This is a genomic window from Bradyrhizobium archetypum, assembly GCF_013114835.1.
Lineage (GTDB): Bacteria > Pseudomonadota > Alphaproteobacteria > Rhizobiales > Xanthobacteraceae > Bradyrhizobium > Bradyrhizobium archetypum.
Genome location: NZ_JAAVLW010000005.1, coordinates 167,673 through 388,288, shown reverse-complemented (window position 1 = coordinate 388,288; position 220,616 = coordinate 167,673). Strand labels below are relative to the sequence as shown.

Here is a 220,616-nt window from a genome sequence, read left to right as displayed (position 1 = left end):
GCCGTCGCGGCCGATCAGGTATTTGTGGAAGTTCCAGCGTGGAACATCCTTCGGTCGAGCTTCCGCCGCCCATTTGTAGAACGGATGCGCGTTGGGTCCCCTGACGACAGCCTTTGCGGCGATCGGAAAGGTGACGTGATGGGTTTGCGCGGTCGCCGTGATTTCGGTCGCGCCGCCTGGTTCCTGGCCGCCGAAATCGTTGGAGGGGACGCCGATGATCATCAGGCCGCCGCTACCGAACTCGGTCCACAGTTGCTGCAGTCCGCCATATTGCGGCGTGTAGCCACAAAGCGAAGCGGTGTTGACGATCAGGATCGGGCGGCCGGCAAATTCGGAAAGCCTGATGTCGCCGCCGGCCAATCCCGGAAATGAAAACGCGTACGCCGTGATCCGACTCATGCCGGCCTGCGCCAGCGATTGCCTGTTCGAACTGACGGCAGCGATCGTGGCCAGCGCTGCCGTCATCACGCTTCTGCGGTCCATCATGAAAAGCCTCGGGCTACGGTTCGACAGCGCAAAGCATAGCGCAGAGCGCGGGCGGCAACCGCTCAACAAGGCGTTATGAGATCACCGCAGCGGGACGATGAAGTCGGTGCCTTCGCCGGTTTCGCCGCCCTGGCTAATGCCGAGATCGGACACGATGATCGACCCGCCGGTGGTCAGCACCTCGGCAATCCGCGCCATTGCTTCCGGCGCGACGCTGATGCGGTCCAGCGCTTCGGCCGGGCTGTTCGGTGATAGCGATGCCTTGGCGTCAGCAGGCGCAGCCATCTTGCGGCGGCCGGCTATGCGGTTGTCTTCGTCCGCCCGAGCCGCGGCGCTGCGCGCGCTGACCGGCAATGAGACTACCGACCAGCGCAACAGGTTGGGATCGGTTTTGTCGGCTGTGGCGGTGAAGACATGTGTGCCGAGCGGGCGGTCACTGGGCGTGATCGCTACCGGCACTTCGAACTGCGGCTTGAAGCTCTCGCGAACGTACAGCTTGGAGTCCTTGCGGCTGACGAACACGGCGATCTGGCCGGGACGCCTGGGCGCTTCGGCCTTGGCGGCCGCGCCGGGCAGGCGTGCCGGGTCCTTCTTCAGATCGGCCGGCGCAACGATGATCGCCGGAGTGGACTCAGTGGGCTTTTCGGCGGCCTTCGATTCATCAGCTCTGGTTTCCGTGGCGTTGGGCGCGGAACCCTTGGCCTTCTCGACCGTCGCCTCGTCGGGCTTGTCCTTGGGCTCGACCGATTTGACATCGTCAGCCGGCACGTCGCTCGCAGATGGGGTTCTGACCGCCGGGGCCGCATCCGACATCGTCGCCGGCAGCGCGCTACTGGCATCGGCGGTGTGGGTCTGTTCGCGCAGCAGAGCGGCGTGCCCGACGGTCGGTCGAAGATCGAGACCGGCCTGCGAATTGTCAGCCTTTATTGCGCGGCCTGCGTCCGCGCCCTTGTCGCCCTTCACCGCCGGCGCGTCGGTCGTCGGATCGTCGGCGAGCAGGGGCTGCGGAACGACCTTCTGCGCCACCAGCAATGGGTGAGAGAAGCTGGCCGGCGTGATCTGGCCGGGCGTAATAATGACGCGGGCTCCCATCCGGGTCCAGTTCCACATCTTCACGGCAAAGGGCATCGGCATGCGGATGCAGCCGTGCGATGCCGGATAGCCGGGCAATACGCCGGCATGCAGGGCGACGCCCGACCAGGTGATGCGCTGCATGTAGGGCATCGGCGCGTCGCTGTAGATATTCGAGCGATGCATCTTGTGCTTCTGGATGACGCTGAACACGCCCATCGGGGTCGGATGACCCTTCATGCCCGTCGACACCGGACTTTCGGCAAACAATCCATTGGCGTCGTAGACGCGGACTTTCTGCTGCTCGATCGAGATCGCGATGATCAGCGGCCCCTGCGGCTTGGCGTTGGTTTCCTTGATGGCGCCTTCAATCTTGGCTGAAGGGCGGCGTATTTTTGGCTTGCGCGGCTGCACCGTCGGCATCGGCCGGTAATAGCTCGGGTCGGAATCTTGCCAGTAGAACATGGCGGCAGCATCCGCCTGGAATGTTGCGGCAACGGAGCCGGCCGCGGTCAACATCGCAATCTGCCAAAATCGCTGCTTCGAAATCGTCGCGCCCGCAATACTCGCACTGAAAAACCGATGCCCGCTCACGCGCATGATCCTCAAATCCAGCTACTCTCGAATCTACCGTCCTGCCAATTCATTTGTTGTCGCAGAGGCGAAAAGCGTTCACCAGCGTAGGCCTTCTAATCTCAGCACTTTTCGCTCCGATCGTAGCAAAAAAGCCTCACATTCCGTTAACGAGCGACGGCCCAATCTGGACGCCCTTCATAAGGCGGTACGACGACCTTCCTAACCTTCCTGTGCGGTTTTCTGCCACTACATAGGCTGAGAGCCCTTCAGCGGAGATATCAATGACATCCAAGGCCGTCGTTAAGTGTGACAAGAAGTGGAGAAGTGTGGCCTTGGTGGCGCTGGCACTGACAATGTGGCAGGCAGGTCAGGCGTCAGCCGCGGACGAGCCCGACCTGATCTTTCGCCGCTCGACTGTCTTCAAATGGCTGAGCCCCAACGACAAGCTCGCCACCTATGCGCTCGACGACCCCGAGGTAGACGGGGTGGCCTGCCACTTCACGGTACCGGAAAAGGGCGGCTTCAAAGGCTGGCTTGGCCTTGCCGAAGAGGTCTCGGACATTTCACTGGCGTGCCGCCAGATCGGCCCGATCAAGTTCAAGCACAAGCTGGAGCAGGGCGACGACATGTTCCGGCAGCGCCGCTCGCTGTTCTTCAAGAAGATGCAGATCGTTCGCGGCTGCGATGCCAAACGCAACGTGCTGGTATACATGGTCTATTCGGACAAGCTGATCGAAGGTTCACCCAAAAACTCAACGTCCTCGGTACCGATCATGCCGTGGGGCACGGCCGACGCCGCAGTTCAGAAATGCGGTGAATTCATCCAGTAGGTCCGACGCCCTCGGGATCTGTGATCGGATCCGGAATCCGAAAGATCGGATCCCGGGATGAGAGCCTCAAGCTTACCGTTTGACCGGATTGGAATATTGGCGGGCCTCCACTCCCGCCGCGATCTTGCGGTCGCGACAGCCGACCAGATGCACGAATTTTTGCGGCGCCGAAACATTGCCGCGAAAGTCGCCGCCTTGCTGCGACATCGCGCCACAAACGCTCGCAGGATGCTCTGAGGGTTTTCCTCCGCGCACTGTTTTCAGTGAAGGATCGATCCGCGGTTCGGAGCCGTGATTCCCAGACAAATTTTCAACCAGCGGCTGGCCGGATTTGCGGGTCGGGGTGTCATTGCCAACATCGGTGTTGCCATTGCCCACGACGGCTGTCCTTTGTTGAAGAAGGGAACGCAACGCATGAGCCCGCGCAAAGTTGCGCGGTGTTCGACTGAGTCGGCAGGACCGGGGCTTCGGTTCAGCCAATCTGCCAGGAACGAGGCCGTCTCGTTCATTGGACGAGCGCCAAAGCGGTCCCGATGGAAGACCCAAGGTGTTCAGCCTGGTTGTTGCAATTGATAGCAGTGCCGCTGAATTCATTGGGCTTTTCCCGCCAATGTTTCGTCCGATGGCGCCGACGAAACAATTCTTCCGTGCGACGAAACCATTTTCCGTTTTGGCGCAGATGTGCGGAAACGGCCGATTGCTATCAGGTCGCCAACGAGACGGCGGGCGATACCGCTACCGGCAACCGGAGACAGTCAGATGCGGACCATCAGCTTCATCCTCGCCTTCGCTTTCGTCCTGGCTGGTCCCTCGATGGCTGGTTCGTCCGACCAGAGCCTGCCGGGCGTCGGCACCTTCACTTATAACGGATCGCCGGTTGCGGCCCAGACGATGGTCCTAGCTGCCAAGTGAGGGGGGCGGATCCTTTGACAGAAGTTCGCCGATAAAGGCCCTGCATGCTGGTACGCATCTGCTCCGCGGTAATCCTTTCTTCTTTCCTTCTCAGCGGCGCGGTGCAGGCCCAAGCCCAAGCCCAAGCTCAAGTTCAGTTTCAGCCGCCGCAGACCTCGCTCCGTTCCCTGTTCAAGGTCCCTGATCCGCGCGGCGAATTCGTGCGGCTTTGCGCGCCTCATATGGTTGGCCGCTGGGCGCATCCCGAAAGCGTTTGCGGCTGCCTGCATGATCACGCCGCCGCGACCGTGGAGGATGCCGATCTGCGCGAGGCGCTCTTGCGCGGCATCAGCGAGACCGGCGTGCCGACGATCGAGACGGCGTGGGTGCCGCCATCGAAGCAATCCGAGATCGGTCCGACCTTCACCAAGATCGCCAAACCGACGCTGCAATGCATGTTCGATCCGGCGACAAACCAGTAGCGCCGGCGTTACTTAGTCTTCACAATAACGGCTAGGCCCAGAGGATCGCGGCTAGCGCTTCTTGGTCCCCAGCCGCGGAATGCATTTGCGGGTGCGGAGCACGCCTTCTGCCGTCATTTGCGAGCCCTGCACTTCCTTGATTTGTCCCGCCGGGCACGATCCATCATCGACCATGACGCGCTGGCCGAGCCTGAGGTCGACGATGTCCTGCTCGCGCGAGACTGTCTGCGCGAAAGCGGCCGTTGTGGCCAGCCAAAAGGCGAGGCTGGCGGGCAGGGCGAAGCAGCGGGTTACGACCTTCTTGAGCGTCAAAACGATCTTCCTTACTTGCTCTGGATCTTCAGTCCGCCCGGCCCGACATTGATTTGCAGGCCGTCGGGTTCCTGCTTGGCTTTGTAGAGATTGTAGCTGAGCACGCCGACCGCGACGATCAACACGCCGATGACGAGATACAGAACGTTGCGATTGGCGGGCATCCGGTGTTTCCGCATGATCTTGAATCCGGCGTAAAGCTTAGTGACGTGGATGCGATTCTGATAGAGCGGCGGCCGGCGAGGGCGGTCCGCTGGCGGCTTTCTGCGGTTTAGCCTTGCCGGTTCCACCCTTGCTCGGCTTGCGATTGGCCTGCAACGCGGCCAGCGATGCCTTCGCCAGCCGCTCGGCTGACGCGATCAGTTGTGGCAGCGGATGGCCCGCAAAGCCGAGGACGAAGCCCGGCAACGGCCGCGCGCGAAAATAGGTTTCCGCCAGCAGCCAACCAGCGACGTCGGCGTCGGCCTTGGCCGTTGCGGCAACCTGCGGATCCGTCGAGGGATCGAACCGTGCGACCAGATGCAGGCCCTGCGAGGGCACCGGCACCGATAGTTCTCCCTTCGACGCGGTCGATAGTGTCGAGGCCAGTACGTCACGCGCTTCGCGATAGATCCCGCGCACCCTGCGCAGGTTGGCGGCGAATGCGCCGGAATTGAGCATGTCCGCCACCGCCCCTTCGAGCAGCGTGCCGGGAAAGCGGTCCAGCGCTGCGCGGGCCGCCGCCACCGGTCCGACGAGCCGCTCGGGCAGCGCGCAATAGCCGATGCGCAAGCCCGGAAACAGTGTCTTGGCAAACGTGCCCATGTAGATGACCCGTGAAAGGTGATCGATGCCGGCAAGCGACAGCAATGGCGCGCCGTCGTAACGGAATTCGCTGTCGTAGTCGTCCTCGATCACGAAGGCGCCGGCCTCCCTTGCCCAATCGAGCAGTTCCAGCCGCCGGGGCATCGACATCTGCACGCCCAGCGGAAACTGGTGCGATGGCGTCACATAAGCCGCGCCCGCCGACGGCGCGAGGGAGCGTCCCTTCGTTACGATCAATCCTGAAGTATCGACCGGCACCGCGACGGGGCGCAGACTGCAATGTTCGATCGCCTTGCGGGCGGCGGGATAGCCGGGGTCCTCGCACCAGATTTGATTGCCAGGCTTGAGGATCGCGCCCAGCACGACCCGCAATGCATGCTGCGTTCCCGACGTCAGCATGATCTGGTCGGGATCGCAGCGCAGCCCGCGCGCCGACAGCAAATGATCGGTAATCGCGGCGCGAAGTTCGCGGCTGCCGCGCGGGTCGCCATAGTGAAGGTGCTCGTTGCCGAAGGCCCGCATGCGCCGGCCGACAAATGCCCTGAAGCGCTGCAGCGCCCGCGCGTCGATATGGGTGCAGCCGAGCGCGAGCGGGCCTTGCTGCGGCGGCTCGATCGCGATCTTGGCCTTGCGCGCGTCATCGGCGCGGGTGGGAATGCGCGCGGCAACGAACGTTCCGGAGCCGACGGTTGCGACGGCAAAGCCGTCCGCGATCAGCCGCTCATAGGCCGAGGTGACGGCGTTGCGGCGAAAACCGGTCTGCTTGGCCAGCGTGCGCGAGGGCGGCAGCGCCTCGCCGGGTCTTGCGATCCCGCCGGTGATGGCGTGGCACAGCGCCTGATAGAGCCGGTGCTGGGAGGAGGCACCCGGCATCACATGAGGGCCGGAAAGATCGAGCGCCAGTTCTGGCTTGCGGCGTGCCGGCGGGGAATTGGTCGGAATTTTTCGCATGGAATTGGCACTATCGCAGACCAAATTCGCCGGTACAACTCTCAACAACCGCACATCATCCGATCAGGAGCTGCCGTGACCGACGCCATGACCGCCGATGCGTATCCGCTAACGCCGCGAAACCAGGTGAAGCGGCGGCACGATCGCGGCTTCTACGACCATGCCACGGTCCACGGCCTGCTCGACGCCTCGATGCTGTGCCACGTCTCTTATGTGATCGACGGGCAGCCCTATTGCACGCCGACGTTCTTCTGGCGGGAGGGAAGCAGGCTATATTGGCACGGCTCTAGCGCCAGCCGGATGCTGAGAAATCAATCCGAAGGCCAAAAGGTCTGCCTCACGGTTGCGCATCTCGACAGCCTGGTGCTGGCGCGCTGCGGCTTCAACCATTCGGCGGACTACCGCGCCGTGATGGCCTTCGGCACCGCTTATCTCGTCACCGATCCGGAGGAGAAGGAGCGGGCACTCGTTTCCATGGTCGACCGGTTCTTTCCCGACCGGACCGCGAGTTTGCGGCAAAGCACGGCGCAGGAGATCAAGGCGACGTCGGTCATCGCGATGGAAATCGAGCAGGCGTCCGCCAAGATCAGGTCGAAGGGCGTCGCCGACGATGACGAGGACTACGAATTGCCTGTTTATGCCGAGCGCATCCCGGTGCGCACGGTACTGGGCCGGCCGGAACCTTGTCCCCGGCTGCTCGACGGCGTCGAGCGGCCGGCGTCGCTGAGCGGTTATTCGGAGGGCCGCCTGCTCGAAGATGCATTGCGGGATGCGCATTTTGCGCATTACGCGGGCGGATGAGATCGGGGTAGGGTGGCGCTCCCGCCTTTCTGGAATTCCGCTTGGAGCTGCCGCATGACGACCGATACGCAACAGAGAATCCTGGACGCCGTCGACGCCGGTTTTGACGCGCAACTGGCGACGACGAAGGATTTCGTTGCGATCCCATCGACCCGCGGTGCCGAAGGGCCGTGCCAGGATATGATCGGCGACCTCCTGCGCCAGCGCGGCTACGAGATCGACGACTGGCATATCGATGTCGAGGATCTCAGGGATCTGCGCGGCTTCGGTCCGATCGAGCATGATTTTTCCAAGGCGCGCACGGTGGTCGGCACGTACCGGCCATCGAACAATTCAGGCAAATCGCTGATTCTGCAGGGCCACTGCGACGTCGTTCCGGCGGGTCCCCTCGACATGTGGGAAACGCCGCCGTTCTCGCCCGCCATCAAGGACGGCAAAATGTACGGCCGCGGCGCCTGCGACATGAAATCCGGCACCATCGGTGCGCTCTATGCGCTGGATGCGATCAAGGCCGCGGGGCTGAAGCCGACCGCACGTATCCATTTTCAATCCGTCATCGAGGAGGAATCGACCGGCGTCGGAGCGCTCTCCACGTTGCAACGCGGCTACCGGGCCGACGCCTGCTTCATCCCGGAGCCGACCGGGGAGATGATGGTGCGTTCGCAGGTCGGCGTGATCTGGTTTCGTCTGAAGGTGCGCGGCTTCCCGGTGCATGTGTTCGAAGCCGGCGCCGGCGCCAATGCGATCATGGCGGCGTATCATCTGATCCACGCACTGCAGGAGCTCGAGGCCGACTGGAACGAGCGCGCCAAGGCGGACCGCCATTTCAAGGCGGTCAGCCATCCGCTCAACTTCAATCCCGGCATCATCAAGGGCGGCGACTGGGCCTCCAGCGTGCCGGCCTGGTGCGACGTCGATTGCCGCATCGCCATCCTGCCGGGCTGGTCGATCGCCGAATGCCAGAAGGAGATTCTGGCCTGCGTCTCGGCCGCCGCGCGCGACCACCGATTCCTCTCCAATAACCCGCCGCAAGTGGAATGGTCGGGCTTTCTGTCGGAGGGCTATGAATTGGTTGATGCGGCCGAGCCGGAAGCCGCATTCGCAAAAGCGTTCGACGCGGTCTATGGCGGCGTGGTGCCGGATCGGGCGTTCACCGCGCTGACCGATACCCGCTTTTATGGATTGAATTACAACATCCCGAGCCTGTGCTTCGGCGCGAAGGGTGCGGCGATGCATGGGTTCAACGAATATGTCGAACTGGACTCGCTGCGGAAGTCGACGAAAGCGACTGCGCTGTTCATTGCGGAGTGGTGCGGAGTGGAACGGGTCTAGGCACTCTTTCTGCGTCATTGCGAGGAGCGCAGCGACGAAGCAATCCATGCTTCCGCGTACGCGGACAGATGGATTGCTTCGCTTCGCTCGCAATGACGATGCGGAGGCCTTACGGGCTCTTACCCCACAACGCCTTCGCGATCGCATCGAGTCCATCCGTCAGCGCCGCCGGTCCCGGCTGCAGGATGATCGTCGACTTGATCTCGACAATGCGGTTGTTGCGTACGGCCGGAATTTCGCTCCAGCCCGGACGCTGCCGGATGCGATCGGGCACCACCTTCTTGCCGCACCAGGAGGCGAGGATGACATCGGGGGCGGCGTCGCGCACCATTTCGGACGAAATGATCCGGTCCTTGGCGGCCTGCTGAAACCGTAAGTTTGGCAGCGTGTCCTCGCCGCCGGCGATCTCGATCAGTTCGGAGACCCAGCCGATGCCGGAGATCAGCGGATCGTCCCACTCTTCGAAATAGACTTTTGGCTTCGGTCCGGGCCGGGGCGTCGCCGCGATGCGGGCGAGGCGCTCCTCAAAACTTCTGGCCAGTTGATCGGCGCGCTCGGCGGCGCCAACGATAGCGCCGAGCGTGCGGATCATGGCGAGGATGCCGGCAATGTCGCGCTGGTTGAAGACGTGGATGGCGACGCCGGCGCGCACCAGATCGGCGACGATGCCGGCCTGCAGGTCGGAGAAGGCGAGCACGAGATCAGGCTCGAGTGCGAGGATTTTCGGAATGTCCGCGGAAATGAAGGCGGCGACCCGCGGCTTTTCGCGGCGAACCTGCGGCGGCCGCACGGCATAGCCGGAGACGCCGACGATGCGCTCCTGCTCGCCGAGCAGATAGAGCGTCTCCACGGTCTCTTCGGTCAGACAGACGATTCGGCGGGGCGGAAACTGGCGCATGCCGACGATATGCCGAATTCCTGGCCGCATGTCACGGCAGCCATTACCTGGGAGGTCATTGCCTGATTTACCGGCAGCCTCCATGCTGTCCAGGAAATCACTTCAAGGAACTGCCGGAGGACGAATGACGCCGCTCGAAAAGATCCAGTCGATGAAGATGCCGTTCGCGGAACTGAAGGGGGTGACCTTCACGGAAGCCGACATGGATCGGGTGGTCGCGAAGATGGTGGTGAGGTCGGATCTCTGCACGCTGCGGAACACGATTCACGGCGGCGCGATCATGGCCTTTGCGGATTCGGTTGGCGCTGCAGCGACCGTCATCAACCTGCCAGAGGATGCCAACGGCACCACAACAATCGAGAGCAAGACCAATTTCATCGGCGGCGCCAAGGAAGGCTCGACGGTGATCGCCACCGCCACCCCGGTGCATCGGGGACGGCGCACGCAAGTCTGGCAGACCCGGCTCGAGACCGAGGACGGCAAGCTGGTGGCGATTGTGACGCAGACGCAGATGGTGCTTTAGCCATCCACCACTTGCACGGCGTTCAGCATCCCGGTTTGCGGATGACAATCCACATATTCGAAGAGTTGTTCGTCGGCGCGGGCGACCGTGACCTCGTGGTAGAGCCGTAGTTTTGCGGCCGGGCCGAGCGTCGACAGGTATTTCATGGCGGCGCCGAAAATCCTGATATGGGTCGGGTGCGATTCAGCCCAGCGTTCCAGCTCCGATAGGCTTTTCCACCAGCTCATGCCGTAGGACTTTTCGGCTCTCGCGCCGTTGGGGCCTAAGACCGTCATGTAACGGTTGGCGTAGCAGCCGATCGAACGCCCCTGGTCGCGAAGGAAATCCATGCCTTCGCGCAGCACCGGCTCGACCTCGCCGAGATACATCTTGCGCTCGGTGGCCTCGGTATCAGCCCAATCCTGCCCCGACCGGATCAGGCAGACATTGTCATGCGGAATGATCCGGATCCGTCCGCCGTCGCGGATCGCGCGGGCCGCGCCTGAAGGCGCCATCTCGCTGGTTTGGGATAGCGGGATGCGATCGCGCATGCCGCCCCAATAGGCGTGCTCCAGGACCTCGCCGCTCATGCCGTCGGCAAGGACAGCGACGCCTTCGGGTCTCCCGAGGGAAGAAAACAGGGTCTCATAGCCTTCCACCGAAGGGTAGAGCGCCTCGATGAAGGTGCCGAATCCGTCATTCGTCCGCTGGTCGCCGGTCCAGCTCTCGCGTGCAGCCGCAAACCAGCGATCGAACTTCTGCCGGTGGTCCCAATAGGCAACCGTGACGATGTTGGTAAAGGCGGCCTCGTCGACATAGCTTGCGCGGTCCCAGTGCGTGGGACCGTCGGCTGCAGTGAACGCTGAGGTGAGCCGAGCCAACGCCAGTTCTGCGGCGGCGTTGAGCGCGCCGCGGGACTGGATGCCGAAATAAGCCATCACGACCCGCGTCACACTTGGTTTGTGCCGCGCCACGAAAGAGGGGTAGGGCGGCGCATAATCGTCTCCGACACGGCGGTGACGCGTGCGTTCAGTTCGCAGATGCGCAGGGATCGCGGATTCCATCGGCCTGCTCCTTGTCAGAATGATGTATCAGGCCTGCAGCCTGATCTCGCTCATGACCTCGGCATCGACGGGAATCGAGAAATGTTCGACGCGGTTGGCACGCTTGTTGTTGAGCAATAGCCGCGTGACGTCGGGTCGCGAATAATGTCCGGCCGGATCGGCGGCGTTCTTCGCCACCCCGATCATGCCGAGATCGATATCGGCATACAGAATGCCTTCCTGGTCGGGCGGCAGTTTCTCCGCCAGTGAAGCGCCGTCCGGCCCGTAGATCACGGCGTGGCCGCCGCCGACGTGCAGGAATGCATGTTTTTCAGGGGAATCGCACAGCTCGTCGATCATCGCCTGCGAGACGACCGCGCAGGGGCCGAGGAAGAAGCACGAGCCTTCGACCGCATAGACCTTGCTGGCGGCGTTGTTGACCTCATGGCCAAGCGCATGCGCGAACGGATCGTACAGCGAAAAGCTCGGCCAGGCGCCGACATGCACCTGTTCGTTCTGGGCGTACATCGCGTATTTCGACAGCGGCTGCAGATGCTCCCAGCAGCACAGCGCGCCGAGCCGTCCGATGTCGGCGCGATCATGGACCGCGAGGTCGCTGCCGTCGCCCTCGCCGAATACGGTGCGTTCGGCATGGGTCGGACGCAGCTTCCGGCGCTTGGCGATGTTCTCGCCGTCGGGGCCGATCAGCCATTGCGCGATGTAGAGGCTTCCGCCGTCGCGCTCGGACAGTCCGAGCACGGCGGTGAGCCTAGCGCGCTTTACGGCATTGCGGATCCTTTCCGCTTGCGGGCTATCGTAGGCCAGCGAATTGTCGAAGTAGCGCTGCACAAAGCCGCGGCCGATCGCCCAGGCAGGCGCGCCAAGCCAGATCTGCCACGGATATCCGGGAATGAAGGTTTCGGGAAACGCGATCAGCTTGGCGCCTTTTGCGGACGCTTCCCCGATCAGCGCGATGGCCTTGTCCACGGTGGCGTCGAGGTCGAGAAAAACAGGCGCCGCCTGAACCACCGCCACCTTATATTTCTGATGAACCAGACCCATCGCATCCATCCCCGCATTTGATGACTGACGCTTGCCGATACCGAGCCTACCGCCACGGCGGCGCGCGCCGCTTGTCCGCGGCGGAACGAAAACTTGTCTTAACCGGCAGGTGGTCAGCGCGAAGCAGCGTCAGGCGCGTGCGACGTGACGGGAAGGAGAACGCTATTTGCCCGCGCGTTCGCGCCATTCGCGCGGCGAGACGCCGAAGCGCTGCTTGAAGATGCGGCTGAAATGGGCGAGATCGTTGAAGCCCCAGGCGAAGGCGATCTCGCCGATGTGCCGGGCCTGGTGGGCGGGATCGGCAAGATCACGCTTGCACCGCTCGAGCCGCTGCGCCTGCACGTAGCTGCGGAACGAGGTCCGTTCGGCCGCCATCAGATCGCTGGCGTAACGCGGCGAGATTCCTGTCGCCGCCGCGGCGCGCGGCAGCGATAGCTCGGGATCGGCGAGGTGCGTCAGGATATGATTCTTGAATCGATAGAGCAGCGCCGAGCGGTGGGCCGATTGGTCCGGCAAGCGTGCGTGCAGCCTGTCGGCAAGCGTCATCGCGAGCAAATCGAGCGTCTGGTCGAGCAACCGGCGTGCGGCTGCGGGCTCGACCAATTCGATTGTCTTGCTCACATTGAGCGCGAAATCATAGGTCAGCCGTTCGAGCGGACGATCGGCTGCAAACGTCGTCGCGGTCAAACTGTCGAACGCGCCGACGCGTTGTTGCAGCAGCTTGCGCGGCATCTGAAAGATCGTCTGTGAAAAACTGTCGTCGAAGCGCAGCTCGTAGGGGCGGGTGGTGTCATAGATGACGAACTGACCCGCAGACACGATTGCCTCGCGGCCGTCCTGGAAGACGCTGTTCACGCCGTTATTGCCAAGCGCCATCAGCACGAAATCCTCGCTGGCGCGGGCTATTCGCGACGGCGTGCGGAACACCCGCTGTGCGGTGGAATCGACTTGGGTGAGCGATACTGCTCCGACCCTGGATTGCGAGACCGAGCCCCAGAACGCGCTGCGCATATCGGATTTGCAGTCGAGGCCGACGAAGGTGTCGCAGACGATGTCTTGCCACAGCGCGAGCCGGCGCTCCGGACGGCAAGAACTCGTGTCGAGCACGATAGCCACGACGAATCTCCACGCACCATCCGGAGTCTGTTGCTTGGGCTTGGCCACTCAAAAAACCGGCCCAGTCTCCACTTTGCGCCGGGCCATCAGTCTTAACAATTGGTTAATGGCGGGCCAGCTAAATCCCTGCAAACATTGCTCTCATTTAAGGCAGTGGACGGAGTAATCCGGCCTTGAATTCGATGCTGCAACGCACAATATAGGTGGCCTAGGGATTCGGACGCCTCCTCGAAGGGCCTTTCTGAGAGGAGTTTTGGACTATGTACCTCACCGTTATTGCGGCTGCGCTCGCCGATTCCAGCGTGCGCACGCTGAGCCAGCAGGAAGAGTTGCCGTTGTTGCGCGATCACCTGCTGCGGCTCGACCGCAACAGCCGCCGCGATCGTTTCCACGGCTTCATGGACGACAGCTTCGTCGAGCGCTACGCCGAGAAATGCGCCAATGATGGAACGACGATCATCGCCTTCTTTGAAAACGGTGTGGTCAGGGGCGCAGCCGAACTGCATCCGCCGGACCAGTCGCCGGATTCGCTCCCCGAGGTCGCCTTCAGCGTCGAAGCACCGGTGCGGCGGCGGGGCGTCGGCAGCATCTTGTTTCGCAAGCTGATCAAGGAAGCCCGCGCCAAGGGGTACGATAGCCTGCGGATCACCACCGGCGCGCAGAACGAAGCGATGCGGGCCCTTGCCCGCAAGTTCGGTGCGCAGCTTGTGTTCCGCCACGGCGAATCCACCGGCACCATCGACTTGACGAAATATGATCAGGCCGAATTCACCACATCCTGGGTCGAGAGCACGCTGAATGCGATACGCGCGGTCGTGGCATTCAACCGAGCATATCGGCGAATGCTGCTCGGCATGGCTGGGGCTGCCCCCTCAGAGTGGGGTGCCTCGTAGCGCATTCACAGGTTTGATCACGCAAAAATGCCCAAGGTCTCGCGGCCTTGGGCATTTTCTTGAGCAATTCGGGTAAGCGGGCGGCTGCTCAGGTGCCGGTGCGCTTATCGTTGCCAAAACGCCTGACGACGCGGCGCTCGACCACCACGGCGCGCTGCGCGCCTTGTTCACCGGCGATAACGCGGGTCGCCGAGCGCGCCAGGGCGCGACCCGTCTTCTTCACTTCGGCCAGCACTTCCTCATAGGGCAGGCCCATCAGCGCAGCCGCGATTTCCGCCTGCTGCTGCTGATCATCGGTGATCCCGACCGCGGCGAAGATTGCCTCCTCCAGCGTCGGCGGATCCCGCCGGACGCGTCGTGTGCCGTATTTCGTGTTCCAGTCTTCGCTCATAGGGGCCTCGCATTTGATTGCGCAGATACGTAGGTGCCCACATGTTGCATTGCAATATGAATTTCACATGGCAATACAGCCATGCATCTCCAACCCCTCAAGTCTGATGGCGTCATGTGGTTCGGCGGTTACAGCGCGGAATTGCCGGCGGCGGTCAGGTCCGGCGGCCGCTGCGGCCAGCGTTTCAGCGCAGCGTGGCCCGCATCGGTCAGCACATAGATGCCGCGCTCGGCGCGGTCGAACCAGCCGTAGACGTTGTGCAGGAGGATCTTGCCGGCATCGGGAATCTCCAGCCGCAAATCCCTGACACGCCGCGGCCCGCCAGACAGCGCGGAGGCGCAGGCCAGCGCCTGCTGCCGGTAGGCCGTCATGATCGGCGCGCGCGTCGATCCGCCCAGGACCGGATCGCCCTTGCGCTTCTGGTGCTCCGCGATCAGCCGCGAGCGCTTTTTGGGGTCGCGGCGGGGCGCTGATGTCGGCGGCTTGACGAGAACTTCGACATCGCCGGTGTTGGTGACGGCGAGCATGCCAAAGCCAAGCCGGCGGCAGAGATTGCGGTAACGCGCGTCGCTTTCGCGGCCCTTGCCGCGCACGGATAATTTGGCAGCAATCCAAACCTCGTCGGCGGCGCCGGCGCGGTCCACCGCCTGCAGGATCAGTTCCAGGTTGAAGGACAGCTTCAGTTCACCGATCACGACGATCGGCGGGTCGTCGCCGCTCAACGCCACCAGATCACAGCCACCGACCTCGCCCTTGACGGTGAAGCCGAGCTTTTCGAGGAAGCGTTTGACGGGGAGATAAAGCGCAGTTTCCAAGGCAGGCTCCGGCGGCGCAGCGGCCGCGACTCAGTGCCCGGATTCTAGCCGAATTTCGGCGAGGCGTTTGATCACTAAACCCTTCCGTTCACCGGCAGCAGCGCGCCGGTCACCGCACTCGCCGCGTCGCTGGCCAGGAACAGGATCACGTCGGCCAATTCTTTCGGCGTCACCCATTTTTCGAAATCGGCTTTCGGCATGCTCGCACGATTGGCTGCGGTGTCGATGATCGACGGCAGCACGGCGTTGACGGTGATCTTGCCCTTGAGCTCGGCGGCGAGTGCCTCCGTGAGGCGGTGCACGCCGGCCTTGGAGGCGGCATAGGCGCCCATGCCTGGACCGGCCTGCAGCGCGCCCATCGCGCCGAGATTGACGATGCGCCCGTTGCCCGATGCGGTAAGGTGCGGGATCGCGGCGCGCGACGCGTTCAGCGCCGTCATGACATTGAGCGCGTACATCCGCTGCCATGTTTTGGGATCGCCATCCGCCACCGTCTCAAAGAGAAATCCACCGGCGATGTTGATCAGCGCGTCGAGCCGGCCGAAATGCGAGGCCGCGGCGTCGATCGCTTTTTTGGCTGCCGCTGCGTCGGTGAGGTCGACGCCGCCGAGTTCGAACAGATCAGCCGTGGCCGGGGCTTGCGTCGGCGCATGATCGACGCTGGCAATCCGGTCGCCCCGCGCCAGCGCTTCGTCTACGACCACCCGGCCGAGCGCTCCCAGCGCACCCGTCACGACAATGACTTTTCCGTCCATGAAGGGCCTCCGCATCGCGGGGATAAAGGAAGCGCACCTTATCAGGAGTTTTTCAATCGTAATGCGGCGAATTTCTGCATGAGCGAGCCCGGTGAGCCCAAATTGCCGCATCTGCGCCGGGTGCGTGGGGCAAAATCGATAAAATTTGCCGGAGTTCTGTAAGCCGTTTGCAGACTCCGTTCGCTACAAAGCCGATACCAACAAAAGGCAGGGGGATTTGTCATGGGTTTGCCGGATCACGGTTTACCGCTTGTTCAGCTTAAGGAGCAGCGGCGCGACCTGGTCGTAGCGCTGCAAAATCGCAGCGGTCCGGTCTCGAGCTGGGAATTGATGCAGATCGCGGCAATTCAGCAGGCGATCTCGGCTTTCGAGGACGTTATCGCCGATCTCGATGCCGAAATGGAAATGGAAGCCGCGGCCTGAGCCGACAGGCGCTGCCTACCGGACCGCTCGGGCTCGCTTTACGGCAAGCGTCTGCCGGATAGGATCGCGCCAGGCGCCGCGCTCTGGTCTTTCCATTCGTTGTAATCGCATTGCATGCGCTGCGGATGCCTGCCGCGTTGGCGCAGGCCTGCGTTGTCGATCAACACGGCGGTCTGGTCTGCGGCGAGGGCAAGGCCGCGATGCGCGTCTTCGCCGACACAACCTCGCCGTCGAAGAACTACGCGTTCGCTTGGCGCAGCGAGCAAGGGCTGCTGCTGGGCCGCGACATTCCCGACAAAGTCGAGAATGTCCTGATCCGCATCGCGGACGGCACGGTACTTGCCAAGCTCGGCGGCGAGTATTGGGAAACTGGCGAGATGCGCGCCAACCGCTACGAACTGGTCGCGGCGTGGTCGCCGGACAGCCGATCCGTCATCGAGGTCGCGAATAGCCGTTGGGACAGCGATTCTTTTGCCTATTACCGAATTGATGGTGAAACGGCCACGAAGCTCGATTTGCGTGCGCTGGTCGAGCCTGTGATGACGGCCAGGCTGCCGCCGCGAAACCGCCAGGGCAATTCCTTCCGCGTGCGCACGGATCGGCCGCTGACGCTCGATGAGCGCGGCCGCGCGCGCTTCACCGCGATGCTCTACGTGCCCAAGAGCGAAACCAGCAACGATTATCAGGTGCAGGTCAACGTCAGGACCACAGGCGGCAAGCCGTCCGCGCAGGTCGTGTCGATGCGCCGGGTCAAGGCTGACTAATTGGTTAGTCCTGCAAATAGAGCGCTTCGAGATGGGCGCGTTCGGCGTTGCCGAGGCCAAGGCCATCACGCAGATAGCTTTCGAGATCACCATATTCGGCATCGATGGCTTCGAACGCCGCGGCGAGGAACGAGGCCTGCACCGAGCCGAGCACTTGCCTGACTTCGTCCGGCAGGTCGGTGCTGTGATTGGGGTCCCTGCGGTAGAAGCTGTTGGTCAAGAGATAGTCTTTCGAGATGACGTCTTCGGAAACGCCGAGCGTATGCAGGATCAGCGCGCAGGCAAAGCCGGTGCGGTCCTTGCCGGCAGTGCAATGGATGACCAGCGGCGCCCGATCTTCCAATAGGTGCGCAAACAGCGTCCGGAAGCTGTGGGTATTCTTCTGGACATAGCTGCGATAGGACTCGTGCATTACCTCGACGGCGTGATCCGTCGACAGCGGTGTGCCCCCCGCCGCAATCGCGCGCAATGCCGCGACGACAGTGGGTTCGACCGGCAGCGAATGAACTGATATTTCAGGCATGCCGCACAGGGCGGCCGCGCGTTCCTCAGTGCCACGGAAGTCGAACGCACTGCGGACGCCAAGATTCCGCAGCACGGAGACATCCTCGTCGGTAAGATGGCCGAGATGGTTGGAGCGGAAAATCTGCCGCCAGCGCACGGTCCGACCGTCGCTCGTGGGATAGCCGCCGAGATCGCGGAAATTACTCGCGCCGGAAAGATTGAGATGGCGGGCAGGGATCACTGACATCAATGCAGCAAGGGTTTGGACGCAGAATGGGGCCGAGCGGGTGCCGTTGGGCCCCGTCTCGTCTATACTGAACTCTCAAGGGGGCGAAACATGAATCGGCGGAACATCACGATTTTCGGCGCGGCGCTGTGCCTCGCGGCGGTCGCATTGGCGGCATCGCCGGCGTCGGCGCAGTCCAGCTTCCGGAACTATCGTTGTGCCGACGGGTCGCAATTCACTGTCGGGTTTTTCCAATATGACAGGCGGGCCCATCTGCAATTGGACGGCAAGGCGGTAACGCTGCCGAGGCGCTGGGCCATGTCGGGGGAACGTTACCAGGGGAAGGGCGTGACGTTAAGGATCACCAAGGCCGGCATCACCACGCTCAAGCATGCCAGACGGCGAACCACGACATGCGAGCAGACATGAAAAAGGGCCGAAACGATTTCGTTCCGACCCTTTTCTAGTTCTCCGTCCGCGCCTGGTTTGCCGGGCGCGTCCCTGCCAAACACCTCCCGGACATCAGTGATCACGCCCGCTCTTTTCATCCTCGATGGCGGCGGCGTGGTACCAGCTGTCGCTGCAGTCTGCGAGGTTGACCGCCTGGGCGGCAAACTCGGCCGCCGTGGTCTCGCCGTAACGGCGGCCCCCGAGAGCCGCACGGCCCCCTTCTGGGAATTGGTAGATCTTGGCAGACCCCTGACTCAAGCCCGTATTGATCATGTCGGTCTCTCCTTATCGCCGAAGCGCGAGCCTCCATGGTGCGCCCGACTCGTTCTCTGGTCGTTACGTAAAGTCGATATTGTCGGTGCCCCGGGCGGGTGCAAGTGACTAATAGAGCGGCAGATTTTGTCTATTTCGTAGGCAGTTTCGGCGATGCATTCTGCGGGGCAGCGGTCGCCTGACCAACGCGTGATCCGACGGGATGGTTGCTCGGGGAAGCCAGCATCTCTGTGCAGGGGCTTCAAACGGATGCCTCACCTTTAAGCGCTTAGCCGTGGGTGAGCGCAAATGCCGGAGAAATAGGCTGGATTCGTCCCGCAGGCTCGCCGCCCGAGTGCCTGATTTGCAGGCCTGCCGCGCTCCTATGTCGCAGCTCCTAGTTTAGGCCGTCGTTGAGGCGCGCTGTGGACGGCTGCTGCCGCAGTGCAGCGTCTGGCACGTTACATGCTTAGTAAGAAGTGGCCTGACGTGGCCGGGTACACGTATGCGGAGACCTCCAGGGGGCTGGGCGTCAAAATCCAGAGTTCAAGGTTTCGGTTTCCCGCATCAAGCATCAACTCAAGAGAGGCTCAATGACCAAGTACAAGCTCGAGTATATTTGGCTCGACGGCTATACGCCGACGCCGAATTTGCGCGGCAAAACGCAGATCAAGGAATTCGACAAGTTTCCGACGCTGGAGCAGCTTCCGCTCTGGGGCTTCGACGGTTCGTCCACCATGCAGGCCGAAGGCCACAGCTCCGATTGCGTGCTGAAGCCGGTCGCGGTCTATCCTGACGGTGCCCGCACCAACGGCGTGCTGGTGATGTGCGAAGTCATGATGCCCGACGGCAAGACCCCGCATCCTTCCAACAAGCGTGCGACCATTCTCGACGATGAAGGAGCCTGGTTCGGCTTCGAGCAGGAATATTTCTTCTACAAGGACGGCCGTCCGCTCGGCTTTCCGTCGGAAGGCTATCCGGCGCCGCAGGGCCCGTACTACACTGGCGTCGGCTACAAGAACGTCGGCGACATCGCCCGCAAGATGGTGGAAGAGCACCTCGACCTCTGCCTCCATGCCGGTATCAACCATGAAGGCATCAACGCCGAAGTGGCGAAGGGCCAGTGGGAATTCCAGATCTTCGGCAAGGGTTCCCGTACCGCCGCCGACCAGATGTGGATGGCCCGCTACCTGATGCTGCGTCTGACCGAAAAATACGGCATCGACATCGAATTCCACTGCAAGCCGCTGGGCGACACCGACTGGAACGGCTCGGGCATGCACGCCAACTTCTCGACCAAGTACATGCGCGAAGTCGGCGGCAAGGAGTATTTCGAGAAGCTGATGGCGGCCTTTGAGAAGAATCTCATGGACCACATTGCCGTCTACGGGCCGGACAATGACAAGCGTCTGACCGGCAAGCACGAGACCGCTCCCTGGAACAAGTTCAGCTATGGCGTGGCCGACCGCGGTGCTTCGATCCGCGTGCCGCACTCGTTCATCAAGAACGACTACAAGGGCTACCTGGAAGACCGCCGTCCGAACTCGCAGGGCGACCCCTACCAGATCGCCTCCCAGATCCTGAAGACCATCGCGGAAGTTCCGACCGGCGCGAAGGCGGCGGCCTAAGGGATTGACGATACGACCGGGCGGCGCCACCCGGCCTGCAAAGCTGATCCGCCAGGGCGTCACCCTGGCGGATCATTGCGTTTGATGACGTTGATTCAAAATGCGCCGGCTCAAGGCCGTTTCCCTGCGCGATGAAGCGCGCTACACAAAGCGTGGGCTTGCCGGGGACACGGCATTGTTTGAGGGATTTTACAAAGTCAGGTTTCAGCTTGGCGCGGCGGTCGGCCGCAGCGTGATGTATGCGCGCGATGGCAAGATGCTGGGCGGCAATTCAGCCTTCGCCCATATCGGCACATACGAAAAGCGTGACGACGGCGTCGATATCGTGATCCAGACCGTCCGTCATAACCCGGACCCGAATTATCGCGCGATGGCCGGCACCGACGATGCCACCCTGCTGGCAAAGGGCAGGGCGGACGGAGAGCTCTACCGTTTTGAAGGGGGCTTGAAGGAATTGCCGGGTGTGCCGTTTCAGTCGGTGATGACGCCAATCGAGCAGGACGCCTTGCCGATCGCCGGCGGTCTGGGCGAGGGTGGCGTTGTCAATGGCCTCTATTCCATCCACATTCGCCTGCTCGACGGTGTCGAAGGCGGTCTGACCGGCGTGATGCTGCTCAATGACGGACGCATCCTCGGCGGTGATGCGTCCTTCTACTACATCGGCACCTACACCTCGGAAAAGGGCCGCTGGAAAGGCCAGATCCTCAATCAGGAGCATACGCCCTCGATGGGCGAGAACCCGATCTTCGGCGGCCATGAAGTCGGCATCGGCTTTTCCGGCACCTGCGGCGGGGAGGGCGCGCTATTGGAGGCGACCGCGCTCGCCGGCAAGCGCAGCCTTCGCATGACGGCGGTGCTCAAGCTGATGCGCCGGCTGTAGCGAACGATGAGCAATGCCCTTCGCGTACTCTCGACGCTGGCGTTGAAGGGCGCCGTCTGTCGCCTGGCCGGTCAGTACCAAGCCGCCGGCGGCGGACACATCGATGCCGATTTTGCGCCGACATTGGCGCTGCTCGACCGGCTGCGCGCGGGCGAAGCGGCCGACGTCGTGATTCTGACCCGCGAGGGGCTGGACGAGGTCGCGCGCGACGGACGGGTGGTCGCCGAGAGCTGCGTGGACCTGGCGCGCTCCTTCGTCGGCGTCGCCGTGAAGGCAGGCACAGCGCATCCTGAGATCGCGACCGAGGCAGCGCTGCGCGCGACACTGCTTGGCGCCCGCTCGGTTGCCTATTCGCGGCTTGGCGCGAGCGGCATTCTGTTCGCAAAGCTGATCGATCGGCTCGGCATCGCCGCCGACATCAACGCCCGCGCGGTCATCATCCCGCAAGGCTTCACCGCCGAACGCCTGCTCACCGGCGAGGCTGATCTCGCCATCCAGCAGATCAGCGAGTTGAAGCAGGTACCCGGCGTCGACGTCGTCGGACCGATTCCCCGCGAGCTGCAGACGCCTGCGGTGTTTTCCGCTGGACGAATGGCGGCAACGAGCAAGCCCGCTGAAGCGGACCTGTTGCTGCGGCTTCTCGCCTCGCCCGAGGTCGCGCCGGCCTTGCGCGCAAGCGGGCTCGAGCCTTGAATTTTGTGCCATGCCGAAGCAACCTGCATGTGCATCTGAGGCGCCGGCGATTATTCCCGGATCAGGACGACGCCTGCGATCAATAGCACCGCGCCGGCGAGCCGTGCCACACTGACGGGATGCGGCGTCAGTCCGAGCGCGCCGAAATGGTCGAGCGTCACCGCTGCGAGCACCTGCCCGGCAATGACCAGCGCAAACAGCGTCGCAGCGCCGAGCGAGGGCAGCAGCAGGATTGCCAGCAGAATGAAAGCGGCGCCGAACGCGCCGCCGGACCAGGCGTACCACGGCACATCGGCCATCGTTTTCCAGGACGGCACCCGCTCCCCGAGCGCAATCACCGCAACGATCATGGCCAGGAGGCCGACCGCATAGCTGACCAGCCCGGCCCAGGCCGGCGATGCAAGCGCGGTGCGCAGGTTGCCATTGAGCACCTGCTGGGTTGCGACGCTGACGCCGGCGCCGAGCGCGAGCAGGTAGAGAAAGAAATGTTGCACCAGGCCCTCCCTTCATTCCGTGCCAGCGATCACGTATGGCAAGGCCACAGACAACGTGAATAGCGGTAGCGGAACAAGAGGGTGCGCGGCGCAATTATTGCGTACGGGGGCGCGCCAATGAGGGGTGCTTTCCAATGATCCGAAAACTGCAATCGGGTGAATACCGGCTCTATTCCCGCAAAATCAACCCGAAAACGGGCAAGCGGCGTAACCTGGGAACCTTCAAATCCCGCGCGGCGGCGGAAAAGCACGAGCGCGCCGTGCAGTATTTCAAGCGGCATTGACCCTGCGTTAAAACGCGGCTGGCCCCGGCCCTGCAGCGGTGCTAATCCCCCGCGGGACCATTTATCGATAGTCCAGGATATTTCCGTTGCTGAACGGGCTCTACAAGGTCGAGTACGGCGTGAACGACGCGTTCGGCCGCAGCATCATGTGCATGCACAACGGAAAGCTGTTGGGTGGCAATTCCGCCTTTGCTCATCTCGGCACCTATCAGGAGACGGCTGAGGAAATCCTCGGCGAGGTCATCACCCAGCGCCACAATGACGATCTCCACTACAAGCCGCTGATGGATACCGACGTCGCCGCTATCAGCGTACGTGGCAGGCTGAAGGGCAACAAGATTCGTTTTGAAGGCAGTGCCGCGCCGCGGCCGGGCGCGTTGTTCTGGGCCGAATTGACGCGACTCGACGACGAGGCGCTGCCGCCGGTCGGCACCGTCGGGCAGGGCGGCATCGTCAACGGGCTCTATTCCCTCCGGCTTCGCGCGCTCGACGGGGTCGAGGCGGGCTTATCGGGCGTGATGCTGCTGCTGGACGGCCGCATCCTCGGCGGCGATGCCTTTTTCTATTATCTCGGCTCCTATTCGTCGGCCGACGGCCGCTGGAAGGGCGAGATCCTCAACCAGGAGCACACGCCCGCGAAGGGCGAAAATCCCGTGTTCGGCGGCCATGAGGTGGGCATCGGCTTTACCGGCACTTGCGACGACGCCGGCGCCGAGCTCGAAGCCATTGCGCTGGCGGGAAAGCGCAGCCTACGGCTGGCTGCCACGCTGAAATTAATGCAGCCGGTTTAGGCGCGCTTGCGTCGCGCGTAGAACCACCCGGTGAGCGCGATGGGGGCGCCGAGTGCGAGCCACGAAAAATAGCGGCCCGGACCTTCGTACAACAGCGCGCTCAAAAGCCCCACAACCGAGAGCACGCCGATCAGCAGCGGGCCGCCATACACGGTCCGCCAATTGCCGCTGGATCGTAATTTGCGCGCGTCGGTCATCGCGACGGCTGCAACGCAGGCTGCCCGGCAGCCATCGCGTGGCTGCGATGCTTACGTCGTTTAGCCACCCATAGATAGAGCCCGCTGCCGATCACGACGATGGTCATGATGTCGAGCAGGGCCCAAATGATCTTCAGCGGCATGCCGCCATAGTCGCCGAAGTGCAGCGGCTGCGACACCAACAGCGCCTTCAGATACACGGGAAGATCGCGCGCGTCGGAGACTGCCCCGGTTTCGCCGTCGAGCAGCACAGGCTTGAGCAGCCGCGACGTCAACGGCGTGTCGCCGCGCATGAACACCGCGAAGTGATGCGAGCTCGTGAACGGCGTCCCCGGAAAGGCGATGAAGGAGACGTTCATGCCAGGCGCTGTCTGCCGCGCTCTTTCGATCGTCGCATCGAGCGAAGCGAGATGCACCGGCGGCGGCTTGCCGGCATAGGGCTTGACCATGTCGGCGAGTTCGGTGGCCTTCCACTGGTTCAGCATCACCTCGGCGAGCGTGTTGATGACGCCGGTGGCGCCCACCACAAGCGCCCATGCGATCGTCACCGCGCCCAAGAGGTTATGCCAGTCGAACCAGGCGATACGGCGCGACTTGTCCCGGAGCGTGCCAAAGCTGAGGCGCCGCGTGAACGGCCAGTACAGCACCACGCCGGAGATGATCGCGACCAGAAACAGAAAGCCCATTGCGCCGAGGAACAGCTTGCCGGGCTGGCCCGCAAACATATCGACGTGGAGTTTCAGGAAGACCAGCATCGGGCCGCCACCGACCGGGCCGAGCGGCTTGGCTGTGTGGGCGTCATACGCCCGGAGCGTCGCAGCATCCGGATCGCCGTCCACCTTGTTGTTGGTGAAGGCGATCACGTTGTTCGGCTCGTCCTTGTCCCACAAGATGTATTGCAGAACGCGGCCGGGGTCGTTCGCAAGCGCGGTGCGGGCGATCTCGTCGATGCTCCGCTTCGCCGCGCCCGGCTGGGCGATCTCGGGCTTCGGATCGTAGCCAAGCAGCTCGTCGATCTCGTGATGAAAGATCAGCGGCAGGCCGGTGATGCACAACAAGAGCAGGAACAGCGTCGATATCAGGCTGCTCCAGGTATGGACCACCGACCAGATACGAACGGTTCTGGCTTTCAGGGTAGCCTCCCTTCAATCGGTCTTCAGGCGCTCTACCATTTGTACGACAGGCTCGCTGTCGCACGGCGGCGGTCGCCGTAGAAGCAGGCAGTCGGCGAGGAACAGTTCGCAACATAGGTCGTGTCGGCGACGTTGATGACATTGAGCGCGGCGCGCCAGTTCTGCCATTCATAGTGAACCGTGACGTCGCCGAGCACGACGGAGGGGACCGGCATCGTATTGAGATTGTCGGCAAAGGAGCCGCCGATATAGCGCACGCCGCCGCCGAGGCCGAAACCGGTCAGCGGCCCCTCCTGGAAGGTGTAGTCGACCCAGCCGGAGGTCAGTGTTTGCGGCGTGTTGGTGGGGGCCTTTCCGATCAGCGCCGGATTCAGGTCCTTGCTGACGAAGAGATCGTAGGTCGTGAACGCGCCGACCAATTTAAGCCCGGGGAGGGGGTTCGCCACGGCCTCAAGTTCGAAGCCACGCGACGTGACTTCGCCGTTCTGGGTCGGCAGCAACACGTTGTTCGGATCGGTCGTCAGCGCATTCTGACGCTTCAAATCGAACCATGCGAAGCCGAAGTGACCGTTAAAGCCGTTCGGCTGGAATTTGAATCCGACCTCGGTTTGCTGGCCGGTCTCCGGCAACAGCAACTGGCCGGAGTTGAGGCCGATGACCGGGTTGTAGCTGGTTGCATAGGAGACGTAGGGCGCAAGGCCGAAATCGAAATTATAGATCAGGCCGGCCCGTCCGCTGAACTTGCTGTCCTCGCGGCTCTGACTGGGGCCGATATGGTTCGCGTTGTCGGTTTCGACCCAATCATTGCGGCCGCTCAGCACCAGCGTAAAGCGGTCGAGCTTGATTTGGTCCTGCGCATAGAAACCGAGCTGCTTCTGAGTTAGCCTCGCATCCTGGAAGGGGGCGCCATTGAAGCGCGCGGTCGGCGTATAGACCGGGTTCAAAAGATTGAGCGGTGTAGCGCCGCCAAATCCTTGCCAATCATCGATCTGGTAATGCTTGAGATCGAGGCCAAACAGCGCGGTATGTCTGAGAATGCCGGTGTTGAAGCGGTATTCAAGCTGGCTGTCTAGATTGCCCTGATTGGCAATGCCGTGTGTGAGGAAGTTGCCGCGTGCCAACGTAGCTGTAGACGGATCCCCGTTCACGTAACCAAGGCCGAACAGCGTGGAGAGCGTTACGTCGACATGGGCAAAGCGGGCGTTCTGCCGAAACGTCACGTCATCGGAGAGATTGCGCTCGAACTGGTAGCCAATCATCTCCTGTTCGCGCTTGAAAGTATCGACGCTGGGATCGCTGGTGAACAGGCGGGTTGGGATGCGGCCGAACGGTGCGTCGACTACGCTGCCAATATAGGGCAGGAAGTTCTCGCTGCGAGTCTCGTTCTTCGCAGCTGAGGCCAGCACGGTGAATGTCGTATCGGCGTCAGGCTTCCAGGTCAGCGACGGCGCGATGAAATAGTTATTGTTGGGCGTGAAATCGACCTGGGTGCCGCCGTTCTGGATCTGGCCAACCACACGGTAGTACAACTTGCCGTTTTCGGGTGCAGTTGCGACCGGGCCGCCGAAATCAAATCCCAGATAGGCGTTGCCGAAATTGTTGACGCCGGTCTCGAGATAGCGGATCGGCTCCACCGGGGGCGTCTTGCTGACCGCGTTGACGATGCCGCTGGGGCTGGAGCCGCCATACAGCACGGCGGAGGGACCGCGCAGCACCTCGACGCGTGCGAGGTTGAACGGCTGCAGCTTCCAGCTCGCATAGGATGTGTAGAAGAGCTGCAGCCCGTCGAGGAACAGGCCGACATCCTCCGACTTGAAGCCGCGGATCAGGAACCAGTCGTTGCGATTGTCCGCGCCAAACGTTCCGGCGACGACGCCCGGCGTGTAACGCAAAATCTCGTCGAACTTGCCGGGTTTCTGGTCGCGAATCTGCTCGCCGCCGATCACCGACAGCGACTGCGGCGTCTCCATGATCGGCGTGTTGGTCTTGGTGCCTGCCATTGAGCGGCCGGCGACGTAACCCTGGACTGCTCCACGCGGGTTTTCGACGACGACGCCGACCTCGCGCTGCGGCTGCGGCCGGTTGGGCTGGGGTGCCTGCGTTGCGCGCCGTGTTTGCCGCCGCTCCGGCGCCGCGGCGCGACGGCGCGCCTCCGGCGCAGCGACGATCACGGGAGGTAACGACTCGGCCCCGGATTCCGACCGAGGAGAGCTTGACTGCGCGAACGACGCCTGCGGCCACAACGCCAATGCGGATACGGTCGCCGACGCGGCGACCGCTAACAAATCACGAGACTTCAAGGTTCCACCCCAACCTGCGAGCACTTCGCCGCGCTTCGAGAGTTCGGCTACGCGACGAGCGACGCATACGCGAGGCGGTCAGATTCCTCTAATGGAAACGTTCTTAGAGGGCTTCCAATAAATAGCCTGTGGTTAGAACGATGCGGCACTAACACGTGGGAGATGTAGGGAGCAGAACGCTCGGCAATTCCGCAAGGTGGTCCTGAGCGCGGAGCCGCGTTCGAAGTCAAAATAGGTCTCACCGCCTCCCCATCAGGCTAGTTCCCGAACGCAAGCCGAACCCTCAGATTGGATTCAAACGATCCAGGAGTTCGCACCATGGCCGACCTGAACGCATCGATCCTTCCGTCGCTATCCTCAGCCCTTGCCGATATTGTCGCACGGACAAAACCGGCGATCGTCTCGGTGCATTCCCATCGCTCGCGGGCCTCCGGCTTTGTCTGGAAGCCCGGCTTGATCGTGACGGCCGATGAGCCGTTGGCCGAGGAAGGCGAAGTTTCGATCAGGTTTTCCGAGGGGACCGATCGGCCGGCCCGCATCGCGGGACGCGATCATACGACGGACATCGCGCTGCTGCGCTTCGATGCCGAAAATAGCGTGCCGATCACGCTATCGTCCGTCATCCCGGATCTCGGCTCGCTGTCTGTCGTCGTTGCGGCGGAGCAGGGCGTTCCGACTGCGGCGCTCGGGATGGTATCGCTGATCGGTGACCGCTGGCGCAGTATTCGGGGTGGAGAGATCGACGCGAGGATCGAACTAGACGCGCGACTGCGGCGTCGTCAGGAGGGTGGCCTGGTCCTCAATGCCGCCGGCGAAGCCGTCGGCATGGCCGTGCAGGGAGTGCGTCGGATCCTTGTGATTCCCAGTGCCACGATCGATCGGGTTGCCGGAAGGCTTGAAACGCATGGCCGGATTGCAAGGGGTTATCTCGGCGTTGGATTGCAGCCCGTCGAGCTCGAAGATGGCCTCGGCGCAATGGTGATGAGTGTCGATAGAGCGGGCCCCTCGGCTGCCGCCGGCATTCGGCAGGGTGACATCATCGTCGGCTGGAACAACGAGAAGCTCTCAGGCGTGCGGTCACTGATGCGAGCGCTCGGTCCCGACAGCGTCGGCTCGGTTGTCGACGTAGCGATCAGGCGCGCCGGTGCGCCGGTTCAAGTCAAACTCACGATCGGCGAAAGGGCGGAAACATGAGCGGCGAGTCGCCGCCGGTCATCGTGGTCGCTATTGAGATCGAGGATGCGGCGGTGGCGGACCGGCTTGCGGCGCTGCTCAGTGGCGTAGCCGGCATTCGCCTGGCGGCGCGGAGAGAGGAAGCGACGGTCGCGCTCGTGTCACGCGCGCCGCCGACCGTCACTGAGCCGGCTGATATCGACCTTACCCCGCGGGAACGCGATGTGCTCGTGCTGATGGCGGAAGGCGCTTCGAACAAGGCGATCGCGCAACGGCTCGGAATATCCGTCCACACGGCCAAATTCCATGTCGGCTCGCTGCTCGAGAAGCTCGACGCCACCGGCCGCACCGATGCGGTAGCGCATGCGGCGCGGCTTGGTGTGATCAACCTGTAACTGTCGGAGCGCGCGTCGACGCGCCTTTCGCTCCCTATCCGCGGCCCTTGTTGGCCGCGTGGTCCTTCAGTTGTTCGGTTTGGGTCCATTTGCTGTCTTGACCGCGGTCGCGCGAATGCTCGGTCTTGTCGCGGTTCGAGAGCACCATGTTTTCGCCGATGAGATCGTCCTGTACGTCGGTCATGGCACCAGTCCCGGCGCCTTTACCTTTCGCGCCGGGTCCCAGATGCTTGCCGTCTCCGTGTGCTCCGCGTGTCATGATACTATCCCTGTGGCTTTTGGGGCTTGTGGCCTGACTGCCCCGGATTGTTGTGCTTGTTGTGCTGGCTTTCCTGGTTGAGGCCGCCGCGGCTTACCGGAAATTCCGATTGCCGCGCTTCGCGCTTGACGGTTTTGGTGCCGCCAGCGTGTTGCGTGCGCGTGATTTCCTCCTCCATCTGTCTCGCGTCGGGGACATCAGGCTTTCTTTCCAGCATGCGCAATTGCTGCTCGTGCGTCTTCTTCCCCTGCAGCGGCATCCTCCGTGGGCCGCTGTCCCGATCGTTTTGCGGGGGTCCGCGGCGCCTGTCTCGGACTTCTGCCTTATCGATGCCGCCCTGCGGATTGGTGTCATTCTCGATGTCGCCCTCGAAGGTGTTGGCGCCGCCGAATTCGTCGAGCTCGTCGGACGTCACCTGGGCGATGGATGTTCCCTTCGAGCCGCCGATCAGCGGATTGCGAACAAGATCGACGTTAGTCGGCCGGTTCAGTTTCACATGCTTGGTGCTCATGAGGCCTCCTTCGATGCGGGATGGGTGCCACCGCCCTTTCGTTCCGGCTGGTGAGTATGGTGGCTGTCATGCTCGCCGCCACCGCCGGATACTTTGCTGTGCCGGCGCTGCGGATCATCGGCAGGCGGCTTTTTGACGTGAAGCGGCGCCTTGGCGTTCTCGTGGGAAGCACCAGGGCCGCCCTGGCGAACGCTCGCGGGCGTTTTGGTCGAAGTCGACATGGTGCGTACTCCTGACTAGCGATCCTGTTGATAGCCCTGATGAGTCGTGTTTTGCGCGGTGTTGCCCTGCTGGCCCTGCTCACGGGGATTTTCAACGCGGCTGCGGCCCTTCCGAACTTCATGGGCGTTGCCGGATTTGGGATCGCCGGTACCCTTATGGCTCTGATTGTCTTGCGGCACGGGCGGAGGTTTGGTCATTGCTGGCTCCAGTTGTTGGTTGCCTTGGTGCTGAAAGACAACGCCCGGCAAATAGCAGGGTTCTTATCGATTTGCGGAACCGCGATCAGATGCCGCATCAGGCCGCCGATGAAACCCGGTTGTCGCGGGGCCACAACGCCTGAACCTCTTCCGGAAGCGCGTGGCGCATCTTCTCGACCTGGTTGGGATCGACATGATGGTTCAGCACGCGGAACACCGCTTGCGCTGCATCCTTGGAGTCGACCGGCTTCTGCGAACTAAGCTCTGTCGAGATAATGGCAAGAAATTCATCTGCCGATCGCCATGCCTTCGGTGTTTCACTCGGCCGCCATTGGTCGTAATAGGTGCCGCGCACCAGTAGCGGAAGCTGCGCACCCAGATGCGCGGCCAGATTGACCGGAACCCGGTCGCGGATGGTTCGCAATACTGAACCCAGAATATGCCATGCCAGTTTGCGATCGCGCGGCAGCGTCGCCATGACTTCGTCCAACCACGTGTTGGTGATCTGGAGCGTTCTGTCGAATACTTCGAGACCTGTTGCACTCATGGGAACTCTCCCAAGGTTTCGATTGGAGATGATGGGCTAACGATGCCGGTACAGATCGGTTCGCAAGCGCTGTGAAGGTTTTAGGCGCCAACACGTGAGTTCATTCGGCCCACGCGGATATGTCTCTTGAAGTGCAGTTGCAGATGAGGTTCAAAACATCGTTAGGTCGCACCGCTTATTGCGGTCGCGGCATTTAGGAACCGCTTCCACAAGCACGCAGGATGTCTTAAGCAGCGGCCACAGCGATTTCTTCCTTTCAGGGCCCAATGATCCGTCTCGATAACGTCAGCAAGCAAGTCGGCCACCAGATCCTGTTCATCGAAGCCTCCGCAGCCCTGCAGAAGGGCGAAAAGATCGGCCTGGTCGGCCCGAACGGGGCCGGCAAGACCACGCTTTTCCGGATGATTTCCGGTCAGGAGCTACCCGATGAGGGTCAGGTCTCGCTCGACCGGAGCATTACTATCGGCTATTTCAGCCAGGACGTCGGCGAGATGTCGGGCCGCAGCGCGGTGGCCGAGGTGATGGATGGTGCAGGGCCGGTCAGCGTCGTGGCGAACGAGCTGAGGGACCTCGAGGCCGCGATGGCCGATCCTGATTCCGCCGACGAGATGGAAGATATCATCGCGCGCTACGGCGAGGTGCAGCACCGCTTCGAGGAGCTCGACGGCTATGCGCTTGACGGCAGGGCCCGCGAGGCGTTGTCGGGCTTAGGCTTCAGCCAGGAGATGATGGAGGGTGACGTCGGCGCGCTTTCCGGGGGCTGGAAGATGCGGGTCGCGCTGGCGCGCATCCTCCTGATGCGGCCTGACGTGATGCTGCTGGACGAGCCGAGCAACCATCTGGACCTCGAGAGCTTGATCTGGCTCGAGCAGTTCCTGAAGGGGTATGAGGGCGCGCTGTTGATGACCTCGCATGACCGCGAGTTCATCAACCGTATCATCAACAAGGTCGTCGAGATCGACGGCGGTACGCTCACGACATATTCCGGCAATTACGAGTTCTACGAGCAGCAGCGCGCGCTGAACGAAAAGCAGCAGCAGGCCCAGTTCGAGCGCCAACAGGCGATGCTGGCGAAGGAGATCAAGTTCATCGAGCGCTTCAAGGCGCGCGCTTCGCATGCGGCGCAGGTGCAGAGCCGGGTGAAAAAGCTCGACAAGATCGAGCGCGTCGAGCCGCCGAAGCGACGGCAGACGGTGGCGTTCGAATTCCTGCCGGCGCCGCGCTCGGGCGAGGATGTCGTCAGCCTGAAGAACGTCCACAAGGGCTATGGCAGCCGCACCATCTATCAGGGCCTCGATTTCATGATCCGCCGCAGGGAGCGGTGGTGCGTGATGGGCGTCAACGGCGCCGGCAAGTCGACGCTGCTGAAGCTGGTGGCGGGCTCGGCCGAACCCGACGATGGCACGGTGGCGATCGGCGGCAGCGTCAAGATGGGCTACTTCGCCCAGCACGCCATGGACCTGCTCGACGGTGAACGCACGGTGTTCGAATGGCTGGAAGATTCCTTTCCGCAGGCGGGACAAGGTTCGCTCCGCGCCCTCGCGGGCTGCTTTGGTTTCTCCGGCGACGACGTCGAGAAGAAGTGCCGCGTGCTCTCGGGCGGCGAGAAGGCGCGGCTGGTGATGGCAAAAATGCTCTACGATCCGCCGAATTTCCTGGTGCTGGACGAGCCGACCAACCACCTGGACCTCGCGACCAAGGAAATGCTGATCAAGGCGCTGTCCGAGTTCGAGGGTACCATGCTGTTCGTGTCCCACGACCGGCATTTCCTCGCGGCGCTCTCCAACCGCGTGCTCGAGCTGACGCCGGAGGGCATCCACCAATTTGGCGGCGGTTACACCGAATATGTCGCGCGCACCGGGCAGGAAGCGCCGGGCTTGCGGAGCTGAGATGGAAGGCTTGTCACACGCGCTCGAACGTATCGGCGTTGGTGCTGATTGAACGCCACCAGTTCAGTTTTTCCTTCTTGCCGGATGCACCTTCTGTCGGCGCCCGGATCTCGCTGTCAACGACGACGAACCACATCGTTTCCATTTTTCCGTCGCGCAGCAGGCCGGTGTAGAGACCGCGGCATCTCCGGCCGCAGTTTCACCACCGGCGACAAAACTGATGCAATCGCCCTGATGAATACCGACGATGGGAATTTCCTGTCCGTAGAACCCGCTGTCTCTCAGCGCAGTTTTGAAGGTGCCGCTGATCCTGCGATTGGCGTCGTCGGTAATGTCGACGATGGAGCCGTATTGATTTCGCCATTTGCCTTTCCACGTCATGGGTGCATTCCCTTCCGCTAACGCCGGCTAAAACGACAGCAAGCGAGGGATGTTCCGCTTCGCAGCGAGTCGGGTTCTCGGATCCCGCAAATCCACGAGCGCTATTTGCCCACGAGCGGCGCGATGGCCTCGATCTCGTTGGTCCAGATTCCTCCCGAATAGTTTGCTGGCAGCCGCGCGAACTGCTCCGGCGTATCGATCCCGGTCGAGAATTCGCCGCCGCGATAGGGGCCGAGCACGAAAACTTCGCTGTTGGCCGCCTTCATGCGGTTGAGGAAGCGGTCCGGCCAACCCCACATCCAAGGCGCGACATTGATCGGTACCATCACCATCGCGTTATGGCAGGCTTTCGGCACCACGCCGCTCCAGCCGTAGCCGATGTAGCCGAGCAGGCAGCGCTTGATCGTGGCGCGCGAGATCGTTCGGATATCGGGAAGGCGCTGACGCACGATCTCGACCGGCTCCTCGCCGCCATAGACCATGATCTGCGCCCGGCGTTCGGCGGGGAGCTTGTCCAGCACGGCCGCCAGCTTCTCCCCCTCGGACGGGTCGCGGCTCTTGACATTGATCAGGAGCCGCCCTCGCGGAAAGGTCGCCAGCACCTCAGTGAGCGTCGGCATCAGGCCGATGCCCTTGCCGCGAAACGGAAAGGTCTTGCCACCATCGGCTGTATAGCCATAGCCGATATCGAGCTTCTTCAAATAGGCCATGGAGTGTTCGCGCGTGAGGCCGCGCCCGTCGGTTCGGCAATCCAGCGTCCAGTCGTGAAACACCGCGAATTCGCCGTCGGTCGTCGGGTGAACGTCGAGCTCGACGACATCGGCGCCGGCCGCAAGGCTGGCTCGCATCGATTCGATCGTGTTCTCCAGATAGTGATGGCTTGACGGCAGCATTCGCGCCGCCGTGCAGGTGTCGTTCTTCAGCTCGCGCTCGTCGAAGCGCTGAGCAATGCCGCGATGCGCGAGCAGGACGGGCTTGCCCTGCTGATGGGCGGCAAGATGATTGGTGTTGTTGAGGTAGATGGCTGCGCCAAAGACGGCGATCGCCGCCGCCGCATATTTCAGCTTCTTGTTCAAAGGCTTGCCCCCACGTGCGAGGCGCAGTGGCTAGACACAATTTCTGGTCGATTTGCGGCAGCGGATGCGGCGAGGCGCGAGATGACGCTGCGCATCGCGCCGGAGCCAACCGCGATTTCGTCCGCCATGTCGGCTTTGCCGACTGACAAGCGAATTTACGCCGCGCGCACTTCCGAGAGGAATCGATTGACCTGTCCGGCGAGATCCTTGGACTGCGAGGACAATTGCTCGGCCGCGCCGAGCACCTGATTGGCGGCGGCGCCGGTGTCGTCGGCGGCCTTCTGGACGCCGGTGATGTTGGAGTTGACTTCCTGGGTGCCCCGCGCGGCTTCCTGCACGCTGCGGGAGATTTCCTGGGTCGCCGAGCCCTGCTCCTCGATCGCCGCCGCAATGGCGGTGCCGATCTGGTCGATTTCGGCGATCACGTTGGCGACGTTCTGGATCGCCGTTACGGTCTGGTCGCTCGCCGCCTGAATTGAAGCAATCTGCTCGGAGATTTCGGTGGTCGCCTTCGCGGTCTGGCCGGCCAGCGATTTGACTTCTGAGGCGACAACGGCAAAGCCGCGGCCGGCATCGCCGGCGCGCGCAGCTTCAATGGTCGCGTTCAGCGCCAGCAGGTTGGTCTGCGCGGCGATGCTCTGGATCAGTGTCACGACGTCGCCGATCTTCTGCGCGCCCTCGGCGAGCGAGCGGGCGGTCTCGCCGGTGCGCCGCGCGTTGTCGACTGCGCGGGCGGCGATTTCGGTCGATTGCGCGACCTGGCGGCCGATCTCGGAGATCGAGGAGGCGAGCTCCTCGGTGGCGCTGGCAACCGTCTGCACATTGGCGGAGGTCTGGTCGGAGGCGGCGGCGACGATCGCCGCCTGACGATTGGTCAGCGTTGCGGTCGACGACATCGACTGCGCGGTATCCTCCATGACGGCAGACGCTGCGGAAAGCCCGCCGACCAGTTCGGTAACCTTGGCCTCGAACGCGCGGGTGAGTTCGTCGAGCACCTGGGCGCGGCGCATCTTGCCGTCGTTCTCGGCGGCCTTTTCGGCGGCGAGACGTTCCGCCTCGATCATGTTGTCCTTGAAGACGCGGACGGCAGCCGCCATCGCACCGATCTCGTCGCCGCGCTCGGCGCCGGGAATTTCGCCGGATACGTCGCCGCTGGCCAGCCGCGACATGGTGGCGGTGAGGTCGACGATCGGACTGCAGACGCGGCGACGCACCATCACAATCAGCGCGGCACTGGCGGTGATCACCGCGAGAAGGCCCGCAAGCGCGACCAGGAAGCTGAAGCGTGCGGAGGAATAGGCTTCACCAAGGACCTGCTCGGCGTTGTCGTAGAAGGCGTCGCGGACCGCAATGATGGACGCAAGACCAAGTTGCGTCTCGGCGTAGTAGGTGTCCATATCGTGTTCATATTTGCCGGTGATGGCGCCATCCTTGACGAGTTTCAGCTCTTTGCCGAAGCGATCGACATACGCCGCGTTCATCTTGTCGAGCGCCGCGGCCACATTGGCCGGCGTGGAGGGATTGCCGCGCAATTCCTGCAGGGACATCAAAATCTGATCGTTCCGTCCCTGCGAGCGGCTGATATCCATCTTCTCGGCTTCGGTTGCCGGCCGGTTGGCGCCGATGAGATTCTTGTGCAGGCTGGAGTTGAGACCGCCGACGTCGCGTAGCGTCCACGCAATGTTGGCATAGCTTGCCTGCCGGTAGGCGGTGCCGTCGAGCAGCGCGATCTTGCGCACCTGCTCGTCGAGAAGCGTCGTGACAGCCTTGTTGAAGACCGAGTTGTCGGAAACGATTTTCTTGGCCGCATCGCGGCGGGCTTCCGCCGGACCAGTGAGAGCCTTGTCAATGGCTGCACGCAGCGCAGCGAATTGGGTATTCAGGGCATCGATGATGCTGCTGACCGCGGCACTGTCTTCGATCGCGCCCGGCAGGGTCGCCTTGACCCGGTTCATCCTGTCACGCGCCCCATCGGTATTCTTGCGATACTTGTCGAGTTCAGCGAGCTGCTTCGGATCCACGGCGGGAGGTCCGAACATGATGTTGGTGGCAAAGCCGCGCTCGGGATTCATATAGCGCGGGATGTCCCCGACCGCTCGCACCACCTCCAGCCGGCTCTGCGCGACCGAGACCTTCTCCATGGTCTGGTATTTCGAAGCCGCCACATAGACGGCGAGGCCGCCACCGACGGCGGAAAGCGAGACGATAGCAGCGGTGAGAAGGGTGCCGATTTTCATAGGATTTCAGGCCATTGCGCTGGTGCGGACGTGCGGGCCGTCAGTATAAGTGGTGCTAATTAATCCGGGGTTACGGTTGGGCGTGTCACGCCGGTGCCCTCATTTCGTCCTGGTGAGAGGTGCAGGGGTTGCCGCGGCTGTCAGGACAGAGGAGCCGAGAAAATGAAGATCGTAATCATTGGCGGTACGGGCCTGATCGGCTCGAAATTGGCACCGTTGCTCGTCTCGCGCGGTCATGAGGTGCTGCAGGCGTCGCCGAGCAGGGGCGTCAACGCCACGACCGGAGAGGGCCTGCAACAGGCGCTTGCGGGCGCCGACATTGTCGTCGACGTGTCGAATTCGCCCTCGTTCGAGGACAAGGCGGTGCTGCACTTCTTCGAGACGGGGACGGCCAACCTGGTCACGGCGGCGAAGCGGGCGGGCGTACGCCATCTCATTGCGCTGTCGATCGTCGGTACCGACCGGCTCGAGAGCAGCGGCTATTTCCGCGCCAAACTGGCGCAGGAACGGCTGATTGCGGCGTCGGGCCTGGCCTACACGATCCTGCGCGCCACCCAGTTCTTCGAATTCGTCGGCGCGATTGCGGATTCCGGGCGCTGGGACGGAGAGGTTCATGTGTCCAGCCAGTTGATGCAGCCGTTGCTCGCCGATGAAGTCGCGGAAGCGCTGGCCGATGTGACGCTTGGCGAGCCCGCTAACGGTATACGCGATGTTGCAGGTCCCGAAGCGGCGCCGCTTGCAGACTTCGTGGGCCGATGGCTGCGCAAGCGGGGCGATACCAGCAAGATCGTGGCGGCCGCCGACGTGCCGTATTTCGGCGCGGCGCTGGCGTTGCGCACGCTGGTGCCGGACGAGGGCGCGCGGATCATGCCGACGCGTTTCGATGACTGGTTGTCGAAGACGGCGTAAGCGCGGGCGGTCGCGTCGCAACATTCTGTCGTCATCCCCGCTCACGGGTCGCGCGAACGCACGCCCGATGACGGGCTCCGGCAGGGATCCACTACGCTGCGGCTTCTTGGTTCTATCACTGGCGTCTCTGGAATAGTGGATCGTTCGCCTTCGGACGATGACAACTGAAATGCGTTGGCAATCTCGCGACATGAACTGCCCGAGCTTTGCGTCTTCTTTGCCCGCCCTCTCATTCAGAGGGCGCAGGGAAGACTGGGTGCACGCCGCACCCGCGGTCTCGTGTGCTGCCTGCGCATCAAGAAAATGCACACGAGCATACAGGTACAGCGGGAGCATCCCGGCCTTCCCTGCAATGGCTTTACGGCTTAGTTCGTGCTCTCCCCGGAGAACGGCTCTTTTGCCTCCGTCGCCCCCGAGCAGCTTTCGCTTCTCAAAGGACTTAACGCCAGCACCGCGGTGCCCGAACCACACGACTTCGCCGTACGCTTACCGCGCGCAACGTCTCTCGCGCCATCCGCGTCCATCGCATCTCACCGCGCGTTCGTGACGTTGGCCGACGCCCCTCAATCAAGTCGCCGGTATCGCTGCGTCATTGCATACAGTCACCATGCGCACTCAGCGCGTTTCCTCGGTGCCGGTCTTCGATGCGGATTTCGGTTGGGGCGCCTTGGAGCCCATCTCCAGACAGGGCCGTTGCGTCCAGGTGCCGTCGGCTTGCTGCTGATAGGCATGGCAGGAGGCGGAAGCAGGCGCTTCGCTTGTCTTCGCCGGATGGGAATTCGTGGCAGAGTTTCTTGCCAACGTCGGCGCTGCGAGCGTGAGAAGGGCGGCCGCCGAACCGAAGAAGATTGCTTGCCCTAACCGCATGGGAAATTCTCCTCTTTCGAAACGTTATGTCTTTTCTAAAAGGGATTGTGGAGATTCTGGGGAATGCACGCTGGGTGTGCCAGCGCTTGCTTAACGTTTTGCAAACGTCTCCTGACCCCGACGCGCCGCAGCGCAGGACGAATTTCTGTTCTGGCATGCAGGAACCAGTTCCTTCGGCCGTGCGTTGGCTGGGCATCATGCCGAAGGTACGGCGGCCATGCGTCCGCAAAAATCACTGTTCAATGCGCTGCTGACCCATTTCCTGATGGGCGTCGCGCTCGGGCTATCGCTGGTCCTGTTGCTCGGCCTTATCGATGCTTTCCATGTCAGGGACCTCGTCGCAAAAAGCGCCGCACCCGTTCAAACCATGCTGATGCTGGTTACGACTTACGGCCTGATGTTCGGCATCGGCGCGGCGCTGACCGGCCTGGTGCTGACGCTGGAAGACGAGAGCTGAAGATAAGGCGGCCTGGTCAGCGGCGCAGGCGGGCGATCGTGCCGGCGACGATCTGCATCGCGACGCCGATCACCCATCCGGCCATGATCAGCGATATCCATGCCAGATGCGGATCGTGGCGCAGCACGATGACGCCTACGCACGTGAATGCCGATAGCGCCGCGAGGAAAGTGCCGACCGCGCTCAGCAGTTCCGGCGTATCGATCTTGCCGATCCAGGTCCCGTCAGTGGGCCGGCTGTTCGATGCCGTGGTGGGGAGGGGCGGCGTATCGATGCCGAGGTAAAAGCCGAGGGCGCCGCCGATCATCATCAGAAGCAGGAAGGCTTGGTTGGTGAGTGCTGCATGGCTCGTTCCGACCAGTGCGGCCACAAACAACCCGCTCGCCGCGCCTGCCATGGCAAGCCCAATGCGTTCCAGGACGTGGGCGACTTTTCGAACGCGGGTTTGCATGCTTATGAGCCCGCCGGTTGCAGAAGAGATTAGGACGGTTTCACGTGAGGTGGAAGCAACCTAGCGGTGCAGATGGAGCGCCGAATTGATACAGCGCAACGTACGACCAGCGACGAGGCGCGTGGGCCGCGCTATCATGCTCATATGGTCGATGTTGATCCGCCCCACAGTCTGCAGAAGTGGGTACGATCCGGCTTGGTGCGCTACGCTTCGAGAGGAGACGTGAACTGATGGGCCTGCTTGACAATCCATTCGATCCGGCGCGCGAGGCGGCGCTTGTCACCGGTGCGGGCAACGGGATCGGCCGCGCGATCGCGCAAGCCCTGGTCGGCGAGGGTGTGCGCACGATGTTTGCCGACGTCAACCGGGAGACGGTGACGGCGGCGATCAAGGCCTCGGCTCGGCCGGAACTGGCAGTACCCTGGATCGGCGATCTCGCCGAGCCCGCGGCGCGCGAGGCGCTGCTGACGGAGGCTGCCGCCGCTGTCGGGTCCGTGACGCATTTCGTGCATAGCGCATCACCGCCGCGGCGCGAGACCGATCACATGCTCGGCGTCACCACGGAGATTTGGGCGCGGATGCATGCGGTGAATCTGGAAGCCGGATTCCATCTGTCGCGCCAGTTGGCGCAAAAGCTGATCGCCGACAAACAGCCGGGCTCGTTCCTGCTCTTGACCTCGCTGCATGCCGGCACGCCGCGCAACCTGCCGCATTACTCGACGGCGAAGGCGGGGCTTTCGATGCTCGTGAAGGAGCTGGCCAAGACGTTTGGCCGCTTTGGCATCCGCGTCAACGCGCTGGTGCCCGGCGCGATCGCAGCCGGCGGCTTTGTCGCCGATCCTGCGCTGGCAAAGCATATTCCGCTCGGCCGGCTCGGTGAGGCCAAAGACCTCGCACCGCTGGCGCTGGCGGTGCTGTCGAACCGGATATCGGCCTACGTCACGGGAGCCGCCATTGTGATCGACGGCGGGCTGTCGCTGACGAACTGGTTCGAGCCGCCGGAGTTGGGGGATGTGTGAGAGAACTGTAGGCTGGCAAAGGTGCTCTCGCGCCGTGGCGGAGCCTGTCATCGGTGGCTTTGCCACCTACAAGATTATCGGTACGTAGCCCGGGGTGGAGCCAACGGGCTACTGGCTACGCGCTATGTTCCTGGTGCTTGGCGTGCCATTTCGGGCCGGGACCGCGCATGTAGTGCAGCTCGGGACGGTAGGGGTTGCGGGCAAGATCAAACAGAGCCTGCCACCGCGTCACGATCTCTGCCAGGCGCCGGAGAAGCAATTGCATGGCCAGCATGGCGACACCTCAATGCGGCTTGCCGAGCACGGACGAAAACGGCAGGGCGAAAATTTCGATGTTGAGATCGTCGTGGACGTGCAGCGTCCAGTCACGCCAGTCTTCCGGGTCCTGCAGCATGATCAGCGACTGCACGACGCGAGCGGCGTGGGCGCGCAGCTCGGCCAAGTTTTCGATGGCGGCGCCGCGCTGGTCGAAGCCTTCGCCCTCTGAGTTGGAGCAGTGGAAGTAGACCTGTGCCATATCCGACCCCCGGCGATTCGATTCACCCTGGAAAATACCAAGCGGAAGACCGGCTTAACATTCGGGGAGATTGCGGACGGGATACTACGGGTATTAAGCGACTTCAGGCGGAACTGCGGTCGTTGGACTTATCTTAAAATTATCGGTTGCGGCGGAAGGAACGAGCTTTTCGGTTGGGCCGTTCTCACGACAGACGCCGTAACGCCGGAACGTTGCGGCATGGACAGGTGGAACTCCGGGAGAGCGACAATGATGTCGGAAATGCAGATCCACACAATTGCGCGCCAGATGATGGAGAAGCACGGCCTAACCGCGATCGCGCAAGCCGCACACAATGCGCAGGCCTGCGAAAGCAGCGGCGATGTCGAGGAAGCCAAGGAGTGGCGTCATATCGAAGACGCCATGAAGCTGATGCGGGGCCCGCACCAGAGCTGATCATCCCTATGTAGCCGGCACGAGCCGTCGGGGCGCATTTGCGCGACCCCTGCTGCTCATCCAGGCTGCAAAAATCCTACCGCAGCGGCATCGGTGGGCGCACCACCGGCTCGCCATCATCGGCGATCGTTTGCCGGGGTGGTGCAGGCGGCGGAGGTGCCGCGGCCTGCGCCGGCGGGAGCGGTGCGGCGTGGGCAGCCGCCATCGGAGCGGGTGAGTAGGAAGGCGTATAGGAATAGGCCGGCTTCGGCTTGCGTACTGGAGGAGCGGCCGGCCGGACCACCGGCGGAGGCGCTACCGCCGCAGCTCTGGCCTCGGAAGCTTTGGCCTCGGAGGCTTTGGCCAATTCGCGCGCCATTTGCGCTTGGCTCGCCTTGAGTTGCGCGATGGTGGTTTTCAGTTCCTCGACCTGTTGCCCCATGGCGGCGAGATCCTGCGCCATCGACTGCAACTGGGCCGATTCCGCAGACGGAGCCGGCGCCGCGGCAGTAACGGCGGGTTCGGGCTGAGTAGGGGCTGCCGCCGTTGCATTTGCCGGTTGAGCGACTTGATCCGTTGCGACGGCATCCGTGGCCGTCGTGCTTGGCTGTTCGGCGGGCTTGGGTGCCGACGGCAATGCCGCCAGCAGGAAGGGCGGTGCCCAATCGACAGCCATCGCCTTGGCCTGATCGCCATAGTGCTGCCAGCCGGCGGCAGCAATGGCGCCGGCAAGGCCGAGCAGCGCCATGAAAATGCGCTTTGCCCATTTGCTCACCGGCCGTTCGTCAAGAGCTTTGAGGCCATCCACCTTGATCTCGCGATCGACCTTGATCTCGCGCGCGTTGGGTGCGCCAAAGGTGGGTTCGGCTTGCGGAATCGGCCCGCCGACGGAAATCGGGGGCGTAACTTGAACCACCGGCGGCGCTGCCCCGATTTGAACTTGCGGCTGCGCTGCGGCTTGAACTTGCGAATGCGCCGCGACTTGGGCCTGCGGCTGCGCGATTTGGACCTCCGGCGCTGCCGGAGAGGTGGCTGGATCGTGCGCCACCGGCGGCGCCTTGTGGGCGTGCGCGGCCAGCACCGTTTCGATCGCAAAAATGTCGTGCGGATCAGCCTCTTTTAGCATTGGCGTGGATTGCATTGGCGGTCCCTTACTCAGTCCAATGTCACCCGCATCGGGGCGGCGAGCATGCTTTTCTGCGTGGAAACCCTCTGCCCAAGTCCCACACGGCCAGCGAGGTTTGACCAAAGCAAGGCGATCTCGTGGAGAGGTTGGGGCCGAACAAAGGGCCGGGATCGCTGGAACCCGGGGCTACAGGTCGGACCGGCGGTGCAGAAGTCCCTAGAGGGGTGCGCCCGCGACGTCAGCCCGGTGCCGGGCGTGCCACCGGGGGCCGGGGCCGCGCATATAGTGGCGCTCCGGACGATAGGGATCGCGGGCGCGCTCGATCAGGCGGCGGCACCGCGCCATAAGCGCATCGAGGCGGCGGAGCAACGGCATGAACGGTGGGCGCGCCGGCAGCATGGCAGTCTTTCAGTGCGGTTTGCCGAGGACGAAGGCGAAGGGCAGAACGAACAGTTCGTCGTCGAAATCGTCGTTCACATGCACGACCCAGTCGCGCCAGTCTTCGCCGTCGCGGCCCATGATCATCGACCGGACGATACAGGCGGCGCGGTCGCGCGCCTCGGCGAGGTCGCTCACTGCTTCGCCGGATCGGTCGATCCGGATTTCCCGGGAGCTCGAACAGTGGAAATAGACCTGGGTCATGTCGGGCCCTCCTGTTGCAGGATCTGCATTGTTAGTTGCAGATTACCCGGACAAGGTTCTGGCCCTCTGTGACGCGCCTCACAGTCACATCGTTAGGATTTTATTAATTATGTCCGTATCAGACTGAGCTTCATGGAATCGCAGCGGAACCGGACCTCCCGAGCCGGCAGTTGCAAGAGAAGGTCGGCGGCGTAATGCCCGCCGGCCTTTTCTCTTTTCGGCGCGGCAAGCCGCCGCTGAAATTCACGGCGCTGTGAATTGGGTGCCGGAACAAGCATCTCGCTTCGCCCGTTCGCTGTTCATATCCGAAGGGAGAATGACAATGATGAAACTGAAGCTGCTGGGCGCGGCCGCGATCCTTGCGACGGGGCTTGCGACACCCGCGATGGCGCAGGAAGCGACCCAGGAGCCCGGCATGATCGGGTTCAACTATCCAAACTCCAACTACCTGCGGGGCGGATATGGCGTGCGCACGCCGAGCCGTTTTGACTACAGCTACTATTATGGCGACTACGGACCTCGCGTCTATTACCGCCCCGGCCCAGCTTACTACGGTCCCGGGCCGGTTGGGCTTGCGGCTGGCGTAGCCGCCGGTGCGATCGGAACCGCGGCTGCGATCGCCGGCGCACCATACGTTGATTCCTACGCCTATTATGACGGGCCCGGTTATTGGTAGAGCCGGACGCGCGATTTCAACAAAGCGGCCGCAAGGCCGCTTTTTGTTGGCCGGTTGGTGTTTGAGCGCATTGCCGCGGAATAGGACGACGGCAGCGCCAGCAAGATGATCGCATTCAACGCTGTGGCGCGCTTCCTGACGAGCCGAAAACGTGAATGCGCTCCGGCGCCTGCCTGCCATCCGTGAAGCTTGGCCTTAACTGCCGGCGTGCGTCCGGCAGGTTCAATCTGCCGCGGACCGGCTATCCGGAGGCGGCTTTCGGTCGCGATAATCGCCGTGCTAGGTTTGCGGCATCATGAGCAACCGCATTCTCGTTTTTTACGGCTCCTACCGCTCCGACCGCATGGGCATTCGGCTGGCGCAATTCGTCGTCGAGCGGTTTGCCGCGCGCGGCGACGATGTTGAATTGATCGACGCCAAGGCGATCGGCATGCCGATGCTGGACCGGATGTACAAGGAATATCCGAAAGGCGACGCGCCGGCCGCGCTCGAGAAACTCGCAGGCCAGATCCGTGCCGCCGACGGCTTTGTGTTCGTCACCGGCGAATATAATTGGGGCATGCAGCCCGGGCTGAAAAACCTCACCGATCATTTCCTCGAAGAATGGTTCTGGCGGCCGGCCGCGATCGCGAGCTATTCGGCCGGCCGCTTCTCAGGCGCGCGCGCCGCGATGGCATGGCACGGCACGCTTTCGGAAATGGGCATGGTGGTGATTTCGAGCTCGATCAGCGTCGGGCCGATCGCGCAGACGCTCTCTGAAGACGGCAAGCCGACAGGCGAGGGCGGCAACGCCCTTGCGCGCTCGTTTCCGCGCTTTGCCGATGATCTCGCGTGGTGGATGGAAGCGGCACGGGCACAGCGGGAGCGCAAGAAGCCGCCTTATTGAGCGCGGCACATGCGCTGCCCCGAATGGAGCGCAATGTTGGCAAAAACGCACCTATTTTTCGCCACGGCCGGACAGCAGATTGCCTATCGTCTCCCATCCTTCGCCTCTTGAGCCGCTCGCTCATTCGCGCCATGCACCGGAAAAAACTGATGTCGCCAATGAGGATGGCTTGCGGTCTATTTGCTCTTGCCGCCTTGGTCGCGCTGAGTGGTGCGGCGATCGCGCAGAATCTCGATCAGGGCAAACCGGCGCCAAAGCTGTTTGCGGAAAGCTGTGCGTCCTGCCACCGCAGCGCGCGCGGGCTCGCCAAGGGCCGCTTCCATCTGACGCTATACCTGTTCCTGCAGAAGCACTATGCCAGCGGTTCGAGCTCGGCTTGGGCGCTGACCTCCTATCTGGAATCCATTGACAGCGGAAAGCGCGTCGCGGCCAAGCCGGCAGCTACCTCGCGGTCATCGTTCCGGCCTCCCGCGCCGGTACCGGCGCGATAGCCATATGCCACGCCTTGCTCACGGCAGCGCTGCGAAATCTCCCCAAGCCTGTCATCTTTTCGACTTCTGCCAGCATAGCATTGAAGTCGTGTAATGGTGGCGGGGAGTAATGACCATGGTCGTAGCTGAACTTCAGACCAAGGTGGAGAAATACGAGAGCCGGGCCGGCAAGTGCGAAGCGAAGGCGCGCGAGGCCACGGACAAGGCACAGCAGGCCTTCTATGAGGGGCTCGCCGGCTACTATGCAAGCCTGGCGACGGATTTCCGCAAGATTATCGAGAAGCGAACCGCTTAAAGCGCGCTAGATCACGCCCCGCCGATGGCGCGGGTGATCGTTCCGCTGCCGCCGCACTTGGGGCAGGGAGCGCCGCCGATGCGGCCCTTGCCGTGACATTCGGGGCAGATGTCGTCGCCGGTGCCGGGCGTGCCGCGAGGTGCTTCATCGCCGGGATTAAGCATTGAATTCGCCGCCTGCATCTGGGCGTTTGCGCGCGATTTCGTGCTTTGCGAGTTTGATGCCTTGTTCCGCATAGTGCGTGCCTTTCGTCGATATTGCCTTATAACGCCGCAGAGGTGACGAGGTTGCGCGCGCTGCCAGCTACGCAACCTTCCCGACCGTGAGCGCGTTGGGAAGACATGATGGAACCAGCAAGCCTGCATCCCATGAAGGGATTCAACCCATCCGAGCCCGCGATCCTGCACGACCGCACAACCGATCAGATCGTGACCTGGACCGGCGAGGAGGCCGACGACTTCCGCCGCTTAAGCCGCGCGCGTGATGACGGAACGGTGGCATGGCGGCAATATCTGTTCGACGGCTGGGGAAACGTGCTCGGGGGGTGAAGGCGGCATCTGCCCATCCGTCGCCACTGATTCGCGCGTCCACGATTGACTCGCATCAACATCCTGCGGGCCGCCGCTAACGTTTCGTGGAAACCGGATACCGCCGATCCCGGACCACGAAGAAATGGCGGATTATGCCAACGCTAATCGACCCTGCGTCCTTGCTTGCCGCGCTGGGCGAGCTTCACCATCACCTGCAGCGCCTGATTGGTCGGCGTGGCAATGCCGAGCTCGGCGCCCTTGCGGACCACATGGCCGTTGAGAAAATCGATCTCGCTGGGCTTGCCGCGCGCAAGGTCCTGCGCGGTGGACGACATCTGGTTCGGCATGATGGCGGGGATGTTCAGGATATGCGCGAGGAGATCGTCCGGTATCGCCACGCCGCAGGCGCGGGCAACGGATATGGCCTCCTGCACCGCGCGGGTGACGACATCCCGCGTGCCTTCGACTTCGAGCATCGGTCCGTAGGAGATGTTTGCCACGGCAGACAGCGCATTGAAGGCGCAGTTGATGATCAGCTTGCTCCACAGCGTCTTGTCGATATCGTCAGCGATCGTGATGCCGATGCCGGCGGCTTGAAACATCTCGGCCAGCGCGTTGCTCGCTGCCGAGCGGCCGATGCTGAGATCACCGCCGCCGTGATGCCTGACATGTCCGGGGCCGGCCATCTCGCTGCCGACATAGACGACGACCGGAATAACGGCGTGACCAATGACGGCAGAAAGACGCTGTGCATTGTCGACGCCGTTCTGCAGGCTGAGCACGGCTGTGTCCGGCCGCAAATGCCCGGCGAGCGAGCGGCCGGCCGTTTCGGTGTCGGCCGACTTCACGCAGACCAGCACCAGATCGGGCGCGGCCAGCACGGATGTGTCGGTGGCGGCGCGGGCGGGCAGGTGATCCTTGAAACTCTTGGTGTCCAGTAGCAGGCCATGGGCGTTGATGGCGTCGACATGCGGCTGGCGACCGATGAAGGTCACGTCATGGCCGGCCCTGAGCAGCAGTCCTCCATAGTAGCATCCGACCGCGCCGGCACCGATGACCGCGACTTGCATGCTTTTCTCCGTTCGGCTGGTGCAGCGAGCAGGGTGGTTGGCGAAACATCAAGGGCGGGTGACGCCTTCGGCTAATCCGGATACGTCCCTATTTGCTTCTTTGCTAGTCCCAATTGACCACCGTGGACCCGTTGGCTCGTCCAGGCTACTTGCCAGGGCGGGGCGCTTAGCGGGGTGTTCTGGCGGCTTTATTTCAGGTAGCATCGTCGCATGAGCGAAACCGAGACCTTGTTTGCGGGCCTGCGTCAGTCGTCGGACGAAGCCGTTGTCGGCATGCTCGAGCGTATGGTGCGGGACGCCCCGGACCATGCCTTGAACAAGATCAACGCGCTCGATCTCGCACGCACCCAGGGCATCGACGAAGATCGGGTCATCGCAGCCTTCCTGAATGCGGTGGGGCTCGGCATGTTCGAGATGACATGGAACGTGATGTGCCCGAGCTGCGCCGGCGTTCTTTCCGCCAACAAAAGCCTGAAGACGCTGAATAGCGCGCAGTATCATTGCGCCTTCTGCGCCGCGGGCTACGAGACGACGCTCGATAATCTGGTCGAGGTGACCTTCACGGTGAGCCCGCGCGTGCGAAAGATCGCGGCTCATAGTCCCGACGAACTGCCCGCCGCCGAATATTATCGCCAGATCTTCTGGAGTTCGGCGATCGATCTTCCGGCCGATCTGGAGAAGCTGTTGGACGACGTCACGCTCGAAATTGTCGACCTGCCGGCCGGCGAAAGGGCCATCCTGTCCCTGCAGGTGCCGCAGGGCACGCTGATCGTGTTCGATCCCGTGACGCATGCGGCCCAGTTCCTCGACGTCAGCGGCAAAGAGATTCACGAGCGCCAGAACCTGTCGGTGATCTTCAACAAGGTCCAGGTGCCCGTCGACACAGTTGCCTTGCGCCCCGGGCCGCTGCGTCTGGCCTTGGACAACCGCACCGACAGCCGCGTATTGCCGGCGGTATGGATCGCGAACCCGGCGCTAGATGACCTGCTGAAACGGCGCAAATCCGTTCTCACGGCAAAGCGTCTCCTCACCAACCAGACCTTCCGTGATATCTACCGCACCGATACGCTCGCCATCGGCCAGCGCCTCAAGATCCTGAGCCTGACCTTCTTGTTCAGCGATCTCAAGGACTCCACCGGGCTCTATGAGCGCGTCGGTGACCTCACGGCCTTCGATCTCGTCAACGAGCATTTCAGGCTGCTGCAGGAGATTATCGCGTCCGAAAGGGGGGCGATTGTGAAGACCATTGGCGATGCGGTCATGGCGACCTTCGAGACGCCTGATCGCGCCATCGCCGCTGCGATACGGATGCGCGAGGCGATGAGCGATCTCGGCGCCGAGCGTCAGCACCAGAGTCTGCATCTGAAAATGGGCATCCACGAGGGATCATGCCTGGCGGTCACACTCAACGGCCAGCAGGATTATTTTGGCCAGACGGTCAATATCGCGTCGCGGGTCCAGGGTCTTGCCGCCTCACGCGCGATCGTAGTGACGGAATCAGTGCTTGAAAACGCGCTTACCCGGGCGCTCCTCAAGACCAGTGGGCTGAAGCCAACGCCAAGACGCGTGGCGTTGAGCGGCATCGCCGACAAGGTGTCGGTCTACGAGATTTCCTGACCTGGCTGGCTGTTGGTCCGGTTGCGCTTGTCGTGCGGCGCGCACCCGCGACGAGCGGTGGACTCATCCGGGCTAATTCCTGTGACCCAATCACCACAGTCGAGCCGAATTACGCCGGGGAGGTCATGCCGGATTGCGTTCGGCCACGCTTCCGCCCGGATTCGGTTCCGCGATGGCCGCGTGTTGGTTTTCGGCTTGGGCTGGGGCGCGAGCGGGGGATTGCAACATGTCTTCCATTGGCTGCACCGGTGCTTCGTGCATCGACGTCAGGGTAGGCCGCGAAGCGCGATCGATCACGGCGGCGCGCGCAGGGAAATTGATACGGCTGTTTGCTGTCATGCTGGGAGCGGCGTCGCTTGCGGCTTGCGCGCAGTCCTCGGTCGTCAGCCAGAAACCCGAACTTCGCGCCAGCAGGCAGGCATCGCTCGACCCGGATCGAATCACGTCGTCCATGATGAAGCGGCGCGTGGCTGCTGTGAGACAGCACACCCCGGCCACGTCGCGCAGGGATGCAGGCGGCATCAAGACCGCCTCGCATGGGGTTGCCAGCTTCTACACCGAGGGAGAGAAGACCGCGAGTGGCGAAAAGTTCAACACGCTCGAAATGACCGCTGCCCATCCGACCTTGCCCTTCGGCACCAAGTTGCGCGTGACAAACCTCGCCAGCGGCCGCTCGGTGACGGTGCGGGTCAATGACCGCGGTCCCTATGTTCAGGGGCGTATCGTCGACGTCTCCTATTCCGCCGCCGACGCGCTGGGAATGGTGGGGAAGGGTGTCGCCAAGGTCAAACTCGACGTCGTGCAGTAGCCGAACCCATCTTACGCGCTGATCGCGATGCATTCGAATTTGCGCGACGGATGCGCGAGCTGATCGGCGCTTTCGACAATGCGCATTTCCGCGGTCCCGCTCGCCGCTGTGCGTTCCAGCACGGCGAAGATGGCGGAGGCTGCGTGGCTGAGCGCTGCCGGCGTTTCGGCGCCGCCGAGGCGCGCGGCGACCAGCAGCGCGGCGAACAGATCGCCGGTGCCGTTCGGGCTGATCGGAAGTTTCGGCGTGCGCACGCGAAAGGCTTGTGCGCGCTCGACAGCGAGCGTCTCGATCGTGCCCTCCGGCGTATCGGAAAGTTCGGCGCTGGTGACGACGATGGTCCCGCGCGCCAGAAACGCGCGCGCCGCCTTCAGCACCTGATCGATCGAAGCGGCCTTCGTCCCGCACAGCCATTCGAACTCGAAATGGTTGGGCGTGATGATATCGGCGAGCGGGCATAGAAGGTCGCGCACCAGCGGCGGGACGTCGTCGCGGACGAACAGGCCACGGTCGCGATCCCCGAGCACAGGATCGCAGCAATAGCGCAGCGTGGGATTTTTCGCCTTGGCGCGCGCGACAAAGTCCGCGACCACGGCTGCGTTATCGGCCGAGCCGAGATAGCCCGACAAGATCATCTGCGCGCTGTCGACTGCGCCGCGCTCCTCGATTCCGCGCAACAGGTCGGCAACGAACTCGGCCTCGAGCACGCGGCCGCGGATGCTCGGATAGCCCGGCCGGTTGCTCAGCAGCGTGGTCGGCACCGCGACGACGTCGATCCCGTGCAACTGCATCGGAAACACCGCGGCGCTGTTGCCGACATGGCCGAAAGCGACCTGCGACTGGATAGAAATCACGTCCATATGGGTTAAATCTTGACACGGCGAATTGCGCGGCGGGAATCGCCGCAAGTTAACACATTGGTTATTTCTTTGCGGGCATTTTCTGGATCTCATTCAACAAAGAGGCACCATGTCTGACATCACCATTCCCGGCGGGCGGATTCGTTCTTTCGTTGAGCGCATCGAGAACCTCGACACCGAATTGCAGGAGTTGAACGAGCAGAAGAAGGAAGTGTTTTCGGAGGCCAAGGGCGAAGGATTTGACGTCAAGATCCTCAAGGAGATCATCAAGCTGAGGAAGCAGGACCAGGACGAGCGCGACGAGCGCGAAAGCCTGCTCGATCTCTACATGCGTGCCATGGAAACCGCGCCGCCGGAGAAGGAAGCGAAGGCGGCGTGAGGCTAGCGGCACGTTGCTGAATACGACCTTCGCTTTTCGTCATGGCCGGGCTTTGACCCGGCCATTCACGTCTTTCTGCTCAATCTAGCCCCCGCCTATCCCCTTGCGGGAGAGGGTTAGGGAGAGAGTGGGCCGCTTGCTGCACGGCGAATAGATCGCCGGACCGCGCTGCCATGATTCCGCCGGCCGCAAAGCGGCGAATCCAGCGAACCTTGACGGCACTTCCTGCGACCAACGGCCGGTTCTGCATTCTGTCATCGCATGTGTGCATTGCAACAATGCGCTATTGCAGCGCAGCAAAATGACTATTAGGTCCGTATTTCAAGCTACCCATGGAGAATTGAAGTGAACAAGATTTCCCTGTCCATCACCGCCGCCGCTGTGCTCGCGATGACGGCTGCCACAAGCGCTGTCGCAGCCGAACTGCCGGCCTATGAAAAGGCGGGCTTGCCGGTCTCGGCCGTGCAGGTTCAGGTGCTGGGCGCCGAAAACGTCCAGGAAGCTTCGCCAGCCGCCACGTCCGTCACACCGGTTCAGCACAGCGTCCTGACGCCGCGGAACAAGATCACGACCGCACAAGGCCGCACCGGTAGCGCCATTCGCTGAGTGCAGCCGTTTGACTGGCGCTGAGCGCCTTGTGCCAAGTTGCAAAAGCCCGCGATGTCCTCGCGGGCTTTTTCGTGAGCATCGAGGAGAGCAAACGCGTCGTTAAGAATTCGCGCGCGCTGATTTGCGCTGATACGATTCGTTCTTAGCGAACAAAATGGAGTCGGACGGCGAACAAAGCTGTCCCGCCCTGCGATCGGCTACGTCGTCCAGGCGAGGAGCGCGCGGGCTTTGCCGCGATTTCCGGGCTTTGCAGCTTCGCGCGCAGCTCATAAGCTGACGTCAACCGAACGCGCCCCACCTCTCGTCAGAGATCGCCGCGTTACGCCGATCGAGGACCGGAGCGAAGGAGAAAAGAACAGCGGACACGGCGCACGGCCTTGGCAAGGGGAGGACACCGATGCCGCTGTCGATCGACCGCCGTCGTGCGCTTGCGCTCACCAGCTCTCTCGTCGCTGCGCCGTGGCTTGTGCCAGGCCTAAGCCGCGCCGGAGAAACCTGGCCAACGCGTTCGGTAAAATATGTCAACGGCTTTCCGGCCGGCGGCGCCACCGACACGCTCTCGCGCCTGCTCTGCCAGAAGATGAGCGAACTCTCCGGGCAATCTTTCGTGGTCGAGAACAAGGCCGGCGCCGGCGGCGTCTTGGGCGCTGACGCGATCGCAAAGGCGCCGCCGGACGGCTACACGGTCGGGCTCGGCGGCATCGCCTCCAACGTGCTCGCGATCGGCAGCTATGCCAAACTGCCATATCACCCACGCGAGGATTTCACCTTCATCTCGGGCATGTGGCAATTGCCGAACATCCTGACCGCAAGGAAGGGGCTGTTCTCCGCCGACCTCAAGGAATTGCTCGCCGCATTCAAGAAAGAGCCGGGCAAATATACCTACGCCTCCGCCGGCTTCGGCACTACGCTGCATCTCTCCGGCGAGATGTTGAACAGCATGGCCGGCGTGCAGCTCCGGCATGTGCCCTATCGCGGCGCAGCGCCGGCGCTGAACGACCTGCTCGGCGGCAATGTCGATCTGCTGTTCGACAATCTGCCGGGCTCGCTGCCGAGCGTGCGCTCCGGCGCGATCCGCCCGGTCGCGGTCACCGCCAAGCAACGGCTTAAAGAGCTTCCCGACGTGCCCGCGATCGCCGAACTGTTGCCCGGCTACGAGGTCACCTCATGGGCCGCGCTGATCGGCCCGGCGAACATGCCGCCCGACCTCGTCGCGCAAATCAACGCACTCACCGCGAAAGCCCTGAACGACCCCTGGCTGCAACAGCGTTTCGCCGATCTCGGCGCCACCACCTGGCCGACCACGCCGCAGGAGATCGCGGCATATCGGGATCGCGAGGAGGGGCGGCTATTGCCGATCATGAAGGCGGCCGGGATCAAGCCAGAGGGTGGAGGATAGAGGTGTATGGCCCGCTTGCTTCCGCGGCATCCGCGCGCAATCACGAAGCAAACCCCTTGTTAAGAATTGGCTCGCGCCGATTTGCGCTGATGCGATTCGTTCCGTGCGAACAAAGTGGAGTCGGATACAGAACAAAGCTGCGGTGCTGCTTATCTCCCTGCTTCAGGTGAGTACCGGTTGGAGTTATGATCATCCGGCCGAGCAGGGCGCGAAGTCATGGCGAAGAAAGCGGGCAAGCGGGCATCGCGACAGACGGTCCTCGTGATCGACATCGGCGGTTCGCGTGTGAAAGCCATGACCAACAGGGAGCGGGTAAGGCGCGCGTTTGCGTCCGGTCCCGAGCTATCTGCGCGAGTGATGGTAAGGAAGGTCAAGGCGCTGACCAAAGACTGGTCCTATGACGTGGTCGCGATCGGGTATCCGGGACCTGTGGCCAACAACCGGCCGTTGTCGGAGCCTCACAATCTCGGTCAGGGGTGGGCCGGTTTCAATTTTGAAAAGGCGTTCGGCCGCCCGACCAAGGTCGTCAACGATGCGCTGATGCAGGCGATCGGCAGCTACCAGGGCGGCCGGATGCTGTTCTTGGGGCTAGGGACGGGTCTCGGCTCCGCGATGATCGTGGACGGCATTCTGGAGCCGATGGAGCTGGCTCACCTGCCGTACCGCCACGGCAAGACCTTCGAGCAATATGTCGGCGCCGCGGCGCTCAAGCGCGTTGGCAGGAAGAAATGGCAACGCGAGGTCGACGACGTCATCAGGCGTCTGCTCGCTGCGCTGGAGCCGGATTACGTCGTACTGGGCGGCGGCAACGCCGACAAGGTCGACAAGCTGCCGCGCAAGGTCCGCCGCGGCGCCAACACCAACGCGTTCGAGGGTGGATTTCGGCTGTGGAAGAAGGGGGCGGTCAAAGCGGCCGGTGTGCGGCGCTAGCGAATGATGGAGCTTGCTGACGATGTCGCCTCCCGGACCCGGTGCAGATACTCTTCCCCAGTACCCCGCAGGGCCCAGACACAAAATCGCGAAAACAACCCCATGCAAAGTAGGGCGGATGAGCCATCCGCAGCGGAGTAGACGACGACTAACGCCACATGCCGCGCATGCGCTCGCGAATGTCGATCTGCACGGTTTGATGTGGTGTCGGGCGAGCGGCCGGGGTTGCCGCCGGCCATATCTGCCGGTCGAACAGCTTGACCAGATGATCCGGTATGAAGCGCGTCCGGGACGCATAGACATGCCGGTCGCCGCGGGCCTGCTGGCCGTGCACGAAGAAGCGCTGCGGCACGATCAGATGCAGATCGTCCTTGGCGCGGGTCATCGCGACGTAGAGCAGGCGTCGCTCCTCCTCGAGTTCGGCTGTCGTGCCGGCGCCGAGATCAGACGGCATGCAGCCGTCGACCACGTTCAAGGCGTAGACCGATTTCCATTCCTGCCCCTTCGCCGAGTGGATCGTGGACAGGATCAGATAGTCTTCGTCTCGCAGTGGTGGCCCTGCGCGATCGCTGGTCGCGTCAGGCGGATCGAGCGTGAGCTCGGTCAGGAAGCGCTCGCGGGAAGGATAGCTAGAAGCGATCTGCTCGAGCTGCAAGAGATCAGCCAGCCGCACCTCGGCATCCTCGTGGATGCGCTCCAGATGCGGGGTGTACCAGAGCCTGATGCGTTCGATGTCAACCGGCCATTCCGAATAGCGGAGGTTAGTCAGCGTTTCGACAAAGGCGGTCCAATCCGGGCCGGCGCGCGGCGGCGTCGGCAGCGCTGCGAGCGCGGAGATCGGATCGGCCATGACGGTGGTTTGATCGAGAATGCGCTGCGCCGACGCAGGGCCGATGCCGGGCAGCAGATGCAGCACGCGGAATCCGGCGACCCGGTCGCGCGGGTTCTCGACGAACTTGAGCAGCGCCAGCACGTCCTTGACATGGGCGGCGTCCAGAAACTTCAGGCCGCCGAACTTGACGAAGGGAATATTGCGCCGTGTCAGCTCGACCTCCAGCGGGCCGCTATGCGAGGACGTCCGGAACAGAACAGCCTGCTCCTTGAGCCGCGATCCCTGTTCGCGGTTCGACAGCACCTGCTCGACGATGTAGCGCGCCTGGTCGGCCTCGTCGCGAACCGTGACGAGACGCGGCAGTTGCGCCGAATGGCGCTCGGTCCAGAGATTTTTGGTGAACCGTTCTTTTGCCAATCCAATCACGGCATTGGCGGCTGCCAGAACCGGCTGGGTCGAGCGATAGTTGCGGTCGAGCGTAACGATCTCTGCCCTGGGGCTGAAGTGGTCAGGGAAATCCAGAATGTTCCGGACGGTGGCTGCGCGAAACGAATAGATCGATTGGGCGTCGTCGCCCACCACGGTGAGGCCGCGCCCGTCCGGCTTGAGCGCCAGCAATATCGTCGCCTGCAGCCGGTTGGTGTCCTGATACTCGTCGACCATGACATGATCGAACCGGCCGCCGATCTCCTGCGCGATGGCAGGCTCTGATACCATCTGCGCCCACCACAGCAAGAGGTCGTCATAGTCGAGCACGTTCTGCTTCTGCTTGGCCTCGACGTAAGCAGCGAACAATTGCTTGAGTTCGCCGGCCCATCCCGAACACCAGGGATAATGCTGTGCCAGCACCGTCTCGATCGGCATCTGCGCATTCACGCAGCGGGAATAGATCGCAAGGCAGGTGCCCTTGGCGGGAAAGCGAGACTCCGTCTTTGAAAATCCGAGCTCGTGGCGCACCAGATTGAGCAGATCGGCCGAATCCTCGCGATCATGGATGGTGAAGGCGGGGTCGAAGCCGATACGCTCGGCATATTCGCGCAGCAGCCGCGCCCCGATGCCATGGAAGGTTCCGGCCCAGGTCAGCGCATCCGTCATGATGCCGGCCTTGTCGCCGAGCACGCGACGCGCGATGCGTTCGACCCGCTGCGTTATCTCGGCGGCGGCACGGCGTGAAAACGTCATCAGCAGCATGCGGCGCGGATCGGCGCCCTTGATGATGAGATGGGCCACCCGGTGCGCGAGCGTGTTGGTCTTGCCGGATCCGGCGCCAGCAATGACAAGAAGCGGCGACCCAATGGTCCCATCCGCGGCGATGCCGTGCTCGACGGCCCTGCGCTGCTCCGGATTAAGGCTTTCCAGATATTGATCGGTAGTTTCGGCCAGCACGAATCACCCCATGTCGACCTGAAGGTCGACCGATTCGCTGACGGTCGCAACGGCGAATGTCCGCGCTTATCTCCCTGTCTCGCAAACAGGTTGTTAAGGATTGGCTCGCCCTGATTGCACGATTCCGATTCGTTCCTTGCGAACAAAATGGAGTCGGACGGAGAACGAGGCTGCGGAGTGATCGCGTGGGAACCGCCACGAAATCGCCCCAACTGCCGAAGTTTCATGCTGTTCTGCGATCTCCAATGTCGGAACACGTTGCCCTGCCGCTCGTTCTAAGTGGCGCAACAGCTCAACGCGTTCGACAGGAGTGCTTCATGCGAAATGTCATTCTTCCAATCGTCACCGCCTTGGCGCTTGGCGCAGCGACACCTGCCATGGCCTACGATTCCGGTGGTCAGATCTCGATGCGGGTCGCGCTCGACGTCGCGACCGATCTCGGCATCATGACGGTGTCTCACACCCAGTTCCAGGGCGATCAGTGGGAGATCGAGGGCCGCGACCGCAGCGGCCGATGGATGGAGGTCTATGTCGACGCACGAACCGGCGAAGTGCGCCACATGAATCGCGGATGGTGAAGTGCGAGACCCTTGCTCCGTCACCTGAACCGATGTGATTTTGCAAAGCTAACATGATTCAGCAGGCTTTCCTTCGCAAAGGAAAGCCTGCTGACACATGGCAATCGACTGTCTAAGATAGGCACATGTCCCGCCTTGTGTGTCTATCGATTGCTCTCGCCCTATCGCTGTTGTCCGTCGCCGCTCTGGCGGCGCCGGTGCACAAGCGGCCGGCTCCGCGCTGGCATGGCTACGGCTTCCTGCCGGGCTACCAGCAGCCGCTCAACAACAGCCTTCCACTGTACAAGCAGAAGGACGCGCTGCGGCGCCTGGCGCGCCAGAACCGGCGTCCCTGGTACATCGACCCGGTTCCCCAATATTACGGGTGGGGTGGCAATCTGCACTATTTCGGCCGGCCCGGTTTTTACGGCGGCCGCTACAACGGCGGCAGCTTCGGCCCGTGCTGGACGCGGACACCGATCGGGCCGGTCTGGAATTGCGGCTGATCGGGTCCGTAAGTCGCAATAGCAAGCAGGGCGGGTTAGCGAAGCGACAGGCTCCGCGAAATCCGGCGGCATCAGGAAACAGGCGCGGCTTGCGGCAGCGCGCCCGTCAGCCCTGCAGGGGCGTGGGTTGAACAGTGGTCTGCACCAAGTTAAGCGTCGGCCATGAACCAGCCGACGCGCGGCGGCGATGCTCCAGCCCAAAAAAGTGACACGAAACCGGCCCTGCTTGGGGTCGCGTGCGGCGCCGGCGCGGCGCTGTTCTGGGCGCTCGGCTTTGTCGCGACCCGGCACGGGCTCAGGATCGGCTTCACGCCGCCGGACTTGCTGATGCACCGCTTCGTGTGGTCCGGGCTGGTGTTCCTGCCGCTCGTGCTTCGCGCCGGCATCGCTGATCTCGGCGGCATCGGGTGGGGCCGCGGATTGGTGCTGATGGTGCTGGGCGGGCCTGTGATGTCGCTGATCAGCTATACCGGCTTCCTGTTCGTACCGCTCGGCCATGGCAGCGTCATCCAGCCGTCCAGCGCGACGCTCGGCGGCCTGCTGCTGGCCGCGGTGTTCCTGCGCGAGCGGGTGCCGCCCTCGCGCGTAGCGGGGGCGCTCGTCATCGTCGGCGGGCTTGCGGTGATCGGCGCCGAGTCGATCGGCCATATCGGCGCCGATGGCGTGCTGGGCGACTTGCTGTTCGTGATGACCGGATTGATGTTCGCGGTGTTCGGCACGCTGCTGCGCCATTGGCGCGTCTCCGCGTTCTCGGCCGCTACCGTCATCAGCGTGCTGTCGCTGGCGCTGCTGCCGCTCTATGCTGTTATCAGTGGATTTGCCCGTGTGGCGGCGCTGGGCTGGGCTGAAAACGCGCTGCAGGCGCTGGCACAGGGCATCCTGGCCGGCCCCGCTGCGCTCTATCTGTTCGCATTCTCGGTCCAGACCATCGGCGTCGCCCGCGCCGCGGTGTTTCCCGCGACCGTGCCGGCGCTGACGATCCTCGCCGGCTGGCTCCTGCTCGGCGAGCCTCCGACCGCGCTGCAGACGGCGGGACTGGTCACGGTGCTGTTCGGCTTCTATCTGGCGCAAAGGCTGCGGTAAGGAGCATGGCTGATTAAGTTGACGGTGCACTAAACAGCACTTCGCCTTCGGCAGATTAAGTGCACCGTCACCGTAATCGCCGTTTCATTCTTGCTAGGGAAGGGCGCCAATACTTAGGATGACCTGCGAGAAAAGCCTAAGCGCGCGATTTCTTGGGCGGACATTAAGGTCCATTTGCAGCAGATGTAGAGGAAGTCAGGTTACTTCGATGTCAAACCCGTGGGATGTCCCTTATTCGGCTCCGTTGCGTCCCGGAGTAAAGAACGAGGATGAACTATTCCTGTCCGTTGGCCGTGCGCTAAGCAGGTGGGAAGGAATGGAAGCGGAAATGGGCAGCCTGTATGCGGCGCTCACCACGGGTCTGGACGATCGCTCCAGCGATCCGCGCGTTCGGTATCGTAACGAATACGAACGCCCGCGCTGAAATGATTTCGCACGCTGCTGAGGCGTTCTTCTATCCTCTTGGAATGGAAGAGTTTGAGACGGAGCTGAAAGACATATTGAAGAGCTATCGAGGCTGGGCAGGCAGAAGAAACGATATCGCCCATGGGTGCTCAACCGCATCCCGACATCCGGATTACAGCGATAACGACCAGCCTATGATCACGTCATATTCTCTTTGTCCATCACACGGGCACAGCAGGAAATGGGAAATGAATATGGAGCCGGCCTATCACTACATCCCGTCGGAAATTGACGCGTTTGGCGACGCCTTCGATGCCTTGTGTATGCGTGTAGCTGATTTTTGGAAGAGGCTCGACGAGTGGCGCATAAAGCGTGAATTTGAGTATCGCAGCGAGTAGGGCGGCTTAGCGAAGCATAACCCGCCGACTTTGTCACTTTGAATGGCGGATTCGCCTTCGGCTAACCCGCGCTGCGCTTGCTGCTGGTTCAATTGGAGTAGCTGGTCTCGAACGGGTGCAAGATTTCAGATAACTTAACACCAGAGCGGCTTCAATTGAAAGATTCCCTGTGTCTGAAGATGATCCCATTGATGATGAATGGATCGACAAAGTTCTAGCTGGCGATCCTTTCCCTATCGAGGAGGAAGAAGATGAGCCGATAGGCCGCCTGCTTTCCGATAGCGAATTAGACGCGGGTCAGCGACTAGTCATAGAATGGCAGTCGCCGCAGAATTTCAGCGACATAACAAATGCTCTGTGCTCACGATGCAAGTCGGCTGCCTTTTTCAATCAGCCTAAGCTAAAATATCTGCACGACGCATATGTGCTAGCCAAATTTGCGCGCCTGCAAAATGCGGAGAGCGTTCGTCTCGCGGCAGCTTCGGATCAGTGGCCTGACGGATTCATAAAATTCCACGGCCAAATTCACAACATTGAGGTAACGAGTACGCACGGCGGCCGGAAGCTAGGCGAGGAATATCGAAACGTAACAGGCTCCACGCTCAGCATGGACCCGGTGGAGAATTGGGTGGAGCGCGCGAATTCAATCCCGAAATATCTGGATGAGGCAATCGGCAACAAAGCCAAAAGGAGATACGCAAGCCCATGCTGGCTCGTTGTCTACCTTAACATCAGTGAATACGGCATTCGACAAAAAGAGACGGAAAAGACGATCGCCGAAACGAAAGAGCGCCATACGTCGGCTTTTTCCGCAATTTCTGTGCTATGGAAGGGCAAGCTCTACTGAAGGCGCTGTCAGCGAGCGTAGCCTGGATGCGCGCAGCGATATCCGGGGTGAGTGTTAAATGTCCCGACGTCGCTGCGCTCATCCGGGCTACTCGCTAATCTGAACGAAAGATATGCTGGCGCGGCCGTGTGTTGGCCAACAGCAAGTAGGGCGGGTTAGCGAAGCGCAGCCCGCCGATTCGGTCGTTAAGGACGGCGGATTACGCCTTCGGCTAATCTAATCCGCCCTACGCTTGCTACCTGAGGGGCGGAGAAGAGAGCGGACGCGATGGCCTTATCTCAAGCTCTGGAGAAAATTCCGAAGACCTATGATCGCATTACCGGTTGACTCAACAATTGGGGTAATTGACCATCGTTTGAAGATAGCTTCTTCAACGGGATTTGGGTTCACCATGAAGATGTGACTTGGAGGTCTTTCGCTGCTGCCGCCGGCGGACTTCCATATCTTGGCTAGCTTATGAAAGAGATAGCGCATATTTATGTCTGACAGGCTGTAACCGATGAAAAGTACTGGGTGCCTCAAAACATCGGCTCGAAGCATTTGATCCAGCGGAGACTCAAAATCCAGGCGATCAAGATAGCTGCTTTCCGTGAGAACTAGCGTCTTATCATCTTCAAAATCGCCGTGAAATTTTACTATTTCGAGTTCGCCTCCCTGTTTTGCCGTGAGGTCCTTCACTGTGAGTATCTTCCGATAGGGCAGCTCCCAATGCTCACAGGCCTTCTCAAGCCATCGATCAAAATTGGTGGTGTAAATCTTTCTAAATCCCGCGCGAATGATCGCCTCGTGCACCTGTGAATCTTTAACGTCGATTTCTCTTGCTGTGCCATTCTACATCCATCCAGCTTCGGAGTGGTCCGATACTGCCCCGTTGAATCTCGTAGAATTCTGCAAGGGCAAGAGGACCTCCAAATTGTTTGAGGATGGACGGTTCGTACCCAAGTTGATTTGCCACCTCGTCCATCAGTGCTGACCATGAGGGTAGGCCTAAATTCTGCGACACGCCTGCTCCGACGAAGAGAATCGTGTTCTTGGTATCAATTTCTTCCATGGCTATCCCTGAGATGAGTGAGAAATTGATCCACCGCCAATTTGCGCATTGAGATTTCATTCTTTCCTTCGCCCATTTCGGCGAAGGTTTGAGAATGCCCATCTGGAATAAATATAGCATCCCACTGGAATTCCTCTGGTCCGCGAGGCTCCGTCGGGACGACCCCCTCTATGGTCCCCTTAAAAATATGAATCTTCCGTCCGTCGCAATAACCGAGGAGTGTCGTTGCAATCGCTCTAGGATTCGATGACCTTCCAATGATCTCGCAAAGACGCTTATTCTTCAGCTTGTTCCAAAAAATTTCGGTGAGGCCCCCTGGAAATCCGTCCAAAAATTCAAACTGCAAACCAGTGTGATCCACAAATATGGGGCGCTTGAAGCGTGCAAATGCCTTAACGCACTTGTCCGTAACGAGGGCCTCCATATCTTCGGTCTGAATTTCGTCGATGGAGTAGGCTGCTTCAACAACGAAGTGACCAGCCGGCTCGATTAGCTTTTTGAATTCACCAAACTTGTGTGGGTTCTTAGTGAGAAATCGAAGTTCCATCCTAAATACTCATCAGCCGTACACAGTGTTGCGCTGCGAATTCACCATTATGAACGTAGTTCGCTTGGTAATCTCCTTCAGATTTTCGGCGCCAATGTATGTCATTGCCGATCTTAGTCCACCGGCTATCTGACCCATCGTCTCCTTGACCTCTCCTTTGAATGGTACTTTGACAGTTTTGCCTTCCGCTGCGCGATAGTCCGCAACCCCGCCATGGTGCTTTGTCATCGCGGTTTCCGAGGACATTCCATAGAAAACCATCTTGGGTACTTGCTGTCCGTCGATCGTCTCATGAACGATCTCTCCTTTGCACTCGACGTGTCCAGAAAGCATTCCGCCTAACATCACGAAGTCTGCTCCGCCTCCGATGGCCTTGACTATGTCACCGGGTACAACGCAGCCTCCATCCGAACACACATGGCCCCCCAATCCATGGGCAGCATCAGCGCACTCGATAACGGCTGATAGTTGTGGGAAACCAACGCCAGTCAAATCGCGAGTTGTGCAAACTGATCCAGAACCGATCCCCACGCGAACGATGTCTGCACCGGCAAGTATGAGGGCTTCAGTAATTTCGGCCGTGACGACCGTTCCAACCATGATTACGGCTGCTGGGTTCTCTAACCTAAGCTTGGCAATCGCTGATAGAAATTGCTCGGTGTAACCGTTGGCAACGTCGATGCTAATCATCGGAACCGGCACCTTCGCCTTCACTTTGGCGAGTTTCTCCCAGTCTTCTGACGAAGTTCCGACGGTGAAGAAGGCATTGTGTGACGCGTCGGTCGAGAAAAAGTTAATTAGCTCTTCGACGGAGTAGTATTTGTGAAGGGCTACTAAGGCATCAAACTTGGATAGCGCCCTCGCCATTTCGATCGTGCCGATCGTATCCATGTTGGATGCGATTAAGGGAAAGCCGGTCCATCCGATCTCAGAGTGGCGAAAACGGAACGTCCTTGTGATATTAGCTTCAGATCTTGAGGTGAGGGTGGATCGCTTGGGTCGAATCAAGACGTCTCGGAAGTCCAACTTGATATCTGTTTCTATATGCATACCCTGAGCCTATTCAGTTGATCACAAGTTGCGTCGTGCTGGGCAAGTATTTAACCTCCGTTGCATTCTGGGGTTGCAGGTAAAAGGGGAGCTCGTCGACACCGCAAGACGTGTACTGCTTAGCGTGTATCATAGTGAAGACCCCATCACAGTCCGCGCAGCGAGTAGCCCGCTTGAGCTTTACGGATGCGAGTTGTGGTCGCCGGACAGAGCAATCGCGGATATCGCTGCTCATACGGGCCACGCTTGCTAAACTGATGCACCCAGCCGGCTAACCGCGCTCCATCATATGGACCGCATGATTCGCCGCTACTTTGTCGATTACTGCGCGAAGGATTTCGTCGAGCCGCCTGCCTTCTGAATAATCCGCGGGTGCGATGAAGTCCGCACGCTTGTCATGTATAAGCTTCTCCGCGCGGGCTTTCTTTGATCGACTTCCAGGTTGATAGACCGCTATTGAGTGACCGCCCTGATCTCTAACTAGCCGCATGCACGGAATATCGGTTTCGCCGTCGCCGATGAAAACTATGTTGGTGAAAGGCACCGGCCGCTCGGCGTGCGGAACGAAGTCGTTGATTAGTCCGTGATCATGCACACGAAGAGACCCCTTGTTGATCCGGAAAAGGTATTGAGTCTTTGTTGTGTAGTTGATCGCTAACGCGGGCCACTTTGCAGCCCCATTTGCATCATAAGCAAACGACGAAGCGAACACCTTTGTAAATTTCCTCCCAATCTTTGTTGCTTCGATCATCTCCTTGATGCCAGATGATATGATGAAGTGCTGCAGCTTGACTTGTCGTTCCTTCGCGTAGGCATTGATATGGTCGAACCAATCGCTAGCGCCCCGAAAAAGTTTTACAGTTTTCCCGTGCTCCGCGAAATCTCGTTTGCGGACCGGAACATCTTGGGCTGCAGCGCGCTCTAGCATGTACGTCATGTATGAAAGCACCTCGTCTGCTTCGTGCTTCTCTGCGCGCGTTTTGTTGTTTTGCCAAAAGGTTGCCTTCTTCATTCCGATTGCGGGGATGAAGCTATTTTCCTGAATATTGCCTGGTGCCAATGTGCCATCGAAATCACGCAATGGCCATTGGGATGAGCTTTCGAGTCATCGCTAGAACCAGATCTCGTTCAGCACTGGCGGATCAAAAAGGAAGCCCCGCCGTTGCCGGCAGGGCTTTTGTTGTGGATGGACGGTTCGTTTAGACATCTCCGCGGCGCTTCACGAACACCCCGTCGTGCTGCCACACGTATCGCACTTCATGCACGTGCCGTTCCTCACCAACGTGAAATTTCCGCACTCGCTGCACATCTCGCCTTCGTAGCCCTTGGCCTTGGCTTCCGCCCGGCGTTCGGCCTTGCTTGGGGCGACCGCGACTGCCGCGCTGCCGGCCTTGCTCCATTTCAGGGCATCCAGCCTTTCCGTCGGCGACAGGTCGTGGCTGGTTTCCTGCTTCAGGGCCACCGCGCCTTCATGCGCGTCGGAGGCGCGGGCGCTTGCGCCGTGGCCGCCGATTGCGGTGACGTTGTGGGAGCCGCGGGCATCCACATCGCCGCCGCGCATCACGACCAGATTATCCGTGCGCGAGCGGGTCAGGCCCTTGGACAGATATTTGGTGGCCTGGTGGCCGTCGCCCGGCTCCTTGCCTTCCTCGACGCCCTTGCCGAGCGCGTCGAAATTCGACTCGGTCGGGTCGACATGGGCGAGATCGAAGCGCGACATGTAGCTGACCGCGAGCTCGCGGAACACATAGTCGAGGATCGAGGTCGCGTACTTGATCGAGTCGTTGCCCTGCACCGGGCCCGCCGGCTCGAAGCGGGTGAAGGTGAAGGCGTCGACATATTCCTCCAGCGGCACGCCGTATTGCAGGCCGAGCGAGACGGCGATCGCAAAATTGTTGATGAAGGAGCGCAGCGCCGCGCCTTCCTTGTGCATGTCGATGAAGATCTCGCCGAGACGGCCGTCGTCATACTCGCCGGTGCGCAAGTACACCTTGTGGCCGCCGACCACCGCCTTCTGGGTGTAGCCCTTGCGGCGATCCGGCATCTTCTCGCGCTCGCGCATCACGACGATGCGCTCGACCAGCTTCTCGACGATCTTTTCCGAGACCTGCGCGGTGCGCGCGGCCATCGGCTTCTCGTAGAGCGCCTCCACCGCATCGTCCTCGTCGTCATCGTCGGCGATGAGCTGCGAGTTGAGCGGCTGGGAGAGTTTTGAGCCATCGCGGTAGAGCGCGTTGGCCTTCAGCGCGAGCTTCCAGGACAGGAGATACGCCGCCTTGCAATCCTCCACCGTGGCGTCGTTCGGCATGTTGATGGTCTTGGAGATCGCGCCCGAAATGAACGGCTGCGACGCCGCCATCATGCGGATGTGGCTCTCGACCGAGAGGTAGCGCTTGCCGATCTTGCCGCAGGGATTGGCGCAGTCGAACACCGCGTAATGTTCTGCCTTGAGGTGGGGAGCTCCCTCGACCGTCATCGCGCCGCAGATGTGCACGTTGGCGGCCTCGATCTCGCGCTTGGTGAAGCCGAGCGCGGCGAGCAGGTCGAAGCCGGGGGCTGCGATCGCTTCCGGCGCGAGGCCGAGAGTGTCGCGCAGGAAGTCCTCGCCAAAGGTCCACTTGTTGAAGGCGAACTTGATGTCGAAGGCGGTCGGCAGCGCCTTTTCCACCTTGGCCAGCGCTTCATCGGTGAAGCCCTTGGCCTTCAGCGTGGTGAGGTTGATGCCGGGCGCGTTGGAGAGCGAGCCGTGGCCGACGGCGTAGGCCTCGATCTCGGCAATATGCGCTTCGCTGTAGCCGAGGGCGCGCAGCGCCTCGGGCACCGCCTGGTTGATGATCTTCCAGTAGCCGCCGCCGGCGAGCTTCTTGAACTTCACCAGCGCGAAATCAGGCTCGATGCCGGTGGTGTCGCAATCCATCACCAGGCCGATGGTGCCGGTCGGCGCCACCACGGTGGTCTGCGCGTTGCGATAGCCATTGGTCTCGCCGAGCGCGAGCGCGTCGTCCCAGGCCTTGGTCGCGTGGGCGACGAGGTCGGCTTGCGGGCAGGAGGCGTGATCGAGCGGCACCGGGTTGACCGAGAGCGCTTCATAACCGGAGGCGTGGCCGTGCGCGGCGCGGCGGTGGTTGCGGATCACGCGCAGCATGTGCTGGGCGTTCTTCTTGTAGCCGGGGAAGGTGCCAAGCTCGGCGGCCATCTCGGCCGAAGTCTTGTAGGCGATGCCGGTCATGATCGCGGTCAGCGCGCCGCAGAGCGAACGGCCTTCCTTGGAGTCGTAGGGCAGGCCCATGGTCATCAACAGGCCGCCGATATTGGCAAAGCCCAGGCCCAGCGTGCGGAACTCGTAGGAGAGTTCGGCGATCGCCTTCGACGGGAATTGCGCCATCATCACGGAGATTTCGAGCACGATGGTCCAGAGGCGGCACAGGTGCTCGTAGGCCTCGACGTCGAAGCGTTTTGTCGTCGTCGAATAGAAGGTCAACAGATTCGCGGACGCCAGGTTACAGGCCGTGTCGTCCAGAAACATGTATTCCGAGCACGGGTTCGACGCGCGGATGTCGCCGGACGCCTTGCAGGTGTGCCAGTCGTTCATGGTGGTGTTGAAGTGCAGGCCGGGATCGGCCGAGGCCCAGGCGGCGTGGCCGATCTTCTCCCAGAGCTCGCGGGCCTTGAGCGTCTTGGTGATCTTCTTGTTGGTGCGGCCGATCAGATTCCACTCGCCGTCGGTTTCGACAGCGCGGAGGAAGTCGTCCTTCAGCGAGACCGAGTTGTTGGAGTTCTGGCCGGAGACGGTGAGATAGGCCTCCGAATCCCAATCGGTGTCGTAGATCGGGAAGTCGATGTCCTTGTAGCCCTGCTTGGCGAACTGGATCACCCGCTTGATGTAGTTGTCGGGCACCAGCGCGCGGCGCGCGAGCTTGATCTCGCGGCGCAGCGCCGGGTTCTTTTCGGGATCGAAGCAATCATCGCCACTGCCTTCGCAGTTGACGCAGGCCTTCAGCACGGCCTTGAGGTGCTTCTGGTTGATCTTGGAGCCGGTGACGAGCGCGGCAACCTTCTGCTCCTCCTTCACCTTCCAGTCGATATAGGTCTCGATGTCGGGGTGATCGACGTCGACCACGACCATCTTGGCCGCGCGGCGCGTGGTGCCGCCGCTCTTGATCGCGCCCGCCGCGCGATCGCCGATCTTGAGGAAAGACATCAAGCCGGAGGAACGGCCGCCGCCGGACAGGCGCTCGCCTTCGCCGCGCAGGCGGGAGAAGTTGGAGCCGGTGCCGGAGCCGTATTTGAACAGGCGCGCCTCGCGCACCCAGAGGTCCATGATGCCGCCGTCGTTGACGAGGTCGTCCTCGATGCCCTGGATGAAGCAGGCGTGTGGCTGCGGATGCTCATAGGCCGATTTCGATTTGGTCAGCTTGCCGGTCTTCCAGTCGACGTAATAGTGGCCCTGGCCGGGGCCATCGATGCCATAGGCCCAGTGCAGGCCGGTGTTGAACCATTGCGGCGAGTTCGGCGCGACCATCTGCTTTGCGAGCTGGTAGCGCAGCTCGTCGTAGAACGCCTGGGCGTCTTCATCGGACGAGAAATAGCCGCCCTTCCAGCCCCAATAGGTCCAGCAGCCGGCGAGGCGGTCGAACACCTGCTTGGCGCTGGTCTCGCCGACATAGCGCTCGCTCTCGGGCAAGAGGGCGAGGGCCTCGGTGTCGGGCACCGAGCGCCACAGCCACGACGGCACGGTCTCTTCCTCGACCTTCTTCAGGCGCGCGGCGACGCCGGCCTTGCGAAAGTACTTCTGCGCCAGCACGTCGGAGGCGACCTGCGACCAGAACTGCGGCACTTCGACATTTTCGAGCCGGAACACGACCGAACCGTCGGGGTTGCGGATCTCCGATGTGGTCAGCCGAAAATCGATCCCCGCATAGGGAGATTGGCCGGAAGTGGTGTTGCGCCGCTCGATTCGCATTTTGTCGTGCCCCGTGTTCTTGCCCGGTCCGCTCTTTTCGCGGTTGCCGGATGTTTCATTGAGCGAACTTTCGGCACCAAGGTTGAAGCAACCTTGGGCCTGAGATCCGCAAGCTCTACCGGTGGACCCGGCCCTGTTTCTGTCTTCGCCACCCCAAGGGCTCGTCCCGCCTTTGGCAAGGCCAGCCCCTTCCAACTCAACGCCGCAACTCGTCGCCTTGAGCCATTCGGCTCGTTTTTAAGGCCCGGGATCGCCCCCGAATTTTGGGCAGACAAGCCCTCGATCCGTGCCTCGACCGGCTGACGGAGTGCTTGTTCGGAACCCATTTGGGAGCGATCGGCGGGACCCTGAACTTAACTCGCGCCGTCCAGGAATAAGGCTAGGCCAAACCCGTCGTGCCCGTCAAGGACTAGTACGAGTTCCTGAATCAAACACTAAATATGGTGGAAAGTGAGGGATAACAGGGGCCGGTGCCGCGCCTGTGATGGTGCCAAGTATCCGTGAGTCCTCAGGGATTCCCAAACGAAAAAAATTGTTGGGACGTGTGGAAACCGGCTTCGTCCCGCTGTTCACAGGGCAGGTATTTTTTCTCTCTTCAGGATTGCGCCGGCGAGACTCACGTAGCGCCACGGGGCGGGGAGGGCTGGCATGTCCCCAAGCCCGTGGTCGCCCGCCCCGATACGCGGCAAGGTGCGGGCGATTCCACCGCTTTTCCGTCCCTTGCCGGGCTCCATGACAGAATCAAAACCGACCAGCGCGCCGATGCGGATCGCGCCCGCAGGCCTGATGTTCCTCGCCATCACCTCGGTGGGCTGGGGGTTCAACTGGCCCGTCACCAAGTTTCTGCTCAGCGAATTGCCGCCGCTGACCCTGCGCGGCTCGACCGGCGTGATCGGGGCGGCGCTGCTCGCGTTGCTGGCGCTCGTCCGCGCCCAGAGCCTCAGGATCGAGCGGCATTTGTGGCCGCGGTTGATGCTCTCGGCGCTGCTCAACGTCACGGGCTGGATGGTGCTGATGGGGCTGGCGCTATTGTGGCTGCCGGCGAGCGAGGCGGCACTGATCGCCTACACCATGCCGGTATGGGCCTCGCTGTTGGCCTGGCCGGTGCTCGGCGAGCGGCCGACGGTGCTGCGCACGGTGGCGCTGGTGATGGCGTTCGCAGGTTTGGCCGCCATCATGGGCGGCAACGGGTTTAGCGCGACCGCGGCCAAGCTGCCGGGCATGGTGATGGCACTTGGCGGCGCGTTCGGCTTTGCGCTCGGCACGGTGCTGGCAAAGAAATTGCCGGTGCCGCTGCCGCCGATCCCGGCGGCGGCCTGGCAGATCGGGCTCGGCTGTTTTCCCATCGTCATCATCGGTCTCGCCGTCGAGACCACGCATATGGAGAAGGTGACGCCGCTCGGGTGGTGGCTCCTGATCTATTCGACCGTGATCCAGTTCTGCATCGCCTATGTGAGCTGGTTTGCCGCGCTCGCGCGTTTGCCGGCCTCCGTCGCGGCGATCGGCACCATGGCAGTGCCGGTGATCGGCGTCGTGGCCTCTGCAATCGCGCTCGGCGAACCGCTCGGGCCGATCCAGATCGCGGCGCTGGTGTTTACGCTCGCCGGCGTTGTGCTGGCGACGCGATCGTAAAGGTCAGCCTATCCGATTGTCATGGTTGCCGGTTTGCAGTAGGCATCGGAGCGGAAACTTCTGGCATAATGAGTGCCAGGCCTGGAGCGGCCTGGCTTTATCGGTGAAAGAGAGAGCATGGCGCGCAACATCCTGATCCTGGGGGCCTCCTACGGCTCCTTGCTGGGGACCAAGCTTTTGATGGCGGGTCACAACGTGACCCTGGTCTGCCGCAAGAAGACAGCCGAGCTGATCAACCGCGACGGCACCGAAGTTCGCATCAAGCTGCGCGACGAGGCGGTGCACCGCGCGATCTTTTCGCGCGACCTGCCCGGCAGGCTGGACGCGACCACGCCCGGCGAGGTCGACCTCTCGCGTTATGACCTGGTCGGTCTTGCAATGCAGGAGCCGCAATACACCAACCACACGATCCGGGTCCTGATGATCAAGATCGCGGAAGCGAAGCTGCCTTGCCTGTCCATCATGAACATGCCGCCCTTGCCCTATCTCAAGCGGATCCCGGCGCTGGCGGACATGGATCTGGAGGAGGCATATACCAATGCCCAGGTGTGGGAGCGGTTCAAGCCGGGGCTGGTGACGCTATGCTCGCCCGATCCGCAGGCCTTCCGTCCGCCGGAAGAGGCGGCGAATGTGCTGCATGTCGGCTTGCCGACCAACTTCAAGGCCGCGGCGTTCGAGGATGAACAGCACAACAAGCTGCTGCGCGAGCTGGAAGCCGACATCGACGCGGTGACGCTGGACGGCCATGACGTTCCGGTGAAGCTGAAGGTGTTCTCTTCGCTGTTCGTCCCGCTCGCCAAATGGTCGATGCTCTTGACCGGCAATTATCGCTGCATCACCCCGCATGAGCCGCAGTCGATCCGCGACGCCGTGCACGGCGATCTGAAACTGTCGCAGTCGATCTATCAGCATGTCGACGGCATCGCCCGGCGCCTGGGGGCCGATCCGGCCGATCAGGTGCCGTTCGGCAAATACGCCAAGGCGGCGGAAAGCCTGCTCAAGCCGTCATCGGCGGCCCGCGCGGTTGCCGCCGGCGCGCCGTTCATCGAGCGCGTCGATCTGCTCGTGAAGCTGATTTCGCACCAGCTCGGCGTGCCCAGCGCCGAGATCGACCGCACGGTCGAGATCGTCGATCAGAAGCTGAACGAGAAGATCGTGGCAGGTGGATCGGGCGCGCAGTGAGAGGCGCGCGGGCCCGGTTCAGCGCCCGCCCGGCCACTGGCCGCGACTCACGCCTCTACGCCTATTTGCTTCACCAGTTCGGGAATGAGTTGTCTGAGCTTGCCGTGGCTGAGGAGGGGCGAAGCCGCGATCGCGGCGAGGCGCCGTTCGACCTCGGGCCATTGGTTGGTCTCGCGCGGATCGATGTCGCCCTTGGCGAGATTGCAGGGGTAGCACGACAGCACGCGGTTGCTCCTGCCGTTCTGACCTCCCTTCGAGAGCGGGATGAAATGGTCGATGCTGGCCTTGACCTTGCCGCCCGTCTTCATGCGGGAGAGTGCAACGTCACAGTAGGCGCATCGTCCGCCCCAATCGAAATAGAGGCGTTTGTAGATCACGTCGGCCATCGGCCTTGGCTCTCCCCCACAATCCCTTCGTCCAACGTCGCGCCCTTTCATACATCGAGTCGGCATTGAAAACGACGCTCGACAAGAGGAGAGGGCTTGCGCCTTGTTCATCCCGACAGCGCGCGTCGCACCATGTTGGCCAGCTGCGACTTGCGGTACGGCTTGGTCAGCAGCAGCACGCCGGGATCGAGACGGCCCTGGTGCACGATGGCGTTGTCGGTATAGCCGGAAGTATACAACACCTTGATGCCGGGGCGGAGCTTCAACACCTTGTCCGCCAGATCGCGCCCGGTCATGCCGCCGGGCATGATGACGTCGGTGAACAGGAGATCGAACGGCTGGCCGCTTTCGACGACGCGCATCGCCGCCGGTCCATTGGCGACGGCCACCGTACGGTAGCCGAGGCCCTGCAATTGGGTGGTGACAAAATTGCGCACCAAGGCGTCGTCTTCCACCACCATGATGGTCTCGTTGCCTTGCGGCAGCGCTGCGGCCGCAGCCGGCGCGGTCTCGACTCCGCCGCGGGCCGGCGGCAGATAGAGCTTGATCGTGGTGCCGTGGCCGACCTCGCTGTAGATCCGGATGTGCCCGCCCGATTGCTTGACGAAGCCGTAGACCATGCTGAGGCCCAGGCCTGAGCCCTTGCCGATCTCCTTCGTGGTGAAGAACGGCTCGAACACCTTGTCCAGCACGTCCTGCGGCATGCCCGTGCCGTTGTCGCTGACCGCGAGCATCACATAGGGACCGGGCTTAACCCCGGGGTTGGCTTGCGCATAGGCCTCGTCGAGCACGACGTTGCGCGTTTCCAGAAGCAGCTTGCCGCCGTTCGGCATCGCGTCGCGGGCGTTGATCGCCATGTTGAGCAGGGAGTTGGCGAGCTGCGAGGCATCGATATGGGCAATCGCCGTTTCCTGCTCCAGGATCGAGTTGACTTCAATCTGCTCGCCGAGCGTCGGACGCAGCAGCTTGCAGATGTCGAGCACGGTGGCGTTAATGTCGACATTGCGCGGCTGCAGCGGCTGGCGGCGGGCGAACGCGAGCAGGTGCTGGATCAGTTCGCTGCAGCGTTCCGCGGCCTGGTCGATCAATTCGGCGGTCTTCTGCAACGCCGGCTCATGCGCAAGGCCCGTGACCAGCGTTTCGGTGGTGCCGGTGATCACGGTGAGCATGTTGTTGAAGTCATGCGCGACACCGCCGGTCAGCTTGCCGATGGCATCGAGCTTTTGCGACTGCAAGAGCTTCTGCTCGGTTTCGCGCGAGGCCGTGATGTCGTGATAGACCAGCGCTGCGCCGCTGATGGCGCCCGTGGCATCACGCAGCGGCCGGCCGCTGACCACGAGATGGAGGGGCGGCTCGCCGCTGACCGGGCGCAGCACGATCTCGGTAGCATCGAACGATTCGCCGCGTAGCGCGCGTGAGGCGGGCATGTCGTGGACGAGCGTCGGCGTGATGCCGTCGGCATGAAAAGCCGCGCTCAGTGACCGCAAGTGCTCAACCGTCATGCCCGGCTGGTAGCGCAGCATCTTCTCGGCGGCCGGATTGGAGAGCAAAACGTCTCCCTTGGTGCCGATAACGAGCACCGCCTCCGCCATGCTGTGAAAGGTGCTGCGCAGGACGGCGGCCGAAAGTCTGAGTTCCTCGTGCGCGGCAACCAGATGCTCGGTGCGCTCGGCGACCGCGGCCTCGAGCGCCTCGTTGGTGGCCTTGGTGGCGCTCAGCGAATCCTGCAGTTCCCGCCGTGAGCGGCGGGCCGACAGCGTCAGAACGGTGGCAAGGACCAAAATCAGCACGACGCCAGCGAGATCGATCGCCAGTAGAAACCTGCCGTTGGTCTCGGATTCGGCGCGTCTGGCCGCAAGCAGCCGGCGCTCTTCTGCCACCGCCTTTTCGAGGTTGCGGGCGATCGTGGCCGTGGCCGCACGATCCTCTTGGGCGACGAGCGCCGCGACCGCTGCGCTGTCTCCCGCGGTGCGGTGCCTGATCAATTCGCCATTGATGGCAATCTGGCGCTCCACCAGCGTATTGGTCTCTTCGATTAGCTGTTTTTCCGTGGGATTGTCCCTGACGGCATCGATCAGTACCGCCAGCGCCGGCAGGATTGCGTCGCTGGCCTCGCGGTACTCGCGGGCGAACTCCTGATCGCCGCTGATCGCGAAGGCGCGCGCCGCACTTTCGGTCCGGCGCAACAGCGGCCGCATGTCGGAGATCTTGCTGAGTATTCCAAGCGCACGATCGACGGACGCGGTATCGGATCGCGACTTGAGGTCCAGACCGATCGAGGCAGCACCGATGACGAGAAGGATCGCGAGGCCAATTCCGAGAATGATGCGCTGGGAAGGCATTGCCAGTTGCTATATCGAGTGCCGCGCGGACGCTTGCGGCTTGGTGATGCATTGATTGACCGAGGCCAACAGCGCGTCTGGCGTGAACGGCTTGCGCAGGCAGCAAACAGCGCCGAGCTCGATGGTCATGCGCAGGAAATCCGGTGCGCGTTCGGCGTTGGCGAAGGCATAGCCGGACATCGCGACGATCGGCGTGTCCGGTTTGCGCTCGTGGAACGTCCGAATCGATTCAAAGCCGCGCATATGCGGCATGAACACGTCGACCAGCATGACGTCGAAGTCGCTAGTTTCGAGGGCACGCATCCCCGCCTCACCACCGTCGGCAACGGTGACCTCGAAACCCTTGCGCGTCAGACAGACCTCGATGGCAACGCAGACCATCGGATCGTCATCGACCACGAGAACGCGCGGCACGATGCTTCCTTCTTCCTTGGGATGACTCACACATCCCATGTGACGATTAAGTCGAAACGCCGACAAGTCGTCTGTATGATAAAGTGCACATAAAAGTTGCCGAGAGCAATTCAGTTTTGCTGTGTCAGAACGATAACAAAACACGTTGCCGGTTCCGGATCTTGGCATCTCGGCGTGCTCACGCGGAGTGACGATCGCCGCTCCGGCTCATCCTGGATCATGAAACCTTTACTGATCGCGCGGCCGTGCTTGACGGCGCTCCGCTCCTCATCCCAAACGAAAAGGGCGGCGCAATGCGCCGCCCTTCGAATTCGCGGGGATGTCCTGTCACTGCGCAGGGCAGGGGTGACGCAGCCCGTCATAGCCCAGATACGTTCCCGACGCCGGATCGTAGGATTTGTACCTGCGCATGCAATAGGCCACGGCATCATCGCCGACCGGGGGCGCTGCCGCTACGACGGTGTCGTCGTAGTAGTAAGGATCATCGTAGTAGTAGGAGCTACCGTAGTAACCGTAGGCAGACCCGATGCCGGCGCCGATCGCGAAGCCCGGCCAGAAGCCACCATGGTGATGGTGACGATGGCGAAAGCCGCCGCCATGCCAAGTCCCGCCATGCCAAGTCCCCTGGGGCCCGGTCGCGACGGCTGCGCCGGTACCGGGGCGGAAGCCCGTTGCGGGGGCCGTGCGGAATCCGGACGGTGCTCCAGCCACGACGGGTGCTCCTCCACCGGCTCTGACACCAGCGGGCCCGCCGGCCGCCATACCGCCGCCTCGAAAGCCGCCGCCCGCGCCGATCGCTGCGCCGCCGCCACCACCACCTCTAAAGCCGCCACCACCGCCGATAGCTGCACCGCCGCCCCCGCCCCCGCCGATCGCTGCGCCGCCCCCGCCACCGCCACCGCCACGGGCGCCGGCACCGCCACCCGGGGCAACGCCTTGGGCCGAGCTTTGACTTGGCATTGCAATCGGAACGAGCAGCGCTATCGCTGCCGCAGTACTCAAAACTTTCAGATTGATCATTGTCGGCTCCATTTGCGGGAATATAGGTGCCTAACCACCTCAAGAGACGGACGTTCCCGAGGGCGCATGTTGATTGCACGCAAGCCTGATCCTGTCGGATCGGAACTGTACGCCGAATGAATGGATTGGGCCGATTCCGCGGCCATGCGTAGAGCGCTACCGGGCAGGGCAAACGCCTTCCGGGCTGGGCAGAACGCCAGCCTTCGGCTGGACAATCCGCCTCGCGGATGGCAATCAGAGCAGCACGTTTTCTCGAGACCGGCCGAGCCCTATGAAGCAGTTTTTGTTAAAGTTTTTCACTTGGTGGAACGGCCAGACGTTCGGCACGCAATTGTGGACCTGGCGATTCGGCGAACTGGTCGGCGAGGACGAGCAGGGCAACCGTTACTACCGCACCAAAGGCCGCAAGATCGATCCGACGCTGGGCTTCGAGCGGCGCTGGGTGATCTATAATGGCTATACCGAGGCGAGCCGGGTGCCGCCGTCATGGCACGGCTGGTTGCATCACGTTGTCGATACTCCGCCGACCGAAGCGGCTTACACGCCGCGCGAATGGGAAAAGCCGCACCAGCCGAATCTAACCGGTACGCCTGCGGCCTACCGTCCCTCCGGCTCGACTCTCGCCAGCGGCCGCCGTCCCAAGGCGACCGGCGACTACCAGGCCTGGACCCCGGGAAGCTGACTTCACGTTTATTTTAACGGTTAAGCCCTAGAGGCGGTTGCGAATGAAAATAGGTGTATCTACACTTATCGGCATGAAGCATCCGAACGACCCCGACACTGCTGACTACATGGCCACCGCCGGCTGTTTTTGCCTGGCATCGCGGCAGGCCGCGCGAAAGATCACGCGGCTATACGATTTCTACATGCAGGAATCCGGAATTCGGGTCACCCAGTTCACCATCCTGTCGCAGCTGATGCTGCGAGGGGACATGACGATCGGCAAGCTGGCCGGTCTTCTCGGCATGGAACGCACCACGCTGACCCGCAACCTGACCCTGCTCGAGCAGCAGAAATGGATCTCGATCAAAGCGGGCGACGACCCGCGCGCGCGGATGATCGGCATCACCGGGCAGGGCAGGAGCGTGGTGCGCCGCAGCTTTCCGTTCTGGTCAAAAGCGCAGGCGCATATCGGCACGCTGCTCGGCGCCGACGGTCAGGCCGCGCTGAAACTGCTGGATTCCCGGAATTTGGGCTGAAACCAAAGGGCCTTCGACCGGCGCGTCGTTCGTCCAAATAGGTGTAACTGCACGTAAGGAGACGCCATGCTCGACTTCATCGGAACCATTGTTCTCGTCGCCGCGATCATCGTAAGTATCAATGCGCTCACTGGTGCGATGCCCATCAACCTATCGCAGCGTATCGCCGTATCGGTCGGTGCTGGCCTGTGGACGGGTCTGGCCGCCGCGCTGGCCGCCGCGGACCTGTTTGTCGGAACAAACCCGGTGGGGCCGCCGACGATTGGTACGGTAATCGCGTTTCCGCTGGTTGCGACTGCCGTTGCTGCCTCGATCTTGCCGTCGGTGCGTGCTGCGCTGCTCCGGATGCCGATGCCATTCCTGATCGGTCTCAATGTCTGGCGCGTGGCAGGCGGATTTTTCCTTATCCTCGCGGCGCAAGGCCGACTTGGCGGACCATTTCCAATCTCGGCAGGTTGGGGCGATATCATCACCGGCGTGCTCGCTCTACCGGTGGCCTGGCTCGCACTGCGCGGGCAAGGCAAGGCGCTGGCATGGACCTGGAATGCATTCGGCATGCTCGATCTCGTTGTGGCAATCGCACTCGGCGTCATCTCGGCGAACGGCTCGCCGCTGCAGGTGATCCACGCCGGGCCAGGCTCGGAAGCAGTGCAGATGCTGCCGTGGTCGCTGATCCCGACCGTGCTGGTGCCGATGTTTCTTATTGTGCATGCTGTCATTTTCAGGCAACTGGCCCGCGCCAGCCAGGGCGCGGCGGCCTTGCAACAATAGTCGTTGGCAGGGTCGGCTTCCCCTTAACCGAAGTATCGACTCGCTCCGAGCCCTGTGGACAACGGGAACAGCGGGGACATCGGTCAGCGCCGTCTTGCGTCTTGCGCGTTGTCGCGGCTCAATGGGGACATCTTACGGAGATGGGAAACCATCGCGTCGGTGTCGGGCTCCAGTCGCGACTGTCCCGATTTGCAGCGGTCACCGAGTAGGACACGGCCGGAAATAGGCCCCCGGTGCAGAGATCCTGAAATCGCCCGCCAATGTGTGGCTGCCGTAGGACAGGAAAGGCCGTCTGGGAAACCAGGCGGCCTTTTTCTTTTGCTGTCATCATCGGACCTTGTCATCGTCCGCGAAGGCGGACGATCCAGTACTCGGTGGCTTCTCAATTTTCCACTGGCGCCTGCGTTTACTGGATGCCGCCTTCGCAGGAATGACGGCGGAGGGCGCGCCTATCCCAGTCGCGCGGCGGCGCGGCCGATCATCTCGCCGCGGCGGACCTGCGCCGGCGCAATCCTGTCTTTCATGAGGGCGAGGACTTCCGGCGGCGCGGTATCGGGCGAGCCGGAATTGAACGGCGGCGCCGGGTTGTATTCGAGCCGAAGTTGGATCGCTTCCGCGGTCCTCTGATCGTGCAGTAGCGAAACCAGCGTCAGCGCGAAATCGATGCCGGCGGTGACGCCACCGCCGGTGACGCGGTTACGGTCGACGCAGACGCGCGTCTTGGTTGGAATTGCGCCGAAGGCTTTCAGGAAGTCCATCGCCGTCCAGTGCGTTGCCGCGCGATAGCCCCTGAGCAGGCCGGCGGCACCCAACACCAGTGAGCCCGTGCAAACCGAGGTCACGTATTTTGCGCCGGGCGCCTGCTTGCGCAGGAAGGCCAGCATTTCCTCGTCATTGACCATGTCGTCAGTGCCGAATCCGCCCGGCACGCAGATGACGTCGAGCTGCGGGCACTCTGCAAATGTCGTGGTTGGCGTCAGCACAAGCACGGAATCGCTCGTGACCGGCTCGATCCGTTTCCAGATCAGATGCACCTTGGCGCCGGGCAGGCTGGAGAACACCTGCAACGGACCGGTGAAGTCGAGCTGGGTGACACGCGGGAACAGCACAAGACCGATTTGCAGCGGTGTGGGCGTGGGTGACGGCGCGGACATGGTGACCTCCGGAAAATTTGGCTTGACGGAAGGCATCCTGCCATGATGGCTTGATGTCCAAAATGGCATATTTCCCTCATTTTAGGACAAGCGCCAAAAGTCGGGGCACCAGCCAAAACAGGCCAGCAGCATGATCGGCGTTCTCGTCTTTCCTGATTTCCAGTTGCTCGACGCCGCGGGGCCGATTTCGGCATTTGAAATCGCAGCGCGCTTTGCCCAGGGTACACCTGCGATCCGGCTTCTAGCGGTGACACCGGGACCGGTGCGTTCGTCGTCGGGCGTCGAGATCGTCGCGCGGGGATTGAAGTCGGCAGCCGCGATCACGACGCTGATCGTCGCGGGCGGCGAGGGCGTGCGCCAGGCGGCAGCCTGCGAGAAGACGCTCGGCTTCGTGCGCGCGGTCGCGAGGCGCGGCATCCGCATCGCCAGCGTCTGCTCCGGGGCCTATGTGCTTGCGGAGGCCGGCCTGCTCGATGGCCGCCGCGCCACCACGCATTGGCAGCGCACGCGGCATTTTCTGAAGACCTATCCGCAGGTGAAGCTTGAGGCGGACCGCATCTTCGTGCGCGATGGCGACGTCTGGACGTCGGCCGGGATATCGGCCGGCATCGATCTGGCGCTGGCGATGATCGCGGAAGACCATGGCGATGAGATCGCGCAGAAGACCGCAAAGCATCTCGTGCTCTATCACCGCCGCAGCGGCGGCCAGTCGCAATTCTCCTCGCTGCTGGAATTGAAGGCGCCGAACGGCCGCTTCGGGTCGCTGCTCGCCTGGGCGCGCGAGCATCTCGATGCGCCGCTGACCGTCGAGGATCTCGCCGAGCAGGCCGGCATGAGTTCGCGGCATTTCACCCGCGCCTTCATGGCCGAGACCGGCACCACTCCGTCAAAGGCGGTGGAGCGGTTGCGCATCGAGGTGGCGCGGCAGCGCGTGCAGTCTTCCAGCGAAGCGATCGAGCGCGTCGCGCAGACCACCGGCTTTCGCGATCCGGAGCGAATGCGCCGTGCCTTCATCCGCGCCTTCGGCCAGCCGCCACAGTCGCTACGCCGCGCAGCGCGGGCAGGATAGGATAGGCGTATCGGAAATCCGCTATCTGCGGAAATCCACCCGGCCTTGCGCAAAGTAGCCGTCTATTCGCTCGTCGCTCACTACCAGGCCGACCCAGGGAACCGTGATCTCCGGGTTATTGAGGTTGATGTACTTGCCGACCAGCCGTCGTGGGCCTTCGCGCCGTGCGTCGATGAGGCCCCTCCGCTTGCCGGAATCCCAATCGAATAGAAGATGCACGCGGTCCCCGACGATTTTCGCTTCGCCATGGCCTTGTTTCCATTTGTCGGGGGTATCGCCCGGTATGGTGGTATCCGCGGCACCCTTCCAGCGGCTCGACCATCTGCCTTCGATCGTGCCGTGCCCCTCGCTCGCAGCGCCGGTGCTCCATGGCTTGGCATTTTCGTCGGCGGCGGATCCGTCCGGCGCCGTGCTGCGGGCGAACTGCATCACGTCATCGTCGTTGGGATCTGGAACGTCCATGACGCCGAACGGATTTCGCGTCGCCAGATCGTTTTCGGATTTCATTGGGCTTCTCCACCTGCAATCGCCGTAGTCTGAATCAAACGGAACGGCTCGCTTCGTGAGCGATTGGGATCGCAGGATAAGGGCGTCACGGCCACCCGATTCCCGGGGAAACTCACACGGAAGGAGCCGCGCTGACTTCCTACACGCAGCCGCATCGTCGAGATCCGCGTTCATGAATGAACCCGAATAATGCTCGCTGAAAGCGTTGGTTCAGCGTTTGCCGGACGGTCACCTGGATCGACGCTGGAGACGCTCAGGCAACGTCGGCTTGCGCGCTCGGCTGTTCTTCCGCCAGCAGGGCATCGAGGTCGACGAGCTGAGGATCGTCGTCCTCTGGTTCGCCATTGTGCCCGGCGCTGCCGTGAAGATGCATCAGCGTCTGCACACGGCGGGCGTTGAGGTGGTCGACATGCTGATGCTGCAAGGCTAGCGCCAGCAGCGCCTTGGGCAGGCCTACTACCGCAAAGGCCGGAGCCTTGCGCACCTCGTCGCCCTCGCGCCAACGCAGGGGATGGAGCGTATAAATCAATTGCCGCTCGAGCTCCGCCGACGGCGGCTGATCCGCTTCGGATAGCGCGATGTTGGCGAGATTGGCGTTGCCGGCGCGGGTGCGTACCGCAGCGGAGCGCAATTCCCAACAGATCAGGTCTGTCGCCGCGCGGACCTCGCTACGAACCGCATCCACGCTGCTTGAGAAGCGGCTGGCTTCCGGTATCGACAGCGCGCTTTTGGTGACGGCTTCGACCAGCGCCGTGGCGCCGGCTTCGAATCCGGGTGCAGCCCGCTCGATCGCCGCAGCCATCGCCTCGATCTGGTCCGCCAACGCGTCGCGGTCGCGCTGGGCTTTCGCATCGGCGAGGGCGCGCTCGGCCGACGCCACCTGATCTTCGACCTCGAGCAATTCGGCGCGCAATGTCTTGGCGCGCTCTTCGACGGCGCGCATGCTGGCTTCGGCGCGATCGAGCCGGGAATTGTTGGCACCAGCCACCGCGAGCTGTTCGGCCGCGGCGCGCTTTTCTGCAAGGTCCGCCTCGGTGCCCCGCAGCCGTTCGGCCAGCTTTTGCCGCGCCGACAATTTGTCCTTCAGCGCAACCTCGAACCGCTCGATCGGGCTGAGCTCGCGCTTGAAAAATGCCATGACGGTTTCCTCGCGGGTTGCGATCATCCGCCAGAATCACCTGGCAGATTCGGTTGCGTGCCAGAGTTAGTACGAAACTTGGATAACATTGCGGCCTGAGTCGGGCCAGCCGCGACGGCCGGGATAAACCGGACAGGGTGATTCGGCTTGGAATAATCTCGGCTAAACGCGCGGATCGGGATGCCAGCCAAGGACGGCGAGCATCACGAAAAAGCCGACGACATAGGCCACCGCCACAGGCCAGCCCTGGCTAACCCAGCGTCCGACCGACTTCGCCTCCGGATACATATTCGAGAGCGCGACACCGGCCGAGGAACCGAACCAGATCATCGAGCCGCCGAATCCGACTGCATAGGCGAGATAGCCCCAGTCATAGCCGCCCTGCTTCAACGCGAGCGCGGTGAGGGGAATGTTGTCGAACACGGCAGAAATGAAGCCTAGTCCGAGCGCGGTCGGCCATGACGCTACAGGCAGCCTTTCGACCGGCATAAGCGAGGCCGCGGTGACGAGCGCGAGCAGGAAGATGGTACCCTTGAACGTCTCCGGCATCACCTTCCAATCCGGCGCCCGCCATCCTGCCGTCAGCAGAATGACGGCCCACACCGCGATACCGAGAACGGGGACGCTATCGAGCAGGGCCGGGAATCTCAGGTTGGCAATGATGTTCGCTGCCAGCGCCGCGACGAGAATGGCTGCGACGATGAAGACCCGGGTCCGGTCGATCTTCAGTCCACTCGGCGGATTCTTCTGGATCGGCGAAAAACGCTGCTGCTGGATCGACGCCGGCACCGCAAAGATCAGCATCGCGACGACGGCCGCGATATAGGCCTCCACGACGGCGAGCGGGCTGACGCCGGCGATCCACATCATGGTAGTCGTAGTGTCGCCGACGACGCTGCCGGATCCGCCAGCGTTCGAGGCTGCAACGATCGCTGCGAGATAACCGATGTGTACCTTGCTCCGGAATACATGCCGCGCGACGGTGCCGCCGATCAGCGCCGCGGCGATGTTATCGAGGAAGCTCGAGAGCACGAACACTAGGACGAGCAGGACGACGCCGCCCTTCCAATCGTCCGGCAGCAATGCCGGCATCTCGTCCGGAACCCGGCTGTCTTCGAAATGCCGCGACAGCAGCGCGAACCCCATCAGCAGCAGGAACAGGTTGGCGAGCGTCACCCATTCATGCACCATGTGGTGGCCGAGGCCGTTGATGCCCGCGCCATATTTGAATCCGGTGAAGATCAGCTTGTAGATCACGATCGCGGCAAGGCCAGTGAGGGCGACCTGAAGCGTCTTGTGATGGAATATCGCGACTCCGAGCAGCGTCAGCGCGAACAGCAGAAAATCGACGGGTACGCCAAACAGGAGGATTGGTTCGATCACAACAGCCCCGAATATGCGCAGGAGAAAGTAGCGTTAGCGTTGTGCAATGTTAATTATTTCAGCGCCTTCAGCCAGGCGGCGATTTCGCTGACGGCCACATTGGCCTGATGCAGCAATTTGCCCATGGTGAAGAAGCCGTGGAACTGGCCGGGGAAATGCCGGTAGGTCACGGGCACGCCGGCTTCCCTGAGCCGCGCCGCATATTCGGCGCCCTCGTCGCGCAGCGGATCGGCGCCCGCGGTCAGCACATAGGCAGGCGGCAGCCCGGCGAGTGTTTTCGCGCGCGCAGGTGAGGCCTTCCAGTGGTCGATGTCGGCCGTACCGTTGAGGTAGTGATTACAGAACCACCTGATCACCGAGTGCGTCAGCAGGATGCTGGTCTCGGGCTCGCGGTGCGAGGGATGGCTCATCGCAAAGTCGGTGGCGGGATAGATCAGCACCTGGCCGGCAAGTTTGGGGCCATCGCCGTCGCGCGCGGCCAGCGCCACCACGGCCGCCAGGTTGCCGCCGGCGCTGTCGCCACCTACCAGCAAGTGGTCGGCGTCGATGGCGAGCCGGCTGGCGTTGGCGGCAACCCACTTGGTCGCGGTGATGGCGTCGTCGGCGGCGGCGGGAAACTTGTGCTCCGGCGCCAGCCGGTAGTCGACCGAGATCACGATCAACTCGCCTTCATGGGCAAGCTTCTGGCAGACCACTTCATGGGTATCGAGATCGCCGATCACCCAGCCGCCGCCATGGAAGAAGACCAGGCATGGCGCAAGGCCGTCGCGTTTGCGCAACGTCTTCGGTGTGTAGATGCGCGCGGCGATCGCGCCGTGCGGCGCAGGGATCGAGAGCGGCTGGTTCGATTCAAGCGCCGGCGGCTCAGGATTACTGACAACGCGGGCGTTGCGATAATATTCGCGCGCTTCCGGTGCGGTCAGCGTCTCATAGGCGGGACGGCCCGCCTCCTGAAAAGCCTTGTAGACGGCGGCGGCATCGGGATCGAGCGTGACGGGCATGAGGAGTGACCTTTGTTTATGAGTATGTCATTCCGGCGTGCGCGGCGAACCCGGAATCTCCAGATTCCGGGTTCGGTCCTTCCGGACCGCCCCGGAATGACGGTTGCGACAAGTCATGCAGCAGTTCGACCACCGTCGACGGTATAGGTGGAGCCCGAAACGTAGCTCGCCTCGTCGGAGGCGAGGAACGCCACGACGGAGGCGACTTCGGACGCCAGTCCGAGCCGTCGCGCCGGAATCCGGTCGACGATCTTCTCAGGTGGCGGCGGCTCGTTGCCGGGATTGCGGCCCTGCAGGATTGTGCTCAGCATCCGGCTGTCGATCAGGCCCGGGCAGACGCAATTCACTCGCACGCCGCTGCCGGTACATTCCCAGGCGGCGCTCTTGGTGAGCCCGATCACGGCGTGCTTGCTGGCGCTGTAGACGGCAATCATCGGCGATCCGATCAGGCCGGCGATGGAGGCCGTATTGATGATGCTGCCCTTGTTCTGCTTCAGCATCACCGGCAGCACGTGCTTCATGCCGAGAAAGACGCCGACCACGTTGACGTCGAGCACGCGGCGAAAGCTTTCCAGCGAATATTCTGCGATCGGCTTGATGTCACCCTCGATGCCGGCGTTGTTGTAGAACGCGTCAATCCGGCCGAACCTGTCGACGGTGGCACGAACATATTCTGCGACCTCGTCTTCCCTCGTGACGTCGGCGGTGATGGCGAGCGCTTCGGCGGAGGCGGGTAGGTCGCGGATGGCGGCCTTGAGGTCGGCTTCCCTGCGGTCGACTGCGACAATCCGCGCGCCGCGTTCAGCCGAGAGACGGATGGTCGCGGTTCCGATGACGCCGGCCGCGCCGGTCACGACGGCAACCCGGCCATCGAGGCGAATTCGATCGGGCATGTGCTAAGGTTTCCTCTCGCTCGTTCCGGTTCTCCCGGATTTTGATGGTTTAGCGCGTGGCCGCGCGACGGGAGCGACTATTTCATCTGAAACGGGGCATGGCTAGGTCATGGGACGCCGGTTCGGAAACTCCCTTCCGCCTTCCTAGGCCTTGCGGCGGGAGGGGGGCGAACCGCCCTTTCCCCGCCGTATTCCCCGTGTTAACCGGAAGGGACGCGAGCGGCGGATTAGTCTGTACTATGTCGCGAGCCCGATTCGCCTGTTAAAGCCGCGCGAGATGCTTCGAACCATTGCCCTGACCGGTCTTGCGGCCCTGATCGCCGCCACCACGGCTTCGCTCGCGCCACCCGCGCAGGCGCAGATCGGCAATATCTTCTCCGATCCGCCGCTGCGGCCACCGGGCGCTATTCCGCGTGGCAATCAGCAGCAGCAGCAATTCCCTGATGACGACGAGGAAGTGCCGGAACTGCCGCGTGGCCGCCTGCTGCCGACCCCGAACCGTCCACCGCCGGGGCAGGGCGCGCCACCGCCGGGAAGCTTCCAGTCCCAGCCACTGGCGCCGCCGCCTGGCACTCCCCAAGGCACTCCCCAAGGCACCCAGCCGGGCGTCGCCGTTCAGCCGCCGCAGCCGGGAGGTCCGGGCGTTGCCAACGCGCCGCCGGGACAGCGCCCGCCGCAGCCCCCGGCCAAGGGCGTGCCGAACTCGCCAGCGACCCTGCAGCCGGGCGATGAGGTCGTGTCCGAGCCGCCGGCCACCAAGATCACCAACAAGAAGGCGAGCTTCTCCGGCCTCGACAAGATCACTGGCCGCATCATCAATTTCGACGAGGACATCGGCGAGACGGTGCAGTTCGGCGCGCTGCGCGTGAAGACCAGCGCCTGCTATACGCGCCCGTCGACAGAGGCCGCTAATACCGATGCCTTTGTCGAGGTCGACGAGATCACGTTGCAGGGCGAGGTGAAGCGGATCTTCTCGGGCTGGATGTTCGCCGCCAGCCCCGGCCTGCACGGCGTCGAGCACCCGGTCTACGATATCTGGCTGACCGACTGTAAAGGCCCTGACCAGACCATCGTCAGCGCTCAGCCCGATCCGGCAAAGGCGGTTGCGCCGCCGCCGGGCGCCAAGCGTCCGCCGCCGCCGAAGCAGGCGGCTCCGCGCCCGCCGGGACCACCGCCGCAGCCGCAATTCCAGCAGCAGCCGCAACAGGCGCCGCCGCCGCCACCGCAGCAGCGGCCGGGTGGTCTGTTCGGCGGATTGTTCGGGAATTAAATTCCATACAACCTCAGCCGCGTTTCGCGATGATCGCGAGCGCCTCCGCGCCACTGACGCTAGGCCGCAATCGCATGAAATCCGCTGGCTCCCCCGCGATTGCCTTGTCGAGCAAGGCGCGATAGCGGCGCCGCGAAATTTCGGCCGCGCCGAAGCTGCGAAGATGTTCGGTGACATATTGGGTGTCGAGCAGCTCGAACCCGCCGGCGATCAGCCGTGCCACCAGATGCACCAGCGCCACTTTCGATGCATCGCGGACGCGATGGAACATGCTCTCGCCGAAGAAGGCCCGCCCCAGGCTGACGCCATAGAGGCCGCCTGCGAGGTCGCCGTCCTGCCAGACCTCGACGCTGTGACAATGCCCGAGCTCGTGGAGCCCGACATAGAGATCGCGGATGCGCTTGTTGATCCAGGTGTCGTCGCGGCCCGGCTGCGGCGCGGCACAGCCGGCAATAACGGCCTTGAAGGCGGTATCGACGGTGACGCTAAAAGCGTCCGAGCGCACGGTGCGGGCAAGCCGCGAGGCGATGCGGAAGCCGTCAAGCGGAATCACGCCGCGCATTTCCGGCTCGACCCAGAACAGCGTCGGATCGCCCGCGCTCTCGGCCATCGGGAAGATGCCGCAGGCATAGGCCCGCAGCAGCACGTCAGGCGTGATTTCGGAAGCAGCGGACTCGCGAGAGGTCATAGGGCGATGATAGCAGGACGCGCAGGGTGTATGCTACTTGCCGAAACGACCGTTAGTTCTCGTAGCTGAACAACTTCGCGGGGTTGGTCACCAGGATTTTCTGCAGTTCCACCTCATCGGCGACGTAGCGGTAAAGCAGCTCGAGCAGGTCGGCGTCGTTGGGCGGCTGTACCACCGAAACCGGGTGCGGCCAGTCGCTCGCCCACACACAGCGGTCGGGAGCAGCTTCGATATAGGCACGTGCGATCGGAGTGACATCGTCCCACGGCGGACCTTTCTTCGAAGTCTTTTCGCCGAGCGACAGCATCACCCAGAAGTTGCCCTTCGAGAGGAGCTCCAGCATCTTCTGCAGACTCGGGTCGTCCTTGCCGCGCGTCGGGTCAGGGCGTGCCATGTGATCGATCAGCACGGGGACGTCGAGGTTTTCGTACTTTGCGACGCTGGAGACGATGCCGTCCTTCTCCGGCTGGATCTTTGCGTACCAGCCGAGTTCGCGGATTCGCGCGATCGCGCGGGCGAAATCCTTATCCGAGAGCACGGCGCCGAGTTCCTGCCGGAAGCTGAAGCGGGCGCCGCGCACGCCGGCGTCATGCAGCTTCGCGAGGTAGGCGTCATCTGCTTCGGCAAACACGAGCGCGTTGGCGCAGCCGCGATAGTTCGGGCCCATCGCGGCGAGTCCGTCGAGCACCACGGCATGATCAGCGCCATAGGTCGTGGTCTGCACGATGATACCGCGCTCGATGCCGAGCGCCTTGTGGACGCGCAGCGCAGCCTCCCAGGTCGCCGATGGCATCTGGTAGGCGGCGCCCGGCCGCACCGGGTATTTCTCCAGGGGGCCGAGCACGTGAAACTGGCTATCGATGCTCTTCGGCGGCGGCAGTTTCGAGGGACGGCGCGGGTTCGGGTCGAACGGAAGATACGTGGGCATGTCAGGTTCCTTGTATCGCGGTCAGCCGATCACGGCTGTGAAGTCGCATTGCACGAGCGCGCCGTTCTCCATTTCCATCTGCAGCGCATGGCGGGCAGGGCGGGAATGCTCGTCGGGAAACATTTTCAGCCACTCGGTATTGACCGGCGCGCGCTGCTTGCGGTCCTGCAGCCACACCGTCATTTTGATGATGTCGTCGGTCGTGCCGCCGCCGGCTTCGACGATCGCTTTCATATGGGCGAACATGTTGGCGCACTGGTCCTCGATGCGCTCGGGCATCGCGCCGGTTGCGGGATCGCGTCCGAGAATGACGCCTGACATCAGGAGATTGCCGATGCGACAGGCGTTGGGAATGGGATTGGCGTGCTTGAACTCGCCGATATGAATGCTCTTGCGTCTTGTCATCTCTACCTCCGCGGACGCTTTTGTTCAGACGAATTGGCAAGACACCGATCCAAACCGGCCGTAGTCGGCGTGGAACGTGTCGCCCCTGACGACCTCGACCGGACGCGTGAACGAGCCAGCCAGCACCACTTCGCCGGCCTCGAGATATTCGCCCTGCGCCGCCAGCCGATCGGTGAGCCAGGCCACGCCATTGGCGGGATGGTTGAGAACGCCGGCAGCGATACCGGTCTCCTCGATCTGGCCGTTGCGAAATAACAGCGCACCGATCCAGCGCAGATCGGCGTCGAGTGGGCGAATGGGCCGTCCGCCGACGACCAGCGCCGCATTCGCGGCATTGTCGGAAATCGTGTCCATCACCTTGCGTGGTGCTTTCGTCTCGGGATCGGTGCGATGCATCCGGGTTTCGAGGATTTCGAGCGCCGGCGTGACGTAATCGGTCGCGTTGAGCACGTCGAACAACGTGCAATCCGGACCCTTCAACGGCGCCTTCAGCACGAAGGCCAATTCGACCTCGATACGGGGAGCGCGGAAACGATCGAACGGGATCGCGGAGGCGTCCGGATAGAACATGTCCGCGAACAACACGCCGTAATCCGGCTCGGAAATGCCGACGGCGTTTTGCATCGCCTTCGAGGTCAAGCCGATCTTGTGACCCCTGACGACACGGCCGCGGGCGAGCTGCAGCCTGGTCCAGGCGCGCTGAATGGCGTAGGCGTCTTCGATCGTAAGGTCCGGATATTCGCGTGTGAATGCCGATATCAGCGACTTGCTGCGTTCGGCTTCATCGAGACGTTGCGCCAGAAGTTCGACGGTTTGCGGATCGAGCATCGGTTACTGCTCCGCCGCCACGGTGTTGCGGAGGATGCCGATCTTACTGGATTCCACCTCAACGACGTCGCCGACCTTGAGCCAGCGTGGCGGCGTGAAGCGGGCGCCGGCCCCTGTCGGGGTGCCGGTTGCGATCATGTCGCCAGGTTTCAGTGTGGCAAAGGTCGAGAGGTAGGCGATCAGGTAGTCGAACGGAAACATCAGCCGCTCGGTGGAATCGCTCTGCCGCACCTCGCCATTGACGCGGGTGACGATGTCATGTGGTCCGCGCGGATCGCATTCGTCCGAGGTGACGATCCATGGGCCGATGCTGCCCGAGCGGTCGAAATTCTTGCCTTGGGTGACGTTGAACTTGCCGTGGTGCAGCCAGTCGCGAACGCTGCCCTCGTTACACAGCGTCATGCCGAAAATGTGCTCCCACGCCCGCTCGCGCGGGATGTGCCTTCCCTCCTTGCCGATCACGATCACGAGCTCGCCCTCATAATCGAGCTGTTCGGAGACATCAGGCTTTTCGATCGGCTGGCCCGAGCCGACGACGGAAGATGGATTGCGGACGAACAGGCTCGGATATTTCGGCAGATCCGAATTGTCCTTGTACTCGGCGTTGCGGTCCCTGTAGTTCACGCCGATGCACCAGAGCTTTTCCGGAGCAGGGATCGGCGGCAGCAGCGTGACATCCTCGAGTGCATGATCGGGCTTCTGCCCGGCAATCGCCTGACGCGCGGTATCAAGTCCATCCGCGGCAATCAGCGCCCGCAGGTCGGGAAATTTCGTTCGTTCGGTCAGGTCGACGATCCCGCCCGGGACGCTCGCGCCAAAGCGCGGCTGGTCGTTTGCAAGATAGCTCAGAAGATGCATGCGATCAGTCTCCGGATCGGCGCGGCGCGGAGCGGCACGCTTCAGGATTCAGTTTTTGAAGTCTGGAACACCGGCTTCAGGGTGACGATCTCGCCGAGCTTGGCGTAACGCGGGCCGGCGATGCGCGCGATCGGGTCGAGCGCCTCGGTTTCGATCTTGCCGTTGTTCAAAAGACCATCCCTGATATGGAAGACCAGCACCTCGCCGACGATGAGCCGGCTGCGGGTGTCGCCAAATTCGAGACACTGGCGGAAGCGGCATTCCATCGCAATCGGCGCGGCTGCAAGACGGCGCACCTTGACGCGCTCGCCCGGTAGGGTGGAAAGCCGCAGTTCCTCGACCTCGCTGACATCAGGCGGATGTTCGGTGGAGCTCTCGTGCACCGCATTCATCAGGCTCGAATCCGCGATGTGAACGACGTACTCCTCGTTGTTGAGGATGTTCTGCGCGGTATCCTTGTAGATTCCTGCCTTGCGCCCGACGCTGATGGCCAGCATCGGCGGCTTCGGCGCGACGAAGGTGAAGGCGGAGAACGGGGCGAGGTTGAGCACCCCGTTGCCCGACAGGGTGGTCACCCAGGCAATGGGGCGGGGCACCACGACGCCGGTGATCAGCCGGTAGGCCGTTTCGGCGTCGAGATATGCAGGATCGATCCGCATTGTGAGGCGTCAGTCAGCCTTGATGTTTGCCTTGCGCACGACCGGAATCCACTTGGCGTCCTCGCGTTCGAGGTAGCTTGTGAACTCCGCGGGCGTCATCGATACGGCCTCGGAGCCGAGCGCGTTGAATTTCTCGACGATGGCCGGATCTTTCAGGAGCTCCGCCAGCGTATCGTGAAGCTTGGTCACGATCTCGGCCGGTGTGCGCGCCGGCGCGAACAGGCCAGTGAAGGTCTGGCCGTCAAAATCCTTGTAGCCGAGCTCGGTAAAGGTCGGGACATCAGGAAGCCAGGAGGCGCGGTGGCTCCCGGTGACGGCGAGTGCGCGCAGCATGCCGCTCTTGATCGAAGGCAAACCGACGGAGATCTGATCGAGCGCAAACTGCACCTGTCCGCCGATCAGGTCGTTGAGCGCAGGCGCGTTGCCGCGGTAGTGCACCGTCAGCCATTGCAGGTTAAGCGTCGATTGCATCAGCTCGCTGAGCAGATGGTTGGTGGTGCCTTGGCCGGGCGAGGCCATCGTCAGCTTGCCGGGATCGCGGCGGGCAAGATCGAGAAATTCCTTGAGATCCTTCGCCTGTAGCGACGGATGCACCTCGAGCACCAGCGGGGTCATCGTGATCGAGGTGATGGGGACAAAATCCCGCTTCCAGTTGTAGGCCTCGCGCTTGGCGATTTCGGGTGCGAACAGCACCGGGCCGTTGGCGCCGACGAACAAGGCGTAGCCGTCGGGCGGCATTTTCGCGAACGCCTCGCCGGCGATCAGGCCGCCCGCGCCGGCCTTGTTCTCGACAATGAACGGCTGGCCGAGTTTCGCCTGGAGCCTGTCGGCGATGACGCGCGCCGCGCTATCGACATTACCGCCGGCCGGATACGGGACGATCAGGCGCACCTGCCGCGCCGGCCATTGCTGGGCCTCGGCCGGTGTGGTCAGCGCTACGGCCGATATTGCCGACAAAGCGATGCCTGCGATCGCGAAAAATTTCATCGCATTCTCCCGAAAGGCGGCATATCGGCCGCTACATTCTTGTTTTGCACCGGCCCCATCCCAGCGGCCATTGCATGCATTGTTCCGCGCCGCGATGTTGCGCGCAGCCCTTCCACTGTCGACCAAATTGTGATGTTTTTGTCCACATTGTGGACAACGGGCAACGCTTATGACGAACGGCCGGTTAAAGGCGCGCGGGGCGCGGCCGGGCGGGCAGACGATCCGCCGGGCCGTGGCCGTGCTGCGGACACTCGCGATAGGCGGCGAACGAGGCGTGCCGATGGCCGAGATCGTGCAGGCCACCTCGCTGACCCGCCCGACGGTACATCGCATCGTGCACGTGCTGATCGAGGAGGGGATCGTCGAGCGCAGCGACCGCACAGGGAATTACGCGATCGGCCGCCAGGTGCCCGAACTGGCGCTGGCGCGTCCGTCGCGTTCGCCACTGTTGATTGCAGCAGAGCCGCATCTGGCGGCGGCTTCCGCACAGCTCGGCGATACCTTGTTTCTCACCGTACGCACCGGCCTCGATACGCTGTGCGTGGCGCGCCGCATCGGCAACTATCCGATCCAGGTTCTGTCGATCGAGGTCGGCGTGCGGCGTCCGCTGGGCGTCAGCAGTGCCGGGGTGGCGATCCTGGCTGCCATGCCGTCAGCGGAGGCGCGCAAGATCGTGCTTGCCAATGAAACGCGATTTGGTGCCTACCGAACCGATGTGGCAACGGTGCTCGGCCAGATTCAGCTCGCGCGCCGCCGCGGATACAATTTGCGCGATGTCGGCCTCGTGCAGGGAACGAAGTCGCTGTCCGCATGGATCCGCGCGCCCGACGGCCAGCCCACCGCGGCGATTACGCTCTCCGCCATCCGAAACAGGTTAAATCCACGGCGTGCGATCGAGGTGGCAGACGCTCTCGTCGCGACCGCGCGCGCGATCGAAGCGGCGACGCCGGCTTAACCCGCAACGGCGTTTGTCGGCTTCGGCGTCGCCGGCGGGACGCGACGGAAGCGCAGGACGATTCTGGTGCCCTCATGGTCGGGATCGCGCTCGGCGCTGGCGTCCAGCTTTGCGGCCATCGCGCTCACGATGCGTTGTCCCATGCCCGTGGAGCGCGGGTCGACCTTGGCGTTGAGACCGACACCATTATCGGTGATCGAGACAAGGAGGTCTTCGCCCTCGGGGTGGAGCTCGACATGAATGGGACCGGCGCCGTCAGGATAGGCGTATTTGACGGCGTTCATCACCAGTTCGTTGACGATGATGCCGATCGCCACCGCGCGGTCGGGGTCGATCTCGATCGGTTCAGCCTTGAGCGTCAGCCGCGACATCTTGTTGCCCTCGGCCGAACGGCGGAGATCTTCCAGCAGAGCTTCGAGATACTGGTTCAGCAGCACGCTCTTGAGGTCGTGCGAGGTGTAGAGGCGGCGATGCACCTGCGCGACCGCCGCGACGCGGCCCATCGCATTGGTCAGCGCCGCCTTGACGTCCTCCTGGGTCGCCGAATTGGCCTGCAGGTGCAGCAGCGAGGCGATGATCTGCAAGGAGTTGCCGACGCGGTGGTTGACTTCGCGCAGCAGTACTTCGCGTTCGGCGGCGAGCGCCGCGTAGCGGTCGCGCGAAGCGTGAACCTCGGCTTCGGCCTCGTCGCGGGCGCGCTGAAGCGCGGCCTGTCGGAGCGCGCCGTCGATCGCGACCTGAAGCAGCGGAATGAAATCGCCCCGCGTGTCCTTGACGAGGTAGTCGGCGGCGCCGGCCTTCAGCGCCGTGACTGCGATCGCCGAATCCTGCGCGGCCGTGACGAACACCACGGGTGGGGCGTCGACGATCGCCATGATCCGTTCCAGCGTTTCGAGGCCGTCGAGGCCCGGCATGTATTGATCGAGCGCAACCACATCGATGCCGCCCTGTGCGAGCCGGGCCAGCCCTTCCTCGCCGCTTGCCGCATGCACCACCTTGAAGCCCGCCCGCGTCAGACCGCGGTCGACCAGGCGAGCAAGGCCCGCGTCGTCGTCGATATACAACAGTGTCGGCGTTGCGGGTTTCATGTGGCGGCCGGAGGGACCTGAATGACGGAGAAAAACAGACCGAGCTGGCGAATGGCGTTGGCGAAACTTTCGTAGTTCACGGGCTTGGTAATATAGACATTGCAACCCAGTTCGTAACAGCGCTTGATCTCCTGCGAATCGTCGGTGGTGGTCAGGACTACGACGGGCGTGGTCTTGAGATACTGGTTTTCCTTGACCCGTTTTAGAATGTCGATGCCGGACGTGTCGGGCAAGTTGAGATCGAGCAGGATCAGGAGCGCGCTGCCCTTGTGATCGAGGCCCGTCCCATCCTTGCCGAACAGGTAATTCAGCGCGGCTGTACCGCTGGTGAACGGTATGATGTCATTGTTGACACCGGATCGACGTATATTTCGCTCGATCAAGCGGGCGTGGCCCTCGTCGTCCTCGATCATGATGATGCTGACTGGATTACTCATATCCGTGTATTCCGGTTGGCAGACCAATTAATAGGCAGCGTAATCGTGAACGTGCTGCCCTGGTGAAGTTCCGACGCGACCGACATGGTTCCTCCCAACCGTCGCACCAAGGCGCGAACATGGGCAAGGCCGATGCCTTGCCCCGGCTTGTCCTGGGTTCCTGCGCGGCGGAACAAATCGAAGATGCGCTGGTGATCCTTGGGGTCAATGCCGCGCCCGTTGTCGGATATCTCGAAAATTGCAAAGCCGAGCTTGGTGCGACCGCGCACTGAGATCTCGCCGGGCACCCCCGTTTTCAGGTATTTAAGCGCATTGTCGATCAGATTGGAGAAGATCTGCTCCAGCGCAAGGCGATCGCTGACAATATTGGGCAGCGCTTCGATCCGGATCTCGGCCTGGGCTTCCGCGGCCTGATGCGCCACGGTCGTCACGATGCCTTCGATCAGCTCCTTGGTATCGATCGCGACCGGCTCGAACTCGCGCCGTCCCTCGCGGGTGAGATTGAGGATCGCCGATATCAGCCGGTCCATCTTGCCAATCGACGACTTGATGAATTCGAGTGCCTCGGAGAAGTCTTCCGAGAGCTGCTTGTCCGCTCCCTGGAGCTCGGGCTCGGCGGTATCGGTGGCGTTTTCCGCAGTGGCCGGGACGGCGGACTGCGCGCGGGAAAGCGCTGCGATCCGTTTGAAAATGTCGCCGCGCAATTCCTCCAACTCGCTGGTGAAGCCCATGATGTTGACCAGCGGCGAGCGCAGATCGTGGCTGACGATGTAGGCGAAGCGCTGGATCTCGTCATTGGCTTCACGCAGGTCCGCCGTGCGCTCGTCAATCGTGGCCTCGAGGTTGAGGTGACTGTCGCGCAGCTTGGCATCAGCCACGTCGCGCGCGCGTGACGAGCGACGCACGAGAAAGATTGCGATGCCGGCCAGCACGACGACGAAGCCCGAGCCGATGCCGGTGATCGAAGCCGCCAGCGCCTGGCTGCGATCGGCGTTGGTGGTACGCTCGGTAAACAGACGGTCTTCCTCCGCCCGCATGCGACCGGCGAGATCGTCGATATGCTTCATCGTGTCGCGCCCGATGCCTTCGCGAACGATCTTGGCGGCATCGTTCATGCGCTGCGACCGGGCCAGTTCCATAGTGGTGCGGAATTCCTCGATCCGCTGATCGTAGAGCGGCATCATCTCGTTGATGAGCTGCCGTTGAACCGGATTGTCGCTGATGAGTTGGCTCAACCGCGTCAGCGCGGGCGTCAGCTCGGACATGGCCTGCTCAAAGTCGCGCCGAAAATCCGGCCGCAACGTCGCGAGGTAGCCGCGTTGCGCGCTCTCGGCGCGCCGCAACTGAAGCTGAACGACCGAGAGCTGGTTTTCAACCTCGAGCGTACGCTGCACCGAGCGCGAATCCTCGCGCGCTTTGTTCACGAGATGGACCGAGCCGGCGCTGATGGCGGTCAGTACCAGCAGTCCCGCCGCGAATAGCAGGATGTGGCCCACGGCGCGCTTGCGCTGGGCATCAGCGTTCACGGTGATCTCGCGTCATGAGCAAACGGAACAAGCGCCCCTGTGCCACCCCTAAATACCCAACGTGCGATGGAACCCTCGGTTCCAGAGGCCGCCGAATATTTCAGGCGTTGCCGCTCACGTCTTGCTGTCCAGAGGTTGTCCAGCGAGGTACTGCTCCAACCAGTGGATGTGGTAGTCGCCGTTGATAATATCAGTTTCGCGGACCAGCGCCCGGAACAGCGGCAGCGTGGTTTCGATGCCGTCGACCACCATCTCGTCGAGAGCCCGGCGCAGCCGCATCAGGCATTCGGCACGGGTCTTGCCGTGCACGATCAGCTTGCCGACCAGCGAGTCATAATGGGGCGGAATGACATAGCCCTGATAGACGGCGGAATCGATCCGCACGCCAAGGCCTCCGGGCGGGTGGAATTGCGTGATCTTGCCGGGAGAGGGGCGGAAAGTCTGCGGGTTCTCCGCATTGACGCGGCATTCGATAGCATGCCCGATGATGGCGATCTCTTCCTGCTTCGCGGGCAGGTCGCCGCCGGCGGCGATGCGGATCTGCTCCAGCACGAGGTCGATGTCGGTGATGCTCTCGGTGACGGGATGTTCGACCTGGATGCGGGTGTTCATCTCGATGAAATAGAACTCGCCATCCTCGTAAAGAAATTCGATGGTGCCGACGCCGAGATATTTCATGTCCCGCATCGCCTTGGCGCAGGTCTCGCCGATCTTCGCGCGGGCCGCGGCGGCGAGAACCGGCGAGGGGCCTTCTTCCCAGACCTTCTGGTGGCGGCGCTGCAGCGAGCAGTCGCGCTCGCCGAGATGGATCGCGCCGCCGCGGCCGTCGCCGAGAATCTGAATCTCGATGTGGCGCGGCTTCTGCAGGTATTTTTCGAGATAGACGGAGGCGTCGCCGAACGCCGACTTGGCTTCGTTGGATGCGGTCGACAGCGCGAGCATCAGATCGTCGGCGGTGCGTGCGACCTTCATGCCGCGTCCGCCGCCGCCGGCTGCGGCCTTCACCAGCACGGGGAAACCGATCGCCTTGCCGATTGCCATGGCGTCGTCGTCGGACGAGACTGCGCCGTCCGAGCCGGGCACGACGGGGATACCGAGCCGCTTGGCGGTCTTCTTGGCCTCGATCTTGTCGCCCATCAGGCGGATGTGTTCGGCCTTCGGGCCGATGAAATGCAGATTATGGTCGGCGAGGATTTCGGCGAAGCGCGCGTTCTCGGACAAAAAGCCGTAGCCGGGATGCACGGCATCGGCGCCGGTGATCTCACAGGCCGCCAGCAATGCCGGAATATTGAGATAGGATTCCTTCGACGGCGGCGGTCCGATGCAGACGCTCTCGTCGGCGAGCCGCACATGCATGGCGTCGGCATCGGCGGTCGAATGCACGGCAACCGTAGAGATGCCGAGTTCCTTGCACGCGCGCAGCACGCGGAGCGCGATCTCGCCGCGATTGGCTATGAGGATCTTGTCGAACATGTTTTTCCAAGCCGTGAGTAGCGAATGGCGAATAGCGAATGGGAAGACACTGTTTTCACTATTCGCCACTCGCCATTCGCTTATTCAATGATCACGAGCGGTTCGCCGAATTCGACCGGCTGGCCGTCCTCGACGAGAATTTGCGTCACCGTGCCCGCGCGCGGCGACGGGATCTGGTTCATCGTCTTCATCGCTTCGATGATCAGGAGCGTCTGGCCGGCAGACACCTTGGTGCCAACCTCGATGAACGGCTTGGCGCCGGGCTCAGGCGCCCAATAGGCGGTGCCAACCATCGGCGAGGGGACCACGCCCGGATGCTTGGCCAGATCGGATACCGCCGCGGGCGCAGCGGAAACAGCTGGCGCGGCTGCCGGCTGGAAGTTCGCCGGCATCGCTGCCGAGACGCTGATGTTGCGCGCAACCCGCACCCGCAAACCGGCGCGTTCGATCTCGATCTCGGTCAGGCTGGTTTCATCCAATAATAGCGCGAGTTCGCGAATGAGCGCGCTGTCGTCGCTCATTAGATTTGCGGCTGATTTGTCCGCTGACTTGTTGTCGGGCTGGCGGGCCATGCTCTTGATCCGGAATTCTCGATGTGGGTGACGGCGTAAACGTCAGGCTATCTGTCGCTCGACGTCAGATTTTAAGGTCAGTCTTGAAGTCAGTTCTTCGCCTTGACGCCGAGCTTGGCGGCAAGGCCGTTGATTGCGAGCCGGTAGCCATCGATGCCGAAGCCGCAGAGCGAGGCGAAGGCAGCCATGGCCGTGAAGGAGTGATGACGAAAGCTCTCGCGGGCATGAACGTTGCTGATATGCACTTCGACCGTCGGAATTTTCACCGCGACAAGTGCGTCATGCAGCGCGATCGAGGTGTGCGAATAGGCGCCGGCGTTGATGATGATGCCGGCCACCTTCCTGGCGTGCGCCTCGTGGATAAAGTCGATCAGCTCGCCTTCGCGATTGGATTGGCGGCAATCGGCCGTCAGGCCGAATTGCGCCGCCGTCTCCACGCACAGTTTCTCGACATCGGCGAGCGTCGCATGGCCGTAGGTTTCGGGCTCGCGCGTCCCCAACATGTTGAGGTTCGGGCCGTTGAGCACATAGATCGTCGCGGCAGCGGCTGAGGTATTTCCTTGGGCCATCCGGATTCCAGCAAAGAGGGGCGGGCAGGTCGCGGGCGTTATAGGTAACAACGCGGCCAAGGGGAAGCCTTTAGGCCGCTTTGGCCCATTTCAAGCGTCTCATCCTGTTCATAAAAAGGCGCATAGAACCTACTGAATTTGCTGATTAACCAAGGCCGATGAATCGGTCTGGGTGTGCCCCGCGTGCGGCGTATTCAGGAGCCCTTCGCCTTCCGGACGTCCGCTCAAGCCAAAGCGATGGAAACCATGCTGCCCACGGTGGAATGGGCCGCAACGCGTCGAACAGGTTGTAGCTCCGTTTGCTCCGGGACGTTGGGGCGGGGCATGCCCCCGCTCAGCGAAAAGGGCGGGCATTTCTGCCCGCCCTGATACTTGCGAAAGGCCGCTGTTAGGCGTCCAGAATCGCGACGATCTCGTAGGTGTTCGGATCGACGATCACGATCTGCTCCTTGACGAGGATATACTTATACCTGCGCCATTCCGGATAGATCGTCACCACCCGCTCCGGCAACGTATGGAAGGTCACGTCACGCGGCACTCGGGTGCCGACCGAAACCGAGAAGTTCACGTTCGTCACCGGCTGCACCCGTGTCTCCTTGATCGCAGTGGTGATCTGGGTGCGCTGCTCGGTCGAGAGCTTGGCGCCCGCGCCGGCCTGGCCCGTCGTGGTCGTGCTCTGGCCCGCGGCTCCGCCCTGAGTCTGGGTCTGAGTCTGAGTGCGGTCTTGCTGGCCCTGGGCCTTCTGGTCACGTTGCTGCATTTGATCGCGACCCTGGGTGGTCTGGTCACGCTGCTGGGTCGTGCCCTGATCGCGTTCCATCTTGCCCTGGCCAGTGGTCTGGCCCTTTTCGGACTTCTGTTCGGCCTTCTGCTCGGACTTCATGCCGCCGCGGTCCTCCTTGCCCTCGGCTTTCATGTCCTTGCCGCCCTTGCCGTGCTCTTCGGCGCGCTGGCCCTTTTCAGCGCCCATCGACTTCTGCTCGGACTGCGCACCCTTCATCTCGGACTTGCCGCCGCTATCGCGCTGCATGGTGCCCGATGATGCGCCGCCGCGCTCAGAAGAAGGCGCGCTCTGCTGCGCGGAACCGGCCGACCCCGGCTCGCCGCGTCCCATGCCGGTGCCTTGCGCGTTCGCAAAGCCGGTTCCGGCGATCAGGGCCGCCGTCGCGACCGTCATCAGAAAGCGATTACTCATTGAATGTCTCCTCACGTATCTGCATTGCCCGCGCGATCAACGAAAGGAATTGCCTGATGTTCCTGATAGTTGGCGGTTCCGCCGACTTTGTTTTGTGAACGCGAGATGAACCACTGGCCCGCAGAACGCCGCAAAGAAAAGGCCGGCTATCGAGCCGGCCTTTCATCGCAACTTGTGAAGCATCGCCTCAGCAGGTCGCCTTGCCGCAGCGTGCGTTGTTGATCTTTTCGCGCAGGGCTTCAGCCCCGACCGCGCCGATCACCACCTGCTTGCCGATCACATAGCTTGGCGTGCCATTCATGCCCATCGCTTCGGCGAGCTTGAAATTTTCCTCGAGCGTGCTGCGGACCTCGGCGCTCGAAAGGTCCTTCTCCAGCTTCGCCATGTCGAGGCCGACTTCCTTGGCGACCGCCATCGCACGCGCCTTGTCGGCCGCACCGCGGCCGGTGAGCAGCTTCTGGTGGAAGTCGAGATATTTCTTGCCAGTCGGATCCTGCATGCGCACGGCGACGCCGACCTGGGCGGCTTCGACCGAGCCGGCGCTCAAGACCGGAAATTCCTTGAGCACGACCTTGAGCTTCGGGTCGGCCTTCATCAGCTCCAGCATGTCGGCCATGGCGCGCTTGCAGTAGCCGCAATTGTAATCGAAGAATTCGACGAAGGTGACGTCGCCATCCTTGTTGCCGAGCGTGACGCCGCGTGGCGAATTGAAGATCGCTTCCGCGTTGGCGGCGACGCCGGCTTCGTGCTTGGCGGCTTCCGCCGTGGCCTGGCGCTTGCTGAGTTCGGTCATCGCCTCTTCGAGCACTTCGGGATGCGCGATCAGGTAATTTCGGACGATCGCCTCGATGTCGCCGCGTTGCGTGTCGGTGAAGCTCTGCGCGGAAGCGGACAGCGGCGCGCCGCAGAGCGCCAACGCGAACAATGCGGGGACGAAAAGACGGAACGAGGGCATCGGTAAATCCTTATGCGGCGAGTTCCCGGGCAATTCTGTTGAAGGCCGGCTCCTGGAGAATATCGTGGTTCATGGTCGCCAAGTAATAGTCAAGTCCTTGATTATCAGGCCCTTGGCGACCCGACCCGATTATAGCCGAATGCGGTTGATTGCTAGTTGCTCTTCTGGCCGGGCAGCGGCTTGGCGCTCACAATGTCGTCAGCCTTGACCCATCCGGGCGTCCCGATCGCGAAGCGCGTTTTCGCGCGCGAGGCGAGATCGCGCGCGGTCTTGCTGTCGCCGCGCAGATAGGCGGCCTGGGCCGAGGCCAGGTCGGCCTGCGCGTAATCGCCCTTGCGTCCGTAGGCGATTGCGAGCTGGGTATAGCCGATCGGCGCCTCGCTCTCGCGCGCCACAGCCGCGCGCAGGATCGCGATAGCCTCGTCCGTATAGGCGTTGTTGCCGGTTGCCACGAGAGCCTGCCCAAGCAGCATCTCGATAAGCGGCGAGTTGTTCGAGAGCGCGACGGCCTTGCGCAGCGGCGCAATCGCCTCCTGCGGCTTGCCGCCCTCCAACAGCGCCTGACCGCGCACCTCGTGGAAATACGGATTGTTGGGCTGCTGCTGGATCAGGGCATCGATCTGCGCGAGCGCGCTGCGCAGGTCGCCGTGCAGATAGGTCGAGATCGCATGGGCATAGCGCGCCGGCAGGCTATTGTTGGACATCGGATAGCGTCGGTACACGGTGTCCTGCCGCTCCATGAAAGCCGAGATCTTGGCGCGCACCATGTCGTGACGCAGTTGTAGCGCAGGGTCGTCTTTTTTGTCCCAATAGGGGCTCGATCGTGCCAGTCCTTCCAGCGCAGCAACGCGCTCGGCCGGCATCGGATGCGACTGCATGTAAGGGTCGGAGCCGCGCGCGGCGAACAGGCTTTCGTCGGTGAAACGCTTGAAAGTCTCGTACATGCCGCGCGGAGACTGGCCGGTGGCATTCAGAAACTTCACGCCGGCCTTGTCGGCATTTTCCTCCTGCTGGCGCACGTAGGAGAGCAGGGTGCGGCGGATCACTTCGCCCTGCGCGGAGAACATCGCCGCGCCGGCGTTGGTCAGCCCACTGCTGCCGCCGCCGCTCCGCGATCCCGCGACCATCGCGCCGGCGCCAAGCAGCATGGCGATGATCATCTGCGTCTGGGCCTGCGCCATCTGCTCGCGCATCTTGGCGAGATGGCCGCCGGCAAGGTGGCCGGTTTCGTGCGCCATCACGCCGATGATCTGGTTCGGCGTCTCCGACTGCAGGATTGCGCCGTAGTTCACGAAGATGCGGCGACCGTCGGCAACGAAGGCGTTGAAGACACCCTGGTTGATGATCACCATCTGGATGTTCTGTTTTTCCAGGCCGGCGGCGCGCAGGATCGGCCGCGTATATTCGCGCAGCAATTGCTCCGTCTCAGTGTCGCGGATCACCGGCGGACCCTTGTTCTCCTGCGCCATCGCCGCGATCGGCGTGAAGGCAAGCGCGACAGCCGTGATCAGCGCGGTCAATTTCAGCGATTTCTTGCGTCGGGCGATACGAAGCAGCATGAGCGGTCTTTGGCGATTGATGATGCGTGCGGAGTTGCCGGAAGCCAGTTCGGTTTCCGATTAGATCAGAAACGGGTCCTAGTTTATTGTTTCAACGCGTTTCTTCGCCCAAACCGGTATCGCTTGGCTTGAAAACGCTATAACAAGCCATCGAATACGGCCAGTCTGGGGCGCTAGCCGGTTCGGGAACCTGGATTCGGCAAGCGCCCGTGCAAATAGCAGATATCGATGCTGGAATCGACACTTAGAGACCGCGCAAAAGCGCTGCTGACGCCTTCGGTACGGAGCGATGTTCCGCCCTTCATGGTGATGGACGTGATGGCGGCCGCAGCGCGAATCGAGGCGGCAGGCGGCCATGTGATTCACATGGAAGTGGGGCAGCCGGCGGCGCCGGCGCCGCGGAGCGCGATCGCGGCTGCGCACAGGGCGCTCGACGAGGCGCGCATCGATTACACCTCCGCGCTCGGCATGCCTTCGCTGCGCGAGCGGATTGTCAGGCACTACCGCGATGCTTACGGCTGCACGGTCGATAGCGAGCGCATCGTGATCACGACCGGCTCGTCCGGCGGATTCATTCTGGCGTTTTTGTCGATGTTCGAGCCGGGCGACCGGGTCGCGGTCACGGTGCCCGGGTATCCACCTTACCGCCACATTCTGACCGCGCTCGGTTGCGAACCGGTGCTGATTGAGACATCGAGCGCGACGCGCCATGCGTTGACAGGCGAGGCGTTGCTGGCCGCGCATCGCAAGACGCCGCTGAAGGGCGTGCTGGTCGGTAGCCCTGCCAATCCGACGGGAACGATGATGTCGCGCGAGGCGCTCACCGGCCTGATCAATGCGGCGGAAGATGCAGGTATTCGCTTCATTTCCGACGAGATCTATCACGGCCTCGATTATGCGTTTCCGGCGGTGACGGCGGCCGGGCTCTCGCCGCAGGCGCTCGTGATCAATTCGTTCTCGAAATATTTCTGCATGACAGGCTGGCGGGTCGGCTGGATGGTGGTGCCGGAGCCCTTGCTGCGGCCAATCGAGCGGCTGCAGCAGAACCTGTCGATCTCGGTGCCGACGCTATCGCAGATCGCCGCCGAGGCGGCATTCGAGGGCCGCGAAGAGATGGAGGCGATCAAGCGCGGCTATCAGGAGAACCGCCGCATCCTGATCGAGGGACTGCCGAAGGCCGGCCTGACCAAGTTTCTTCCTGCGGATGGCGCCTTCTATCTCTACGCAGATGTTTCGGATTTCACCTCCGACAGTTTCGAATTTGCCGGCCGGATGCTGGAGAAGGCGCATGTGGCGGCGACGCCCGGCGTCGATTTCGATCCGATCCACGGCCGTAGCTTCATTCGCTTCTCCTACGCGCGCTCGGCCGACGAGATGCGTGAAGCGGTGACGCGCATTGCGCGTTGGCTGGCATAAATACCTTCGGCCGCCATCCACATCTACGATCCACATCATCCGAATCCAAATCAATCGGGAGTCATCCGTGTCTGCCAGAACCCTGCCTGAAACTGTTGTGCCATCGCATTTCCCGCTGGCCAGTTTGCTGTGGCCGCATCGCGCGGATGGATCGTCGGGTCTGTTGCGCAGCGTGGTCCTGGTCGCGCTGGGCACGGCGTTGCTGACCTTGTCGGCCAAGGTCAATCTGCCGTTGCCGTACGTGCCGATGACGCTGCAGACGCTGGTCGTACTGGTGATCGGCGCAGCCTATGGCTGGCGGCTCGGCAGCGCTACCGTCATGGCCTATCTGGCCGAAGGGGCGATCGGATTTCCGGTATTCGCAGGCCCGGTTGGCGGCCTTGCGCCGCTCGTCGGTCCGACCGCCGGATATCTCTTCGGCTTCCTGGCAGCGGTCTTCGTGACGGGATGGCTGAGCGAGCGCGGCTGGGACCGGTCAGTGCTTCAGCTATTTGTCGCGATGGCGCTCGGACACATTCTCATTCTCGCTGCCGGGTTTGGTTGGCTCGCGTTCGGCATGAAGCTCGGCGTGGAAAAGGCGTGGCTGGTCGGTATTGTTCCGTTCATCGCGGCATCTCTGATCAAGAATGCGCTCGGCGCGGCGCTGGTGCCGGCAACCCGGCGGATGTTCGATGCGCGCGGCTAGCGGCCGCCAACACCATTGACTCCGCTCCCTCAAAGTATTTTGGCTGTGTGCGACGGATTGGCGCAGGTGCGACCAGTCCGCGGCCATTGAAGGGAGTAGGCGTCATGGCGGCAACGATCGCAACCGAAGCGCCCGCGAGCGCGGCAAAGAAGCCCTGGTACCGGGTTCTTTACGTCCAAGTCTTGATTGCCATCGTGCTCGGTGCGCTGGTCGGCTGGCTGTGGCCTGCGTTCGCGACCAACGACTGGATCAAGGCGCTCGGCGACGGCTTCATCAAGCTGATCAAGATGGTGATCGCGCCGATCATCTTCTGCACCGTGGTATCCGGCATCGCGCATATACAAGATGCCAAGAAGGTCGGCCGGATCGGCGTCAAGGCGCTGGTCTATTTCGAGGTGGTCTCCACCTTCGCCCTGGTGATTGGCCTTCTCGTCGGAAATCTGGTCAGGCCCGGCTCGGGTTTCGGAGGCGGCATGGCGAACGCGCAAGCCGTCGCCGGATACGCTAAGCAGGCGGAAGCGCAGAAGACAGTCGATTTCTTCCTGCACATTATTCCCGATACGGTGGTCGGCGCTTTCGCACAGGGTGAAATCCTTCAGGTGCTGCTGTTCTCCATCCTGTTCGGCTTTGCGCTGATGGGACTTGGCGAGCGCGGCCACACCATCCGCGCCTTCATCGACGATGCCGCGCATGCCGTGTTCGGCGTCATCGCCATCGTGATGAAGGCCGCGCCGATCGGCGCGTTCGGCGCGATGGCGTTTACGATCGGCAAGTTCGGCACCGGCGCGATCCTGAACCTGGTCGGCCTGATCGCAACCTTCTATGTGACGGCGGCGCTGTTCGTGTTCGTGGTGCTCGGCGTGATCGCGCGGATGGTCGGGTTCTCGATCTTCAAGTTCCTGGCCTACATCAAGGATGAGCTTCTGATCGTGCTCGGCACGTCATCCTCGGAAAGCGCGCTGCCATCCTTGATGGAAAAGCTCGAGCGGCTCGGCTGCTCCAAGTCCGTGGTCGGCCTCGTGGTCCCGACCGGTTACTCGTTCAACCTCGACGGCACCAACATCTACATGACCTTGGCGACGCTATTCATCGCGCAGGCGCTCGGTTTCGATCTCTCCTTCAGCCAGCAACTGACCATCCTTCTGGTCGCGATGCTGACCTCAAAGGGTGCGTCCGGCATTACCGGGGCCGGCTTCATCACGCTGGCCGCGACGCTCGCCGTGGTCGATCCACGCCTGGTGCCGGGCATGGCGATTGTTCTCGGCATCGACAAGTTCATGAGCGAGTGCCGCGCCCTGACCAACCTGTGCGGCAACGGCGTCGCCTGCGTGGTGGTGTCATGGTGGGAGGGCGAACTCGACAAGGCGCGGCTGCACGCCAATCTCAACAAACAGATTGATCCGTCCGACGTGGAGACTGCGATCACGACGGGATGAAAGGTCGCCGGAATCCGACAGAAGCCGCAATTAAAAAACCGCCCGGTTTTGCCGGGCGGTTTTTTTCGGTTCGATTCCTTATTCGCCGCTGCCGAAGCGTCGCGACCACCAGCCAGCCTTGCGTGGCGCGGGTTCGCCTGATGCGGCCGGAGCGGGCTCGGCCGGCGCGGGCGGGGGAGGTGCGGCCGGCTCTGGCGCGCTTTGGCTGACGGCAGGCGCCGGCTCGGCCGGCGCGCTGGTCAAGAAGCTGACCTTCTCGCGTACGGTCGAACGCCGGCGTGCCGCAGCGCGTTCGGCCTCCTGCCTGGTTTCTTCGGCGGCTGGCGCAACTGCGCTTGCGACCGGTTCAGACTGGGCGTAGCTCGGGGGCTCGATCTCTGCCGGCTGCGCGGCCGGTTCGGGCGGAGCGTCGGCCTGCACCAGTGACGGGGCTGGCTCGGACCCGCCGCCGTCGAAATCAGCAACGGCGGTCACCGCTTCCGGCGCCGAGGTCGGCGCGAGTTCGTCTGCGATCGATCCGGCGAGACCATCCTCGAGCCCGCCGCCACGCCGGCGACGTCCGCCGCGACGGCCGCGACGGCGCGGGCGCCGCTCGCCGCCTGCAGGCTGATCGCCGCGGACCATGCCGGGCTGTTCGTCGCCTTCGTCCTCGTCGGTATCACCGTCCTCGGCGGTCGCACCTTCGACGGCTTCGCCCGCAACCCGCATCGCATCGCTGTCTTCACGCGGCGCGCCGCCTTCACGGGGCTCACCACGGCCGCGCCGACGCCGGCGCCGCTTGCGGCGGTGGCCGTCGCCTTCACCTTCGCCCACTGCCGCTTCCGCGGCATCCTCGGTCAGCCCTTCGGTTTCGTCGGTTTCGATCTCGGATTCGGTTTCGATGTCGAACGGCTCGTCGTCGTCATAGGCTTCCTCGATCTGCGGGAAGGCGGCGGCCTGCGCCGCCAGCAACGCCTTGGCGGCTTCCAGCGTGTGCACCTGTTCGCCGCGGTCGATGACGTATGATTGCTGGCCGCTCACGGTGGCGTCGGCGACGACGGCCAGCGTCACCTTGAACGCGTTTTCCAGATCGCGCAGGTGGCCGCGCTTGTGGTTCAGCACATAGAGCGCGACGTCGGTGCGGGTGCGCACCACCAGATTATGGGTCGCGCCCTTCATCAGGATTTCTTCGATGCCGCGCAGCAGTTGCAGCGCGACGGAGGACACCGAGCGCACATGACCGCTGCCGCCGCATTGCGGGCAGGGCTCAGTCGAACTCTCCAGCACGCTGGCGCGGATGCGCTGGCGCGACATTTCGAGTAGGCCGAAATGCGAGATCCGCCCGACCTGGATGCGCGCGCGGTCCTGCCGCAGGCAGTCGGAGAGCTTGCGCTCCACCGCGCGGTTGTTGCGCTTCTCGTCCATGTCGATGAAATCGATGACGATCAGTCCGGCGAGGTCGCGCAGGCGAAGCTGCCGGGCAACTTCCTCTGCCGCCTCCATGTTGGTCTTGAGGGCGGTGTCCTCGATGTGATGTTCGCGGGTCGAGCGGCCCGAATTGACGTCGATTGAGACCAGCGCTTCGGTCTGGTTGATGACGATGTAGCCGCCGGAACGAAGCTGCACGGTCGGCGAGAACATCGCGTCCAGCTGGCTTTCGACGCCCATCCGCGAGAACAGCGGCTGCCCGTCGCGATATTGCTTCACGGCCCGCACGTTGGAAGGCATCAGCATTTTCATGAAATCGCGCGCTTCGTGGTAGCCGGCGTCGCCGGCAACCAGGATTTCGTCGATTTCCTTGTTGTAGAGGTCGCGCAGCGAGCGCTTGATCAACGAGCCTTCCTCGTAAACGAGGGTTGGGGCCTGCGACCGCAGCGTCATATCGCGCACGGTTTCCCACATGCGGATCAGATATTCGAAGTCGCGCTTGATCTCGGGCTTGGTGCGCGAAGCACCCGCGGTGCGCAGGATAATCCCCATGCCCTCGGGCACGTCGAGGTCTTGCACCACTTCCTTGAGCCGCGAGCGGTCCTGAGCCGAGGTGATCTTGCGGCTGATGCCGCCACCGCGGGCGGTGTTGGGCATCAACACGGCATAGCGGCCGGCCAGCGAAAGATAGGTCGTCAGCGCCGCGCCCTTGTTGCCACGCTCTTCCTTGACAACCTGCACCAGCATCACCTGACGGCGCTTGATGACTTCCTGAATCTTGTACTGGCGGCGCGGGCGGAACGGACGCTCCGGAACTTCTTCCAGAACGTCGTCGCCGCCGACGGACTCGACGACATCTTCTTCAGCGTCCTCCGCGTCGTCTTCATCGTCGTGGCCGTCGTCGCCTTCCGAAGCGGCAGCGAATTCGTCCGGCGCAGCCGCGGCGTATCCTTCGCCGGCGTGCTCGACATGCGGCGGCTCATCGGCATGGGCCGCAGGTTCGTTCGCTTGCGCGTGGTCATGGGACGCTTCGTGAGTCCCTTCCGCATGGGCGTCCTCGGTGGTCCTCTCGGTGACCGCCGCCTCGGTTGTTGGCGCCACGGCGGGCGTCTCGGAGAGAGGTGCCGTTTCGGCAACCGGCGCTTCGCTTGCGGCGTCCGCCCCTTCCTGCGGGGCTGGCGCTACATCCTCGGGATGATCGTGCGGATGGCCGAAATCTTGACCCTGCGCTTCGTGTTCATGCGCTTCATGATCGTGATGAGCCGCATCCTCGTGATGCCCGGCGTCGTGCGCCTGCGCTTCGCCGGCGTAGAGGCCTTCGTGCTCATGCGCCTCGCCCTCATCGGGTTGGGCTGCCTGCGCAGGATCCTGGCCGGCATTCTCGATGACATCGCTTTGGACCCGGTCGCCATGGCCGCGGCGACGGGCATTGCGGTGGCGCGACCGGCGGCGATGGCTGGAGCGGTTCTCGCTCTCTTCCTCGGCCTCGCGGTGCGCGCGCTCGTCGGCCTCGATCAGCGCCTGCCGGTCGGCGACCGGAATCTGATAATAGTCCGGATGGATTTCGCTGAACGCCAGGAAGCCGTGGCGGTTGCCGCCATACTCGATGAACGCCGCCTGCAGCGACGGTTCTACGCGCGTAACCTTGGCGAGATAGATATTGCCGCGCAGTTGCTTGCGCTGGACGGTCTCAAAATCAAATTCTTCGACGCGGTTGCCACGGACCACAACGACCCGGGTCTCTTCCGGGTGGGTCGCGTCGATCAACATCTTGTTGGGCATTTTGGAACTCTTGACGGCGGCGGGCGCGGTGCATGGCGCGCGCAAATTGCGCGGCCCGGTGACGCGACGGTCCACCTGATTCGGGGGTGAGGGGAAGGCCAAAACGCACTTCTTGGCGCCGCGCCGAACGGGGGACCACCGGAGCAACGCGACGTGCGAAGCTTTCGCCTCGCATCGTCGCGATCGTTCCGTGGATCTTGGTCGGCAACACAGTCTGGCGCATCAAGCGTCGGCCCGTCTGAACATGTTGGCGGAAAAGATACCGCCGTGTCTTTCGCTGAAAGCCCGGTTCGGCGCCGAGGCGCCCGCCGGCCATCGCATATCGGACCGGTTCGGATCCGGATAATCAGTTTTGCCGTGTTCTCTAACCGTCCCTGGGAAAAGGTACCTGGGACCGGACGCCGCTCGGGCTCGAAACCGCCGCTCCGTGTCAGCCGCGCGCAGCGCTGGCTGTGGAGGGATCGGGAAAGACGCAGGTTCCTCCGGCTTCGGAGGTTCCGGCGCTGCACCGGGAGGCTGAACGCGACACAACCGGGAGTATTAGCCGTCAGCCCCCCGTACATACGTGGATTGGGGCCTGCGTGCAAGGGAAGCGCACCGGAACCGCCCGGATAGCGTCGCAGCGCGGCAACACTTACTCCTTTTTCACCGATCCGCCTTTAAGCTCCGATTAACCCTGTGGTTCTAATGCGGTAAGGGAAGGCTCCTCCGGAGGCATCGAATCGTTGGCGAGCCGCGCAAATCACCTTGTTTTGCTGGGATGTGGGCTATTGTGCGCCGCAACATTGCTGTGCGCCGGTATGATCGGCCCCAGCGTGGCCCAAGGACCGGCTTCCCAGCCAGTTTCTCAAGGGCCGGCTTCCCTTGCCGCCATCCCCAATCCGGCGGGCGTATCGACGTTCCCAATTGCTTCCGATGCCCGGCTGGCGGGTGACGCACGGCAAACCCGCTTCATTCTCGACCTCGACAAGCCGGTGCAGTTTCGCGCCTTCGCGCTGGCTGACCCCTATCGCGTCGTGATCGATCTTCCCCAAGTCAGTTTCCAGCTTCCCGCCGGGATCGGCACTGCGGGGCGGGGACTGGTCAGGGCGTTCCGCTATGGGCTCGTGATGCCGGGCGGGTCGCGGATCGTGTTCGACCTGACTGGGCCGGCCAAGATTGCCAAATCCTATGTGCTGGAGGCGGCCAACGGCCAACCGCCGCGGCTGGTGCTGGAACTGGAGCATGCGGATCGCACAGCCTTTGTTCAATCGCTGGCACCCGAAAGCCGCCCCGAACTGCGGCCCGCGATCGCCGAGGCGAACGCAGCCGCCGGCACCCCTCCAGAGTCGCCGGCCGCAGCTCCTCCGCCGCAAGCGCCCGACAAGCGGCCGGTGATCGTGATCGATCCGGGTCATGGCGGCGTCGACAACGGCACGCAGGCCGGCGGCGGCGATTTCATGGAAAAGAATCTGGTGCTGGGGTTTGGCCTGGCGCTACGCGATCGAATAGAGAAATCGGGCAAGTATCGCGTTGTCATGACCCGGACGGACGACACCTTTATTGCGCTTGCCGACCGTGTGAAGATCGCCCGTAGCGAGGCCGCCGCGCTGTTCGTCTCGATCCATGCCGATGCCTTGCCGCGCGGCGAGGGCGATGCCCAGGGCGCCACCATCTACACGCTGTCGGACAAGGCGTCCGACTCCGAGGCTCAGCGGCTGGCAGATGTCGAAAACAAGTCGGACGCGATCGGCGGGGTTAATCTCACCGACGAGCCGACCGAGGTCGCCGATATCCTGATCGATCTCATACAGCGCGAGACCAAAACCTTTTCAAACCGCTTTGCGCGGATTCTGATGGGCGAGATGAAGAATACGGTGCGGATGCATAAGCATCCGCTGAAATCGGCCGGTTTCCGGGTCCTGAAGGCCCCGGACGTGCCTTCGGTGCTGGTCGAACTCGGCTATGTCTCGAATAAGGGCGATCTCGAGCATCTGGTGTCGGAAAACTGGCGGAACAGGACGGTCGGCTCGATGGCGCAGGCAATTGATACGTTCCTCGCCAAACGGCTCGCAACTGCCGGATCGGCCAAGTGAAATACCAGTGCGCCTTTGTATGACGTAGACTGAAATCCCCTCCGTCCGGTGTCCCAAGCCCTAGTTTGGCCACAGCGGCAACGGTATAGAAAATTGAGTGCTGGTCTTCGGAGTCGGTCAGTATCGCCCGCCGGACCTTTTATTGTTCGACCGCGTAGCGGCAACCCGTTCGGCGGGTTTTGCCGTGTTAGGACAGACGCCGCTGATTATCGGCGCAGGGTTGGAACGGAACTTCGAAAATGCGCTTGCTGGTCCGGTTTTTGGGTTTCCTGTTCGCCGCCGGAACCGTGGTGTTCCTGGTCGGCGTGGCCGCCGTCGCAGGCGCGATCTGGCACTTCTCCAAGGACTTGCCCGACTACTCGCAGCTCCAGGATTACGAGCCGCCGGTGATGACGCGCGTGCACGCGTCTGACGGTGCGCTGCTCGGCGAATATTCCAAGGAGCGCCGCCTCTATCTTCCGATCCAGGCGGTTCCAAAGCTCGTCATCAACGCCTTCCTGGCGGCTGAAGACAAGAATTTCTACGAGCATGGCGGCATCGATTTCACCGGCATGGCGCGCGCGATGGCGTTGTACATCCAGAATTACGGCTCCAATCGCCGTCCGCAGGGCGCTTCCACGATCACCCAGCAGGTCGCCAAGAACTTTCTCCTGACCAACGAGGTCTCCTTCACCCGCAAGATCAAGGAAGCCTTGCTGGCGATGCGCATCGAGCGCGCCTATTCGAAGGACCGCATCCTCGAACTCTATCTCAACGAAATCTATCTCGGCCTCGGCGCCTACGGCATTGCGGCGGCGTCGCTGGTCTATTTCGACAAATCGGTGAACGAGCTCACCATCGCGGAGGCCTCCTATCTGGCGGCGCTGCCGAAGGCGCCCGCCGCGCTGCATCCGGTGCGTAACCGCGATCGCGCCGTGGAGCGCCGAAATTACGTGATCGATCGCCTGTTGGAAAATGGCTGGATCAAGCAGGCCGACGCCGACAAGGCCCGCAAGGAACAGCTCAACGTGACCAGCCGCGGCAATGGCGCGCATATCTTCGCCGGCGAATATTTCGCCGAGGAAGTCCGGCGCGACATCTTTGAGCGCTACGGCGAAAAGAAGCTGTACGAAGGCGGCCTGTCGGTCCGCGCCACGCTCGACCCGAAGATGCAGGTGATGGCGCGCAAGACCATGGTTGCCGGTCTTGTCCGATATGACGAGGCGAGCGGCTGGCGCGGTGCGCCGTCCAAGCTGGACATATCGGGCGATTGGGGCGTCAAACTCGCCGACGTCAAATCCCTCAACGATATCTCGCCGTGGCGGATGGCCGTGGTGCTGGAGACGTCCGACCAGTCGGCGCGGATCGGCTTCCAGCCAAGCCGCGAACTCGGTGGCGCCGTCAGCAAGCAGCGGCAAACCGGCATCATCACGCTTGAGGGTGTGCGCTGGGCCAAACCCGCGTCGGGCCCTGCAAAGGGCAGGACGCCCACCTCGGTCGCGCAGGTACTGTCGCCCGGCGACGTGATCTATGCCGACCCGCTGTTCGACAAGGAAGGCAAACCGGTTGAGGGCCAGTACCGGCTGCGGCAGTTGCCGGAAGTTTCCGGCGCCATGGTCGCGATGGATCCGTGGACCGGCCGCGTGCTGGCGATGGTCGGCGGCTTCTCGTTCGACCAGAGCCAGTTCAACCGCGCCACCCAGGCCTATCGGCAGCCGGGCTCGTCATTCAAACCGCTGGTCTATTCGGCGGCGATGGACAACGGCTATACGCCGTCGACCGTTGTGGTCGACGCGCCGATCGAAATCGACCAGGGGCAGGGCGCCGGCGTCTGGCGTCCGGAAAACTATTCGTCCGGCAAATATGGCGGCCCGACGACGCTGCGTAACGCACTCCGGCAATCGCTGAACACGGTGACGGTGCGGCTGGCGCAGGACATCGGCATGCCCTTGATTGGCGAATATTCGAAGCGGTTCGGCGTCTATGACGAGCTGCCGAACTACCTGTCCTACGCCCTCGGCGCCGGTGAAACCACAGTCATGCGCATGGTCACGGCCTATTCGATGTTTGCCAATGGCGGCCGCCGCGTGAAGCCGACATTGATCGACCGCATTCAGGACCGCTACGGCCGCACCATCTTCAAGCATGACGCCCGCGAGTGCCGCGGTTGCGACGCGCCGGGCGGCTGGAAGAGTCAGCCCGAGCCGCAGCTCGTCGACCGCCGCGAGCAGGTGCTCGATCCGATGACGGCCTACCAGATCACCTCGATGATGGAATATGTCGTGCAGGCCGGTACGGCGACGGTGGTCAAGGAAGTCGGCAAGCCGATCGCCGGCAAGACCGGCACCACCAACGACGAAAAGGACGCGTGGTTCATCGGCTTCTCGCCGGATCTCGTGGTCGGCATCTATGTCGGCTTCGACAAGCCGCGCAATCTCGGCCGCGGCATGACCGGCGGCCATCTCGCCGCGCCGATCGCCAAGGATTTTCTGAAGCTCGCGCTCGCCGACAAGCCGGCTGTACCGTTCAAGGTGCCGGCCGGCATCAAGCTGGTTCGCGTCGATGCCAAGACCGGCATGCGTGCGAGTCCGGGCGAGGGCGGCCGCACCATCCTCGAAGCGTTCAAGCCTGGCACCGCGCCGCCGGACAATTATTCCGTCATCGGTGTCGCCGACATGGACGGCCGCGCGCCGCAAGGATACTCGCAAGGGTATCAGCAACCCGATGCGGGCACCATCATGCGCCCGGGGACAGGCGGGCTTTACTAGCCCGACAGCCGATGCAATCTTAAGTTGCAGTCTGAATCCCAGACGATATCCATCCCTTGTTCGGGCGACATCGCGGGTGAGCGAAATGCCCGATTTTGACCATTCGAGCAGGGCATTCGAGAAATCGCGTCAGACGGCGCGTCCCTGATAGAGGCTATTCGCGCGGGAACGTACGTCGGAAATTGCGATGCAAGAGTTGGAATGGAGTTTTGATCGTGCGCTTCTTGTTGCGGTTTTCCGGCTTCTTGTTCGCCGCCGGAAGCGTGGTGTTTCTGGTGGGCGTGGCCGGTGTTGCAGCAGCGATCTGGCATTTCTCCAAGGACTTGCCGGACTATTCGCAGCTCCAGAACTATGAACCGCCGGTAATGACGCGCGTGCACGCCGCTGACGGTGCGCTGCTCGGCGAATACGCCAAGGAACGCCGCCTCTATCTGCCGATCCAGGCGATGCCCAAACTCGTCACCAACGCGTTCCTCGCGGCAGAGGACAAGAACTTTTACGAGCATGGCGGCCTCGACTTCACCGGCCTGGCGCGCGCCGCCGTCCTCTATGTGCAAAATCTCGGCTCCAACCGCCGTCCGCAGGGCGCATCCACGATCACCCAGCAGGTCGCCAAGAACTTTCTCCTGACCAACGAGGTCTCCTTTAGCCGCAAGATCAAGGAAGCCTTGCTGGCGATGCGCATCGAGCGCGCCTATTCGAAGGACCGCATCCTCGAACTCTATCTCAACGAAATCTATCTCGGCCTCGGCGCCTACGGCATTGCGGCGGCGTCGCTGGTCTATTTCGACAAATCGGTGAACGAGCTAACGGTTGCGGAGGCGGCCTATCTGGCAGCGCTTCCAAAAGCGCCAGGCACCTTGCATCCGGTGCGCAACCGCGATCGCTCGATCGAGCGTCGCAATTACGTGATTGATCGCCTCTTGGAAAATGGCTGGATCAAGCAAGCCGAAGCCGACAAGGCCCGAAAGGAACCGTTGGTCGTGACCAGCCGGTCCAACGTCGCGCATACCTTTGCCGGCGAGTATTTTGCCGAGGAAGTCCGGCGCGACATTTTCGAGCGCTACGGCGAAAAGAAGCTCTATGAAGGCGGGTTGTCGGTGCGCACCACGCTCGATCCGAAGCTGCAGGTGATGGCACGCAAAACGATGGCCGCCGGCCTCGTGAACTTTGACGAGGCTCAGGGATGGCGTGGACCAGTAAGCAGGCTCGACATCTCCGGCGACTGGGGCGTGAGGCTCGCCGACATCAAATCGCTCAGCGATATCTCGCCCTGGCGAATGGCCGTGGTGCTGGAAACGTCCGATCAGTCGGCGCGGATCGGCTTCCAGCCTGGCCGCGAATTGGGGGGCGCGATTTCCAAGGAACGACAAACCGGCCTCATCACACTGGAAGGTGTAAAATGGGCGAAGCCGGCCAACGGTTCGGCGCGTGGCAAGACGCAGGCCTCGCTCTCGCAAATCTTGTCGCCGGGCGACGTTATCTATGCCGATCCGCTGATCAAGGACGGCAACCCGGTCGAAGGCCAGTATCGCCTGCGGCAGTTGCCGGAAGTCTCCGGCGCCATGGTCGCGATGGATCCGTGGACCGGCCGCGTGCTGGCGATGGTCGGCGGCTTCTCGTTCGACCAGAGCCAGTTCAACCGCGCCACCCAGGCCTATCGGCAGCCCGGATCGACGTTCAAGCCACTGGTCTATTCGGCGGCGATGGATAATGGCTACACTCCCGCGTCCATCATGATCGACGGGCCGATCGAGATTGATCAGGGGCAGGGCGCCGGCGTCTGGCGTCCGGAGAACTTTTCGGTTGGGCAATATCGCGGGCCGATTACGCTCCGCGAAGCGCTCAAATGGTCGGTCAACACGGTGACAGTGCGGTTGGCGCAGGATGTCGGGATGCCCTTGATCGGCGAATATGCCAAGCGCTTCGGCGTCTATGACGAGTTGCCGAATTATCTGTCCTATTCGCTCGGCGCTGGCGAGACCACAGTCATGCGCATGGTCACGGCGTATTCGATGCTCGCCAATGGCGGCCGCCGCGTGAAGCCGACCCTGATCGACCGCATTCAGGACCGCTACGGCCGAACCATCTTCAAACATGACGCGCGTGAGTGCCGCGGTTGCGACGCGCCCGGTGGTTGGAAGAATCAGGCCGAGCCGCAGCTGGTGGATCGCCGTGAGTTGGTGATCGATCCGATGACGGCCTACCAGATCACCTCGATGATGGAAGGGGTGGTGCAGGGCGGTACGGCGTCGGTCATGCGGGAGGTGGGCAAGCCGATCGCCGGCAAAACCGGCACGACCAGCGATGGAAAAGACGTCTGGTTCATCGGCTACTCGCCGGATCTCGTCGTCGGTCTCTATCTTGGTTATGACAAGCCGCGCAGCCTGGGCAGAGCCGCGCAAGGCGGCCATACCGCGGCCCCGATCGTCAAAAATTTCATGAAGCTTGCGCTCGCCGACAGGCCGGCGACCCCGTTCAAGGTGCCTCCCGGCATCAGGCTGGTGCGCATCGACGCCAAGAGCGGGATGCGGCCCAACCCAGGCGATGGCGGTCGCACCATCCTGGAAGCGTTCAAGCCGGGCACCGCACCGCCGGACAATTACGCGATCGTCGGGGTTGCCGACACCGACGGACGGATAGCGGCACAGCCCGGAATCCCGCCTGACGCCACCAATGTCATGCGCCCCGGCGGGCTCTATTAGACGGCCGGTTTCAATAAAACCCGAGCTCACGGGCCTGAGCCGATTGCGCTTTGCGGCGTACGCCGCTACATCCGGGCCATCGAATCTAATCGGTAGCGGTTCCATCCGCAGACAGAAGAGACCATGCGCGCCGAAGTCGAACGCCTTGTTGAAGAGATCAAGCAGTCAGTCGGGCTGCTGAGGAGGCATCTTTGACGTCGAGAAATCGACGGCACGGTTGGCCGAGCTGAACAAGCTCGCCGAAGACCCCAATCTCTGGAACGATCCCCAGAAAGCCCAGAAACTAATGCAGGAGCGCACGTCGCTGGTGGACGCGCTCGAAGGCATCGGCAAGGTCGAGCGCGAGCTCGACGACAATGTCGAGATGATTGCGCTTGGCGAGGCCGAGAACGATGAAGGCGTCGTTGCCGAGGCCGAGAACGCGCTGAAGGCGCTGAAGAAGGAAGTCGCCCGTCGCGAGCTGGAAGCGCTCTTGTCCGGCGAGGCCGACAAGTTCGATTCCTATCTGGAAGTGCATGCCGGCGCCGGCGGCACCGAAAGCCAGGACTGGGCCGCGATGCTGCTTCGTATGTACACGCGCTGGGCCGAGAACCACGGCTTCAAGATCGAGTATCTCGAAGAGTCGCAGGGCGAAGAAGCCGGCATCAAATCCGCCACCATCCAGATCAGCGGCCACAATGCCTATGGCTGGCTCAAGACCGAGGCCGGCGTGCATCGCCTGGTGCGGATTTCGCCATTCGATTCCAACGCCCGGCGGCACACCTCGTTCTCGTCGGTGCAGATTTTCCCTGTCATCGACGATTCCATCAAGATCGAGATCAAGGAATCCGACGTGCGCACCGACACCATGCGCTCCGGCGGCGCCGGCGGCCAGCACGTCAACAAGACCGAGTCGGCGGTGCGCCTGACCCATATTCCGACCGGCATCGCCGTGGTCTGTCAGGCCGGCCGCTCACAGCACAAGAACCGCGCGCAAGCCTGGGACATGCTGCGGGCGCGGCTCTACGAAATCGAATTGAAGAAGCGCGAGGAACAGGCCGCCGCCGATCAGGCAGCCAAGACCGATATCGGCTGGGGCCACCAGATCCGCTCCTACGTCCTGCAGCCCTACCAGATGGTGAAGGACCTGCGCACCGGCGTGCAGACCTCGGATACCGCGGGCGTGCTCGACGGCGACCTCGACGAGTTCATGGCGGCGACCCTGGCGCAGCGCGCGTTCGGCACCGGGCCCGGCCAGGTCGAGGATGTGGATTAGCCGATGGCAAAGGTCGGCTTCATCGGACTCGGCCGCATGGGCCATGGCATGGCCGGGCGCTATCTCGATGCAGGTTTTACGGTTGCGGTGTGGAATCGCAGCAAGACAAAATCAGAAGATTTGATTGCGCGCGGTGCGCGCTGGGCTGCGTCGCCGGCGGCAGCTGGCGACGGCGCTGACGCTGTCGTGACCATGGTCGCTGACGATGAAGCGTCGCGGGCCGTTTGGCTTGGCCAGGATGGCGCTGCCGCAACAATGAAGGCGGGCAGCCTTGCGATCGAATGCTCGACCGTGTCGCACCAGCACGCGCTCGACATGGCGCGCGAACTGCGCAGCCGCGGGCTGATCTATATCGATTGCCCCGTCACCGGCCTGCCGCAAGCGGCGGCCGCCGGCAAGCTGACCTTGCTGGTCGGCGCTGACGCGGCCGATCTCGATCGGGCAAAACCCTATCTCGCGCCGATCGGCGATCTGATCAGGTACTTTGGAGCGGTCGGCACCGGCACCGTCTACAAGCTGATCAACAATTTGATGGGAGCGGTGCAGATCGCGAGCCTCGCCGAAGGCATCGCGATGGCCGAGCAGGCCGGGCTCGACATGAACCTGGTGGCGGAAGCGCTCTCGACCGGTGCGGTGGCCTCGCCGCAGGTGATCCGCCACTCAAAGCGCATGGTGGCGCGCGATTTCTCGGGCGCCTCGTTCACTGCGGCGCTGCGCCACAAGGATGCGGCCTACGCTGTGTCGCTCGCCGATACGCTGCTGCCTGGCGTGCCCGTCAGCCGCGCTGCGCTTGCCGCCTATGAGAAGGCGAAGGCAAACGCGCCCGATGATGACGAAGGCAAGATGATCGAGATCGTGTCGCAGCCGAAATAGCCTTCGGAAATCGGGTGGACGGCGACGTGCGTCCGGTCTAGCTGGTAGCGCGATTTTACCAGGTTCTTGCGAAATGACAGTCAGCGACGGCCGGATTGATGCGCGCGACTGGGCGTTGCTCGCCGCATTATCGGTGCTGTGGGGCGGATCGTTCTTCTTCAACGGTCTGGTGCTACGCGAGCTTCCGCCGTTCACGCTGGTGCTGTTGCGCGTGCTGCTGGCCGCTATGATCCTGCTGCCGGTACTTTGCGCGCAGCAACTGCCGTTTCCGAAGGGCTGGATGGGTTGGAGACCATTCTTCCTCGTCGCCTTGTTCAACAACGTGCTGCCGTTCTCGCTGATCGTTACCGGACAGACGTACATTCCGAGTGGGCTGGCTTCGATCCTCAATGCCACCACCCCGCTGTTCACGGTGGCGGTGATGGCGGCGGCGGGCGAGGAAAAGCTCATCATCAGGCGCGTGGCCGGTGTGATCGTAGGCCTTGTCGGCGTCGTGATCCTTCGCGGCGGCGGACTGGGTTTTGCCAGCGGGCAGGGGCTCGGCGTCCTGCTGTGTCTTGCGGCGTCGCTGAGCTACGGCATCTCCGCACTGATAGCCCGACGCGCGCTATCGGATTCGCCGCCGCTTGCCACCGCCACGTTTCAATTGATGGCATCGAGCCTGATGATGACCGTCGTCGCCGGCATTTTCGAGCGTCCCTGGCAATTGCCAATCCCGGGTGCTGTGACATGGTTCGCAGTGCTCGGACTTGCCGCGTTGTCGACGGCGCTTGCCTATATCGTTTTCTTCCAGATCCTACGGCGCTCCGGCGCCACCAACGTCATGCTGGTGACGCTGCTAGTACCGGTCACAGCCATCCTGCTCGGATCGCTCGTGCTCGGTGAGCAGATTTCGCCGCGTGAAATTATGGGCGCACTGGTGATCGGCAGCGCGCTGCTCGTGATCGATGGCCGCGTGCTGAAGTGCTTTCAGCGTTAGGTTACGCACGGCAAGCTTTCCACTGGGCATACCAGCCGGTGAAGCGGCCGCTGTCGCGCTCGCCGCCGTGCCACGCCGCAGTGACCGTGCCGTCGCCGGCCACGAGCACCACGACATCGAGCCCCTTGGAGCGGCGGAGCGTATCGATCGCCTGCTGCGGGGTTTGCGCAATGGGACCCGCGACATTGAAGGACGTGTTGACGGACAGTTCGACGCCGATCTGGCGGCCGAGCGCCTTGAGATAGGCATAGGTGAGGGGATCGTCGCCGGCGCGGACGATCTGGATGCGGCCGGTGCCGTCGGCGTGGATGACGGCAGGGATTTTTTCCCGCGCAAGCGGTTTTGAATGTGCCGTGAGCACCATGTAATTATAGGCGTTGTAGTCGGCGTCCGAGGCGCCAGGCAGCAATTCGAAATACTCTCTCGCAGCCTCCAGCGTCGCCATCGGCGCCAGCGGTCGAATGGCCTCGCGGTATTTGACGCGCGCGTTGAGTAGCTCGCGCACCGCCGGATCGCAGGGGTTGGCGAGGATCGAGCGGTGGCCGAGCGCGCGGGGGCCGGTTTCGGCCGCGCCCTGATACAGCGCGATCACGCCGTTTTGGGCGACCATGTATGCCATCAGGTCGGCGATCGCGTCGCGACCTTCAGACCTCGAGATATCGCCGATCTCCTGAGAGGCGATGTCATCGGCCGTAACCGCGTGGACGATGTCGTTTTGCGTAGGCGGCGTGCCGCAATAGAAGGCGTGCGTCATCGGCACGCCGCGCGGAGCACCCGCCAGATGCGCAAACAGCCAGGCGGCGCCGATGGTGACGCCGGGATCGCCGGGGACCGGCGGCACCCAAAGATGCAGGCGCGCATTGCGCTGTTGCGCGCTCGCGAACCACGCTTGCTCGAAGTGTTCGAGCAGCCGCATATTGCCAACCGCGTTCAGCGCGACGCCGCCCGTCAACACCAGCCGGTTGGCGCCGGTCATGCGCAGCAGATGGTCGACGACATGAATCATGGCATCCTCGAACACCAGTTGGGTCGCGGCGGCCTTGTCGAGGCGGTCCTTCGTATCGGGGCGGTGATGGATGTCCTCGACACGCAGCACCGCATCGGGATTCCAGAGCTGGTTCGGACGCAGCGGTTCGCCGAGAATTTCGCTGAGCGCCTGCTTATATGGATGATCGAACGGGTCGCAATACCAGTTGGCCAGGGCGCGATTGAGCCGGATTTCGCCGTTCGCACCGAAATGCAAGACGTCCCGCAACCGCGCATAGTAGGGGTTGCTCGCGCGGTTCATTTCGCCCCACGCGGCGGCGCCCATGTAGCGTCCCTCGCAGGACAGCCAGGTCCAGCCGCCTTGCGTCGACGAGATCACGCTGTAGAACGCGCCGAGTGAATCGAACATGCTGTCGTTGCAATAGAGCCGCCGCATCGCGCCGCGCTTGACGACATAAAGCGAGATCGAGCCCTGATCACCGGTACCGTCGAGCACCGCAATTGCTGTCGGTTCATCGTCATCGGCAAAGGGCGAGGCCGCATAGGAGAACCAGGCATGGTTGTCGTGATGCGGCAGGCATATCAGTGGCACGCGCTCGGCAAGCCCGAGCTGGCGGGCGAGGATCTTTGGCGTCCGCGTCATCTGGTCGAGGCGGCGGCCGTCAAAGCCGGCCGCTTCGGTAGTGCGCAGAAGCTTCAGACTCTGCGGCAGTTCCTCGAGCACCGAGCGCGCCAGCGTGCCGGCGAGCGTCGGATAATCCCAGCTCGTGAGCCAGGCATCGATATCGCCGATGTCTCGGCCGATGTCCCGCAGCGTCGCCACCGCGGCATCGATCGACAGCTTCGGATACTCGGTCGTGTGCTTGTTGCCGGAAAAGCGTTCTTCCTCATTGTTGACGATCAGCCGTGGCCCGCCTGCCTGCGTCACCTCGACGAGCGCCAGACCCGAATTATGCGTGCCGGGGGCGCCTAAGCCAGCGAGATAGACCGTTTCGCCCCGCGCGAGCTTGTCGCGAACATGTGCGATCCGTGCATCGGCGAAGGCCGAGCCGAGCTGGTGAAATCCTGCGGCTCCCATCGTTTTTGCCGCGAGCCAGCGCGCGAAGCTGTAACCACCGGCCGCGAGCCTTGGATGGCGCGGACCAATTCGTGTGTTCTGTTTCAACCCTGTTGAACCTCTGGGCCTTGCGATTACGCCAAGCGACGGCGCCAGGGTGCATCAACCACAATTGGCATCCGGCAACAATGCTCTCATGCTGGATAAGCATCCGCTTGAAGGCGGAAGGACCTGACCAACGAAGGGCTACTGCCGGCATGAAGATCAACGCGGCGTCGAACGATGCCTTCCGGATCGAACAGATGCAGTCGATGAGGTTCAACGGCGAGGCACGGGAGGTCCTCAGCGATGTCCTCACCGCTGAAGTCGGGCATCAGAGGAAGAGGCACCATGGCTGGTGCCTCTTCCTAGGCTTTCACTATTCCGGAATATGGGGCTCGACAAGTGACGCGAGCTGGACGAGCGATTGTTGCCAGCCGAGATAGCAGGCTTCGACCGGAATCACGGTCGGCAGGTTTGTCTGCTCGATGTTGATTTCGGTTCCGACCGAAACCGCTTTCAGCGTCACAGTGACCTCGATAACGCCAGGCAAATTGGGATCGTCGAATCGATCAGTGTAGCGGATACGCTCGTTGGGCACGATCTCGAGATATTCTCCGCCGAACGAATGGCCCGTGTTCGTGGTGAAATTCGTGAACGACATCCTGAATGTGCCGCCAACCTTTGCTTCCAAATGGTGGACCTTGCAGGTGAAGCCGTAGGGCGGCAGCCACTTGGCCATGGCTTCCGCATCGAGGAAGGCGCGAAAGACCTTCTCCGGCTTGGTGGCGAGGACACGATGCAAACGAACGGTGTTGCCTTGGGTCATGACGTTATTTTCTCCATTACTGAGCGGAGCATATCGCAGGATTTGGTCGGATTTGGCTCAGTCTATGTCACGAGGACGTCCGGCCCGTGTGAGGGCCGACACCGCGCAGAAAAAATTTCTGCCGGCGCAGCGTGAAGCACGCCAGTTCCGACGCGATGTCAGCCCGCGCTCAGCCTCACGCCCGCGCGCAAAAACTTCTGCGGGTCGACAGCATCGCCGTCGATCCGGGTTTCATAGTGCAGATGCGGGCCGGTGGAGCGGCCGGTCGAACCGACTGCGCCGATCACCTGGCCTATTTTGACGAAGTCGCCGACCCTGACGTGAATTTCCGAGAGATGGCCATAGCGGGTCGACAGGCCGTTGCCGTGATCGATCTCCACCATGCGGCCGTAGCCGCCCGTCCATCCCGACGACACCACCTTGCCGTTGGCGGTGGCGCGGACGGGATCGCCGGTGGCGGCGCGGAAATCGAGACCGGTGTGCATCGCGGGACGGCCGAGGAAGGGATCGCTGCGAACGCCGAAGCCTGAAGTGAATTCGACTTCGCCGACGACAGGCTTGCGGTAAGGCACCAGCGCCAGTGTCGCGTTGAGGCGCTGCATCTGGGTGCGGGTGACGTTGATCCGGTAGAGCTGGCGCTCGAATGCGCCGGCATCGGCCGGAAGCTTCACCGGCACGAACGGGCCGCCGATCGCCGAGCGCGGCGTCGCCGCCTCGAGCTGCGCCATGTCGAGGCCGAGATCGGTGAACACGCCGCGCATCCGGCGCAGGCGCGATTCCATGCCGTCCTCGACCGCGCTCAGCGCCGCCATCTGGCGCCGCTCGACGGAATCCAGGGAGGTCTGCAGGCGAACCAGCACGTTGTCGACGCCTTGAACCTTGGCGAACTGATTGGGCTGCGGCTTGACGACGACGGGCGTGCGCGATTCCAGCCGCGCCTCGCGATCTGGCGGCGCCACGAAGATCACGGTATCGCTGATCGGGGAGGGTTTTGGGGTGCTGGAGGCAGGTGCCTCTACGGCTGCGCCGCGCGCCGGGGGACGAATCGAACCGGTGGCCGCAGCATCCGGGATCGAGCCGAGGGCGGTGGCGCGCGATTCAAGCGCGGTCTGGCGCCGCATGATCTGGTCGAGCTTCTGGTCGAACTGTTCCTGATCGAGCAGCTGGCGGCTGGTGGTGCGATCGACCTTGGCCCGCAGCTCCGCGATGCGGTCTTCATAGGCGTATTGCATCTCCGCCTGACGGGCGATCAGCCGGGTCAGGACGTCGTCGCGAAACGCGAAATAGGTTGCGGTCGCCGCCGACCACAAGCCGAGCAGGACGATCGTGCCAACCACGATCCAAAATACGACAGGCCCGAAACGGACCTGCTTGCCGGCATGGACGATGGCATAGCCGTTGCCGTCGACCGCTGCGGCGGCTCTGGCTGCGTGGGGTGCCGGGCGCCGCGGCGGCGTCCGGCCGTAATCCTGTGGATGGTGGTGATCGGAATAATGACCGGAACGGTACGACATCGGCACTCCCGCGCCGGTCGGAGATCAGTTCCGTAACGGCTCAATTTACGAGGCCGATTTGACCCTCTCATAGTTAATTTTTGGGAAATGGAACCGGCCAAATCAGATGGCGCGGACGGCGGCCAGCACCTCGTCGGCATGGCCGTCGACCCGCACATTGCGCCAGACCCTCGCGATCCGCCCATCGGTGCCAATCAGAACCGTCGTTCGAATAATTCCCATGAAGTTCCTGCCGTACATCGATTTTTCGCCCCAGGCGCCATAGGCCTCCAGCATCTCATGTTGCTCATCCGAGATCAGAGGAACGGAAAGCTCGTGTTTGTCGCGGAACGAGTCCTGGGCTTTTACGGTGTCGGCCGAGACGCCGAGCACCACGGCTCCTGCGTCGGCAAATGCGCTACTCAGTCGCGTGAAATCGATCGCCTCCCGGGTGCAGCCGGGGGTGTCCGCCCTGGGATAGAAGAACAGCACGACCTTCTTGCCCGCATAGTCGGCCAGCGAGACGCTGCCGCCGCCATCGCGCGGGAGGCTGAACGGGGGTGCGATGGCGCCTTCGGCCAGCCCGGTTCCGGCGGCCGATTTCGGCGGCGCCGATAGATTGGATTTTATTAACCCTTTCGATGTCGGCTTGTGCGACGCTTGGGTGGACGCGGTTTTGGCCGCTTGGACGGGTTTCTTCGCCCGTGTCTTGGCCGGTTTGCGGACGGCCTTCTTGGCCGCGGGTTTGGCTGCTTTGGCGGCGGGCTTTTTGGCTGATGCCGTTGCGCGGCGGCCGGTAGTTTTACGGGCGGTCTTGGCCGCGGATGGTTTTGCGGCGGGCGACTTGCGGTTCTTTGGAGATGGCTTGGAGGATTTCATGCGCGTTTTCTTGGACATACGCCTTCCTTTCGTCGCTTTCCGCAGTTCAACCATTAGGGTATTGCGGGTCTCGCCTTTGACCGTCGGATTCGCTCCGGCTGCTGGGTAAGTTTGATGACCCCGGAGTATGGTTACAAGGAATTCGACGCTACCCCCGTCCGCTCGTCGATGGGACCGCCCAATCAATCCTTGGGCCCGACCACGAGTAACAGTATTAATCGAGGATTGGCAGCGATGCCGACACAGGAGCGCTCGATACGAGTCGAAGAGCGCGCCCTTGGCGGCGATCAACCTCAGCGCCGGCACCGAGAGGCAATGGCTAAGAATACTTCGCCGAAGGGGTCGAATCCGCGTGCCGAGGCCCAGCAATGGGATGACGCGGCGGGCTGGGAGCAGGACGAGGCCGCCGGACATCGCGCGCGGCGGCTGTTGTCGCGTTCCAATTCCGGATTCCATCGCCTAGCGGACAGATGGGCGGCGCTGCAGCTTTGGCTGACTGGCGAACGCTGGGTCAAGCGCCTGGCAGTCGTCGTCGCGGTGCTGGCGGTGATTTTCGCCGGCTGCTTCGGCGGGCTGTGGTGGCGGCTCGGCGCCGGTCCCATCAATCTCGACGTCGCGACGCCCTGGCTGGCGGCCGCAATCGAGGAAAATATCGGCCACGGCAATACGGTTGCGGTCGGCGGCACCCAGATCGAGCGCGCTGGGCGGATACGAATCGCGGTGCGCATTCGTGACATCGTGGTCCGCGACCGCGACCAAGTCGTCGTCGCCACCGCGCCGAAGGCCGAAGTGAAATTGTCAGGCACGGCGCTGCTGATGGGGCGGCTGCGCGCCGAAAGCCTCAACCTCGTCGATGCCGAACTCGCCGTCCGAATCACGCCGGACGGACAGGTGACGGTATCCGCCGGCGACACCGCCAAGCCGCTGGCAACGGGTGTCGCTTCCAAGCGCGATGCCGGCCTCGCGCCGACATTCCCCCGCCAGGCGCCGGCGCCAGCACAAGGCGCGGCGACGACCACACCCGACACGGCGCAGAACGGCTTGCTGGCCGGCCTCGACTGGCTCGACAGCCTCAGCCTGACCGGGCTCGACGGGCAGAATCTGAACGAGATCGGCCTCAAGAACGGCAATCTCGTTGTTGACGACCAGCAGCGCGGCAACAAATGGACGTTCGACAATATCAGCCTCAGCATGCGCCGGCCGAGCGGCGGCGGTATTGCGGTGAGCCTCGGCGAAGAAGGGGCGCGTCCATGGTCGCTGAAGGTCGCGGTCGGCCCGCCGCAGAACGGTGTGCGTTCGGTCGATCTTCGCGCCGACAAGGTGCCGGCCGCCAACATCCTCTTGGCGATGCGAGTCAAGGATCTCACCTACAGCGCAGAGCTGCCGCTATCCGGCGAGCTGAAAGGTGAACTCGGTCGCGACGGCGTGCCGACTTACTTCCGCGGCAAGGTCACGGCAGGCGCGGGGCATCTCATCGACAGCGACACGCCCGACTATCCGATGCCGATCGATTCGGCGGAGATGAGTGTCGAATGGGATGCCGGACGGCGCGTACTGGTTGCACCCTTCAAGGTAGTTTCCGGCGCGAACCGCATCACGCTGCTCGGCCACCTCGAGCCGCCGAACGGCGCCACCACCGAATGGCAGGCCGGCCTTAGCGGTGGCACGATCCTCCTGGCCGGCACCGACAACGAACCGCCGCTGATCTTCAACCGGATCGCGATCGGGATGAAGTTCGACACCGATCGGAAGCGCGTGCTGCTCACCCAGGCCGACATCAGTAACGGCGAGATCGGCGTTGCCGGCACCGGCAGCATCGATTATTCGGGCGAGGCGCGCCTGCAGCTCGGTTTCGCCGGTACGCCGATGTCGGCATCCGCCTTGAAACGGATGTGGCCAATCCTGATCGTGCCCGAAGTGCGCGAATGGGTGATCGAGCGGATCGAGCGCGGCACGCTCCAGCGCATCGAGGTCGGCGTCAATTCGCCGGTGCGCAATCTGTCGCGCAAAGGGCCGCCGATTCCGGACGACGGTCTCGCCGTCAACATCGTTGCCTCCGGCGTTACTGCGCGTCCGGTCGACGACATGCCCGCGGTGCGCGATGCAGATTTGAAGGCGCGGGTGACCGGGCGAACGGCGACGGTGACGATCGGACAGGGCACTGCCGACACGCCCGCCGGCCGCAAGATCAACATTTCCGATTTCATCTTCGAGGTGCCGGACATGGCGCCGAAGCCTTCGCCATCGCGGGTGAAGTTCCGGGTGGATTGTCCGGTGCCGGCCGCGGCCGAGATTCTGGCTTCCGACCGCATCAGCGATCTCTCCGGTACGCTGGTCGATCCGAACGCCAGCAAGGGAACGGTTGCCGCGACCATCACGCTCGGCATGCCGGTCAAGGGCTCGATGACCAAGGCCGACACCACCTACACCGTGATTGGCGACCTCAGCGGATTTGCCGCGGACAAGCTGGTGATGAACCAGAAGCTGGAGGCCAACGCGCTGAAGGTGCTCGCCAACAATGCGGGCTACCAGGTCAAGGGCGACGTCAAGATCAACGGACAGGCGGCTTCGCTGGATTATCGCAAGCCGAGCGAGGGCGACGCCGATATCCGCCTGCAGGCGACGCTGGATGATGCCAGCCGCGCACGTCTCGGCATCGATCTCGGACCTGCCGTGAGCGGCTCGATCCCGATCAAGGTGATCGGCAAGATCGGCGAGAACGACAGCCGCGTCGGCATCGAGGCCGATCTGACCTCGCTGCGGCTCGACAACATCCTGCCGGGCTGGGTCAAGGTGCCCGGCAAGGCAGGCAAGGCGACGTTCAACGTCGTGAAGAAGGAACAGTCGACCCAGTTCCAGGACATCGTGGTCGAAGGCGGCGGCGTGTCGATCAAAGGATCGCTCGAGGTCGACCAGAACGGCGACCTGCTGACGGCGAACTTCCCGACCTATGCGCCGTCGGACGGTGACAAGACCACGTTGAAAGCCGAACGGGGCGCCGATGGCGTCGTCAAGGTCACGATGCGCGGCGACGTGTTCGACGGCCGCGGCTTCCTCAAATCGGCGATCTCGGGCAAGGATGACCCCAAGAGCAAGTCGCGAAATATCGACCTCGATATCGACGTCAAGCTCGGCGCGGTCGCAGGCTTTGGCGGCGAGGCGTTGCGAAGCGTCGACAGCAAGTTCTCCCGCCGCAACGGCATCGTCAAGAACTTCACGCTGTCCGGCAAGGTCGGGCGCGACGCGACGCCCGTGACGGCGGACCTGCGCGGCCGAGGAGCGGGGCAGGGCCGCGACATCATCATCCTGCAGACCAATGATGCGGGCGCCTTCTTCCGCTTCACTGACATGTACTCAAAAGTAATTGGCGGACAATTGTCGCTCGCGTTGGAGCCGCCGACGGTCGAACCCAGCGCAAAGGAAGGTCTGATCAACGTTCGCGACTTCTCCATCAAGGGCGAGGCTTCGCTCGACCGTGTGGCTGCGGGCAATTCCACCGGCACCCAGAGCGGCGTCTCCTTCTCGGCGCTGCGAGCCGAGTTCACCCGGCAGAACGGACAGTTATCGATCCGCGATGGCGTCGTGAAAGGGCCGATGATTGGCGCGACTATCGAAGGCAGCATCGATACCGCCGCCAATCAGGTTCGGATGAGCGGCACCTTCGTTCCGATGTACGGACTGAACAACATGTTCGGCCAGATTCCCGTGCTCGGCCTGTTTCTTGGCGGTGGCAGCAATGAAGGCCTGATCGGCGTGACCTATGAGGTGGTCGGCACGCCGAGCCAGCCCGTGCTGCGCGTCAATCCGATTTCGGCCGTGATGCCTGGCGTGCTGCGCAAGATCTTCGAGTTCAATACCGGCAAGCAGAACAACAACAACCCGATCGAACTGCCGCCGAACAATTAGACAGGCACTGCGGCAGGCGGACGCTTGCGGCAGAAATCACCGCTCTGTGCATTGGCACCTAGCCAGATGTCATCGCCGACACCGCCCGCGCGACCGAAGCCAAAGTGGCACTTTGCTGCTCGGCAGAAATGGTGGCGCCGGTCAGATAAGTCGCGATTACGATCGGCGCCTTGCCGGGTGGCCAGACCACAGCGACGTCATTGGCGGTGCCTCGGGCGCCCGAGCCGGTCTTGTCGCCGACGCGCCAGTCTTTCGCAAAACCTGCCCGCAACCGCGCATCGCCGGTCTTGTTGGAAACCAACCATGCCGTTAGTTGCTCGCGCGATGACGTCGACAGCGCCGTCGTTCCAAGTACAAGGGCCTGCAGGTTGGACGCCATCGCATTCGGTGTCGTGGTGTCGCGGGGATCGTCGGGCAAAGCCTCGTTGAGCGAGGGCTCATTCCGGTCTAACCGCGTGACTTGGTCGCCGAGACTTCGTGCGAAAGCCGTCAGCCCCGGAGGACCGCCGATGTTGGCGAGCAGCAGATTTCCGGCCGTGTTGTCGCTTCGCGTTACTGCCGCTTCGCAGATTTCAGCAAGCGTCATGCCGTCGCCGACGTGCTTTTCGGTTACGGGTGAGTACACGACGAGTGCGGATGCGTCGAAGATTATGCGCCGCGTCAATTGTTCCTTGCCGGCGTCCACCCGCGCCAGGATTGCGGCGGCTGCCAGCGCCTTGAAGGTGCTGCACATCGGAAACCGCTCGTCGCCCCGATGGACATGACGAGTATCCGTTGCTGTGTCCAGGACGCAGACACCGAGCCGGCCGCCGCTCTCGCTCTCCAGGCGCTTGATCTCGTCGATCAGTCGTTGATTTGCGGTCGCTGCGCGTATCGCTTGCCGGCCGCTCAAAGCAGTCGCTATCAGTGCCGTGCCGCATCCAAGATGAAACTGTCTTCTCGTGATCATTACGAATCCCTTCTTGCTGTCGGCGCAGAAAGTGCAGCGGGGCCGTTGTCTTGACAAACGATCAGTTCTGCGGGCAGGCATAAGAAAAACTAGGGACAAGCAATGCGGCGCCGGACGAAGCTTTCGCACCTTCCGCTCAATGCGCTACGGGCCTTTGAAGCGACCGCGCGCCACCTCAGTTTCACCCGTGCCGGCCTGGAACTTCGGGTTACGCAGGCGGCCGTCAGCCAGCACGTGAAAGTGCTGGAGGACCGGCTTGGCGTACAGTTGTTTCGCCGGCTGCCCCGCGGCGTTGCGCTCACCGATGAAGGACAGTTGTTGCTGCCGAGCATTGTCGAGGCCTTCGGCCGCCTCACTGAAACGCTCAATCGTTTTGAAGACGGCCACTACCAGGAAGTCATCACGGTCGGCGTGGTCGGTACCTTTGCTTCGGGATGGCTGTTGCCGCGGCTCGACGCATTCAGGAAGGTCCATCCGCGGATCGATTTGCGCCTGTTCACTAACAACAATCGTATCGACATCGCGGGGGAGGGGCTCGATTATGCAATCAGGTTCGGCGATGGCCTTTGGCACGGCACCGAGGCGACCCATTTGATGGGAGCGCCATTTAGCGCGTTCTGCGCGCCTGCGCTAGCTCGCAGGCTGCGCCGGCCGGCCGATCTCAAGCGTGAGGTGCTGCTGCGTTCCTACCGGCAGGAAGAATGGCCGCGATGGTTTGCTGCCGCGGGACTGCAGAGCCCGGTCCTCAAGGGAATGGTATTCGATTCATCCATCACGATCGCCAGTGTCGCGGCGCGTGGTTTCGGCGTTGCGTTGTTGCCGGCGGCGTTGTTTCAGGACGAGATCGGTCAGCGGCGGCTGGTGCGTCCGTTTCAGGTCGAAGTCGCACTCGGCGATTATTGGATTACGTCGCTGCACTCGCGGCGACCGACACCAGCGATGCTCGCATTCAAGAACTGGCTGCTCGAAACGATCGCAGCAACAAAGAAGAGCCCCGGCAAGCAGGCCGGGACTTAGCTACCGCCGTAGCGCCGGCACGACCAAAAACGGAATCATCCCCAGCACCACCGCCACCAGCGCGAAGGCGATTACCGGGTTATAGCTGTGGGTCAAGTCGTGGATCAGGCCGCCGGCCCAGGCGCCGAGTCCCGAACCAAGGCCGCTGCCGATCGAAATCGTGCCGTAGATGGTGCCGACCCGTTCACCGCGAAATATCCTCATCGCAGTCGCCGTGATCAGCGGCCCGCGCGAGCCGATCATGCTGCCGAAGGTCACGACAAAGGCGCCAAGCAGCCAGAAATTCGGATAGAATTGCAACAGCCAGAGCAGGATGATGCCTAGAATCGAGATGGCATAGCTGAGCAAAACCGATGGCCTTCGTCCGATCATGGCGTCGAGCTGGGTCACGCCCAGCATGCCGAACAGCAGCACGACGCCGGAAAAGCCCCAGGCGGTCGCCGCCTGCAGCGGCTCGAAACCGGCATCGATCAGATAGGCGACGATCTGCGCCGAGATCGCGTACATGCCGACCGCAGTGAAGAAGAAGGTTGAAAACAGTGCCCAGAACGCGTGGTGACGCATGGCGCTGGCGAGCGTCCAGCCGCCGTCGACGAAATCGGGATCAGCCTTCCTGGTGATGTGCGGCGAGCCCGTCGAGAACAGCCGCCATGGCAGCAGCAACAACGGCAGCAGCAGCCCAAGTGCGGCGATGCCGAAGATCTGGTAGGCGCCGCGCCAACCGACGTGATCGATCAGAAGCTGCGACGCCGGCAGCAGCACCAGAACGCCTGCGCCGGTCGCGGAATAGACGATCGCCATAGCCGTCGGAAGGCGAGGGCCGAACCAGCGGCCGAGCAGGATCGAATTGGGCACGTTGCCGATGAAGGCGATGCCGACCCCGACGGAGACACCGATGCTCAACTGCAATTGCCACAAAGCCTGCGCGCGGGAGGCGACCAGGAACGCGCCGCCGAGCAGGAGCAAACCAAGCGAATAGACGGTGCGCGGGCCATAGCGGTCGAACAGCCGGCCGACCACGGGGGCCATCAGCCCACCCGCCAGCCAGGTCAGCGAATAGACCGAGACCACCGCTGCGCGGTCCCAGCCGAAATTCTCCGAGATCGGTTTGAGGAAAACCGTAAAGCTCTCGCCGAGGCCGCGGCCGAGCAGCGCCAGCGTAAAGCACAGTGCCAGCACGTTGAGCGCCACGCGCCCCGGCTTCAGCGGCTTGGCTGACGCGTCTCCCTCTGGCGTCTTTTCTTCCATAAGACACAAGGAGCGCGTTTCCGCTGTTACCCGCAACCGTCAAAAGCGAATGTGCCTATGCAAGGCTGATCAGGCCGGCCTGACCAGGACGTGCTTTTTCTTTCCCATGGAAAGTTTGATGACACCTTCCGGCGTGAGGTTGGATGGCGTCAGCACCATCTTCTCGTCGGTTACCGCCGCATCGTTGACGCGCAGGCCGCCGCCCTTGATCTGGCGCCGCGCCTCGCCGTTCGAGGTGACGAGACCCGCCTTCACGAACAGCCCCACCACGCCGGCGCCCGCCTCGAGCTCACCGCGCGGTACTTCCACGGTGGGCAGGCTCTCCGCGATCGCGCCTTGCTCAAATGTCTGTCGCGCGGTTTCGGCGGCCGTGTTGGCGGCGTCGCGGCCGTGCAGCAGCGCGGTCGCTTCCGTCGCCAGCACCTTCTTGGCCTCGTTGATCTCGCCGCCCTTGAGCGCCGCTAGCTTCTCGATCTCGTGCATCGGCAGGATCGTGAACAGCTTTAGAAACTTCACGACGTCGGCGTCCTCGACGTTGCGCCAGTATTGCCAGAAGTCGTACGGCGAGAACTGGTCGGCGTTGAGCCACACCGCGCCCTGCGCGGTCTTGCCCATCTTGGCGCCCGACGCCGTGGTCAGAAGCGGCGTGGTCAGCGCGAACAATTGCGGCGTGCCCATGCGGCGGCCGAGATCGACGCCGTTGACGATGTTGCCCCATTGATCGGAGCCGCCCATCTGCAGCCGGCAGCCGGTGCGGCGCGCCAGCTCGACGAAGTCGTAGGCCTGGCAGACCATGTAGTTGAATTCGATGAAGCTCATCTCCTGCTCGCGCTCGAGCCGGAGCCTGACCGAATCCATCGTCAGCATGCGGTTGACGGAAAAGTGCCGGCCGATATCGCGCAGCATTTCGATCCAGTTCAACTTCGTCAGCCATTCGGCATTGTCGAGCATGATCGCATCGCTCGGGCCGTCGCCGTACCGCAGCACCTTCGCGAACACGCCGCGGATCGAGGCCTTGTTGGCTTCGATCTCCTCGATCGAGCGGATGGCGCGCGTTTCATCCTTGCCGGAGGGATCGCCGACCATGGTGGTGCCGCCGCCCATCAGGGTAATCGGCTTATTGCCGCTCTGCTGCAGCCAGTGCAGCATCATCATGGTGAGGTAGTTGCCGATATGGAGCGACGGCGCGGTGCAGTCGTAGCCGACATAGGCGATCGCCTGGCCTTTCGCCGCCAGCGCGTCGAGGCCCTCAAAATCGGAGCATTGGTGGATGAAGCCGCGCTCCTGTAAAATGTTCAGGAAATCTGATTTAAATTTTGTCATGGGCGGGCTGCTTTGATCATTCTATTTTCACTGTAATTGTAACTGTTTGCGGGAACCATGGCGGACGGGCTGCCGCAAGGCCGGGCGCTGTGGCATTATAAGATGTGCGTGTTTGGCACAAGCTGGTCGTCGTCGGCGGGACGGATCGAGCAGGGCGTTGCAAAGGCACAATCTACCATGATGTTGACGGCATTAGGTTTGATGAGCGGCACCTCGCTCGACGGGGTCGATGTCGCTTTGATCGAAACCGATGGCCGTCGGGTGAATGCGCTCGGCCCGTCCGGATACCGGCCTTATACCGACAAGGAGCGCAGCCTGTTGCGGCAGGCGCTGTACGAGGCCGCCGACCTGCCGGATCGCACGGCGCGGCCCGGATGCCTGCGCGAGGCCGAGCGGGTGGTCACGTCGGCGCATGCCGAGGCGGTAGCCGCGTTTACCGCGCAGAACCGGATGCGTTTCGACGACATCGACATTGTCGGCTTTCACGGCCAGACCGTGCTGCACCGGCCCGACAAAAAACTGACGGTCCAGATCGGCGATGCACAGATGCTCGCCAGGACGATCCATATTCCCGTCATGTACGATTTCCGCGCCGCCGACGTCGAAGCGGGCGGCCAAGGCGCGCCCTTTGTGCCGGTCTATCACCGCGCGCTTGCCCAGTCGCTGGATTGGGAAGGGCCTACCGTCGTGCTCAATATCGGCGGGGTCGCCAACATCACCTATATCGATGGCGACACGCTGATCGCCTGCGACACGGGGCCGGGCAACGCACTGATCGACGACCACATGTTCCGGTGGCTGAACCAGCGCTTCGACCATGAAGGCCGCACCGCGGCGCTCGGCAAGGTCGACGCAGCCTGGATCAACCGCGCCCTGCAGATGCCGTTCTTCTCGATGCCGCCGCCGAAATCGCTCGATCGCAACGATTTTGCGGGGCTGAAGCTCGGCGATGTGCCGCCGGAGGACGGCGCGGCGACGCTGACCGCCTTTACCGCCGCGGCGATTGCCCGGGTGACGCCATTGCTGCCGAAGGAACCCAAGAACTGGATCGTGGCCGGCGGCGGCGCCCGCAATCTGACTATGCTGCGGATGCTGCGGGAGTGCCTGGCGCCCGCCACCGTGCGGGCGGCGGACACGCTCGGCTGGGCATCCGACGCTATCGAAGCGCAGGCCTTCGGGTTTCTGGCGGCGCGGGGCCTGAAGGGCCTGCCGCTCAGCTACCCCGCAACCACCGGAGTACCACTGCCGATGACCGGCGGCATCATCGCCCGGCCCTGAGGCGGTCAAGATCTGTTGATGCAATTGCATCGACCTTGACGACTACATGCAAATGCATCTAATTTAGATGCAGATGCATGGAGCGAGGCCAGCCGGCCATCGCATTGGGAGGTCGTCATGGCGCAAAAGCTCACTTTGATCAGCCACAAGCTTTGCCCCTATGTGCAGCGCGCGGTGATCGCGCTCACCGAGAAGGGGGTTCCGTTCGAGCGGATCGATATCGATCTCGGCAACAAACCCGACTGGTTTTTGAAGATATCGCCACTCGGCAAAGTACCGGTGCTTGTCGTAGCCAGCGGCGACGGCGAGGTGGCGCTATTCGAAAGCAACGTCATCTGCGAATATATTGAGGACACCCAGGGCGGCGCCAAACTGCATCCGCAGGATCCGCTCAAGCGCGCGCAGCACCGCGCCTGGATGGAGTTCGGGTCCACCATTCTGAGCGAACTGTGGGGCCTTGAGACCACCGGCGATCCCGCGATCTTCGAAAGCAAGCGGAAGGCCGTGGCCGCGAAATTCGCACAGGTCGAAAAAACGCTCGCGGCGGGCCCGTTTTTCGCCGGCAAGGATTTCAGCCTGGTAGATGCGGTGTTCGCGCCGATCTTCCGCTACTTCGATGTGTTCGATCAGTTGACCGATCTCTCGGTCTTTGCCGACACGCCGAAGGTTCGCGCCTGGCGAGACGCGCTGGCGCAGCGGCCGAGCGTGCGCACGGCGGTGGGGCCCGACTACCCGCAATTGCTGCACGCGTTCCTGGTGCGCCATAACGCGCACATGCTGAAGCTGGCGGCGTAGGACAACGACGATGTCTCCGCATATTGCCTGGGCCGCGCTCGTCACCGCCGGCCTGCTCGATGTCGGCTGGGCGATCGCGATGAAATATGCCGACGGCTATACGCGCCTCGGCTGGAGCATCGCCTCGCTCACCTTGCTGGCGGCGTTCGTCTTCCTGCTCGGGCGGGCGCTGCAGGTGCTGGAGATCGGCGTCGCCTACACGGTCTGGACCGGCATCGGTGCGGTCGGCACGCTGACCATGGGTGTGCTGCTGTTCGGCGAGACGCTGAGCCCGCTAAAAATCGCGGGCATTGCGCTGGTGCTGGCCGGCATCGCGGCGCTGAAGTTTGCTCCAGCATGAAATCACAGCCCGGATGGAGCGCAACGCAATCCGGGCTACATTTCTCAAACGACGTCAACGCACGTTAGCGAGCCGCATGTCGAGATAGCCGGTCACCGTCTCCATCAGCGGTTCGAGCTTGCCATCGAAGAAGTGGTTAGCGCCGGGGATGATCTGCTGGTCGATCACGATGCCCTTTTGCGTCTTCAACTTTTCGACCAGCGTGTTGACGTCCTTCGGCGGCACCACGGCATCCTTTTCGCCATGCACGATCAGGCCTGACGACGGGCAGGGCGCGAGAAAGGAGAAGTCATAGAGGTTGGCCGGCGGCGCGATCGAGATGAAACCTTCGACCTCGGGCCGGCGCATCAGGAGTTGCATGCCGATCCAGGCGCCGAACGAAAAGCCCGCGACCCAGCAGGCGCGCGCTTCGGGGTTGATAGTCTGGGCCCAATCGAGCGCGGAAGCCGCATCCGACAATTCGCCGGTGCCGTGATCAAACGAACCCTGGCTACGGCCGACGCCGCGGAAATTGAATCGTAAAACCGAGAAGCCGCGATGCGCAAACGCGTAGTAGCACTGGTAGACGATCTGGTGATTCATCGTGCCGTGAAACTGCGGATGCGGATGCAGGATCATCGCGATCGGCGCGTTCTTCTGCTTGGCCGGATGATAACGGCCTTCGAGGCGGCCCGCGGGGCCGGTGAAAATGACTTCAGGCATTGTGATTCCTGGGCAACGGATGTGATCCGGCGGAGAGAATGTCATCTGGCGTCGCTGGGCGATGCGCGAACGACGCTCCTGTGAACTGGTGCGGCCTTCTAGCATGAGGCGAGGGGCAAAAAGCAAGCATCTTGAACATCTCGGAGGCTGTTCAAGGTGTTAGCCTGCGATTGTAGAAGACGGCGCGATCCCCAATTGCCATAAAGCGTTTGGCGCTAGCTCGAGGCCGAGGTCGCGGGAAGTCTTTACTGATAAAGGTAATATTGTACGGAAATGCCTGACAGGATCTATCTCGACTGGAATGCGACGACGCCGCTTCGCCCCGAGGCGAGGCAGGCTATGGCGGCAGCCTGGGACATGGCCGGCAATCCGTCCTCGGTGCATGCCGAGGGCCGCCAGGCGCGCCGGCTGGTTGAGGATGCGCGTGCCGCGATCGCATCTGCCGTTGGGGCCCGTCCGCAGGACGTGGTGTTCACGTCAGGCGGGACGGAGGCAAACGCGCTGGCGCTCACACCCGGTGTGCGCAGGGGAGCGGGGCAGCCGGTCCGGCGACTTCTGGTCTCGGTCATCGAGCACACGTCGGTGCTGTCTGGCGGGCGGTTCTCGCCAGATGCGGTCGGTACAATCGAAGTTACCGGATCGGGCGTGGTCGACGTCGACCACCTGCGGGCGCGACTAGCCGATGGGCCGCCTGCACTGGTGTCGGTGATGCTGGCCAATAATGAGACTGGCGCCGTTCAGCCTGTCTCCGAAGTCGCTGACATCGTGCATCAAGCAGGCGGGCTGCTGCACGTCGACGCGATCCAGGCACTCGGGAAAATACCATTTGATATCAAATCGATGGGCGCCGATTTGATCACGCTTTCTGCACACAAGGTCGGTGGGTCCAAAGGCGTCGGGGCGCTTGTCTTGGCCGAGGAGGTGCAGGGGTTGGAGCCGCTGCTGCGAGGTGGCGGGCAGGAGCTCGGCCGCCGGGCCGGCACCGAGAATGTCGCTGGTATCGCCGCCTTCGGTGCGGCTACCACGGCTGCAATGGCCGGGCTGACGGCCGATGCTTCGCGGCTGCGGCTGCTGCGTGAGCGCCTTGAGAAGGGGTTGATGCAAACCCCTGGTATGATTGTATTTTCAACTGACGCGCCGCGGTTGCCAAATACCACATTGTTCTCGGTTCCCGGCCTCAAAGCCGAAACCGCCGTGATTGGCTTCGATTTGGCTGGAATCGCCGTCTCCTCGGGTTCCGCCTGCTCCTCCGGCAAGGTTCAACCCTCGCACGTCCTGGCCGCTATGGGTGTCGGTCGTGACTTGGCGCAGGGAGCGGTGCGGCTCAGTCTTGGCTGGTCTACCGCCGAGACAGACATAGATTTGGGCCTTGAGGCTTGGCGAAAGCTCGCCGATGCCTTACTTAGAGGGCGACGAAACACGGCTTGAAACGTTCTAAGTGGGTTTCGCCGGAAACACTTCGTCACTGATTTTGCGATTGTTCCACCGCGGTCCTTGAAACCGCGAGCGGAGGATGGAATGCCAGCCGTACAAGAGACGGTCGAGCGGGTGCGCCGCATCGACGTCGACCAATACCGATATGGTTTTGAGACACTGATTGAATCCGACAAGGCCCCGAAGGGTCTGTCGGAGGATACCGTCCGCTTCATCTCCGCCAAGAAGAACGAACCGGCCTGGATGCTCGAATGGCGTCTGGAGGCCTATCGTCGCTGGCTGACCATGACCGAGCCGACCTGGGCGCGCGTCAACTACCCGAAGATCGACTACCAGGACATTCACTATTACGCAGCGCCGAAGCCGAAGAAGACGCTGTCGTCGATCGACGAAATCGATCCCGAAATCCTCAAAACCTACGAGAAGCTCGGCATTCCCCTGCGCGAAGTCGCCATTCTCGAAGGCGTCGAGCCGCCACCCGGTAGCGAGCCGTCGGCCAACCGCAAGATCGCGGTCGACGCGGTGTTCGACTCGGTTTCGGTCGCGACCACGTTCCAGAAAGAGCTGAAGGCCGCCGGCGTGATCTTCATGCCGATCTCAGAAGCGATCCGCGAGCACCCTGAATTGGTGAAGCAGTACCTCGGCTCGGTCGTGCCGACCTCGGACAATTACTTCGCGACGCTGAACTCGGCGGTGTTTTCGGACGGCTCGTTCGTCTATGTGCCGCCGGGCGTGCGCTGCCCGATGGAGCTGTCGACCTATTTCCGCATCAATGAGCGCAATACCGGCCAGTTCGAGCGCACGCTGATCATCGCCGACAAGGGTTCCTACGTCAGCTATCTCGAAGGCTGCACCGCACCGCAGCGCGACGAGAATCAGTTGCATGCCGCGGTCGTTGAACTCGTCGCCCTCGATGACGCCGAGATCAAGTACTCAACGGTGCAGAACTGGTATCCCGGCAATTCGGAAGGCCTGGGTGGCATCTACAATTTCGTCACCAAGCGTGGCGACTGCCGCGGCAACCATTCGAAGATCTCCTGGACGCAGGTCGAAACCGGTTCGGCGATCACCTGGAAATATCCGAGCTGCATCCTGCGCGGCGACAATTCGCGCGGCGAGTTCTATTCGATCGCGATCTCGAACGGTCACCAGCAGGTCGATTCTGGCACCAAGATGCTCCATCTCGGCAAGAACACGTCGAGCCGGATCATCTCCAAGGGCATCGCGGCGGGCAAATCGCAAAACACCTACCGCGGCCTCGTCACGGCGCATCGCAAGGCCACCGGCGCGCGCAACTATACGGCCTGCGACTCGCTTCTGATCGGCGACAAATGCGGCGCGCACACCGTTCCATACGTCGAAGCGAAGAATTCGTCCGCGACCTTCGAGCATGAGGCGACCACCTCAAAGATTTCGGAGGACGTGCTGTTCTATTGCACCCAGCGCGGGCTTTCGCAGGAAGAAGCGGTTGGCCTCGTGGTCAACGGCTTTGTGAAGGACGTGCTGCAGCAACTGCCGATGGAATTCGCAGTTGAGGCGCAGAAGCTGATCTCGATCTCGCTCGAAGGATCGGTTGGATAGCGATCTCATCCTGAGGAGGCCGCCGCAAGCGGCCGTCTCGAAGGGTGAGCGGAAAGATTATGGGCACGTCCTTCGAGACGCGCCTGGCGGCGCTCCTCAGGACGAGGGATTAAAACGGAAAACAACATGTCATTGCTTGAAGTGAAAGATCTGAAGGTCCGCGTCGAGGAGCGCGAGATTCTGCATGGACTGACGCTGACCGTGAACCCCGGCGAAGTGCACGCGATCATGGGGCCGAACGGCTCCGGCAAGTCGACGCTTTCGCACGTTATCGCGGGCAAGCCGGGCTATGAAGTCACCGATGGCCAGATCCTGTTCAGGGGTGAGGACCTCCTGGAGATGGAACCGGACGAGCGTGCCGCCAAGGGCGTGTTCCTGGCGTTCCAGTACCCGGTCGAGATTCCCGGCGTCACCACCTGGAATTTTCTGCACACGGCGTTGAACGCGCAGCGCAAGGCGCGCGGCCAGAGCCAGTTGTCGTCTCCGGAGTTTCTCAAGAAGGTCCGCGAGGTCGCCAAGTCGCTGAATATTCCGCAGGACATGCTCAAGCGCGGCGTCAATGTCGGCTTCTCCGGCGGCGAGAAGAAGCGCAACGAGATCTTGCAGATGGCGCTGTTCGAGCCGGCCGTCTGCATCCTCGATGAAATGGATTCCGGCCTCGATATCGACGCGCTCAGGATCGCGGCCGACGGCGTCAATGCGCTGCGTTCGCCCGATCGCGCCATGGTGGTGATCACACACTACCAGCGGCTGCTCAACTACATCATACCTGATTTCGTGCACGTGATGTCGAGGGGCCGCGTGGTGAAAAGCGGCGGCAAGGATCTGGCGCTGGAGCTCGAGGCTTCCGGCTACGCACAGTTCGAAGACGCGGCCTGACGCAAAGCGGATTTGTGATGAATTTAGTTTTGGCAAAGAACGAGACCGGACGCGCGCTGAGCGACAGCTTTGCGATTGCGCGCGACCGGCTGCCCGGCGTCGGCAAGGTGGCAGAAGCGAGAAGCGCCGCCTTCGAGGCCTATGAGCGCGCAGGCCTGCCGCATCGGCGGATCGAAGACTGGAAGTACACTGATCTGCGCGCGCTGATGCGCGAGGTGCTGCCGCTGGCCCCTGCGCCGGATGCGGCTGCGCTGAAACGAGCCGCGGCTGCCGTGAAGCTGCAGGCGATCAGGGGTGCGCGACCGCTTGTTCTGGTCGATGGCGTCTTCGTGCCAAAGCTTTCCGATGTTGGGGGCCTGGAGAAAGGCCTTACCATCCGCACCTTGCGGGACGTGCTGGAAACCGGCGACGCGGCGTTGCAGGCCGAGCTCTTCACGCCCGATAACGCCAATCCGATGGTGGCGCTCAACAGCGCGATGACGACAGACGGTGTCGTGATCGAAATCGCCGACGGCCTAGTGCTGAAGCAGCCGCTCCAGATCATTCATGTCGCCAGCGGGCCTGCGCCCGCGGCGATGTTCACCCGTTCGCTGCTGCGGCTCGGCAGGGATGCCGGGGTGACGCTGGTTGAAAGTTACATCGCGGCCGATGGCGCCAAGGTCTATCAGGCCCATGATTTCCTGATCATCGCGATTGGCGACAATTCGCGGCTTGACCATGTCCGCCTGGTCGAGGACGGCCGTGAGGCCTTCAACATCTCCTCCGCCGTCGTCACGCTGGGCGCACATGCGCACTTCAACACATTCGGCATGACCTCGGGCGCCGCTGTCAGCCGCTATCAGGGGACGATTGCGTTCGCCGGCGAGCATTCCCGGGTCGAGACCAACGGTGTCAACCTGCTCAACGGCCGCCAGCACGCCGATACCACGCTGTTCATGGACCATGCGGTGCCGCATTGCGCCAGCCGTGAGGTGTTCCGCGCTGTCGCCGATGACCGCGCCCATTCGGTGTTCCAGGGCCGCATCATCGTGCGTCCGGATGCGCAGAAGACCGACGCCAAGATGATGACACGGGCGCTGCTGCTTTCCGACGACGCCGAGGCCGACAACAAGCCGGAGCTCGAAATCTTCGCCGACGACGTCACCTGCGGCCATGGCGCCACCACCGGTGCGCTCGACGAAAGCCTCTTGTTCTACCTGCGCGCCCGCGGTCTCTCCGAGAAGGAGGCGCAGGCGCTCTTGATCCAGGCGTTCGTGGGCGAGGCGATTGAATCCATCGCCAACGACGATCTGCGAGAACTCGCAATTGCAGCCACGCGGCGCTGGCTGGAGGCACGTTCATGAGTCAGCACCCGGCGGTCAAAAATGGTGCCTATGACGTCCATCGCGTGCGGGAGGATTTCCCCGCGCTGGCGATGAAGGTCTATGGCAAGCCGCTGGTCTATCTCGACAACGCCGCCTCCGCGCAGAAGCCGACCGCCGTGCTCGACCGCATGACCGAGGCTTACACAAGCGAATACGCCAACGTGCATCGCGGCCTGCATTACCTCGCCAATGCCGCCACCGAGGCTTACGAGGGCGCCCGTGCCAAGGTGGCGAAATTCATCAATGCAGGACGTAGTGACGAAATCATCTTCACCCGCAATGTCACCGAGGCCATCAACCTGGTGGCGTCGTCCTGGGGCGAGCCCAACATCAGGCGGGGCGACGAGATCGTGCTCTCGATCATGGAGCACCACTCCAACATCGTGCCCTGGCACTTTTTGCGCGAGCGCCATGGCGCCGTGATCAAATGGGCGCCGGTCGACGACGATGGCAATTTCCTGATCGAGGAATTCGAGAAGCTGCTGACACCGCGCACCAAGCTCGTCGCCATCACCCAGATGTCGAACGCGCTTGGCACCTTTGTCCCGGTCAAGGAAGTGGTGATGCTCGCCCATGATCGCGGCATTCCGGTGCTGGTCGACGGGGCGCAAGGCGCTGTGCATTTGCCGATCGACGTGCAGGACCTCGATTGCGACTTCTATGCCTTCACCGGCCACAAGATCTATGGCCCGACCGGGATTGGCGCGCTCTACGCCAAGCATGAGCATCTGGTCGCGATGCGCCCCTATAATGGCGGCGGCGAGATGATCCGCGAGGTGGCAAAGGACTGGGTCACCTATGGCGACCCGCCGCACAAATTCGAAGCCGGGACGCCGCCGATCGTCGAGGCGATCGGGCTGGGCGCTGCGATCGACTACGTCAATTCGATCGGCAAGGAGCGCATTGCCGCCCACGAGCATGATCTTCTGACCTATGCCCAGGAGCGGCTGCGCGAAATCAATTCGCTGCGTCTGATCGGCACCGCGCGTGGCAAGGGGCCGGTGATTTCCTTCGAGATGAAGGGCGCGCACGCCCACGACGTCGCAACCGTGATCGACCGGCAGGGCATCGCGGTGCGCGCGGGCACCCACTGTGTGATGCCGCTTCTAGAGCGGTTCAATGTCACAGCGACCTGCCGCGCCTCGTTCGGCATGTATAATACCCGGGAAGAAGTCGACCATCTGGCACAGGCGCTGATCAAGGCGCGGGATTTGTTCGCATGAGTGATACGGCCGAAATCAAAACAGCCAACATGGAAACCAACTCGGCGCTGCCGCCGGAGGAGACCGAGCGGCTGGGCACCGAAATCGTCGCCGCGTTGAAAACCGTATTCGACCCGGAAATCCCGGCCGACATCTACGAACTCGGCCTGATCTACAAGGTCGACCTCAAGGACGACCGCAGCGTCGACGTGACGATGACGCTGACCACGCCGAACTGTCCGGCGGCCGGCGAGCTGCCGACCATGGTGGAGAACGCGATCGCGAGCGTTCCCGGTGTCGGCGTCGTCAATGTCAATCTGGTGTGGGATCCGGCCTGGACGCCGGATCGGATGTCCGACGAGGCGCGCCTCGTCCTCAACATGTGGTGAAGGGATCCGTTGCCGAAGCTATCCGGCGTCATCGAGACCGCACTGTACGTCGATGACCTCGACTGTGCCCGCGCGTTCTACGAGAAGGTGCTGGGGCTGGAAGTACTGACAGCAGATTCGCGGTTTGTTGCTTTCGATGTCGGCGGCCGGAGCGTGCTGCTGCTGTTTCGCCGCGGCTCGGCGCCGGAGACGATCCATCTCCCTGGCGGCACCATTCCGCCGCATGATGGCAGCGGTCCCATCCACATGGCCTTTGCCGTTCCGGCAGCCGAACTGCCGGCTTGGGAAAAGTCGCTGGGCGCGCACGATGTGGCGATCGAAGGCAGGACGGATTGGCCGCGCGGCGGGAAAAGCATTTATTTCCGTGATCCGGACAACCATCTGCTGGAGCTGGCAACGCCGGGGATCTGGCGGATCTACTAGGAACCGTGCGGAGTTTCGACGGGTTCTGATCGAGTTTAGGACGAGAGACCTTCACAGTGGGAATTTCGTTGTTATTTTAATGCCATGATAGCTCGTCGCTATGAGGCGAGCCGGAGATTGAGCGCAATGGATACCACCGTACAGTCCAAGCCGAAGCCCAGGCCCCGGCCGCAGGTCATGAAACTGACCGAGGCGGCGGCTGCGCGGATCACCGAGCTGACCAAGCGCGCCGATTCCGAGATCGTCGGCTTGCGCGTCGGCATCAAGAACGGCGGCTGCGCCGGGCAATCCTACACGGTGGAATATGCGCACGAGATCCGGCCGACCGATGAGGTAGTCGAGGACAAGGGCGTCAAGATCCTGGTCGATCCTAAGGCGGTTTTGTTCCTGCTCGGCACCGAGATGGACTACAAGGCCGACAAGCTGCAGGCCCAGTTCATCTTCAACAACCCGAACCAGGTCTCGGCCTGCGGCTGCGGCGAATCGGTGCAACTGACGCCGGCGAAGGTTTGATTTCCGGGCCTTCCGGCTCCGGAGCTGCTTCCGGCAGCGTGCGAATTCTCGCCTGAACGTCGCGCAGCAGCGCCACCAGCGCATCGTCTACAGATGTATCTCCCTCCGGCGTGAGCAGCGTAATTCCCCAGCGCGCCAGCAGCGCTTCCTGCACCGGGTTCGGCGAGGGCATGAACACGAACGAGCGCGGGCGGTCCTCCTTGCGGCCTGACTTCTCCCAGATTTCCCAGATTCGGTGCAGCAACAGGCGGATGTTCGGATCCGACATGCTGTAACCGATGAACAAGATGGTGCGCCCGAGCGCGTCGGCGCGAAATTTGATGTCGAGCGGCGAATCGAACGATAGCCGGTCGAAAAAGTCGGTCTCCGTCAGGACGAGCGAAGTATCGTCATCGAAGTCGCCGTGAAACTTGATGATCTGGGTGACTCCCTCCGGGGCGTCGGCGATCTCCTTGGCATTGGTGATCTTGGCATAAGGCTTGTCGTGAACTTCGAATGCGGTTTCGAGATTGCGATCGTAGTTGGTGGTGTAGATGGCCGGGAAGTCGAGCTCAACGATCAGCCGATGCACTTCCGAGCCCGACACGCGGTCACAGGCGACCTTCCAGTTTCGATCCATCCAACTGCGCAGCGGGCCGATGCTGCCCTGCTTCAGGCGGTAGTATTCCGCCAGCATCTGGTAACTCTCATGCGTCTCCTCAATGACGCTGCGATCGAGTTCGAGCTCATCCAGCAGGTGGTCGATCAGCGTCTGCCAGGACGGCAGTCCGACGGACATCGAAACGCCGGCTCCGACGAACAGGATGGCGTGGCGCTCCCTGATCGCTCGGGCCAGAACGTCTCGCGGGGACGACCGGATTTTTCCGCAGCCTTTCGAATATTTCATTGCTTATCAATTGGCTGCGGAATGTTCCGTTCCAATCCTTTCCGCGATATCACTGACGGAACTGATCTTCGGGCGAGCGCCACAGTGATGGATCGCGATTTCCTTATAGACCTGTTCGCCGATTTCGGCCCCGTCACCATCCGGCGGATGTTTTCCGGCTACGGCATTTCCGCCGATGGTACCAACTTTGCGCTCTCGCTGCGCGCCGGCCTCTACTTCCGTGCCGATGAACAGACCATCCCGCAATTCGAGGCAGAAGGCTCGACGCCGTTTCAGTATCAGACGCGCGCCAAGACGGTGACGGTGAACTCGTACTGGCAGTTGCCGGCGCGCCTGTTCGATGATTCCGAGGAGCTGGCCAGTTGGGCGAGGGCGGCATTAGCCGCGGCGCAGCGCGCAGCTCTGCGTAAGCGGTCGAAGGCGCGCAAAACGGCGAAGCCGAAGGCCTCGCGAAAGGCTGCAGGTAAGCCGGCTGCGAAGCGGAAGGCCGGCAAGAAGCAAGCCGCGCGAACGCGCAAGGCGCCGCGCGGGTAAGTGGCGTCAGGCGACCTGGTTGCGGGTCGCGTCGGCGTATTCTGGATCGACCTCGCAGACCACGCGGTTGCGGCCATTGCGCTTGGCGACGTAGAGACAGCCGTCGGCGCGTTCGATCAGTGAATCCGTGTCGTCATCCGGCTTGAGCATGGCAACACCAACCGAAATGGTGACGCGGCCGAGAATTTCGCCGGTGGATTTCTTCTTCAGCTCCTTGGCCATCACCGCGCGGCGGATGTGATCGGCGACGGTCAGCGCCTGGCGCAAGCCGGTATTCGGCAGCACGACCGCGAACTCCTCGCCGCCATAGCGGGCCGTGATGTCCTGGCCCTTGATGGTCTGCTTCAGCGACATCGCGACCAGCCGTAGCACCTGATCGCCGGTCAGGTGGCCATAGGAATCGTTGAACGATTTGAAATGGTCGATGTCGAACATCAGCAGCGACAGCGGTTCGCCATTCGCCAGCGCGGTCCGTACCGCCATCTGGATCGAGCGATCGAAATATTTGCGATTGCCCAATCCGGTCAACGGATCGGTCAGGCTCTCGGCACGGATCGCTTCGAGGCTGTGCTGAAGATTGCTGATCTCGACCTTCGACAGCGACAGCCGGCTTTCCAGCGCCTTGTTGGTGTCGCGCATCTCGCGCGTGGACTTCACCAGGCCGTCGATGATCGCCTTGAGCTGGTCGCGGCTCTTTGCATTCCTGAGTTTCTCGGTTGCGCCGGCCAGCTTGGCGTCATAGCTCTCCGACATGCCGAGCGCCTCGGTGATGAGCGCCATGACGTCGTCGATCTCGCCGATCACACGCGCGCCGACCTTGTCGATCCGATCGGAAGCCTTGATGTGCGAGAGGTAGGTTTCGTAGATCTGTTCGAGATCGGCCTCGCTGAGCTTGCCGTTGCGCGCCAGCGTCTCGTTGATGATCTTGTTGAGGGGAGCGTTGTATCCGGTCGCGTACACGTACCAGATTTCATAGTTGCGCGGGACGGCGGTCTGTCTGAGGGATTTGATCTGGCCCAACGCTACTTCGGCAAACGCCATCGTGCGTTCGTGTTCGTCCAGCAGCTTAACCACTGATCCGTCCCCAAATAGCCGAGCAGCGCCGCCCGTTGCCCTGCAGCAATGACTAAATTATCAGCGCCAAATTAACGGAGGAGGATGAACGGCCGGTAAATGCTTCCGGCCGTCGGATCAGGCTGGTCCGGTTCAGACGCGAGCGCGAACGGGCCGCAACAGGAATGCCGGCAGATGCGAGTGATCGGCGGGCTCCGATTCAAGTTCGCGCTGAGTGCGTCGCGGTTCGGGTCGTCCGATCGAGGGTACGCGCGATGGCTGCGCAGGGGCGGTCGCTGCGAAGGGGGCGGCCGGTGATTGCGGCTGCGATCCGGCATTGCGGCCGGCGCTCTTGGCGCGACGCGGTTCGCCATCGCCGCCTCTGGCGTGTCGCGGCTCGCGCTCGCCGCGCGGTTCGCGTTCACGTCGTGGCTTGCGGCCGCCGCGCGATCCGTCACGCGAGCGCTCGCGTGGCCGTTCGGTCTCCTCCGAAGATTCCAAGTGCACGGTGTAATCGCCTTCGGCGGGGGGAATGGTTTTTCCGATCAGCCGTTCGATCGCGGCGATCGATTTGCTGTCGAGCGGGGTGACGATCGAGATCGCGGTGCCGTTACGTCCGGCGCGCCCCGTTCGGCCGATGCGATGCACGTAATCGTCGGCGTGATGCGGTACATCGAAATTGAAGACGTGGCTGACGGCCGGAATATCGAGGCCGCGGGCGGCGACGTCGGAAGCCACCAATAGCGGAATCTCGCCCCTGCGGAATTGATCGAGCGCCGCAGTGCGCGCCGACTGGTCCATGTCGCCGTGCAGGGCGCCGACGCTGAAGCCGTGCTTCTGCAGCGACTTGTGAACGATTGCGACCTCGCGCTTGCGGTTGCAGAAGATGATCGCGTTGTTGAGATCCTTGGCGTCGCGCAGCAGGCGGCGCAGGAGTTCGCGCTTCTCATGGGGCTCGCGTCCGCCGCTGACCTTGAACTGCGATACGCCGGTCGCCGTCGTCGCCGGCTTCGAGACCTCGATCCGTTCCGGATTGTGCAGGAAGGTTTCGCTGATGCGGCTGATTTCCGGCGGCATCGTCGCGGTGAAGAACAGGGTTTGGCGCGTGAACGGCACCAGCTTGCAGATGCGTTCGATGTCCGGGATGAAGCCCATGTCCAGCATGCGGTCGGCTTCGTCGATGACCAAGAGCTCGACGCCTGTGAGCAGGAGACCGCCGCGCTCGGTGTGGTCGAGCAGGCGGCCCGGGGTTGCAATCAGGACGTCAACGCCGCGGGTCAGCTTGCTGTCCTGGTCGCCGAACGAGACGCCGCCGATCAGGAGCGCGACGTTGAGTTTCTGGCCGGCGCCGTATTTGTCGAAATTCTCTTTGACCTGGGCGGCGAGTTCGCGAGTCGGTTCGAGGATCAGGGTGCGGGGCATTCGTGCCCGGGCGCGGCCCTTTTCCAGAAGCGTGAGCATGGGCAGGACGAAGGCGGCGGTCTTGCCGGTGCCGGTCTGGGCGATGCCGAGGACGTCGCGGCGGGCCAGAACGTGCGGAATGGCCTGTTCCTGGATGGGAGTGGGGGTGGTGTAACCGGTGGCCGCAACTGCGGCGAGGACCTTATCGGATAGGCCGAGATGGGAAAAAGACATTGAGCCTCTAGTCGACACCGCCGTTCGGAATCGAGGGTAAAAAGGCTGTCGCGTTTTGCCCCGAAACGGCGTGCTTCTGAAAAGCTGGGGGCTCTGACTTACGCAGACGAGCGGCAAACCTAGGGAATCGCGTTTCGATCCAAGGCCGCGTTGAGCGCGAACATAGGGTCGAAATCGCCAAAGTCAATCTTGGAACTGCATTGGAGCCCAAAAAGCTTAATGTTTTCGCACAAATAAGGGCAAAAACCGTCATTTGGCCGTCAAATCGGACTGCAGCTTTATCATCAAGCGGTGCCGTTGAACCGTAGGCATCGGGATGCCGACTATGGCATGAAGCGGCTATGCACGGCCCGGACCAGGACCATTCGTGCACTTGGGGAATTCGATGAAGGGTTGGCTTTCCAGGTTGCTCGCGGTGACGAGCCTCGCAACGTGCATTGCGACGTTTGCCGGACCCGCGCAGGCGGAAAAGCGCGTTGCGCTCGTCGTCGGCAATAACGACTACAGGAACGTGCCGAAGCTGCAGAAGGCGGTCAACGACGCGCGCACGATGGGCGACACGCTCAAGCAGCTCGGCTTCACCGTGATGGTGGCGGAAAACCAGAATCGCCAGGCCTTCAGCCAGACCCTGCTGGCGTTCGACAAGGCGGTCGACGCAGGCGACACCGCTTTCTTCTTCTATGCCGGCCACGGCTTCGAAATCGCCGGCCAGAATTTCCTGCTGCCGACCGACGTGCCGGCGGCGACTGAAGGGCAGGAAGAGCTGGTGCGCGATGCCTCGGTTCTCGCCGACCGCATCATCGAGCGGCTGCAAAACCGCAAAGTGCGCACCGCCATTCTGGTGTTCGATGCCTGCCGCAATAATCCGTTCGAGCGCCCCGGCACGCGTGCGGTCGCGGGCGGCGGCGGTCTTGCGCCGATGACGCAATTGCCGGAAGGCGTGTTCTCGATCTTCTCGGCGGGGCCGCGGCAGACCGCGCTCGACCGGCTCTCCAATGACGACACAAATCCCAATTCGGTATTCACGCGAACCTTCGCCAAGGAGTTGACGCAGCCCGGTGCGAATCTAGTCCAGGTCGCGCAGCGCACGCGGCGGTCGGTCAGCGAATTGGCGGAGACCGTCCGCCACAAGCAAATCCCGGTCTATTTCGACCAGATGGTCGACGATGTGTTCCTCAACGGCATGATCAAGAGCCAGCCGGAGGCGGCGACGAGGCCGGCCGAACCGGCGCAGCAGCTTGCAGCGTTGTCGCCGGTGCAGCGCCTGCAGCCGCAGAAGGAATCCCTGAATGCGCCGATCGCGTCGTTCTCGCGTCACAATGGCGGCTGGACGGTCGTGTTCTCGTTTGCCGATCCGACGCTCGGCATTTCCTGGCGCCTTGGGGAGACCGGCGACTTCCGCGAGACCGGTTTCATCGACACGCTCGACCCGCGCACCCGCAAGCGAATGCCCAACCCCTCGATCGAGCTTCCCGCCGATGCGCCGGCTGCCAATATCCAGGTGCGCTATGTCGACACCAATGGCGAGTTGCAGGGGCCGTTCCCGATCCGATTCGATCCCGAGGCGGCGCTGATCCGCGACCAGCGCAAGATCCTCGACATGACCGCGACGAGCTGGCTGTCGTTCCGCGAATACAACGGGCTCCTAGTCTACTACACCCATCTGATGTCGTATCGCTGCGCGATCCGCGAAGTGCGCGTCGGCATCGACAGTGTGGTGCCCGACAAGGTGCTGAAGATGCCGCCCTGCGATCCTCGCGATCCCAGTGTCATTCCGCACGACGCGCAGCCCTATCTGAAGCTCGCGCCGGCGACCAAATCTGTTTCAGTGGAATTGACCTATCGCGACGGCAGCGTGTCGGAGATCAAGAGTTTTAGGCGATAGCGTCATCACGGCTGTCATGCCCCGCGAACGCGGGGCATCCAGTACGTCGCGGCTACTCCGTTCTATCATTGACGTTTCTGGAATACTGGAGTCATCCGCCTTCGCCTTCACGGGTGACGACAACTGAATGTGTGGCTGCCCGCTCGCAACCACATTGCGCCCGAGGCGCCGCGCTTTTTCCGGCCGCACAGTGTATTGCCGATGACCAGTAGATGATCGATGCTGCCCCAGGTGGCAAAACCAGCCATAGGAGCGAGCGATGAGCGTGCGCTGTTGCATCGTCGGCGGCGGGCCGGCCGGCATGATGCTCGGATACCTGCTCGGACGCGCCGGCATCGACGTCGTCGTGCTGGAGAAGCATGCCGACTTCTTCCGCGATTTTCGCGGCGACACCGTGCATCCCTCCACGCTTGAGGTGATGGACGAGCTCGGCCTGATCGACGGATTCCTGAAATTGCCGCACCAGCGCCTGCAGAAGATGGAAGGGATGTTCGGCGGGGAAAAGGTGCGGATTGCCGATCTGAGCCGGCTCCACGTCAAATATCCCTTCATCGCCTTCATGCCGCAGTGGGATTTTCTCAACTTCCTGCGCGAGAGTGGCAAGCGCTTCGGCTCGCTCAAGGTGATGATGTCGACGGAGGCGGTCGATCTGCTTCGCGATGGCGATCGCATCACCGGCGTCAACGCCAGGACGCCGGATGGCGTGATCGAAATCGAGGCGGATTTGACCGTTGCCTGTGACGGCCGCCATTCGCTGGTACGCGCACGCGCCGGCCTCGAGGTCGAGGAAATCGGCGCGCCGATGGATGTGTTGTGGTTTCGCGCCGGCAAGCGCCAGGGCGAAACCGAGAGCCTGTTTGCGCGGGTCGATCCCGGCAGGATGATGGTGACCTTCGACCGCGGCGACTACTGGCAATGCGCGTTCGTCATTCCGAAGGGACAGTACGACGCGGTAAAGGCGAGGGGATTGCCAGCGCTACTTGATGATGTCGCGCGGATGGCGCCGATCCTCAAGGAGGGCCTCGGCGACGTGAAAAGCTGGGACGATGTGAAGCTGTTGACGGTTGCGATCAACCGGCTGAAGCGCTGGACGCGGCCAGGGCTGTTGTGCATCGGCGATGCCGCGCACGCGATGTCGCCGATCGGCGGCGTCGGCGTCAACCTCGCCGTGCAGGACGCGGTAGCGACCGCGAACCTGCTGGCCGCCCGGCTGGCGCAAGGATGCCCATCGGAGGCGGAACTCGATGCCGTGCGCCGGCGCCGGGAGTTCCCTGTGCGGATGACGCAGCGGATGCAGGTGATCGCGCAAAACAACATCGTCAGCGCCGCGCTGAAACCGGGCAATCAGCCGCTGAGGATCCCACTCGTCATGCGCGTAATTACGGCGATGCCTTGGCTGCAGGGCATCACGGCGCGATTTATCGGCCTCGGCGTGCGCCCAGAACATGTGCAATCTGAAAGGGTTCCCTGACGTCGAGATGATTTCCGAGGCAGGAAATCCTACGATCTCAGGTATTTAGGTGCGCCACACGGGCCATAATATTGCTCGCGAGTGTAGCAACCGGGTGACAGCCGCGAGCCGAGAATCCGGCTAAATTTCAACCAGGTCGTCGACGCTCATCCGCGCGTCATCCGCGCAACCTGGAGGGGAATGCAATGAAGAAACTGGTACTCGCTGCTTCAATTCTTGCAGCCAGCGCGGTGAGCGCGTTCGCCGCAGACATGCCGGCCCGCATCGCGAAGGCGCCGGTGGTGCCGCCGGTGGTCACCTATGATTGGTCCGGCATCTATGTCGGCGGCGCGGTTGGCGGCGCCTGGCACGATACCGCCGGAAACTTCTTCAATGCTCCGCCCTTCCTCTGGAGCACCGGTAACAGCGACACCGCTTTGATTTACGGCGGCTTTGCCGGAATCCAGAAGCAGTGGGGCAATTTCGTCCTCGGTATCGAAGGCGGCTACAACGCCCTCGACAACGGCTTCAACACCACCGCCGGTACCGGCGCCCTCGGCGCCTGCAATCTGGTCGTTGGCTTTTCCTGCCAAAGCCGCGTCAATAACATCTGGTACATCGGTGGACGGGTCGGTTATGCTTGGAACCGGTTCATGGTGTATGGCCAGGGCGGCTACGCGCAGGCTGACATCGACACCCGGATCCTCAACAACGCAACCGGCCTTGCGTCGGATTTTGCCGGCGCCACGCATGGCGGCTGGTATGCCGGCGTTGGTGCTGAATACGCAGTTCTCGACAACCTGATCCTCGGCATCGACTACAAGCACTACGAATTCGACTCCAAGCAGCACAATTGTAATCTGGCATTGGTCACCTGCACTCCTGGCGGGGTCACCTTCCGCAACGTCGATGCGGATGTCGACGCTGTGATGGCTCGGCTGAGCTACAAGTTCAATCCGTGGCCGACCGGGCCGGTCGTCGCGCGGTACTGATCCAGGTACTGAAATCCAGAGACGATGGAAAAGCCCCGGCCTTGGCCGGGGCTTTTTTCGTGGAGGCGGAGGATCCGGCAAGCCGTCTTTGGCTACCCCATGATTGAATACCCGCCATCGACAGGAATCGCCGTGCCCGTGACGAAATCCGACGCTGCCGAGGATAGAAACACCGCGATGCCCGCAAAGTCGTCTATGGCGCCCCAGCGCGCCGCCGGCGTGCGCGCCAGCACCCGCTCGTGCAGGCCGCCGATCTCCTGGCGGGCGCGCTTGGTGAGATCGGTGTCGATCCAGCCGGGCAGCACGGCGTTGGCCTGGATGTTATCCGCCGCCCAGGCGCAGGCGCAGGAACGGGTGAACTGCACGATGCCGCCCTTGCTCGCGGCATAGGCCGGCGTGAAGCTGGCGCCGAAGATCGACATCATCGAGCCGATATTGATGATCTTGCCGCCGCCTGCCGCCTTCATGGCGGGATAGACTGCCTGCGAGCACAGGAAGGCGCTGGTGAGGTTGGTCTGGAGCACGCTGTCCCATTCGGCGATGTCAAGCGCCTGCGGCGGTTTGCGGATGTTGATGCCGGCATTGTTGACGAGGATGTCGATCCGGCCGAGATCGCGCAGCACGCGCTCGGCCATGGCTGCGACCGCGGCCTTGTCTGTGACGTCGGCAGTAACCGCAATCGCCTTGGCGCCGGCTTGCTGAAGCTCGGCGACCGCGTCGGCCGACTTGGCTTCGTTGCGGCCGACGATTGCAACCGTAGCGCCGGCTTGCGCGAGGCCGCGGGCCATGCCGAGCCCGATGCCGCCATTGCCGCCGGTGACGATGACTACCTTGCCCGTTAGATTGAAGAGTGTTGTTGCCATTGTTGGTGTCCAATTTCTGCAGGATGAGTGGAGCGGAAAGCGAAACCCACCATCAAATCACAGCGCATGAAGTCGATGGGTATTGCTGCGGCTCCTACGAATCTAGGGTTTTCTCCTGCTGCCGTTCCGAGATCGCCGGGTGCCGCGCGGACTTATCGTCGGCCGCCGCAGGAAGCCATTGCCGGCGGCGGCGGTAGCTTCCGATCGAATAGAAAGCCGGCCGGCTTCGCAAGTCCTGAAGTCGCGGCAGCGCTACGAGGCCAACATGAATCGCCGAACGGTTCGTCGGCGGTTGGAGCAGGCCAGGAAATGATCATCGCCACGACGAGCTGACTTCGGGCTCCGGACGAGCGCGGCGCGTTAGCGATGAGAGCTGGGGCTTCGTTGCTGCAGGGCTTAGGCAACAAAAAGCCCCGGACGATGCCGGGGCTTTTAAGCTGCTGATTAGCTCAGACAGAGATCAGTACTTGGCCTGGATCGGAGCACCGCCCCAGTTGAAGCGATAGACCAGCGAGGTGCTGATGGTCTGCACCCAGGGCTTGAAGGTAACGGCGGTGCCCGTCGGCACAACAGCACCGCAACCTGCAACTGTACAGGTCTCCGGCAAGGTGACCCGGTCATAGAACGCCGACCGGTATTCGGTCTTCATGAACCAGCCGGGTGCGCTGATGCCGAAAATGTCGAGATTGTTCTCGACGCCGCCGCCAATGAACCAGCCATTACGCTGGAAGGAACCGGTGGTGGCAAGGGTCGGGCCGCCGCCTGCAGCCAGCGTCGACAGGCTGGTGCCCGACCACTCCGAGCCCGAATAACCGCCGTTCACGTAGGACAACACGTTCGGCGCAACCAGGTAACCGACTCTCACGCCAGCAGCGTAGCTGGTCTTGAGCTTCTCGCGGCCTTCGATGCCGCCGATGAAGGTAAAAGGATCGCTCAGGGAACCGCGGATATCTCCGAACTGTCCGTCACCGAAGATACCGGCCACCCAGCGGCCGCCGAACTGCCAGTCGTAGCCGATACCGACGGTACCGAACCAGCCGCTGCCACCCAGACGTTGATCCCGGGTAATCGCAACGGCTCCGGGGAAGGTCTGCACGTTGCTGTCGGCATTCCACAGGCCGCCGCCGCCGCCGCCGAAAATATAGAAGCCGGTCCAGTTATATACGGCCGCGGGCGCGACCGGAGCCTTGGTATAAGGGCGGGCTGCCAGGTCAGCCGCCGAGGCCGATCCAGTGAATGCCGCCAGCGCGGTCAGAGCGATCACCAACTTCTTCATGTTCAAATCCCTTACCCTAGGTGCGCCCAATTAGACCGCTCTAATGGGTGCGCGAGCGCCGATTCCCAAAATCCAGTACCGTGACTATACGCAGTTCCGGCCAAAATGCTGTTGCGGGGGGAGCACACTGGGTCGAAAAGGAAAGACCGGCAAAAACCCCAAAACCGGCAGATTCCGGCCAAGAAGGCCAAAATCGCCCGAAAATCGCCTGTTCCGATGAAATCAGACGTCCAGCAGCTCGTCGCTGGCGAATTCCGCCTTGTCGGAGATGAAGGCGAATCTGGCCTCGGCCTTGGTTCCCATCAGCCGTTCGACCGAATCGGCTGTCCCGTCGCGATCATCGGCCAGAAGCACCACGCGGAGCAGCGTGCGCTTGGCCGGATCCATGGTGGTTTCCTTGAGCTGCGCCGGCATCATCTCGCCGAGGCCCTTGAAACGGTTCACCTCGACCTTGGCGTTGGCGTTGAACTCGCTCTTCAAGAGTGCGTCCTTATGTGCATCGTTGCGGGCGTAGACCGACTTGCTGCCGTGGGTCAGCTTGTAGAGCGGCGGTACCGCCAGATAAAGATGGCCTTCGTCGATCAGCCGCGGCGTCTGGCGGTAGAAGAACGTGATCAGCAATGATGCGATGTGTGCGCCGTCAACGTCGGCGTCCGTCATGATGATGATGCGCGAATAGCGCAGATCCTCTTCGCGATAATGCGCGCCGGTGCCGCAACCGATCGCCAGCATGAGGTCGGCGAGCTGTGCGTTCTGCGTCAGCTTGTCCTTGCCGGCAGAAGCGACGTTGAGGATTTTTCCGCGCAGGGGCAGCACAGCCTGGGTCTTGCGGTCGCGCGCCTGCTTCGCGCTGCCGCCGGCCGAGTCGCCTTCGACGATGAAGAGTTCCGAGCCCTCCTGAGCGCTATTGGTGCAGTCGGAAAGCTTGCCGGGCAGCCGCAGCTTCTTCACTGCGGTCTTGCGCGAGATTTCCTTCTCGGCGCGGCGGCGCAGCCGCTCGTCGGCGCGCTCGATGACGAAGTCGAGCAGCTTGTTGGCCTGGAGCGGATTGGCTGACAACCAGTGATCGAACGGATCCTTGATCGCCTGTTCGACGATCTTCTGCGCTTCGGCGGTAGCAAGGCGGTCCTTGGTCTGGCCCTGGAATTCGGGTTCGCGCACGAATACCGAGAGCATGACGGCTGCTCCCACCATGACGTCTTCCGACGTGACGGGTGCGGCACGCTTGCCCTGGCCGATACGTTCGGCATGGTCTTTCAGGCCCCGCAGCATCGCGCTGCGCATGCCGGATTCATGGGTGCCGCCGTCAGGCGTCGGCACGGTATTGCAGTAGGAAGAGAGGAAGCCGTCGGCATCCGCGGTCCAGGCGACCGCCCATTCGCAGGCGCCATGGGCGCCGTTGCGGCCCGACTTGCCGGAAAAAATATCCGGATGCACCAGCGTGTCGGCGTGAATGGCGGCCGCGAGATAGTCCTTCAGGCCGCCTGGGAAGTGGAAGCTGGCCTCGGGCGGCACGTCCTCGATGCCCTTCAACAGCGCGGGATCGCAGCGCCAGCGGATCTCGACGCCGCCGAACAGGTAGGCCTTGGAGCGCGTCATCTTGAACAGGCGCTGCGGCTTGAAAGCGGCCTTGGCGCCGAAGATGTCGGTGTCCGGCTTGAAGCGGATGCGAGTGCCGCGGCGGTTGTTGATCTTGCCAAGGTCCTCGAGCTTACCCTTCGGGTGGCCGCGCTCGAAGCTCATCCGGTAGAGTTTCTGGCTGCGCGCGACTTCCACCTCGAGCCGTGAGGAGAGGGCGTTGACGACGGAAACGCCGACGCCGTGCAGGCCGCCCGACGTCTCGTAAACCTTGGAATCGAACTTGCCACCGGAATGCAGCGTGCACATGATGACTTCGAGTGCCGACTTCTTTGGGAATTTCGGATGCGGATCGACGGGAATGCCGCGGCCATTGTCGGTCACGGTGAGAAAGCCGTCGGCGCTCAGTTCCACTTCGATGAACGAGGCATGCCCTGCCAGCGCCTCGTCCATCGCGTTGTCGATGACTTCCGCGAACAGGTGGTGCAGCGCCTTCTCATCCGTGCCGCCGATATACATACCGGGGCGGCGGCGTACCGGTTCCAGTCCTTCCAGCACCTCAATGTCGGCCGCGGTGTATCCAGCCTCGGCGCTGCTTCCGCGCGAGGCAGCCTTGGCCGCAGCCCGGCCCTTCGAATCCGCCCCAAAAAGATCATTGGGCTTGGGTTTTGTAGCTGATTTCAATGACTTGGACATGGCTCTTTAGGTGTTGCGCGCCGTCTCGCGCCAGCGAATCGGTCGCTGTGACTATGCCACGGATGGGCTGAAAAGGTGACGCTGGGCAAGGCGCGATGCGCCTGCCTCGGCCGTTACGCCGGATTGGGCGAGCCCTCTATCAGGCCGGTGCGGCGCTGAACAGACGGTCGCAACGCCGTTTTCTATGGCCTTGAGAAAACACGATTTTTGGTCGGCGTCGAAGACTGTTGCCGGAATTGCGGGCCAATCACAAGCCATGCCAGTCCTTGTGACTTGAAGTCACGCAAGCGGCTGGCTTAGCTGTGACAAGCCTTGAATCAGATAAATATTCAGCGGTGCAAACGGGGCGGGAAGGCACTCAGGTTATGCAAGACTTTGCGCGCGCTCTGGCTGATTTCGTGCGCGACAATCAGGCCTGGGCCGCCCCGATCGTGCTCGTACTGGCATTCGGCGAGTCGCTGGCTTTCGTCTCGCTGCTGGTGCCGGCGTGGGGGGCGCTGGTCGCGATCGGCGCGCTGATCGGCGTCAGCGGCATCAGCTTCTGGCCGGTCTGGCTCGCCGGCGGGCTTGGCGCGGCGCTCGGCGACTGGGTCTCCTACTGGTTCGGCTACCGCTACAAGGAGCACGTCGCCGAGATGTGGCCGCTGTCGCGCTATCCCGAGATCCTGCCGCGCGGCGAGGAATTCGTGAAAAAATGGGGCGTACCCTCGATCTTCATCGGCCGCTTCTTCGGCCCGCTGCGCGCCTCGGTGCCGCTCGCCGCCGGCATTTTCGAGATGTCTTACTGGCCCTTCCAGATCGCCAATTTCGTCTCCGCGCTGATCTGGTCGGCCGTCCTGCTCTTGGTCGGCGACGTCATGGGCAAACTCGCCGAATGGCTGTGGCGGGTGGTGTAGGGCAGCCTGGAATAAGCGGATGGCGCAGGTGTTAGCCACGGAAGATCGGTTCAGCCTACCGGAGCCATCTTCGCGTTGCCGTCGTTTTAGTGTCGTCCCGTTAACGTAACGACGTTAGTAGAACCACGGCAGCCAAAGCCAAGGGCACGCCAAGCGTAAGAATTCCCTCCATCGCATTCAATTCCCGCCATCGCATTCACGTCTCAACTGGGAGGACATCACCATGCAACTGACACGTCGTCACGCACTCGCGGGGGCCGCGGCATTCGCCGCCGCGCCGCTGTTGACGCACGCGCCCGCCAAGGCCGCCGCGCCGGTCGCGGACAAGCAGGCGCCGAGCTTCTATCGCTACAAGGTGGGCGATGCCCAGGTGACGGCGATTTCCGACGGCGTCAACAATTTCGCGCTGCCTGACACCTTCGTGCTCAACGCCAAGAAGGACGAAGTCAACGCGGCGCTCGAAAAGGCCTTCATGCCGAAAGACAAGATGTCGATCCAGTTCGCGCCGCTGGTCATCAATACGGGTGGCAAGCTCGTGGTGGTCGATACCGGTAACGGCGCCGCGGCCTTCGCATCGAGCAAGGGCAATGTCGGCCAGTTCGGCGCCAACATGGTTGCCGCGGGCTTCGATCCCAAGGCGGTCGACATCGTCGTGATCTCGCACTTCCACGGCGATCACATCAACGGCCTGTTGACTGCCGAGAACTCGCCTTCCTTCCCCAATGCCGAGGTGCTCGTGCCGGCGGCGGAATGGAAATACTTCATGGACGACGGCGAAATGAGCCGGGCCCCCGAAGGACGGATGCAGACCGTGTTCAAGAACGCCCGCCGCGTGTTCGAGGCCGGACTGAACAAGAAGGTCACGCCCTATGAGTGGGGCAAGGAGGTCGCGCCGGGATTGACCGCGGTGGAGACCATCGGCCACACGCCGGGCCACACCTCCTATGTTCTGGCGTCAGGCTCAGACAAGGTGTTCATCCAGTCCGACGTCACCAATCTGCCGGCGCTGTTCGTCACCAATCCGGGTTGGCACCTGATGTTCGACCAGGATCCGGCGCTGGCGGAAAAGACCCGCCGCCGGGTCTATGACATGCTGGTCGCCGACAAGATGCGCGTGCAGGGCTTCCACTATCCGTTCCCGGCCAACGGTTTTGTCGAGAAGGACGGCAATGGCTACCGGCTGATCCCGGCGCCGTGGAATCCGGTGATTTGACACGAAATGTCATTCCGGGATGGTCCGAAGGACCAGACCCGGAAGCTCGAGATTCCGGGTCTGGTGCTGGCGCACCATCCCGGAATGACGATGGTCACCACATGACGCGAGATTCCGGTTCGATGCTGCGCATCGCCCCGGAATGACTGGTATGCCTTGACGCCAGCCGGGCGTGGCCTTATAGCCGCGCCCATGACTTTCGCTTCGACCATCATCATCGCTCGCCGCCGCCGCGCTATCGTCGCGGTATGGGCGGACGTCTGCGTTTGAGATTGTCGCCTCTGCCGCCGGATCGGGTCCCGCGGCTTCTTCCTTTCCCAGAAAACGCGGTCTGAACTGGCGGCTCCTACGTCAAGCAGGAGTTTGAGATGTATACGCCACCACCGTTCAAGTCCGACCGCGCCGCGAGCCTCGCGTTCGCGGAAGCGCGCGGCTTCGGCCTGGCCTGCGCGTGGGATGGCGCAAAGCCGATTGCCTCGCCGCTGCCGTTCTATGTGACCTCGGCCAATGACGGCACGCCGCGCGTGGCGTTTCACGTCGCGCGTCACAATCCGCTGGTAAAGCTGGCGGACGGAACGACGTCGTGGCTGCTGGCCGTTACCGGCGCGGATGCCTATGTGTCGCCTGACTGGTACGTCTCGCCGGACCAGGTCCCAACCTGGCTCTATCAGGCGGTGCACCTGACCGGGCCGGTGCGGATGATGTCCGATGACGAACTCGCTGCGCAGATCGAGGCGCTGAGCGCCAAGTTCGAAGCGCGGCTGTTGCCGAAAAAGCCTTGGCTATCATCGAAGATGACGGCCGGGCGGCTGGAGGCGATGAAGAAAGCGATCGTGGGCCTTGAGATGACGGCTGAAGAGGTTGAAGGCAGCTTCAAGCTGAACCAGCACAAGTCGGAGGCTGACTATGCCGCGGTTGCGGGGTCGCTGGCCGCGCAAACCGACGCCGGCGCGCAGCAGATCGCGCATTTGATGAAACAGGCACGGCCCAACGCCTTTGCAAACGGAGAGGCCTTTGCCAATGCAACGAACCAGCTCGAAAGGAGCGTGCCATGACCCTCACCGACAGCCAGCAGCCCAAGATCACCGGCAAGACCGCCGGCGCCGCGACCAAGCCCGCCGTATTCGTGGACGGCGCATCCGGAACGACGGGCCTTGGCATTCAGGAGCGCCTTCGGCTGCAGAACGACGTCGTCGTGAAAAGCATCGCCGAGGACAAGCGCAAGGATGCGGGCGCCAAGCGGGCACTGATGGAGGAGGTGGACCTCGTCATCCTCTGCCTGCCCGACGATGCCGCAAAGGAAACCGTTGCGCTGATCGACAGCATGGGCGCTTCCGCGCCCAAGGTGCTCGACGCATCGACGGCGTTCCGGGTCGCAAGCGACTGGACGTACGGCTTTCCGGAGCTCGCGCCTGACCAGGCTGACAAGATCCGGGCCGCCCGGAAGGTCTCTAATCCGGGTTGCTATCCGACCGGCGGCATTGCGCTGCTGCGGCCGCTGGTCGATGCCGGCCTGTTGCCTTCGGACTATCCCGTCACCATCAACGCGGTCAGCGGCTATTCGGGCGGCGGCAAGTCGATGATCGCGAGTTTCGAGGACGGCAGCGCGCCTTCCTTCGAATTGTATGGCCTTGGTTTCGAGCACAAGCATCTGCCTGAGACGCAGCTTTACTCAAAGCTGACGCGGCGGCCGATCTTCGTGCCGTCGGTCGGCAATTACCGGCAGGGCATGCTGGTCTCGGTGCCGCTGCATCTCGACACGCTGCCGGGCGAGCCAAGCGGGGCCGACCTGCACGCCGCGCTGGTCAAGCGTTACGCCGGCAGCACCTACGTCTCGGTCATGCCGCCCGAGAACGCAGCGACCAAGGGCGGACGGCTCGAGCCCGAGGCGCTCAACGAGACCAACAAGCTCGAGCTCTATGTCTTCAGCAGCGACAAGCATCGTCAGGCGGTGCTGGTTGCGCGGCTCGACAATCTCGGCAAGGGTGCCTCCGGCGCCGCCGTGCAGAACATGCGGCTGATGCTGGGCTTGGCCGAGAAGTAACCGTCCGGCGCTTTCGGAGAGCGCGATGGACGAGCAAGCCCCGCTGTCGATGGAATGCGGCAAGTCAGGGGAATTCGACGACAAGATGGCGGCGACGTTGTTCGTCGTTGCCCGCAGAAGCCCTGAAGACCGGCCGCCATTATTTTCGCTGTATTTTGCCACGCTCGCGGAGATGCGCGAATCCGCGTGAAGCTGTGGCTGACGGGCTACAGCATTGAGATGCGAATCCAGTAGAAGCGTTGCCAGTACCGGCAGCGCCCTGCGTCGGGAAAGTACTGGGAATGCCGGGCTGGGAATACCGTTAATGACAATGAAGAAGTACTTGCTGGCCACCGCGCTCGTTGCCCTGGGATCAGCCCCGACACTCGCCGCAGACCTCGCTGCCCGTCCTTACACCAAAGCTCCTGCACTGGCCGCGGTCTACGACTGGACCGGCTTCTACATCGGCGTCAACGCCGGCGTCGGCATCGGCCGCGATCGTTTCCAGCACGACTGGCTTGGCAATGGATCGGTGAATTCCTTCTACGTCTCGCCGCAAGGCGGCTTTGGCGGCGGCCAGGTCGGCTACAATTGGCAGACCGGTTCGATGCTCGGGCCGATCGTTTTCGGCGTCGAGGCGGATATTCAGGGCGCAGGCCTCAGCGATGATCGCACCACATTCAACGAAATCGGCGTCTTAAGGAACTACAGCCAGAAGCTGGATTGGTTTGGGACGGCGCGCGGACGCATCGGCATCGCCAATGGTCCGGTGCTGAGCTATGTCACGGCCGGCTTCGCGTACGGCAACGTCAAGACCAACGCCAGCGCCTCATTCGGCGCCATCACCAACACGTTCTCGAACGAGCGCACCGCCGGCGGCTGGGTGGTCGGCAGCGGCGTCGAGGCGGCACTGGGCGGCAACTGGACCGGAAAGATCGAGTATCTCTACCTCAATCTCGGCAACAGAAGCGACCTTGCCACACTTGGCGCCACCACGCCGATCCAGACCGAACTTCGCGAGAACATCTTCCGCGTCGGTCTGAACTACCGGATCGGGGGCAGGCCTTACGCGCCGGTGGCGGCCGCCAACTGGGCCGGCTTCTATCTTGGTGGCAATTTCGGCTCCGGCACCGGGCGAGATCGCAGCACGTTGAGCCTCCCTGCGGTGCCGATCGCTCAGACCTTCAACCTCGCGCCCGATGGCATCAATGGCGGTGTCCAGGCCGGCTACAACTGGCAGGCGGCCAACTGGGTGTTCGGTCTGGAGGCCGACATTCAGGGCAGCACCCAGCAGGACAACAAGACCTGCATTCTCGCCTGCACGCCCGGGCTCACGGTGGCCTATGACGCCACGCTGCCGTGGTTCGGCACGCTGCGCGGCCGGCTGGGCTATTCGATCGGATCGACCCTGTTCTATGCAACCGGCGGTCTGGCTTACGGCAGCGTCAAGACCAAGATCAATACGGCCTCATTTGTCGGTCCGGTGACGCAATCGTTTGAGCATACCAAGGCCGGTTGGACCGCGGGTGCGGGCATCGAGACCCCGTTTACGCTGCTGGGCTTGTTGGGCCCGAACTGGACGACCAAAACCGAGTACCTCTACGTCGACCTCGGTTCGACCTCCGACAACTTCATCATCGGCGCGACCCCGGCGATGTCGACGCGTTCGGTGACGGAGCACATCTTCCGCACCGGCATCAACTACCACTTCAATTCGCCGGTTGTTGCCAAGTACTGAGCGCTGTTTTCAGACGCCGGATCAAAAACCCCGGGACTGAGCTCCGGGGTTTTTGCTTGGATGTCGGGGGCAAGGAACTGCGCGGAAATGCGGTGACACGCACGGCTTCGTGAAATCGCGGCGAGCCGGTTCGGGGTTAAAACCTGTCACGGGGATAAGCAGACTCCCCATCAGACGGTTACGTCCAAGCTCTGCGCAACACTCGATTTGTCGAGGAGATTGCGCGTGGACGAAGGACGACAGACTTCATCACACCAAAGCAGCCCGGAACAGTCCGACCTGGAGATCGACGTTCGAGCTGCGTCCGTATTCCGGAAACAACCGGGCGGCAGGCAGGTCCCAACCGCTGTCCGGTGGGTCGCCTTCGGAAAGCTCGCAGGCCTTTACGGTGATGCGCAGCAAGTCCGTAACGGATTCGTTCTCGCATTGAGTGCGATGGATGGCATCACCAGTTCTCCACTTATTAACTTCGCGTTTCTCGGGGGCAGGCCAAACAGGGAGGATAGCTAGATGCGTATCGTGTCTTGGCTCTTATCGTTGCTTTTCGCCATCTTCGTTATCTTCGGTGCGGCCACACCGAGTACCGTCACTTCCGCTCGTGCAGAGGAAATCGACTGGCAAAAGGTCGATGATGCATTGGGAAGGAAGCCAGCGGTGACGGGCGACGTGCATCGCTATGGTTTCCCTCGCAGCGATCTCAACGTCATCCTCGATGGCATTACCATCAAGCCGGCGCTGGCGCTCGGCGGCTGGGTTGCTTTCAAGCCGATGCACGGGGGAGCCATGGTCATGGGCGACCTTGTGCTGCTGGAGAGCGAGATCAACCCGGTCATGCTCAAGCTGATCGAGGGCGGTCTCGATATCACCGCCGTGCACAATCATCTGCTCGGCGCCAGCCCTGCAACTTTCTACATGCACGTTGGCGGCCACGGCGACCCCGCCAGGATGGCGGCCATGATTCGTGATGCGCTTGCGGCAAGCAAGACGCCGCTGGCGACGCCAGCCGCTGCCGCGCCTGCGCCGTCTGTCGACCTCGACACCGGGCAACTCGATCAGCTCATTGGCGTCAAAGGTCAGGCCAATGGCGGCGTTTATCAGCTTGCGGTGCCGCGCCGGGATCCGATCGCGGAAGCAGGCATGCAAATCGCGCCGGCAGGCCCGATGGGCCTGGCCACCGCAATCAATTTTCAGCCGACCGGCGGCGGCAAGGCGGCGATCACCGGCGATTTTGTGCTGACAAGTGACGAGGTAAACCCGGTGATCCGGACGCTGCGAGCGAACGGCATCGATGTGACCGCGGTCCACAGCCACATGCTGGATGAACAGCCGCGGCTGTTTTTCCTGCATTTCTGGGCTAACGACGACGCGCTGAAGCTCGGCCGAGGACTGCGGGCCGCGCTCGATAAGACGGCGCGCGCGAAGGGTTAGGGGTACGCGCCGGCGATCAGTAGTTTCCGCGCCGATAAAAACCCCGGAGCCGAGCTCCGGGGTTTTGCCTTGGACTTGTCGGCGGACGGCGCCCTCAAACCACCTTGAAAATCGCCAGCGCCAGCACGGCCTGCGCGAGGAAGCCGACGGTGAAAGCCAGCGTGCGGAACACCGGCAGGCCGAGCGTGTACACGATCAGGTGTGCGACGCGGGCCCAGAAATAGACGGCGCAGGCATAGACCGTCCATTTGGTGGAATAGTCGAGGTCGTTGAGGATCAGCACCAGCGGCGCGAAGATGATCAGGTTCTCGACCGCGTTGTCATGCGCGAACATCAGCCGGTTGGCCCAGTCGGCATGCGGCTTGTCGTTGCGCGAGGGGTTGGCCATGGCGCCCGAGAGCCCGCGCACCTGACAGCGGTTGATGATGTAGGGGATCCACATCAGCCCCGTCAAAATCACGGTCAGAGTCAGCCAGAACAATTCACTCGTCGGCGTCATTGTTTCCCCCTCAACTGATTTCGAATCCCGGCACGGGATATCAATTTATACCGAATCGCCCGCGGTCGCGCTATGCGCGGACCTTGACGTAGCTGCCGGGTGCGTCCTCGATCGGCGGCATCTCCTCGGAGCCGACGGCGCGCGCGGGCACGCGTTCGGGATCGATGCGCTCCAGCCATTGCAGCCAGTCGGGCCACCACGAGCCTTTGTGCTCGGTCGCGTTCTTCATCCAGTCGGCGAGCGACACGTCCTTGATGTTGTCGTTGGTCCAGTACTGGTACTTGCCGGCCGCCGGCGGGTTCACTACGCCGGCGATATGGCCTGATCCGGAGAGCACATATCTGACCGGGCCGCCGAAGAACTGCGAACCGTAGAGCACCGAATCCGCCGGCGCGATGTGGTCCTCGCGCGTCGCCAGATTGTAGATGGGCACCTTGACCTTCGACAGGTCGAGCAGGGTGTTGTCGAGCACCATGCTGCCGGAGGAGAGCCGGTTCTCCAGATAGCAGTTGCGCAGGTAATAGGAATGGTTGGCAGCCGGCATCCGCGTGGCGTCGGAATTCCAGTGCAGCAGGTCGAAGGAAGACGGCTGCTGTCCCTTCAGATAGTTACTGACGACATACGACCAGATCAGATCGTTGGAGCGCAGCATGTTGAAGGCCATCGCCATCTTGCTGCCTTCGAGAACGCCCCTGGCTTCCATCTCGCGCTCCAGCGTCGCGATCTGGTCCTCGTCCACGAACACGAGCAGGTCACCGGCATGGGTGAAGTCGACCTGTGCGGCAAAGAACGTCGCCGAGGTGACGCGCTGGCGCCGCTTCTCGGCGAGCCAGGCCAGCGTCGAGGCGAGCAGGGTGCCGCCGACGCAATAGCCGGCGGTGTGAACCTTCATCTCACCCGTCACCTTTTCGATGACGTCCATCGCGGCGAGCGGGCCTTCCTTCATGTAATCGTCAAAGGTTTTCTTGCCGAGCTCCTTGTCGGGATTGACCCACGAGATCACAAACACCGTGACGCCCTGGTCCACGCACCATTTGATGTAGGATTTTTCCGGCTTGAGATCGAGAATGTAGAACTTGTTGATCCAGGGCGGCACGATCAGGAGCGGCGTGCGCAGCACCGTCTCCGTGGTCGGTGTGTACTGGATGAGCTGCATGAGCTCGTTCTGGTAGATCACCTTGCCGGGCGTTGTCGCCATGTTGACACCGACGGCGAGGTTCGACGGATCGGACTGGCGGATGCGCAGCACGCCGCGTCCGGCCTCGATGTCTTCCGCCAGCATCTTCATGCCGCGAACAAGATTGTCGCCGTTGGACGCCAGCGTCTCGCGCAGCAGTTCCGGGTTGGTGAGCACGAAATTCGACGGCGCGATCGCGTTGGTGATCTGCTGAACGTAGAACTCGGCCTTCTTGCGCGTGTGCGGATCGACGCCTTCGGCGTTCTTCACCAGCTCCTGCGCCCATTGGGTGGTGAGCAGATAGAGCTGCAGGATGAAATCGAAAAACTGGTTCGACTTCCACTCCGGGTCCTTGAAACGCTTGTCGCGCGGTGACGGCTCGATCGCAGGCTTGGCCGCTTCACCAGCCAAGCGGCGCGCCGCCGAGTCCCAGAGATCGAGATAGGCCTTGCCCAGCTTGGTCTGCAATTCCGTGGCGCGATCCTTGTCGGAGAGCCAGTATTCGGCAACCGCCGAGAATGTCTTGATGACCTCACCGATTTCGCTGGGCGGCTTGTCCTTCGGTTCCCCATCCTCACGCGGCTTGAGATAGGCCGCGAGCGCCTGGCCGCTCGACTCCATCGCTTTCGCGATGTTCATGGCGAAGGCTTCGGGGTTGAAAGTTGTCGAAGCCTGGGTTTCGGTGTTGACGTCACTCATATCAAGGACACTATAGCTTCATTTTGCGTTCGTCACCGCGTGGATTGGTGGCAACAAGCTTCGGTTAACCCTATTGCACTGCGATAAAGTTTCTGTGTTCTGATCGACACATTGCAGCCGCATCGGCTCGATTTGCTCTTTGGGCTTTAATCGTTTCAGGCAACATTGGTTTGAACGGCTACAGCGAATTCAACGCGCGGGACGATTTGGCGTTGCAAAGCTCGTACCAGCGTATCCATATGTCGCGATACGCATGGGTGGCGTTAGGTAGTTGGGGATTTCCGGGCGCATGGCGGTAAGCCGGATCATAAGGCTGTGGCCGATTGCGGCGCTGTGCGCGACAACAATCGCGCTCGGCGGCTGCTCGACCCAGATTGCGGATATGCCGGCAATTGGGCTGCCGGCGGATGCGCCCGAGCGTCCGAAGGAAGCTGGCGGCTATCTGCCAGTTCACGATCTGCCGCCGGATCGCAACGAGGAAGTGATGAAGCCGGCCGAGCTGGCCAAAATCCAGGCAGAACTGGCGGCCGCTCGGGATCGTCAGGCGGCTGCGGCCAACTCGGCTGCCCCGGCAAAACCGGCCAAGAAGTGAGAAAGCCGCGGTTTTGACGCGCTTCCTTGGGAACCGGCCGGGCCACAAGCAGTCCCGGAGCCGGCCTTGCTTGAAAATCCTATAAAAACTGGCGCTGCCGGGCTCCCGTGGTAAAAGAATCCCAATTCAACCGCATTGCTGGTCCAGAGCCTAAAGACCTCGTGCCTGAATTCGCTCTAAATCCTTGATTGAGCGCGACTTCTGGACGAAACCCGATCCGGTTTCGATGGCTGCGAGAGTTCCCTACGATTCTGTCCCGCCGGTTGTCGGAGCAAGGGTCCCATGGAAGATTTTTATCGCATCCGCCGTCTGCCGCCTTACGTGTTCGAGAAGGTCAATCAGGCCAAGGCAGCCGCGCGGAACGCCGGGGCCGATATCATCGACATGGGCATGGGCAATCCGGATCTGGCGACGCCGCCCCATGTGCTCGACAAGCTGAAGGAGACGCTGGGCAAGCCGCGGACCGATCGCTACTCGGCCTCGCGCGGCATCAATGGCCTGCGCAAGGCGCAAGCCGCCTATTACGGGCGGCGGTTCGGCGTAAAGCTCAATCCGGATACCCAGATCGTTGCGACGCTGGGTTCGAAGGAAGGTTTTGCCAATGTGGCGCAGGCGATCACCGCGCCCGGCGACGTCGTGCTGTGTCCCAACCCGAGCTATCCGATTCATGCCTTCGGCTTCCTGATGGCGGGTGGCGTGATCCGCTCGGTGCCCTCGGAACCGACACCGCAGTTTTTCGCCGCGGTGGAGCGCGCGATCATCCATTCGATCCCAAAGCCGATCGCGCTGATCGTCTGCTATCCCTCGAACCCGACCGCCTATGTCGCCGACCTCGATTTCTACAAGGATCTGGTGGCGTTCGCGAAGAAGCACGAAATCTTCATCCTGTCGGACCTGGCCTACGCCGAGGTCTATTTCGACGACCGGAATCCGCCGCCCTCCGTGCTGCAGGTGCCGGGCGCAATCGACGTCACCGTCGAGTTCACCTCGATGTCGAAGACGTTTTCGATGGCCGGCTGGCGCATGGGCTTTGCCGTCGGCAATGAGCGGATCATCGCAGCGCTGGCGCGGGTGAAATCCTATCTCGACTACGGCGCATTCACGCCCATTCAAGTCGCCGCCACCGCGGCGCTGAACGGGCCGGACGATTGCATCAAGGAAATGCGCGACACTTACCGCCGGCGCCGCGACGCACTGGTCGAATCGTTTGGCCGGGCGGGCTGGGAGATTCCGCCGCCGCAGGCCTCGATGTTCGCCTGGGCGCCGCTGCCGAAAGCCTTCGAGGGCGTCGGCAGCATGCAGTTTGCGACGCTGATGGTGGAGAAATCCGGCGTTGTGGTTTCGCCCGGCGTCGCGTTCGGCGAACACGGTGAGGGCTACGTCCGCATCGCCATGGTGGAAAACGAGCAGCGTATCCGCCAGGCCGCGCGCGGCGTGCGGCGTTTCCTTGAAAGCGGCATTGAAACGTTGCACAACGTAGTTCCTCTCGCCAACCGGCGCTAATTCCTTTTACTGCAGGTTCTCTCATTCATGGTCGCACCCCTGAGAGTGGGTATCGCGGGGCTCGGCACCGTTGGCGCCGAAGTTGTCCGCCTCATCGAAGAGCAGTCGCGGACGCTTGCCGAGCGCAGCGGGCGCGGCGTGCGCGTCGTTGCCGTCACCGCGCGCTCGAAAGCGAAAAAGCGCTCGCTCGACCTGCGCGGCGTGAACTGGGCGAAAAGCCCGCTTGATCTGGCCAGCGACGCCAACGTCGATTGCTTCGTCGAGCTGATGGGCGGCTCCGGCGAGCCGGCGCTGTCGGCGATCGAGGCCGCGCTGAAGGCCGGCAAGTCGGTGGTAACAGCCAACAAGGCGCTGATCGCCAAGCACGGCGTGCGGCTGGCGAAGGCGGCGGAAAAGCACGGCGGCGCGTTCAACTACGAGGCCGCGGTCGGCGCCGCCATTCCCGTCATCAAGACGCTGCGCGAGGGGCTTGCCGGCACCGGCGTCAGCCGCGTCTACGGCATCCTCAACGGCACCTGCAATTACATCCTGACCCGGATGGAGCAGGAGGGGCTGTCGTTTGCCGAATGCCTCAAGGATGCGCAGCGGCTCGGCTATGCCGAAGCCGATCCATCCTTCGATGTCGACGGCCATGATACCGCGCAGAAGCTCGCGATCCTCGCGAGCCTCGCCTTCGGCACCAAGGTGGCGCAGAGCGCTGTCTATGTCGAAGGCATCTCTTCGATCGCGCCGGAAGATCTGCGCGCGGCCGAAGAGCTCGGCTATCGCGTCAAGCTGCTTGGCGTGGCGGTTCGGACCGCCAAGGGCATCGAGCAGCGCGTGCATCCGACCATGGTGCCGAAATCGTCCTCGATCGCCCAGGTGATGGGCGTCACCAACGCGGTGACCATCGACGGCGAAGGCATTCCCCCGATCACGCTGGTGGGACCCGGCGCCGGCGGGGCTGCGACCGCGTCCGCTGTCGTGGCCGACATCGCCGACGTGGCGCGCGGCATTCGCGCAAAGCCGTTCGGGCGGCCGGTCGAGCGGCTGCGCGATACCAGCAAGGCGCCGATGGAGCGGCACGAGGGCGGCTACTACATCCGCCTGATGGCGCGCGATCTTGCCGGCACCGCCGCCACCATCGCCACCCGCCTCGCCGAACAGAAGATTTCGCTGGAATCGATTGTGCAGCGCCACCCCGAAGGTGTCGATGCCAACGGCGCAGCGAAGAGGGCGTTACCGGTGCCGGTCATCCTGATCACCTACGCGACTTCCGAGGACGCGGTTTACCGTGCGCTCGATGCCGTTCAGCGCGACAAGGTGATCAGCGGCCGGCCGCAGGTGATACGGATCGAAAAGAACTGACGCGCAAATCCGAACCGATCGCGCGCCAGAGAATTGATTGCGGGCCGGGAGGTCCGTGCAGGTTCTAGAGGAGTAAGCCGATGTCGACACATATTTCCGTACCGCCGCAATTGCTGCTTGAGCGCATTTTGACGCTTGAAATTGTGCGGGTGACGGAGCGCGCGGCGGTTTCGGCCGCGCGGCTGCGCGGCCACGGCCAGGAGAAGGCGGCGGACCAGGCCGCGGTCGATGCGATGCGCCGCGAGCTCAACAAGCTGCCGATCGAAGGCACCATCGTGATCGGCGAGGGCGAGCGCGACGAGGCGCCGATGCTGTTCATCGGCGAGAAGGTCGGGCTGAACGCCGGTCCTCAGGTCGACATCGCCGTCGACCCGCTGGAAGGCACCACGCTGTGCGCCAAGAACATGCCGGGCGCGATCGCGACCATGGCGATGGCCGATGGCGGCACGTTGTTGCACGCGCCCGACGTTTACATGCAGAAGCTCGCGATCGGCCCGGGCTACGACAAGGGCGTGGTCGACCTCGACGCGTCGCCGGCTGACAACGTCCGCCGCCTCGCCAAGGCCAAAGGCGTTGAGCCCGCCGCGATCACGGTGCTCGTGCTCGATCGCCCGCGCCACGCCGAGATCATCGCCAGCATCCGCTCGACCGGTGCCGCGGTGCGGCTGATCACCGACGGCGACGTGGCCGGCGTGATCCATTGCGCCGATCCTGATAACACCGGCGTCGACATGTATATCGGCACCGGCGGTGCGCCCGAGGGCGTGCTGGCGGCAGCGGCGCTGCGCTGCATCGGCGGGCAGATGCAGTGCCGGCTGATCCTCGACAGCGAGGAGAAGCGCGAGCGCGCCCACAAGATGGGCGTGACCGATCCGAAGATGATCTACGGCATCGAGGACATGGTGCGGGGAGACTGCCTGTTCGCGGCTACCGGCGTTACAACGGGCTCATTGCTCACGGGCGTCAAATTCCGCAAGGATGGGGTGATCGAGACCGAAACGGTGGTGATGCGTTCGGTCACCGGCACGGTGCGCTATATCAAGGCCGAGCACCGGCAGTTGGATAAGTTTCATTTGGATTAAGCGCAGCGACGTCGTTCCGGGGCGATGCGAAGCATCGAACCCGGAACCTCGAGATTCCGGGTTCGCGCTGCGCGCGCCCCGGACTGACGACAAAAAAAACAAAGAGGAGGCGCGCATGTCCGACCTATCCGCGGTAAAGGCGCTGGTATTCGACGTGTTCGGCACTGTCGTCGACTGGCGCACCAGCCTCATTAACGATTTCACCAAGTGGTCGGAAACCTCGGGCATCACGGCTGACTGGACCGCGCTCGTCGACGGCTGGCGCGCGGTCTACATGTCCTCGATGGACGAGGTGCGCAAGCATCCCGAGCGCGGCTATCAGATCCTGGATACGCTGCACCGGCGCTCGCTGGAAAAGCTGGTTGCGCAGTTCTCCATCAAGGGACTGAGCGAGGCCGATCTGCATTACCTCACCATGGGCTGGCATCGCCTGCATCCGTGGCCGGACAGCGTGCCGGGGCTGACGCGGCTTAAGAAGAAATACATCATCTCGCCCCTCTCCAACGGCAACGTCGCGCTATTGACCAACATGGCGAAGTTCGCCGGCCTGCCGTGGGACCTGATCATGTCGGCGGAATTGTTCGAGCACTATAAGCCCGATCCCGAGACCTATCTCGGCGCCGCCAAATTGCTCTGCCTGCCGCCGGAGCAGGTGATGATGGTCGCCGCCCACAATGGCGATCTAAAAGCCGCTCAGCAGAACGGTCTCAAGACCGCCTTCGTCGCGCGACCGACTGAATATGGCCCGCTACAGAAGTACGACTTCGAGGCGACTGGCGACTGGGACATCGTTGCCAAGGATTTTGGCGGCATCGCCGACCGGCTGGGGTGCTAGCGAATTGGTCTTGCGCTGACGCCGCGATACATTGCCAATGTAATTTCCTGCAACAGCAGCTTCTATCCCGCGCCAGCCTGGATGACGCCGAACCAGCCGAGACCTTTGTAGGTCTCGTAACCGGGCGTGGCGTGGAAGGCGACCATCGTTCCGGAGCGGTCCTGATAGTAGCCCGAGCGCTTTCCCTCGAGCTGGAGCGAAACGCGTTCGGTGAGCAGGCCCTGGCCGTCGGAAGCCGCGATCACCCGGAAATTCGAATCGACCAGCAGCACGCGGGCCTTGTCGGCGGCGCCGACGCGCACGCCCTGGACGATGGCGCGGGCCTGCGGCTCCCAGTCGAAATGGATCGCCAGCACGCCGGTCGGCTTGCCGTGTGCCTTGCCGCCGTCGCGCACGCTTGCGCAATAGGTGACGACCTGGGCATTGCCGAGCAGGGGCTGGCATTCGACATCGCCGACGGCGTAGTCGTCACCTGAGCGTAGGCCGCGCGCCGCACGAAACCACTTGGTCTGCGCCACGTTCTGGCCCACGACGCCAAAGCGATCGGCGCGGCCGTTGGCCAGCACGTTGCCGTCGAGATCGCACAGCCAGAGATCGAGATAGACCGTATAGGCGCCGAGGATCACGGCCATCCGTTCCGACACGTGGGTGACGGCGGCCGCATCAGGCCTCGCCGCGCAAGCGACCACGGCGGAATCGGTCGCCCACCAGCGCACGTCGCAGGTGCGTTCATAGAGGTTGCGATCGATCAGCTCGATGGCGTTCAGCGACAGATCGACCATGCGCTCGCCGCGCGAGCGCTCGGCCATCTGCGCGATCGAGTTCATCAGATTGCCGGTCCGGTTGGTGAGCTGGCTTTCAAGCTCGCGGGCGATGGTCTCGACCTGCTGGCCGACGTTACGCACTTCCTGCGCCACCACGGCAAAGCCGGCGCCCTGTGCGCCTGCGCGCGAGCTCTCGATCAGCGCATTCAGCGCCAGCATCTTCATCTGGTTGGTGATCTTCTGGATCGACTTGGTCTTCTCGCAGGCGACCTGATTGACCTCGGCGGTTAGCCTCGCGATCAGCGCGGAAACGTCGGATTCATCCTCGGCACCCGCTGCCTTAGCCGGTTGTTTTGTAAGCGTTGTGGTGTGGGAACGAAGCGCGACGGACATTGGCGGAAATTCCTCAGTCTTTGTGCGGATGTCGATCTTCTGCGGATCGCCGGGACTCAACGGCAGCGTGTCGATTCCTTTGTCGGGGATCATGGCTAACGATTGGTTTAAGTTCCGGCGCTTACGGGGTAGTTTTGCCTGATCAAGTTGCACGTTCTTTGTGCAAGTCGCTTTCGGCGGCAGGTCCGGGCGGCATCGCTGCGGGTGATTGCGTTTGCTGAAGGATAGCTTTGCCCTTATTTCTCGAAGGCATCATGACGCTTCCCGCATCCGCTCTGCCCGTTCAACCGCCGCCGGCCTTTCTCGGCGTACAGCGTTCGGCAACCGGCAAATTGTGGCGCGACCGGCTCGACGCGCGGGGCGCGGCGCGGGCGCTGACGATCACCCAGCGCTACCAGTTGCCGGAGATGCTGGCGCGCGTGCTGGCCGGCCGTGATGTCGAGATCGACGACGTTCAGGATTTCCTCGACCCGACCATCCGCAAGCTGATGCCCGATCCGCACACCGTGACGCAGATGGAGACCGCGGCCAAACGCATCGCCGACGCGGCAAAGCGCGGCGAGAAGGTCGCGATCTTCGGCGATTACGACGTCGACGGCGCGACCTCGGCGGCGCTGCTCGCCTGGCATTTGCGCCATTGCGGGCTCGATCCGCTGATCCACATCCCCGACCGAATCTTCGAAGGCTATGGTCCCAATACGGAGGCAGTGCGGGCGCTGGCGGCGAGGGGCGCGACCCTGCTGATTACCGTCGATTGCGGCACCACCAGCCTTGAGCCGCTGGCGGAAGCGCGCAAGCTCGGCATGGCAGTCGTCGTCATCGATCATCACCAGTGCGGGGAGGCGTTGCCCGAAGTCGACGCGCTGGTGAATCCGAACCGGCCGGACGACCTTTCTGGCCTCGGTCATCTCGCCGCTGTCGGTCTGGTGCTGATCACGCTGGTCGCGGTGAACCGCGAATTGCGCGGCCGCGGTTTTTGGAACGCCGAGCGGCCGGAGCCGGATCTGCTCGGCATGCTGCATCACGTGGCGCTTGGCACCGTGGCCGACGTCGCGCCGCTGATCGGGCTGAACCGCGCTTTTGTGGCCAAGGGCCTGATCGCGATGCGCCGCCGCGACCATGTCGGCCATACCGCGCTGATGGACGTGGCGCGGCTGAACGGTCCGCCGGAAGCTTGGCACCTCGGCTTCATGCTCGGGCCGCGCATCAATGCGGGCGGCCGGATCGGGCGCGCCGATCTGGGCGTTCGGCTCCTGTTGGAGGGCGACGTCTCCGAGGCCGCACGGATCGCGGCCGAGCTAGACCGGCTCAACAGCGAACGCCGTGTCATCGAGCAGGCGGCAGAGGCGCAGGCCGAGGCCGAGGCGCTGGCCTCGCTCGGGCTTGAGGACAAGGGCGCGGTGGTCGTCACGGCCGCCGAAGGCTGGCATCCCGGCATCGTTGGCCTCGTCGCCTCGCGGCTGAAGGAGAAATTTGCACGTCCCGCCTTTGCCATTGCGCTGGAGCCGGGCGGCATCGGCACCGGATCGGGGCGCTCAATCTCGGGCGTCGATCTCGGCAAGGCGGTGCGGCAGGCGGTGAAAGAACGGATCCTGATGAAGGGCGGCGGCCACGCCATGGCAGCCGGCGTGACGCTGCGGAAAGAAAAGCTCGCGGAGTTTCGCGCCTTCATGGAAAGCGCGTTGGCCGAGGACGTCGCCAATTCCCGTCACGAGAACGAGCTGTTCATCGATGGCGCGGTCAGCGCGCGCAGCGTGACGGTGGAATTAGCCAACACGCTGAACCGCGCCGGGCCGTTCGGGGCCGCCAATCCGGAGCCGGTGATCGCGATGCCTGCGCATCAGCTCGTCTATGCCGATGAAGTCGGGCAGGCGCATTTGCGCGTGCGCTTCAAGGCGGGTGACGGCGCCATCGTCAACGGCATCGCGTTCCGCTCGATCGGCCAGAAGCTCGGCGACGCGCTGACGGAGAACCGCGGCCAGCTTCTGCATGTCGCAGGATCGCTGGCAGTCGATCGCTTTCAGGGAGCGGAGCGCGTGCAGCTGCGCGTGCTCGATGTCGCGGTGCCGGATCCGGGGCCGGCCGTGATCCGCTAAAAACACATAATCTCAATCCACAAACAGAAAACGGGAGAAGAAATGACGGGGCAGGTTCAGGGCAAGGTCGCGCTGGTGACAGGCGGCGCATCCGGCATCGGCGAGGCGGTGTGCGAATTGCTGGCGCGCGAGGGCGCCTCGGTAGCGGTGACCGACGTCGACGATCTCAGAGGCCCCGATGTCGTCGCGCGGATCAAGAAAGCCGGTGGCGAGGCCAGCTTCTGGCATCACGACGTCACCAGCGAAGAGCGCTGGATCGAAGTCGTGGCCGATGTGACGAAGCGCTATGGCGGGCTCGACGTGCTGGTTTCGAATGCCGGCATGGGCATTTCCGTGCCGACGATCACCGAGATGTCGCTCGCCGACTGGCGGCGGCAGACCGCGATCAATCTCGACGGCGTGTTCCTGTCGGTGAAGCACTGCTTGCCCGTGATGCGCAAGACCGGCGGCGGCTCTGTCATCATGATGTCGTCGCTGGCGGGCCTGCGCGGCGCCGCCAGTCTTTCCGGCTATTCCGCGACCAAGGGCGGCGTGCGACTGTTCGCCAAGTCGATTGCGATGGAATGCGCCGCGTTCGGCGACGGCATACGCGTCAACTCCGTGCATCCCGGCATCATCGACACGCCGATCTGGGGCAAGATTCCGGCGGGGGCCACAGGCAGCGGGCAAAACGCGCCGATCGATCCGGAGGAGCGCGCCAAGCTTGCCACACTGCTCGGCCGCGCCGGGCAGGCCGAGGAGATTGCGCAGGGCGTGCTGTATCTGGCGTCCGACGCCTCGCGCTACGTAACGGGGACCGAACTCGTCATTGATGGCGGGATGAATGCGGGCGCCGTGCCGCGGAGCGCGTGATGCGGTAATCCGAGGCGAAATGTGCTTCTTCGCTGTGACGGGCGCCAGCGCACTATTGGCGCGCTCCGGTGAATTGCGTCCGCAACCAAGCCTGCACCGCCTCAACCGGTTCGCTTAGTGGCCTGTCGCGGCCGCGCACCAGGTGCAAGGAGAAGCCTTCCAGCTCCGGTCCGAACGGGACCTCCAACGTGCCCTGCGCCAGTTCGTCGGAAACCAGCAGCAGGCTATGCAGCGCAATCCCGGCGCCAGCGACCGTCGCCTGGATTGCATGGGTCTCATCGGTGAAGCGCAAGCCGGCCCGCGCGTCGATGCCGTCAATGCCGGCAATTTTCAACCAGCGACGCCAAGTCGGATTGCGGGAGTCGCGACGATACCAGTCGAAATGCAGCAAGGTTGCTGACTGCAGGTCACCCGTTTTCTTGATACCGAGACGCGGACTTGCCACCGGCGCAAAGCGATCGACGGTCAGGGTTTCGGCGATCAGATCGGGATATGGTCCGGGACCATAGCGCAGGGCGAGATCAGCCACACCCGAGCCAAGGTCGACGGCTTCCAGCGTCGCGAGTAACGTGAGATCGATGTCGGGTCGTGCGGTGCGGAATGCCGCGATGCGCGGCACCAGCCACTTGGCCGCGAAAGCCGGTGTCGCGGACAGCGTCACCACCGTGTGCCGTGGCGTGCGGCTCAAGCCATCGATAACGCGCGCGAAGGAATCGAAGCCGTCGCGCAGAACCGGCAGCAATACCTGCCCAGCCGCCGTGAGCAGCACCTGGCGCGTACGCCGTTCGAACAGGCTTACGCCGATCGCTTCCTCGAGCTGCCGCACCTGATGACTGATCGCGGTTGGCGTGACGTGCAATTCATGCGCTGCACGCTTGAAGCTCAGATGTCGCGCGGCGGCCTCGAACGCGCGCAGGCCAATCAATGGGGGCAGACGTCTCATTGCTGCGCCGATAGATGAATCTATCTCATCCATAGGCTGAGTAATTTGCGTTTGTCAATGCGGCTTTCTGCACCGATCTAAGCTCTACAGATGATCGGAGGTATGCCATGAAGCTGTTACGAATTGATTCCAGCGGACGTTCCCAAGCCTCAGACCGAAGTTCGAAAGGATCGCATACACGCAGGCTCACAGAGCGATTTACCCGGCGCTGGCTGCAACAGCGGCCGGATGATGTTCTGATCAGTCGCGATGTCGGCAAATCGCCGCCGCATCCGGTCGCCGAAAAATGGATCGGCGCGGCCTTCACCAAGCCCGACCATCGTGAGCCATGGATGAGCGAGACGCTGGCCGAAAGCGATGCGCTCATCGACGAGCTGATCGCATCCGACTTGGTCGTCGCAGGCGTGCCGATGTACAATTTCGGGATGCCCGCCCAGTTCAAGGCTTATATCGACAACCTCGTGCGGGTCGGTCGCACGTTCGGTTTCGACCGTTCACGGCCGGACGATCCCTATACGCCGCTGCTGGCGGGGATGGATAAGCGCCTCATCTTGCTCGGCGCGCGCGGCGATTACGGGTATGATCCGGGCGGCCGCATCGCTCATATCAATCATGTGGAAAGTGCTATCCGCGATGTGTTCGCCTTTCTCGGCGTCACCGCATTCCACAGCGTTGCAGTAGAGTATGACGAGTTCGGCGGGGATCGATTGCAGGCGTCGATTGCGGCGGCCGAACGCGCCGTCGATGAACTGGTCGATCAATTAATGAGTGAAGCGGAGCAGCGGCAATTGGCTTGAGCTCGTCGCGGGGCTTGGGCTAGAGGGTGCCTGATGAATCCCGTCGCTTCCGATCCTGGCCGCTAGCCGCCCTGCCTTAACCGGGCGAGCACCTTCAGCCCGCCATAGCCATCCGCCGGCAATAGACCCATCTTGGTCTGATAATCCCTGACCGCCTTCATCGTGTCGTTGCCGACGCGGCCGTCGGTGCCGCCGGTGTCGAACCCAGCCTTGGTCAATCGCGTCTGCAGTTCCTGCACTTCGGCGAGCGTCAGCGCGCGCTCGGAGCCGGGGAACGGCTGGATGAAGGGCGGCGCGCCGAGGATGCGGTCGCCGAGATGGCAGATGGCGAGCGCGTAGTTCATCGATGGATTGTAGCTGCGCACCGCGTAGAAGTTCGGACCGAGCAGGAACGAAGGGCCGCCTGCGACCGGTACCCACATCTGCGCCGATGCATTGGGTTGCGGGAACGGCTTGTCGTCGGCGCGGGTCACGCCGGCGCTGGCCCACGCGGCGTAGGTCCGGCTGCCGCTCGCAGCCCCGCCTGATGTGCGGACCTCATATCCCCAATGCTCGCCGCGGTGATACTTGCCGCGGTTGAGCAGAAAGCGCGCGCTGGAGCCGAGCGCATCGTCGGGCTTGCCGAACGGCGAGACGCGGCCATCCTTGTCGTAGTCCATGCCGACGTTGAGCCAGACTTCGGGCATCCACTGCGTGTGCCCCATAGCGCCGGCCCACGAGCCCCGCATTTCCTCCGGCGTGCCCCAGCCGCGATCGACGATCCTGAGCGCGTTGATCAGCTCGGTTTCCCAATAGGCGCGGCGGCGCGGTTCGTTCCAGGCGAGCGCGGCGAGCGCCGGAAAGATCGGGCGCATATGATTCTGCTGCACCAAAGGATCGCCATAGGCGGACTCGACGCCCCACAGCGCCAGCAGCGTGCCGCGCTCGACGCCAAAGTCCTGCTCGATCCGCGCGAACAGCGCCTCGTGCTTCTTCAGGGCTTCGCGGCCGTTGATGATGCGCCAGTCCGAGACGCGGCGATTGATGTATTGCCAGATCTGCTCGTGGAATTCGGGCTGCTTCTGCATCTGCCGAAACACGGTCATGTCGGGCTCGATGCGTCCCATCACCCGTGTCCAGGTCGCATCTGAAATGCCTTTGGCCAAGGCGCGCGCACGAAAATTGTCGCGCCACTGGTCGAAGCCGGCTGGCGCCGCAAACGCGGCAACCCCGGTGGCGAGCAGGGCGCCGGCGCCGAGGCCGCCTTGCAGCACGGCGCGGCGGGTCGGGGCTTTCTGGGAATCAGGCTGGTTCATGTCTGCAGTCTAGCGGCGCAGCCGGCCTGCGCCAAAAGCCATGACGCCGCGGGAACCGGCGATTCCTCATAAATCCGCGGCGATTTTGGCCAGCCAGCGGCGGATCAGGCGCTGGGCAGCGGCGGAGAGCCCGGCGGCCAGCCGCCGCTCGATTGTGTGTGCGTGCCGCCGGCACTTGTCGAGCAGCGTTGCGCCACGCTGCGTCACCGTCCATTGCAGTGCCCGGCCATGGATCGGGTGCGGACTTTTCCTGATGGCGCCGTCGCGCTCGAGATTGCGAATGATGACGCCGACGGTCTGCGGCGTCAGCACCGCCACGCGCGCCAGCTCTGCGCCGGACAGGCCGGGATAGGCATTGAGCATCGTCAGCACGACGAATTGCGGCGAGGTCACGCCGAGCTCGGCCAGCGATCGCTCCATCGCCAGCCGCGTCGCCGCATTGGCCTGGCGCAGTAGATAGGCGAGGTAGCCTTGTTCGCCGCGCTTGCCTTCGCCGGGTGGCGGCGGACGCCGCGACGGTGCGGCATCGTCGCCGGATGTTTGCCGCGGCTTTCGGCCGGCTTGTCCGGCCACCGGCTTTTGCTGTCGCGGCTGATTTCTCGCCGACGTCTTGGGCGATCGCACCATCGCCTTACGTGGTACCTTGCGCTGCATATCAGTGCTCTGATAATAAACAAGACTGATAGCACGAGGCAAAAAAGATGTCACACGCCCGCAAGGAGTACAGGGATTTCATGTCGCTGACTCCGGACGCCTACGAGGCCGTGCTGGCGCTCAGCCAGGTCGCCGGCAGGGCGGGCATGGACAAGCAGTTGCTCGAACTGATCAAGCTGCGCGCCTCGCAGATCAACGGCTGCGCTTTCTGCGTGCAGTATCATATCCTGGAGAGCGAGAAGCTCGGCGTGCCCGCCGACAAGCTCAACCTCGTGGTGGTCTGGCGCGAGGCGCCGCAGTTTACATCGCGCGAGCGCGCGGCGCTGGCCTGGACGGAGGCGCTGACCTTGCTTGCAGACGGCGTCAGCGACGAAGTCTACGCGCAGGCGAGTGCGGAGTTTTCGGAAAAAGAACTCGCCTATCTCACTTCCGCAGTTGCCTCGATCAATGTCTGGAACAGGTTCGGCGCGGCATTTCGCTGGACGCCGCCGGCGCGGAAGACGACCGTAGGGGCAGCGGCTTCGTAGGAACCAATCCGACGGCGGACATTTGATGCGGAGGTGAACCGCATAGAGTGTCAGCAGCGGATGTCGGAAAAGGCGGAGACTGAGGGTCGGTCAGCAGGCAACTCCCAGCAACCGCCGAAGCGAGGACTGGCGCGGACGCTCGGCCTCGGCATCGTTACCGGCGCGGCCGATGATGATTGCTCCGCGATCGGTACCTATGCGAGCGCCGGCGCCCAGTTCGGCACGTCTCTGCTCTGGACGGCACCTGTAACCTTCCCGATGATGTTTGCGGTGGTCTACCTGTCCTCAAAGCTCGGGCAGGTCACTGGCCGCGGGCTGTTCGAGGTCATCAGGCACAACTATCCGAAATGGATTTTATGGCCTGCGCTGATTGGCGTGCTTATCGGCAATACCATTGAAGCTGCGGCCGACCTTGGCGGTATGGCAGCGGCGATCAACCTCTTCCTCTCGATCCCGATACCGCTCATCGTGCTCTGCGTCGCTGCGGCGATCGTGGCCCTGCAGGTGTGGGGATCGTACGACATGATAAGGAACATCTTCAGGTGGCTCGCGCTCGTGCTCTTTGCCTATGTCGCAGCCGCGCTGCTCGCCAGGCCCGATCCGTGGGAGATCGTACGCGGAACGTTCATTCCGACCATTCAGTTCTCGAAGGAGTTCCTGTCGATCCCGGTTGCGATCATCGGAACGACCTTGTCGGCTTACCTGTACACCTGGCAGTCCAACGTCGAAGTCGAGGAAGAGATCGAGCAGGGGCGTACCTCGGCAAAGCAACGCGAGGGCGCCACGGAAGGCGAGTTGCGCCGGTCCCAGACGGACATCGTCGCAGGAATGCTCTTTTCCAACATCATCATGTACTTCATCGTCCTGTCCACGGGAGCCACGCTCCACAAGGCGGGGCAGACCAACATCGAAACCGCAGCACAAGCCGCCGAAGTGCTGCGTCCGCTGGCCGGCGATGCGGCAGGTATCCTATTTACGCTCGGCATCATCGCCGTCGGATTTCTCGCGGTGCCGATCATGACAGCGGGCGCGGCGTATGATGCCTGCCAGGTCCTGGGCTGGCGCGCCAGCCTGCATGCGAGGCCTGCGAAGGCGAAGAAATTCTACGCACTTATTGCAATCTTCACGGCAATCGCCGTGGCGCTAAACTTCCTCGGCTTCAATCCAATGAAAGCGCTGGTCTATTCCGGCATTGTGCAGGGCTTTTCGACGCCGCCGCTGCTGCTTCCTGATCATGCTCATGACCAATAACCGCGGCATCATGGGCGACCGGGTTAACTCGACCGCAATGAATGTGCTTGGCTGGATCACGATCGCATTTGTCTTCGCGGCGAGCGCCGGTCTGGTCGTGTCCTGGTTCTTGTGATCGCTCGTCCAAGAATGAGCGCGACGTCGCTCTGATCTTGGCGGACTATCGACTGACGCGAAGGAGCACATCCTCCGGCAGCGCGTGCGCCACGGCGGCGGGCGGATCGGTGCCGATCTCGCGGCCGCGGCCGTGGATCAGCCGTTCGTAGGACGCGATTAGGGTGGTGTAGGGATTGACCCAGATCCAGCCGTCACGCGTGAACACCTGCACGTCGAAGTGCAGGTGGTATGAGGTGCCATTGGGGAAATCGAGATAGTTGGAGACCACGCCGATCTTCTCGCCCTCGGCGACGCGTCGGCCGTTGAGAATGCCGTCCGCGTCCATGGCTGAGGGGTTCATGTGCATGTAGCGAAAACGGATGTGCTCGTTGCGGGTGTTGATCTGCAGCGTTGCCGCCTGCTGCTTCGGTGAACGGATGACGACGCCGTCGCGGACGGCGACGACCGCCTGTTTTCTCGGATGGCAACTGCCTTCAGCGTTGCTATTTGGCGGGCAGGGCGCGGGGCGGATGTCCTGGCCCTGGTGACCAAAGCCGGCCGCGCACTGCCAGACCTGGAAGCTGCGGGCTTCGCAAAAATTGTCGCGCCACGGATAGACGCCTGGGTAGACGCTCTGGCGTTGGCCAGATCCGCGCTTGCCGAACTGCTGGGAGCTGACCAGCACCGGGGCTTTCTGCAGCGGAAAGCGGATCTGCGAATAGGCGATGAGATCGGTACGCCCGCCGCGCCTGCGCGCGCCGCTGTTGACGACGATGTCTCCGCTCGGGCGATAGGTGAAGTCGGCTGAAGCCGCGGTCGGCCGCTCGGCGACATCAGAGGAAATATCGAAACGCGGACGCGCCGGCTGACCGCCGGCGATGCGCAGCGCCTTCAGGAAACGCTCGGCGATCGGGTAAGCCTCGCGGCAGGCCAGCCGCCGCGCTCGCGGCGCCGAGTCGAGACACTGGATCGACACGACATAGGGTACGCCGAAGCGGGTGAAGGCGTAGCGCACATAGCCTTCGCGAATGAAGCGGCGCATGTCCGGGAATTGCGCCGCCAGCGACTTGACCGGCTCGCCCTTGCCGCCGAGCGGATCGGCAAGATCGTAGATCAGGATCGAGCCGGTGATCTGCACCTCGACAGGCCGGGCGAAGGTTCGTGACGGCAGGCCGGCGCCCGCGCCGGGATCCAGTGAAAACACCGCGTCGTAGCCGGACGGGCCGGCGTGAAACAGGTCAACGGGTCGAAAGTCGGCCTGATAGCGCGATACCGCCGGCTGGCGCGCGCCGCCGGCCTCGGCCCCGAGATACGCCGCGGTATCGAACGGCAATAATACCGGCACCGGGCTGCGACCGATGCCAGCGAACATCGCCGAATTAATCGCGTTCAACTGTACCAGCGCAGGCGTTGCGCGCGGATCCCTTGCCGGCACCCGTTGCCGGCTCGCGAAGGTGAAGCGCGAGGCGATCGCCGGCTGGGAGCTGATCTCGCTGCGAAGCTGATCGAGAACGGCGCGCCACTCGACGCGCACGGCCGAAATCGATGGCGTTCTGAACTCGCTCGCGGAAGCGCCGGCAATCCCGGCACAGAGCAAACAAAACGCCGCCAGCCCATGCGAAAGCAAGCTGACAGCCCTGGTACCCAATGCATCGCCCCCCGGCGTATGCCCCGTAGCCTATTGCGCGGTTTTAATCCTTTGCGCGCTCGACGTAGGAGCCGTCCTCGGTCATCACTACGATCCGAGTTCCCGTACCAATGTGCGGTGGCACCGAGGTGCGCACGCCGTTGGAGAGAATAGCAGGCTTGTAGGAGGAAGACGCGGTCTGACCCTTGGTGACCGGCTCGGTCTCCACAACTTCCAGCGTCGCGCGCTGCGGGAGCTGGATGGCGACCGGGTTCAGGTCGTGCATCGACAGCTTCACGGTCATGTTTTCCTGCAAGTAGGGCGCGGCGGAGCCCACGATCTCCTTCGAGACCTGAACCTGGTCATAGGTCTCCGCATTCATGAAGTGGAACCCGTCGGCATCTTCGTAGAGGTAGTTGAAATTGCGGTCCTCGACGGTCGCCTTCTCGACCTGGTCGGTGGTCTTGTAGCGTTCCGATACCTTCACGCCGTCGCCGATGCGGCGCATTTCGATCTGGCTGACCGGAGTTCCCTTGCCGGGATGGATGTTCTCGGCCGAGAGGACGACGTAGAGCTTGCCGTCTTGCTCGATGACGTTGCCCTTGCGAATAGAACTGGCGATGACTTTCAAAGCTGCTTTCCTGAATTTCTGGCCTTCGGCCGATCCGGACGTGGGCGTCCGCACGGCCAATCAGGCGGTTTTCGGGCTGCAACATACTGATTTTGCCCGTCGATGCCAGCGTTTTGCGGTCGTTTCGGCGGCCGGTTGAGGCGTATTTCGCCGTGTTAGCCGGGGCGACTCTGGCAAGTAATTCTAACTACGTGTCCGATCGATGCTGACGGCTTGAAAGCACGTCATAGGCGCGGTTCACGGAGGCCCGCAGGCTACCCAGCGGCGCGCGCCAGCATTATCAGGCGAATGGACAAGAGAAGCGTCTTTCGACATGAAATGACCGAGTGGAGCTGGATCTTGCCGCTTGCTCCGATTCGCTGTGGCGGACTAAAAAGAAAGTCGAACAATATCAATGGTATTTGCCGATGCCCTGAACGCCTTGATTGACTCCACTGAGCAGGCTCGGTGGACGTGGAACCGTCTGTGATGGTCGGAAGTGACCAACCGTCGCCATGGTGGTCGGTTGGGCGGTATGCCGACCGCAAGCCGTTCCTGACGGCGCGCCGTGCGATCACGAAGGCCGTGCGGGCCTGGTTCGACGAGCAGGGTTTTGCCGAGGTCGAAAGCGCCATTCTGCAGGTATCGCCGGGCAATGAGACGCATCTGCATGCTCCGCGCACCGAAATCATCGGCAATGACGGCGCCCGCGCGACCCGTTATTTGCGCACCTCGCCGGAATTCGCCGCCAAGAAACTGCTGGCCGCCGGCGAAGCCAAAATATTCGAGTTCGCGCGCGTGTTCCGCGACCGCGAGCGCGGCGATCTGCATCTGCCCGAATTCACGATGCTGGAATGGTATCGCGCAAACACGGGCTATGACGCTGTTATGGCAGACACCATCGTCGTGATCGCGCATGCCGCGCGGGCGACCGGTATAGGGCGGTTTTCGTTTCGCGGCAGAACGGCCGATCCGTTCGCCGAGCCGGAACTGCTGACGGTGGCGCATGCCTTCGAGCGCTTTGCGGGAATCGATCTGCTGGCCACAATTGCCAATGGCGAGGGCGACCGCGTGGCGCTTGCCGCGGCGGCGAACGCGCGGGTGCGGGTCACGGACGACGACACCTGGTCGGACATTTTCAGCAAGGTGCTGGTCGAGCATGTCGAACCGAATCTGGGGCAGGGGCGTTTGACCGTGTTGTTCGAATATCCGGCGCCGGAGGCCGCACTGGCGCGGACGAAGGCGGGCGATCCGCGTGTAGCGGAACGTTTTGAGGTCTATGCCTGCGGCGTCGAGCTCGCCAATGGCTTCGGCGAATTGACCGATGCCGCCGAGCAGCGCCGCCGTTTCGCCGCTGCCATGGATGAGAAACAGCGGCGCTACGGCGAGCGCTACCCGCTTGATGAAGATTTTCTCGCAGCGGTTGCCGCCATGCCGCCGTCGAGCGGCGTCGCGCTCGGTTTCGACCGGCTGGTGATGCTGGCCAGCGGCGCGCTGCGGGTCGACCAGGTGGTGTGGACGCCACCGGCAGGAGAGACATGAACAGGATCGATCCGAAACTTTTAGCAACGCTGCGTCAGCCCGCCGAACTGGTCGAGCGCGGCTTGGCGAAGGCTGCCGATCTCGCCGATCTCGAGCGGGTCGCTGCGCGCTATGCCATCGCTGTGACGCCGGACGTCGCCGGCCTGATCGACAGCGAAGATCTCAACGACCCGATCGCGCGGCAATTCGTCCCGAGCGCGCTTGAACTGGTGAGCGCGCCGGGCGAAAACGCGGATCCGATCGGCGACGACGCGCATTCGCCGATTGCCGGCATCGTGCATCGCTATCCCGATCGCGTCCTGTTCAAGCTGGTGCATGTCTGCGCGGTGTATTGCCGGTTCTGCTTCCGCCGCGAGATGGTGGGGCCGGGCAAGGCGACGGCGCTGTCGGAGGCCGCCTACCGCGACGCGCTGGATTACATCCGCAAGCATGATGAAATCTGGGAAGTCATCCTGACCGGCGGCGATCCGCTGATGCTGTCGCCGCGGCGGCTGGCCGAGATCATGACTGATATCGCCGCCATCGATCACGTCAGGATTGTTCGCCTCCACACCCGCGTGCCCGTGGCGGCGCCGGCGCGAATCGATCGCGACGTGATCAGGGCGTTGAAAGCCGATGGCGTGACGACGTGGATCGCCATTCATGCCAATCATCCGCGCGAGCTGCTGGGCGAGGCGCGCACCGCCTGCGCGCGGCTGGCTGACGCCGGCATTCCGCTGGTGAGCCAGACGGTGCTGCTTCGCGGTGTCAATGACGATGCCGCCACGCTGGAAGCGTTGATGCGGGCTTTCGTCGAAAACCGGATCAAGCCTTATTACCTGCATCATGGCGATCTTGCGCCGGGGACCGCGCATCTGCGCACCACCATCGCGGAGGGGCAGGAACTGATGCGCCGTCTGCGGGGCCGCGTTTCGGGTCTATGCCAGCCGGAATATGTGCTCGACATTCCCGGCGGCCATGGAAAGGCGCCGATTGGACCGAATTATTTGTCGCATGCAAGTTCCAGGGAAAGTGATCTATCCTCGGAAACACGGTATCGTATCGTCGACTATTGCGGCGACGTTCACCTCTATCCGCCAAAGCCGTGATCTGGCGATGACGGAAGATGGCGAGGGTAAACAGGAGCCGCCGGAAGATGAGCGAAATCGCAGAATCGAAAATGCGGTGATGCTTGGCTTCTTCGTAGTGCTGGTGGCCGCCGGAATCTGGTTGCTCGGCACCATGGCCGATGTTCGAAAGGCGCAGGACTGCGCCGCCCAGGGACGCCGCAATTGCGCTACGATCGACGTGCCGGAACGGACACGATAAATGAATCAAAAGGCGGGAGAATCAGGATGCAAAGAACAGTTTTGTCAGTCGCGCTGATGGTCCTGATCGGCATGCCTGCTGCGTTCGCGCAGGGTGGGACGTCGACGATGCCAAAGAATAGTCCGAGTGCCGGAGGGATTCCGGAGGCGCCGGTTGGCCACCGCCAGCCGCGTCCAAGCGACCTGCCCAATACCGGCAAGATCCAGAACGACCCGAACGATCCGCTAAGCAAGGAAAACGCAGCGCTCGACCGCAAGATCAAGAGCATCTGCCGCGGCTGTTAAGGCACGTACTGGCGGGCTGTGGCCTACATTCTTCGAGACGCCCGCTTCTCACGGGCGCCTCAGGATGAACGGTTGAGCGGCCATGACGCAATAGAATTAGTAACCGAGATCTGACAGGAACGTGGTGTTCACGATCTCGAACTCAGACTCCAGCCAATCTTCGATCAATCGCGCACGCACCGAGCGATGAGTCGTAGAATCCGCAGTGCTGCATTTCACCGCGTGATGATCGATGCCCGAAATCTCAAGCAGCGTGTCGAAGCTTGCCTTCCGGTCATCGCGATTTTCAATTTCGGCGTAGTAGATCGTATGGTCGAATTTTCCCATCGCCCAACAAAACTGAATGGAAGTTTGTGCAGCGTCAGCAAATGCGAGACTTGACGCGACAAGGTTTGGAATAATCAGCGCTACAATCAGGATCAATCGAATGACTTGTTTAATCATTACACTATTCCAAAAAGAGTTTTTTGAGTTGCTGGCCTAAGGCCGTTACGGCCTGGTGACATGCTTCGCCGCCGCCGGAACGGCGGGGCCGCCTTTCAGGCGCGCCACCTGAATTTCGTTCGACGCGCTGAGATCGCGCGGGGGTCCATTTGCAAGCATGAGGCCGACCGCGATGATGGTCGCGGCCAAATAAGATAAGTATAAGCCGCCGATCCACCGACGATAGGCGCGCAGGTCGTTCGTGCTCAGTTTGTCGGGAAATTGCTGGTTGCCCGGCAATTGCTTCATCGAACCCCCCTCGCTCGAAACTCGAAATAGAGGTCCCCTTCCAAGCAATATTCCAGACTGCGATGTCGTACGTGTGATGTACGCCACAAGCTGGTCGATTTTTTACCCGACGCGCAGCTTTGGCTGCTTCGCGCGGATGCGCCGGCTCCGATCGTCCTCCACCTTCAATAGGAGATGAGGCAGGGGCGCCGACCCTGCCTCGCCACTATCGACCGAGCGTCTAGGCCGATCGCTCCTGTTGGAATTTGTGCGAATGCGCGGTCCTGCGCGTTGCGATCGCGTCCGCCAACTGGTTCAGCGCGGCTACCGTCGTCTCCCAGTCGATGCAGCCGTCGGTGATGCTCTGCCCATAGGTCAGCGCCTTGCCCGGCACGACGTCCTGGCGGCCGGCGACGAGGTTGCTCTCGATCATGACGCCGGTAATACGCTTCTCGCCGCCCGCGATCTGCTGCGCGATGTCGGCGACGACCAGCGGCTGGTTCTCCGGCTTCTTGCTGCTGTTGGCGTGGCTGGTATCGATCATGATCCGCGGCGTGACGCCGGCGCGGGCAAGTTCGGCGCACGCGGCCTCGACGCTGTCCCGGTCGTAGTTCGGCTTGTTGCCGCCGCGCAGGATGATGTGGCAGTCCTCGTTGCCGGTGGTGGCCGCAATCGCCGAACGTCCGCCCTTCGTTACCGCCATGAAATGATGCGGATGCGAGGCCGACTTCACGGCATCCGCCGCGATGCGGATATTGCCGTCGGTGCCGTTCTTGAAGCCGACCGGGCAGGAGAGACCGGAAGCGAGCTCGCGATGGATCTGGCTCTCGGTCGTGCGCGCGCCGATCGCCGCCCATGCCATCAGGTCGGCAATGTATTGCGGCGTCGTCATGTCGAGGAATTCGGTCCCGGCAGGCAGGCCGAGATTGTTGACGGCGGAAAGCACGTTGCGGGCGAGCCGCAGCCCCTTGTTGATGTCGAAAGAGCCGTCGAGATTGGGGTCGTTGATCAGACCCTTCCATCCGACTGTGGTGCGCGGCTTCTCGAAATAGACACGCATCACGATCTCGAGGCGGTCGGCGAGCTTTTCCCGCAGGGCGGCAAGCCGCTCGGCGTAATCAACGGCCGCCGCGGGATCGTGGACCGAACAGGGGCCGACGACGACCAGCAGGCGGTCATCGGTGCCGTTCAGGATGCCATGGATGGCATTGCGCGCCGCCATGACGACGCGCGTCGCGGTCAAGGTACGCGGGATCTCGCGCATCACCTCTTGCGGCGTACTCAGTTCTTTCAGTTCGCTAATTCGAAGATCGTCGGTGGTGCTCAACACGGCTTTGGCTCCTGTTTAGGAAACCTGCCGGCCACAAAAAAGCCGCCAGGTTTGGCGGCTGTTCGGACTTTATGCTTCAATTCGTCAGATTGAGCGCGATCCTCCCACCGCCAGCGAGCTGTCGTAGCTAAAATACCAAAAGTTGCTGGCGGTGATCATGGTCATGGCCGGCTCTATAGCGCACCTGTCCAGGCTTGTCATCTGATAATCGGCAGCATCAGGGTTTGCGCGCGGCCAGCGCCATGCCGACCAGCGACGCGCCGCCGAGCACGAGGTTGATCCCGACCAGGAGGCCGATCGCCCATTCCGCCGAGCCCGGCAGCCCGGCGACGATGATGAACGCAATCAACAGATCCAACACGCCCGACAGCAGCAGCCAGGACCAGCGTTCCGACAATTCGCGGCGGTGCTCCAGCGCGTACATGATGGTGACGACGCCTTCGGCGAGAAAATAAGCGCCGATCACGATCGTGAGCGTGAGGATGCCCTGGACCGGCCGCGCCAGCAAAATCCCGCCGGCGAGAATGGCGAGTGCCGCCGAAAACAGCGACCACCAGAAGCCCGGCATCTGCCGCGCCCAGTAGGTAACGAACAGCCCGGCAATGCCGCTGATCAGGAACATCCAGCCGAGGAAGATGGTGACGGCGAAGCTTGCCAGCGGCGGCACGATCATCGCTGCCAGGCCGAGCAGGGCGAGCACGATGCCTTCGAACAGGAAAGCCTTCCAGTGCGCCTTCACCGCGGCGTTCATTTCGGCCTGCAGTTTGCCGATATCCGGGGGAATATCCTGGGGAGGGGTCATGGGAAACTCCCGATGCCTGCCGCGCCGATCAGAGGTCCAATATAGCCCGTGCGCCGCCTGCGGGTAAAACTTGTTCTGCGGCCTTTTTTGAGCGAGATCAACGAAGGCAGCATGACATTCAGCCCGGCTCGGGCGCCGACGAAAATCCCTCCGAGGAGGTCCTGATGCGGTTGCGGCCGAACACATAAACCGCCGACGTTGCCAGCAACAACGCCAATCCCACCAGAATGGAGGTCATGCCAAGCGGAATCAGAAGCAGCGAGGCGTTGCGATCGGGATTGACTAACCAGTGATGGAGCGAGGTCAGCACGAAAGCTGCGCCCGCGAAGCCGGCCCCGCTGCCCACGAGGAGCAGGGCCCACATTCGCCGTAACTGGCTGAGCCGCTCGCGCGCCAACTCGGTCCGTGGCGCATGGTGGCGGCCGACTCGCCGCACCAACCGTATGGCAAATCCGATCGAGCTGAAGCCGATCAGCAGGCTCGTCGCCCCCAGCAACGTTCGCACGGTGGGGCCGAGATCAGGATGTTTCTGTAATGTCAGTAGCGGAAAATCGAATGCGGCATGCAGCGCGACGGGCGCAAACAGCGCCAGCGCCCAGCTCGATATCCGCGCCCAATCGCGATGATGCCGATGCGCACCCAGCGCGGTGCCGGCGCGCGCGATCGCGATATAGGCGCCCGCGATGATGCCGAGCGCACCATGGAAGGGTACCGTCAGCACGCTGCGCAAGGCGGCCAGCGATCGCCACATGTCGGAATGCTGCACGAGATAGGCAAGATTTTCGTAAGCCGCGAAGCCGAGGCCAGCGGCCGCGCCGTAGACCACCGTGTCCATCGGGTCCGAGAATGTGCGCCGCCGCACCGGCACCGACACAGCAATGATCACGAGGACCTTCACGATCTCTTCGGGGGCGGCGACCCCGAAGATCGAACGCAGGGCTTGCGTCATCCAAGGATTTCCAGGCACCGCGAGGATCGCCGCAAACGGGGCGCGCGCAATGCCCAACAGCGAAATGCTGGCGGCACCGAGGATGAAAGCCAGCCATACCCGCCCGGGCGGGCCGGGGCGCTCGTCGGCAGCAATGACGAGCCATAGCACCAGCAACGCCGGCGCGATCGCGGCAACGCCGATCGATGTAGGAAGGGCCTGAAGCAACAACATCTGGTGAACTTTACCTTATGCGAGCGTAAATGGCCGCAAACTCAGCCGTTTGCAAGGAAGTCGAACGCGACTCCTTGTCACCAAGCAGGTTTGAAGTTCCGGTTTCTCGCCTGAGCGCCGCGGCAGCGCCGGTCAACGGCCGCAGCCGCCTACCTCTACGCGCTCGCCACCCGCTTCAGATGGCCGATCCGTCTGCCGAGCTTGCCAGCGGTCCTGCCCCGCGCGAAGCCGGCACGGCCGGCAACGTCGCCTGCGGTTCCGCGCTGTCCCGGCTCATCGCACCAGCAGCCGCCGGCACGCGTCAACAAAAACTTCGGCGCCGGTGACGATGTCGGCGTCAGCGGTGTTCTCGGTCCAGTGGTGAGAGATGCCGCCAATCGAGGGCACGAACAGCATGCCCGCCGGCATGATAGTGGCGAGTATCTGGGCGTCGTGGCCGGCGCCGCTTGGCATGCGCAGTGATTTGCCGCCGGCAAAGGCTGCGCTGGCAGCTTCGATGGCCTGCTGGAACGAGGCATCCATCCGGGCCGGCGCGCCGGTGCGGATGCGCTCCACCGCGACACTGCAGCGGCCCTGTTTGTCGACCTCAGCGGCCATGGCGCGGAGGAGATCCTCCAGCCTCGCGATCACGGCCGGGTCGTCGTCGCGAATCTGGAATAGCATTTCCGCAGCACCCGGGATGATGCTCGGCGCGCCCGGCTCGAGGGTGATGCGGCCCGTGGTCCACACCGTGCGCGGTCCACAGGAAGCGGGGAAGCGGTCGTCGATGGCGACGCAGAACCTGGCGAGCGCGAGGCCTGCGTCCCTGCGAATGGCCATCCGCGTGGTGCCGGCGTGGTTTTGCTCACCCGTGAAGGTGATGCGGTATTGCCAGATCCCGACGATGGACGTGACGATGCCGATTTTGAGGCCGCTGCTTTCCAGCGTCTCGCCTTGTTCGATATGGGCTTCGAGATAACCAATGTGCCGCCCGCGTTCGGCTTGCACGCGCGGGCGGTCAGCAAGGCCCGCGCTGGCGAGCGCCTCCCGCATGGTCCGACCGTCGTTGCGATCGCGCGCGGAATCGATATCCGCTTCGGCGACTGCGCCGACATAGGAACGGCTGCCCAGGAAGTGGCCGAAATGTCCTTCCTCGTCGCACCACGCCGCCACCTCGACGGCGCCATCGATCTTCGGATCGGGATTGATGACGCGGGCGGCTTCGAGCGCATAGACCACGCCAAGTGGTCCATCGAGCCAGCCGGCGTGGTTCTGGCTTTCCAGATGCGAACCCGCCAACAACTTCGGCCCGGGTTTCGTGCTGGCGCCGAGGACATTGCCGATGCCGTCGATGTCACCCGCAAGTCCGGCCTCGGGAAGCCGCTGCACCAGCCATTCGAGCGAGCGCAGATGTGGCTCCGAGAAAGTCGGCTTGTGGACCCCGGACTTATACGTGCCGATTGCACGCAGTGCGTGAAGATCAGCAAGAACACGCGTGCCATCGACGCGCGAGACATTGTCAGCCATGGATTTCGCGCACCTGCTGTCCGTAGTTCTCCGGGGTAGAACAAAGTTCCTGAAACCCGTTCTTGCAGTAGAACAAAGTTCCTGTCACGTCACCAAGACGCGTTATATCACGCTGGTGATAGTGCCATAACGGAAAGGCAATGCGACGATGGCGAGCGCGTCGATGCGCCAGCCGTGATGTCCGCTTGCGGAGTCATCCGACCGGAAAAGCAGCCAATAGAGCGGCGCCGTTCAATTGGGTTCATCATGACCGCGGCGATCGCTGCACCTTCACATTCTTTGAGCGACCTCAAAGACGTGGATGGCCGGGGCAGGCCCGGCCATGACGAAAGCAACTCATATTCAGGCGATCGGAAAGCGTCCGGCAACGCTCGTCGCCCTCTCGGTCAATCAGTTATCCGGCGGGAAGTAGTACTGCAACGTAAAGCGGAGTGCGACGTAAATCCCGATGCAAGCTGTGATTGTAATAGCAGCTACGTCCATTCCCTGTCCTCGCTCTTACTTACGCACGTCATCCGTTTGCAGGATGGGTTAACGATGGGAACCTGAACCGGGAAAATGGTTGTCTTGAGCCCTGAAAATGGTCGCCTTGGGCTTTGAAAGTGGTTGCAACGTGGTGGCGCTCCCTAGGGAGGCGGTAGTAGGCCTCGGGATACGCGAATTCATCCCCACCCATGGACTCAGATAATTTGCGGTCGCGACGATAACGACATTCTGTTTTTCGTCAGCCGATGCAAGGCGCCTCGTACCGGCTGATCATAGAAGCGAAGCACAGCATCGGCAGCTATAACAATGAAGGCAGACGCAACAAACGCAGCCACATTGTAAGCAAACATGCCGGAGGTCAGCCTGACGATCACCACCGAGCAAAAGTAGAACAGGGGTCGATGTACCGCATATAGCGGGTAGGAAATTTCCCCGAGCCACTGAGAACAGCGAGCAACCGTTTTGGCATTCCAGGATCATTGCCGGCAGCAAAGAATATTATAGCACAGAAAATTACGTCAACGATCAGGAACAGCGTTCCCGAAGGTTCGAACGAAACAGCATCACGTCGATGGCGGCAACGCCGCGAAGCGCATCTAGCGTGATGAACCGGTTATGCATGGAAGGCTCCAGAAAATAGCGCCACCAGCGGCTCTTACGTTGTCTGGAGTTCGACCGCGGGAACGTAGACAGTTTTGGAGTTGATGTGCTGGATCGGCCGCTGCACTAGCGATGGCAAAGCAGGATATGTGGCTTTCGAGCAAATGTTGGAAAAAAGGAGAGTATGTAGCCGGGATTGATCTATTAAGGTTGATGCGTATCGCAAGTGCATCCAATCTTGGGGTACGATCGTGACTTAGTGTGCAGGCTGCGAAAGATCTCGTCAATCGGCGTAAATAGCGCCTATTGAGTTGTGGGATCGATCTACCGTGATGCCGCGATGATAAGGTTAGGGCGGCGGAGCAGTCGATGGCGCCATGCGTCGACGCGCTGCGTGGCGACGTGGCCGCAGGCGTTGCAGCACACCAGGATGCCGCGTGTGCCGCTCTCGCGCATCGCGCCGAACGCAATTTCTGGGTCGCGTCGGTTATTTCGCGGGCTCCAGCAGCGGGAACGGCCCGTGAACAGCTATCCCTGCAGAGGTGTGCAACAAACTGTGCAACACCAAATCGGTCTGACTTGTAAGTTACCAGATTTGCTCGGTAAATTTTTCGCGTTTTGCGCCATGGCGCTCCCTAGCGGAATCGAACCGCTCTCTCCACCGTGAAAGGGTGGCGTCCTAACCGATAGACGAAGGGAGCAAAACAGCCGAAAAATCAATGCGTTGTGCGCTTGATGGCCGTGTTGGACGTCAGCCGTCCATGGTTCGTGGCGGCGACGACGGGCGAACGTATAGTGGCGTTTGGCCGGGTGGGCAAGCCGCTCGCACTGCGGTTTTTGCGAGTCATTTGCGCCCCGGCCGGCACCTCGCCGGCAAGACGTGCCGCCGTCCATGCAACGGATTCTAAATCCGCATGGTGTAGGGCTGCGCCCGGGGAAATTTTCAACATGACTTTATTGTCGAGCAAGAAGCGCGAGACGCGCAAATCATTGAGCCAGCCCGGGTGGATCACGCTCGAAGGCGGTTTTGCCGCCCGCCAATGCGTGGTGCAGAACTTGTCCGAAACGGGGGCAAAAGTCACGATCGACGATCCCAATACGCTGCCGGCGAAGTTGCGGCTGGCGTTTTCGCGCGACGCCAGGACTGGGCGGCGCTGCGAAGTGGTCTGGCGCCGCGGCAAATCAGTGGGCGTCAAGTTCGTTCGCTGATCTGGCACGGATCGGCCAAGGACGATAAAAGGCGGGATGCGAAAATCCCTCCTGATCATGATCGCCGTCATGCTGCCTTCGGCTGCCGCGCTCGCCGAGCAGCCCTCTGCTCAGAAGCGCTACAAGGCCGAGACTTCGGCTAAATCGCTTCCGCTGAAGCGCCCGAGCTCGGCCAACGCCTGCGCGGAGTACGGCGCGGGCTTCGTCAGGATCGAAGGCACCAGCACCTGCATGAAGATCGGCGGCGCGGTGAGCGTGGGCGTCGGGGTGTCGAGCGGCTCGCGCTGACTTACGACATCGGTGGCGCCACGAACCGCACGAAACCCGGGCGGGCCGCAAATTGCGAAAACCAGCGTTCGAGGTTCGGCAGTTTCGGTTTGGTTACGCCTTCGACGCCAAACCAGCGTCGCGCGAAGGCGCCGAGCGCAATATCGGCGATGGTGAACTGGTCGCCTTCGATGAAGCGTCGCGTCGCCAGTTGACCCTCGACGATCCGCCACACCACGGCCTCGGCGTCGACGTCCTTCTGAATCGCGACCATGTCGCGTTTTTCGATTGGCGTGCGCACGAGCGCCCAGAACACCGGCCGGTCGACCGGCTGCAGCGTCGACAGCGTCCAGTCGAGCCAGCGGTCGACGCCGGCGCGCGCCTTCGGTTGCGAGGGGTAGATTGGCGAACCCTCACCGTGGGCCATGCACAGATAGCGCATCACGGAATTGGATTCCCAGAGCACGTAGTCGCCTTCGACCAGCGTCGGGACACGGCCGTTCGGATTCATCGCCAGATAGGCGGCCTCGTTGTTCTTGCCGAACTGCATGCCGGCGTCGATGCGCTCATAGGCGAGGTTGAGTTCGGCGAGGCACCACAGCACCTTTTGAACATTGACCGAATTGGCCCGGCCCCAGATGGTGAGTTGTTGTTTGTTGTTGTCGGCCACGCGCGTTGCTCCCGCTGATTTTCCGGTTGGCTGTTAATAGCCGAAGATCGGTGAAAAAGCGCGGCCTTACGCGAGTTCGGGCTCAACAAAAATCAGGCTCCGCCGCGGTGCGACAGAGCCCGGCATCTTGCATGACGAATGGCCTTTGTCAGCTACGTCAGTGGCCCAAGAACAGCCACAAGAGAATGATCACCGGAATAGGCACGCCCAGCAGCCACAGCAGAATTCCTCGTCCCATCATTTCCTCCTCGAAATGCGTTGATGAGGAAACGCGTCGTGACGTGGCCAGTTCCTGAGCAAAAACCGGCCTTCGCACCGGAACGTTTTATGGTTTTGGAATTTTCGAGAGCGACAATCCGACCCGAAGCGGCGCGTAGCCATCCTGCTCGATAGCAACGCGCGACCCGTTGGCACACGATGACAATATTCACCGGCTTCTCGCTGCATGTTTGCCCGAGATTTGCCCCAGCAGCCGATCGTTCGGACGACGGATGTGCACGAAGAAATTGTACAGCCTACCAGTGGCCGGTATTCGGCATCGAGGCCCACGGCTCCGCCGGCGGCTTCGGTTCGCCCTTCTGCAACAGCTCGATCGAATGCAGGTCCGGCGAGCGGACGAAGGCCATGTTGCCGTCGCGCGGCGGTCGGTTGATGGTGATGCCGGCTTTCATCAGGCGATCGCAGGTCGCGTAGATATCGTCGACCTCGTAGGCGAGGTGGCCGAAATAGCGGTCCTCGCCGTATTTCTCCTCGTCCCAATTGTAGGTGAGCTCGACCAGCGGCGCGCCGCGGTTCTGCGGAGCCGCCTTGAACAGGCCTTCGTCCTCCGGCGCGCACAGGAATACCAGCGTGAACCGGCCCTTGTCGTTGTCGACCCGGCGTACTTCCTTCAGCCCCAGCGCATCCCGGTAAAACTTCATCGCGGTGTCGAGATTGCGGACGCGCAGCATGGTGTGGAGATAGCGCATTTTTGTTGTCCTCTTGAGTTCTTGCGGAAACTGGAGTTTCGTTTCGGGCTTCCGAGGCCGATAAGTAGCAGTAAATGGCAGCGCAGGGCAGGGGGTGCGCGCCGCCAGCGTGAAATCCAGGCGAGCGCATCGACGACCGTCGATCGAGAAATCCGAAAGCAGATGTCCGATCGGCTTTTAAATTTGCTTTTCGACGCGCTTTGATCGCGAACTATCGTGTCAGCGCGGGGATGAGGCTTTCGAACAGCGCAACGAGCTGTTGTCCGGTCATTCCGACCGCGGCGATGATGGCAAGGGCAATGAACCCGGCAATGAGGCTGTATTCGATCGCGGTTGCGCCGCTCTCGTTGCGTAGAAACTTTCCAAACATACATTCTCTCTCGGACGTTGAAGAATGGTTTGGCACGCCCAAGTTGCCATCAAGACAACCAGAAGCGTAAAATTGCAACCACATTGACGCCGCATCACAAGACGCCGCCGACGTGGTTTGTCGGCGACGGGCCTGCGGCGGCATTCGACGAGCGCCGATTGAAAGTGCGCTCAGCAGCGTGATCCCTCACACATACGAAAATGGCTCTTCCCTCCATGGTGGCACCGATGGAGGGATCGACCATGTATCTGCTCTATGGCCCGCTCATTCTCGGGATGATGTTCTTCTTCGCGCTCCCGATCACCGACGCCAGAACGGCTTGGATGAAATTGTCCGTTATGGGCAGCCTCGGCGTGTTGCTGGCGGTATCCGTCGTGGTGCCGCGCCTGATGCACTAACGAAGGATCTGGGTTGGCGGGGTTGGCCATGCTCGCCGGCATCGGCGGCCTCGTCCGCGCGCAACAACTCGCATCGCGAGCCTGAGAGCCCGGACGCGGCCTGGCAGTCGCGCAAAGATTGGTGTGCCGTCAGGTCAGACCTTGACGTCCAATGCGGACGCTTCTTCGGTCTGCAGATTGGCAAGGGCTGCCTCTATGGCGGCTGCCTTGGCATGGTAGACCGCCTGAAGATCCTGATTGATAGTATGCTGCGGCGCCTTGGCGTTCTGATCGACGACGAGCTGAATTCTGGCCTGTGTCACTTCAACCGGTATGGGGTAAATGACCATGGTGCAACCCTCCTGGCTGCACCCTGTCAGGCTCGCGTTTACGTCTTGTAAAGAGGTTGGGTTAACGGCGGGGCGCTAAAGCGCAAAGCGGTAAATAAAGGCTTAAGGCTTCCATCGCTTCGCGCCGAGCAGGAGCCCACAGCGTCTCGAGCGGAGCATGCCCTCGGACTTGATCTGTGGGTGGATACCGGTTCGCAGCAGGAAGACGCATCAAGCCAATATCTGGAATCTCGGTTCTGCAAACCGCAAAGGCTTTAGTGCATTTGTTCCAGCCGCTCGGCGTAGAGGCGGAATTCCTCGGCCATCTCGATCAGCTTCTTCGAAGCTTCGGGATCCTTGACGGCTTGGGCGAGGCGCCGGGCCCGATCGGACTGCTCTCGATAGTGGTCGGCTTGAGTCATCGCAGCACCTTTTTAGATGAGTACGGGCTGCGCCAAAAAGGTTCGAGCGACGTCTCTGCCAGGTAACGGTATCTTAAGAGGGCGGCCGCGCCGAAAAATACGCCCCCTGTTCGTTCCGGGAGAACAAAAGGAGTCTTTGATCTCCAACGGCGCGTGTAGTGCCTGATGATGCGCCGGCCATTGGCGGATGGCGCAAAGTGTACGGGAATGATACTGCGCGGAGAGCCGAGCCGGGATGCCCGCCCAAGCGTCAGCTAGAGCGGCCGAGCCCTGGTCAGGGCCGACACGCTTCTCCGCGCGGCAGGTCAACCGTACGAGAACTGACGCGCGGCATTCAACGGTCTGGCAGGTTTTCGCTTGACGATCTGTGATAGGTCGCGACGGCGATGAAGCCAGCGTAGCCGATCACGTTGATCAGAATTTCCATCCATACGGGCATCGCACACCTTCCCCGACGATGAACACCGTAACGGCCGTATTAGTTCCCGCATACTGTGATGGTCGGGCCCGCGCGATCGCATGGCTCGGGATCGTGTGCGATCGCGGGCCATACGCCCGAACGAAAACCCCGCCCGCATCCGAAGATGTAGACGGGGTCTTTCGTGCTTCACCTCTCGCAAGGCTGCTGCACTTGAAAGGAAAACGTCGAGGGTCCGGCTTCGTTCCCGCTGTTGCGCGCCGCTTTCGGGTTCCGCGCGATATTGCGTTGGAGATAACGCGAACGCCAGACAAGACCGCCAGCTCCGGTTCAACGCCAGATTGAGGGCCGATTGGTTCCGTTCAATGCGTTGGCCAGGGTCGTCTCGTAATATTCTTCGCGCTCGCGTTCGAACTTCTGCTGGGTCTGCCTGAAGCTCGCGACACGTGCGGCGATTTCGGCACGGTCGCGCGCGAGTCTTTCTTCCTTCTCTGTCATCGCCCATCCGTCTTTTTGCTTGATTCGCGCCCCGCGTCATTGGCATGCGCGAATGGGGCGTGAATGGGGAAGCGCCTGCAGCATTGTGATCACTGTCCCTACGAAACGAAGGCGGTGAAAAAGCTGTGGCGCATTTGTCGCTCACGCGGGTTCCCGTTAGCGAAAGATCAAACCGGAGGTTCCAATGGCAAAGATTGATCTGGATTCATTGAGCATCGAAGAACTGGCAGGCCTGCGCGAGCACGCCACCGACAAGCTGTTCGAGAAGGTGGCGCGGCCGCGCCGACTTGGAAGCGGAACTGGAAAAGCTCGCCCAATATGGCAAGCCGGCGAAGAAGCCTGAAAGCGCACCCGCACTGAAAGCGAAAAAGAGCGAAGAGGCCAAGGAGCCGAAGGAATCGGCTGCCAAGGCGGCATGATCGGCGAGCGGACCGAAGCTGCAGATATAAGGTGGCTTGATAGATCCGCCTGACAATATGCGCAATGCGCCTCGGGGCAGGCGCATCGATCTGTTAATCGGAATGACCGTGCTATAGTCCGCGCAGCCCAACCATTCGGAAAATGTCAGCGTGATCGCCAAGGATTTGCGCAGCGGCGTCGAACAACTCGGCAATATGATCGCCGAAGCCGCATGTATCGTTCCCTTTACCGGAGCCGGCATTTCTACCGAATGCGGCATTCCGGATTTCCGTTCCCCCGGCGGCCTATGGACGCGTAACCGTCCGATCGCGTTCGACGAATTCGTGGCCAGCGCCGATGCGCGGGCCGAGGCTTGGCGGCGACGTTTTGCGATGGAAGAGACCTTTGCGGCGGCCAAGCCCGGCCGCGGCCATCGCGCGCTGGCCTCGCTCTACAGGGCTGGGAAGATCCCGGCAATCATCACCCAGAACATCGACAATTTGCATCAAGCGTCGGGCTTCAAGAGCGACGATGTGATCGAATTGCACGGCAACACCACCTATGCCCGCTGCATCGGCTGTGGACATGCCTATGAGCTTTCCTGGGTAAAAGCGCGTTTCGATGAAACCGGCGACGCACCCGACTGCACCATTTGCGATGATCCGGTGAAGACGGCGACGATCTCCTTTGGACAGGCGATGCCGGAGGATGCGATGCGCCGGGCTACCGAACTGGCCCAGCATTGCGATCTGTTCCTGGCCATTGGTTCCTCGCTGGTCGTTTGGCCTGCCGCGGGTTTTCCGCTGATGGCCAAGAACTGCGGTGCAAAGCTCGTTATCATCAACAATGAACCTACCGAACAGGATGACGTTGCCGATCTGGTGATCCGTCACGACATCGGAGAAACGCTCGGACCGTTTGTAGGCAATTGATCTCCAACTGATTCGCGGCTGTGCAAGCCTGTTCATAGTTGCAGGCCATTTTGCTTTTTTAGCTATGCGCCACAATCGGGAGTGTTATCTTCGATTCGAGAGATTCGCGCTGCGTTATCATGATGGTCATGGTAGGGCGCGTGTTCAGGTCCGCTAGGGCGACAGCGGGCCGCTTTTTTGAAGTGTGAGGTCCGGGGTCATGGGGTCGGACGAATTTGGGTCCAAGAAGCTCGGGGGGCCGCCGCCAGGCGGGACAGGGCAGAACAGGCTTGGACCGGGTGAATACGCAGCGGGCGCACAGCGCGACCCGGCGGTGGATGCGTTGTCGGGGCTCGGCGATGCCGCGGCTAACCTTGTCGAAATATCCGGCGTCATCAAATGGTTCGACGCTTCCAAAGGATATGGCTTCATCGTGCCGGACAATGGCTGGCCCGACGTGCTGCTGCACGTCACCGTGCTCAGGCGCGACGGGTACCAGACCGCGTATGAAGGTGCGCGGGTGGTGGTCGAATGCGTCCAGCGCGCCAAGGGTTATCAGGCGTTCCGGATCGTCTCGATGGACGAGTCGACCGCGATCCATCCGGCGCAAATGCTGCCGCCCCGGACCCATGTCAGCGTCACGCCGACCAGCGGCCTGGAGCGGGCCCAAGTGAAATGGTTCAACCGGCTACGCGGTTTCGGCTTCCTGACCTGCGGTGAGGGTACGCCGGATATTTTCGTCCACATGGAAACATTGCGGCGCTTCGGCATGACCGAGCTGCGGCCGGGCCAATACGTGCTGGTTCGCTACGGACCCGGATCCAAGGGCATGATGGCGGCCGAGATCCATCCGGAGACCGGTCCGTCGGCACTGTCCTCGCATTGAACCTGCCATATCGCTGACGGAAATGTGAGCCGGCCGCCGCGCACGCGCGCGGCGGCCTCTGGCATTTGCCGCAATCCTCAGGTTAGGGTTCCCGGCCAATTCTCCGAGATATCCTGCGTGAGTGCTTTGATGAATTTCGCATTTGTGCATGCCCGGCTTCGCATCGGCGGTCGCCTGACGACATCGCTCGCGGCGGTCGCGGTGATCGTGCTAGTCTTCCTCTGCACCAATGTGGTCGCGCGGGCCGCGAGCGTTCAGCCGCTCGAGATCGTCACCAAGTCGGGCGTGCACGTGTTCTCGGTCGAGATGGCGACCACGGAAGAGGAGAAGCAGACCGGGCTGATGTACCGCAAGGAGCTTCCCGACGGGAAGGGCATGCTGTTCGATTTCTCGCCCGAACAGCAGATCTCGATGTGGATGAAGAACACCTACATCTCCCTCGACATGATCTTCATTCGCGCCGACGGCCGTATCCTGCGGATCGCGGAAAATACCGAGCCGCTGTCCACCAGGATCATCTCCTCGGGCGGACCAGCCAGGGGCGTTTTGGAAGTGATTGCGGGTACGGCGCAAAAATATGGCATCCAGCCGGGCGACCGGGTGGCGCACCCGCTGTTCAACAAGCGCTGACGGGTCATCGGTCGTCTTGATGGCTGCGGTTTTAGCGTGTATCGACGCATTCCAGCGTCAGATCGGGGTATAGCGCAGCCTGGTAGCGCGGCAGTTTTGGGTACTGCAGGTCGTTGGTTCGAATCCAGCTGCCCCGACCAATAAAATCAATGAGTTGGTGCGTCTTTTTCGGGTTGAATCTTCCCGGCGCAATTGGGGCAGGGGAATAATTTTTGGCTGGTAGCAAGACGGTCATCCTGGCGCGGCAGGCGCTTCTGCTGGGGCTGGTGATTTGCTTTGCCGCCGTCGGCGGCCGGACGGCCGCGGCCAATCCCGCGCAGATGATTTCTGATTTTCGGCTGAAGCACGGGGAGAAGCGCGTAACCCTGGATGCTACTCTCACCCGGATTGCACATGACCAGGCCCAAGCAATGGCTGCAAAGGACCAACTCGATCACGATGTTCTTGGTCGGTTCAATACGCGAGTAAGCCCGGCGGGCGCAGGCCGAGCCGCCGAGAACATTGCCTATGGTTACGAGAGTTTTCCCAAAACCCTCGACCAGTGGATCAATTCGTCAGGGCATCGGAAGAACCTCCTGTTGCCTGGCGCGACGCGCGTCGGCGTTGCCAGCGTGAAGAGCGCGAAGACCGGTCGCACGTACTGGGCCATGGTGATCGCAGGCGACTACGAGCGTCCCAAACCGAAGGCTTCGCCAAAGAGTCCGTCGAAGGAATCAAAGCAGGCAAATATTGCGAAGCCGAAATCGCGCGCAGCTGAATCCTGCCGGCTGAAGATTCTGAGCCTCTGCTTGTAGAACCGAAACTCGAGTGGACGCCTCGGTGTATTCGCCAATTGCGGCTTGCAATATCGTTCCTGTTATGTTCTCATTGATCATCTTCGGAGGTGACCAATGGATGTCGAGAAGCAACGCGAAATCATCCGGCTCTGGAATCGCATGCGCCAAGTCGAAGGTCCGCTCGCGGAGGAAATCCGGATCCAGATTCTTGAATGCTTTGCGCAGCCGGACGCGCCTAGCGCGCGCATGAAGGAGCGGCGTTCGGTGCTCGGTCGTATGCCGGTCCGGACCGCGCAGCTGTATCGGATCGGCGAACGCAGCAATAACGCAACGCTTTGACGGCTTTCGCCTTTCCGCGCCGCTGATTCGGCAGCCGTCAAGATTGACTGAATCAACGTGCGATGCATGCTGCGCACATGTTGTCGCGTGTGCGCAATCATTTTCGAGGTGCGAAGTTCGCCCGCATGAGCAGCGGGACGTACTGCATCATCCGCGATCTCGGGCTGGTGAAGGGTGGCAAGGGAATGCGGCACCATGAGGTGCTCGTTACCTTCAGTCTGCGGGCTTTGGGGCGGTGGGTCGGACTTGCCGGCAGGGATCTTGTGAGCGCAGCAAGGCGGCGATCCTGGCTTCAGCGCGAGCCGCAGCGCTTCCGGGCAAGCGTTTCTTCATCGGCCGTGTCGGAGAGCGTCTCGCAGCCTTAGTGTCTTTTGACGCGTTTCTTGATGCGGACCGGTGTCCACCCACGGATCAAGTCCAAGGGCGTGCTTCGCTCGAAAATGCTCCTGCTATCTCAGCGCTGCGCCGCCTGCCACGCCAGCAGCCTGTGCTCGGCAAGCGACATCGCGACCGAAGTCACGTAACCGGTCAACCCCAGCAGGATGACACCGGCGAACAGGTCGGCCGAGCGGAACGCGCGGGCCGATAGCAGCACCCAATGGCCGAGCCCGTCGAGGCCGGCCAGGATTTCGCAGACCACCGAGAGGATCAGTGCCACCGTCAGGCTGAGGCGCATGCCGGCGAGAATGTCGGGGCTGGCGGAAGGCAGCGCGATCTTGAAGATGACTGCCAGCCGCGACATTTGCAGCGAGCGCGCCACTTCGTAGAGGCGCGGCTCGACGGCGGCGAAACCGTGGATGGTCGCCAGCATGATTGGCCAGATTGCGCCGAAGGCGATCACGAACAGCGCCATCGCCTGGGTCAGACCGAGCATGGCAATCGCTACCGGAATGATTGCCGAGACCGGCAGCGGCCGCAAAAACTCCAGCGACGGCGCGACATAGGTCCGCATCGTGCGCGATGATCCAATGATCGCGCCGATCGCGATGCCGGCAATGGAGGCGGCAAGCCAGCCATAGGCCATGTGTTCGAGCGTTCCCGCAAGCTTGCTCCAGAGGTCTCCGGACGAAAATCCGCGCACCAGCGCGCCCCAGGCTCTATCAGGCCCCGGCAGGAACACGGGTGAGACCAGTTTCAGATTGGCGATCAACTGCCAGAGCGCGATGAAGCCGGCCGCGACCAGAAAGCTCGCCACGCGCCAGATGATGACGGCCCGGTTCATTGGCCGTCTCCGCTCAGGGCAGCACGGCCGAACAGACGGTTCTGGGCCACGATGAGAAGAACGTTGAGCGCATATCCGATGACGCCGATCCAGACCAGATAGGCCAGCATCAAGTCAGGGCGTAGCGCCTGCTGCGCCAGCATGATGCCGGCGCCGAGGCCAAGCGGATTGATGGCGATTTCGACCGTCACGGCGACGATCAGCGCGATGCCCGCCGATAGCCGAAAGGCGACAAAGATCCGCGGCAGCGCCGCCGGAATCACGATCTTCCAGACTCGCTGCGCCGGCGGCAGCCGCAGCGCCCGCGCCACTTCCATCAACCGCGGCTCGATGCTGCGCACAGCCGCGCGCGAGAGGATCAGGACCGGCCAGATACAGGCAAATGCGACGATCACGATTTCCATGCGATAGCCGAAGCCAAGCGCGATCAGCGCGATCGGCAGCAGCGCGATCGAGGGGATCGGCCTGATCGCCTCGACGGTCACTTCCATCAAGCGGTCGAGCGTGGTGGAAATCCCAAATGCAATGCCGAGCGCAAGTCCGATGACCGTGCCGATCGCAAGCCCGGCAAAGGCTGAAAACAGCGTGTCGCGCGTCGCCGCCAGGATCGAGAGATCGGCGAAGGCGCCGGCGAGCGCCATCACGATCTCGCTCGGCGACGCAAGGCTGTCGCTTTGCAGATGGGTGGCGCGCGCCCAGATCTCGAACGCTGCCAGAAGGCTAAGTGGCAGAATCAGCGCCTTGGCGGGATTCGTCGTCACTGCTCGGTCGCCTTGATGAAATCGAACAATTGCCGCCGCAGCCGCAGGAATTCCGGATGTTCACGGGTCGATAGCTGGTCGCGCGGGCGCGGCAGGTTGACCTTCAGTTCGATGCCGATCCGCCCGGGATGCGGTAGCAGGCCGATGACGCGGTCGCCGAGATAGATTGCTTCGTCGAGATCGTGGGTCACGAAGATCACGGTAGCGCCGCTTGCTGCCACCAGCGACAGCACCTCGTCCTGCAAGCCCTGCCGCGTCATCGCGTCCAGCGCGCCGAACGGCTCGTCCATCAAAAGTGTCTTCGGCTCCTGCGCCAGGCAACGGGCGATCTGCAGACGCTGCTGCATGCCGCCTGACATTTCGGACGGATATTTGCCGGCGTGGCCGGGCAGGCCGACGGTGCGCAGCAATTCCTCGATACGGGCAGGGCGCTCGGCCGACGGCGTGCCGCCCGCTTCCAGCGCCAGCGAGACGTTGCCCGCCGCGGTGCGCCACGGCAGCAGCGCCTTGCCGTAGTCCTGGAACACGATCGCAATCTCGCGGCGCGGCTCGCGCATCGGCTGGCCGTCGAAATTCACCTTGCCGCCGGTCGGCTGGTAGAGACCGGCGGCCAGCCGCAGCGCGGTGGTCTTGCCGCAGCCGGAGGCGCCGACGATGCAGAGGAATTCGCCCGGCCGGACTCCCAGACTGAGATTTTCGATGATGGTCTTGCCGCCGAGCTGCAGCGTCACCGCATCGAAACTGATTTGCGGCGCAGCCGTGCCGGAGACGGCTTCGAGGCGTTTCGCGGCGCTTGCCATGATGTCAGCTCTCGTTGCCTGAGGGATAGACGAAGTCCATGGTCGAGCGCAGATGCGCCGTCAGCATCGCTTGCGCTCCCTGAATGTCCCGCGCGATCACGCGGTCGGCGAGCAACTGATGGGCGCGGACGAATTTCTTGCCGCTGTCAAAGGAGCGCATCATCACGCGCCGGTAGCGATAGGCTTGGTCGTAGAGATCGGAATGGGCTGCGAGCAGACGTTTCGAGCCGCAGGCCGCCAACAGCGCGGTATGAAAGCCCTTGTGCAGCCGGTCGAAATCCTCGGCGCCTTCGCGGAATTCATCGCCGGTGCGCTCGATATGGCGGCGCATCTGGTGCAGCGCGCTGACGATGCCGGCCTCCCAGGCGTCATCGCCATGGGTGATCGCGAGCCTGATGGCCTCGACCTCGACCGCGGTGCGCATCGTGGTGATGTCGAGCAGATCGTCGCGGCTGATGTCAGCGACGCGAAAGCCGCGCTGTCCGATGCCCACGATCAGTCCCCGCGACATCAGCCGAGACAGCCCTTCGCGCAGGGGCGTCGCGCCGATCTCATATCGCTGCACGAGGTCGACGATGCCGAGCCGCGATCCCGGCGCCAGGTGACCGGCCAGGATATCCTGTTCGACCAGCATGGCCGCGCGCTCGCTCAGCGTGGCGGCCTCAGGTGCCGGTCGGTTTGGTTGACGCTCGGAGGCTGGCATCGCAATCCGTTATTTCAAAACGAGTTTCGAGGTGTCGAGCTTGGATTGCAGCATCTTCTGCGACGACATCACCTCGATCCACCAGGCAAGCTGCTCGGGCTTGAGCGCCGGTTCGGAGCGGTTCGGGGGCGTCGCCTTGACCAGTTCGATCGGCTGCTTGGTGAACTTGGCAATCGAGTTCGAGGCCTTTTCGCGGTCATTGTTGACGATGACTGCGGATTCGGCGAGCGCATCGCGGAATTTCTTGACTGCAGCGGCGTTCTTTTCCGCCCATTCGCGCGACGCGGCGTAGAAGATGATCGGATCGGTTCGCGCCAATTCGACTGCATAGCGCGCGCCGACCGAGCCAAGGCCGGCATTGGTCATGCGGGTCACGAACGGCTCGGCCGTCAGCACGGCATCGACGCCGCCGGACTTGATGATATCGGCCATGGTCGGGAAGGTGACCTCGACGAAATTGACGCCCTTGGGATCGACACCCTTCTCTACCAGCCATTTCACGAACAGCACGTGCAGAAAGGCGTTGAGGCCGGGCGCGCCGACTTTCTTGCCGATGAAATCCTTCGGCTCCTTGATCGTGATGCCATTGCGGACGAAGGCGGTGATGTTGCCGTTCGACACCGGACTCATGACGGTTGCGCCAGCAATCGCGACGAGATCGAGCCCACCATCGACCGCCTGCAGGAACACGGTCGAGGTCGGCCCGCCAACCTGGATCGAGTTCGACAGGATCGCGGCCGGAATGTTCGAGTTGATCGCGATCGGCGTCATCTCGACCTCAAGCCCGTGCTTTTTGAAGATGCCTTCATCGATCGCCACCATTGCGGAGGCACAGTCCGAGGTCGCCGTGCAGCCGACCTGGATCTTGGGTTGCGCAAGGGCGGTGCCGGTCAGCGCTACGCTGACCGCAAAGGCGGCAAGGACCTTTTTCACGGTGTTCTCCCTACGACACATTTTTCTGTCTTGTTTATCGATATTTTTTTTGATCATATATTTCGAAAGAACACAAGGGGTGCATCAGTGAAACTCGCGACATTCAAATCCGGCGGACAGGAAAAGATCGGAATCGTGCATGGGGGCGATACGCTCCTGTTCGATCTCGCAGCCGCCGCCAGCCGCGGCGGCAGCGCCGATCCGGCCTTCGCATCGATGCTGGCCTTGATCGATGCCGGCGACGCCGCGCTCGAACAAGCGGCAAGACTGTTCGACAAGCAGGGCAAGGACGAGGGCTTGTCGATCAAGACCGAGAGCGCGGAAATTCTCGCTCCCGTTCCGGAACCACGACAGATGCGGGACGGCATGTCGTTCCCGCTGCACATCCTGCAGGCCCCGCGCGGGCAGCTCAAGCTTGCCGCGCGCGCCAAGGGCGACATGGCAGAGCTGGAGCGGATCGAGGCCGAGCCGCTCGGTGAGTTGCCGGAGGTCTATCGCAGGCAGCCGATCTACTACATCACCAACCGCTTCAGCGTGCGCGGCACCAACACGACCGTCAAATGGCCGCGTTACAGCCAGGTGATGGACTACGAGCTGGAATTCGGCATCATCACCAGGAACAAGGGCGCCAACATCTCCGCCGCCAAGGCCAAGGATCACATCTTCGGCTATACGATCTTCAACGATTTTTCCGCGCGCGATGCCCAGCGACTTGAGATGGAAGGGCGGCTCGGCCCGGCGAAAGGCAAGAGCTTTGATGGCGGCAACGTTATGGGGCCCTGGATCGTTACGCCCGACGAGATTGGCGACCCCTATAAATTGAAGATGGAAGCGCGCGTCAACGGCGAGATGCGCTCGCAAGGAGTAAGCGAGGGCATGCTATTCTCGTTCGAGGAGATCATCGCCCATGTCAGCCAAGACGAGACACTGATGCCCGGCGAGTTCATCGGTTCCGGCACCGTCGGCAATGGCTGCGGCCTCGAACTCGGCTGGTATCTCGAGCACGGCGACACGATCGAACTCGAGGTCGAAAAGATCGGCATTTTGAAGAACCGGGTCGAGCGGCAATAAGATCCGGCCTACACCAAGAAGAACACAAGCGAGGAAACGCCATGGCGCGCAAGCTGATCGATATTTCTGTTCCCCTGCAAAACGACGTGCCGGCCGATCCGCCCGGCAATCACCCGACCATCCAGTACATCGATCACCAGCAGGGTCTGCCGCGGATGCTGCAGTTCTTCGAGGGGCTGAAGGCCGAAGATCTGCCGGATGGGCAAGGCTGGGCGGTGGAGCAGGTATCGCTCTCCACCCACAACGGCACGCATCTGGATGCGCCCTGGCACTTCCACCCCACCATGAATCGCGGCGAGCGTTCATGGACGATCGACGAAGTTCCGCTGGAATGGTGTTTTCAGCCGGGCGTGAAACTCGACTTCCGGCACCTTCCGGACGGCTATGTCGCCACCGCCAGGGATGTCGAGGCGGAATTGAAGCGCATCGGTCACACGCTGTCGCCGCTCGAGATCGTGGTGGTCAACACCAGTGCCGGCGCCAAATATGGAAGGCTCGACTACGTTACGTCCGGCTGCGGCATGGGCTATGAGGCGACGATGTATCTCCTGGAGCGCGGCGTGCGACTGACCGGCACCGACGGCTGGAGCTGGGACGCGCCGTTCGTCTACACGGCAAAGAAATATGCCGAGACCAAGGATGCCAGCCTGATCTGGGAAGGCCACAAGGCCGGCCGCCACATCGGCTACTGCCATCTCGAGAAGCTGCACAACCTCGAGCAACTGCCGTCGATCGGCTTCATGGTGTCGTGCTTCCCGGTGAAGATCGAGCGCGCATCCGCCGGCTGGACCCGGGCGGTTGCTATTCTCGACGGATGAAGGCTGCACGCGACAACAGACAAAAAAGGGGGAGGCACGAATGACGTATATGCGCGCGCCGCAGTTGCGGGGATGCTTCTGCTGCGGTCCATCAATTTCGCCGCGCTCCAGGCCTAGCCGGCGCGGCTTCTTGCTCGGCGCTGGCGCTTTGGCGCTGACTGCGGCCATCGGGCGCGACCGGGCCGAGGCGCAAGGCGCCGAGGCAAAACCGTTCCGGATCGACGTCCACCATCATCTGTCGCCGCCGAGCTACGTGACCGCGTCCAACGAGGCCGGCTTCGGCGATCCCTTGATGAAGAACTGGACCATCGAGAAATCGATCGCAGACATGGACAAGGCCGGCATCGCTACCTCGATGCTCTCAGTCACCACGCCCGCCGTCAACTTCACGAAGGGCGATCCGGCGCGAAGGCTCTGCCGCGAGGCGAACGAGTATGCCGCGAAGCTGGTTGCGGATTATCCCGGACGCTTTGGCAATTTCGCCATGCTGCCGCTCACCGATATAGAAGGCAGTCTGCGCGAACTGACCTATGCGCTCGACACCCTCAAGGCCGACGGCATCGCCTTGATGACGAGCTATCGCGACAAATGGCTCGGGGACCCGCTGTTCCTGCCCGTCATGGAGGAGCTGAACCGGCGAAAGGTGCTGGTCTACACCCATCCGACTGCGGCGAATTGCTGCGAGAACCTGGTGCCGACGCAGCCGCCCGTCATGATCGAGTTCGGCACCGACACGACGCGCACCATCGCCGACATCATCTTCTCCGGCAATGCACGGCGGTTTCCCGACATCCGCTGGATCTTCTCGCACGCGGGCGGCACGATGCCGTTCCTGATCGAGCGCTTCGCGCGCCATCCGTTGCTAGTGCCGAAGGCCAAGGAGATGGTGCCCGAGGGCACTCTCGCAGAGCTCAAGCGCTTCTTCTACGACACCGCGCAGACCTCCAACCGCGGCGCGATGTCGGCGCTGGCGGCAATCATCCCGCCGTCGCAAATCGTGTTCGGAACGGATTTTCCGTACCGGACCGGCATCGATCATGTGAAAGGGCTGCGCGAGGCGGGTGTGTTCACGGAAGAACAGGTCGCAGCGATCGAACGCGGCAATGCGCTCAAGCTGATGCCGCGGCTGGCAACCTAAGCCGGGCGCGATTGGCGCTCCTTGCGCGTGGAGCAATCAACCAAAAGAAAAAGGCGCGCCGATCGGCACGCCTGATTCTCACCATCACGTCGGACGCGACGACGATCGGCTATATCACCACCTGCAGACTCGGACGCCGTAGGGGTTCCACCAGCAGCGCGGACCCGGACGCACGACGACGGGGCCACCATAGAAGCCATAGCCGCGACCGCGACCCCAGCCTCTGCCATAACCACGACCATAACCGCGACCATAATAGCCTCTTCCTCGCCATTGGGCTTGGGCTGACGAGGTCGTCGCACCCACCAGAATGGCAGAGGTGCTGGCGATGTACACGAAGAAGAGAGCCAACGCTGCAAGGCAGCGGGTCAGGATGTTGTAGCGTTTAGCCATTCGAATCTCCCGGTCACTTCCAAGCATCTGGACTTCGGCACTATCTCACTCAGACGCTTGAGAAAGCCATCGGTTCAGGTGCGCTAAGACGATATTTTCACTAAGGTTCTTGCGGGCGCTGGGGACTCTATTGAGAAGGCGGGATAAGGTCAAGTTACGGCCGGTTCTGCTGCGGATTCCCGCAGTGCTGTTCATCTTTCTGAACGCTGGATGAATACCAAAGATTGTGCGCTGCAGAACTTCGACTGAAAAAAATTCACAGGGCCATGCCAACAACTTGATGTCGACACGATCTCCATTTTCTCAGCGCAAGATGATCCTCTCCTGACGAGTACCCATGTCCAAAAAACACACTTATGTCCTTGGCCTGAACACCTATGACCACGATGTGAGCGCCTGCCTGTTGCGCGACGGCGCCATCGCCTTTGCGATCGCCAAGGAGCGGATCACCCGGGCCAAGCACGCCTCGGGCTTTTACAAGGAAGTGATCGACTATTGCCTCGAAGCCGAAGGCATCACGCTCGATGACGTCGATCTGGTGGTGCGCAATTGCTACATCCTGCCGGTCCCGGAGATGGAGGACCGGCTGGTCTATTTCGACGCGCCCGGCTTCCTGCCGGAATTCGAGCGGGCCGATGCCGCCAAGCACCCGCTTTATCTGAACCATTCGGACAAGGTGGTGACGATCTCCCATCACCTGGCGCACGCCTATAGCGCCTTCGCCGTATCGCCGTTCGACGATGGCGTGGTGATGATCGTCGATGGTGTCGGCAGCTACCGGTCTGACGTGATGGAATCCTTTCCCGCCAGCGATACGGCAACGCCGCTCGCACGCGAATCGGAGAGTTACTACAAATTCAACGGCAAGACGCTGGAATGCCTGAAAAAGGTCTGGATGGAGCCCGACCGCGGTTTTCTCAGCGACGAGTTCTACACCATGCCGGGACTTGGCGCGCTCTACAGCCGTGCCTCGACCTACATCTTCGGCGACTGGAACAAGTGCGGCGAGCTGATGGGATTGGCGCCTTACGGACGCCGCGAACAGGTCAAGCATCTGCTCGAACTGCACGACGGCAAACTGCACGTGCCGCACTGGAACGCCACCGACTTCAAGCAGCCTTACATCTTTGACGCCGCCGGCAATTGGGAAAAGAGCCCTGCGATGCGGCACTGGGAAGACCTGGCCTGGCGGACGCAGGACGATACCGAAAACGTGCTGCTCGCCCGCGCCCGCTGGTTGCGCGAGACCACCGGCGCGAAGAACCTTTGCATGGCCGGCGGCGTCGCGCTCAATTGCGTGGCGAACGGCCGGGTGGCACGCGAGGCCGGATTCGACAACGTCTGGATTCAGCCTGCGGCCGGCGATGATGGGATTGCAATCGGCTGCGCCTATTACGGCTGGCTCGAAATCCTCAAGCAGCGCCGCGGCTTCGTCATGGATCATGCCTATGTCGGCCGGCGCTACAGCGATCAGGACGTCGCCAAGGAATTGCAGAAATTTCTGGTGCGGATCCAGGTCGAGGCGGTCAGGAGCGAGAATGTCTGCCGCGACACTGCAAAGCTACTCGCCGGCCAAAAGGTGATCGGCTGGTTTCAGGACCGTTCGGAATTCGGGCCGCGTGCGCTCGGCAACCGCAGCCTGCTGGCCGATCCGCGCAAGGGCGAAATGAAGGACATCCTCAACAGCCGCGTGAAGCACCGGCAGGCGTTCCGCCCCTTCGCGCCGATCGTGCTTGCCGAGCGGATGAAGGAAATCTTCGAAGGTGAGGAGGACTCGCCCTTCATGCTGATCGCCAAGCCGGTGCGCCCCGAATGGCGGGAGAGGATTCCGGCGATCGTGCACGTGGACGGCACTGCGCGTGTCCAGACCGTGCGCGAAACGACCAATCCGATGCTGTATCGCCTGCTCAAGGAGTTCGAGGCCCTGACCGGCGTTCCCGTGCTGATCAACACCTCGTTCAACATCAAGGGCGAACCCATCGTGGAAACGCCGCAGGACGCCCTGAACTGTTTTCTGACCACCGGCGTCGATCACCTGGTCATGCACGATACGATCGTCTCGAAAAATACGATGCACAAGGTGGTCGCGCCGGTGCTCAACGTCTACGCCGACGTGCGGACGCTCGTGGCCTCGACCGCGCAGCCGGCATGAGCCGGCCGCCGCGGTGGAGCCGGAAGTCGCTCAGGCGGCCTTTGGCGCCGTCGGCTTGAGCGGCTTATCCTGCCGCTTCGACCAGGAGATGTAATAGGCGACAATCGTCATGATCGCGATGCCGGTCACGCTGACGAAGATCTGCGCGAACAGTGAGCCCGAGCTCATCGACAGTTCGAAATGCCCGACGAACGACAGGAACACGCCGACGCAGAACACGGCGAGCGATTGCTGGCCGCAAACGACAAGCGGATCGAAGATCCTCCATTCCAGTCCGGGCCATTCCTTCGGCACGAAGCGGATGATCAGGATCACGATCGCCACGAAATGCAGGAAGCGGTAGGGCGCGAGGTTGGTCTTGTCGTTCGGATTGAAGGTCGAAAACAGCCACTGTGGGAACATGTCGCCGAACGCCGGGAAGCGGCCGGCCATCGTCATGATGAGGGAAAAGATCAGATAGCCGATGCATAGATAGAGCGTGACCGGCGCGTTGATGATCGCCATGTTGTTGCGGGCGCCGCCAAGCGCACACCACGCGCCGAACACGAACAGCACCTGCCAGCAGAACGGATTGAAGTACCAGGTGCCGACCGGGTAGGCGGGCAGGTTCCAGCCAGTCTGTCGCGATACCAGCCACAGCACGATGGCGGCCAGCATGGTCCAGTTGGGCTGGCGCAGCATGATCCACAGCACCGGCGGGAACAGCCCCATCAGCACGATGTAGAGCGGCAACACGTCGAGATTGACCGGCTTGAACTTCAGGAACAATCCCTGCCGGAGCGTTTCGGTCGCGTTGTCGATCAGGCCGACCACGTTGAAATCGTTGACCAGCTCGGAATCGCCGAAGCGCAGCGCCAGATAGCTGATCGAGGCGATATAGATCACGAACAGGATGATGTGGGCGACATAGAGCTGCCAGACTCGCTTGGTCAGCCGCGTGGCGCCGACGATGAAGCCGCGTTCCAGCATCATCCGGGCATAGACGAAAGAGGCGGTATAGCCGGAAATGAAAACGAAGAGGTCGGCCGCGTCGCTAAACCCGTAATTGCGGGTGGTGATCCAGTTCACGACGTTGTCGGGGATGTGATCCAGATAGATCGCCCAGTTCGCGACCCCGCGGAACAGGTCGAGCCGGAGGTCACGTCCTTTGTCGGGCAGGGTGGCGTTGATTTTCATGGATGCCGCTTCACAGTGATGCTTCCGGCAGGATGGCGCCGCAAGACGGGGCCCCCGCCCCGGATGGCCCTAGATTGTCACAGTACGGCATAATGACTATACCGGTACGGAAATGGTACATCCGGGTTTGTGGAATCACCGATCAAATTTCCTGAAAGGTGTATCTATACTATCCCGGCCGCTTCCACCAACCGCTACCATGTCGCACACGCTAAGGACCCGACCATCCATGACCGCACGCATTTTTAAGCCCGCCAAAAACGCGATGCAATCGGGCCGGGCCAAGACCCAGGAATGGCAGCTCGACTACGAGCCCGAGCATGCCCGGGCTGTCGAGCCGCTGATGGGCTGGACCTCATCGACCGACATGAAGCAGCAGCTCACGTTGCAATTCGATACCAAGGAAGACGCGATCGCCTATTGCGAGCGCAAGGGCATTGCCTACCAGGTGATCGAGCCCAAGGATTCCGTGCGCCGGCCGGTCGCTTACGCCGACAATTTTGCCTTCAAGCGCGTCGAGCCCTGGACCCACTAGAACAGCAAGTCCTTCTGGTCGTGCGACGCGACGGCGGGGCGGGCCGGGCTACTGCGCCGGGTCGCGTGTCGACGGATCCTGAAGGATGGGCAGCGGCGCATCCTTGGCGATGCCGAGCACCGGGAAGCTCCTGATGTTACGGATCTCGGGCATTGTGGAGAACTGCAGAAGCTGCTGGTGCATGCCCTCGACGTTTCGCGCCACGCATTTGAGCAGGTAGTCGGCGTCACCCGAGATTCGCCAGGACTGCAGGACGAGTGGTATCGCCGCGATCGATCTTTCGAACGCCTGCAGCGGCGCCTGAGCCTGACTCTGCAATTGGATCAGGACGAACGAGATGACTTCGTAGCCAAGCAGCTTTTCGTCGAGCGTGGCTCTGATGGCGCTGACATGGCCGCGTTCGCGCAGGGCCCGAACCCGCCGGCGGCATGGCGGCTCGGAAAGGCCGACGCGCTCTGCCAGCTCGTTGTTGCGGATGCGCCCGTCCTTCTGCAACTCGGACAGTATTTTCAGGTCGATGTCGTCGAGCGCGTGACGTTCAGTCATGGGCATTCCGTCATAGGCATCCTATCGACGCTCCGGTCCGCCCCGCGCCCTGACGTCAGGGGAGGGCGTGCGTAGGACTCGAGCTTGATCGGGTTTCGCGCCAGGGGTGACGCCGGATAGCACCAGCTTCTCATGGGCGGCGACGATCGCCTCCTTGGTGAGCCTCCCGCCGGGCCGGTACCAGGTGGTGAGACCGGTCAACAAGGCGAGGATTGCAAATGTCGCCACCTGGATGTCCACGACCTCGAACTCGCCTTCGGCGACCCCCTGGCCGAGAATTTCCGCCAGCCGCTGCTCATAGGCGCCGCGCAGCGCCACGATCTCCTCATAGTTCTTCGGCTCGAGACTCCGCAGCTCGGAATTGGCGATGAAGACCTCGCGTTTTCTCGTCATATGATAGCTGACGTGAAAAGCGACGAAGGCACGGAGCTTGTCGGCCGGCCGCTGTTTCCCATCCAGGGCACGATCGAGCTGGCGCAGCAATTCGTTGATGTGGTCGCGTACCAGTACGAACAACAATTCCTGCTTCGTCGAGATATGGTTGTAGAGCGAACCCGACTGTATCCCGACTTCCGCGGCGAGCTGGCGCAGGCTCATGGCGGCATAGCCGTGCTCGAAGATCAGGCGCAGCCCGGCCTTGCGGATCGCCTCCATCGTCTTGGGGCCCTGAGAGCCGATCGTCCGCGCCATGGGGCCTCTGAAAGATGAGCGTTCGTTGTCTGTGGAAACGAGCAAGCGATCGTATAATAATGACATGAAAGGATAGTATTTTCAATTATCTGCGGCACTCAATTGAACCTGAAAAGGTTCCTCTTGTAGTGATAGTAAAAAAACGTATGATCGTTTAATTCGAAGAAGACATCCAAGGGAAATGATGGCCTCGAACAGGGCGCAGCTTCTCAACTTCGATCTCGGTGAAACCGCGGATGCGATCCGCGAGACGGTGCATGCGTTTTCGCAAAACGAAATCGCCCCGCGCGCCGCCGAGATCGACCGCAGCAACCAGTTTCCGCGCGACCTCTGGCCGAGGATCGGCGCGCTCGGGCTGCACGGCATCACGGTGGAGGAGGAGTATGGCGGCGCCGGCCTCGGCTATCTCGAGCATTGCATTGCGCTGGAAGAGATCTCGCGGGCGTCCGCCTCCGTCGGCCTGTCCTACGGCGCGCATTCCAACCTCTGCGTCAACCAGATCCGCCGCAACGGCAGCGAGGCGCAGAAGCGCAAATACCTGCCGAAACTGATCTCCGGCGAGCATGTCGGCTCGCTGGCGATGTCGGAGCCCGGCGCCGGTTCCGATGTGGTCTCGATGAAGACCCGCGCCGAGAAGAAGGGCGACCGCTTCGTGCTGAACGGCAACAAGATGTGGATCACCAACGGGCCCGAGGCCGACACGCTGGTGGTCTACGCCAAGACCGACGCCAACGCCGGTCCGCGCGGCATCACCGCCTTCCTGATCGAAAAGGGCATGAAGGGCTTTTCCACCGCCCAGAAGCTCGACAAGCTCGGCATGCGCGGCTCCGACACCTGCGAGCTGTTGTTTGAGGATTGCGAGGTGCCGGCGGACAACGTGCTCGGAGGGCAAGATCGCCGACATGTACACCACGATGAATGCCTCGCGCGCCTATGTCTACGCGGTGGCCAAGGCCTGCGACCGCGGCGAGACCACGCGCGAGGATGCCGCGGGCGCCATTCTCTACGCGGCGGAAAAAGCCACCCAATGCGCGCTCGACGCCATCCAGCTCTTGGGCGGCAACGGCTACATCAACGACTACCCGACCGGCCGGCTGCTGCGCGACGCCAAGCTCTACGAGATCGGCGCCGGCACCAGCGAAATCCGCCGCATGCTGATCGGGCGGGAACTGTTCGAGAAGACCGCCTGAACTTCACATCGGGGCAAAGATGGTACAGGCTGCGCATCCAGTTCGAATGGGCTGACCCGACAATCCTGAAGCCACGGCTCTCCAGCATTCAAAGAAACGCCGACCATGCCGCTTCATTCCACCATCGATCCGAAATCCTCCGAGTTTGCCCGCAACGCTGACGTGATGCGGGGTCTCGTGGCCGAACTGCGCGAGAAGCTCAAGGTGGTTTCCGGCGGCGGCGGCGAAGCCTCGCGCAAGCGGCATACGTCACGCGGCAAGATGCTGGCGCGCGAGCGCGTCGATCTCCTGGTTGATCCCGGCACCGCCTTTCTCGAATTGTCGCCACTCGCCGCCAACGGCCTTTATGGCGGCGACGTCCATTCCGCCAGCGTCATCACTGGCGTGGGGCGTATTTCCGGCCGCGAATGCATCATTGTCGCCAACGATGCCACCATCAAGGGCGGCACCTATTATCCGATGACCGTGAAGAAGCATCTGCGGGCGCAGGATATCGCGCGGCAGAACAATCTGCCCTGTGTCTATATGGTCGATTCCGGCGGCGCCTTCCTGCCGATGCAGGACGAGATCTTTCCGGACGAGCGCCATTTCGGCCGCATCTTCTACAATCAGGCGCAAATGTCCTCGATGGGCATTCCGCAGATTGCGATCGTGATGGGCTCCTGCACCGCGGGCGGCGCTTATGTGCCGGCGATGTCGGACGAGAGCATCATTGTGCGCAATCAGGGCACGATCTTTCTCGGCGGGCCGCCGCTGGTGAAGGCTGCGACCGGCGAGGTGGTATCCGCCGAGGAGCTCGGTGGCGCCGACGTGCATTCCCGCCACTCGGGCGTCACCGATCACTACGCGCAGAACGATGCTCATGCGATCGGGATCGCCCGGCGCATTGTCGCCACGCTGAAACAGCCGACGCGCGCTGTGCTCAACATGCGCGAGCCGCGTGAGCCGCTGTTCCCGGCGGAGGAAATCTACGGCGTGGTCTCCGCCGATGGCAGAAAGCCGTTCGACGTCCACGACATCATCGCGCGAATTGTCGACGGCTCGGAGTTCGATGAATTCAAGAAGCTCTACGGCACGACGCTGATCTGCGGCTTCGCCCATGTCTGGGGCTATCCGGTCGGCATCATCGCCAACAACGGCATCCTGTTCAGCGAGAGCTCGCTGAAAGGCGCGCATTTCATCGAATTGTGCTGCCAACGCAATATCCCGCTGGTGTTTTTGCAGAACATCACCGGCTTCATGGTCGGCAAGAAATACGAGGCCGGCGGCATCGCGCGCGATGGCGCCAAGCTGGTGACGGCGGTAGCGACCGCGGGCGTGCCGAAATTCACGGTCGTGATCGGCGGCTCCTATGGCGCCGGCAATTACGGCATGTGCGGCCGCTCCTATAGCCCGCGCTTTCTCTGGCTGTGGCCGAACGCCCGCATCTCCGTGATGGGCGGCGAGCAGGCCTCGATGGTGCTGAGCCAGGTCCGCCGTGACAATATCGAGGCCAAGGGCGAGACCTGGTCGGCGGAAGAGGAGGAAAAGTTCCGCGCGCCGATCCGCGCGCAATATGAAAGCCAGGGCAATCCCTATTACGCCACCGCGCGGCTGTGGGACGACGGCGTGATCGATCCCGCCGACACCCGGCTGGTGCTGGGCCTTGGCCTTTCAGCCGCGGCGAATGCGCCGATCGAACCGACGAAGTTTGGCCTGTTCAGGATGTGACGATGGACCGCGCAAAGCTTTACCGCCGTTTCCATACGCTCCTGATCGCCAACCGTGGCGAGATCGCCTGCCGGGTCACCCGCTCCGCCCGAGCCATGGGGCTGCGCACGGTTGCCGTCTATTCGGAGGCCGATTGCGACGCCATGCACGTCGCCATGGCCGATGAGGCCGTGCTGCTCGGACCGGCGCGGGCGCGCGACAGCTATCTCAACATCGAGCGGGTGATCGAAGCCGCGCGCCAGACCGGCGCCGAAGCTGTCCATCCCGGCTACGGATTCCTGTCGGAGAATGCCGAGTTCGCGAAGGCCTGCCTGAACGCCGGGCTGGTATTCGTCGGTCCTACCGCCGAGATGATGACGGCGATGGGCTCGAAGTCGGGCTCGAAAGCGCTGATGGAAAAAGCCGGCGTGCCGCTGGTGCCCGGCTATCATGGCGAGGCGCAGGACGAGGCGACACTGGCGAGGGCCGCCGATGCGATCGGCTTCCCCGTTCTGGTGAAGGCATCCGCCGGCGGCGGCGGACGCGGCATGCGCGTGGTCAATTCGGCGGCAGAGCTTGCGGCGGCAATCGTCAGCGCCAAGCGCGAGGCCAAGGCGGCATTCGGCGACGACCGCATGCTGATCGAGAAATTCGTGCAAAACCCACGGCACATCGAGGTGCAGATCATCGGCGACAGCCACGGCAATCTGCTTTCGCTTTGGGAGCGCGAATGCACGCTGCAGCGGCGGCACCAGAAGGTGATCGAGGAGGCGCCGTCGCCCACGCTGGACACTAAACAACGTGAGACGGTTTGCGAAGCCGCGCGCAGGGCGGCGGCTGCCGTCGACTATGTCGGCGCCGGCACGATCGAATTCGTCTCTGATGGCAAGAAGGTGTTCTTCATCGAGATGAACACCCGCCTGCAGGTCGAGCATCCCGTGACCGAACTGATCACCGGCGTCGATCTCGTCGAATGGCAGTTGCGGGTGGCGTTCGGCGAAAAGCTGCCGCTCACGCAGGACGAGATCAAGCTGAACGGCCATGCCATCGAGGCGCGGGTCTACGCCGAAAACCCGCAGAAGAACTTCATGCCCTCGGTCGGCCGGATCAGCATCTGGCGTACGCCAGATGCCGTCGACGGCCTGCGCATCGATGCCGGCTATCGCGATGGTGATGCAGTATCGCCCTATTACGACGCTATGTTGGCTAAAGTCATCGCCTGGGCGCCGACGCGCCAAGCCGCGATCGAGCGGCTCAACCGCGGGCTGGAAGAGACCGACGTCCGTGGCATCGTCACGAACATTTCGTTCCTGTCGGCGCTCATCATGCATCCTGACGTGCGCGCCAATACGATTGACACCGGCTTCATCGAGCGCGAGCTGAACAAGCTGACAGAGTTCTCCGGGACAGCCGGCAATCTCGAGCTTTGCGCCGCGGTCGGTGCGATCGTCCACGACGAACGGAAGGCGGCGGGCAGGGAGGCGCATTCGCCCTGGCAGACTTTCGGCTGGATGCCGGTCGGGCAGCGGCAGCGGGTATTCTCGTTCCGCCAGGGGCAGGGCGGCGAACAGAAGGTGACGCTGCGATATGGCAATGGGCTGTCGACGCTATCGATCGGCAAGCACCAGTTTGTTTTCGCGATCTCGCCGGCGGATGGCGGCGCCTTCGACCTCACGCTCGACGGTATGAAGTCGCGTGTGACCGCCGTGATCGAGGGGCACGAGCTTTACCTGCGCACCCGGAACGGCCGCTTCGACCTGCATTGGGTCGATCCGTTCGGCGGCGAGACCGAGGAGCAGGTCGGCGAGGACAAGATCGTGGCGCCCTTGCCGGGCACAGTCGTGGCGTTGCTGGCCGAGGAAGGCGCAGCCATGGAAAAAGGAGCCGCGATCCTGACGCTGGAAGTCATGAAAATGGAGCAGACGCTCCGCGCGCCCTTTGCTGGCGTCTTGAAGAAGCTCAACTGCAAGGTCGGCGATATCGTCGGCGAAGGCGTTGAGCTTGCCGAAATCGAACCGACGGCCACACCATGAGCGATAGCATTCACATCGTCGAAGTCGGCCCGCGCGACGGGCTGCAGAACGAGAAAACCCCGATCAGCGTCGCTGATCGGATCGCTTTCGTCGAGGCGCTGATCGGCGCCGGGCTCAAGGCAGTGGAGGTCGGCGCGTTCGTCTCGCCCAAGGCGATTCCGCAAATGGTGGGCTCGGCCGAAGTCTTGCGCGGCGTCAGCCATCACACCAACTGCGAGCTGCCGGTGCTGGTGCCGAACGAGAAGGGCTATGAGGCTTCGCAGGCGGCCGGTGCCAAATTGATCGCCGTGTTTGCCGCCGCGTCGGAAAGCTTTTCGTGCGCCAACATCAATTGCGGAATCGCGGAATCGATCGAGCGGTTCAAGCCGGTGCTCGCGCGCGCCAAGGCCGATGGCGTCCGGGTGCGCGGCTACATTTCCACCGTGCTCGGCTGTCCCTATGAGGGCGAGATCAAGCCGCAGGCGGTGGTCGATGTCGCAAAGGTGCTGTGGGATCTCGGCTGCTACGAAATCTCGCTCGGCGATACCATCGGCGTCGGCACGCCACTGAAAGCGCGGCAGCTGTTGCGCGCGGTCGCCGGCCACGTGCCGATGGCCAATCTCGCCATGCATTTCCACGACACCTATGGCCAGGCGCTCGCCAATCTCTACGCCGGAATGGAGGAAGGCTGCCGCGCGGTCGATTCCGCAGCCGGCGGCCTCGGCGGCTGCCCCTATGCCCCCGGCGCGACGGGCAACGTCGCGACGGAGGATGTCGTCTATATGCTCGAGGGCTTGGGCATTGGGACCGGAATCGACATGGAAAAGTTGGTCGCCGCGACCAATGTCGTGAGCGGCCTGATCGGCCGGCCGCCGGTCAGCCGCGTCGCGGCGGCGTTGAATGCGAAGGCGCGAGCCAAGTAGGCCGCCTACGCGGCCTTCAGGCCGACATTCGGCAGCACAGGCCGGTTCTTCAGCGCCTTCGCCATCATCGCTTCGACCTCGGCCTTCTCGTGCGGCAGCAACGCCAGCCGCGGCGGGCGGGTCAGCGCGGTGCCGCGGCCCATGATGTGCTCGCACAGCTTGATGCATTGAACGAGGTCCGGGCGGGCATCGAGATGCAACAGCGGCATGAACCATTCGTAGAGCGGCATCGCCTCGGCATAGCGCCCCGCCTTGGCGAGGCGGAACAGGGTCTCGCCCTCGCGCGGGAAGGCATTCGACATGCCGGACACCCAGCCGACCGCGCCCATGGCCACGCTCTCGACGATGACGTCGTCGAGGCCTGCGAACAGCACGAAGCGGTCGCCGACCATGTTGCGGGTGTCGATGAAACGCCGCGTGTCGCCGGAGGAATCCTTGAAGCAGACGACGGTTTCGACGTCGGCGAGCGAGGCCAGAATGTCCGGCGTGACGTCGTTCTTGTAGATCGGCGGGTTGTTGTAGAGCATGACCGGCAGGTCGGTCGCGCTGGCAACCGAGCGGAAATGCGCGGCGGTCTCATGCGACTTGGACGAATAGACCAACGCGGGCATCACCATGATGCCGTCGATGCCGACGCGCGCGGCTTCCTTCGCGGTCTCGACGGCGAAGGCGGTCGTGAATTCGGCAATGCCGCACAGCACGGGCACGCGGCCGGCCGCGACGGATTTTGCCGCTTCCATGATTGCAACCTTCTCCTTGCGCTCCAGTGAGGTGTTCTCACCGACGGACCCGCAGACGATCAGTCCGGAAACGCCGTCGCGGATCAGGCCATCCATGACCTTGGCGGTGGCGTCGATATTGAGCGACAGGTCGTCGTTGAACTGCGTGGTAACGGCCGGGAAGACGCCTTCCCAGGAAATGCGTGGGCTCATTATTTGGCTCCAATTGGGATTTGCCGGCGGATGGTTTGAAACCGCCAGGCGCTAGTTTGGAAACGATGGGTGGGGGTTAAAGCGTTGCGCCGACCTTCCGCAGCTCGGCAAGGACAGGCGCCTTGGGCAGCCAGACCTTGTCGAACTCGGCAATGACCGCCTCGGTATCTCCGGCGGGGACCTGACGGATGGGGATCGGCGCGTTCTTGAAGTTCTCGATCAGCTTGGGCTCGTTGCCGGCCAGTTCGTCGATTTGGGCATCGAGCGTCGACTTGACCGTCTTGGTGATCAGCTCGCGGTCGGCTGCCGGCAGCGATTGCCAGACCCGGCCGGAGACGACGGCTGCCATCGGCATGAAGACGGCGTTCATCTGCAGGATGACCTTTGACACCTTGTCGAAGCGCTGGTTCCAGGAGAACTCCA

227 protein-coding genes, 2 tRNA genes and 1 pseudogene (2 of these 230 cut by a window edge) are annotated in these 220,616 nt (G+C 62.6%); 113 read left to right on the top strand and 117 right to left on the bottom strand.

Annotation, left to right across the window (positions count from 1 at the left end; all coding sequences use genetic code 11):
• Both HCN50_RS18230 and HCN50_RS18225 read right to left on the bottom strand, forming a co-directional pair.
• Positions 1-486, bottom strand: the 5' portion of a protein-coding gene (locus HCN50_RS18230; RefSeq protein WP_171711040.1) for a glutathione peroxidase. 87 nt of this gene lie to the left of the window's left edge; the window shows 486 of its 573 coding nt (coding positions 1-486); its start codon is at positions 484-486; the stop codon falls past the left edge of the window.
• An 81-nt stretch (positions 487-567) separates the two neighbouring features.
• On the bottom strand, positions 568-2,076 hold the full coding sequence (locus HCN50_RS18225; protein ID WP_235977051.1) for a L,D-transpeptidase: 1,509 nt from the start codon (positions 2,074-2,076) through the stop codon (positions 568-570).
• Positions 2,077-2,486: 410 nt separating this feature from the next.
• Between HCN50_RS18225 and HCN50_RS18220 the strand changes: the two genes are divergently transcribed.
• Positions 2,487-2,963, top strand: coding sequence for a CreA family protein (locus HCN50_RS18220; RefSeq protein WP_235977088.1), 477 nt, complete (start codon positions 2,487-2,489; stop codon positions 2,961-2,963).
• 72 nt (positions 2,964-3,035) lie between these two features.
• Here the strand turns inward: HCN50_RS18220 and HCN50_RS18215 are convergent, their stop codons facing one another.
• The gene (locus HCN50_RS18215; protein ID WP_171711037.1) at positions 3,036-3,341 is read right to left on the bottom strand and encodes a hypothetical protein; all 306 of its coding nucleotides are present in this window, start codon (positions 3,339-3,341) and stop codon (positions 3,036-3,038) included.
• Positions 3,342-3,722: 381 nt separating this feature from the next.
• Here HCN50_RS18215 and HCN50_RS18210 point away from each other — a divergent pair, with 381 nt between their 5' ends.
• The gene (locus tag HCN50_RS18210) at positions 3,723-3,875 is read left to right on the top strand and encodes a hypothetical protein (protein ID WP_171711036.1); all 153 of its coding nucleotides are present in this window, start codon (positions 3,723-3,725) and stop codon (positions 3,873-3,875) included.
• Positions 3,876-3,919: 44 nt separating this feature from the next.
• A complete protein-coding gene (locus HCN50_RS18205) occupies positions 3,920-4,336 on the top strand; it encodes a hypothetical protein (protein ID WP_171711035.1) in 417 nt (138 codons plus the stop codon).
• Positions 4,337-4,387: 51 nt separating this feature from the next.
• On the opposite strand, the gene HCN50_RS18200 is transcribed toward HCN50_RS18205, so the two are convergent.
• The 3 genes from HCN50_RS18200 to pdxR are packed head-to-tail and all read right to left on the bottom strand — an operon-like array spanning position 4,388 to position 6,403.
• Positions 4,388-4,648, bottom strand: coding sequence for a DUF6719 family protein (locus tag HCN50_RS18200; protein WP_376700296.1), 261 nt, complete (start codon positions 4,646-4,648; stop codon positions 4,388-4,390).
• 11 nt (positions 4,649-4,659) lie between these two features.
• On the bottom strand, positions 4,660-4,812 hold the full coding sequence (locus HCN50_RS18195) for a hypothetical protein (RefSeq protein WP_171711034.1): 153 nt from the start codon (positions 4,810-4,812) through the stop codon (positions 4,660-4,662).
• 37 nt (positions 4,813-4,849) lie between these two features.
• The gene (gene pdxR / locus HCN50_RS18190; protein ID WP_171711033.1) at positions 4,850-6,403 is read right to left on the bottom strand and encodes a MocR-like pyridoxine biosynthesis transcription factor PdxR; all 1,554 of its coding nucleotides are present in this window, start codon (positions 6,401-6,403) and stop codon (positions 4,850-4,852) included.
• 87 nt (positions 6,404-6,490) lie between these two features.
• On the opposite strand from pdxR, the gene HCN50_RS18185 reads away from it, so the two are divergent.
• A complete protein-coding gene (locus HCN50_RS18185) occupies positions 6,491-7,204 on the top strand; it encodes a pyridoxamine 5'-phosphate oxidase family protein (RefSeq protein ID WP_171711433.1) in 714 nt (237 codons plus the stop codon).
• A gap of 54 nt (positions 7,205-7,258) precedes the next feature.
• Positions 7,259-8,536 (top strand): ArgE/DapE family deacylase, encoded by a 1,278-nt coding sequence (locus HCN50_RS18180; RefSeq protein ID WP_171711032.1) that lies wholly within the window; start codon positions 7,259-7,261, stop codon positions 8,534-8,536.
• A 109-nt stretch (positions 8,537-8,645) separates the two neighbouring features.
• Here the strand turns inward: HCN50_RS18180 and HCN50_RS18175 are convergent, their stop codons facing one another.
• A complete protein-coding gene (locus HCN50_RS18175) occupies positions 8,646-9,434 on the bottom strand; it encodes a cobalamin-binding protein (protein ID WP_171711432.1) in 789 nt (262 codons plus the stop codon).
• A gap of 124 nt (positions 9,435-9,558) precedes the next feature.
• Between HCN50_RS18175 and HCN50_RS18170 the strand changes: the two genes are divergently transcribed.
• The gene (locus tag HCN50_RS18170) at positions 9,559-9,957 is read left to right on the top strand and encodes a PaaI family thioesterase (RefSeq protein WP_171711031.1); all 399 of its coding nucleotides are present in this window, start codon (positions 9,559-9,561) and stop codon (positions 9,955-9,957) included.
• On the opposite strand, the gene HCN50_RS18165 is transcribed toward HCN50_RS18170, so the two are convergent.
• The 3 genes from HCN50_RS18165 to HCN50_RS18155 all read right to left on the bottom strand — a co-directional run bounded on the left by HCN50_RS18165 (position 9,954) and on the right by HCN50_RS18155 (position 13,157).
• Positions 9,954-11,000 carry a phenylacetaldoxime dehydratase family protein gene (locus HCN50_RS18165; RefSeq protein ID WP_171711030.1) on the bottom strand — a complete coding sequence of 349 codons (1,047 nt, stop codon included), beginning with the start codon at positions 10,998-11,000 and terminating at the stop codon, positions 9,954-9,956. The two genes, HCN50_RS18170 and HCN50_RS18165, sit on opposite strands and share 4 nt — an antisense overlap.
• 27 nt (positions 11,001-11,027) lie before the next feature.
• Complete coding sequence (locus tag HCN50_RS18160; RefSeq protein WP_171711029.1) at positions 11,028-12,041, bottom strand: carbon-nitrogen hydrolase family protein; 1,014 nt, start codon at positions 12,039-12,041, stop codon at positions 11,028-11,030.
• Between the two features lie 162 nt (positions 12,042-12,203).
• The gene (locus HCN50_RS18155; protein WP_311968065.1) at positions 12,204-13,157 is read right to left on the bottom strand and encodes an AraC-like ligand-binding domain-containing protein; all 954 of its coding nucleotides are present in this window, start codon (positions 13,155-13,157) and stop codon (positions 12,204-12,206) included.
• Between the two features lie 260 nt (positions 13,158-13,417).
• Between HCN50_RS18155 and HCN50_RS18150 the strand changes: the two genes are divergently transcribed.
• Positions 13,418-14,050, top strand: coding sequence for a GNAT family N-acetyltransferase (locus HCN50_RS18150; RefSeq protein ID WP_171711028.1), 633 nt, complete (start codon positions 13,418-13,420; stop codon positions 14,048-14,050).
• 88 nt (positions 14,051-14,138) lie between these two features.
• Here HCN50_RS18150 and HCN50_RS18145 read toward each other — a convergent pair whose 3' ends face one another.
• The 3 genes from HCN50_RS18145 to fabG all read right to left on the bottom strand — a co-directional run bounded on the left by HCN50_RS18145 (position 14,139) and on the right by fabG (position 16,011).
• Positions 14,139-14,441 carry a hypothetical protein gene (locus tag HCN50_RS18145; RefSeq protein WP_171711027.1) on the bottom strand — a complete coding sequence of 101 codons (303 nt, stop codon included), beginning with the start codon at positions 14,439-14,441 and terminating at the stop codon, positions 14,139-14,141.
• Between the two features lie 128 nt (positions 14,442-14,569).
• Complete coding sequence (locus tag HCN50_RS18140; RefSeq protein ID WP_171711026.1) at positions 14,570-15,256, bottom strand: DUF2161 domain-containing phosphodiesterase; 687 nt, start codon at positions 15,254-15,256, stop codon at positions 14,570-14,572.
• A gap of 74 nt (positions 15,257-15,330) precedes the next feature.
• Positions 15,331-16,011 carry a 3-oxoacyl-ACP reductase FabG gene (gene fabG / locus HCN50_RS18135; RefSeq protein ID WP_171711025.1) on the bottom strand — a complete coding sequence of 227 codons (681 nt, stop codon included), beginning with the start codon at positions 16,009-16,011 and terminating at the stop codon, positions 15,331-15,333.
• 222 nt (positions 16,012-16,233) lie between these two features.
• Between fabG and HCN50_RS18130 the strand changes: the two genes are divergently transcribed.
• The gene (locus HCN50_RS18130) at positions 16,234-16,434 is read left to right on the top strand and encodes a hypothetical protein (RefSeq protein WP_057839937.1); all 201 of its coding nucleotides are present in this window, start codon (positions 16,234-16,236) and stop codon (positions 16,432-16,434) included.
• A gap of 125 nt (positions 16,435-16,559) precedes the next feature.
• On the top strand, positions 16,560-17,198 hold the full coding sequence (locus HCN50_RS18125) for a hypothetical protein (RefSeq protein ID WP_171711024.1): 639 nt from the start codon (positions 16,560-16,562) through the stop codon (positions 17,196-17,198).
• A 4-nt stretch (positions 17,199-17,202) separates the two neighbouring features.
• On the opposite strand, the gene HCN50_RS18120 is transcribed toward HCN50_RS18125, so the two are convergent.
• On the bottom strand, positions 17,203-17,949 hold the full coding sequence (locus tag HCN50_RS18120; protein WP_171711023.1) for a tyrosine-protein phosphatase: 747 nt from the start codon (positions 17,947-17,949) through the stop codon (positions 17,203-17,205).
• A 90-nt stretch (positions 17,950-18,039) separates the two neighbouring features.
• Between HCN50_RS18120 and HCN50_RS18115 the strand changes: the two genes are divergently transcribed.
• Positions 18,040-18,357: an MliC family protein gene (locus HCN50_RS18115; protein WP_171711022.1), complete on the top strand. Its 318-nt coding sequence runs from the start codon at positions 18,040-18,042 to the stop codon at positions 18,355-18,357.
• A gap of 93 nt (positions 18,358-18,450) precedes the next feature.
• Here HCN50_RS18115 and HCN50_RS18110 read toward each other — a convergent pair whose 3' ends face one another.
• Positions 18,451-18,651, bottom strand: coding sequence for a DUF2735 domain-containing protein (locus HCN50_RS18110; protein WP_171711021.1), 201 nt, complete (start codon positions 18,649-18,651; stop codon positions 18,451-18,453).
• A gap of 572 nt (positions 18,652-19,223) precedes the next feature.
• Between HCN50_RS18110 and HCN50_RS18105 the strand changes: the two genes are divergently transcribed.
• From HCN50_RS18105 to HCN50_RS18095, 3 genes are all read left to right on the top strand, one after another.
• A complete protein-coding gene (locus tag HCN50_RS18105) occupies positions 19,224-20,258 on the top strand; it encodes a glutamine synthetase beta-grasp domain-containing protein (RefSeq protein WP_171711020.1) in 1,035 nt (344 codons plus the stop codon).
• Positions 20,259-20,433: 175 nt separating this feature from the next.
• The gene (locus tag HCN50_RS18100; protein ID WP_171711431.1) at positions 20,434-21,138 is read left to right on the top strand and encodes a GrlR family regulatory protein; all 705 of its coding nucleotides are present in this window, start codon (positions 20,434-20,436) and stop codon (positions 21,136-21,138) included.
• 6 nt (positions 21,139-21,144) lie between these two features.
• Entirely contained in the window at positions 21,145-21,831 is a 687-nt protein-coding gene (locus HCN50_RS18095; RefSeq protein ID WP_171711019.1) for a substrate-binding domain-containing protein, read from the top strand.
• A 50-nt stretch (positions 21,832-21,881) separates the two neighbouring features.
• On the opposite strand, the gene HCN50_RS18090 is transcribed toward HCN50_RS18095, so the two are convergent.
• The gene (locus HCN50_RS18090) at positions 21,882-22,325 is read right to left on the bottom strand and encodes a DMT family transporter (protein WP_171711018.1); all 444 of its coding nucleotides are present in this window, start codon (positions 22,323-22,325) and stop codon (positions 21,882-21,884) included.
• Positions 22,326-22,459: 134 nt separating this feature from the next.
• Here HCN50_RS18090 and HCN50_RS18085 point away from each other — a divergent pair, with 134 nt between their 5' ends.
• The gene (locus HCN50_RS18085) at positions 22,460-22,609 is read left to right on the top strand and encodes a hypothetical protein (protein WP_141686549.1); all 150 of its coding nucleotides are present in this window, start codon (positions 22,460-22,462) and stop codon (positions 22,607-22,609) included.
• 86 nt (positions 22,610-22,695) lie between these two features.
• Positions 22,696-23,400 (top strand): GrlR family regulatory protein, encoded by a 705-nt coding sequence (locus HCN50_RS18080; RefSeq protein WP_171711017.1) that lies wholly within the window; start codon positions 22,696-22,698, stop codon positions 23,398-23,400.
• Here HCN50_RS18080 and HCN50_RS18075 read toward each other — a convergent pair.
• The 3 genes from HCN50_RS18075 to HCN50_RS18065 form a co-directional block, all read right to left on the bottom strand.
• Positions 23,397-23,597 carry a hypothetical protein gene (locus HCN50_RS18075; protein WP_171711016.1) on the bottom strand — a complete coding sequence of 67 codons (201 nt, stop codon included), beginning with the start codon at positions 23,595-23,597 and terminating at the stop codon, positions 23,397-23,399. The two genes, HCN50_RS18080 and HCN50_RS18075, sit on opposite strands and share 4 nt — an antisense overlap.
• Positions 23,594-24,700: a PepSY-associated TM helix domain-containing protein gene (locus tag HCN50_RS18070; protein WP_311968064.1), complete on the bottom strand. Its 1,107-nt coding sequence runs from the start codon at positions 24,698-24,700 to the stop codon at positions 23,594-23,596. Before HCN50_RS18070 ends, HCN50_RS18075 begins: the two co-directional genes overlap by 4 nt.
• Positions 24,701-24,762: 62 nt before the next feature.
• Positions 24,763-27,015, bottom strand: a complete 2,253-nt coding sequence (locus HCN50_RS18065; protein ID WP_171711429.1) for a TonB-dependent siderophore receptor — start codon at positions 27,013-27,015, stop codon at positions 24,763-24,765.
• A gap of 333 nt (positions 27,016-27,348) precedes the next feature.
• Between HCN50_RS18065 and HCN50_RS18060 the strand changes: the two genes are divergently transcribed.
• Together HCN50_RS18060 and HCN50_RS18055 are read left to right on the top strand one after the other, a co-directional pair.
• Positions 27,349-28,224, top strand: a complete 876-nt coding sequence (locus tag HCN50_RS18060; RefSeq protein ID WP_171711015.1) for a S1C family serine protease — start codon at positions 27,349-27,351, stop codon at positions 28,222-28,224.
• Positions 28,221-28,598 (top strand): response regulator transcription factor, encoded by a 378-nt coding sequence (locus HCN50_RS18055; RefSeq protein WP_171711014.1) that lies wholly within the window; start codon positions 28,221-28,223, stop codon positions 28,596-28,598. Before HCN50_RS18060 ends, HCN50_RS18055 begins: the two co-directional genes overlap by 4 nt.
• A 34-nt stretch (positions 28,599-28,632) precedes the next feature.
• Here HCN50_RS18055 and HCN50_RS18050 read toward each other — a convergent pair whose 3' ends face one another.
• The 5 genes from HCN50_RS18050 to HCN50_RS18030 form a co-directional block, all read right to left on the bottom strand.
• Positions 28,633-28,782 carry a hypothetical protein gene (locus tag HCN50_RS18050; RefSeq protein ID WP_235977050.1) on the bottom strand — a complete coding sequence of 50 codons (150 nt, stop codon included), beginning with the start codon at positions 28,780-28,782 and terminating at the stop codon, positions 28,633-28,635.
• A 79-nt stretch (positions 28,783-28,861) separates the two neighbouring features.
• Positions 28,862-29,368, bottom strand: a complete 507-nt coding sequence (locus tag HCN50_RS33675) for a hypothetical protein (RefSeq protein WP_235977049.1) — start codon at positions 29,366-29,368, stop codon at positions 28,862-28,864.
• Complete coding sequence (locus HCN50_RS18040; RefSeq protein ID WP_171711012.1) at positions 29,365-29,589, bottom strand: hypothetical protein; 225 nt, start codon at positions 29,587-29,589, stop codon at positions 29,365-29,367. Before HCN50_RS18040 ends, HCN50_RS33675 begins: the two co-directional genes overlap by 4 nt.
• Before the next feature lie 15 nt (positions 29,590-29,604).
• A complete protein-coding gene (locus HCN50_RS18035) occupies positions 29,605-29,787 on the bottom strand; it encodes a hypothetical protein (protein ID WP_171711011.1) in 183 nt (60 codons plus the stop codon).
• 97 nt (positions 29,788-29,884) lie between these two features.
• Positions 29,885-30,334: a DUF2267 domain-containing protein gene (locus HCN50_RS18030; protein ID WP_171711010.1), complete on the bottom strand. Its 450-nt coding sequence runs from the start codon at positions 30,332-30,334 to the stop codon at positions 29,885-29,887.
• Positions 30,335-30,600: 266 nt separating this feature from the next.
• Here HCN50_RS18030 and HCN50_RS18025 point away from each other — a divergent pair, with 266 nt between their 5' ends.
• Entirely contained in the window at positions 30,601-32,223 is a 1,623-nt protein-coding gene (locus HCN50_RS18025; protein ID WP_171711009.1) for an ABC-F family ATP-binding cassette domain-containing protein, read from the top strand.
• A 63-nt stretch (positions 32,224-32,286) separates the two neighbouring features.
• On the opposite strand, the gene HCN50_RS18020 is transcribed toward HCN50_RS18025, so the two are convergent.
• The 3 genes from HCN50_RS18020 to HCN50_RS18010 all read right to left on the bottom strand — a co-directional run bounded on the left by HCN50_RS18020 (position 32,287) and on the right by HCN50_RS18010 (position 35,917).
• Positions 32,287-32,604, bottom strand: a complete 318-nt coding sequence (locus tag HCN50_RS18020) for an avidin/streptavidin family protein (protein ID WP_235977048.1) — start codon at positions 32,602-32,604, stop codon at positions 32,287-32,289.
• A gap of 101 nt (positions 32,605-32,705) precedes the next feature.
• Positions 32,706-33,680: a glycerophosphodiester phosphodiesterase family protein gene (locus HCN50_RS18015; protein ID WP_171711008.1), complete on the bottom strand. Its 975-nt coding sequence runs from the start codon at positions 33,678-33,680 to the stop codon at positions 32,706-32,708.
• A gap of 155 nt (positions 33,681-33,835) precedes the next feature.
• The gene (locus HCN50_RS18010) at positions 33,836-35,917 is read right to left on the bottom strand and encodes a methyl-accepting chemotaxis protein (RefSeq protein WP_171711007.1); all 2,082 of its coding nucleotides are present in this window, start codon (positions 35,915-35,917) and stop codon (positions 33,836-33,838) included.
• Positions 35,918-36,079: 162 nt separating this feature from the next.
• Here HCN50_RS18010 and HCN50_RS18005 point away from each other — a divergent pair, with 162 nt between their 5' ends.
• Positions 36,080-36,826, top strand: coding sequence for an SDR family oxidoreductase (locus HCN50_RS18005; RefSeq protein ID WP_171711006.1), 747 nt, complete (start codon positions 36,080-36,082; stop codon positions 36,824-36,826).
• 615 nt (positions 36,827-37,441) lie between these two features.
• On the opposite strand, the gene HCN50_RS18000 is transcribed toward HCN50_RS18005, so the two are convergent.
• Entirely contained in the window at positions 37,442-37,693 is a 252-nt protein-coding gene (locus tag HCN50_RS18000) for a hypothetical protein (protein ID WP_171711005.1), read from the bottom strand.
• 217 nt (positions 37,694-37,910) lie between these two features.
• Here HCN50_RS18000 and HCN50_RS17995 point away from each other — a divergent pair, with 217 nt between their 5' ends.
• Positions 37,911-38,150, top strand: coding sequence for a hypothetical protein (locus tag HCN50_RS17995; RefSeq protein ID WP_171711004.1), 240 nt, complete (start codon positions 37,911-37,913; stop codon positions 38,148-38,150).
• Positions 38,151-38,166: 16 nt separating this feature from the next.
• Here HCN50_RS17995 and HCN50_RS17990 read toward each other — a convergent pair whose 3' ends face one another.
• Positions 38,167-38,601 (bottom strand): hypothetical protein, encoded by a 435-nt coding sequence (locus tag HCN50_RS17990; RefSeq protein WP_171711003.1) that lies wholly within the window; start codon positions 38,599-38,601, stop codon positions 38,167-38,169.
• A 230-nt stretch (positions 38,602-38,831) separates the two neighbouring features.
• On the opposite strand from HCN50_RS17990, the gene HCN50_RS17985 reads away from it, so the two are divergent.
• Positions 38,832-39,620 (top strand): SDR family NAD(P)-dependent oxidoreductase, encoded by a 789-nt coding sequence (locus HCN50_RS17985; RefSeq protein WP_171711002.1) that lies wholly within the window; start codon positions 38,832-38,834, stop codon positions 39,618-39,620.
• A gap of 115 nt (positions 39,621-39,735) precedes the next feature.
• Here the strand turns inward: HCN50_RS17985 and HCN50_RS17980 are convergent, their stop codons facing one another.
• Positions 39,736-39,894, bottom strand: a complete 159-nt coding sequence (locus HCN50_RS17980; protein ID WP_171711001.1) for a hypothetical protein — start codon at positions 39,892-39,894, stop codon at positions 39,736-39,738.
• Between the two features lie 9 nt (positions 39,895-39,903).
• The gene (locus HCN50_RS17975; RefSeq protein ID WP_171711000.1) at positions 39,904-40,137 is read right to left on the bottom strand and encodes a DUF6894 family protein; all 234 of its coding nucleotides are present in this window, start codon (positions 40,135-40,137) and stop codon (positions 39,904-39,906) included.
• A 249-nt stretch (positions 40,138-40,386) separates the two neighbouring features.
• Here HCN50_RS17975 and HCN50_RS17970 point away from each other — a divergent pair, with 249 nt between their 5' ends.
• Positions 40,387-40,572, top strand: a complete 186-nt coding sequence (locus HCN50_RS17970) for a hypothetical protein (protein WP_171710999.1) — start codon at positions 40,387-40,389, stop codon at positions 40,570-40,572.
• Positions 40,573-40,648: 76 nt separating this feature from the next.
• Here the strand turns inward: HCN50_RS17970 and HCN50_RS17965 are convergent, their stop codons facing one another.
• Both HCN50_RS17965 and HCN50_RS17960 read right to left on the bottom strand, forming a co-directional pair.
• Entirely contained in the window at positions 40,649-41,692 is a 1,044-nt protein-coding gene (locus HCN50_RS17965; RefSeq protein ID WP_171710998.1) for a hypothetical protein, read from the bottom strand.
• A gap of 393 nt (positions 41,693-42,085) precedes the next feature.
• Positions 42,086-42,319, bottom strand: coding sequence for a DUF6894 family protein (locus HCN50_RS17960; RefSeq protein WP_171710997.1), 234 nt, complete (start codon positions 42,317-42,319; stop codon positions 42,086-42,088).
• A 322-nt stretch (positions 42,320-42,641) separates the two neighbouring features.
• Here HCN50_RS17960 and HCN50_RS17955 point away from each other — a divergent pair, with 322 nt between their 5' ends.
• The 4 genes from HCN50_RS17955 to HCN50_RS17940 all read left to right on the top strand — a co-directional run bounded on the left by HCN50_RS17955 (position 42,642) and on the right by HCN50_RS17940 (position 44,667).
• A complete protein-coding gene (locus HCN50_RS17955; RefSeq protein WP_171710996.1) occupies positions 42,642-42,995 on the top strand; it encodes a hypothetical protein in 354 nt (117 codons plus the stop codon).
• A 295-nt stretch (positions 42,996-43,290) separates the two neighbouring features.
• On the top strand, positions 43,291-43,881 hold the full coding sequence (locus HCN50_RS17950; protein WP_171710995.1) for an NADPH-dependent FMN reductase: 591 nt from the start codon (positions 43,291-43,293) through the stop codon (positions 43,879-43,881).
• 149 nt (positions 43,882-44,030) lie between these two features.
• A complete protein-coding gene (locus HCN50_RS17945; protein ID WP_376700295.1) occupies positions 44,031-44,372 on the top strand; it encodes a cytochrome C in 342 nt (113 codons plus the stop codon).
• 115 nt (positions 44,373-44,487) lie between these two features.
• The gene (locus tag HCN50_RS17940; protein ID WP_171710994.1) at positions 44,488-44,667 is read left to right on the top strand and encodes a hypothetical protein; all 180 of its coding nucleotides are present in this window, start codon (positions 44,488-44,490) and stop codon (positions 44,665-44,667) included.
• 11 nt (positions 44,668-44,678) lie between these two features.
• Here the strand turns inward: HCN50_RS17940 and HCN50_RS17935 are convergent, their stop codons facing one another.
• Positions 44,679-44,831 (bottom strand): hypothetical protein, encoded by a 153-nt coding sequence (locus HCN50_RS17935; RefSeq protein ID WP_171710993.1) that lies wholly within the window; start codon positions 44,829-44,831, stop codon positions 44,679-44,681.
• A 180-nt stretch (positions 44,832-45,011) separates the two neighbouring features.
• Between HCN50_RS17935 and HCN50_RS17930 the strand changes: the two genes are divergently transcribed.
• Entirely contained in the window at positions 45,012-45,215 is a 204-nt protein-coding gene (locus HCN50_RS17930; protein ID WP_171710992.1) for a hypothetical protein, read from the top strand.
• A gap of 143 nt (positions 45,216-45,358) precedes the next feature.
• Here the strand turns inward: HCN50_RS17930 and HCN50_RS17925 are convergent, their stop codons facing one another.
• Entirely contained in the window at positions 45,359-46,267 is a 909-nt protein-coding gene (locus HCN50_RS17925; RefSeq protein WP_171710991.1) for a ketopantoate reductase family protein, read from the bottom strand.
• Positions 46,268-46,477: 210 nt separating this feature from the next.
• On the opposite strand from HCN50_RS17925, the gene HCN50_RS17920 reads away from it, so the two are divergent.
• Positions 46,478-47,884: an adenylate/guanylate cyclase domain-containing protein gene (locus HCN50_RS17920; RefSeq protein ID WP_171710990.1), complete on the top strand. Its 1,407-nt coding sequence runs from the start codon at positions 46,478-46,480 to the stop codon at positions 47,882-47,884.
• A gap of 123 nt (positions 47,885-48,007) precedes the next feature.
• Here HCN50_RS17920 and HCN50_RS33095 read toward each other — a convergent pair whose 3' ends face one another.
• Complete coding sequence (locus tag HCN50_RS33095; RefSeq protein WP_210265031.1) at positions 48,008-48,337, bottom strand: hypothetical protein; 330 nt, start codon at positions 48,335-48,337, stop codon at positions 48,008-48,010.
• 13 nt (positions 48,338-48,350) lie between these two features.
• Here HCN50_RS33095 and HCN50_RS17915 point away from each other — a divergent pair, with 13 nt between their 5' ends.
• The gene (locus HCN50_RS17915; RefSeq protein WP_311968063.1) at positions 48,351-48,692 is read left to right on the top strand and encodes a septal ring lytic transglycosylase RlpA family protein; all 342 of its coding nucleotides are present in this window, start codon (positions 48,351-48,353) and stop codon (positions 48,690-48,692) included.
• Between the two features lie 11 nt (positions 48,693-48,703).
• On the opposite strand, the gene pdxY is transcribed toward HCN50_RS17915, so the two are convergent.
• Entirely contained in the window at positions 48,704-49,552 is an 849-nt protein-coding gene (gene pdxY, locus HCN50_RS17910; RefSeq protein ID WP_171710988.1) for a pyridoxal kinase PdxY, read from the bottom strand.
• A 109-nt stretch (positions 49,553-49,661) separates the two neighbouring features.
• Between pdxY and HCN50_RS17905 the strand changes: the two genes are divergently transcribed.
• The 4 genes from HCN50_RS17905 to HCN50_RS17890 all read left to right on the top strand — a co-directional run bounded on the left by HCN50_RS17905 (position 49,662) and on the right by HCN50_RS17890 (position 52,869).
• Complete coding sequence (locus HCN50_RS17905) at positions 49,662-49,931, top strand: DUF2312 domain-containing protein (RefSeq protein WP_171710987.1); 270 nt, start codon at positions 49,662-49,664, stop codon at positions 49,929-49,931.
• 345 nt (positions 49,932-50,276) lie between these two features.
• A complete protein-coding gene (locus HCN50_RS17900) occupies positions 50,277-50,537 on the top strand; it encodes a hypothetical protein (RefSeq protein ID WP_171710986.1) in 261 nt (86 codons plus the stop codon).
• A 400-nt stretch (positions 50,538-50,937) separates the two neighbouring features.
• Positions 50,938-51,939 (top strand): Bug family tripartite tricarboxylate transporter substrate binding protein, encoded by a 1,002-nt coding sequence (locus tag HCN50_RS17895; protein WP_171710985.1) that lies wholly within the window; start codon positions 50,938-50,940, stop codon positions 51,937-51,939.
• Positions 51,940-52,155: 216 nt separating this feature from the next.
• Positions 52,156-52,869 carry an ROK family protein gene (locus HCN50_RS17890; protein WP_171710984.1) on the top strand — a complete coding sequence of 238 codons (714 nt, stop codon included), beginning with the start codon at positions 52,156-52,158 and terminating at the stop codon, positions 52,867-52,869.
• A gap of 148 nt (positions 52,870-53,017) precedes the next feature.
• Here HCN50_RS17890 and HCN50_RS17885 read toward each other — a convergent pair whose 3' ends face one another.
• Complete coding sequence (locus HCN50_RS17885; protein ID WP_171710983.1) at positions 53,018-55,087, bottom strand: ATP-dependent helicase; 2,070 nt, start codon at positions 55,085-55,087, stop codon at positions 53,018-53,020.
• 317 nt (positions 55,088-55,404) lie between these two features.
• Between HCN50_RS17885 and HCN50_RS17880 the strand changes: the two genes are divergently transcribed.
• The 5 genes from HCN50_RS17880 (at position 55,405) to HCN50_RS17860 (ending at position 58,883) form a co-directional block, all read left to right on the top strand.
• Entirely contained in the window at positions 55,405-55,665 is a 261-nt protein-coding gene (locus HCN50_RS17880) for a PepSY domain-containing protein (RefSeq protein WP_171710982.1), read from the top strand.
• 125 nt (positions 55,666-55,790) lie between these two features.
• A complete protein-coding gene (locus tag HCN50_RS17875) occupies positions 55,791-56,150 on the top strand; it encodes a hypothetical protein (protein ID WP_171710981.1) in 360 nt (119 codons plus the stop codon).
• Positions 56,151-56,312: 162 nt separating this feature from the next.
• On the top strand, positions 56,313-57,233 hold the full coding sequence (locus HCN50_RS17870) for a DMT family transporter (protein WP_171710980.1): 921 nt from the start codon (positions 56,313-56,315) through the stop codon (positions 57,231-57,233).
• A 341-nt stretch (positions 57,234-57,574) separates the two neighbouring features.
• The gene (locus HCN50_RS17865; RefSeq protein ID WP_171710979.1) at positions 57,575-58,036 is read left to right on the top strand and encodes a hypothetical protein; all 462 of its coding nucleotides are present in this window, start codon (positions 57,575-57,577) and stop codon (positions 58,034-58,036) included.
• A gap of 169 nt (positions 58,037-58,205) precedes the next feature.
• Positions 58,206-58,883 (top strand): hypothetical protein, encoded by a 678-nt coding sequence (locus HCN50_RS17860; RefSeq protein WP_171710978.1) that lies wholly within the window; start codon positions 58,206-58,208, stop codon positions 58,881-58,883.
• 273 nt (positions 58,884-59,156) lie between these two features.
• Here HCN50_RS17860 and HCN50_RS17855 read toward each other — a convergent pair whose 3' ends face one another.
• From HCN50_RS17855 to HCN50_RS17835, 5 genes are all read right to left on the bottom strand, one after another.
• Positions 59,157-59,675: an SIR2 family protein gene (locus HCN50_RS17855; protein WP_210264981.1), complete on the bottom strand. Its 519-nt coding sequence runs from the start codon at positions 59,673-59,675 to the stop codon at positions 59,157-59,159.
• A 245-nt stretch (positions 59,676-59,920) separates the two neighbouring features.
• Positions 59,921-60,481 (bottom strand): non-canonical purine NTP pyrophosphatase, encoded by a 561-nt coding sequence (locus tag HCN50_RS17850; protein WP_171710977.1) that lies wholly within the window; start codon positions 60,479-60,481, stop codon positions 59,921-59,923.
• Positions 60,482-60,493: 12 nt separating this feature from the next.
• Entirely contained in the window at positions 60,494-61,531 is a 1,038-nt protein-coding gene (locus tag HCN50_RS17845) for a GMP reductase (protein WP_171710976.1), read from the bottom strand.
• A gap of 271 nt (positions 61,532-61,802) precedes the next feature.
• Positions 61,803-62,612, bottom strand: a complete 810-nt coding sequence (locus HCN50_RS17840; RefSeq protein WP_171710975.1) for an HAD family hydrolase — start codon at positions 62,610-62,612, stop codon at positions 61,803-61,805.
• Between the two features lie 138 nt (positions 62,613-62,750).
• Positions 62,751-66,494: a vitamin B12-dependent ribonucleotide reductase gene (locus tag HCN50_RS17835; RefSeq protein WP_171710974.1), complete on the bottom strand. Its 3,744-nt coding sequence runs from the start codon at positions 66,492-66,494 to the stop codon at positions 62,751-62,753.
• A gap of 732 nt (positions 66,495-67,226) precedes the next feature.
• On the opposite strand from HCN50_RS17835, the gene HCN50_RS17830 reads away from it, so the two are divergent.
• Both HCN50_RS17830 and HCN50_RS17825 read left to right on the top strand, forming a co-directional pair.
• The gene (locus HCN50_RS17830; protein WP_171710973.1) at positions 67,227-68,126 is read left to right on the top strand and encodes a DMT family transporter; all 900 of its coding nucleotides are present in this window, start codon (positions 67,227-67,229) and stop codon (positions 68,124-68,126) included.
• Positions 68,127-68,243: 117 nt separating this feature from the next.
• Positions 68,244-69,308, top strand: coding sequence for a ketopantoate reductase family protein (locus tag HCN50_RS17825; protein ID WP_171710972.1), 1,065 nt, complete (start codon positions 68,244-68,246; stop codon positions 69,306-69,308).
• Between the two features lie 47 nt (positions 69,309-69,355).
• On the opposite strand, the gene HCN50_RS17820 is transcribed toward HCN50_RS17825, so the two are convergent.
• From HCN50_RS17820 to HCN50_RS17805, 4 genes are all read right to left on the bottom strand, one after another.
• Positions 69,356-69,694, bottom strand: a complete 339-nt coding sequence (locus tag HCN50_RS17820; protein WP_171710971.1) for an HNH endonuclease — start codon at positions 69,692-69,694, stop codon at positions 69,356-69,358.
• A 107-nt stretch (positions 69,695-69,801) separates the two neighbouring features.
• Complete coding sequence (locus HCN50_RS17815) at positions 69,802-72,036, bottom strand: CHASE3 domain-containing protein (protein WP_171710970.1); 2,235 nt, start codon at positions 72,034-72,036, stop codon at positions 69,802-69,804.
• A gap of 9 nt (positions 72,037-72,045) precedes the next feature.
• Positions 72,046-72,450: a response regulator gene (locus HCN50_RS17810; RefSeq protein WP_171710969.1), complete on the bottom strand. Its 405-nt coding sequence runs from the start codon at positions 72,448-72,450 to the stop codon at positions 72,046-72,048.
• A 327-nt stretch (positions 72,451-72,777) separates the two neighbouring features.
• On the bottom strand, positions 72,778-73,470 hold the full coding sequence (locus HCN50_RS17805; protein WP_171710968.1) for a BA14K family protein: 693 nt from the start codon (positions 73,468-73,470) through the stop codon (positions 72,778-72,780).
• A 271-nt stretch (positions 73,471-73,741) separates the two neighbouring features.
• On the opposite strand from HCN50_RS17805, the gene HCN50_RS17800 reads away from it, so the two are divergent.
• From HCN50_RS17800 to HCN50_RS17790, 3 genes are all read left to right on the top strand, one after another.
• Positions 73,742-74,152, top strand: coding sequence for an NADH:ubiquinone oxidoreductase subunit NDUFA12 (locus HCN50_RS17800; RefSeq protein WP_171710967.1), 411 nt, complete (start codon positions 73,742-73,744; stop codon positions 74,150-74,152).
• Between the two features lie 109 nt (positions 74,153-74,261).
• On the top strand, positions 74,262-74,669 hold the full coding sequence (locus tag HCN50_RS17795) for a MarR family winged helix-turn-helix transcriptional regulator (RefSeq protein WP_171710966.1): 408 nt from the start codon (positions 74,262-74,264) through the stop codon (positions 74,667-74,669).
• Positions 74,670-74,735: 66 nt separating this feature from the next.
• A complete protein-coding gene (locus HCN50_RS17790; RefSeq protein WP_171710965.1) occupies positions 74,736-75,440 on the top strand; it encodes a DUF8737 domain-containing protein in 705 nt (234 codons plus the stop codon).
• A 449-nt stretch (positions 75,441-75,889) separates the two neighbouring features.
• Here HCN50_RS17790 and HCN50_RS17785 read toward each other — a convergent pair whose 3' ends face one another.
• Positions 75,890-76,594, bottom strand: coding sequence for a DJ-1/PfpI family protein (locus tag HCN50_RS17785; protein ID WP_171710964.1), 705 nt, complete (start codon positions 76,592-76,594; stop codon positions 75,890-75,892).
• Between the two features lie 130 nt (positions 76,595-76,724).
• Between HCN50_RS17785 and HCN50_RS17780 the strand changes: the two genes are divergently transcribed.
• Entirely contained in the window at positions 76,725-77,663 is a 939-nt protein-coding gene (locus tag HCN50_RS17780) for a GlxA family transcriptional regulator (protein ID WP_171710963.1), read from the top strand.
• A gap of 21 nt (positions 77,664-77,684) precedes the next feature.
• On the opposite strand, the gene HCN50_RS17775 is transcribed toward HCN50_RS17780, so the two are convergent.
• The 5 genes from HCN50_RS17775 to HCN50_RS17755 all read right to left on the bottom strand — a co-directional run bounded on the left by HCN50_RS17775 (position 77,685) and on the right by HCN50_RS17755 (position 82,585).
• Complete coding sequence (locus tag HCN50_RS17775; protein WP_171710962.1) at positions 77,685-78,170, bottom strand: hypothetical protein; 486 nt, start codon at positions 78,168-78,170, stop codon at positions 77,685-77,687.
• A 253-nt stretch (positions 78,171-78,423) separates the two neighbouring features.
• Complete coding sequence (locus tag HCN50_RS17770) at positions 78,424-79,308, bottom strand: hypothetical protein (protein WP_171710961.1); 885 nt, start codon at positions 79,306-79,308, stop codon at positions 78,424-78,426.
• Positions 79,309-79,470: 162 nt separating this feature from the next.
• Positions 79,471-80,691, bottom strand: coding sequence for an SLC13 family permease (locus HCN50_RS17765; RefSeq protein WP_171710960.1), 1,221 nt, complete (start codon positions 80,689-80,691; stop codon positions 79,471-79,473).
• A gap of 53 nt (positions 80,692-80,744) precedes the next feature.
• On the bottom strand, positions 80,745-81,692 hold the full coding sequence (gene lipP1, locus HCN50_RS17760; protein WP_171710959.1) for a LipP1 family hormone-sensitive lipase: 948 nt from the start codon (positions 81,690-81,692) through the stop codon (positions 80,745-80,747).
• 113 nt (positions 81,693-81,805) lie between these two features.
• Positions 81,806-82,585, bottom strand: a complete 780-nt coding sequence (locus HCN50_RS17755) for an SDR family NAD(P)-dependent oxidoreductase (RefSeq protein ID WP_171710958.1) — start codon at positions 82,583-82,585, stop codon at positions 81,806-81,808.
• Positions 82,586-82,862: 277 nt separating this feature from the next.
• Between HCN50_RS17755 and HCN50_RS17750 the strand changes: the two genes are divergently transcribed.
• Positions 82,863-83,855: a DUF2155 domain-containing protein gene (locus tag HCN50_RS17750; RefSeq protein ID WP_171710957.1), complete on the top strand. Its 993-nt coding sequence runs from the start codon at positions 82,863-82,865 to the stop codon at positions 83,853-83,855.
• Positions 83,856-83,868: 13 nt separating this feature from the next.
• On the opposite strand, the gene aat is transcribed toward HCN50_RS17750, so the two are convergent.
• From aat to HCN50_RS17715, 7 genes are read right to left on the bottom strand one after another with little or no spacing between them, the layout of a single operon-like run.
• Positions 83,869-84,543, bottom strand: a complete 675-nt coding sequence (gene aat, locus HCN50_RS17745) for a leucyl/phenylalanyl-tRNA--protein transferase (RefSeq protein ID WP_171710956.1) — start codon at positions 84,541-84,543, stop codon at positions 83,869-83,871.
• A gap of 52 nt (positions 84,544-84,595) precedes the next feature.
• Positions 84,596-85,471: an amidohydrolase family protein gene (locus tag HCN50_RS17740; protein WP_171710955.1), complete on the bottom strand. Its 876-nt coding sequence runs from the start codon at positions 85,469-85,471 to the stop codon at positions 84,596-84,598.
• Positions 85,472-85,492: 21 nt separating this feature from the next.
• Positions 85,493-85,876: a RidA family protein gene (locus HCN50_RS17735; protein ID WP_171710954.1), complete on the bottom strand. Its 384-nt coding sequence runs from the start codon at positions 85,874-85,876 to the stop codon at positions 85,493-85,495.
• A 24-nt stretch (positions 85,877-85,900) separates the two neighbouring features.
• Positions 85,901-86,704: a 2-oxo-hept-4-ene-1,7-dioate hydratase gene (gene hpaH / locus HCN50_RS17730; protein ID WP_171710953.1), complete on the bottom strand. Its 804-nt coding sequence runs from the start codon at positions 86,702-86,704 to the stop codon at positions 85,901-85,903.
• Between the two features lie 3 nt (positions 86,705-86,707).
• A complete protein-coding gene (locus tag HCN50_RS17725) occupies positions 86,708-87,562 on the bottom strand; it encodes a fumarylacetoacetate hydrolase family protein (protein WP_171710952.1) in 855 nt (284 codons plus the stop codon).
• 41 nt (positions 87,563-87,603) lie between these two features.
• Positions 87,604-88,221 carry a flavin reductase family protein gene (locus tag HCN50_RS17720; RefSeq protein ID WP_171710951.1) on the bottom strand — a complete coding sequence of 206 codons (618 nt, stop codon included), beginning with the start codon at positions 88,219-88,221 and terminating at the stop codon, positions 87,604-87,606.
• 9 nt (positions 88,222-88,230) lie between these two features.
• Positions 88,231-89,208 carry a Bug family tripartite tricarboxylate transporter substrate binding protein gene (locus tag HCN50_RS17715; RefSeq protein WP_171710950.1) on the bottom strand — a complete coding sequence of 326 codons (978 nt, stop codon included), beginning with the start codon at positions 89,206-89,208 and terminating at the stop codon, positions 88,231-88,233.
• Between the two features lie 169 nt (positions 89,209-89,377).
• On the opposite strand from HCN50_RS17715, the gene HCN50_RS17710 reads away from it, so the two are divergent.
• The gene (locus HCN50_RS17710) at positions 89,378-90,163 is read left to right on the top strand and encodes an IclR family transcriptional regulator (RefSeq protein ID WP_171710949.1); all 786 of its coding nucleotides are present in this window, start codon (positions 89,378-89,380) and stop codon (positions 90,161-90,163) included.
• Here HCN50_RS17710 and HCN50_RS17705 read toward each other — a convergent pair.
• From HCN50_RS17705 to HCN50_RS17665, 9 genes are all read right to left on the bottom strand, one after another.
• A complete protein-coding gene (locus HCN50_RS17705; protein ID WP_171710948.1) occupies positions 90,160-91,251 on the bottom strand; it encodes a sensor histidine kinase in 1,092 nt (363 codons plus the stop codon). The two genes, HCN50_RS17710 and HCN50_RS17705, sit on opposite strands and share 4 nt — an antisense overlap.
• Positions 91,248-91,688, bottom strand: a complete 441-nt coding sequence (locus tag HCN50_RS17700) for a response regulator (protein ID WP_171710947.1) — start codon at positions 91,686-91,688, stop codon at positions 91,248-91,250. Before HCN50_RS17700 ends, HCN50_RS17705 begins: the two co-directional genes overlap by 4 nt.
• Positions 91,685-93,214, bottom strand: a complete 1,530-nt coding sequence (locus HCN50_RS17695; RefSeq protein WP_171710946.1) for a sensor histidine kinase — start codon at positions 93,212-93,214, stop codon at positions 91,685-91,687. The genes HCN50_RS17700 and HCN50_RS17695 overlap by 4 nt, the downstream gene beginning before the upstream one ends.
• A gap of 114 nt (positions 93,215-93,328) precedes the next feature.
• Positions 93,329-94,687, bottom strand: a complete 1,359-nt coding sequence (gene accC, locus HCN50_RS17690; RefSeq protein WP_171710945.1) for an acetyl-CoA carboxylase biotin carboxylase subunit — start codon at positions 94,685-94,687, stop codon at positions 93,329-93,331.
• 80 nt (positions 94,688-94,767) lie between these two features.
• Positions 94,768-95,259 carry an acetyl-CoA carboxylase biotin carboxyl carrier protein gene (gene accB, locus HCN50_RS17685; protein ID WP_171710944.1) on the bottom strand — a complete coding sequence of 164 codons (492 nt, stop codon included), beginning with the start codon at positions 95,257-95,259 and terminating at the stop codon, positions 94,768-94,770.
• 89 nt (positions 95,260-95,348) lie between these two features.
• Positions 95,349-95,828 (bottom strand): type II 3-dehydroquinate dehydratase, encoded by a 480-nt coding sequence (gene aroQ, locus HCN50_RS17680; RefSeq protein ID WP_171710943.1) that lies wholly within the window; start codon positions 95,826-95,828, stop codon positions 95,349-95,351.
• A 388-nt stretch (positions 95,829-96,216) separates the two neighbouring features.
• Positions 96,217-97,023: a DUF1236 domain-containing protein gene (locus HCN50_RS17675; RefSeq protein WP_171710942.1), complete on the bottom strand. Its 807-nt coding sequence runs from the start codon at positions 97,021-97,023 to the stop codon at positions 96,217-96,219.
• A 187-nt stretch (positions 97,024-97,210) separates the two neighbouring features.
• Positions 97,211-97,978: a DsbA family protein gene (locus HCN50_RS17670; RefSeq protein ID WP_171710941.1), complete on the bottom strand. Its 768-nt coding sequence runs from the start codon at positions 97,976-97,978 to the stop codon at positions 97,211-97,213.
• Between the two features lie 152 nt (positions 97,979-98,130).
• Complete coding sequence (locus tag HCN50_RS17665; RefSeq protein WP_171710940.1) at positions 98,131-99,537, bottom strand: M48 family metalloprotease; 1,407 nt, start codon at positions 99,535-99,537, stop codon at positions 98,131-98,133.
• 228 nt (positions 99,538-99,765) lie between these two features.
• Between HCN50_RS17665 and HCN50_RS17660 the strand changes: the two genes are divergently transcribed.
• From HCN50_RS17660 to HCN50_RS17650, 3 genes are all read left to right on the top strand, one after another.
• Entirely contained in the window at positions 99,766-100,953 is a 1,188-nt protein-coding gene (locus tag HCN50_RS17660; protein ID WP_171710939.1) for a pyridoxal phosphate-dependent aminotransferase, read from the top strand.
• Between the two features lie 124 nt (positions 100,954-101,077).
• On the top strand, positions 101,078-101,638 hold the full coding sequence (locus tag HCN50_RS17655) for a biotin transporter BioY (RefSeq protein ID WP_376700304.1): 561 nt from the start codon (positions 101,078-101,080) through the stop codon (positions 101,636-101,638).
• Positions 101,639-101,742: 104 nt separating this feature from the next.
• Positions 101,743-103,074, top strand: coding sequence for a dicarboxylate/amino acid:cation symporter (locus tag HCN50_RS17650; protein ID WP_171710938.1), 1,332 nt, complete (start codon positions 101,743-101,745; stop codon positions 103,072-103,074).
• 78 nt (positions 103,075-103,152) lie between these two features.
• Here HCN50_RS17650 and HCN50_RS17645 read toward each other — a convergent pair whose 3' ends face one another.
• Complete coding sequence (locus tag HCN50_RS17645; protein WP_171710937.1) at positions 103,153-106,263, bottom strand: Rne/Rng family ribonuclease; 3,111 nt, start codon at positions 106,261-106,263, stop codon at positions 103,153-103,155.
• Positions 106,264-106,988: 725 nt separating this feature from the next.
• Between HCN50_RS17645 and HCN50_RS17640 the strand changes: the two genes are divergently transcribed.
• The 6 genes from HCN50_RS17640 to HCN50_RS17615 all read left to right on the top strand — a co-directional run bounded on the left by HCN50_RS17640 (position 106,989) and on the right by HCN50_RS17615 (position 116,897).
• Positions 106,989-108,338, top strand: coding sequence for an N-acetylmuramoyl-L-alanine amidase (locus HCN50_RS17640; protein ID WP_171710936.1), 1,350 nt, complete (start codon positions 106,989-106,991; stop codon positions 108,336-108,338).
• Positions 108,339-108,577: 239 nt separating this feature from the next.
• Positions 108,578-111,085, top strand: a complete 2,508-nt coding sequence (locus tag HCN50_RS17635; protein ID WP_171710935.1) for a penicillin-binding protein 1A — start codon at positions 108,578-108,580, stop codon at positions 111,083-111,085.
• Between the two features lie 215 nt (positions 111,086-111,300).
• Entirely contained in the window at positions 111,301-113,790 is a 2,490-nt protein-coding gene (locus HCN50_RS17630) for a penicillin-binding protein 1A (RefSeq protein ID WP_171710934.1), read from the top strand.
• Positions 113,791-113,913: 123 nt separating this feature from the next.
• A protein-coding gene (prfB, locus tag HCN50_RS17625; RefSeq protein WP_171710933.1) for a peptide chain release factor 2 occupies positions 113,914-115,045 on the top strand; the annotation gives its coding sequence in 2 pieces (ribosomal slippage) (positions 113,914-113,982 and positions 113,984-115,045; 1,131 coding nt in all).
• 3 nt (positions 115,046-115,048) lie between these two features.
• A complete protein-coding gene (locus HCN50_RS17620) occupies positions 115,049-115,918 on the top strand; it encodes an NAD(P)-dependent oxidoreductase (RefSeq protein WP_171710932.1) in 870 nt (289 codons plus the stop codon).
• A gap of 73 nt (positions 115,919-115,991) precedes the next feature.
• Positions 115,992-116,897: a DMT family transporter gene (locus HCN50_RS17615; RefSeq protein WP_171710931.1), complete on the top strand. Its 906-nt coding sequence runs from the start codon at positions 115,992-115,994 to the stop codon at positions 116,895-116,897.
• A 1-nt stretch (position 116,898) separates the two neighbouring features.
• Here HCN50_RS17615 and HCN50_RS17610 read toward each other — a convergent pair whose 3' ends face one another.
• The 4 genes from HCN50_RS17610 to HCN50_RS17595 all read right to left on the bottom strand — a co-directional run bounded on the left by HCN50_RS17610 (position 116,899) and on the right by HCN50_RS17595 (position 122,199).
• On the bottom strand, positions 116,899-118,962 hold the full coding sequence (locus tag HCN50_RS17610; protein ID WP_171710930.1) for a carbamoyltransferase C-terminal domain-containing protein: 2,064 nt from the start codon (positions 118,960-118,962) through the stop codon (positions 116,899-116,901).
• A gap of 397 nt (positions 118,963-119,359) precedes the next feature.
• Positions 119,360-119,809 carry an SRPBCC family protein gene (locus tag HCN50_RS17605; protein ID WP_171710929.1) on the bottom strand — a complete coding sequence of 150 codons (450 nt, stop codon included), beginning with the start codon at positions 119,807-119,809 and terminating at the stop codon, positions 119,360-119,362.
• A 158-nt stretch (positions 119,810-119,967) separates the two neighbouring features.
• The gene (locus tag HCN50_RS17600) at positions 119,968-121,323 is read right to left on the bottom strand and encodes a M23 family metallopeptidase (RefSeq protein ID WP_171710928.1); all 1,356 of its coding nucleotides are present in this window, start codon (positions 121,321-121,323) and stop codon (positions 119,968-119,970) included.
• Positions 121,324-121,425: 102 nt separating this feature from the next.
• Positions 121,426-122,199 (bottom strand): peroxiredoxin, encoded by a 774-nt coding sequence (locus tag HCN50_RS17595; protein ID WP_171711426.1) that lies wholly within the window; start codon positions 122,197-122,199, stop codon positions 121,426-121,428.
• 216 nt (positions 122,200-122,415) lie between these two features.
• On the opposite strand from HCN50_RS17595, the gene HCN50_RS17590 reads away from it, so the two are divergent.
• A complete protein-coding gene (locus tag HCN50_RS17590; RefSeq protein WP_171710927.1) occupies positions 122,416-126,087 on the top strand; it encodes a YhdP family protein in 3,672 nt (1,223 codons plus the stop codon).
• Positions 126,088-126,145: 58 nt separating this feature from the next.
• Here the strand turns inward: HCN50_RS17590 and bla are convergent, their stop codons facing one another.
• Positions 126,146-127,036: a class A beta-lactamase gene (bla, locus tag HCN50_RS17585; protein WP_171710926.1), complete on the bottom strand. Its 891-nt coding sequence runs from the start codon at positions 127,034-127,036 to the stop codon at positions 126,146-126,148.
• 102 nt (positions 127,037-127,138) lie between these two features.
• Here bla and HCN50_RS17580 point away from each other — a divergent pair, with 102 nt between their 5' ends.
• On the top strand, positions 127,139-128,053 hold the full coding sequence (locus HCN50_RS17580) for a LysR family transcriptional regulator (protein WP_171710925.1): 915 nt from the start codon (positions 127,139-127,141) through the stop codon (positions 128,051-128,053).
• Here the strand turns inward: HCN50_RS17580 and HCN50_RS17575 are convergent, their stop codons facing one another.
• The gene (locus HCN50_RS17575; RefSeq protein ID WP_171711425.1) at positions 128,054-129,301 is read right to left on the bottom strand and encodes an MFS transporter; all 1,248 of its coding nucleotides are present in this window, start codon (positions 129,299-129,301) and stop codon (positions 128,054-128,056) included.
• Between the two features lie 69 nt (positions 129,302-129,370).
• Positions 129,371-130,624 (bottom strand): tyrosine--tRNA ligase, encoded by a 1,254-nt coding sequence (gene tyrS / locus HCN50_RS17570; RefSeq protein WP_171710924.1) that lies wholly within the window; start codon positions 130,622-130,624, stop codon positions 129,371-129,373.
• A gap of 177 nt (positions 130,625-130,801) precedes the next feature.
• Between tyrS and HCN50_RS17565 the strand changes: the two genes are divergently transcribed.
• The 3 genes from HCN50_RS17565 (at position 130,802) to HCN50_RS17555 (ending at position 133,037) form a co-directional block, all read left to right on the top strand.
• On the top strand, positions 130,802-131,902 hold the full coding sequence (locus tag HCN50_RS17565; RefSeq protein WP_171711424.1) for an anhydro-N-acetylmuramic acid kinase: 1,101 nt from the start codon (positions 130,802-130,804) through the stop codon (positions 131,900-131,902).
• A gap of 117 nt (positions 131,903-132,019) precedes the next feature.
• Positions 132,020-132,697, top strand: a complete 678-nt coding sequence (locus HCN50_RS17560) for a glutathione S-transferase family protein (protein WP_171710923.1) — start codon at positions 132,020-132,022, stop codon at positions 132,695-132,697.
• Positions 132,698-132,707: 10 nt separating this feature from the next.
• Positions 132,708-133,037: a DMT family transporter gene (locus HCN50_RS17555; protein WP_171710922.1), complete on the top strand. Its 330-nt coding sequence runs from the start codon at positions 132,708-132,710 to the stop codon at positions 133,035-133,037.
• A gap of 54 nt (positions 133,038-133,091) precedes the next feature.
• Here HCN50_RS17555 and HCN50_RS17550 read toward each other — a convergent pair whose 3' ends face one another.
• The gene (locus HCN50_RS17550) at positions 133,092-133,739 is read right to left on the bottom strand and encodes an alpha/beta hydrolase (RefSeq protein WP_025589847.1); all 648 of its coding nucleotides are present in this window, start codon (positions 133,737-133,739) and stop codon (positions 133,092-133,094) included.
• A gap of 273 nt (positions 133,740-134,012) precedes the next feature.
• Here HCN50_RS17550 and HCN50_RS17545 point away from each other — a divergent pair, with 273 nt between their 5' ends.
• The 8 genes from HCN50_RS17545 (at position 134,013) to HCN50_RS17510 (ending at position 141,524) form a co-directional block, all read left to right on the top strand.
• Complete coding sequence (locus HCN50_RS17545; protein ID WP_171710921.1) at positions 134,013-135,167, top strand: cysteine desulfurase family protein; 1,155 nt, start codon at positions 134,013-134,015, stop codon at positions 135,165-135,167.
• A gap of 90 nt (positions 135,168-135,257) precedes the next feature.
• Positions 135,258-136,754, top strand: coding sequence for a Fe-S cluster assembly protein SufB (gene sufB / locus HCN50_RS17540; protein WP_171710920.1), 1,497 nt, complete (start codon positions 135,258-135,260; stop codon positions 136,752-136,754).
• 126 nt (positions 136,755-136,880) lie between these two features.
• On the top strand, positions 136,881-137,633 hold the full coding sequence (gene sufC / locus HCN50_RS17535) for a Fe-S cluster assembly ATPase SufC (RefSeq protein WP_171710919.1): 753 nt from the start codon (positions 136,881-136,883) through the stop codon (positions 137,631-137,633).
• Between the two features lie 17 nt (positions 137,634-137,650).
• Complete coding sequence (gene sufD / locus HCN50_RS17530; protein WP_171710918.1) at positions 137,651-138,976, top strand: Fe-S cluster assembly protein SufD; 1,326 nt, start codon at positions 137,651-137,653, stop codon at positions 138,974-138,976.
• Positions 138,973-140,220, top strand: coding sequence for a cysteine desulfurase (locus HCN50_RS17525; protein ID WP_171710917.1), 1,248 nt, complete (start codon positions 138,973-138,975; stop codon positions 140,218-140,220). The genes sufD and HCN50_RS17525 overlap by 4 nt, the downstream gene beginning before the upstream one ends.
• Positions 140,217-140,588, top strand: a complete 372-nt coding sequence (locus HCN50_RS17520) for an SUF system Fe-S cluster assembly protein (RefSeq protein WP_171710916.1) — start codon at positions 140,217-140,219, stop codon at positions 140,586-140,588. Before HCN50_RS17525 ends, HCN50_RS17520 begins: the two co-directional genes overlap by 4 nt.
• Positions 140,589-140,597: 9 nt before the next feature.
• A complete protein-coding gene (locus HCN50_RS17515) occupies positions 140,598-141,011 on the top strand; it encodes a VOC family protein (RefSeq protein WP_171710915.1) in 414 nt (137 codons plus the stop codon).
• A 126-nt stretch (positions 141,012-141,137) separates the two neighbouring features.
• Positions 141,138-141,524: a HesB/IscA family protein gene (locus HCN50_RS17510; RefSeq protein ID WP_171710914.1), complete on the top strand. Its 387-nt coding sequence runs from the start codon at positions 141,138-141,140 to the stop codon at positions 141,522-141,524.
• Here HCN50_RS17510 and HCN50_RS17505 read toward each other — a convergent pair.
• Positions 141,454-142,410, bottom strand: coding sequence for an SIR2 family NAD-dependent protein deacylase (locus HCN50_RS17505; protein WP_171710913.1), 957 nt, complete (start codon positions 142,408-142,410; stop codon positions 141,454-141,456). The genes HCN50_RS17510 and HCN50_RS17505 overlap by 71 nt on opposite strands.
• A gap of 87 nt (positions 142,411-142,497) precedes the next feature.
• Here HCN50_RS17505 and HCN50_RS17500 point away from each other — a divergent pair, with 87 nt between their 5' ends.
• Complete coding sequence (locus HCN50_RS17500; protein ID WP_171710912.1) at positions 142,498-142,944, top strand: TfoX/Sxy family protein; 447 nt, start codon at positions 142,498-142,500, stop codon at positions 142,942-142,944.
• Positions 142,945-142,950: 6 nt separating this feature from the next.
• Here the strand turns inward: HCN50_RS17500 and HCN50_RS17495 are convergent, their stop codons facing one another.
• Entirely contained in the window at positions 142,951-144,018 is a 1,068-nt protein-coding gene (locus HCN50_RS17495) for a GGDEF domain-containing protein (protein ID WP_171710911.1), read from the bottom strand.
• A 132-nt stretch (positions 144,019-144,150) separates the two neighbouring features.
• Positions 144,151-145,632: a DEAD/DEAH box helicase gene (locus tag HCN50_RS17490; RefSeq protein ID WP_171710910.1), complete on the bottom strand. Its 1,482-nt coding sequence runs from the start codon at positions 145,630-145,632 to the stop codon at positions 144,151-144,153.
• A gap of 385 nt (positions 145,633-146,017) precedes the next feature.
• Between HCN50_RS17490 and HCN50_RS17485 the strand changes: the two genes are divergently transcribed.
• The 3 genes from HCN50_RS17485 to HCN50_RS17475 all read left to right on the top strand — a co-directional run bounded on the left by HCN50_RS17485 (position 146,018) and on the right by HCN50_RS17475 (position 149,959).
• Positions 146,018-147,517 carry a caspase family protein gene (locus HCN50_RS17485; RefSeq protein ID WP_171710909.1) on the top strand — a complete coding sequence of 500 codons (1,500 nt, stop codon included), beginning with the start codon at positions 146,018-146,020 and terminating at the stop codon, positions 147,515-147,517.
• A 259-nt stretch (positions 147,518-147,776) separates the two neighbouring features.
• On the top strand, positions 147,777-148,988 hold the full coding sequence (locus HCN50_RS17480) for an FAD-dependent oxidoreductase (RefSeq protein ID WP_171710908.1): 1,212 nt from the start codon (positions 147,777-147,779) through the stop codon (positions 148,986-148,988).
• 185 nt (positions 148,989-149,173) lie between these two features.
• A complete protein-coding gene (locus tag HCN50_RS17475; protein ID WP_171710907.1) occupies positions 149,174-149,959 on the top strand; it encodes an outer membrane protein in 786 nt (261 codons plus the stop codon).
• 92 nt (positions 149,960-150,051) lie between these two features.
• Here the strand turns inward: HCN50_RS17475 and HCN50_RS17470 are convergent, their stop codons facing one another.
• The 3 genes from HCN50_RS17470 to parE all read right to left on the bottom strand — a co-directional run bounded on the left by HCN50_RS17470 (position 150,052) and on the right by parE (position 154,372).
• Complete coding sequence (locus HCN50_RS17470) at positions 150,052-150,822, bottom strand: SDR family NAD(P)-dependent oxidoreductase (protein ID WP_171710906.1); 771 nt, start codon at positions 150,820-150,822, stop codon at positions 150,052-150,054.
• A 460-nt stretch (positions 150,823-151,282) separates the two neighbouring features.
• A complete protein-coding gene (locus tag HCN50_RS17465; RefSeq protein ID WP_171710905.1) occupies positions 151,283-152,098 on the bottom strand; it encodes an outer membrane protein in 816 nt (271 codons plus the stop codon).
• Positions 152,099-152,320: 222 nt separating this feature from the next.
• Entirely contained in the window at positions 152,321-154,372 is a 2,052-nt protein-coding gene (gene parE / locus HCN50_RS17460; protein ID WP_171710904.1) for a DNA topoisomerase IV subunit B, read from the bottom strand.
• Between the two features lie 365 nt (positions 154,373-154,737).
• Here parE and HCN50_RS17455 point away from each other — a divergent pair, with 365 nt between their 5' ends.
• The 6 genes from HCN50_RS17455 to HCN50_RS17430 all read left to right on the top strand — a co-directional run bounded on the left by HCN50_RS17455 (position 154,738) and on the right by HCN50_RS17430 (position 160,242).
• Positions 154,738-155,268, top strand: a complete 531-nt coding sequence (locus HCN50_RS17455) for a DedA family protein (RefSeq protein WP_171710903.1) — start codon at positions 154,738-154,740, stop codon at positions 155,266-155,268.
• 223 nt (positions 155,269-155,491) lie between these two features.
• The gene (locus HCN50_RS17450; RefSeq protein ID WP_171710902.1) at positions 155,492-156,481 is read left to right on the top strand and encodes an MBL fold metallo-hydrolase; all 990 of its coding nucleotides are present in this window, start codon (positions 155,492-155,494) and stop codon (positions 156,479-156,481) included.
• A gap of 368 nt (positions 156,482-156,849) precedes the next feature.
• Positions 156,850-157,536: an FMN-binding negative transcriptional regulator gene (locus tag HCN50_RS17445; protein WP_171710901.1), complete on the top strand. Its 687-nt coding sequence runs from the start codon at positions 156,850-156,852 to the stop codon at positions 157,534-157,536.
• Positions 157,533-158,525, top strand: coding sequence for an N-acetyl-gamma-glutamyl-phosphate reductase (argC, locus tag HCN50_RS17440; RefSeq protein ID WP_171710900.1), 993 nt, complete (start codon positions 157,533-157,535; stop codon positions 158,523-158,525). The genes HCN50_RS17445 and argC overlap by 4 nt, the downstream gene beginning before the upstream one ends.
• A 25-nt stretch (positions 158,526-158,550) precedes the next feature.
• Positions 158,551-158,715, top strand: coding sequence for a hypothetical protein (locus HCN50_RS17435; RefSeq protein ID WP_171710899.1), 165 nt, complete (start codon positions 158,551-158,553; stop codon positions 158,713-158,715).
• 120 nt (positions 158,716-158,835) lie between these two features.
• A complete protein-coding gene (locus tag HCN50_RS17430; RefSeq protein WP_171711423.1) occupies positions 158,836-160,242 on the top strand; it encodes an outer membrane protein in 1,407 nt (468 codons plus the stop codon).
• Between the two features lie 249 nt (positions 160,243-160,491).
• Here the strand turns inward: HCN50_RS17430 and HCN50_RS17425 are convergent, their stop codons facing one another.
• A complete protein-coding gene (locus HCN50_RS17425) occupies positions 160,492-160,644 on the bottom strand; it encodes a hypothetical protein (protein ID WP_171710898.1) in 153 nt (50 codons plus the stop codon).
• Positions 160,645-160,752: 108 nt separating this feature from the next.
• On the opposite strand from HCN50_RS17425, the gene HCN50_RS17420 reads away from it, so the two are divergent.
• Positions 160,753-161,670 (top strand): DUF1259 domain-containing protein, encoded by a 918-nt coding sequence (locus HCN50_RS17420; RefSeq protein WP_171710897.1) that lies wholly within the window; start codon positions 160,753-160,755, stop codon positions 161,668-161,670.
• 94 nt (positions 161,671-161,764) lie between these two features.
• Here the strand turns inward: HCN50_RS17420 and HCN50_RS17415 are convergent, their stop codons facing one another.
• Complete coding sequence (locus tag HCN50_RS17415; protein WP_171710896.1) at positions 161,765-162,169, bottom strand: MAPEG family protein; 405 nt, start codon at positions 162,167-162,169, stop codon at positions 161,765-161,767.
• 70 nt (positions 162,170-162,239) lie between these two features.
• Positions 162,240-164,045, bottom strand: coding sequence for a PHA/PHB synthase family protein (locus HCN50_RS17410; RefSeq protein WP_171710895.1), 1,806 nt, complete (start codon positions 164,043-164,045; stop codon positions 162,240-162,242).
• Between the two features lie 289 nt (positions 164,046-164,334).
• Here HCN50_RS17410 and HCN50_RS17405 point away from each other — a divergent pair, with 289 nt between their 5' ends.
• The 5 genes from HCN50_RS17405 (at position 164,335) to HCN50_RS17385 (ending at position 169,404) form a co-directional block, all read left to right on the top strand.
• On the top strand, positions 164,335-164,637 hold the full coding sequence (locus HCN50_RS17405; RefSeq protein ID WP_171710894.1) for a hypothetical protein: 303 nt from the start codon (positions 164,335-164,337) through the stop codon (positions 164,635-164,637).
• Positions 164,638-164,919: 282 nt separating this feature from the next.
• Complete coding sequence (locus HCN50_RS17400) at positions 164,920-166,140, top strand: LL-diaminopimelate aminotransferase (protein ID WP_171710893.1); 1,221 nt, start codon at positions 164,920-164,922, stop codon at positions 166,138-166,140.
• 27 nt (positions 166,141-166,167) lie between these two features.
• Positions 166,168-167,487: a homoserine dehydrogenase gene (locus HCN50_RS17395; protein ID WP_171710892.1), complete on the top strand. Its 1,320-nt coding sequence runs from the start codon at positions 166,168-166,170 to the stop codon at positions 167,485-167,487.
• Between the two features lie 80 nt (positions 167,488-167,567).
• Complete coding sequence (gene glpX, locus HCN50_RS17390) at positions 167,568-168,569, top strand: class II fructose-bisphosphatase (protein ID WP_171710891.1); 1,002 nt, start codon at positions 167,568-167,570, stop codon at positions 168,567-168,569.
• 115 nt (positions 168,570-168,684) lie between these two features.
• Positions 168,685-169,404: a haloacid dehalogenase type II gene (locus HCN50_RS17385; protein WP_171710890.1), complete on the top strand. Its 720-nt coding sequence runs from the start codon at positions 168,685-168,687 to the stop codon at positions 169,402-169,404.
• A 62-nt stretch (positions 169,405-169,466) separates the two neighbouring features.
• Here HCN50_RS17385 and HCN50_RS17380 read toward each other — a convergent pair whose 3' ends face one another.
• Positions 169,467-170,561: a methyl-accepting chemotaxis protein gene (locus HCN50_RS17380; RefSeq protein WP_171711422.1), complete on the bottom strand. Its 1,095-nt coding sequence runs from the start codon at positions 170,559-170,561 to the stop codon at positions 169,467-169,469.
• 254 nt (positions 170,562-170,815) lie between these two features.
• Between HCN50_RS17380 and recJ the strand changes: the two genes are divergently transcribed.
• Positions 170,816-172,657 carry a single-stranded-DNA-specific exonuclease RecJ gene (recJ, locus tag HCN50_RS17375; protein ID WP_171710889.1) on the top strand — a complete coding sequence of 614 codons (1,842 nt, stop codon included), beginning with the start codon at positions 170,816-170,818 and terminating at the stop codon, positions 172,655-172,657.
• Between the two features lie 42 nt (positions 172,658-172,699).
• A complete protein-coding gene (locus tag HCN50_RS17370; RefSeq protein ID WP_171710888.1) occupies positions 172,700-173,509 on the top strand; it encodes a glucose 1-dehydrogenase in 810 nt (269 codons plus the stop codon).
• A 52-nt stretch (positions 173,510-173,561) separates the two neighbouring features.
• Here the strand turns inward: HCN50_RS17370 and HCN50_RS17365 are convergent, their stop codons facing one another.
• Entirely contained in the window at positions 173,562-174,452 is an 891-nt protein-coding gene (locus HCN50_RS17365; RefSeq protein WP_171710887.1) for a LysR substrate-binding domain-containing protein, read from the bottom strand.
• Between the two features lie 107 nt (positions 174,453-174,559).
• On the opposite strand from HCN50_RS17365, the gene HCN50_RS17360 reads away from it, so the two are divergent.
• A complete protein-coding gene (locus tag HCN50_RS17360; protein WP_171710886.1) occupies positions 174,560-175,249 on the top strand; it encodes an FMN-dependent NADH-azoreductase in 690 nt (229 codons plus the stop codon).
• Positions 175,250-175,311: 62 nt separating this feature from the next.
• On the opposite strand, the gene HCN50_RS17355 is transcribed toward HCN50_RS17360, so the two are convergent.
• Together HCN50_RS17355 and HCN50_RS17350 are read right to left on the bottom strand one after the other, a co-directional pair.
• The gene (locus tag HCN50_RS17355; protein ID WP_171710885.1) at positions 175,312-176,544 is read right to left on the bottom strand and encodes a lytic murein transglycosylase; all 1,233 of its coding nucleotides are present in this window, start codon (positions 176,542-176,544) and stop codon (positions 175,312-175,314) included.
• Between the two features lie 66 nt (positions 176,545-176,610).
• Entirely contained in the window at positions 176,611-177,198 is a 588-nt protein-coding gene (locus HCN50_RS17350) for a MarR family winged helix-turn-helix transcriptional regulator (RefSeq protein WP_235977045.1), read from the bottom strand.
• A 47-nt stretch (positions 177,199-177,245) separates the two neighbouring features.
• Here HCN50_RS17350 and HCN50_RS17345 point away from each other — a divergent pair, with 47 nt between their 5' ends.
• The 3 genes from HCN50_RS17345 to HCN50_RS34280 are packed head-to-tail and all read left to right on the top strand — an operon-like array spanning position 177,246 to position 179,091.
• The gene (locus tag HCN50_RS17345) at positions 177,246-177,725 is read left to right on the top strand and encodes a carboxymuconolactone decarboxylase family protein (protein ID WP_171710884.1); all 480 of its coding nucleotides are present in this window, start codon (positions 177,246-177,248) and stop codon (positions 177,723-177,725) included.
• 33 nt (positions 177,726-177,758) lie between these two features.
• Positions 177,759-178,976, top strand: coding sequence for an Nramp family divalent metal transporter (locus HCN50_RS17340; RefSeq protein WP_311968062.1), 1,218 nt, complete (start codon positions 177,759-177,761; stop codon positions 178,974-178,976).
• Complete coding sequence (locus tag HCN50_RS34280) at positions 178,966-179,091, top strand: hypothetical protein (RefSeq protein WP_283812091.1); 126 nt, start codon at positions 178,966-178,968, stop codon at positions 179,089-179,091. Before HCN50_RS17340 ends, HCN50_RS34280 begins: the two co-directional genes overlap by 11 nt.
• A gap of 45 nt (positions 179,092-179,136) precedes the next feature.
• Here the strand turns inward: HCN50_RS34280 and HCN50_RS17335 are convergent, their stop codons facing one another.
• Both HCN50_RS17335 and efp read right to left on the bottom strand, forming a co-directional pair.
• Complete coding sequence (locus HCN50_RS17335) at positions 179,137-180,720, bottom strand: M23 family metallopeptidase (RefSeq protein ID WP_171710883.1); 1,584 nt, start codon at positions 180,718-180,720, stop codon at positions 179,137-179,139.
• A 43-nt stretch (positions 180,721-180,763) separates the two neighbouring features.
• Positions 180,764-181,330, bottom strand: a complete 567-nt coding sequence (efp, locus tag HCN50_RS17330; protein ID WP_171710882.1) for an elongation factor P — start codon at positions 181,328-181,330, stop codon at positions 180,764-180,766.
• On the opposite strand from efp, the gene HCN50_RS17325 reads away from it, so the two are divergent.
• The 5 genes from HCN50_RS17325 to HCN50_RS17305 all read left to right on the top strand — a co-directional run bounded on the left by HCN50_RS17325 (position 181,320) and on the right by HCN50_RS17305 (position 184,443).
• Complete coding sequence (locus tag HCN50_RS17325) at positions 181,320-181,469, top strand: hypothetical protein (RefSeq protein WP_171710881.1); 150 nt, start codon at positions 181,320-181,322, stop codon at positions 181,467-181,469. The genes efp and HCN50_RS17325 overlap by 11 nt on opposite strands.
• A 329-nt stretch (positions 181,470-181,798) precedes the next feature.
• Complete coding sequence (gene epmA / locus HCN50_RS17320; protein ID WP_171710880.1) at positions 181,799-182,851, top strand: EF-P lysine aminoacylase EpmA; 1,053 nt, start codon at positions 181,799-181,801, stop codon at positions 182,849-182,851.
• A complete protein-coding gene (locus tag HCN50_RS17315) occupies positions 182,848-183,939 on the top strand; it encodes a lysine-2,3-aminomutase-like protein (protein WP_171710879.1) in 1,092 nt (363 codons plus the stop codon). Before epmA ends, HCN50_RS17315 begins: the two co-directional genes overlap by 4 nt.
• A gap of 7 nt (positions 183,940-183,946) precedes the next feature.
• On the top strand, positions 183,947-184,159 hold the full coding sequence (locus HCN50_RS17310; RefSeq protein ID WP_171710878.1) for a hypothetical protein: 213 nt from the start codon (positions 183,947-183,949) through the stop codon (positions 184,157-184,159).
• Positions 184,160-184,185: 26 nt separating this feature from the next.
• Complete coding sequence (locus HCN50_RS17305) at positions 184,186-184,443, top strand: hypothetical protein (protein WP_171710877.1); 258 nt, start codon at positions 184,186-184,188, stop codon at positions 184,441-184,443.
• Positions 184,444-184,539: 96 nt separating this feature from the next.
• Here HCN50_RS17305 and HCN50_RS17300 read toward each other — a convergent pair whose 3' ends face one another.
• The 7 genes from HCN50_RS17300 to HCN50_RS17270 all read right to left on the bottom strand — a co-directional run bounded on the left by HCN50_RS17300 (position 184,540) and on the right by HCN50_RS17270 (position 191,741).
• On the bottom strand, positions 184,540-184,887 hold the full coding sequence (locus HCN50_RS17300; RefSeq protein WP_171710876.1) for a hypothetical protein: 348 nt from the start codon (positions 184,885-184,887) through the stop codon (positions 184,540-184,542).
• Positions 184,888-184,932: 45 nt separating this feature from the next.
• Positions 184,933-185,175: a hypothetical protein gene (locus tag HCN50_RS17295; protein ID WP_171710875.1), complete on the bottom strand. Its 243-nt coding sequence runs from the start codon at positions 185,173-185,175 to the stop codon at positions 184,933-184,935.
• A gap of 220 nt (positions 185,176-185,395) precedes the next feature.
• The gene (locus HCN50_RS17290; RefSeq protein WP_171710874.1) at positions 185,396-186,484 is read right to left on the bottom strand and encodes a 3-deoxy-7-phosphoheptulonate synthase; all 1,089 of its coding nucleotides are present in this window, start codon (positions 186,482-186,484) and stop codon (positions 185,396-185,398) included.
• A gap of 217 nt (positions 186,485-186,701) precedes the next feature.
• Positions 186,702-187,286: an HdeD family acid-resistance protein gene (locus tag HCN50_RS17285; RefSeq protein ID WP_171710873.1), complete on the bottom strand. Its 585-nt coding sequence runs from the start codon at positions 187,284-187,286 to the stop codon at positions 186,702-186,704.
• A gap of 118 nt (positions 187,287-187,404) precedes the next feature.
• Positions 187,405-188,448: a PrsW family glutamic-type intramembrane protease gene (locus HCN50_RS17280; protein ID WP_171710872.1), complete on the bottom strand. Its 1,044-nt coding sequence runs from the start codon at positions 188,446-188,448 to the stop codon at positions 187,405-187,407.
• A 273-nt stretch (positions 188,449-188,721) separates the two neighbouring features.
• Positions 188,722-189,954, bottom strand: coding sequence for a Zn-dependent hydrolase (locus HCN50_RS17275; RefSeq protein WP_171710871.1), 1,233 nt, complete (start codon positions 189,952-189,954; stop codon positions 188,722-188,724).
• A gap of 1,712 nt (positions 189,955-191,666) precedes the next feature.
• Positions 191,667-191,741 (bottom strand) — tRNA-Glu (locus HCN50_RS17270).
• A 247-nt stretch (positions 191,742-191,988) separates the two neighbouring features.
• On the opposite strand from HCN50_RS17270, the gene HCN50_RS17260 reads away from it, so the two are divergent.
• The gene (locus tag HCN50_RS17260; protein ID WP_171711419.1) at positions 191,989-192,249 is read left to right on the top strand and encodes a PilZ domain-containing protein; all 261 of its coding nucleotides are present in this window, start codon (positions 191,989-191,991) and stop codon (positions 192,247-192,249) included.
• A 36-nt stretch (positions 192,250-192,285) separates the two neighbouring features.
• On the top strand, positions 192,286-192,537 hold the full coding sequence (locus HCN50_RS17255; RefSeq protein WP_171710870.1) for a porin: 252 nt from the start codon (positions 192,286-192,288) through the stop codon (positions 192,535-192,537).
• 1 nt (position 192,538) lies between these two features.
• On the opposite strand, the gene HCN50_RS17250 is transcribed toward HCN50_RS17255, so the two are convergent.
• The 3 genes from HCN50_RS17250 to HCN50_RS17240 form a co-directional block, all read right to left on the bottom strand.
• Positions 192,539-193,186 carry a glutathione S-transferase family protein gene (locus tag HCN50_RS17250; protein WP_171710869.1) on the bottom strand — a complete coding sequence of 216 codons (648 nt, stop codon included), beginning with the start codon at positions 193,184-193,186 and terminating at the stop codon, positions 192,539-192,541.
• 515 nt (positions 193,187-193,701) lie between these two features.
• Positions 193,702-194,154: a VOC family protein gene (locus HCN50_RS17245; RefSeq protein ID WP_171579707.1), complete on the bottom strand. Its 453-nt coding sequence runs from the start codon at positions 194,152-194,154 to the stop codon at positions 193,702-193,704.
• Positions 194,155-194,365: 211 nt separating this feature from the next.
• Positions 194,366-194,524, bottom strand: a complete 159-nt coding sequence (locus tag HCN50_RS17240) for a Flp family type IVb pilin (RefSeq protein ID WP_171710868.1) — start codon at positions 194,522-194,524, stop codon at positions 194,366-194,368.
• 200 nt (positions 194,525-194,724) lie between these two features.
• Here HCN50_RS17240 and HCN50_RS17235 point away from each other — a divergent pair, with 200 nt between their 5' ends.
• Complete coding sequence (locus tag HCN50_RS17235; RefSeq protein ID WP_171710867.1) at positions 194,725-194,922, top strand: hypothetical protein; 198 nt, start codon at positions 194,725-194,727, stop codon at positions 194,920-194,922.
• A 134-nt stretch (positions 194,923-195,056) separates the two neighbouring features.
• Here the strand turns inward: HCN50_RS17235 and HCN50_RS17230 are convergent, their stop codons facing one another.
• The 4 genes from HCN50_RS17230 to HCN50_RS17215 form a co-directional block, all read right to left on the bottom strand.
• A complete protein-coding gene (locus HCN50_RS17230) occupies positions 195,057-195,251 on the bottom strand; it encodes a hypothetical protein (protein ID WP_171710866.1) in 195 nt (64 codons plus the stop codon).
• A 254-nt stretch (positions 195,252-195,505) separates the two neighbouring features.
• Positions 195,506-195,652 (bottom strand): hypothetical protein, encoded by a 147-nt coding sequence (locus HCN50_RS17225; RefSeq protein WP_171710865.1) that lies wholly within the window; start codon positions 195,650-195,652, stop codon positions 195,506-195,508.
• Between the two features lie 748 nt (positions 195,653-196,400).
• Positions 196,401-196,568: a hypothetical protein gene (locus HCN50_RS17220; protein WP_171710864.1), complete on the bottom strand. Its 168-nt coding sequence runs from the start codon at positions 196,566-196,568 to the stop codon at positions 196,401-196,403.
• A 205-nt stretch (positions 196,569-196,773) separates the two neighbouring features.
• Complete coding sequence (locus tag HCN50_RS17215) at positions 196,774-197,148, bottom strand: hypothetical protein (RefSeq protein WP_171710863.1); 375 nt, start codon at positions 197,146-197,148, stop codon at positions 196,774-196,776.
• Here HCN50_RS17215 and HCN50_RS17210 point away from each other — a divergent pair.
• The 6 genes from HCN50_RS17210 (at position 197,138) to HCN50_RS17185 (ending at position 200,509) form a co-directional block, all read left to right on the top strand.
• Positions 197,138-197,899, top strand: coding sequence for an SIR2 family NAD-dependent protein deacylase (locus HCN50_RS17210; RefSeq protein WP_171710862.1), 762 nt, complete (start codon positions 197,138-197,140; stop codon positions 197,897-197,899). The two genes, HCN50_RS17215 and HCN50_RS17210, sit on opposite strands and share 11 nt — an antisense overlap.
• Positions 197,900-198,098: 199 nt before the next feature.
• Positions 198,099-198,764 carry a cold-shock protein gene (locus HCN50_RS17205; RefSeq protein WP_171710861.1) on the top strand — a complete coding sequence of 222 codons (666 nt, stop codon included), beginning with the start codon at positions 198,099-198,101 and terminating at the stop codon, positions 198,762-198,764.
• Positions 198,765-198,893: 129 nt separating this feature from the next.
• Positions 198,894-199,394: a DUF192 domain-containing protein gene (locus tag HCN50_RS17200; protein ID WP_210264978.1), complete on the top strand. Its 501-nt coding sequence runs from the start codon at positions 198,894-198,896 to the stop codon at positions 199,392-199,394.
• 63 nt (positions 199,395-199,457) lie between these two features.
• Positions 199,458-199,534: transfer RNA gene (locus HCN50_RS17195), tRNA-Pro, on the top strand.
• Between the two features lie 72 nt (positions 199,535-199,606).
• Positions 199,607-200,188: a CAP domain-containing protein gene (locus tag HCN50_RS17190; RefSeq protein ID WP_376700294.1), complete on the top strand. Its 582-nt coding sequence runs from the start codon at positions 199,607-199,609 to the stop codon at positions 200,186-200,188.
• Positions 200,189-200,284: 96 nt separating this feature from the next.
• The gene (locus tag HCN50_RS17185) at positions 200,285-200,509 is read left to right on the top strand and encodes a hypothetical protein (RefSeq protein ID WP_171710695.1); all 225 of its coding nucleotides are present in this window, start codon (positions 200,285-200,287) and stop codon (positions 200,507-200,509) included.
• A gap of 454 nt (positions 200,510-200,963) precedes the next feature.
• Here the strand turns inward: HCN50_RS17185 and HCN50_RS17180 are convergent, their stop codons facing one another.
• From HCN50_RS17180 to HCN50_RS17160, 5 genes are read right to left on the bottom strand one after another with little or no spacing between them, the layout of a single operon-like run.
• Positions 200,964-201,731: an ABC transporter permease gene (locus HCN50_RS17180; protein ID WP_171710860.1), complete on the bottom strand. Its 768-nt coding sequence runs from the start codon at positions 201,729-201,731 to the stop codon at positions 200,964-200,966.
• Positions 201,728-202,492: an ABC transporter permease gene (locus HCN50_RS17175; RefSeq protein WP_171710859.1), complete on the bottom strand. Its 765-nt coding sequence runs from the start codon at positions 202,490-202,492 to the stop codon at positions 201,728-201,730. Before HCN50_RS17175 ends, HCN50_RS17180 begins: the two co-directional genes overlap by 4 nt.
• The gene (locus tag HCN50_RS17170) at positions 202,489-203,292 is read right to left on the bottom strand and encodes an ABC transporter ATP-binding protein (protein ID WP_171710858.1); all 804 of its coding nucleotides are present in this window, start codon (positions 203,290-203,292) and stop codon (positions 202,489-202,491) included. Before HCN50_RS17170 ends, HCN50_RS17175 begins: the two co-directional genes overlap by 4 nt.
• Positions 203,293-203,296: 4 nt before the next feature.
• A complete protein-coding gene (locus HCN50_RS17165) occupies positions 203,297-203,995 on the bottom strand; it encodes a GntR family transcriptional regulator (protein ID WP_171710857.1) in 699 nt (232 codons plus the stop codon).
• Positions 203,996-204,004: 9 nt separating this feature from the next.
• Positions 204,005-204,949 carry an ABC transporter substrate-binding protein gene (locus HCN50_RS17160; protein ID WP_171710856.1) on the bottom strand — a complete coding sequence of 315 codons (945 nt, stop codon included), beginning with the start codon at positions 204,947-204,949 and terminating at the stop codon, positions 204,005-204,007.
• A 66-nt stretch (positions 204,950-205,015) separates the two neighbouring features.
• On the opposite strand from HCN50_RS17160, the gene HCN50_RS17155 reads away from it, so the two are divergent.
• From HCN50_RS17155 to HCN50_RS17140, 4 genes are all read left to right on the top strand, one after another.
• A complete protein-coding gene (locus HCN50_RS17155) occupies positions 205,016-205,999 on the top strand; it encodes a fumarylacetoacetate hydrolase family protein (protein WP_171710855.1) in 984 nt (327 codons plus the stop codon).
• 41 nt (positions 206,000-206,040) lie between these two features.
• Positions 206,041-206,817, top strand: a complete 777-nt coding sequence (locus HCN50_RS17150; protein WP_171710854.1) for a cyclase family protein — start codon at positions 206,041-206,043, stop codon at positions 206,815-206,817.
• Positions 206,818-206,857: 40 nt separating this feature from the next.
• Positions 206,858-207,955: an amidohydrolase family protein gene (locus HCN50_RS17145; RefSeq protein ID WP_171710853.1), complete on the top strand. Its 1,098-nt coding sequence runs from the start codon at positions 206,858-206,860 to the stop codon at positions 207,953-207,955.
• 730 nt (positions 207,956-208,685) lie between these two features.
• The gene (locus HCN50_RS17140) at positions 208,686-210,500 is read left to right on the top strand and encodes a carbamoyltransferase family protein (protein ID WP_171710852.1); all 1,815 of its coding nucleotides are present in this window, start codon (positions 208,686-208,688) and stop codon (positions 210,498-210,500) included.
• 30 nt (positions 210,501-210,530) lie between these two features.
• Here HCN50_RS17140 and HCN50_RS17135 read toward each other — a convergent pair whose 3' ends face one another.
• Entirely contained in the window at positions 210,531-211,676 is a 1,146-nt protein-coding gene (locus tag HCN50_RS17135) for an OpgC domain-containing protein (RefSeq protein ID WP_171710851.1), read from the bottom strand.
• A gap of 229 nt (positions 211,677-211,905) precedes the next feature.
• On the opposite strand from HCN50_RS17135, the gene HCN50_RS17130 reads away from it, so the two are divergent.
• Positions 211,906-212,211 (top strand): ETC complex I subunit, encoded by a 306-nt coding sequence (locus tag HCN50_RS17130; RefSeq protein ID WP_171710850.1) that lies wholly within the window; start codon positions 211,906-211,908, stop codon positions 212,209-212,211.
• Positions 212,212-212,259: 48 nt separating this feature from the next.
• Here HCN50_RS17130 and HCN50_RS17125 read toward each other — a convergent pair whose 3' ends face one another.
• Positions 212,260-212,757 carry an Lrp/AsnC family transcriptional regulator gene (locus HCN50_RS17125; protein WP_171710849.1) on the bottom strand — a complete coding sequence of 166 codons (498 nt, stop codon included), beginning with the start codon at positions 212,755-212,757 and terminating at the stop codon, positions 212,260-212,262.
• A gap of 21 nt (positions 212,758-212,778) precedes the next feature.
• The gene (locus HCN50_RS17120; RefSeq protein WP_171710848.1) at positions 212,779-213,447 is read right to left on the bottom strand and encodes a TetR/AcrR family transcriptional regulator; all 669 of its coding nucleotides are present in this window, start codon (positions 213,445-213,447) and stop codon (positions 212,779-212,781) included.
• Between the two features lie 184 nt (positions 213,448-213,631).
• Between HCN50_RS17120 and HCN50_RS17115 the strand changes: the two are divergent.
• The 4 genes and pseudogenes from HCN50_RS17115 (at position 213,632) to HCN50_RS17100 (ending at position 219,261) form a co-directional block, all read left to right on the top strand.
• Positions 213,632-214,637, top strand: a pseudogene (locus HCN50_RS17115) (acyl-CoA dehydrogenase family protein).
• A 105-nt stretch (positions 214,638-214,742) separates the two neighbouring features.
• A complete protein-coding gene (locus tag HCN50_RS17110; RefSeq protein ID WP_171710847.1) occupies positions 214,743-216,347 on the top strand; it encodes a carboxyl transferase domain-containing protein in 1,605 nt (534 codons plus the stop codon).
• Positions 216,348-216,349: 2 nt separating this feature from the next.
• Positions 216,350-218,359, top strand: coding sequence for an acetyl/propionyl/methylcrotonyl-CoA carboxylase subunit alpha (locus HCN50_RS17105; RefSeq protein WP_171710846.1), 2,010 nt, complete (start codon positions 216,350-216,352; stop codon positions 218,357-218,359).
• The gene (locus tag HCN50_RS17100) at positions 218,356-219,261 is read left to right on the top strand and encodes a hydroxymethylglutaryl-CoA lyase (protein WP_171710845.1); all 906 of its coding nucleotides are present in this window, start codon (positions 218,356-218,358) and stop codon (positions 219,259-219,261) included. Before HCN50_RS17105 ends, HCN50_RS17100 begins: the two co-directional genes overlap by 4 nt.
• A 5-nt stretch (positions 219,262-219,266) precedes the next feature.
• On the opposite strand, the gene HCN50_RS17095 is transcribed toward HCN50_RS17100, so the two are convergent.
• Positions 219,267-220,193 (bottom strand): dihydrodipicolinate synthase family protein, encoded by a 927-nt coding sequence (locus tag HCN50_RS17095; protein ID WP_171710844.1) that lies wholly within the window; start codon positions 220,191-220,193, stop codon positions 219,267-219,269.
• 76 nt (positions 220,194-220,269) lie between these two features.
• Positions 220,270-220,616, bottom strand: the 3' end of a protein-coding gene (locus HCN50_RS17090; RefSeq protein WP_171710843.1) for a TRAP transporter substrate-binding protein. Its footprint extends 637 nt past the window's final position; 347 of the gene's 984 nt are visible here — the last part of the coding sequence; its start codon lies beyond the right edge, outside the window; the stop codon is at positions 220,270-220,272.

What these genes read in the sequence shown, in the direction of transcription:
- HCN50_RS18225 (WP_235977051.1), bottom strand. Translation starts at nt 2,076, where the DNA reads ATGTTGACCGCGGCCGGCTCCGTTGCCGCAACATTCCAGGCGGATGCT.
- HCN50_RS18220 (WP_235977088.1), top strand. Translation starts at nt 2,487, where the DNA reads ATGTGGCAGGCAGGTCAGGCGTCAGCCGCGGACGAGCCCGACCTGATC.
- HCN50_RS18210 (WP_171711036.1), top strand. Translation starts at nt 3,723, where the DNA reads ATGCGGACCATCAGCTTCATCCTCGCCTTCGCTTTCGTCCTGGCTGGT.
- HCN50_RS18205 (WP_171711035.1), top strand. Translation starts at nt 3,920, where the DNA reads ATGCTGGTACGCATCTGCTCCGCGGTAATCCTTTCTTCTTTCCTTCTC.
- HCN50_RS18195 (WP_171711034.1), bottom strand. Translation starts at nt 4,812, where the DNA reads ATGCCCGCCAATCGCAACGTTCTGTATCTCGTCATCGGCGTGTTGATC.
- pdxR (WP_171711033.1), bottom strand. Translation starts at nt 6,403, where the DNA reads ATGCGAAAAATTCCGACCAATTCCCCGCCGGCACGCCGCAAGCCAGAA.
- HCN50_RS18185 (WP_171711433.1), top strand. Translation starts at nt 6,491, where the DNA reads ATGACCGCCGATGCGTATCCGCTAACGCCGCGAAACCAGGTGAAGCGG.
- HCN50_RS18180 (WP_171711032.1), top strand. Translation starts at nt 7,259, where the DNA reads ATGACGACCGATACGCAACAGAGAATCCTGGACGCCGTCGACGCCGGT.
- HCN50_RS18175 (WP_171711432.1), bottom strand. Translation starts at nt 9,434, where the DNA reads ATGCGCCAGTTTCCGCCCCGCCGAATCGTCTGTCTGACCGAAGAGACC.
- HCN50_RS18170 (WP_171711031.1), top strand. Translation starts at nt 9,559, where the DNA reads ATGACGCCGCTCGAAAAGATCCAGTCGATGAAGATGCCGTTCGCGGAA.
- HCN50_RS18165 (WP_171711030.1), bottom strand. Translation starts at nt 11,000, where the DNA reads ATGGAATCCGCGATCCCTGCGCATCTGCGAACTGAACGCACGCGTCAC.
- HCN50_RS18160 (WP_171711029.1), bottom strand. Translation starts at nt 12,041, where the DNA reads ATGGGTCTGGTTCATCAGAAATATAAGGTGGCGGTGGTTCAGGCGGCG.
- HCN50_RS18150 (WP_171711028.1), top strand. Translation starts at nt 13,418, where the DNA reads ATGTACCTCACCGTTATTGCGGCTGCGCTCGCCGATTCCAGCGTGCGC.
- HCN50_RS18145 (WP_171711027.1), bottom strand. Translation starts at nt 14,441, where the DNA reads ATGAGCGAAGACTGGAACACGAAATACGGCACACGACGCGTCCGGCGG.
- fabG (WP_171711025.1), bottom strand. Translation starts at nt 16,011, where the DNA reads ATGGACGGAAAAGTCATTGTCGTGACGGGTGCGCTGGGAGCGCTCGGC.
- HCN50_RS18130 (WP_057839937.1), top strand. Translation starts at nt 16,234, where the DNA reads ATGGGTTTGCCGGATCACGGTTTACCGCTTGTTCAGCTTAAGGAGCAG.
- HCN50_RS18125 (WP_171711024.1), top strand. Translation starts at nt 16,560, where the DNA reads ATGCCTGCCGCGTTGGCGCAGGCCTGCGTTGTCGATCAACACGGCGGT.
- HCN50_RS18120 (WP_171711023.1), bottom strand. Translation starts at nt 17,949, where the DNA reads ATGTCAGTGATCCCTGCCCGCCATCTCAATCTTTCCGGCGCGAGTAAT.
- HCN50_RS18115 (WP_171711022.1), top strand. Translation starts at nt 18,040, where the DNA reads ATGAATCGGCGGAACATCACGATTTTCGGCGCGGCGCTGTGCCTCGCG.
- HCN50_RS18110 (WP_171711021.1), bottom strand. Translation starts at nt 18,651, where the DNA reads ATGATCAATACGGGCTTGAGTCAGGGGTCTGCCAAGATCTACCAATTC.
- HCN50_RS18105 (WP_171711020.1), top strand. Translation starts at nt 19,224, where the DNA reads ATGACCAAGTACAAGCTCGAGTATATTTGGCTCGACGGCTATACGCCG.
- HCN50_RS18095 (WP_171711019.1), top strand. Translation starts at nt 21,145, where the DNA reads ATGAGCAATGCCCTTCGCGTACTCTCGACGCTGGCGTTGAAGGGCGCC.
- HCN50_RS18085 (WP_141686549.1), top strand. Translation starts at nt 22,460, where the DNA reads ATGATCCGAAAACTGCAATCGGGTGAATACCGGCTCTATTCCCGCAAA.
- HCN50_RS18075 (WP_171711016.1), bottom strand. Translation starts at nt 23,597, where the DNA reads ATGACCGACGCGCGCAAATTACGATCCAGCGGCAATTGGCGGACCGTG.
- HCN50_RS18060 (WP_171711015.1), top strand. Translation starts at nt 27,349, where the DNA reads ATGGCCGACCTGAACGCATCGATCCTTCCGTCGCTATCCTCAGCCCTT.
- HCN50_RS18055 (WP_171711014.1), top strand. Translation starts at nt 28,221, where the DNA reads ATGAGCGGCGAGTCGCCGCCGGTCATCGTGGTCGCTATTGAGATCGAG.
- HCN50_RS18050 (WP_235977050.1), bottom strand. Translation starts at nt 28,782, where the DNA reads ATGACCGACGTACAGGACGATCTCATCGGCGAAAACATGGTGCTCTCG.
- HCN50_RS33675 (WP_235977049.1), bottom strand. Translation starts at nt 29,368, where the DNA reads ATGAGCACCAAGCATGTGAAACTGAACCGGCCGACTAACGTCGATCTT.
- HCN50_RS18040 (WP_171711012.1), bottom strand. Translation starts at nt 29,589, where the DNA reads ATGTCGACTTCGACCAAAACGCCCGCGAGCGTTCGCCAGGGCGGCCCT.
- HCN50_RS18035 (WP_171711011.1), bottom strand. Translation starts at nt 29,787, where the DNA reads ATGACCAAACCTCCGCCCGTGCCGCAAGACAATCAGAGCCATAAGGGT.
- HCN50_RS18030 (WP_171711010.1), bottom strand. Translation starts at nt 30,334, where the DNA reads ATGAGTGCAACAGGTCTCGAAGTATTCGACAGAACGCTCCAGATCACC.
- HCN50_RS18025 (WP_171711009.1), top strand. Translation starts at nt 30,601, where the DNA reads ATGATCCGTCTCGATAACGTCAGCAAGCAAGTCGGCCACCAGATCCTG.
- HCN50_RS18020 (WP_235977048.1), bottom strand. Translation starts at nt 32,604, where the DNA reads ATGACGTGGAAAGGCAAATGGCGAAATCAATACGGCTCCATCGTCGAC.
- HCN50_RS18010 (WP_171711007.1), bottom strand. Translation starts at nt 35,917, where the DNA reads ATGAAAATCGGCACCCTTCTCACCGCTGCTATCGTCTCGCTTTCCGCC.
- HCN50_RS18005 (WP_171711006.1), top strand. Translation starts at nt 36,080, where the DNA reads ATGAAGATCGTAATCATTGGCGGTACGGGCCTGATCGGCTCGAAATTG.
- HCN50_RS18000 (WP_171711005.1), bottom strand. Translation starts at nt 37,693, where the DNA reads ATGCGGTTAGGGCAAGCAATCTTCTTCGGTTCGGCGGCCGCCCTTCTC.
- HCN50_RS17995 (WP_171711004.1), top strand. Translation starts at nt 37,911, where the DNA reads ATGCGTCCGCAAAAATCACTGTTCAATGCGCTGCTGACCCATTTCCTG.
- HCN50_RS17990 (WP_171711003.1), bottom strand. Translation starts at nt 38,601, where the DNA reads ATGCAAACCCGCGTTCGAAAAGTCGCCCACGTCCTGGAACGCATTGGG.
- HCN50_RS17985 (WP_171711002.1), top strand. Translation starts at nt 38,832, where the DNA reads ATGGGCCTGCTTGACAATCCATTCGATCCGGCGCGCGAGGCGGCGCTT.
- HCN50_RS17980 (WP_171711001.1), bottom strand. Translation starts at nt 39,894, where the DNA reads ATGCTGGCCATGCAATTGCTTCTCCGGCGCCTGGCAGAGATCGTGACG.
- HCN50_RS17975 (WP_171711000.1), bottom strand. Translation starts at nt 40,137, where the DNA reads ATGGCACAGGTCTACTTCCACTGCTCCAACTCAGAGGGCGAAGGCTTC.
- HCN50_RS17970 (WP_171710999.1), top strand. Translation starts at nt 40,387, where the DNA reads ATGATGTCGGAAATGCAGATCCACACAATTGCGCGCCAGATGATGGAG.
- HCN50_RS17965 (WP_171710998.1), bottom strand. Translation starts at nt 41,692, where the DNA reads ATGCAATCCACGCCAATGCTAAAAGAGGCTGATCCGCACGACATTTTT.
- HCN50_RS17960 (WP_171710997.1), bottom strand. Translation starts at nt 42,319, where the DNA reads ATGACCCAGGTCTATTTCCACTGTTCGAGCTCCCGGGAAATCCGGATC.
- HCN50_RS17955 (WP_171710996.1), top strand. Translation starts at nt 42,642, where the DNA reads ATGATGAAACTGAAGCTGCTGGGCGCGGCCGCGATCCTTGCGACGGGG.
- HCN50_RS17950 (WP_171710995.1), top strand. Translation starts at nt 43,291, where the DNA reads ATGAGCAACCGCATTCTCGTTTTTTACGGCTCCTACCGCTCCGACCGC.
- HCN50_RS17945 (WP_376700295.1), top strand. Translation starts at nt 44,031, where the DNA reads ATGTCGCCAATGAGGATGGCTTGCGGTCTATTTGCTCTTGCCGCCTTG.
- HCN50_RS17940 (WP_171710994.1), top strand. Translation starts at nt 44,488, where the DNA reads ATGGTCGTAGCTGAACTTCAGACCAAGGTGGAGAAATACGAGAGCCGG.
- HCN50_RS17935 (WP_171710993.1), bottom strand. Translation starts at nt 44,831, where the DNA reads ATGCTTAATCCCGGCGATGAAGCACCTCGCGGCACGCCCGGCACCGGC.
- HCN50_RS17930 (WP_171710992.1), top strand. Translation starts at nt 45,012, where the DNA reads ATGGAACCAGCAAGCCTGCATCCCATGAAGGGATTCAACCCATCCGAG.
- HCN50_RS17925 (WP_171710991.1), bottom strand. Translation starts at nt 46,267, where the DNA reads ATGCAAGTCGCGGTCATCGGTGCCGGCGCGGTCGGATGCTACTATGGA.
- HCN50_RS17920 (WP_171710990.1), top strand. Translation starts at nt 46,478, where the DNA reads ATGAGCGAAACCGAGACCTTGTTTGCGGGCCTGCGTCAGTCGTCGGAC.
- HCN50_RS33095 (WP_210265031.1), bottom strand. Translation starts at nt 48,337, where the DNA reads ATGGACGACGTGATTCGATCCGGGTCGAGCGATGCCTGCCTGCTGGCG.
- pdxY (WP_171710988.1), bottom strand. Translation starts at nt 49,552, where the DNA reads ATGGACGTGATTTCTATCCAGTCGCAGGTCGCTTTCGGCCATGTCGGC.
- HCN50_RS17905 (WP_171710987.1), top strand. Translation starts at nt 49,662, where the DNA reads ATGTCTGACATCACCATTCCCGGCGGGCGGATTCGTTCTTTCGTTGAG.
- HCN50_RS17895 (WP_171710985.1), top strand. Translation starts at nt 50,938, where the DNA reads ATGCCGCTGTCGATCGACCGCCGTCGTGCGCTTGCGCTCACCAGCTCT.
- HCN50_RS17890 (WP_171710984.1), top strand. Translation starts at nt 52,156, where the DNA reads ATGGCGAAGAAAGCGGGCAAGCGGGCATCGCGACAGACGGTCCTCGTG.
- HCN50_RS17880 (WP_171710982.1), top strand. Translation starts at nt 55,405, where the DNA reads ATGCGAAATGTCATTCTTCCAATCGTCACCGCCTTGGCGCTTGGCGCA.
- HCN50_RS17875 (WP_171710981.1), top strand. Translation starts at nt 55,791, where the DNA reads ATGTCCCGCCTTGTGTGTCTATCGATTGCTCTCGCCCTATCGCTGTTG.
- HCN50_RS17870 (WP_171710980.1), top strand. Translation starts at nt 56,313, where the DNA reads ATGAACCAGCCGACGCGCGGCGGCGATGCTCCAGCCCAAAAAAGTGAC.
- HCN50_RS17865 (WP_171710979.1), top strand. Translation starts at nt 57,575, where the DNA reads ATGCGGCGCTCACCACGGGTCTGGACGATCGCTCCAGCGATCCGCGCG.
- HCN50_RS17850 (WP_171710977.1), bottom strand. Translation starts at nt 60,481, where the DNA reads ATGGAACTTCGATTTCTCACTAAGAACCCACACAAGTTTGGTGAATTC.
- HCN50_RS17845 (WP_171710976.1), bottom strand. Translation starts at nt 61,531, where the DNA reads ATGCATATAGAAACAGATATCAAGTTGGACTTCCGAGACGTCTTGATT.
- HCN50_RS17835 (WP_171710974.1), bottom strand. Translation starts at nt 66,494, where the DNA reads ATGCGAATCGAGCGGCGCAACACCACTTCCGGCCAATCTCCCTATGCG.
- HCN50_RS17830 (WP_171710973.1), top strand. Translation starts at nt 67,227, where the DNA reads ATGACAGAATCAAAACCGACCAGCGCGCCGATGCGGATCGCGCCCGCA.
- HCN50_RS17825 (WP_171710972.1), top strand. Translation starts at nt 68,244, where the DNA reads ATGGCGCGCAACATCCTGATCCTGGGGGCCTCCTACGGCTCCTTGCTG.
- HCN50_RS17820 (WP_171710971.1), bottom strand. Translation starts at nt 69,694, where the DNA reads ATGGCCGACGTGATCTACAAACGCCTCTATTTCGATTGGGGCGGACGA.
- HCN50_RS17815 (WP_171710970.1), bottom strand. Translation starts at nt 72,036, where the DNA reads ATGCCTTCCCAGCGCATCATTCTCGGAATTGGCCTCGCGATCCTTCTC.
- HCN50_RS17805 (WP_171710968.1), bottom strand. Translation starts at nt 73,470, where the DNA reads ATGATCAATCTGAAAGTTTTGAGTACTGCGGCAGCGATAGCGCTGCTC.
- HCN50_RS17800 (WP_171710967.1), top strand. Translation starts at nt 73,742, where the DNA reads ATGAAGCAGTTTTTGTTAAAGTTTTTCACTTGGTGGAACGGCCAGACG.
- HCN50_RS17795 (WP_171710966.1), top strand. Translation starts at nt 74,262, where the DNA reads ATGGCCACCGCCGGCTGTTTTTGCCTGGCATCGCGGCAGGCCGCGCGA.
- HCN50_RS17790 (WP_171710965.1), top strand. Translation starts at nt 74,736, where the DNA reads ATGCTCGACTTCATCGGAACCATTGTTCTCGTCGCCGCGATCATCGTA.
- HCN50_RS17785 (WP_171710964.1), bottom strand. Translation starts at nt 76,594, where the DNA reads ATGTCCGCGCCGTCACCCACGCCCACACCGCTGCAAATCGGTCTTGTG.
- HCN50_RS17780 (WP_171710963.1), top strand. Translation starts at nt 76,725, where the DNA reads ATGATCGGCGTTCTCGTCTTTCCTGATTTCCAGTTGCTCGACGCCGCG.
- HCN50_RS17775 (WP_171710962.1), bottom strand. Translation starts at nt 78,170, where the DNA reads ATGAAATCCGAAAACGATCTGGCGACGCGAAATCCGTTCGGCGTCATG.
- HCN50_RS17770 (WP_171710961.1), bottom strand. Translation starts at nt 79,308, where the DNA reads ATGGCATTTTTCAAGCGCGAGCTCAGCCCGATCGAGCGGTTCGAGGTT.
- lipP1 (WP_171710959.1), bottom strand. Translation starts at nt 81,692, where the DNA reads ATGCCCGTCACGCTCGATCCCGATGCCGCCGCCGTCTACAAGGCTTTT.
- HCN50_RS17755 (WP_171710958.1), bottom strand. Translation starts at nt 82,585, where the DNA reads ATGCCCGATCGAATTCGCCTCGATGGCCGGGTTGCCGTCGTGACCGGC.
- HCN50_RS17750 (WP_171710957.1), top strand. Translation starts at nt 82,863, where the DNA reads ATGCTTCGAACCATTGCCCTGACCGGTCTTGCGGCCCTGATCGCCGCC.
- aat (WP_171710956.1), bottom strand. Translation starts at nt 84,543, where the DNA reads ATGACCTCTCGCGAGTCCGCTGCTTCCGAAATCACGCCTGACGTGCTG.
- HCN50_RS17740 (WP_171710955.1), bottom strand. Translation starts at nt 85,471, where the DNA reads ATGCCCACGTATCTTCCGTTCGACCCGAACCCGCGCCGTCCCTCGAAA.
- HCN50_RS17735 (WP_171710954.1), bottom strand. Translation starts at nt 85,876, where the DNA reads ATGACAAGACGCAAGAGCATTCATATCGGCGAGTTCAAGCACGCCAAT.
- hpaH (WP_171710953.1), bottom strand. Translation starts at nt 86,704, where the DNA reads ATGCTCGATCCGCAAACCGTCGAACTTCTGGCGCAACGTCTCGATGAA.
- HCN50_RS17725 (WP_171710952.1), bottom strand. Translation starts at nt 87,562, where the DNA reads ATGCATCTTCTGAGCTATCTTGCAAACGACCAGCCGCGCTTTGGCGCG.
- HCN50_RS17720 (WP_171710951.1), bottom strand. Translation starts at nt 88,221, where the DNA reads ATGCGGATCGATCCTGCATATCTCGACGCCGAAACGGCCTACCGGCTG.
- HCN50_RS17715 (WP_171710950.1), bottom strand. Translation starts at nt 89,208, where the DNA reads ATGAAATTTTTCGCGATCGCAGGCATCGCTTTGTCGGCAATATCGGCC.
- HCN50_RS17710 (WP_171710949.1), top strand. Translation starts at nt 89,378, where the DNA reads ATGACGAACGGCCGGTTAAAGGCGCGCGGGGCGCGGCCGGGCGGGCAG.
- HCN50_RS17705 (WP_171710948.1), bottom strand. Translation starts at nt 91,251, where the DNA reads ATGAAACCCGCAACGCCGACACTGTTGTATATCGACGACGACGCGGGC.
- HCN50_RS17700 (WP_171710947.1), bottom strand. Translation starts at nt 91,688, where the DNA reads ATGAGTAATCCAGTCAGCATCATCATGATCGAGGACGACGAGGGCCAC.
- accC (WP_171710945.1), bottom strand. Translation starts at nt 94,687, where the DNA reads ATGTTCGACAAGATCCTCATAGCCAATCGCGGCGAGATCGCGCTCCGC.
- accB (WP_171710944.1), bottom strand. Translation starts at nt 95,259, where the DNA reads ATGGCCCGCCAGCCCGACAACAAGTCAGCGGACAAATCAGCCGCAAAT.
- aroQ (WP_171710943.1), bottom strand. Translation starts at nt 95,828, where the DNA reads ATGGCCCAAGGAAATACCTCAGCCGCTGCCGCGACGATCTATGTGCTC.
- HCN50_RS17675 (WP_171710942.1), bottom strand. Translation starts at nt 97,023, where the DNA reads ATGAGTAATCGCTTTCTGATGACGGTCGCGACGGCGGCCCTGATCGCC.
- HCN50_RS17670 (WP_171710941.1), bottom strand. Translation starts at nt 97,978, where the DNA reads ATGCCCTCGTTCCGTCTTTTCGTCCCCGCATTGTTCGCGTTGGCGCTC.
- HCN50_RS17665 (WP_171710940.1), bottom strand. Translation starts at nt 99,537, where the DNA reads ATGCTGCTTCGTATCGCCCGACGCAAGAAATCGCTGAAATTGACCGCG.
- HCN50_RS17660 (WP_171710939.1), top strand. Translation starts at nt 99,766, where the DNA reads ATGCTGGAATCGACACTTAGAGACCGCGCAAAAGCGCTGCTGACGCCT.
- HCN50_RS17650 (WP_171710938.1), top strand. Translation starts at nt 101,743, where the DNA reads ATGGCGGCAACGATCGCAACCGAAGCGCCCGCGAGCGCGGCAAAGAAG.
- HCN50_RS17645 (WP_171710937.1), bottom strand. Translation starts at nt 106,263, where the DNA reads ATGCCCAACAAGATGTTGATCGACGCGACCCACCCGGAAGAGACCCGG.
- HCN50_RS17635 (WP_171710935.1), top strand. Translation starts at nt 108,578, where the DNA reads ATGCGCTTGCTGGTCCGGTTTTTGGGTTTCCTGTTCGCCGCCGGAACC.
- HCN50_RS17620 (WP_171710932.1), top strand. Translation starts at nt 115,049, where the DNA reads ATGGCAAAGGTCGGCTTCATCGGACTCGGCCGCATGGGCCATGGCATG.
- HCN50_RS17615 (WP_171710931.1), top strand. Translation starts at nt 115,992, where the DNA reads ATGACAGTCAGCGACGGCCGGATTGATGCGCGCGACTGGGCGTTGCTC.
- HCN50_RS17610 (WP_171710930.1), bottom strand. Translation starts at nt 118,962, where the DNA reads ATGGGAGCCGCAGGATTTCACCAGCTCGGCTCGGCCTTCGCCGATGCA.
- HCN50_RS17605 (WP_171710929.1), bottom strand. Translation starts at nt 119,809, where the DNA reads ATGACCCAAGGCAACACCGTTCGTTTGCATCGTGTCCTCGCCACCAAG.
- HCN50_RS17600 (WP_171710928.1), bottom strand. Translation starts at nt 121,323, where the DNA reads ATGTCGTACCGTTCCGGTCATTATTCCGATCACCACCATCCACAGGAT.
- HCN50_RS17595 (WP_171711426.1), bottom strand. Translation starts at nt 122,199, where the DNA reads ATGTCCAAGAAAACGCGCATGAAATCCTCCAAGCCATCTCCAAAGAAC.
- HCN50_RS17590 (WP_171710927.1), top strand. Translation starts at nt 122,416, where the DNA reads ATGCCGACACAGGAGCGCTCGATACGAGTCGAAGAGCGCGCCCTTGGC.
- bla (WP_171710926.1), bottom strand. Translation starts at nt 127,036, where the DNA reads ATGATCACGAGAAGACAGTTTCATCTTGGATGCGGCACGGCACTGATA.
- HCN50_RS17580 (WP_171710925.1), top strand. Translation starts at nt 127,139, where the DNA reads ATGCGGCGCCGGACGAAGCTTTCGCACCTTCCGCTCAATGCGCTACGG.
- HCN50_RS17575 (WP_171711425.1), bottom strand. Translation starts at nt 129,301, where the DNA reads ATGGAAGAAAAGACGCCAGAGGGAGACGCGTCAGCCAAGCCGCTGAAG.
- tyrS (WP_171710924.1), bottom strand. Translation starts at nt 130,624, where the DNA reads ATGACAAAATTTAAATCAGATTTCCTGAACATTTTACAGGAGCGCGGC.
- HCN50_RS17565 (WP_171711424.1), top strand. Translation starts at nt 130,802, where the DNA reads ATGATGTTGACGGCATTAGGTTTGATGAGCGGCACCTCGCTCGACGGG.
- HCN50_RS17560 (WP_171710923.1), top strand. Translation starts at nt 132,020, where the DNA reads ATGGCGCAAAAGCTCACTTTGATCAGCCACAAGCTTTGCCCCTATGTG.
- HCN50_RS17555 (WP_171710922.1), top strand. Translation starts at nt 132,708, where the DNA reads ATGTCTCCGCATATTGCCTGGGCCGCGCTCGTCACCGCCGGCCTGCTC.
- HCN50_RS17550 (WP_025589847.1), bottom strand. Translation starts at nt 133,739, where the DNA reads ATGCCTGAAGTCATTTTCACCGGCCCCGCGGGCCGCCTCGAAGGCCGT.
- HCN50_RS17545 (WP_171710921.1), top strand. Translation starts at nt 134,013, where the DNA reads ATGCCTGACAGGATCTATCTCGACTGGAATGCGACGACGCCGCTTCGC.
- sufB (WP_171710920.1), top strand. Translation starts at nt 135,258, where the DNA reads ATGCCAGCCGTACAAGAGACGGTCGAGCGGGTGCGCCGCATCGACGTC.
- sufC (WP_171710919.1), top strand. Translation starts at nt 136,881, where the DNA reads ATGTCATTGCTTGAAGTGAAAGATCTGAAGGTCCGCGTCGAGGAGCGC.
- sufD (WP_171710918.1), top strand. Translation starts at nt 137,651, where the DNA reads ATGAATTTAGTTTTGGCAAAGAACGAGACCGGACGCGCGCTGAGCGAC.
- HCN50_RS17525 (WP_171710917.1), top strand. Translation starts at nt 138,973, where the DNA reads ATGAGTCAGCACCCGGCGGTCAAAAATGGTGCCTATGACGTCCATCGC.
- HCN50_RS17520 (WP_171710916.1), top strand. Translation starts at nt 140,217, where the DNA reads ATGAGTGATACGGCCGAAATCAAAACAGCCAACATGGAAACCAACTCG.
- HCN50_RS17510 (WP_171710914.1), top strand. Translation starts at nt 141,138, where the DNA reads ATGGATACCACCGTACAGTCCAAGCCGAAGCCCAGGCCCCGGCCGCAG.
- HCN50_RS17505 (WP_171710913.1), bottom strand. Translation starts at nt 142,410, where the DNA reads ATGAAATATTCGAAAGGCTGCGGAAAAATCCGGTCGTCCCCGCGAGAC.
- HCN50_RS17500 (WP_171710912.1), top strand. Translation starts at nt 142,498, where the DNA reads ATGGATCGCGATTTCCTTATAGACCTGTTCGCCGATTTCGGCCCCGTC.
- HCN50_RS17490 (WP_171710910.1), bottom strand. Translation starts at nt 145,632, where the DNA reads ATGTCTTTTTCCCATCTCGGCCTATCCGATAAGGTCCTCGCCGCAGTT.
- HCN50_RS17485 (WP_171710909.1), top strand. Translation starts at nt 146,018, where the DNA reads ATGAAGGGTTGGCTTTCCAGGTTGCTCGCGGTGACGAGCCTCGCAACG.
- HCN50_RS17480 (WP_171710908.1), top strand. Translation starts at nt 147,777, where the DNA reads ATGAGCGTGCGCTGTTGCATCGTCGGCGGCGGGCCGGCCGGCATGATG.
- HCN50_RS17475 (WP_171710907.1), top strand. Translation starts at nt 149,174, where the DNA reads ATGAAGAAACTGGTACTCGCTGCTTCAATTCTTGCAGCCAGCGCGGTG.
- HCN50_RS17470 (WP_171710906.1), bottom strand. Translation starts at nt 150,822, where the DNA reads ATGGCAACAACACTCTTCAATCTAACGGGCAAGGTAGTCATCGTCACC.
- HCN50_RS17465 (WP_171710905.1), bottom strand. Translation starts at nt 152,098, where the DNA reads ATGAAGAAGTTGGTGATCGCTCTGACCGCGCTGGCGGCATTCACTGGA.
- parE (WP_171710904.1), bottom strand. Translation starts at nt 154,372, where the DNA reads ATGTCCAAGTCATTGAAATCAGCTACAAAACCCAAGCCCAATGATCTT.
- HCN50_RS17455 (WP_171710903.1), top strand. Translation starts at nt 154,738, where the DNA reads ATGCAAGACTTTGCGCGCGCTCTGGCTGATTTCGTGCGCGACAATCAG.
- HCN50_RS17450 (WP_171710902.1), top strand. Translation starts at nt 155,492, where the DNA reads ATGCAACTGACACGTCGTCACGCACTCGCGGGGGCCGCGGCATTCGCC.
- HCN50_RS17445 (WP_171710901.1), top strand. Translation starts at nt 156,850, where the DNA reads ATGTATACGCCACCACCGTTCAAGTCCGACCGCGCCGCGAGCCTCGCG.
- argC (WP_171710900.1), top strand. Translation starts at nt 157,533, where the DNA reads ATGACCCTCACCGACAGCCAGCAGCCCAAGATCACCGGCAAGACCGCC.
- HCN50_RS17435 (WP_171710899.1), top strand. Translation starts at nt 158,551, where the DNA reads ATGGACGAGCAAGCCCCGCTGTCGATGGAATGCGGCAAGTCAGGGGAA.
- HCN50_RS17430 (WP_171711423.1), top strand. Translation starts at nt 158,836, where the DNA reads ATGAAGAAGTACTTGCTGGCCACCGCGCTCGTTGCCCTGGGATCAGCC.
- HCN50_RS17420 (WP_171710897.1), top strand. Translation starts at nt 160,753, where the DNA reads ATGCGTATCGTGTCTTGGCTCTTATCGTTGCTTTTCGCCATCTTCGTT.
- HCN50_RS17415 (WP_171710896.1), bottom strand. Translation starts at nt 162,169, where the DNA reads ATGACGCCGACGAGTGAATTGTTCTGGCTGACTCTGACCGTGATTTTG.
- HCN50_RS17410 (WP_171710895.1), bottom strand. Translation starts at nt 164,045, where the DNA reads ATGAGTGACGTCAACACCGAAACCCAGGCTTCGACAACTTTCAACCCC.
- HCN50_RS17405 (WP_171710894.1), top strand. Translation starts at nt 164,335, where the DNA reads ATGGCGGTAAGCCGGATCATAAGGCTGTGGCCGATTGCGGCGCTGTGC.
- HCN50_RS17400 (WP_171710893.1), top strand. Translation starts at nt 164,920, where the DNA reads ATGGAAGATTTTTATCGCATCCGCCGTCTGCCGCCTTACGTGTTCGAG.
- HCN50_RS17395 (WP_171710892.1), top strand. Translation starts at nt 166,168, where the DNA reads ATGGTCGCACCCCTGAGAGTGGGTATCGCGGGGCTCGGCACCGTTGGC.
- glpX (WP_171710891.1), top strand. Translation starts at nt 167,568, where the DNA reads ATGTCGACACATATTTCCGTACCGCCGCAATTGCTGCTTGAGCGCATT.
- HCN50_RS17385 (WP_171710890.1), top strand. Translation starts at nt 168,685, where the DNA reads ATGTCCGACCTATCCGCGGTAAAGGCGCTGGTATTCGACGTGTTCGGC.
- HCN50_RS17380 (WP_171711422.1), bottom strand. Translation starts at nt 170,561, where the DNA reads ATGTCCGTCGCGCTTCGTTCCCACACCACAACGCTTACAAAACAACCG.
- recJ (WP_171710889.1), top strand. Translation starts at nt 170,816, where the DNA reads ATGACGCTTCCCGCATCCGCTCTGCCCGTTCAACCGCCGCCGGCCTTT.
- HCN50_RS17370 (WP_171710888.1), top strand. Translation starts at nt 172,700, where the DNA reads ATGACGGGGCAGGTTCAGGGCAAGGTCGCGCTGGTGACAGGCGGCGCA.
- HCN50_RS17365 (WP_171710887.1), bottom strand. Translation starts at nt 174,452, where the DNA reads ATGAGACGTCTGCCCCCATTGATTGGCCTGCGCGCGTTCGAGGCCGCC.
- HCN50_RS17360 (WP_171710886.1), top strand. Translation starts at nt 174,560, where the DNA reads ATGAAGCTGTTACGAATTGATTCCAGCGGACGTTCCCAAGCCTCAGAC.
- HCN50_RS17355 (WP_171710885.1), bottom strand. Translation starts at nt 176,544, where the DNA reads ATGAACCAGCCTGATTCCCAGAAAGCCCCGACCCGCCGCGCCGTGCTG.
- HCN50_RS17350 (WP_235977045.1), bottom strand. Translation starts at nt 177,198, where the DNA reads ATGCAGCGCAAGGTACCACGTAAGGCGATGGTGCGATCGCCCAAGACG.
- HCN50_RS17345 (WP_171710884.1), top strand. Translation starts at nt 177,246, where the DNA reads ATGTCACACGCCCGCAAGGAGTACAGGGATTTCATGTCGCTGACTCCG.
- HCN50_RS34280 (WP_283812091.1), top strand. Translation starts at nt 178,966, where the DNA reads ATGACCAATAACCGCGGCATCATGGGCGACCGGGTTAACTCGACCGCA.
- HCN50_RS17325 (WP_171710881.1), top strand. Translation starts at nt 181,320, where the DNA reads ATGACTTTCAAAGCTGCTTTCCTGAATTTCTGGCCTTCGGCCGATCCG.
- epmA (WP_171710880.1), top strand. Translation starts at nt 181,799, where the DNA reads ATGGTCGGAAGTGACCAACCGTCGCCATGGTGGTCGGTTGGGCGGTAT.
- HCN50_RS17315 (WP_171710879.1), top strand. Translation starts at nt 182,848, where the DNA reads ATGAACAGGATCGATCCGAAACTTTTAGCAACGCTGCGTCAGCCCGCC.
- HCN50_RS17310 (WP_171710878.1), top strand. Translation starts at nt 183,947, where the DNA reads ATGACGGAAGATGGCGAGGGTAAACAGGAGCCGCCGGAAGATGAGCGA.
- HCN50_RS17305 (WP_171710877.1), top strand. Translation starts at nt 184,186, where the DNA reads ATGCAAAGAACAGTTTTGTCAGTCGCGCTGATGGTCCTGATCGGCATG.
- HCN50_RS17300 (WP_171710876.1), bottom strand. Translation starts at nt 184,887, where the DNA reads ATGATTAAACAAGTCATTCGATTGATCCTGATTGTAGCGCTGATTATT.
- HCN50_RS17295 (WP_171710875.1), bottom strand. Translation starts at nt 185,175, where the DNA reads ATGAAGCAATTGCCGGGCAACCAGCAATTTCCCGACAAACTGAGCACG.
- HCN50_RS17285 (WP_171710873.1), bottom strand. Translation starts at nt 187,286, where the DNA reads ATGACCCCTCCCCAGGATATTCCCCCGGATATCGGCAAACTGCAGGCC.
- HCN50_RS17280 (WP_171710872.1), bottom strand. Translation starts at nt 188,448, where the DNA reads ATGTTGTTGCTTCAGGCCCTTCCTACATCGATCGGCGTTGCCGCGATC.
- HCN50_RS17275 (WP_171710871.1), bottom strand. Translation starts at nt 189,954, where the DNA reads ATGGCTGACAATGTCTCGCGCGTCGATGGCACGCGTGTTCTTGCTGAT.
- HCN50_RS17260 (WP_171711419.1), top strand. Translation starts at nt 191,989, where the DNA reads ATGACTTTATTGTCGAGCAAGAAGCGCGAGACGCGCAAATCATTGAGC.
- HCN50_RS17255 (WP_171710870.1), top strand. Translation starts at nt 192,286, where the DNA reads ATGCGAAAATCCCTCCTGATCATGATCGCCGTCATGCTGCCTTCGGCT.
- HCN50_RS17245 (WP_171579707.1), bottom strand. Translation starts at nt 194,154, where the DNA reads ATGCGCTATCTCCACACCATGCTGCGCGTCCGCAATCTCGACACCGCG.
- HCN50_RS17240 (WP_171710868.1), bottom strand. Translation starts at nt 194,524, where the DNA reads ATGTTTGGAAAGTTTCTACGCAACGAGAGCGGCGCAACCGCGATCGAA.
- HCN50_RS17235 (WP_171710867.1), top strand. Translation starts at nt 194,725, where the DNA reads ATGGCTCTTCCCTCCATGGTGGCACCGATGGAGGGATCGACCATGTAT.
- HCN50_RS17230 (WP_171710866.1), bottom strand. Translation starts at nt 195,251, where the DNA reads ATGGTCATTTACCCCATACCGGTTGAAGTGACACAGGCCAGAATTCAG.
- HCN50_RS17225 (WP_171710865.1), bottom strand. Translation starts at nt 195,652, where the DNA reads ATGACTCAAGCCGACCACTATCGAGAGCAGTCCGATCGGGCCCGGCGC.
- HCN50_RS17220 (WP_171710864.1), bottom strand. Translation starts at nt 196,568, where the DNA reads ATGACAGAGAAGGAAGAAAGACTCGCGCGCGACCGTGCCGAAATCGCC.
- HCN50_RS17205 (WP_171710861.1), top strand. Translation starts at nt 198,099, where the DNA reads ATGGGGTCGGACGAATTTGGGTCCAAGAAGCTCGGGGGGCCGCCGCCA.
- HCN50_RS17200 (WP_210264978.1), top strand. Translation starts at nt 198,894, where the DNA reads ATGAATTTCGCATTTGTGCATGCCCGGCTTCGCATCGGCGGTCGCCTG.
- HCN50_RS17185 (WP_171710695.1), top strand. Translation starts at nt 200,285, where the DNA reads ATGGATGTCGAGAAGCAACGCGAAATCATCCGGCTCTGGAATCGCATG.
- HCN50_RS17180 (WP_171710860.1), bottom strand. Translation starts at nt 201,731, where the DNA reads ATGAACCGGGCCGTCATCATCTGGCGCGTGGCGAGCTTTCTGGTCGCG.
- HCN50_RS17170 (WP_171710858.1), bottom strand. Translation starts at nt 203,292, where the DNA reads ATGGCAAGCGCCGCGAAACGCCTCGAAGCCGTCTCCGGCACGGCTGCG.
- HCN50_RS17165 (WP_171710857.1), bottom strand. Translation starts at nt 203,995, where the DNA reads ATGCCAGCCTCCGAGCGTCAACCAAACCGACCGGCACCTGAGGCCGCC.
- HCN50_RS17160 (WP_171710856.1), bottom strand. Translation starts at nt 204,949, where the DNA reads ATGTGTCGTAGGGAGAACACCGTGAAAAAGGTCCTTGCCGCCTTTGCG.
- HCN50_RS17150 (WP_171710854.1), top strand. Translation starts at nt 206,041, where the DNA reads ATGGCGCGCAAGCTGATCGATATTTCTGTTCCCCTGCAAAACGACGTG.
- HCN50_RS17145 (WP_171710853.1), top strand. Translation starts at nt 206,858, where the DNA reads ATGACGTATATGCGCGCGCCGCAGTTGCGGGGATGCTTCTGCTGCGGT.
- HCN50_RS17140 (WP_171710852.1), top strand. Translation starts at nt 208,686, where the DNA reads ATGTCCAAAAAACACACTTATGTCCTTGGCCTGAACACCTATGACCAC.
- HCN50_RS17135 (WP_171710851.1), bottom strand. Translation starts at nt 211,676, where the DNA reads ATGAAAATCAACGCCACCCTGCCCGACAAAGGACGTGACCTCCGGCTC.
- HCN50_RS17130 (WP_171710850.1), top strand. Translation starts at nt 211,906, where the DNA reads ATGACCGCACGCATTTTTAAGCCCGCCAAAAACGCGATGCAATCGGGC.
- HCN50_RS17125 (WP_171710849.1), bottom strand. Translation starts at nt 212,757, where the DNA reads ATGACTGAACGTCACGCGCTCGACGACATCGACCTGAAAATACTGTCC.
- HCN50_RS17120 (WP_171710848.1), bottom strand. Translation starts at nt 213,447, where the DNA reads ATGGCGCGGACGATCGGCTCTCAGGGCCCCAAGACGATGGAGGCGATC.
- HCN50_RS17110 (WP_171710847.1), top strand. Translation starts at nt 214,743, where the DNA reads ATGCCGCTTCATTCCACCATCGATCCGAAATCCTCCGAGTTTGCCCGC.
- HCN50_RS17105 (WP_171710846.1), top strand. Translation starts at nt 216,350, where the DNA reads ATGGACCGCGCAAAGCTTTACCGCCGTTTCCATACGCTCCTGATCGCC.
- HCN50_RS17100 (WP_171710845.1), top strand. Translation starts at nt 218,356, where the DNA reads ATGAGCGATAGCATTCACATCGTCGAAGTCGGCCCGCGCGACGGGCTG.
- HCN50_RS17095 (WP_171710844.1), bottom strand. Translation starts at nt 220,193, where the DNA reads ATGAGCCCACGCATTTCCTGGGAAGGCGTCTTCCCGGCCGTTACCACG.